The sequence below is a fragment of the Streptomyces sp. NPDC021562 genome (assembly GCF_040640875.1).
GTDB lineage: Bacteria > Actinomycetota > Actinomycetes > Streptomycetales > Streptomycetaceae > Streptomyces.
This window is the reverse complement of record NZ_JBFACN010000007.1, coordinates 169295-351393: the sequence shown is the minus strand read 5'-3', so window position 1 is coordinate 351393 and position 182099 is coordinate 169295. Positions and strand designations below refer to the sequence as shown.

General features: G+C 71.8%; 166 protein-coding genes, 1 tRNA gene and 1 pseudogene (1 of these 168 cut by a window edge). 68 read left to right on the top strand and 100 right to left on the bottom strand.

The features are described 5' to 3' along the window. From pgi to uvrC, 11 genes are all read right to left on the bottom strand, one after another. Positions 1-1247, bottom strand: a 1247-nt coding sequence (pgi, locus tag AB0G52_RS14105; protein WP_361336525.1) for a glucose-6-phosphate isomerase, incomplete at its 3' end; no start/stop codon positions are given. Between the two features lie 164 nt (positions 1248-1411). After that, positions 1412-1747 carry an RNA polymerase-binding protein RbpA gene (locus AB0G52_RS14100; protein ID WP_003976875.1) on the bottom strand — a complete coding sequence of 112 codons (336 nt, stop codon included), beginning with the start codon at positions 1745-1747 and terminating at the stop codon, positions 1412-1414. Positions 1748-1957: 210 nt separating this feature from the next. Beyond that, on the bottom strand, positions 1958-2188 hold the full coding sequence (gene secG, locus AB0G52_RS14095; protein ID WP_189942979.1) for a preprotein translocase subunit SecG: 231 nt from the start codon (positions 2186-2188) through the stop codon (positions 1958-1960). A gap of 141 nt (positions 2189-2329) precedes the next feature. Further along, positions 2330-3106 (bottom strand): triose-phosphate isomerase, encoded by a 777-nt coding sequence (gene tpiA, locus AB0G52_RS14090; RefSeq protein WP_132886116.1) that lies wholly within the window; start codon positions 3104-3106, stop codon positions 2330-2332. Positions 3107-3113: 7 nt separating this feature from the next. Further along, on the bottom strand, positions 3114-4325 hold the full coding sequence (locus tag AB0G52_RS14085; RefSeq protein ID WP_361336523.1) for a phosphoglycerate kinase: 1212 nt from the start codon (positions 4323-4325) through the stop codon (positions 3114-3116). A gap of 150 nt (positions 4326-4475) precedes the next feature. Then, positions 4476-5486, bottom strand: a complete 1011-nt coding sequence (gene gap / locus AB0G52_RS14080; protein ID WP_132886118.1) for a type I glyceraldehyde-3-phosphate dehydrogenase — start codon at positions 5484-5486, stop codon at positions 4476-4478. A 251-nt stretch (positions 5487-5737) separates the two neighbouring features. Beyond that, a complete protein-coding gene (locus AB0G52_RS14075; RefSeq protein ID WP_361336520.1) occupies positions 5738-8692 on the bottom strand; it encodes a M14 family zinc carboxypeptidase in 2955 nt (984 codons plus the stop codon). 180 nt (positions 8693-8872) lie between these two features. Then, positions 8873-9862 carry a DNA-binding protein WhiA gene (gene whiA, locus AB0G52_RS14070; protein ID WP_132886120.1) on the bottom strand — a complete coding sequence of 330 codons (990 nt, stop codon included), beginning with the start codon at positions 9860-9862 and terminating at the stop codon, positions 8873-8875. Next, positions 9853-10920 carry a uridine diphosphate-N-acetylglucosamine-binding protein YvcK gene (gene yvcK, locus AB0G52_RS14065; protein ID WP_132886121.1) on the bottom strand — a complete coding sequence of 356 codons (1068 nt, stop codon included), beginning with the start codon at positions 10918-10920 and terminating at the stop codon, positions 9853-9855. Before yvcK ends, whiA begins: the two co-directional genes overlap by 10 nt. Beyond that, entirely contained in the window at positions 10917-11957 is a 1041-nt protein-coding gene (gene rapZ, locus AB0G52_RS14060) for an RNase adapter RapZ (protein WP_361336517.1), read from the bottom strand. The genes yvcK and rapZ overlap by 4 nt, the downstream gene beginning before the upstream one ends. Then, positions 11954-14086 (bottom strand): excinuclease ABC subunit UvrC, encoded by a 2133-nt coding sequence (gene uvrC, locus AB0G52_RS14055; RefSeq protein WP_132886123.1) that lies wholly within the window; start codon positions 14084-14086, stop codon positions 11954-11956. The genes rapZ and uvrC overlap by 4 nt, the downstream gene beginning before the upstream one ends. A 704-nt stretch (positions 14087-14790) precedes the next feature. Here uvrC and AB0G52_RS14050 point away from each other — a divergent pair. Beyond that, positions 14791-15738, top strand: a complete 948-nt coding sequence (locus AB0G52_RS14050; protein WP_361336515.1) for a hypothetical protein — start codon at positions 14791-14793, stop codon at positions 15736-15738. A gap of 7 nt (positions 15739-15745) precedes the next feature. On the opposite strand, the gene AB0G52_RS14045 is transcribed toward AB0G52_RS14050, so the two are convergent. Then, entirely contained in the window at positions 15746-16174 is a 429-nt protein-coding gene (locus AB0G52_RS14045) for a Rieske (2Fe-2S) protein (RefSeq protein ID WP_361336513.1), read from the bottom strand. Positions 16175-16499: 325 nt separating this feature from the next. Here AB0G52_RS14045 and AB0G52_RS14040 point away from each other — a divergent pair, with 325 nt between their 5' ends. Both AB0G52_RS14040 and AB0G52_RS14035 read left to right on the top strand, forming a co-directional pair. Further along, positions 16500-17558, top strand: a complete 1059-nt coding sequence (locus AB0G52_RS14040; protein WP_361336511.1) for a LacI family DNA-binding transcriptional regulator — start codon at positions 16500-16502, stop codon at positions 17556-17558. Further along, on the top strand, positions 17555-18466 hold the full coding sequence (locus AB0G52_RS14035; RefSeq protein ID WP_132886127.1) for a carbohydrate kinase: 912 nt from the start codon (positions 17555-17557) through the stop codon (positions 18464-18466). The genes AB0G52_RS14040 and AB0G52_RS14035 overlap by 4 nt, the downstream gene beginning before the upstream one ends. Positions 18467-18657: 191 nt before the next feature. Here the strand turns inward: AB0G52_RS14035 and uvrA are convergent, their stop codons facing one another. Further along, complete coding sequence (gene uvrA / locus AB0G52_RS14030) at positions 18658-21615, bottom strand: excinuclease ABC subunit UvrA (RefSeq protein ID WP_132886128.1); 2958 nt, start codon at positions 21613-21615, stop codon at positions 18658-18660. 224 nt (positions 21616-21839) lie between these two features. On the opposite strand from uvrA, the gene AB0G52_RS14025 reads away from it, so the two are divergent. The 5 genes from AB0G52_RS14025 to AB0G52_RS14005 all read left to right on the top strand — a co-directional run bounded on the left by AB0G52_RS14025 (position 21840) and on the right by AB0G52_RS14005 (position 26061). Then, positions 21840-22526 carry a maleylpyruvate isomerase family mycothiol-dependent enzyme gene (locus tag AB0G52_RS14025; protein ID WP_132886129.1) on the top strand — a complete coding sequence of 229 codons (687 nt, stop codon included), beginning with the start codon at positions 21840-21842 and terminating at the stop codon, positions 22524-22526. Between the two features lie 47 nt (positions 22527-22573). Then, positions 22574-23230, top strand: a complete 657-nt coding sequence (locus AB0G52_RS14020; protein WP_132886130.1) for an MBL fold metallo-hydrolase — start codon at positions 22574-22576, stop codon at positions 23228-23230. A gap of 298 nt (positions 23231-23528) precedes the next feature. Next, positions 23529-24413 carry an ABC transporter substrate-binding protein gene (locus AB0G52_RS14015; protein ID WP_361336507.1) on the top strand — a complete coding sequence of 295 codons (885 nt, stop codon included), beginning with the start codon at positions 23529-23531 and terminating at the stop codon, positions 24411-24413. Then, positions 24410-25312: an amino acid ABC transporter permease gene (locus AB0G52_RS14010; protein WP_132886132.1), complete on the top strand. Its 903-nt coding sequence runs from the start codon at positions 24410-24412 to the stop codon at positions 25310-25312. Before AB0G52_RS14015 ends, AB0G52_RS14010 begins: the two co-directional genes overlap by 4 nt. Next, complete coding sequence (locus AB0G52_RS14005; RefSeq protein ID WP_165939221.1) at positions 25309-26061, top strand: amino acid ABC transporter ATP-binding protein; 753 nt, start codon at positions 25309-25311, stop codon at positions 26059-26061. The genes AB0G52_RS14010 and AB0G52_RS14005 overlap by 4 nt, the downstream gene beginning before the upstream one ends. An 8-nt stretch (positions 26062-26069) precedes the next feature. On the opposite strand, the gene aroQ is transcribed toward AB0G52_RS14005, so the two are convergent. Next, a complete protein-coding gene (gene aroQ / locus AB0G52_RS14000) occupies positions 26070-26543 on the bottom strand; it encodes a type II 3-dehydroquinate dehydratase (RefSeq protein WP_132886133.1) in 474 nt (157 codons plus the stop codon). 173 nt (positions 26544-26716) lie between these two features. On the opposite strand from aroQ, the gene AB0G52_RS13995 reads away from it, so the two are divergent. Then, positions 26717-28006 (top strand): MFS transporter, encoded by a 1290-nt coding sequence (locus tag AB0G52_RS13995; RefSeq protein WP_132886987.1) that lies wholly within the window; start codon positions 26717-26719, stop codon positions 28004-28006. Here the strand turns inward: AB0G52_RS13995 and AB0G52_RS13990 are convergent. From AB0G52_RS13990 to AB0G52_RS13965, 6 genes are all read right to left on the bottom strand, one after another. Beyond that, positions 27996-29096 (bottom strand): ionic transporter y4hA, encoded by a 1101-nt coding sequence (locus AB0G52_RS13990; RefSeq protein WP_361336504.1) that lies wholly within the window; start codon positions 29094-29096, stop codon positions 27996-27998. The two genes, AB0G52_RS13995 and AB0G52_RS13990, sit on opposite strands and share 11 nt — an antisense overlap. A gap of 115 nt (positions 29097-29211) precedes the next feature. Then, positions 29212-30213 (bottom strand): TerC/Alx family metal homeostasis membrane protein, encoded by a 1002-nt coding sequence (locus tag AB0G52_RS13985; protein ID WP_361336502.1) that lies wholly within the window; start codon positions 30211-30213, stop codon positions 29212-29214. Positions 30214-30436: 223 nt separating this feature from the next. After that, positions 30437-32482: a TerD family protein gene (locus tag AB0G52_RS13980; protein WP_361336500.1), complete on the bottom strand. Its 2046-nt coding sequence runs from the start codon at positions 32480-32482 to the stop codon at positions 30437-30439. A gap of 48 nt (positions 32483-32530) precedes the next feature. Further along, the gene (locus tag AB0G52_RS13975) at positions 32531-33109 is read right to left on the bottom strand and encodes a TerD family protein (RefSeq protein ID WP_132886137.1); all 579 of its coding nucleotides are present in this window, start codon (positions 33107-33109) and stop codon (positions 32531-32533) included. Positions 33110-33267: 158 nt separating this feature from the next. Beyond that, positions 33268-35415: an excinuclease ABC subunit UvrB gene (uvrB, locus tag AB0G52_RS13970; RefSeq protein ID WP_132886138.1), complete on the bottom strand. Its 2148-nt coding sequence runs from the start codon at positions 35413-35415 to the stop codon at positions 33268-33270. Positions 35416-35455: 40 nt separating this feature from the next. Continuing rightward, positions 35456-36328, bottom strand: coding sequence for an MHYT domain-containing protein (locus AB0G52_RS13965; RefSeq protein ID WP_361336497.1), 873 nt, complete (start codon positions 36326-36328; stop codon positions 35456-35458). Between the two features lie 276 nt (positions 36329-36604). Here AB0G52_RS13965 and AB0G52_RS13960 point away from each other — a divergent pair, with 276 nt between their 5' ends. Both AB0G52_RS13960 and AB0G52_RS13955 read left to right on the top strand, forming a co-directional pair. Further along, complete coding sequence (locus AB0G52_RS13960) at positions 36605-37474, top strand: glycerophosphodiester phosphodiesterase family protein (RefSeq protein ID WP_361336495.1); 870 nt, start codon at positions 36605-36607, stop codon at positions 37472-37474. A gap of 50 nt (positions 37475-37524) precedes the next feature. Continuing rightward, entirely contained in the window at positions 37525-38079 is a 555-nt protein-coding gene (locus tag AB0G52_RS13955; protein ID WP_361336493.1) for a methylated-DNA--[protein]-cysteine S-methyltransferase, read from the top strand. Positions 38080-38098: 19 nt separating this feature from the next. Here AB0G52_RS13955 and AB0G52_RS13950 read toward each other — a convergent pair whose 3' ends face one another. Continuing rightward, a complete protein-coding gene (locus AB0G52_RS13950) occupies positions 38099-38527 on the bottom strand; it encodes a VOC family protein (RefSeq protein ID WP_132886142.1) in 429 nt (142 codons plus the stop codon). Between the two features lie 100 nt (positions 38528-38627). On the opposite strand from AB0G52_RS13950, the gene AB0G52_RS13945 reads away from it, so the two are divergent. Together AB0G52_RS13945 and AB0G52_RS13940 are read left to right on the top strand one after the other, a co-directional pair. Then, positions 38628-39536 carry a pseudouridine-5'-phosphate glycosidase gene (locus AB0G52_RS13945; RefSeq protein ID WP_361336491.1) on the top strand — a complete coding sequence of 303 codons (909 nt, stop codon included), beginning with the start codon at positions 38628-38630 and terminating at the stop codon, positions 39534-39536. Between the two features lie 134 nt (positions 39537-39670). Further along, on the top strand, positions 39671-40561 hold the full coding sequence (locus AB0G52_RS13940) for a PfkB family carbohydrate kinase (protein ID WP_361336545.1): 891 nt from the start codon (positions 39671-39673) through the stop codon (positions 40559-40561). Between the two features lie 19 nt (positions 40562-40580). On the opposite strand, the gene AB0G52_RS13935 is transcribed toward AB0G52_RS13940, so the two are convergent. Next, on the bottom strand, positions 40581-41375 hold the full coding sequence (locus tag AB0G52_RS13935) for a methyltransferase (protein WP_132886145.1): 795 nt from the start codon (positions 41373-41375) through the stop codon (positions 40581-40583). 186 nt (positions 41376-41561) lie between these two features. Here AB0G52_RS13935 and AB0G52_RS13930 point away from each other — a divergent pair, with 186 nt between their 5' ends. Further along, positions 41562-42689 (top strand): magnesium and cobalt transport protein CorA, encoded by a 1128-nt coding sequence (locus AB0G52_RS13930; protein WP_132886146.1) that lies wholly within the window; start codon positions 41562-41564, stop codon positions 42687-42689. A 46-nt stretch (positions 42690-42735) separates the two neighbouring features. On the opposite strand, the gene AB0G52_RS13925 is transcribed toward AB0G52_RS13930, so the two are convergent. Next, positions 42736-43368: a uridine kinase gene (locus AB0G52_RS13925; RefSeq protein WP_361336488.1), complete on the bottom strand. Its 633-nt coding sequence runs from the start codon at positions 43366-43368 to the stop codon at positions 42736-42738. 187 nt (positions 43369-43555) lie between these two features. On the opposite strand from AB0G52_RS13925, the gene AB0G52_RS13920 reads away from it, so the two are divergent. Further along, on the top strand, positions 43556-44257 hold the full coding sequence (locus AB0G52_RS13920; RefSeq protein ID WP_361336486.1) for a DUF2293 domain-containing protein: 702 nt from the start codon (positions 43556-43558) through the stop codon (positions 44255-44257). Between the two features lie 249 nt (positions 44258-44506). Continuing rightward, positions 44507-45994: a glutamate synthase subunit beta gene (locus AB0G52_RS13915; protein WP_132886149.1), complete on the top strand. Its 1488-nt coding sequence runs from the start codon at positions 44507-44509 to the stop codon at positions 45992-45994. Between the two features lie 32 nt (positions 45995-46026). Here the strand turns inward: AB0G52_RS13915 and AB0G52_RS13910 are convergent, their stop codons facing one another. The 3 genes from AB0G52_RS13910 to AB0G52_RS13900 all read right to left on the bottom strand — a co-directional run bounded on the left by AB0G52_RS13910 (position 46027) and on the right by AB0G52_RS13900 (position 48059). Next, complete coding sequence (locus tag AB0G52_RS13910) at positions 46027-46830, bottom strand: SAM-dependent methyltransferase (protein ID WP_361336483.1); 804 nt, start codon at positions 46828-46830, stop codon at positions 46027-46029. Positions 46831-46922: 92 nt separating this feature from the next. After that, the gene (locus AB0G52_RS13905) at positions 46923-47198 is read right to left on the bottom strand and encodes a DUF397 domain-containing protein (RefSeq protein ID WP_132886151.1); all 276 of its coding nucleotides are present in this window, start codon (positions 47196-47198) and stop codon (positions 46923-46925) included. Then, the gene (locus AB0G52_RS13900; protein WP_361336481.1) at positions 47199-48059 is read right to left on the bottom strand and encodes a helix-turn-helix transcriptional regulator; all 861 of its coding nucleotides are present in this window, start codon (positions 48057-48059) and stop codon (positions 47199-47201) included. A gap of 284 nt (positions 48060-48343) precedes the next feature. On the opposite strand from AB0G52_RS13900, the gene AB0G52_RS13895 reads away from it, so the two are divergent. The 3 genes from AB0G52_RS13895 (at position 48344) to AB0G52_RS13885 (ending at position 51598) form a co-directional block, all read left to right on the top strand. Next, complete coding sequence (locus AB0G52_RS13895; protein ID WP_361336479.1) at positions 48344-49036, top strand: ATP-binding protein; 693 nt, start codon at positions 48344-48346, stop codon at positions 49034-49036. Next, positions 49033-49467: a hypothetical protein gene (locus AB0G52_RS13890; protein ID WP_361336477.1), complete on the top strand. Its 435-nt coding sequence runs from the start codon at positions 49033-49035 to the stop codon at positions 49465-49467. The genes AB0G52_RS13895 and AB0G52_RS13890 overlap by 4 nt, the downstream gene beginning before the upstream one ends. A gap of 163 nt (positions 49468-49630) precedes the next feature. Continuing rightward, positions 49631-51598, top strand: coding sequence for an ABC transporter ATP-binding protein (locus AB0G52_RS13885; RefSeq protein WP_361336475.1), 1968 nt, complete (start codon positions 49631-49633; stop codon positions 51596-51598). Here AB0G52_RS13885 and AB0G52_RS13880 read toward each other — a convergent pair. From AB0G52_RS13880 to AB0G52_RS13870, 3 genes are all read right to left on the bottom strand, one after another. Next, positions 51595-51774: a hypothetical protein gene (locus AB0G52_RS13880; protein ID WP_132886156.1), complete on the bottom strand. Its 180-nt coding sequence runs from the start codon at positions 51772-51774 to the stop codon at positions 51595-51597. The genes AB0G52_RS13885 and AB0G52_RS13880 overlap by 4 nt on opposite strands. 154 nt (positions 51775-51928) lie before the next feature. Continuing rightward, the gene (locus tag AB0G52_RS13875; protein ID WP_361336473.1) at positions 51929-52585 is read right to left on the bottom strand and encodes a DUF899 domain-containing protein; all 657 of its coding nucleotides are present in this window, start codon (positions 52583-52585) and stop codon (positions 51929-51931) included. A gap of 94 nt (positions 52586-52679) precedes the next feature. After that, positions 52680-54548: an FUSC family protein gene (locus tag AB0G52_RS13870; protein WP_361336471.1), complete on the bottom strand. Its 1869-nt coding sequence runs from the start codon at positions 54546-54548 to the stop codon at positions 52680-52682. Positions 54549-54852: 304 nt separating this feature from the next. Here AB0G52_RS13870 and AB0G52_RS13865 point away from each other — a divergent pair, with 304 nt between their 5' ends. Continuing rightward, positions 54853-55305 carry a GNAT family N-acetyltransferase gene (locus AB0G52_RS13865; protein ID WP_361336543.1) on the top strand — a complete coding sequence of 151 codons (453 nt, stop codon included), beginning with the start codon at positions 54853-54855 and terminating at the stop codon, positions 55303-55305. 42 nt (positions 55306-55347) lie between these two features. Here AB0G52_RS13865 and acs read toward each other — a convergent pair whose 3' ends face one another. The 4 genes from acs to AB0G52_RS13845 form a co-directional block, all read right to left on the bottom strand. Beyond that, complete coding sequence (gene acs / locus AB0G52_RS13860) at positions 55348-57336, bottom strand: acetate--CoA ligase (RefSeq protein ID WP_361336469.1); 1989 nt, start codon at positions 57334-57336, stop codon at positions 55348-55350. After that, positions 57333-57980, bottom strand: a complete 648-nt coding sequence (locus tag AB0G52_RS13855; protein ID WP_361336467.1) for an acetate uptake transporter — start codon at positions 57978-57980, stop codon at positions 57333-57335. Before AB0G52_RS13855 ends, acs begins: the two co-directional genes overlap by 4 nt. Positions 57981-58117: 137 nt before the next feature. Beyond that, the gene (locus AB0G52_RS13850; protein ID WP_361336465.1) at positions 58118-58834 is read right to left on the bottom strand and encodes an aspartate/glutamate racemase family protein; all 717 of its coding nucleotides are present in this window, start codon (positions 58832-58834) and stop codon (positions 58118-58120) included. A gap of 5 nt (positions 58835-58839) precedes the next feature. Continuing rightward, positions 58840-60297 carry an NCS1 family nucleobase:cation symporter-1 gene (locus tag AB0G52_RS13845; RefSeq protein WP_132886161.1) on the bottom strand — a complete coding sequence of 486 codons (1458 nt, stop codon included), beginning with the start codon at positions 60295-60297 and terminating at the stop codon, positions 58840-58842. A gap of 188 nt (positions 60298-60485) precedes the next feature. Between AB0G52_RS13845 and AB0G52_RS13840 the strand changes: the two genes are divergently transcribed. Next, the gene (locus AB0G52_RS13840) at positions 60486-61154 is read left to right on the top strand and encodes a GntR family transcriptional regulator (protein ID WP_361336462.1); all 669 of its coding nucleotides are present in this window, start codon (positions 60486-60488) and stop codon (positions 61152-61154) included. Between the two features lie 54 nt (positions 61155-61208). Here the strand turns inward: AB0G52_RS13840 and AB0G52_RS13835 are convergent, their stop codons facing one another. Further along, a complete protein-coding gene (locus AB0G52_RS13835) occupies positions 61209-61901 on the bottom strand; it encodes a uracil-DNA glycosylase (protein ID WP_132886163.1) in 693 nt (230 codons plus the stop codon). A 115-nt stretch (positions 61902-62016) separates the two neighbouring features. Here AB0G52_RS13835 and AB0G52_RS13830 point away from each other — a divergent pair, with 115 nt between their 5' ends. Next, positions 62017-62574 (top strand): RNA-binding S4 domain-containing protein, encoded by a 558-nt coding sequence (locus tag AB0G52_RS13830; RefSeq protein WP_132886164.1) that lies wholly within the window; start codon positions 62017-62019, stop codon positions 62572-62574. Positions 62575-62631: 57 nt separating this feature from the next. Here AB0G52_RS13830 and AB0G52_RS13825 read toward each other — a convergent pair whose 3' ends face one another. Further along, complete coding sequence (locus tag AB0G52_RS13825) at positions 62632-63102, bottom strand: DoxX family protein (protein ID WP_132886165.1); 471 nt, start codon at positions 63100-63102, stop codon at positions 62632-62634. Positions 63103-63200: 98 nt separating this feature from the next. Beyond that, positions 63201-63995, bottom strand: a complete 795-nt coding sequence (locus tag AB0G52_RS13820; RefSeq protein WP_361336459.1) for a helix-turn-helix transcriptional regulator — start codon at positions 63993-63995, stop codon at positions 63201-63203. 119 nt (positions 63996-64114) lie between these two features. Between AB0G52_RS13820 and AB0G52_RS13815 the strand changes: the two genes are divergently transcribed. Together AB0G52_RS13815 and AB0G52_RS13810 are read left to right on the top strand one after the other, a co-directional pair. Continuing rightward, a complete protein-coding gene (locus tag AB0G52_RS13815; RefSeq protein ID WP_132886166.1) occupies positions 64115-64465 on the top strand; it encodes a nuclear transport factor 2 family protein in 351 nt (116 codons plus the stop codon). Beyond that, entirely contained in the window at positions 64462-64824 is a 363-nt protein-coding gene (locus tag AB0G52_RS13810; protein ID WP_361336457.1) for a DUF1330 domain-containing protein, read from the top strand. The genes AB0G52_RS13815 and AB0G52_RS13810 overlap by 4 nt, the downstream gene beginning before the upstream one ends. Positions 64825-64885: 61 nt before the next feature. On the opposite strand, the gene AB0G52_RS13805 is transcribed toward AB0G52_RS13810, so the two are convergent. Continuing rightward, the gene (locus AB0G52_RS13805) at positions 64886-65800 is read right to left on the bottom strand and encodes an acyltransferase domain-containing protein (protein WP_361336455.1); all 915 of its coding nucleotides are present in this window, start codon (positions 65798-65800) and stop codon (positions 64886-64888) included. A 65-nt stretch (positions 65801-65865) separates the two neighbouring features. On the opposite strand from AB0G52_RS13805, the gene AB0G52_RS13800 reads away from it, so the two are divergent. Next, a complete protein-coding gene (locus AB0G52_RS13800) occupies positions 65866-66159 on the top strand; it encodes a DUF6343 family protein (RefSeq protein WP_132886169.1) in 294 nt (97 codons plus the stop codon). 66 nt (positions 66160-66225) lie between these two features. Here AB0G52_RS13800 and AB0G52_RS13795 read toward each other — a convergent pair whose 3' ends face one another. From AB0G52_RS13795 to rpsA, 4 genes are all read right to left on the bottom strand, one after another. Then, positions 66226-66612, bottom strand: coding sequence for a tetratricopeptide repeat protein (locus AB0G52_RS13795; RefSeq protein ID WP_132886170.1), 387 nt, complete (start codon positions 66610-66612; stop codon positions 66226-66228). A gap of 72 nt (positions 66613-66684) precedes the next feature. Continuing rightward, a complete protein-coding gene (coaE, locus tag AB0G52_RS13790; RefSeq protein ID WP_132886171.1) occupies positions 66685-67296 on the bottom strand; it encodes a dephospho-CoA kinase in 612 nt (203 codons plus the stop codon). Positions 67297-67358: 62 nt separating this feature from the next. Further along, positions 67359-68297 carry a PAC2 family protein gene (locus AB0G52_RS13785; protein WP_132886172.1) on the bottom strand — a complete coding sequence of 313 codons (939 nt, stop codon included), beginning with the start codon at positions 68295-68297 and terminating at the stop codon, positions 67359-67361. 245 nt (positions 68298-68542) lie between these two features. After that, on the bottom strand, positions 68543-70039 hold the full coding sequence (gene rpsA / locus AB0G52_RS13780) for a 30S ribosomal protein S1 (protein WP_046729628.1): 1497 nt from the start codon (positions 70037-70039) through the stop codon (positions 68543-68545). 227 nt (positions 70040-70266) lie between these two features. Here rpsA and AB0G52_RS13775 point away from each other — a divergent pair, with 227 nt between their 5' ends. Next, positions 70267-71223, top strand: coding sequence for a class I SAM-dependent methyltransferase (locus AB0G52_RS13775; RefSeq protein WP_361336451.1), 957 nt, complete (start codon positions 70267-70269; stop codon positions 71221-71223). 71 nt (positions 71224-71294) lie between these two features. Continuing rightward, a complete protein-coding gene (gene hrpB / locus AB0G52_RS13770) occupies positions 71295-73835 on the top strand; it encodes an ATP-dependent helicase HrpB (RefSeq protein ID WP_361336449.1) in 2541 nt (846 codons plus the stop codon). On the opposite strand, the gene AB0G52_RS13765 is transcribed toward hrpB, so the two are convergent. The 3 genes from AB0G52_RS13765 to AB0G52_RS13755 all read right to left on the bottom strand — a co-directional run bounded on the left by AB0G52_RS13765 (position 73825) and on the right by AB0G52_RS13755 (position 76931). Next, positions 73825-74817, bottom strand: coding sequence for a DUF3068 domain-containing protein (locus tag AB0G52_RS13765; RefSeq protein WP_361336447.1), 993 nt, complete (start codon positions 74815-74817; stop codon positions 73825-73827). The genes hrpB and AB0G52_RS13765 overlap by 11 nt on opposite strands. A gap of 21 nt (positions 74818-74838) precedes the next feature. Continuing rightward, a complete protein-coding gene (locus AB0G52_RS13760; protein ID WP_132886175.1) occupies positions 74839-74973 on the bottom strand; it encodes an SPW_0924 family protein in 135 nt (44 codons plus the stop codon). 164 nt (positions 74974-75137) lie between these two features. Further along, the gene (locus AB0G52_RS13755; RefSeq protein WP_361336445.1) at positions 75138-76931 is read right to left on the bottom strand and encodes a lytic transglycosylase domain-containing protein; all 1794 of its coding nucleotides are present in this window, start codon (positions 76929-76931) and stop codon (positions 75138-75140) included. A 311-nt stretch (positions 76932-77242) separates the two neighbouring features. Between AB0G52_RS13755 and AB0G52_RS13750 the strand changes: the two genes are divergently transcribed. Continuing rightward, on the top strand, positions 77243-78079 hold the full coding sequence (locus AB0G52_RS13750; protein ID WP_361336443.1) for a DUF4184 family protein: 837 nt from the start codon (positions 77243-77245) through the stop codon (positions 78077-78079). On the opposite strand, the gene AB0G52_RS13745 is transcribed toward AB0G52_RS13750, so the two are convergent. After that, positions 78018-78386: a hypothetical protein gene (locus tag AB0G52_RS13745; protein ID WP_361336441.1), complete on the bottom strand. Its 369-nt coding sequence runs from the start codon at positions 78384-78386 to the stop codon at positions 78018-78020. The two genes, AB0G52_RS13750 and AB0G52_RS13745, sit on opposite strands and share 62 nt — an antisense overlap. A gap of 270 nt (positions 78387-78656) precedes the next feature. After that, the gene (gene polA, locus AB0G52_RS13740) at positions 78657-81383 is read right to left on the bottom strand and encodes a DNA polymerase I (protein WP_132886178.1); all 2727 of its coding nucleotides are present in this window, start codon (positions 81381-81383) and stop codon (positions 78657-78659) included. A 165-nt stretch (positions 81384-81548) separates the two neighbouring features. Between polA and AB0G52_RS13735 the strand changes: the two genes are divergently transcribed. From AB0G52_RS13735 to AB0G52_RS13695, 9 genes are all read left to right on the top strand, one after another. Continuing rightward, positions 81549-83828, top strand: coding sequence for an FdhF/YdeP family oxidoreductase (locus AB0G52_RS13735; RefSeq protein ID WP_132886179.1), 2280 nt, complete (start codon positions 81549-81551; stop codon positions 83826-83828). Positions 83829-83878: 50 nt separating this feature from the next. After that, positions 83879-84364 (top strand): hotdog fold thioesterase, encoded by a 486-nt coding sequence (locus AB0G52_RS13730; RefSeq protein WP_132886180.1) that lies wholly within the window; start codon positions 83879-83881, stop codon positions 84362-84364. A gap of 54 nt (positions 84365-84418) precedes the next feature. Next, a complete protein-coding gene (locus AB0G52_RS13725) occupies positions 84419-84811 on the top strand; it encodes a hypothetical protein (protein ID WP_132886181.1) in 393 nt (130 codons plus the stop codon). After that, the gene (locus AB0G52_RS13720; protein WP_132886182.1) at positions 84808-85398 is read left to right on the top strand and encodes a Tat pathway signal sequence domain protein; all 591 of its coding nucleotides are present in this window, start codon (positions 84808-84810) and stop codon (positions 85396-85398) included. The genes AB0G52_RS13725 and AB0G52_RS13720 overlap by 4 nt, the downstream gene beginning before the upstream one ends. A 304-nt stretch (positions 85399-85702) precedes the next feature. Beyond that, the gene (locus tag AB0G52_RS13715; RefSeq protein WP_132886183.1) at positions 85703-86941 is read left to right on the top strand and encodes a branched-chain amino acid ABC transporter substrate-binding protein; all 1239 of its coding nucleotides are present in this window, start codon (positions 85703-85705) and stop codon (positions 86939-86941) included. 113 nt (positions 86942-87054) lie between these two features. Further along, positions 87055-87987 (top strand): branched-chain amino acid ABC transporter permease, encoded by a 933-nt coding sequence (locus AB0G52_RS13710; protein ID WP_132886184.1) that lies wholly within the window; start codon positions 87055-87057, stop codon positions 87985-87987. A gap of 5 nt (positions 87988-87992) precedes the next feature. Continuing rightward, on the top strand, positions 87993-89843 hold the full coding sequence (locus AB0G52_RS13705) for a branched-chain amino acid ABC transporter permease (protein ID WP_132886185.1): 1851 nt from the start codon (positions 87993-87995) through the stop codon (positions 89841-89843). 5 nt (positions 89844-89848) lie between these two features. Next, positions 89849-90751, top strand: coding sequence for an ABC transporter ATP-binding protein (locus tag AB0G52_RS13700; protein WP_132886186.1), 903 nt, complete (start codon positions 89849-89851; stop codon positions 90749-90751). Further along, complete coding sequence (locus AB0G52_RS13695) at positions 90748-91464, top strand: ABC transporter ATP-binding protein (protein ID WP_361336437.1); 717 nt, start codon at positions 90748-90750, stop codon at positions 91462-91464. The genes AB0G52_RS13700 and AB0G52_RS13695 overlap by 4 nt, the downstream gene beginning before the upstream one ends. Before the next feature lie 114 nt (positions 91465-91578). Here the strand turns inward: AB0G52_RS13695 and AB0G52_RS13690 are convergent, their stop codons facing one another. After that, complete coding sequence (locus tag AB0G52_RS13690; protein ID WP_132886188.1) at positions 91579-92235, bottom strand: response regulator; 657 nt, start codon at positions 92233-92235, stop codon at positions 91579-91581. Positions 92236-92332: 97 nt separating this feature from the next. On the opposite strand from AB0G52_RS13690, the gene AB0G52_RS13685 reads away from it, so the two are divergent. After that, positions 92333-92416 (top strand) — tRNA-Leu (locus tag AB0G52_RS13685). A gap of 91 nt (positions 92417-92507) precedes the next feature. On the opposite strand, the gene pyk is transcribed toward AB0G52_RS13685, so the two are convergent. From pyk to AB0G52_RS13670, 3 genes are all read right to left on the bottom strand, one after another. After that, the gene (pyk, locus tag AB0G52_RS13680) at positions 92508-93944 is read right to left on the bottom strand and encodes a pyruvate kinase (RefSeq protein WP_132886189.1); all 1437 of its coding nucleotides are present in this window, start codon (positions 93942-93944) and stop codon (positions 92508-92510) included. A 222-nt stretch (positions 93945-94166) separates the two neighbouring features. Then, positions 94167-95573 carry a SidA/IucD/PvdA family monooxygenase gene (locus AB0G52_RS13675; protein ID WP_361336434.1) on the bottom strand — a complete coding sequence of 469 codons (1407 nt, stop codon included), beginning with the start codon at positions 95571-95573 and terminating at the stop codon, positions 94167-94169. Further along, on the bottom strand, positions 95570-96928 hold the full coding sequence (locus AB0G52_RS13670; protein ID WP_361336433.1) for an aminotransferase class V-fold PLP-dependent enzyme: 1359 nt from the start codon (positions 96926-96928) through the stop codon (positions 95570-95572). Before AB0G52_RS13670 ends, AB0G52_RS13675 begins: the two co-directional genes overlap by 4 nt. A 227-nt stretch (positions 96929-97155) precedes the next feature. On the opposite strand from AB0G52_RS13670, the gene AB0G52_RS13665 reads away from it, so the two are divergent. Further along, positions 97156-97704 (top strand): GNAT family N-acetyltransferase, encoded by a 549-nt coding sequence (locus AB0G52_RS13665; protein WP_361336431.1) that lies wholly within the window; start codon positions 97156-97158, stop codon positions 97702-97704. Positions 97705-98201: 497 nt separating this feature from the next. On the opposite strand, the gene pepN is transcribed toward AB0G52_RS13665, so the two are convergent. From pepN to AB0G52_RS13650, 3 genes are all read right to left on the bottom strand, one after another. Beyond that, positions 98202-100685 carry an aminopeptidase N gene (gene pepN / locus AB0G52_RS13660; RefSeq protein ID WP_132886192.1) on the bottom strand — a complete coding sequence of 828 codons (2484 nt, stop codon included), beginning with the start codon at positions 100683-100685 and terminating at the stop codon, positions 98202-98204. A gap of 177 nt (positions 100686-100862) precedes the next feature. After that, complete coding sequence (locus AB0G52_RS13655) at positions 100863-101213, bottom strand: chorismate mutase (RefSeq protein ID WP_132886193.1); 351 nt, start codon at positions 101211-101213, stop codon at positions 100863-100865. An 11-nt stretch (positions 101214-101224) separates the two neighbouring features. After that, positions 101225-102079 (bottom strand): AraC family transcriptional regulator, encoded by an 855-nt coding sequence (locus tag AB0G52_RS13650; protein ID WP_361336541.1) that lies wholly within the window; start codon positions 102077-102079, stop codon positions 101225-101227. Between the two features lie 122 nt (positions 102080-102201). Here AB0G52_RS13650 and AB0G52_RS13645 point away from each other — a divergent pair, with 122 nt between their 5' ends. Beyond that, on the top strand, positions 102202-103953 hold the full coding sequence (locus AB0G52_RS13645) for a beta-galactosidase family protein (protein WP_132886195.1): 1752 nt from the start codon (positions 102202-102204) through the stop codon (positions 103951-103953). Between the two features lie 69 nt (positions 103954-104022). Continuing rightward, a complete protein-coding gene (locus AB0G52_RS13640) occupies positions 104023-104931 on the top strand; it encodes a hypothetical protein (RefSeq protein ID WP_361336429.1) in 909 nt (302 codons plus the stop codon). A gap of 30 nt (positions 104932-104961) precedes the next feature. Here the strand turns inward: AB0G52_RS13640 and AB0G52_RS13635 are convergent, their stop codons facing one another. Together AB0G52_RS13635 and AB0G52_RS13630 are read right to left on the bottom strand one after the other, a co-directional pair. Continuing rightward, complete coding sequence (locus AB0G52_RS13635) at positions 104962-105885, bottom strand: SDR family oxidoreductase (protein WP_361336427.1); 924 nt, start codon at positions 105883-105885, stop codon at positions 104962-104964. 1 nt (position 105886) lies between these two features. After that, complete coding sequence (locus tag AB0G52_RS13630; protein WP_132886198.1) at positions 105887-106648, bottom strand: SDR family oxidoreductase; 762 nt, start codon at positions 106646-106648, stop codon at positions 105887-105889. Between the two features lie 101 nt (positions 106649-106749). Here AB0G52_RS13630 and AB0G52_RS13625 point away from each other — a divergent pair, with 101 nt between their 5' ends. From AB0G52_RS13625 to AB0G52_RS13610, 4 genes are read left to right on the top strand one after another with little or no spacing between them, the layout of a single operon-like run. Beyond that, positions 106750-107502 (top strand): enoyl-CoA hydratase family protein, encoded by a 753-nt coding sequence (locus AB0G52_RS13625; protein WP_361336425.1) that lies wholly within the window; start codon positions 106750-106752, stop codon positions 107500-107502. Next, positions 107495-108346: a CoA-transferase gene (locus AB0G52_RS13620; RefSeq protein ID WP_361336423.1), complete on the top strand. Its 852-nt coding sequence runs from the start codon at positions 107495-107497 to the stop codon at positions 108344-108346. The genes AB0G52_RS13625 and AB0G52_RS13620 overlap by 8 nt, the downstream gene beginning before the upstream one ends. Next, the gene (locus AB0G52_RS13615) at positions 108343-109071 is read left to right on the top strand and encodes a CoA-transferase (protein WP_132886201.1); all 729 of its coding nucleotides are present in this window, start codon (positions 108343-108345) and stop codon (positions 109069-109071) included. The genes AB0G52_RS13620 and AB0G52_RS13615 overlap by 4 nt, the downstream gene beginning before the upstream one ends. After that, a complete protein-coding gene (locus AB0G52_RS13610; RefSeq protein ID WP_132886202.1) occupies positions 109071-110120 on the top strand; it encodes a nitronate monooxygenase in 1050 nt (349 codons plus the stop codon). The genes AB0G52_RS13615 and AB0G52_RS13610 overlap by 1 nt, the downstream gene beginning before the upstream one ends. 176 nt (positions 110121-110296) lie before the next feature. Here the strand turns inward: AB0G52_RS13610 and AB0G52_RS13605 are convergent, their stop codons facing one another. Genes AB0G52_RS13605 through AB0G52_RS13595 form a run of 3 tightly spaced genes read right to left on the bottom strand, consistent with a single transcriptional unit; the run spans position 110297 to position 112916 of the window. Beyond that, a complete protein-coding gene (locus AB0G52_RS13605; RefSeq protein ID WP_361336421.1) occupies positions 110297-111454 on the bottom strand; it encodes an acetyl-CoA C-acetyltransferase in 1158 nt (385 codons plus the stop codon). Between the two features lie 46 nt (positions 111455-111500). After that, positions 111501-112112, bottom strand: coding sequence for a TetR/AcrR family transcriptional regulator (locus AB0G52_RS13600; protein ID WP_361336419.1), 612 nt, complete (start codon positions 112110-112112; stop codon positions 111501-111503). Between the two features lie 15 nt (positions 112113-112127). After that, entirely contained in the window at positions 112128-112916 is a 789-nt protein-coding gene (locus AB0G52_RS13595; protein ID WP_361336417.1) for an SDR family oxidoreductase, read from the bottom strand. Between the two features lie 53 nt (positions 112917-112969). Between AB0G52_RS13595 and AB0G52_RS13590 the strand changes: the two genes are divergently transcribed. Then, positions 112970-114109, top strand: coding sequence for an acyl-CoA dehydrogenase family protein (locus tag AB0G52_RS13590; RefSeq protein ID WP_132886993.1), 1140 nt, complete (start codon positions 112970-112972; stop codon positions 114107-114109). Position 114110: 1 nt separating this feature from the next. After that, entirely contained in the window at positions 114111-115076 is a 966-nt protein-coding gene (locus AB0G52_RS13585) for an acyl-CoA dehydrogenase family protein (protein WP_132886206.1), read from the top strand. 59 nt (positions 115077-115135) lie between these two features. Here the strand turns inward: AB0G52_RS13585 and AB0G52_RS13580 are convergent, their stop codons facing one another. From AB0G52_RS13580 to AB0G52_RS13560, 5 genes are all read right to left on the bottom strand, one after another. After that, positions 115136-116794, bottom strand: coding sequence for a cytochrome bc complex cytochrome b subunit (locus tag AB0G52_RS13580; protein ID WP_361336415.1), 1659 nt, complete (start codon positions 116792-116794; stop codon positions 115136-115138). A 76-nt stretch (positions 116795-116870) separates the two neighbouring features. Continuing rightward, positions 116871-117608, bottom strand: coding sequence for a VWA domain-containing protein (locus tag AB0G52_RS13575; protein WP_165939222.1), 738 nt, complete (start codon positions 117606-117608; stop codon positions 116871-116873). A gap of 148 nt (positions 117609-117756) precedes the next feature. Next, the gene (locus AB0G52_RS13570) at positions 117757-119217 is read right to left on the bottom strand and encodes a glutamate synthase subunit beta (protein ID WP_132886209.1); all 1461 of its coding nucleotides are present in this window, start codon (positions 119215-119217) and stop codon (positions 117757-117759) included. Then, positions 119210-123805, bottom strand: a complete 4596-nt coding sequence (gene gltB, locus AB0G52_RS13565) for a glutamate synthase large subunit (RefSeq protein ID WP_361336412.1) — start codon at positions 123803-123805, stop codon at positions 119210-119212. Before gltB ends, AB0G52_RS13570 begins: the two co-directional genes overlap by 8 nt. A gap of 373 nt (positions 123806-124178) precedes the next feature. Continuing rightward, a complete protein-coding gene (locus AB0G52_RS13560) occupies positions 124179-124910 on the bottom strand; it encodes a VIT1/CCC1 transporter family protein (RefSeq protein ID WP_132886211.1) in 732 nt (243 codons plus the stop codon). Between the two features lie 298 nt (positions 124911-125208). Between AB0G52_RS13560 and AB0G52_RS13555 the strand changes: the two genes are divergently transcribed. The 7 genes from AB0G52_RS13555 to AB0G52_RS13525 are packed head-to-tail and all read left to right on the top strand — an operon-like array spanning position 125209 to position 133215. After that, the gene (locus AB0G52_RS13555; RefSeq protein WP_361336410.1) at positions 125209-126444 is read left to right on the top strand and encodes an ADP-ribosylglycohydrolase family protein; all 1236 of its coding nucleotides are present in this window, start codon (positions 125209-125211) and stop codon (positions 126442-126444) included. Next, a complete protein-coding gene (locus AB0G52_RS13550; RefSeq protein WP_132886212.1) occupies positions 126441-127559 on the top strand; it encodes an ADP-ribosylglycohydrolase family protein in 1119 nt (372 codons plus the stop codon). Before AB0G52_RS13555 ends, AB0G52_RS13550 begins: the two co-directional genes overlap by 4 nt. An 8-nt stretch (positions 127560-127567) precedes the next feature. Then, positions 127568-128743 (top strand): ADP-ribosylglycohydrolase family protein, encoded by a 1176-nt coding sequence (locus AB0G52_RS13545; RefSeq protein ID WP_361336408.1) that lies wholly within the window; start codon positions 127568-127570, stop codon positions 128741-128743. After that, the gene (locus tag AB0G52_RS13540; RefSeq protein ID WP_361336406.1) at positions 128731-130308 is read left to right on the top strand and encodes an ADP-ribosylglycohydrolase family protein; all 1578 of its coding nucleotides are present in this window, start codon (positions 128731-128733) and stop codon (positions 130306-130308) included. The genes AB0G52_RS13545 and AB0G52_RS13540 overlap by 13 nt, the downstream gene beginning before the upstream one ends. Continuing rightward, positions 130305-131198, top strand: a complete 894-nt coding sequence (rbsK, locus tag AB0G52_RS13535) for a ribokinase (protein WP_132886215.1) — start codon at positions 130305-130307, stop codon at positions 131196-131198. Before AB0G52_RS13540 ends, rbsK begins: the two co-directional genes overlap by 4 nt. Beyond that, a complete protein-coding gene (locus AB0G52_RS13530) occupies positions 131195-132397 on the top strand; it encodes a CoA transferase (RefSeq protein WP_132886216.1) in 1203 nt (400 codons plus the stop codon). The genes rbsK and AB0G52_RS13530 overlap by 4 nt, the downstream gene beginning before the upstream one ends. After that, complete coding sequence (locus AB0G52_RS13525) at positions 132394-133215, top strand: CoA ester lyase (RefSeq protein WP_361336403.1); 822 nt, start codon at positions 132394-132396, stop codon at positions 133213-133215. The genes AB0G52_RS13530 and AB0G52_RS13525 overlap by 4 nt, the downstream gene beginning before the upstream one ends. A gap of 57 nt (positions 133216-133272) precedes the next feature. Here the strand turns inward: AB0G52_RS13525 and lgt are convergent, their stop codons facing one another. The 11 genes from lgt to hisI form a co-directional block, all read right to left on the bottom strand. Next, positions 133273-134277 carry a prolipoprotein diacylglyceryl transferase gene (gene lgt / locus AB0G52_RS13520; protein WP_361336401.1) on the bottom strand — a complete coding sequence of 335 codons (1005 nt, stop codon included), beginning with the start codon at positions 134275-134277 and terminating at the stop codon, positions 133273-133275. Between the two features lie 92 nt (positions 134278-134369). Then, positions 134370-135146 carry a thioredoxin domain-containing protein gene (locus tag AB0G52_RS13515; RefSeq protein WP_132886219.1) on the bottom strand — a complete coding sequence of 259 codons (777 nt, stop codon included), beginning with the start codon at positions 135144-135146 and terminating at the stop codon, positions 134370-134372. A gap of 114 nt (positions 135147-135260) precedes the next feature. Next, positions 135261-136079 (bottom strand): tryptophan synthase subunit alpha, encoded by an 819-nt coding sequence (gene trpA, locus AB0G52_RS13510; protein ID WP_132886220.1) that lies wholly within the window; start codon positions 136077-136079, stop codon positions 135261-135263. Continuing rightward, on the bottom strand, positions 136076-137359 hold the full coding sequence (gene trpB, locus AB0G52_RS13505) for a tryptophan synthase subunit beta (RefSeq protein ID WP_132886221.1): 1284 nt from the start codon (positions 137357-137359) through the stop codon (positions 136076-136078). The genes trpA and trpB overlap by 4 nt, the downstream gene beginning before the upstream one ends. Positions 137360-137429: 70 nt before the next feature. Further along, entirely contained in the window at positions 137430-137639 is a 210-nt protein-coding gene (locus AB0G52_RS13500; RefSeq protein WP_132886222.1) for a tryptophan synthase subunit(beta), read from the bottom strand. A gap of 21 nt (positions 137640-137660) precedes the next feature. Continuing rightward, positions 137661-138470, bottom strand: a complete 810-nt coding sequence (gene trpC, locus AB0G52_RS13495) for an indole-3-glycerol phosphate synthase TrpC (protein WP_361336398.1) — start codon at positions 138468-138470, stop codon at positions 137661-137663. A gap of 145 nt (positions 138471-138615) precedes the next feature. After that, a complete protein-coding gene (locus AB0G52_RS13490) occupies positions 138616-139065 on the bottom strand; it encodes a DUF2752 domain-containing protein (protein ID WP_132886224.1) in 450 nt (149 codons plus the stop codon). 80 nt (positions 139066-139145) lie between these two features. Then, a complete protein-coding gene (locus tag AB0G52_RS13485) occupies positions 139146-139403 on the bottom strand; it encodes an HGxxPAAW family protein (protein ID WP_132886225.1) in 258 nt (85 codons plus the stop codon). 145 nt (positions 139404-139548) lie between these two features. After that, positions 139549-140193, bottom strand: coding sequence for a TIGR02234 family membrane protein (locus AB0G52_RS13480; protein WP_132886226.1), 645 nt, complete (start codon positions 140191-140193; stop codon positions 139549-139551). 72 nt (positions 140194-140265) lie between these two features. Continuing rightward, complete coding sequence (locus tag AB0G52_RS13475) at positions 140266-141753, bottom strand: anthranilate synthase component I (RefSeq protein ID WP_132886227.1); 1488 nt, start codon at positions 141751-141753, stop codon at positions 140266-140268. A gap of 11 nt (positions 141754-141764) precedes the next feature. After that, entirely contained in the window at positions 141765-142187 is a 423-nt protein-coding gene (gene hisI / locus AB0G52_RS13470; protein WP_361336394.1) for a phosphoribosyl-AMP cyclohydrolase, read from the bottom strand. Positions 142188-142269: 82 nt separating this feature from the next. On the opposite strand from hisI, the gene AB0G52_RS13465 reads away from it, so the two are divergent. After that, entirely contained in the window at positions 142270-142905 is a 636-nt protein-coding gene (locus AB0G52_RS13465) for a TIGR03085 family metal-binding protein (protein WP_132886229.1), read from the top strand. Between the two features lie 10 nt (positions 142906-142915). Next, on the top strand, positions 142916-143323 hold the full coding sequence (locus AB0G52_RS13460; protein ID WP_132886230.1) for a VOC family protein: 408 nt from the start codon (positions 142916-142918) through the stop codon (positions 143321-143323). 15 nt (positions 143324-143338) lie between these two features. On the opposite strand, the pseudogene AB0G52_RS13455 reads toward AB0G52_RS13460, so the two are convergent. From AB0G52_RS13455 to hisD, 9 genes and pseudogenes are all read right to left on the bottom strand, one after another. Next, a pseudogene (locus AB0G52_RS13455) lies at positions 143339-143503 on the bottom strand (MFS transporter); the annotation flags it as partial. Positions 143504-143556: 53 nt separating this feature from the next. Further along, complete coding sequence (gene hisF / locus AB0G52_RS13450; RefSeq protein WP_132886231.1) at positions 143557-144312, bottom strand: imidazole glycerol phosphate synthase subunit HisF; 756 nt, start codon at positions 144310-144312, stop codon at positions 143557-143559. Between the two features lie 33 nt (positions 144313-144345). Beyond that, positions 144346-144738 (bottom strand): RidA family protein, encoded by a 393-nt coding sequence (locus AB0G52_RS13445; RefSeq protein ID WP_132886232.1) that lies wholly within the window; start codon positions 144736-144738, stop codon positions 144346-144348. Continuing rightward, complete coding sequence (priA, locus tag AB0G52_RS13440) at positions 144735-145460, bottom strand: bifunctional 1-(5-phosphoribosyl)-5-((5-phosphoribosylamino)methylideneamino)imidazole-4-carboxamide isomerase/phosphoribosylanthranilate isomerase PriA (protein WP_132886233.1); 726 nt, start codon at positions 145458-145460, stop codon at positions 144735-144737. The genes AB0G52_RS13445 and priA overlap by 4 nt, the downstream gene beginning before the upstream one ends. Beyond that, positions 145457-146104 (bottom strand): imidazole glycerol phosphate synthase subunit HisH, encoded by a 648-nt coding sequence (gene hisH, locus AB0G52_RS13435; RefSeq protein WP_132886234.1) that lies wholly within the window; start codon positions 146102-146104, stop codon positions 145457-145459. Before hisH ends, priA begins: the two co-directional genes overlap by 4 nt. Next, complete coding sequence (locus tag AB0G52_RS13430; RefSeq protein ID WP_046729563.1) at positions 146095-146259, bottom strand: hypothetical protein; 165 nt, start codon at positions 146257-146259, stop codon at positions 146095-146097. The genes hisH and AB0G52_RS13430 overlap by 10 nt, the downstream gene beginning before the upstream one ends. After that, a complete protein-coding gene (gene hisB / locus AB0G52_RS13425) occupies positions 146256-146849 on the bottom strand; it encodes an imidazoleglycerol-phosphate dehydratase HisB (RefSeq protein ID WP_132886235.1) in 594 nt (197 codons plus the stop codon). The genes AB0G52_RS13430 and hisB overlap by 4 nt, the downstream gene beginning before the upstream one ends. Then, positions 146846-147952 carry a histidinol-phosphate transaminase gene (locus AB0G52_RS13420; protein ID WP_132886236.1) on the bottom strand — a complete coding sequence of 369 codons (1107 nt, stop codon included), beginning with the start codon at positions 147950-147952 and terminating at the stop codon, positions 146846-146848. The genes hisB and AB0G52_RS13420 overlap by 4 nt, the downstream gene beginning before the upstream one ends. Next, positions 147949-149274, bottom strand: a complete 1326-nt coding sequence (gene hisD, locus AB0G52_RS13415; RefSeq protein ID WP_361336390.1) for a histidinol dehydrogenase — start codon at positions 149272-149274, stop codon at positions 147949-147951. The genes AB0G52_RS13420 and hisD overlap by 4 nt, the downstream gene beginning before the upstream one ends. A gap of 258 nt (positions 149275-149532) precedes the next feature. Here hisD and AB0G52_RS13410 point away from each other — a divergent pair, with 258 nt between their 5' ends. The 4 genes from AB0G52_RS13410 to ybaK all read left to right on the top strand — a co-directional run bounded on the left by AB0G52_RS13410 (position 149533) and on the right by ybaK (position 153577). Further along, positions 149533-151110, top strand: coding sequence for an oxidoreductase (locus AB0G52_RS13410; protein WP_132886238.1), 1578 nt, complete (start codon positions 149533-149535; stop codon positions 151108-151110). 136 nt (positions 151111-151246) lie between these two features. Then, complete coding sequence (locus AB0G52_RS13405; protein ID WP_361336387.1) at positions 151247-152302, top strand: hypothetical protein; 1056 nt, start codon at positions 151247-151249, stop codon at positions 152300-152302. Between the two features lie 11 nt (positions 152303-152313). Continuing rightward, positions 152314-153054 carry an LON peptidase substrate-binding domain-containing protein gene (locus AB0G52_RS13400; RefSeq protein ID WP_132886239.1) on the top strand — a complete coding sequence of 247 codons (741 nt, stop codon included), beginning with the start codon at positions 152314-152316 and terminating at the stop codon, positions 153052-153054. A 16-nt stretch (positions 153055-153070) separates the two neighbouring features. Next, the gene (gene ybaK, locus AB0G52_RS13395; protein ID WP_361336385.1) at positions 153071-153577 is read left to right on the top strand and encodes a Cys-tRNA(Pro) deacylase; all 507 of its coding nucleotides are present in this window, start codon (positions 153071-153073) and stop codon (positions 153575-153577) included. Positions 153578-153981: 404 nt separating this feature from the next. Here ybaK and AB0G52_RS13390 read toward each other — a convergent pair whose 3' ends face one another. The 4 genes from AB0G52_RS13390 to AB0G52_RS13375 all read right to left on the bottom strand — a co-directional run bounded on the left by AB0G52_RS13390 (position 153982) and on the right by AB0G52_RS13375 (position 157952). Then, the gene (locus AB0G52_RS13390; RefSeq protein WP_132886241.1) at positions 153982-154647 is read right to left on the bottom strand and encodes a DUF2567 domain-containing protein; all 666 of its coding nucleotides are present in this window, start codon (positions 154645-154647) and stop codon (positions 153982-153984) included. 34 nt (positions 154648-154681) lie between these two features. Next, entirely contained in the window at positions 154682-155509 is an 828-nt protein-coding gene (locus AB0G52_RS13385; protein ID WP_132886242.1) for an ABC transporter permease, read from the bottom strand. Positions 155510-155627: 118 nt separating this feature from the next. Continuing rightward, positions 155628-156602 carry an ABC transporter ATP-binding protein gene (locus AB0G52_RS13380; RefSeq protein ID WP_132886243.1) on the bottom strand — a complete coding sequence of 325 codons (975 nt, stop codon included), beginning with the start codon at positions 156600-156602 and terminating at the stop codon, positions 155628-155630. 123 nt (positions 156603-156725) lie between these two features. Then, the gene (locus AB0G52_RS13375) at positions 156726-157952 is read right to left on the bottom strand and encodes an NYN domain-containing protein (RefSeq protein WP_132886244.1); all 1227 of its coding nucleotides are present in this window, start codon (positions 157950-157952) and stop codon (positions 156726-156728) included. A 221-nt stretch (positions 157953-158173) separates the two neighbouring features. Between AB0G52_RS13375 and AB0G52_RS13370 the strand changes: the two genes are divergently transcribed. After that, positions 158174-158353 carry a hypothetical protein gene (locus AB0G52_RS13370; protein ID WP_132886245.1) on the top strand — a complete coding sequence of 60 codons (180 nt, stop codon included), beginning with the start codon at positions 158174-158176 and terminating at the stop codon, positions 158351-158353. A 111-nt stretch (positions 158354-158464) separates the two neighbouring features. Here AB0G52_RS13370 and dnaE read toward each other — a convergent pair whose 3' ends face one another. Next, positions 158465-162004 carry a DNA polymerase III subunit alpha gene (gene dnaE / locus AB0G52_RS13365; RefSeq protein ID WP_132886246.1) on the bottom strand — a complete coding sequence of 1180 codons (3540 nt, stop codon included), beginning with the start codon at positions 162002-162004 and terminating at the stop codon, positions 158465-158467. Between the two features lie 183 nt (positions 162005-162187). Between dnaE and AB0G52_RS13360 the strand changes: the two genes are divergently transcribed. From AB0G52_RS13360 to AB0G52_RS13340, 5 genes are all read left to right on the top strand, one after another. Beyond that, entirely contained in the window at positions 162188-163513 is a 1326-nt protein-coding gene (locus AB0G52_RS13360; protein ID WP_132886247.1) for a DUF2252 domain-containing protein, read from the top strand. 67 nt (positions 163514-163580) lie between these two features. Then, a complete protein-coding gene (locus tag AB0G52_RS13355; RefSeq protein WP_132886248.1) occupies positions 163581-164276 on the top strand; it encodes a hypothetical protein in 696 nt (231 codons plus the stop codon). Positions 164277-164375: 99 nt separating this feature from the next. Continuing rightward, entirely contained in the window at positions 164376-165197 is an 822-nt protein-coding gene (locus AB0G52_RS13350) for a thioredoxin domain-containing protein (RefSeq protein ID WP_361336380.1), read from the top strand. A gap of 231 nt (positions 165198-165428) precedes the next feature. Beyond that, entirely contained in the window at positions 165429-165764 is a 336-nt protein-coding gene (locus AB0G52_RS13345) for a hypothetical protein (RefSeq protein WP_132886250.1), read from the top strand. A 114-nt stretch (positions 165765-165878) separates the two neighbouring features. Continuing rightward, on the top strand, positions 165879-167561 hold the full coding sequence (locus AB0G52_RS13340) for an alkaline phosphatase D family protein (protein ID WP_361336378.1): 1683 nt from the start codon (positions 165879-165881) through the stop codon (positions 167559-167561). A 7-nt stretch (positions 167562-167568) separates the two neighbouring features. Here the strand turns inward: AB0G52_RS13340 and AB0G52_RS13335 are convergent, their stop codons facing one another. Next, positions 167569-168138 (bottom strand): dienelactone hydrolase family protein, encoded by a 570-nt coding sequence (locus AB0G52_RS13335; protein ID WP_132886252.1) that lies wholly within the window; start codon positions 168136-168138, stop codon positions 167569-167571. A gap of 110 nt (positions 168139-168248) precedes the next feature. Between AB0G52_RS13335 and AB0G52_RS13330 the strand changes: the two genes are divergently transcribed. Next, entirely contained in the window at positions 168249-169358 is a 1110-nt protein-coding gene (locus AB0G52_RS13330; protein WP_132886994.1) for a mechanosensitive ion channel domain-containing protein, read from the top strand. Between the two features lie 18 nt (positions 169359-169376). Here AB0G52_RS13330 and AB0G52_RS13325 read toward each other — a convergent pair whose 3' ends face one another. The 6 genes from AB0G52_RS13325 to AB0G52_RS13300 form a co-directional block, all read right to left on the bottom strand. Beyond that, the gene (locus tag AB0G52_RS13325) at positions 169377-170117 is read right to left on the bottom strand and encodes an SDR family oxidoreductase (protein WP_132886253.1); all 741 of its coding nucleotides are present in this window, start codon (positions 170115-170117) and stop codon (positions 169377-169379) included. A gap of 92 nt (positions 170118-170209) precedes the next feature. Continuing rightward, a complete protein-coding gene (locus tag AB0G52_RS13320) occupies positions 170210-171796 on the bottom strand; it encodes a Na+/H+ antiporter (protein ID WP_132886254.1) in 1587 nt (528 codons plus the stop codon). A gap of 70 nt (positions 171797-171866) precedes the next feature. Continuing rightward, complete coding sequence (locus AB0G52_RS13315) at positions 171867-172337, bottom strand: GNAT family N-acetyltransferase (RefSeq protein WP_361336375.1); 471 nt, start codon at positions 172335-172337, stop codon at positions 171867-171869. Then, positions 172334-173278, bottom strand: a complete 945-nt coding sequence (locus tag AB0G52_RS13310; RefSeq protein ID WP_132886256.1) for an RluA family pseudouridine synthase — start codon at positions 173276-173278, stop codon at positions 172334-172336. The genes AB0G52_RS13315 and AB0G52_RS13310 overlap by 4 nt, the downstream gene beginning before the upstream one ends. Before the next feature lie 67 nt (positions 173279-173345). After that, the gene (lspA, locus tag AB0G52_RS13305) at positions 173346-173954 is read right to left on the bottom strand and encodes a signal peptidase II (RefSeq protein WP_361336373.1); all 609 of its coding nucleotides are present in this window, start codon (positions 173952-173954) and stop codon (positions 173346-173348) included. A gap of 67 nt (positions 173955-174021) precedes the next feature. Then, a complete protein-coding gene (locus AB0G52_RS13300) occupies positions 174022-174822 on the bottom strand; it encodes a TraR/DksA C4-type zinc finger protein (RefSeq protein WP_361336371.1) in 801 nt (266 codons plus the stop codon). Positions 174823-175436: 614 nt separating this feature from the next. Between AB0G52_RS13300 and ileS the strand changes: the two genes are divergently transcribed. Beyond that, positions 175437-178574 (top strand): isoleucine--tRNA ligase, encoded by a 3138-nt coding sequence (gene ileS, locus AB0G52_RS13295; RefSeq protein ID WP_361336369.1) that lies wholly within the window; start codon positions 175437-175439, stop codon positions 178572-178574. Positions 178575-178851: 277 nt separating this feature from the next. On the opposite strand, the gene AB0G52_RS13290 is transcribed toward ileS, so the two are convergent. From AB0G52_RS13290 to pgeF, 5 genes are all read right to left on the bottom strand, one after another. Further along, on the bottom strand, positions 178852-180129 hold the full coding sequence (locus tag AB0G52_RS13290; RefSeq protein WP_361336367.1) for a DivIVA domain-containing protein: 1278 nt from the start codon (positions 180127-180129) through the stop codon (positions 178852-178854). A 56-nt stretch (positions 180130-180185) separates the two neighbouring features. Further along, on the bottom strand, positions 180186-180470 hold the full coding sequence (locus AB0G52_RS13285; RefSeq protein WP_046729537.1) for a YggT family protein: 285 nt from the start codon (positions 180468-180470) through the stop codon (positions 180186-180188). A 50-nt stretch (positions 180471-180520) separates the two neighbouring features. Continuing rightward, positions 180521-181162, bottom strand: coding sequence for a cell division protein SepF (gene sepF / locus AB0G52_RS13280; RefSeq protein ID WP_132886261.1), 642 nt, complete (start codon positions 181160-181162; stop codon positions 180521-180523). Between the two features lie 126 nt (positions 181163-181288). Beyond that, on the bottom strand, positions 181289-182008 hold the full coding sequence (locus tag AB0G52_RS13275; RefSeq protein WP_132886262.1) for a YggS family pyridoxal phosphate-dependent enzyme: 720 nt from the start codon (positions 182006-182008) through the stop codon (positions 181289-181291). Between the two features lie 6 nt (positions 182009-182014). After that, positions 182015-182099, bottom strand: the 3' end of a protein-coding gene (pgeF, locus tag AB0G52_RS13270) for a peptidoglycan editing factor PgeF (protein ID WP_132886263.1). 644 nt of this gene lie beyond the right edge of the window; only the last 85 of its 729 coding nucleotides appear in the window; the start codon falls outside the window, past its right edge — the gene reads right to left on this strand; the stop codon is at positions 182015-182017.

The following is a 182099-nucleotide window of genomic DNA, read 5'->3' as shown; positions in this document are numbered from 1 at the left end:
TCGGCGACCGGCTCGGCGAAGCCGATGAAGTCCGCCGGGATCAGCTTCGTACCCTGGTGGATCAACTGGTAGTAGGCGTGCTGGCCGTTGGTGCCCGGTGTGCCCCAGACGATCGGGCCCGTGGTCCAGTCGACGTCCTTGCCGTCCCGCGTGACGTGCTTGCCGTTGGACTCCATGTCCAGCTGCTGGAGGTAGGCGGTGAACTTGGACAGGTAGTGCGAGTACGGCAGCACCGCGTGCGACTGGGCGTCGAAGAAGTTGCCGTACCAGATGCCCAGCAGGCCCAGCAGCAGCGGCGCGTTGGCCTCGGCGGGGGCGGTGCGGAAGTGCTCGTCGACCAGGTGGAAGCCGTCCAGCATCTCGCGGAAGCGGTCCGGGCCGATGGCGATCATCAGGGAGAGGCCGATGGCGGAGTCGTACGAGTAGCGGCCGCCGACCCAGTCCCAGAACTCGAACATGTTGTCCGGGTCGATGCCGAAGTCCGTCACCTTGCCGGCGTTGGTGGAGAGGGCCACGAAGTGCCTGGCGACGGCCTCCTGACCGGCCTTCAGTTCACCGAGCACCCAGTTGCGGGCCGAGGTCGCGTTGGTGATCGTCTCGATCGTGGTGAACGTCTTGGAGGCGACGATGAACAGGGTCTCCGCCGCGTCCAGGTCACGGGTGGCCTCGTGCAGGTCGGCGCCGTCGACGTTGGAGACGAAGCGGACCGTGAGGTCGCGGTCGGTGAGGCTGCGCAGCACCTCGTAGGCCATCGCGGGACCCAGGTCGGAGCCGCCGATGCCGATGTTGACGACGTTGCGGATGCGCTTGCCGGTGTGGCCGGTCCACTCGCCCGAGCGGACCCGCTCGGCGAAGGCGCTCATCTTGTCCAGGACCGCGTGCACCCGCGGTACGACGTTCTCGCCGTCGACCTCGATCACCGCGTCCCGCGGGGCGCGCAGCGCCGTGTGCAGCACCGCGCGGCCCTCGGTGATGTTGATCTTCTCGCCGCGGAACATGGCGTCCCGCAGCCCGAAGACGTCGGTGGCGGCGGCCAGCTCCTGGAGCAGGGCCAGGGTCTCGTCCGTGACCAGGTGCTTGCTGTAGTCGATGTGGAGGTCGCCGACCTGGAGCGTGTAGCCCGTGCCGCGCCCCGGGTCGGCCGCGAACAGGTCCCGGAGACGGGTGTCGGCGAGTTCCTCGCGGTGCCTGACGAGCGCGGTCCACTCGGGCGTCTGGTCGAGCCTGGTACGGCCGTCTGCGTTCATGTGCGACTTCAGCCTTCTTCCTTGCACCTGTCCTGTTGCACGGCTGCCCCGTCTGCCGGTCCCAACCTAGTTGATCAGCGCGGGGCGCCGTGACAACGGGCCGGGCACCGGCCGCGCAGACGACTCCGGCCGGACGCCCGAAGGCTCCCGGCCGGTACCAACTCCTAGATCTCGCCCCGCAGTTTGGCGAGCGCCTCGGCGAGGATCGCCTCGCCGTCCGCGTCGCTGCGCCGCTCCCGTACGTACGCGAGGTGCGTCTTGTACGGCTCGGTGCGCGGCGGGTCCGGCGGGTTGTCCCGGTCCTGACCTGCCGGGAAGCCACAGCGCGGGCAGTCCCAGGTCTCGGGCACCTGCGCGTCGCTGGCGAAGCTGGGCTGCGTCTCGTGCCCGTTGGAGCACCAGAAGGAGATGCGCAGACGCGGCGCGGACTCGCCGCGCTCGGCCTCGCCCATCGGCCCCGCCCCGACCCGGCTACCTCGGATCGCGTTGCCACTTGCCACGGTCGTAACTCCCTGCGTGATGGTGCCGCGAAGCGAGTCGGCGTGTCGCTTCGTTGCGAGCGCCTCAGTCTACGTAAGGCCCAACGCGCGTCCAGTGTTGGGAGTTACCGTCCCCGCACCTAGACGCAAGCCCCATGATAGGCCGCGCTCAGGTGCGCGTACCGAACATGGGGCCTTACGTGCGGATTGTGCGTGTGTGCGAGTCGCGGATCAGCTGTTCGTCTTCATCAGCAGGCCGAGGACGATGATGCACGCGAACCACAGCAGACCGATCACCACGGTGATCCGGTCCAGGTTCCGCTCGGCGACCGAGGAGCCGCCGACGGAGGACTGCATGCCGCCACCGAACATGTCGGAGAGGCCGCCGCCCTTGCCCTTGTGCATCAGCACCAGCAGCATCAGCAGCAGGCTGAAGACGATCAGGGCGATCGAGAACCCCAAAACCACGGCTGGACCAACTTCCTCGGATACGGATGGACTGCGGGGCCGGGACCGTCACGCGGAGCGTGGAGCGGCTTCCCTTCAGGTCTCGGCCCCGCAAGGGTACGACGGATCGTCGCTAGCGCCTACTCGCGGGTGCGCTCACTGATCGCGGAAACGCACGATCTTGACGAATTCGTCGGTGTCCAGCGAGGCACCGCCGACCAGGGCGCCGTCGATGTCGGCCTGGGCCATGATCTCGGCGACGTTGCCGGACTTGACGGAGCCGCCGTACTGGATGCGGACCCGGTCGGCCAGCTCCTGGCCGTACAGCTCGGCGAGCTTGCCGCGGATGGCGGCGCACACCTCCTGGGCGTCCGCGGCGCCGCAGACCTTGCCGGTGCCGATGGCCCACACGGGCTCGTAGGCGATGACGATCGACTCGGCCTGCTCGGCGGGGAGGTCCTTGAGACCGCCCTCGACCTGGGTGAGGGTGTGGGAGACGTGGTTGCCCGCCTCGCGGACGTCCAGCTCTTCGCCGACGCACAGGATCGGGGTCAGACCGTGCTTGTAGGCGGCCTTCACCTTGGCGTTCACGATCTCGTCGGTCTCGGCGTGGTACTGGCGGCGCTCGGAGTGGCCGACGACCACGTACGTGCACTTCAGCTTGGCCAGCATCGGGCCGGAGATCTCACCGGTGTAGGCGCCGGAGTCGTGCGCCGAGATGTCCTGGGCGCCGTACTTGATCTTGAGCTTGTCGCCGTCGACCAGGGTCTGCACGGAGCGCAGGTCGGTGAAGGGCGGCAGGACGGCGACCTCGACGGCCTCGTAGTCCTTGTCGGCCAGGGCGAAGGCGAGCTTCTGGACGTGTGCGATGGCCTCGAGGTGGTTGAGGTTCATCTTCCAGTTGCCCGCCATGATCGGCGTGCGGGTGGTCATAACGGGGTCAGTCCTCCAGTGCGGCGAGGCCGGGGAGCGTCTTGCCCTCGAGGTATTCGAGGGAGGCGCCGCCACCGGTCGAGATGTGTCCGAACGCGTTCTCGTCGAAGCCGAGGATGCGGACGGCGGCTGCGGAGTCACCGCCGCCCACGACGGTGAAGCCGTCGGACTCCACGAGGGCCTGGGCGACCGCCCGGGTGCCCGCGGCGTAGTCGGGGTGCTCGAAGACGCCCATGGGGCCGTTCCAGAACACGGTGGCGGCGTCGGCGAGCTTCGAGGCGTACAGCTTGCTGGTCTCCGGGCCGATGTCCAGGCCCATCCGGCCGGCCGGCATGGCGTCCGCGGGAACCGTGTCGGGGTGGGTGGGGGCCTTGGCCGACAGGTCCGGGAACTCGGCGGCCACCACGGTGTCGACGGGCAGCACGATCTCGACGCCGGTCTTCTCGGCGCGCTCGAGGTACTCGGTAACGGTCGCGAGCTGGTCCTCCTGGAGGAGGGAGCTGCCGACCTCGTACCCCTTGGCCTTGAGGAAGGTGTAGACCATGCCGCCGCCGACGAGGATCCGGTCGGCCTTGCCGAGCAGCTGGTCGATCACGGCGAGCTTGTCGGAGACCTTGGCGCCGCCGAGCACGACGGCGTAGGGCCGCCGGACGTCCTCGGTGAGCTTCTTCAGGACGCCGACCTCGGTGGCGATGAGGTAGCCGGCGTAGTGCGGCAGCCGGGCCGGGAGGTCGTAGACGGAGGCGTGCTTGCGGTGCACGGCACCGAAGCCGTCGCCGACGTAGACGTCCGCGAGGGCGGCGAGCCGGTCGGCGAACTCGCCGCGCTCGGTGTCGTCCTTGGCGGTCTCGCCGGCGTTGAAGCGCAGGTTCTCGATGACCGCGACCTGGCCGGGCTCGAGGCCGTTCACGGCGTCGTGGGCGGCGGGGCCGACGGTGTCCTGGGCGAACGCGACCGGGGCGCCGAGGAGTTCGCCGAGCCGCTCGGCGGCCTGCAGCAGGGAGAACTGCGGGTCCGGGGCGCCCTTGGGGCGGCCCAGGTGGGAGGCGACGACCACCTTGGCGCCCGCGTCGGCGAGGGCCTTGACGGTGGGCAGTACGGCGCGGATGCGGCCGTCGTCGGTGATGAGGCCGTCGGCCATCGGCACGTTGAGGTCGGCGCGGACGAAGACCCGCTTGCCGTCGACGCCTTCGGCGAGGAGTTCGTCGATCGTCTTCATGGTTGGGGACTCCTACAGGAGGGCTCTTGATCGTACGAGGGCTGATCGAACCGTAGACGGCGGGTCGATCCTTACGTGCGTCAGGGCCCGGGCAGCGCGACGGTGCGCTGCCCGAGCCCTGCTACCGCATCGAGGTGCGTGCTCGGTCGATCAGAGCTGGCTGCCGACGAAGACCGTGAGGTCGACGAGGCGGTTCGAGTAGCCCCACTCGTTGTCGTACCAGCCGAGGACCTTCACCGTGTTGCCCTCCTGGACCATGGTCAGGGAGGAGTCGAAGGTGCAGGAGGCCGGGTCGCTGACGATGTCCGAGGAGACGATCTCGTCCTCGGTGTACGCCAGGTAGCCCTTCAGGTCGCCGTCCTCGGCGGCCTTCTTGAACGCGGCGTTGACCTCGTCCTTGGTGACCTCGCGCTGCAGCGTCACGACCAGGTCGGTGGCGGAGCCGGTCGGGACCGGGACGCGCATGGCGATGCCGTCCAGCTTGCCCTTGAGCTGCGGGAGGACCAGCGCGGTGGCCTTCGCGGCACCCGTGGTGGTCGGGATGATGTTCTCGGCGGCGGCCCGGGCGCGGCGCAGGTCCTTGTGCGGGAAGTCCAGGATGCGCTGGTCGTTGGTGTACGCGTGGACCGTCGTCATCAGGCCCTTGACGATGCCGAAATTCTCGTCGAGGACCTTCGCCATCGGCGCCACACAGTTGGTGGTGCAGGAGGCGTTGGAGATGACGTGGTGGTTCGCCGGGTCGTACTTGTCCTGGTTGACGCCCATCACGATGGTGATGTCCTCGTCCTTGGCCGGAGCCGAGATGAGGACCTTCTTGGCGCCGCCGGCGATGTGCTTCTCGGCGTCGGCCTTCTTCGTGAAGATGCCCGTCGACTCGATGACGATGTCGACGCCCAGCTCGCCCCAGGGGATGTCGGCGGGGTTGCGCTCGGACAGCACCTTGATGGTGTGGCCGTCGACGGTGATCGTGTCGGCGGTGTGCGACACCTCGGCCTTGAGGCGGCCCAGGATCGTGTCGTACTTCAGCAGGTGCGCGGTGGTCGCGGTGTCACCCAGGTCGTTGACAGCCACGATCTCGATGTCAGCGCCCTGCTCCAGCAGCGCGCGGAAGTAGTTGCGACCGATACGACCGAAGCCGTTGATGCCTACGCGGATCGTCACGAACCGATCTCCTCGTTGGTACGCCGGCCATGCGGTGCCGGCGAGCTGTATTTGGGATGTCCCCGACCACCCACGACCCTACCTCCCTGAGGCTCCCGTGGTGACATCCAGATGCCCCATACACGGCGAGGCGGTCCGTACCCGCCAGTAGGGGTACGGACCACCTCGGATCGTGGATCGAATTGCCCGGTTCTGACCGGGAATGCCGACCCGTACTCACCCTTCTTTCACTCGTTCGTGAGCGGGTCGGCTCACTTGTCGAGTGCCGTCAACGCCTTCTTCACCAGAGCGGCACGATCGGCGGCCGAGGTGACCTGTTCCAGACCGAAGCCGAGCAGCACGCTGCGGTCCGTGGTGACCGCGCCGTACGTCCGGAACAGGGCTCCCGTGCGCGTCCAGTCCTTGAGGACGGCCGGGCTGCCCGGGGGCGGCGCGGCGACGCTCCAGGGGCCGAGGGACGTCTCGAAGCCCTCCGTCTCGGCCGCCTTGCCGTCGAGCACGAGCGAGGCGTCGTCGAGGAGGACGCCGTGCCCGCCGGTGCCCGGGTCGGTGACGTAGGAGACGGAGACCTCGACGGACCTGCCGGCGTACGCGCTCAGGTCGAAGCTCGCGGTCTGCCAGCCCGCCGAACTGCCGGTGAAGCTGTGCCAGGTGCCGCTGGTGCCGGTCGCGGCGCACTGGCCGTCCCCGATGGTCAGGTAGTGCTTGAGCCACGGGTGCTCGGCGATCAGGAAGCCCGCCCCGCACTCGGACGGTACGGCGTCCTTGGCGGCGCCCTCCTTGTCGGGCAGGGTCGTCCAGTCGTCGGCGCCGACCGTGTGGACCTCGACGATCGCGTGGTCGTAGCCCGGTTCGGTGTCCCACAGCAGCTTGGTGCTGAGGGTCGGCCGGTCGGCCGCGGTGACACCGGTGAGGTCGACGGTGCGGGTGAGGCGCTTGTAGGCGTCGTCGGTGTGGACGGCCGCGGCCATGTACGACCCGGAGTACGGCCCGTACGGGTTGACGGTCCCGGCGAACTGTCCCGCGCCCGCACTGGCGAACTGGGGATGGGTGTCGGCGGCGAGCTCGTCCGAGGTGACGGAGTAGGTCCCGGCCTTGTCGAGGGGGTTGGCGGCGGTACCGCTCAGCGGGCCGGAGAACCCGCCCAGCGCGCCGGAGCCGGTGAAGCCGGTGGCCCCCGGCGTCGAGGTACGGGAGTAGGCGCCCAGGTAGTACTGGCTGAAGTCGTCCGACGGGGTGCCGTCACCCAGGTTGACGCTGCCGCCGGCCAGCTCGCCGGCCTCGATCAGCTTGCCGCCCTCGTTGAGGTAGGCGCGCAGCTGGAGCTGGGTGTCGTTGCCGGGGCCGCTCGTGCCGGAGTAGTGCACGACCGTCCTGAAGTGCGCCAGCACGCCGAGCGCGTCGGGCGCGCCCTGGGTGGCGACGTCCCAGACGACCGCCTTGTGCCCGGCGGCCTTCAGCGCGTCGACGTAGGCGCCCGCCTGGGTCGCCTTGGCGCCCTCCTCGGCGACCACCAGGGTGTCCGCCGCGGGTCGCCGCGCCACGGTGTACGTGAAGTGGCTGCTGGAGACCTTCTTGCCGCCCCGGCTCTCGCCGGTGAACCACACCTCGACCTTGTCGCCCGGCGCGCCGCCCTTCACCTTGGCCCGGTACTCGTCGAAGTAGAGGTCGTCCGCGCCGCCGTAGGTCTCGCCGCCCTTCCAGTGCCTGAGCGCCGTGTCGTGCGTCCGGCCGCCGTTGACGCGGTACCTGAGCCTCTTGTCGCGGACCGCCTTGCGGACGACGACGGAGACCTCCTGGTCGGCGCCGCGCGCGTACGAGGTGCTGAACGTCGCCGGGGTGAAGTCGGCGGCGCTCAGCCCGACCGAGGAGCTCGGCCGGTCGGGGTGGGCGGCGGTCTCGGCGACGGAGAGCGCGAACGGAATGTTCTTCACGAACTCGTCCTGGATCAGCTTCTCGTCGTCCGGGAAGTTGAAGACCGACTGGCAGTCCGCGGCGTTCCAGGCGTCGTTCGGGTCGAGGTCGGAGGCCGTCTGGCAGGTCGACATCTCCGGGGTGAACATCGCCATGCCGTTGACGTTGGAGGCGTGGCCGTCCGCCTCGCCGTTGGTGGTGTACAGCTCCGAGGAGACCTGCGAGTGGTAGCCGGGGATCGCCGGGTTGTCCGGGGTACCGGCGAGCGCCTTGTAGAGCACGTCGTCCGGGGTGGGGGTGGCCACCTGCCAGCCGACGCCGTAGAGCAGCAGTTCGGCGGCCGAGTGGTAGTTGATGCCGTACGTGAAGCCGATCCGCTTCTCGAACCCGTCCAGCGCCCTGGTCTCCGGCTCGGACTCGGGGCGGGCGCCGCGGTAGGTCTCGCTGGTGGGGTTGGGTGACGAACCCTCGTCGTCGTAGCCCCACTTGTAGCCGAAGTTGCGGTTGAGGTCGACGCCGTCACCGGTGTCGATGACCCCGTCGCCGTTGACGTCCCGCAGGTTCTTGCGCCACAGGCGGGTGTCGGGGCTCCGGAAGGTGTAGTCGTAGCCGTCGGGGTTGGCCGAAAGGACGAACCACAGCTCGGTCGAGTCGACGATCTTCTTGATGCGTTTGTCGGTGCGGTAGTTGTCCAGGTAGTAGTGCATCAGCCGGCGGGTCATCTCCGGCGTGATCCACTCCCGCGCGTGCTGGTTCGACACGTACAGCACGGACGGCTTGGAGCCGTCCTTCGACTTCTTCGCGCCCTTGGTCAGTTTGAGCGCGAGGATGTCCTGGCCGCCGATCGTCTTCCCGATGGACTCGACCTTGGTGAGGCCGGGGTTGGCCCGGGCAGTGCGGAGGATCTCCTCCTTCAGCCCGCCGCTGCCGCTGTAGGGGCGGAAGACGCCCTGGGCGGCGTTGCCGACCCGCACCTCGGCCCTGGCGGAGAGTGTGTGCTCGGTGAGGGCGACACCCTGCTTCCGCAGCTTCCCGGCCTGCTGGTCGGTGAGGTAGAGCTCGACTTCCGTCTTCCCGGATCCGGTGACCTGGTCGCCGAGTTCGCTGCCGTCCTGGCCGGCCTCGAGCAACAGGGGAATCTGCTTCTTGGTGACGTCGGCGTGGAAGACCTTCACCTCGTCCGGGCCGGTGGTGCCCGAACCGGCGGTCTGCGCCTGGGCCATGGGTGCGAGAGCGGCTCCGCCGATCAGGAGCGCGCCGACAGCGAGGATCGATCTCGCTCTGTGTCTCATGTACCCCCCTAGCAGTGGTCCGCCACGGCGGCGAACTCATGCCAGGCTCATGACACTTCATGATCGAGTCAAGGGCGACTCACGGACAGCCCACCGGTAGTACACAAGCGGACCATAAGCTCGCAAACGCCGGTGCCGACGACCACGATCGGTCGTCGGCACCGGCGTCTCGACGCTGTCTCAGACCGCGAGGTTGTCGGCCAGTTCCTCGGAGAGGTTGGCCTCGGTGCCCGGGATGCCCAGATCCGAGGCGCGCTTGTCGGCCATCGCGAGCAGCCGGCGGATCCGGCCCGCCACCGCGTCCTTCGTCAGCGGCGGGTCGGCGAGCGCGCCCAGCTCCTCCAGGGAGGCCTGCTTGTGCTCCATGCGCAGCCGGCCCGCCGCGGCGAGGTGCTCGGGGACCTCGTCACCGAGGATCTCCAGGGCACGCTGCACCCGGGCGCCGGCGGCGACGGCCGCGCGGGCGGAGCGGCGCAGGTTGGCGTCGTCGAAGTTGGCGAGGCGGTTCGCGGTGGCGCGCACCTCGCGGCGCATCCGGCGCTCCTCCCAGGCCAGCACCGACTCGTGCGCGCCGAGCCGCGTCAGCAGGGCACCGATCGCGTCACCGTCACGGACGACCACCCGGTCCACCCCGCGCACCTCGCGGGCCTTCGCGGCGATGGACAGCCGGCGGGCCGCGCCGACCAGCGCGAGGGCGGCCTCCGGGCCGGGGCAGGTGACCTCCAGGGAGGAGGAACGGCCGGGCTCCGTCAGCGAGCCGTGCGCCAGGAATGCGCCGCGCCAGGCCGCCTCGGCGTCACAGGTGGCCCCGGAGACCACCTGCGGGGGCAGGCCCCGGATCGGCCGGCCCCGGCCGTCCACGAGCCCGGTCTGGCGGGCCAGCTGGTCGCCGCCGGCCACCACCCGTACGACGTAGCGCGAGCCGCGGCGCAGTCCGCCGGGGGCCATCACGATCAGCTCGGAAGAGTGGCCGAAGATCTCCAGAATGTCCCGCTTGAGGCGCCGGGCGGCCATCGCGGTGTCCAGCTCCGCCTCGATCACGATGCGCCCGCTCACCAGGTGGAGGCCGCCCGCGAACCGCAGAATGGCGCTGACCTCCGCCTTCCGGCAGCAGGTCCGGGTGACGGGTAGCCGGGAGATCTCGTCCTTCACCGCTGCCGTCATCGCCATGGGCCGATCCTTCCATGCATCCGAAAAATACGGTCGTACGCGGCGGCCAACAGCTCCGGGTCATGCCGGGGTGAACCGTCGGTCCGGGCCACGGGGCCCAGCTCGACCGCGGCTCCCAGCCGCTTGGCGGCTTCGGTGAGCGAGTCGCGGTCGGGCACGGCGGCCTCGTCGGCCAGCACCACGTCCAGGGCGAGTTTAGGGGCGTGTCGCCCCAAAACCTCCAAATGACGCTGCGGGGAGAAGCCTTCGGTTTCTCCCGGCTGCGGTGCCAGGTTCAGGGACAGGACCTTACGGGCTTTCGTCTCGATGAGCGCGTCACTCAGCTCCGGGACGAGCAGGTGCGGGATCACCGAGGAGAACCAGGAGCCGGGGCCGAGCACCACCCAGTCCGCGTCCAGGACCGCCTCGACGGCCTCCGGCACGGCCGGCGGGTCGTGCGGCACCAGGTGCACGGACTGCACCTCACCCGGCGTCAGGGCCACGGTGGCCTGGCCCCGGACGATGTCCACCTCGTCGGGCCGCCCCGGATCATGCCCCTTGACCAGGGCCTGCAGCTCCAGCGGCACGGCGGACATGGGCAGCACCCGGCCGTGCGCGCCGAGCAGCTTGCCGACCAGGTCCAGGGCCTGGACATGGTCACCGAGCTGTTCCCACAGGGCGACGATCAGCAGGTTGCCGACCGCGTGCTCGTGCAGGTCGCCCTTGGACTGGAAGCGGTGCTGGATGACCCGGGCCCAGGTCTGGCCCCAGTCGTCGTCCCCGCACAGCGCGGCGAGCGCCTTGCGAAGATCACCCGGGGGGAGCACACCCAGCTCGTCGCGGAGCCGCCCGCTGGAGCCGCCGTCGTCGGCGACGGTGACGACGGCGGTGAGGTCGCCGGTGATCCGGCGCAGCGCGGCGAGCGAGGCGGACAGGCCCATGCCGCCGCCCAGGGCGACCACCTTGGGCTGGGTGCCCCGGCGGCGCGGCCGGGCGCCGCGGACCTCGACGGGACGGCCCGCGCGGCTCTCCGGCACCATCCGGCGCAGCCTGCCCAGCCGCGGAGAACGTCCGGTCACTCGCGCCCCATGTCCCGGTGCACGACTACGGTCTCCACTCCCTCGGCGGCCAGACGGGCGGCGAGCTTCTCCGACACGGCGACCGAGCGGTGCTTGCCGCCCGTGCAGCCGATGGCGATGGTCACGTAACGCTTGCCCTCGCGCCGGTACCCGGTCGCGATCAGCCGCAGCAGCTCGGCGTACCGGTCGAGGAACTCCTTGGCGCCCGGCTGGTTGAAGACGTACGCCGACACCTCCTCGTTGAGCCCGGTGTACGGGCGCAGCTCCGGAACCCAGTGCGGGTTGGGCAGGAACCGCATGTCGGCGACCAGGTCGGCGTCGACCGGCAGGCCGTACTTGAACCCGAACGACATCACCGTCGCCCGCAGCTCCGGCTCCTCCTCGCCGGCGAACTGGGCGTCCATCTTGGCGCGCAGCTCGTGCACGTTGAGGCTGGAGGTGTCGATCACCAGGTCGGCGTCACCGCGCAGCTCGCGCAGCAGTTCCCGCTCGGCGGCGATGCCGTCGACGATCCGGCCGTCGCCCTGCAGGGGGTGCGGGCGGCGCACCGACTCGAAGCGGCGGACCAGCGCGTCGTCGGACGACTCCAGGAAGACGATCCGGCGGGTGACGCCCCGGCTGTCCAGGTCCGCGAGGGACTCCCGCAGGTTGTCGAAGAAGCGCCGGCCGCGCACGTCCACGACGACCGCGATCCGGGCCACGTTGCCCTGCGAGCGGGCACCCAGCTCCACCATGGTGGGGATGAGGGCGGGCGGGAGGTTGTCGACGACGAACCAGCCGAGGTCCTCCAGACACTTCGCCGCCGTCGAACGACCGGCCCCCGACATGCCGGAGATGATCACCAGCTCGGGGATGGCCGCCTCGGCGGCCCCGGCCGGGGTGACGTCCGTGCTCACTTCTGCTCCGTTTTCCTGGACCGCTTCCGCCTGCTGCGGCTGATCCCGGCGCGCCTCGCCGGGCGTCCGCCCGGGCTCGCCCTGTGTCTCACCGAACGCCGGATCTCGCCCGGCCGTGCCCTGTACGTCTCGCTCGGTCATCTCTCCTGCCCCCGTCGATCGTCCGGGGCGCCCGCGGGTACGGGCTCCCCCGAGGCGTCCGCCGTCGTCTCGGGCGCCTCGTCTTCCCTGTCATCCATGATCTCTCCCGTCGCCGTGTTCACGGCGGGTGCGGCCGGGGCCGCCTGGGCGAGGGCCGCGGCGATGGTCTCGGCCGTCTTGCGGCCTATCCCGGGGACTTCCTGGATCTGTTCGATTGTGGCGGACCGCAGCTTCTTCACCGAGCCGAAATGCTTGATCAACGCCTGTTTGCGGGTCTCGCCCAGGCCCGGTACGTCGTCCAGGGGGCCGGCGCGGAACCGCTTGGCCCGCTTGGTGCGCTGGTAGGTGATGGCGAAACGGTGCGCCTCGTCGCGGACGCGCTGGAGCAGGTAGAGGCCCTCACTGGTGCGGGGCAGGACCACGGGGTCCTCGTCCTCGGGCAGCCAGACCTCTTCGAGGCGCTTGGCGAGACCGCAGACGGCGATGTCGTCGATGCCCAGCTCGTCGAGTGCGCGTTTGGCGGCGGCGACCTGCGGCCGGCCGCCGTCGACGACCACCAGCTGGGGCGGGTACGCGAACTTCTTGGGGCGGCCGTCCTCCTCCTTGAAGCCGTTGACAGGGGCGCCGTCGGAGTAGGCGTCGGCGCCCGTGAGGGCGGCGTTCGTGGGGGCGGCGGCGTCCGTGAGGGGGCCTCCCGTGTCGCCGTCCTCGACCCACTCCCCCGTCTTCTCCTTCTCGGCGAGGTAGCGGCGGAAGCGGCGGGTGATCACCTCGTGCATGGAGCGCACGTCGTCCTGCCCGGCGAAGCCCTTGATCTGGAAGCGGCGGTACTCGTTCTTGCGCTGGAGGCCGTCCTCGAAGACGACCATGGAGGCCACCACGTCGTCGCCCTGGAGGTGGGAGATGTCGTAGCACTCGATGCGCAGCGGGGCGCTGTCCAGGTCGAGGGCCTCGGCGATCTCCTCCAGCGCGCGCGAACGCGTGGTGAGGTCGGAGGCACGCTTGGTCTTGTGCAGGGCGAGCGCCTGCTGGGCGTTGCGCGCCACGGTCTCCATCAGGGCCTTCTTGTCGCCGCGCTGCGGAATCCGCAACGAGACGTTCGACCCGCGGCGGCCGGTGAGCCACTCCTGGACCGGCTCCAGCGGGTCTGGCAGGGCCGGGACCAGCACCTCCTTGGGAACGGCGTCCCCGGTCTCCTCGCCGTAGAGCTGCTGAAGGGCGTGCTCGACGAGAGCGGCGGTGGTGATCTCCTCCACCTTGTCCGTCACCCAGCCGCGCTGGCCGCGCACCCGTCCGCCGCGCACGTGGAAGATCTGGACGGCCGCCTCCAGCTCGTCCTCGGCGACGGCTATGAGGTCGGCGTCGGTCGCGTCGGCGAGCACGACCGCGTTCTTCTCCATCGCCTTCTTGAGGGCCCCGATGTCGTCACGGAGCCGGGCGGCCCGCTCGTACTCCATCTCCTCGGCCGCCTCCGTCATCCGGTTCTCCAGACGGCGGAGGTAGGTGCCGGTGCGGCCGGCCATGAAGTCGCAGAACTCTTCGGCCAGTTCGCGGTGGTCCTCGGGGTCGATCCGGCCGACGCAGGGGGCCGAGCACTTGCCGATGTAGCCGAGCAGACAGGGGCGGCCGGTGCGGGCGGCGTTCTTGAACACCCCGGCGGAGCAGGTGCGCACCGGGAACACGCGCAGCAGCAGGTCGACGGTGTCCCGGATGGCCCAGGCGTGGCCGTACGGGCCGAAGTAGCGCACGCCCTTCTTCTTGTGACCGCGCATCACCTGGACGCGGGGGAACTCCTCGTTCATCGTCACCGCGAGGTACGGGTAGCTCTTGTCGTCGCGGTACTTGACGTTGAACCGGGGGTCGTACTCCTTGATCCAGGAGTACTCCAGCTGGAGCGCCTCGACCTCCGTGGACACCACGGTCCACTCCACGGACGCGGCGGTGGTGACCATCGTCCGGGTGCGGGGGTGCAGGCTCGCCAGGTCCTGGAAGTAGTTCGCCAGGCGCTGGCGCAGGCTCTTCGCCTTTCCGACGTAGATCACCCGGCGGTGCTCGTCACGGAACCTGTACACCCCGGGAGAGTCCGGGATCTGTCCCGGCTTGGGGCGGTAGCTGGAGGGGTCGGCCATGTCTCACACCCTACTGGCGAGCGCCGACACCGCGACGCCCTGTGGGCCCCCGGGGGCGTCCGGAACGGCCGGGAGCCGGGGCGGCACGCCGGTCCGGGGCCCTGACGCCGGAGACCGTCGGGATGACGGCCTGTGGCGGGGGCCGGGAGCGGGGGGCCCGGGGCGTGGAACCGTGCGGTGACGTTCGTTCGCGGTCCGCGGTCGTGAGTCGTCCCGATCGGCGGTCGTCCCGGTCGGCGGTCGTCCCGGTCCGCCCGGAAGTCCAGTCCGTCCCGGTCTTGGAATCGGCCACGTCGGCGCCGCAGCGAACGGCTGGGGCGCGGCGCGTGCCGGAGGCTGGCCGGCGGCCGCGCCCTTGTCCCCTGTGCAGCCGCCGAGCCGGTCACGACGGGCGTGCGCGGCTTCCCCCCTTCCTCACCCCTCCTTCTGACGATCTCCGCTCGACGGCACACGTCCGGCACCGCCGAGCCCGCTGGATCCCCGCGCCGGGGGTCACGCCTCGGCCAGGTGGCCGCCCCCGGCCGGCCCGAGGTGTTGTCGGGGATTGGTCAACACGCTTCAATGCGGGGGAACTCGGGGCCGCGAGCGACGGCCCGCGGACGCGGCGTACCCAAGCGCGGCCGCCCCGGCACCGACGGGGTGGCCCCGGACCGCGCCGACGGCCTGACCAGCCGTTGAGAACCCCCCAAGAGAAAGGCCCCTGCATGCGGCACGGCACACAGCACGCGGACGTCGCCATCGCGGAACTGGACACGGTCCTGCGCGGCGGCCCCTTCCATGTGGCCCTGCGCGCCGCGATCGCCGCCCGCGGGCTGCCCCTCCAGCGCGTGCAGCACCATCTGTCGCGTCACGGGGTCAAGGTGGGCGTCACCAGCTTGAGTTACTGGCAGCAGGGCGCCCGCCGCCCCCAGCGTCCGGAGTCGCTGCGGGCCGTCCGCGCGCTGGAGGAGATCCTGCAGCTCCCGGACGAGTCCCTGATACGTCTCCTGGCCGAGACCGAGCAGGGTTCCGCCGTGCGCCGTCCCGGGGCCCGCTCCTACCGCTCGCTGGTCGAGGCCTCCGACGTCGTCGACCGGCTCCAGGCCGAGCTCGGCTGGTCCCTCGACGGCGGCCTGCACACCCTCGGACACCACGAGCGGGTGCGGATCGGCGCCCGGCGTGAACTGGCCGGCCGCGAGTCGCAGCACATCGTGCGCGCCCACCGGGACGGCATCGACCGCTTCGTGGCCGTCCACCACGGCGACCCGGGCTGCGCCCCGCAGCACATGAGCGTGCACGCGCTGGAGAACTGCCGTACAGGGCGCGTCCGTTCGGACCAGGAGACCGGCCTGCTCGTGGCCGAGCTGCTCTTCGACACCCAGCTGCGCTCCGGCGACACCTTTCTCTTCCGTTACGCCGTCGAGGACGGCACGGCCGGTGTCTCCCGTGAGTACGTGCGCGGTTTCGGCTTTCCCGGTGGTCAGTACACCCTCCAGGTGCACTTCGCCGCCGGCGCGCTGCCGGCCCGCTGTCAACGGTTCGCCCAGCACTCGGCCGCGGCCCCGCGCAGCGGCCGGCAGAACCTGCCGCTGAGCGGGCTGCACCGCTCCGTCCACCTGGTCGAGCCCCGGGTACGGCCGGGTCTGCTCGGCATCGGCTGGGACTGGGACTGACCCGGTCTCAGGCGCCCGGCCCGGCCACGATCCGGCCGTTCGCCGCCTTGACCGGCAGTTCGTTCAGCGGCTCGGTGGCCGGTGACCGCACCACCTTCCCGGTCACGGCATCGAACTCGCTGCCGTGGCAGGGGCAGACCAGCGTCGTCCCCTGGAGCTTGTTGATCGGACACCCCGCGTGCGTGCAGATCGTGCTGTACGCCTTCAGGGTGCCGTCGCCGGCCCGGCTCACGACGACGTTGTGCTCCCGGTAGAGCTTGGCACCGCCCTTGACGACCTCGCGCTCGGCCCCGAGGTCGACGGGCGCGGTCGGCGTCGCGTCCGCCGCGGCTCCCCCACCGGGCGCCGAGCAGGCCGCCAGTCCCAGTCCGGCGACCGGGACGGCCGCCGTCCCGCGCAGGACGGTACGACGGCTCGCGGAGGGACGGGCGGTCATGAGGGGCTCCCAGGGGTCGAGGGCGGGGTCTGCGGAGGCGTCTGGTGTACGTGACCGGGGGCGGACCGCGGCAGCGGGGAGCGCCGTCACGGAACGGCCGCCCCGAATCGCGCAGGGCGACGATACCCGGGCCGGTCTGTCCGGCTTCGGGCGGGTCGGCACTCGGGCGCAGCTCGCCCGCGCCGGACGTAAACGCTTGCGCAAGCGTTTACGCGGAGACGTCGGATGGGGTAGCTTCCCGGCCGGAGGCTCGCGGCAGGCCCGGCGTTAGAGGGGAGCCCTGCCCGGGTCCTTGCCCAGGCGGGGAAGCGGAGAAGGGGAATCCATGCCCACCATGGCCGACGTGGCGCGGAGTGCGGGTGTCTCCGTGGCGACCGTCTCCCATGTGCTGAACGAGACCCGCCCGGTGCTGCCGCACACCCGCCAGGCCGTCCTCGACGCCGTCGAGGAACTGGGCTACACCCCGAACACTCTCGCCCGCTCCCTGGTGACCTCCCGCACCCGCTCCATCGGGCTCGCGGTCTCGGCGATCAGCAACCCCTACTTCACCGAGATCCTCCAGGGTGTCGAGGCCGCCGCCCTGGAGCACGGCTACAGCCTGCTCATCGCCGACCCCCACGACGACCCCGACCATGAACGCAAGGTCGTCCAGCTCCTCCACGAACGCCGTGTCGACGGCATGATCGTCGCTCCTTCCGCCGCCCCGGACGGACTTCTCGCCTACCTCGGCCGCCATGCCGTGCCGACCGTCCTGCTCGACCGGGTGATCGACTGCGGCGCGGACCCCGCCCCGCGTTTCGACCAGGTCTGCGCCGAGAACACCGGACCGACCGCCCGGCTCGTCACCCATCTGGCCGCCCTGGGACACCGACGGATCGGCCTGGTCGCGGGGCTGCCCGGACTGAGCACCACCGACGAGCGGATCACCGGGTACCGGCAGGGGCTCGCCGCCGCCGGGCTGGCCCCGGACGAGGACCTGATCGTCTCCGGCCACTCCGAGTCCACCGGTGCCGAGCGGGCCGTCGCCGTCCTGATGGCGCTCGCGGCGCCGCCCACCGCGCTCGTCACCGCCAACAACGCGATGACCATCGGCGCGCTGCGCGCCCTCCAGACCCACGACCGCTCCGTGCCCGACGACATCGCCCTGTGCTGCTTCGACGACTTCGCCTGGGCCGATCTGTTCTCGCCCCGGCTCACCGCCGTCGCCCAGCCCAGCAGACAGATCGGTGCCGAGGCGGTCCGGGTGCTCCTGGAGCGACTGGCCGCACCCGACCGGCCCGCCCGCACCGTACGGCTCCCCTGCGCCTTCGTGCACCGGACCTCGTGCGGGTGTCCGCAGCAGCCCGAGCACCCCGAGCCCTCCAGGGAAGGAACTCTCTCGTGATCGTCGTCGCCGGTGAAGCGCTGATCGATTTGGTACCGCAGGGCACGGGCGCCCTCGCCGCCCTGCGGCCGGCGCTCGGCGGCGGCCCGTACAACACGGCCGTGGCGCTCGGCCGCCTGGGCTCCCCCACCGCGTTCTGCTCCCGCGCCTCGAACGACGCGTTCGGCGAGGCCCTGCTGGACGGGCTGCGGCGGGCGGAGGTGGACGTCTCCCTCGTGGCACGCGGTGCGGAGCCGACCACCCTGGCGGTCGCCACCGTCGACCCGCACGGCTCCGCCTCCTACTCCTTCTACGTCGACGGCACGGCCGACCGTCTGTTCACCGCCCCGGTCGCCCTTCCCGCAGCCACCCGTGCGGTCTCCTTCGGGACTCTCTCGCTCGTCCTGGAACCGGGGGCGGGCGCCTACGAGGAGCTGATGCGCGGCGCGGCCGGGCAGGGCCTGTTCATCGCCCTCGACCCGAACATCCGGACAGCTCTGATCCCCGATCCGGACGCCTACCGGGCGCGGTTCAAGAGCTGGCTGCCGTCGGTGACGCTCCTGAAGCTCTCGGAGGAGGACGCGCTGTGGCTGGGCGGCACCCCGCACGAGTGGCTGGCGTCGGGGCCGTCGGCGGTCGTGATCACCCATGGTGGTGACGGTCTCAGCGCCTTCACCCGTGACGGCACCGTGTACTCCGTCCCGGGTGAGGAGGTCGCCGTCGTGGACACGATCGGCGCCGGTGACACCGTGAACGCGGCTTTGCTGCACGGTCTGGCGGCCCGGGACGCGCTGTCCGCCGAGGCGCTCCTGGGGCTGGACGCCGACGGCTGGACGACGCTGCTGCGCTTCGCGGCCCGGGCTGCCGCGGTCACCTGTTCACGGGCGGGCGCCGAGCCGCCGTACGCTGCCGAACTCGCGATTCCCTGAGGGATGGTCGGCGCTGTCGGCCGGTGTCGTCGACCTTGCCGGTTCGGCTTCGTTTCCGCTGTTGAGGAGTCAAGGTTCGTCCTGCCCGCGGAGATCGGGCGGCTGATGATGCAACGCGTGGCGCCCCGCGGGAAGTTCCCGCGGGGCGCCGCACATGTCTGGATTTGTCGAATCCGGTGACCGGGTGGGGGTCAGGCCTTGCGGGCCCGCGTCGTCTTCTTCGCGGGCGCCGCCTTCTTCGTGACCCCGGCCGTCCTCTTCGCCGTCGTCCTGCGCGGTGCCTTCACCGAGCTGGCGTCGCTGACGCGGTCGGCGCCGAGGATCTCGCGCAGGAACTTGCCGGTGTGGCTGGCCGGGACGCCGGCGACCTCCTCGGGGGTGCCCTCGGCGACGACGAGTCCGCCGCCGGCGCCGCCCTCCGGACCCATGTCGATGACCCAGTCCGCGGTCTTGATCACGTCGAGGTTGTGCTCGATGACGATGACCGTGTTGCCCTTGTCGACGAGACCGGACAGGACCTTCAGCAGCTTGCTGATGTCCTCGAAGTGCAGACCGGTGGTCGGCTCGTCGAGGACGTAGACGGTCCGGCCCGTGGAGCGGCGCTGCAGCTCGCTGGCGAGCTTCACCCGCTGCGCCTCACCGCCGGACAGCGTGGTCGCGGACTGGCCCAGGCGGACGTAGCCGAGACCGACGTCCTTGAGCGTGTTGAGGTGGCGGGCGATCGACGGGACGGCCTCGAAGAACTCCGTGGCCTCCTCGATCGGCATGTTCAGGACCTCGGCGATGGACTTGCCCTTGTAGTGGACCTCCAGGGTCTCCCGGTTGTACCGGGCGCCGTGGCAGACCTCGCAGGGGACGTAGACGTCCGGGAGGAAGTTCATCTCGATCTTGATGGTGCCGTCGCCCGCGCAGTTCTCGCAGCGGCCGCCCTTGACGTTGAAGGAGAAGCGGCCCGGCAGGTAGCCGCGGACCTTCGCCTCGGTGGTCTCGGCGAACAGCTTGCGGATGTGGTCGAAGACGCCGGTGTAGGTCGCCGGGTTCGACCGCGGGGTGCGGCCGATGGGCGACTGGTCGACGTGCACGACCTTGTCGACGAGGTCGTCGCCGTCCACGCGCGTGTGCCGGCCCGGCACGTTGCGCGCGCCGTTCAGTTCGCGGGCCAGGTGGGTGTAGAGGATGTCGTTGACCAGCGTCGACTTGCCGGAGCCGGACACGCCGGTGACGGCGGTGAACACGCCCAGCGGGAAGGACACGTCGATGTCCTGGAGGTTGTTCTCCCGGGCGCCGTGCACGGTGAGCCGGCGGGACGGGTCCTGCGGGCGGCGGATGTCGGGCAGCGGGATCGACTTCCTGCCCGACAGGTACTGACCGGTCTGCGACTCGGCGTTGGCGAGCAGCTCCTTGAGGGAGCCGCTGTGCACGACCTTGCCGCCGTGCTCGCCGGCGCCGGGACCGATGTCCACGACCCAGTCGGCGACCTTGATCGTGTCCTCGTCGTGCTCGACGACGATGAGCGTGTTGCCCATGTCGCGGAGCCGGACCAGGGTCTCGATCAGGCGGTGGTTGTCGCGCTGGTGCAGACCGATCGACGGCTCGTCCAGGACGTACAGGACGCCGACGAGGCCGGAGCCGATCTGGGTGGCCAGGCGGATGCGCTGGGCCTCACCGCCGGAGAGGGTGCCTGCCGCGCGGTTCAGCGAGAGGTAGTCGAGGCCGACGTCGACCAGGAAGCGCAGCCGCTCGTTGACCTCCTTGAGCACGCGCTCGGCGATCTTCTTGTCGCGTGCGTTGAGCTTGAGCTCACCCAGGAAGTCCGCGCAGTCGCTGATCGACATCGCCGAGACCTCGGCGATCGACTTCTCCATGACGGTGACGGCGAGGACGATCGGCTTCAGACGCGTGCCCTGGCAGGTCGGGCAGGGCACCTCGCGCATGTAGCCCTCGAAGCGCTCACGGCTGGCGTCGCTCTCGGCCTCGCTGTGCCGGCGCTTGACGAACGGCACGGCGCCCTCGAAGGGCGTGGTGTACACCCGCTCGCGGCCGTACCGGTTGCGGTAGCGGACCTCGATCTGGGTCTTGTGACCGTAGAGCAGGGCCTTCTTGGCACGCTGCGGCAGACCGGCGAAGGGGATGTCGGTGCGGAAGCCCAGCGCGTCCGCGAGGGCGCCGATCAGGCGGCCGAAGTAGTCCTTGGTGTGACCGTGCGACCAGGGGTGGATGGCGCCCTCGTCCAGGGACTTGTCCTCGTCCGGGACGATCAGCTCCGGGTCGACCTCCATGCGCGTGCCGATGCCGGTGCACTCGGGGCAGGCGCCGAAGGGCGAGTTGAAGGAGAAGGAGCGGGGCTCCAGCTCCTCGAAGGAGAGGTCGTCGTAGGGGCAGTACAGGTGCTCCGAGTACATGCGCTCGCGCTCCGGGTCGTCCTCGGGGAGGTCGACGAAGTCGAGCACGACCATGCCGCCGGACAGGCCGAGGGCGGTCTCCACGGAGTCGGTGAGACGGCGCTTGGCGGTGCCCTTCACCGTGAGGCGGTCGATGACCACCTCGATGGTGTGCTTCTCCTGCTTCTTCAGCGTCGGCGGGTCGGACAGCTGGACGGTCTCGCCGTCCACGCGCGCGCGGCTGTAGCCCTTGGTCTGGAGGTCGGCGAAGAGGTCGACGAACTCGCCCTTGCGCTCGCGCACCAGCGGCGAGAGCACCTGGAAGCGGCTGCCCTCCGGCAGCTCCAGCACCTTGTCCACGATGGCCTGCGGCGACTGGCGCGAGATCGGGCGGCCGCACTCGGGGCAGTGGGGCTTGCCGATGCGCGCGAAGAGCAGCCGGAGGTAGTCGTAGACCTCGGTGATGGTGCCGACCGTCGAGCGCGGGTTGCGCGAGGTCGACTTCTGGTCGATGGACACCGCCGGGGACAGGCCCTCGATGAAGTCCACGTCCGGTTTGTCCATCTGCCCGAGGAACTGGCGGGCGTACGAGGAGAGCGACTCCACGTAGCGACGCTGGCCCTCGGCGAAGATCGTGTCGAAGGCCAGGGAGGACTTGCCCGACCCGGACAGCCCCGTGAAGACGATGAGCGAGTCACGAGGCAGGTCGAGCGAGACGTTCTTCAGATTGTGCTCGCGCGCGCCACGGACGATGAGACGGTCGGCCACAGCCGGTCCGCACCTTTCTTGAGAGAAGTGACAGGGGCAGGGCCCCGTGCTTCTTCAGACTAGGGGGAGCCACTGACAACGCCGGACGGATTCCTGGATGCGTAAACAATCCCGGACCATCCAGCATGCCCGACGCCGTCAACGACGATATAGCACGCGCATTCGATTTACGGAGCCCGCCGGAAACCTTCACCCGAAGGGGTGGCCGCACTACTGTCAGCCCCATGATTGATCACGCTCATGACCTGGCGGCTGTACAGGAAGCGACCGACCGGTTGCTCAGCGCGGTCGCCGCACTGGACAACGCGGCTGTCGCCCGGCCGTCACGGCTGCCCGGCTGGACGGTCGGCCACGTGCTGGCCCACCTCGCCCGCAACGCGGACGCGCTCGTGAACGTCCTGGACGGCCGCCCCATGTACGCCTCCGCCGAGGCGCGGGACTCCGACATCGAGCGGGACGCGCCGCGCCCGCTGGACGCGCAGCTGGCGGACCTGCGCGCGAGTCACACGGCGTTCCGGGCCCAGGCGGACGTGCCCGCGGACTGGACGCGCACGGTGGAGCTGCGCAACGGCGTGACCGACACGGCGGACCGGGTGCCGTTCCGGCGCTGGGTCGAGGTCGAGCTGCACCATGTCGACCTCGGGACCGGGTACGAGCTGGAGGACCTGCCGGAGGAGTTCACCGAGCGGGAGATCGGCTTCCTCGCCGACCGCTTCCTGGGGAACCCCGACGTACCGGCGACCCGGATCACGGACGGCACGCGCGCGTGGCGCACGGGACGGCAGGCACCGCAGACGGAGGTCACCGTCCAGGGCCGGCCCGCGGACCTGCTCGGCTGGCTCTGCGGACGCCGCGACGGAACCGCGCTGGAGCCGTCCGGCGGAGAGCTGCCGAAGCTGCCGCCCCTGTAAGCGGGCGAACCGTCCGACGGGACCGTGCCCGCTATAGGCTGACCGCCATGACGTACAGCGGAGAGGTCACGGTCGGCGGGCCGGCGGACGTGCACGAGCTCAAGGACCTGATGATCACCAAGATCGCGGTCGGGCCGATGAACAACAACGCCTATCTGCTGCGCTGCCGCGCCACGGACGAGCAGTTGCTGATCGACGCGGCCAACGAGGCGGAGACGCTCCTGGGCACGATCGGTGACGACGGCATCGCGTCCGTCGTCACCACGCACCGGCACGGCGACCACTGGCAGGCGCTGGCCGAGGTCGTCGCCGCCACCGGAGCGCGCACGTACGCGGGCCGGGAGGACGCCACCGGCATCCCGGTCACCACGGACGTCCTCGTCGACGACGGCGACGTCATCCGGGTCGGCCAGGTCGAACTGACCGCCCGCCACCTCGTCGGCCACACCCCCGGCTCGATCGCCCTGGTCTACGACGACCCGCACGGCCATCCGCACGTCTTCACGGGCGACTGCCTCTTCCCCGGCGGGGTCGGCAACACGCACAAGGACCCGAAGGCCTTCGCCAGCCTGATCCACGACGTCGAGACGAAGATCTTCGCGGTCCTGCCGGACGAGACCTGGGTGTATCCGGGCCACGGCAACGACACCACCCTGGGTACGGAACGCCCGCACCTGCCGGAGTGGCACGCGCGCGGGTGGTGAACAGGGGGCGTGCATATCAATCGCGCGCCCCGTGTGAACAGTTCGCACGCGCCGGAGCCCAGCGCACGCTCCCGGCGCGCGTGGTGGCGCGGTCAACTGGGGGCAGCCCCGCACAGGATGACGGCTCCTGGGCGGTACGGGCCGCCGGTCATCATTCCCCGCCCTCGGCCGGCGGCCCCGGCGGGTCCGCGCGCCCGGTGAGCGGCCGCGTTCACAGAACCGCAACACCCGTTCCCACTATGCGGACAATTACCCGCTTGACCTGGACAAACGCGGTGTTCGCTGTCACTCTCCCGCCATGCACCCTGCCCCGAGCGCGCTGCGTCGCGCTGCCGCCGCCGCCACCATAGCCCTGCTCGCCACCGCTGTCGGCTGTGCGCCGCAGCCGGACGACAAGGCGTCCGGCGCGTCCTCCTCGTCGGCCGGAACCACCTGCGCCAAGGGCAAGTTGGCCACCCGGACCGCCGGCAAACTGACGATCGCGACGGACGAACCCGCGTACGAGCCGTGGTTCAAGGACGACAAGCCGGCCAACGGCAAGGGCTACGAGTCGGCGGTCGCGTACGCCGTGGCGAAGCAGCTGGGGTACGACAGGAGCGCGGTCGTCTGGCAGAGCGTGCCGTTCAACAAGGCGTTCGCCCCCGGCGTGAAGACGTTCGACTTCGACATCAACCAGGTCTCCATCAGCGCCGAGCGCAAGAAGGCCGTGGACTTCTCCTCCGGCTACTACGACGTGCGCCAGGCGGTCATCGCGCTCAAGGGCACCAAGGCCGCGAAGGCCACGAGCATCGCCGACCTCAAGGGCCTCAAGCTGGGCGCCCAGGTGGGTACGACGAGCCTCGACTACATCAGTGACGTGGTGAAGCCGTCCCGGCAGGCGGCCGCCTACTCCAAGAACGACCAGGCCATCTCGGCGCTCAAGAACGGCCAGGTGGACGCGATCGTGACCGACCTGCCGACCGCCTTCTACGTGACCGCGGCCCAGGTGACGAACGCCAAGATCGTCGGTCAGTTCGAGAACCAGGGCGGTACGCCCGAACAGTTCGGCCTGGTGCTGGACAAGGGCAGTGCCCTCACCTCCTGCGTGACCTCGGCCGTGGACGCCCTGCGCGGGGACGGCACGCTGGCGAAGCTGGAGAAGCAGTGGCTGTCCGACGCCGTCGACGCTCCGGTGCTCAAGTGACGGTCACGAAGGCCGAGTCCGGGGAGGACTCCGGCGAGGACGGAATGCGCGACGCCTACGTCCCCTCGCAGCGGCGCCTGGACCGCGAGCGCCACAAGCGCGTCAGGGCGCGTCGCGCGACCGCGATCGCCGCGCTGTCCACCCTGGTCACGGCCGTCGTCCTGTACTTGGTCGTGGTCAGCGCGCCGGGCTGGGAGCGCACGAAGGAGACGTTCTTCGACGGGCAGTACGCGCGCGAGGCGTTCCCCAAGGTGCTCGACGGCCTGTGGCTCAACATCCGGCTGCTGCTGATCTGCGGCGTGCTGGTGCTCGTCCTGGGCATGCTGATCGCCATCGCGCGCACGCTGCCGGGACCCGTGTTCTTCCCGTTGCGTGCGCTGGCGGCGGCGTACACGGACTTCTTCCGCGGTCTGCCGCTGATCATCAATCTGATGATCGTGGTGTTCGGGGTGCCCGCGCTGCGGCTCCAGGGCGTGACCGTCGATCCCGTGCTGCTGGGCGGTACGGCGCTGACGCTGACGTACTCCGCGTACGTCGCCGAGGTCTTCCGCGCGGGCATCGAGTCCGTGCACCCCTCGCAGCGCGCGGCGGCCCGCTCGCTGGGGCTGACCAACCGGCAGGCACTGCGCCACGTGGTGCTGCCCCAGGCGGTGCGCCGCCAGGTGCCGCCCCTGCTCAACGACCTGGTGTCGTTGCAGAAGGACACCGGGCTCGTGTCGATCGGCGGCGCGATCGACGCCGTACGGGCGTCCGACATCATCGCCCAGCGCAGTCTCAACTACACGCCGTACATCGTCGCAGGGCTGGTGTTCGTGGCGCTGACCATCCCCATGACGCGCTTCACGGACTGGGTGACGGCCAGGACGGACCGGCAGCGGGCCCAGGGAGGATCCATATGAGTGAGGCGCCCGTCCTGCGCATGGAGTCCGTCCGCAAGACGTTCGGGGACTCGGTCGTCCTGCGGGACGTGGACCTTGAGGTCGCCCCGCACACCGTGACCGCGCTGATCGGTGCCTCCGGCTCCGGCAAGTCGACGCTGCTGCGCTGCGCCAACCTCCTCGAGGAGATCGACGACGGCGCGATCTGGCTGGACGACCAGGAGATCACCGATCCGCGTACCGACCAGGACGCGGTCCGGCGGCGTATCGGCGTGGTCTTCCAGGCGTACAACCTCTTCCCGCACATGACCGTGCTGGACAACATCACCCTGGCCCCCCGCAGGGTGCACGGTGTCCCCCGCGCCGAGGCCGAGGAACGGGCCGGGGAGCTGCTGGAGCGCCTCGGGCTGGGCGGGAAGGCGGCTGCCTACCCCGACCGGCTGAGCGGCGGTCAGCAGCAGCGGGTGGCCATCGTGCGCGCCCTGGCGGTACGGCCCCGGCTGCTCCTGCTCGACGAGATCACCGCCGCCCTCGACCCGGAGCTGGTCGGCGAGGTGCTCACCGTGGTCCGTGATCTGAAGGACGAGGGCATGACCATGGTGCTGGCGACGCACGAGATGGGCTTCGCACGGGACGTCGCCGACCAGGTCTGCTTCCTCGACGGCGGTGTCGTCCTCGAACGTGGCACGGCCGAGCAGGTGTTCGGCGACCCGCAGCAGGAGCGCACCCGGCGCTTTCTGCGGCGGATCGTGGAGGCCGGGCGCCTCTGAGGCGGCGGTCAGGCCTCGGCGGTGGCGGCGCCGACCAGGGCCGCCACCCGCTCCACGCCGAACACGTAGCCCTGGACACCGCATCCGGCGATCACACCGTCCGCGCGCAGCGAGACGTAGGAGTGGTGGCGGAACGACTCGCGCTTGTGGATGTTGGAGACGTGGACCTCCAGGACGGGCAGCCCGTCGCAGGTGTGGAGGGCGTCCAGGATCGCGACCGAGGTGTGCGAGTAGGCGCCCGGGTTGATGACGATCCCACAGTGGCCGAGGCGCGCCTCATGGATCCAGTCGACCAGTTCGCCCTCGTGGTTGGACTGCCTGAAGTCGACGGTGCCACCGTGCGCGGCCGCCGCCCTGACGCACAGGGCCTCGACGTCGGCGAGCGTGTCGGAACCGTAGATCTCCGGCTGACGTCTGCCGAGCAGGTTCAGGTTGGGCCCGTTGAGGATCATGATCGGGGCGTCGGTCAGGGTGCGGGGCACTGTTCCTCCGGGTCCGTGTGGCGGGCGAACGGCCCTGGTGGGACCGCGGCTCAGACCGGTTTATCACGGTGCGCCGGAGCGCCCGCGAAGGACGCCGTGCGCCCCCGTAACCCGCGATCACCGTGGGTAGTTGACCCGGCATGCACGATGTACGCACCGTAACTCCTCCCTCGATGCTGCGGCTGGCCGCGGCCTCGCTCGCCGGGACCGCGATCGAGTTCTACGACTTCTTCGTCTACGGGACGGCCGCGGCCCTCGTCCTGGGGCCGCTGTTCTTCCCGACGTTCTCGACGGTCGCGGGGACGCTGGCGGCGTTCGGGACGTTCGGGGTGGGCTTCGTCGCCCGGCCGCTGGGCTCGGCGCTGTTCGGGCACATCGGGGACCGGCGGGGCCGGCGGCCCGTGCTGGTCCTGTCCCTGCTGCTGACCGGCGTCTCGACGGTCGCGGTCGGGTGCGTGCCTTCGTACGGCACGATCGGTGTCGGCGCTCCCGTCCTGTTGCTGGCGCTGCGGTTCCTGCAGGGGCTGGGGCTCGGTGGGGAGTGGGGCGGGGCGGTGCTGCTGACCGCGGAGCACGCGCCTGTCGGACGGCGCGCCCTGTGGTCGAGCTTTCCGCAGATCGGCCCGGCCGTCGGCTTTCTGCTCGCCAACGGCGTGATGCTGGCCCTGTCGGCCACCCTCTCGGACCCGCAGTTCGCGCAGTGGGGGTGGCGGGTGCCGTTCTGGGCGGCGGGAGCGCTGGCGCTGGGCGGTCTGTGGGTGCGCTCGTCGCTCCCGGAGAGCCCGCGCTTCCTGGAGCTCGACGACCACGCGCGCGTGCCGCTCGCCGAGGTCGTACGGCACCACTGGCGGCTGGTGCTGCTGACGGCGGGCGCGCTCGCGGTCGGGTACGCGGTGTTCTACGCGGTGACGACCTGGTCGCTGGCGTACGGCACGGAGCGGCTCGGGGTGAGCCGTACCGTCATGCTGGTCTGCATCATGGCCGCCGTGGTGGTGAAGGGCTCGCTGACGCCGGTGATGGCCCTGCTCGGCGACCGTTACGGGCGGCGTCCGCTGTGCCTGGTGGGGTGTACGGTCTCGGCGCTGTGGTCGTTCCCGATGGTCGCGTTGCTGGCCACCGGGCAGCCGCTGTGGATGTTCATCGGGTTCACGGGGGCTCTGGTCGCCTTCGTCACGATGTTCTCGGTGGTCGCCGCCTATCTGCCGGAGCTGTACGAGCCGCGGGTGCGCTGCACCGGCGCCGCGGTGGGCTACAACCTGGGCGGGGTCGTCGGGGGCGCGCTCACGCCGATCGTGGCGACGGCGCTGACACAGCACGACGGGCGGGTGCCGTGGGGTGTGGGCGCGTATCTGGCGGGGGTCGGGCTGGTGAGTCTGGGCTGCTTCGCCCTGTTGCCCGAGACGGGCCCGGCGCCGGTGGCGGCGGTCGAGCCGGTCACCGGCCGGGCGCGGTCTATGGGTTGATCGCCAGTTCCAGGTAGACGGCGAACAGCACCAGATGGACACCGCCCTGCAGTGGTGTGGCCCGGCCCGGTACCACCGTCAGGGAGCTGACCACCACGGTCAGCGCGAGCAGCAGCATGTGGGTGGCGCCGAGGCCGAGGACGAGGGGGCCGGAGAGCCAGATGGAGGCGAGGGCCACCGCGGGTATGGTCAGGCCGATGCTGGCCATGGCGGAGCCGAGCGCCAGGTTGAGGCTGGTCTGCACGCGGTCGCGACGGGCTGAGCGCAGGGCCGCGATGGTCTCGGGGAGCAGCACCAGCAGGGCGATGATCACGCCGACGACGGCCTGGTGCAGACCGGCGGCCTGTACACCGGCCTCGATCGTCGGGGACACCCCCTTGGCGAGTCCGACGACACCGATCAGGGCGAGGCCGAGCAGTCCGAGGCTGATCCAGGCGGTGCGCGCGGAGGGGGCCGCGGCGTGGTCGTCGGCCGCCATCACCTCGCCCTGCCGGGTGATCGGCAGGAAGTAGTCGCGGTGCCGTACGGTCTGCGTCGCCACGAACAGGCCGTAGAGGATCAGTGAGGTCAGGGCCGCGAAGGTGAGCTGTACGCCCGAGAACTCCGGACCCGGCTTGGTGGTGGTGAACGTCGGCAGTACCAGGCTGAGCGTGGCGAGGGTGGCCACGGTCGCGAGGGCGGCTCCGGTGCCCTCCGGATTGAAGACCGCCGTACCGTGCCGCAGCGAGGCGACGAGGAGGCAGAGGCCGACGATGCCGTTGCAGGTGATCATGACGGCGGCGAAGACGGTGTCCCGGGCCAGGGTCGCACTCTTGTCGCCGCCGTCGGCCATCAGGGTGACGATCAGGGCCACTTCGATGATCGTGACGGCGACGGCGAGGACGAGGGAGCCGAAGGGTTCGCCGACCCGGTGGGCCACGACCTCGGCGTGGTGGACCGCCGCCAGGACCGATCCTGCGAGGACCAGCGTCACCAGCGCCACGACCCAGCCGGGCAGAGCACGTCCCCAGGTGAGGGCGAGGAGGGCGACCGCGAGCACCGGCACGAGGAACGTCCACTGAGGGGTGAGCGACCTGAGCCGAATGATCATGCAGCGATGGTGGCAGAGGCGTACATCGTTCGCATTTCCTGTCCTTTCGAGGGCCGGGGGCCCGCCGTCGGCGCGGCTCGGCCCCCGGGTCGTACGGTGCGGTCGGTCGGGCGTGTCAGGCGTCGACGCTGTCCTTCGGAGCGCCCTCGCCCCCGGTCCGCGCCGGCTCGGCGGCCGCCTGCTTCCCGGAGGCCCTGAGGCTGGTGATCGTGGTGACGATCAGGACCGCGCAGATGACGCCGAGGGAGACCGGGATGCTGATCTCCGGGACGTGGACGCCGGATTCGTGCAGGGCGTGGAGTACCAGCTTCACGCCGATGAAGCCGAGGATGATCGACAGGCCGTACGAGAGGTGGACGAGCTTCTTCAGCAGGCCGCCGATGAGGAAGTACAGCTGTCGCAGACCCATCAGCGCGAAGGCGTTGGCCGTGAAGACGATGTACGGGTCCTGCGTCAGGCCGAAGATCGCGGGGATGGAGTCCAGCGCGAACAGGACGTCGGTCGTGCCGATCGCGAGCATCACGACCAGCATGGGGGTCATGACCCGCTTGCCGTTCTGCTGGATCCACAGCTTGGTGCCGTGGTAGCGGTCGGCCACACCGAACCTGCGCTCTACGGCCTTGAGCAGCTTGTTCTCCTCGAACTCCGCTTCCTCCTCGTCGGCGCGGGCCTCCTGGATCAGCTTCCAGGCGGTCCAGATCAGGAAGGCGCCGAAGAGGTAGAAGACCCACGAGAAGCTGGCGAGGATCGCGGCGCCCGCGGCGATGAAGATCGCGCGCAGCACCAGGGCTATGAGGACGCCGACGAGCAGCACCCGCTGCTGGTACCGCGAGGGCACGGCGAACTTCGCCATGATCAGGACGAAGACGAAGAGGTTGTCGACGCTCAGCGACTTCTCGGTGATGAAGCCGGCGAAGAACTCCCCTGCGGGCCGGCCGCCGGAGAACAGCAGCAGACCTAGGCCGAAGAGTGCGGCCAGGGCGATCCAGACGACGGTCCAGATCCCGGCTTCCCTGAGGGACACGTCGTGCGGTTTACGGCCGATGAAGAAGTCGACCGCGATCAGGGCGGCCAGCCCCAGGACGGTGAGGACCCACAGGGTCACGGACACATCCATTGCGCCTCCGGTTCGTGAACGGGCAAAGTGCCAGCGTCATCGCTGCCGGAGGTCTCTTCCACCCGAGACGGGCCGACGCCCCGGGATCCGGTCGGATCCGTATTGACGGGTACGCCGCAGCAGACAGGGAGTACTCCCCTCCGTGGGGAAAACAGTACCCCAATTACCAAGGAAAGGTAAAGCACTCGGCAAAAGAAAGACCAAAAACCAAGGTCGGGCGGCTTTACATGCGCTTGGTGCGGGCGATCGCGACCTGGGTGAGCACCTGCTGGAGCACCTGGCTGCCGGCCGGTGCGAGGCAGGGTTCGTAGGTCCAAACATGTCCCACCCAGGGGTCGGCCAGGTGATCGTCCGGCGCCGGGGTGAGTCGCATCAGTGAACGCCAGAGCGGGTCGAGCAACGGGCCGTAGGCGGTGGCGTCCTCCCGGTCGGCGACCAGCAGGAGGTGGACCCCGGCGTCCGGGCCCTCGTCCGCGAGGTAGCGCAGCTGGTTGACGGCACGGTCGTCGAAGCCGTGCGGGAAGTCGTGGACGATCAGCAGCTGGCGCGACGTGTCCAGACCGGGCGGCAGGGCGTCGGGCGCCCCGCCCCGCACCGCCATCTGCACCAGGTCGACACGCTCGGTGAGCCGCCCCAGCGTGTCCGCCACACCGGCGGCGCCTCTCGCGGGCGGTGCCGTCAGCGCGCCGGTCCCGGTCAGCGGCGCGAGCGCGGACGCGCCGGAACCGGCCGGATCGATCACTTGCACCGCGAACTCACCCGCCGGATGAACGGCGAGCAGCCGGGCCGCGAGCGCCACCGCCGTCTGTACGGACAGGTGCCGCAGCTCACCGGTGTCGGCCCCGGACCCGTCGTGGGAGCCGCTGTCGATCCACAGCCCCCGCTCCAGCGGCAGCCTGACCAGCAACGGGATGCGCAGCGCGGGACTCTCCGGGAGGTGGAGGTCGCCCAGCCGGACGGCCATCGGCGGCTGGAGCGGCACCCGGTAGCCGTGCCAGACGGGATTGTCCCAGCGGGCGTACGCAGGAGGCAGTGCGGGCTCGACGACCTGGGACTCGGCGGTGAGCTGGGCGACGTCCCGGTCGAGGACCGCCCGCGCCCGGCCGACCAGCTCCTCCTGACGGACCCGGGCCGCCTCGCGAGCGGCGTCGGCCAAGGAGCCCAGACGGCTGCGCGGATCGGAAAGGGCCTGGTCCAGTTCCCTCTCCAGGCGCGACTCGGCGAAGTCGACGGCGCTGCGGTAGGCGGCGGTCGCTCGGGCCAGGTCCTCGAACATGCCCCAGACCTGGTGGTAGAGCCGCTCCTCCGTGGACCAGCCCACCGCGTCACCGGCGACGGGCGGCGCGGGGCCGTCCGCCGGGACCGGAGCTTGCGGTGCGGCGGGCCCCTGAGCCCGGTGGCGCCCCGGGTGCGTGTAGTCGATGGCGTCACCGGCGCTCGAAGTGGCGGCCTCCGTGGTGCCGGGGTCGTCGTCGGCGGCGGCCGAGGACCGGCCACCGGACGGCGGCTGCGTCCCGCCCGCCCCGCCGGAGGGGACCGGCCGACCGCTGCCGGCACCGGACGCCTGGGAGTCGTACGGGGACCCGACCGCGCCGTCGGGCAGGTCGGGCCCGGCGACGGCAGCGGCACCCGGCAGGTCGAGGTCGGGCCCGGCGACGGAGGCGGCCGTGTGGCGGGAGCGGTCGGTGTCCGCCGTACGCACCGGGATCGAGCGGGTCATGCCGTGGGCCGCCGCTTCCTCGATCCCGCGGGCGAGTTCGGCGGCCCGGGGCACCCCTTGGTCGGTGAGGAGCGCGGAGAGACCGCCCGCGTAGCCCTGGCCCACCGCCCGGACCTTCCACGCGCCCTGCCGCCGGTAGACCTCGAGGACCACGACGGCCGACTCGGCGTCCAGGCCGACAAGGGTGTACGCGGCGATCTCTGTGCCGTCGAGGCCGGTGACCGAGGCGCGGGGGGCGGTGACGGCACCGAAGCGGGGCGGAGCGCCGGGTGTCGCGGGCAGGGCGATCAGGACGCCGAGCCGGTGCACGGCCTCGGGGAGGGCGTCGAGGTCGACGGCGATCCGGTGCCCGGCGGCCGCCTGCCGGGAGACCTCCAGCCCTGGCAGGCGGGGCGCGCCCGGATGGGCCACCCGGTCGGCGCCCCGCACCCGGCCGCTCTCGTCGGCGAGGGTGGCCCCGGCGACCACGGGCACGCCGGCCGAGATCCGGATCTCGATCCGGTTCTGCGAGAGCGGATGGTTCTGCCCGCGCACCAGCTCGGCCGCCATTGCCCGTGCCCCCCTGTGTGTCGTGTCGCCGTGCGCCCCGGGCCGCTCCTAGAGGACCGGCAGAATCGTGGGCACCAGGTCCTGGAAGGTGCGGCCCCGGGCCGGGACGCCGAGGGCGGTCATGGTCCAGCCGGAGCCGGACCGGTGCACCTTGGCCATGATCTGGGCGGTGTACTCGCCGCCGCCGTCGAGCGTGTAACGGGCGAGTTCCTGGCCGTTGGTCTCGTCGACGAGCCGGCAGAAGGCGTTCTGCACCTCTTGGAAGGTCTGGCCGGTGAACGAGTTGACGGTGAAGACGATCTGGTCGACGTGGACCGGGACGCGAGCGAGGTCGACGAGGATCGCCTCGTCGTCGCCGCCCTGGCCGGCACCGCCGACGAGGTTGTCACCCGTGTGGCGGACGGAGCCGTCGTCGCTCACCAGATGGCGGAAGAACACCACGTCGACGGGCTGCTTGTCGGCGAACAGCACCGCCGAGGCGTCCAGGTCGATCTCCCGGGTACGCGAGCCGAACAGCCCGCGGCGGGGCGCCGCCTTCCAGCCAAGGCCCATGCGGACCGCGCTCAGGGAGCCCCCGTCCTTCTTCTCCAGGCTGATGGCCTGACCCTTGGTCATGTTGACGGTCACGGCTGCGTTCCCCTCGTCGGATGTCCCCGGTCACCGCGGCGTGCGCGGCTGTCCAAAACCCTATGCAGCGGTACTGACAGTGCCGAACCCCGGCCCGTGGTTTGTGTCGGTGTTGCAACACTTCGCGCCCTTGCCGGGGTCCGGTGGCGGCTGCGGGATCAGGCCAGCCCCGCCTCCTTCATCTGGCGCAGTTCCTTCTTCATCTCGGACACCTCGTCGCGCAGCCGGGCCGCGATCTCGAACTGCAGATCGGCCGCGGCGGCACGCATCCGCTCGGTCATCTGCTCGATCTGCTCGGCGAGTTCGGCCGCGGGACGGTCGGTGGGCACCGTCTCCCCGGCCTTGCCCTTGGCGGCCTTGCCCGCCTTCGCGCCCTTGGCCGCCTTGTCGCCCAGGGCCGGGACGGGCGCCTTGGCTCCCTTGCCGTCCTTCAGCTTGCGGTAGCCCGAGCCCAGCAGCTGTTCGGTGTCGACCTCTTCGCGGGCGATCTGCGCCACGATGTCGTTGATCTTCTTGCGCAGCGGCTGGGGATCGATGCCGTGGGCCTTGTTGTACGCGACCTGCTTCTCCCGGCGCCGGTTGGTCTCGTCGATGGCCTTCTCCATCGCCGGGGTGATCTTGTCGGCGTACATGTGGACCTCGCCGGAGACGTTGCGCGCCGCACGGCCGATGGTCTGGATCAGCGAGGTGCCGGAGCGCAGGAAGCCCTCCTTGTCGGCGTCGAGGATCGCCACCAGGGACACCTCGGGCAGGTCGAGTCCCTCACGGAGGAGGTTGATGCCGACCAGGACGTCGAACTCGCCGGACCGCAGCTCGCGCAGCAGCTCGACGCGGCGCAGGGTGTCGACGTCGCTGTGCAGGTAGCGCACCTGGATGCCGAGCTCCAGGAAGTAGTCGGTGAGGTCCTCGGCCATCTTCTTGGTGAGCGTGGTGACCAGGACGCGCTCGTCCTTCTCGGTGCGCTTGCGGATCTCGTGCACCAGGTCGTCGATCTGGCCCTCGGTGGGCTTGACGACGACCTGGGGGTCGACGAGGCCGGTGGGGCGGATGATCTGCTCGACGACGCCGTTCCCGCGGGAGAGCTCGTAGGGGCCGGGGGTCGCCGACAGGTACACGGCCTGCCCGATCCGCTCCTGGAACTCCTCCCACTTCAGGGGCCGGTTGTCCAGCGCGGAGGGCAGCCGGAAACCGTGGTCCACGAGGGTCCGCTTGCGGGAGGCGTCGCCCTCGTACATCGCGCCGATCTGCGGGACGGTGACGTGCGACTCGTCGATGACGAGCAGGAAGTCGTCCGGGAAGTAGTCGAGCAGGGTGTTGGGCGGGGAGCCGGGCGCACGGCCGTCGAAGTGCATCGAGTAGTTCTCCACGCCGGAGCAGGTGCCGATCTGGCGGAGCATCTCGATGTCGTACGTGGTGCGCATCCGCAGCCGCTGGGCCTCCAGCAGCTTGCCCTGCTTCTCCAGCTCGGCCAGGCGCTCCCCCAGTTCCTTCTCGATGTCGTTGACGGCCCGCTCCATGCGCTCGGGACCCGCGACGTAGTGGGAGGCCGGGAAGACGTACAGCTGCCGGTCGTCGCTGATGATCTCGCCGGTGACCGGGTGGAGGGTGGACAGCGCCTCGATCTCGTCGCCGAACATCTCGATGCGCACGGCGAGCTCCTCGTACACCGGGAAGATCTCGATGGTGTCGCCGCGTACGCGGAACGTGCCGCGGCTGAACGCCATGTCGTTGCGCGTGTACTGGATGTCGACGAAGCGGCGCAGCAGCTCGTCCCGGTCGATCTCGTCGCCGACCCGCAGCGGGACCATCCGGTCGACGTACTCCTGCGGGGTGCCGAGGCCGTAGATGCAGGAGACCGAGGCGACCACGACGACGTCACGGCGGGTGAGCAGCGAGTTGGTGGCCGAGTGGCGCAGCCGCTCGACCTCCTCGTTGATCGAGGAGTCCTTCTCGATGTAGGTGTCGGACTGCGGGACGTACGCCTCGGGCTGGTAATAGTCGTAGTACGAGACGAAGTACTCGACCGCGTTGTTCGGGAGGAGCTCCCGGAACTCGTTGGCCAGCTGCGCGGCCAGCGTCTTGTTCGGCGCCATCACCAGGGTGGGGCGCTGGAGCTTCTCGATCATCCACGCGGTGGTGGCGGACTTGCCGGTGCCGGTCGCGCCGAGGAGGACGACGTCCTTCTCGCCGGAGCCGACGCGCCTGGCCAGCTCGGCGATGGCCGCCGGCTGGTCGCCGCTGGGCTGGTACGGGCTGACGACCTCGATGGGCGCCACCGTGCGTTCGATGTGGGAAACGGGCCGCATGGGTTCCACCGTACGACCCCGCACTGACAACCGGTTCTGATCAGCGGTTCTGCGGAGCGCGCACGCCGTGTTCCCGGTGGCTGGGCCCGCGGCTGACGCGGAGGGACCGGCGGCGGCCCGGTTGATGGGTGACCTCGGCCGCCGGGACGCCCGGCTTGTGCTCGACGCGACGCCGGTCGGGCCGGCCCGAGACCAGCAGCGGATCGAAGATCACGACGACGGCGGCGAGGCAGAGGAAGGCCAGCGGGCCGATCAGCATGGGCGCGAGCAGGGAGGCCGGGGAGTCGCCGGGGGACGCCACTCCGGCACTGTGGAGATGGACGGAGAGGGCGGCCATGCCGGTGTAGTGCATGCCGCTGACGGCGAGTCCCATGACCAGGCTCGCGCCGACGCTCCACAGGAAACCGCGGATCTGCCCGGCCGCCCAGAGGGCCGAGGTGGCGGCCACCACCCCTATCACGACCGACGCGGCCACGGTGACGGTGTCGTACTGCAGGGTGCCGTTCAGGCGCAGGCCGGCCATGCCGAGGTAGTGCATCGAGGCGATGCCCAGTCCGGTGATCGTGCCGCCGGTGAAGAGCGCGGCGCCGGTGGCGCCCCGGTAGCCGACTATGAAGATCCCGACGCCCACCATGACGACGGCCAGGCCGAGGCTCGCATAGGTGAGCGGCTTGTCGTAGTGGATCGGCGTCTCCTTGACGCTGAACCCCATCATGGCGACGAAGTGCATGGTCCAGATGCCGGAGCCGATCGCCGCGGAGCCGAGCGCGAGCCAGGCGGGCCGCCAGGTATGGGCCACCAGCATCGCCCGGGTCGTGCAGCGCAGCCCCAGGGCGCCGCCGAGGCAGGCCATCAGGTAGGCCACCAGCGGGGTGACGACCCCATAGCTGAATCCGTCGACCGTGCCCTGCATGCGTGGCTGCCCTTCACCCTTTGCGTCCCGGAATATGTGCAATGCGCCCCCGTCCCAGGACCGCCCGAGCGGTCAGGGTTGACGCAGAGAGTATGACCCGGCCCGGAAAGGCCGAACGATTTTCCGGCAAAGAAACACGGCCTTGCCTCACTTGTGCGGCACCGGTGAGCGCGCGTGGCCGACTCCGTGCGATCTGTGGTCGTCCCGTACCGCCCGCCGTTGACTCACTGCTGTCAGTCTTGTGCTGTCCGTGTTCGTCCGACGTGAGGTGTACGCATGCACGCGCGCGCAGTTGCCGCCACGACCATCGCGCTCCTGGGAACGGCCGCCCTGCTGAGCCCCGTGCCCACCGCCCGGGCCGGCGACGCGGGAGGGCTGACGGTGGTGGCCCACCGGGGCGCCAGCGCCTACGCACCCGAGAACACCCTGGCCGCCGTCGACAAGGCGGCCGCCCTGGGCTTCACCTGGGTCGAGAACGACGTCCAGCGCACCAGGGACGGCCGGCTCGTCGTCATCCACGACGACAGTCTCCGGCGCACCACGAACGTCGAGCAGGTCTTCCCCGGCCGGGCCCCCTGGAAGGTGAAGGACTTCACCGCCGCCGAGATCGCCCGGCTCGACGCGGGCAGCTGGTTCTCCCGTGCGTACACGGGAACGCGCGTGCCGACGCTGGCGCAGTACATGCGCGAGGTCGAACACCACCACGAGAAGCTGCTCCTGGAGATCAAGAACCCCAAGCTGTACCCGGGTGTCGAGCGGCAGATCCTCAACCAGCTGGGCGACGAGGGGTGGCTGGACCGCGGCCATCTCGGCCGGCTCGTGGTGCAGAGCTTCAGCGCGGACAGCCTGCGGCTCGTGCACCGGCTGCGGCCTGCCGTGACCACCGGTTATCTCGGCACGCCGGCCACGGCGACACTGCCGCGGTACGCGGGCTTCGCCGATCTGATCAACCCGTCGGTGGGGTCGGCCTCCGCCGGTTACGTGCGCGCCGTGCACTCCGTCGACGGACCGCACAGCCGGCCGCTGCGCGTCTTCACCTGGACCGTGGACGACGCGGTCACGGCGTGGAAGGCCGTCGGGTACGGCGTCGACGGGGTGATCAGCAACAAGCCCGACGTGGTGCGGGCCGCGCTGCGCGCGAGCTGACCCGGGCCGGAGAGCGGGCGTTGTCAGTGCCGGGCCGTACGGTGGGGCGCATGGACAGCGAAGGGCAGGGCGAGCAGCGGGTGGTGTGGGCCGTCGTGGACACCGGCATCGGTCCGCTGCTGCTGGCGGCGACCCGCGAGGGCCTGGTCAACGTGGTGTTCCATGCCACGGACGCGGTGCGCGAGCGGACTCTCGAGCGGCTGACGGCCCGGCTGGGCACCGAGCCGGTCGAGGAGCCCGGGGCGCCGGTGCTGGCCGAGGCGATACGCCAGCTGGGGGCGTACTTCGCGGGCGACCGGCGGGATTTCGACCTGCCGCTGGACTGGTCGCTGATCTCCGGCTTCAACCGCCAGGTGCTCCGCGAGCTGGCCACGGGTGTCCCGTACGGCACGGTGGTCGGATACGGCGATCTGGCCGGCCGGGTCGGGCAGCCCGGCGGGGCGCAGGCGGTGGGTGCGGCGATGGGGGCCAATCCGCTGCCGGTGGTGGTGCCGTGCCATCGGGTGGTGGAGAGCGACGGCGGCATCGGCGGGTTCGGCGGTGGCCTGGAGACCAAGCGGAAGCTGCTCGCCCTGGAAGGTGTGCTGCCGGAACCCTTGTTCTGAGGCGCTCCGGCGGGGGCGGTCAGGCGTAGTGCCGTGCTTCGACGACGTTGCCGTCCGGGTCGCGGAAGTAGAAGTTCCGCGGGGCCTTCCCGCGGGCGCCGTAGGAGTCGTGTCCGATGCCGGTCATGGGGACGGCGTGCTGGGCCAGGCGGGTGCGCAGGGCGTCGAAGGCGTCGGAGGGCAGGGCCAGACAGATGTGGTTCACGGGGTGGCCCGCGCTGTCGGCGGAGCCGGGGAGCGCGGGCATGCGCTCGGCGAGGGAGAGCGGTGCGAGGTCGATGATGCTCCCCTCGTCGACCCGCAGGGAGGGGAAGGGCACCTCGCCCGCGGCGAACTCGGCGACCCTCAGCGGCTGCAGGCCCACCGTCCGCTCGTAGAAGGCGGCCGCGGCGACCGGGTCGGCGACCCACAGGACGACATGGTCCAGACGTACCGCGTGATTCGTCATGCGCTCCAGGCTGGTGGCGTCCCGCACGCGCCGCAAGCGTTTAGCGCGGTGTGCCGCCCGCCAGGGATGGAGGGAAGACCGACGGACAGGAGGCGGGCGCGTGGTGCTGGTGGTGTCGGAAGAGGTCCGGGAGGCGCTCGACTCGGGCCGGGCGGTGGTGGCTCTGGAGTCGACGATCATCGCGCACGGGCTGCCGCGCCCGCGCAACCTCCAGGTGGCGCTGGAGCTGGAGGACGAGGTACGGCGGGCCGGTGCGGTGCCCGCCACCATCGCGGTGCTCGACGGGCGGCCCCGTGTCGGTCTGGCCAAGGACCAGTTGGAACGGGTGGCGAGCGGGGACGGGATCCGCAAGCTGGGCCACCGTGATCTGCCGTTCGCCGTGGCGGCGGAGGCGAGCGGCGCGACCACCGTGTCGGCGACGGCACAGCTGGCGGCGCTGGCCGGCATCCGGGTGTTCGCCACCGGAGGGCTCGGTGGGGTGCACCGGGAGTGGACGGTGACCCAGGACGAGTCGGCCGACCTGGGGCTGCTGGCCCGCACCCGGATCACGGTGGTGTGTGCGGGCGTGAAGTCGATCCTGGACGTGCCGGCGACCCTCCAGCGCCTGGAGACCCTGGGTGTGGCGGTGGCCGGCTACGGCACCGACCGCTTCCCCGGCTTCTACCTGTCCGACTCCGGGCACCCGGTCGACTGGACCCTCCGGACCCCGGAACAGGTCGCGGACGTCATGCGGGCCCAGGACAGGCTCGCCGCGGCGGACACGGCCCTGATCGTCGCCAATCCCGTGCCGGAGGCGGACCAGCTCGATCCGGCGCTGCACGCGCGCGTGCTCGCCGACGCGCTGCACGCGTGCGAGGCGGAGGGGATCACCGGGCAGGCGGTCACCCCGTTCCTGCTCGGCTACCTGGTCCGGCACACCGACGGGGCCTCGCTGGAGGCCAACCTGGCGGCCGTGCGCGGCAACGTCAGACTGGCGGCCGCGATCGCCTCGGCATGGGCCAGGGGGTGACGACGCCGCGGGAGACGCCGCCGAGCAGGGATGCGGAAGCGAACCTGCGGCTCACCCGGGGCGTCGCCGAGACAGCGGACGGGGGCGCGGCGCCGTGCGCGGACGGGGCGCCGGGCGGGGGCGGGGGCGGCGCGCTGCTCGTCGTCGGGGACGTGGTCACCGATGTCGTCGCGCGGCACCGGGGGCCGCTGGCGGCGGGCACCGACACGGCCGCCGTGATCCGTACGCTGCCCGGCGGCGCGGGCGCCAACGTCGCCTGCTGGGCCGCGCACGCGGGCTGTGCGGACGTACGGCTGCTGGGGCGGGTCGGGGCGGACGCGGCGGGGTGGCACGAGCGGGAACTGGTCGCCTCGGGGGTGCGGCCCCGGCTGGTGGTGGATCCCGAGGCCGCGACGGGGACGGTGGTCTGCCTGGTGGACGGCGGTGCCTCGGCGGAGCGCACCTTCCTCACGGACAGCGGGGCGTCCCTGCGGCTGGAACCGGCCGACTGGTCGGACGCGCTGCTCGACGGGGTCGTTCGGCTGCATCTCTCCGGCTACCTGCTGTTCTCGGCGCCGAGCCGGGCCCTGGTGGGAGTGGCCCTGGCGGCGGCACGCGCGCGTGGCGTGCCGGTGAGCCTGGATCCGGCGTCGGCCGGGTTCCTCGTGGCGCTGGGCGTGGACCGCTTCCCTGCGCTCGTCGAGGGCGTGGACGTCCTGTTGCCGAGCCGGGACGAGGCCTGTCTGCTGACGGGGCTGCCGGATCCGGCGGACGCGGCGGCCGAGCTGAGCCGCGGGGTGCCGCTGGTGGTGGTCAAGGCGGGGGCCCAGGGCGCGCTGCTGGCCCGGGCCGGGCGTGTGGTGGCGCGGATCCCGGCCGCACCGGCGACGCCCCGGGACACCACGGGAGCCGGGGACGCCTTCACCGGGGCGTTCCTCGCCGCGCTGGTCGCCGGCACCGATGCCGAGGAGGCCGCGGCGCGGGGCTGCCGGGCGGGCGCGCGGGCGGTGGGACGCGTGGGGGCGAGACCGCCGGCGCACGGCTGACACGGCGCGGCCGTGAGGGCTACTCCTTGCGGCCCCAGGCCGAGATCATCGGGGCGGTGGCGAGATCCATGGCACCCGCCTCCACGTTGGCCAGGTGCTGGTCGATGTCCGCGTCCGTGGCGAGCCCGGCCGCGACGAGCCGGCCGCGGATCTGCCGGACCGTGGCCGTCTCCAGCGCGGTGCACGCGGGTGAGGCGAGCGGGAAGTAGGCGTCGGCCTCCACCTCGCGCAGTCCGGCCTCGCGGAGCAGCCGCGGAAGCTTGCGGCCGTACGACAGGTCTGCGCCCCGTTCCGCGAGGAGCTTGCGGAAGCCCTGGCGCAGGCGGTTGGCGAGCCGTTGCTCGGGGCCGTACTCGTAGGGGGAGGTGAGGGGCTGGAGGGCGGGGTCGGCGTCCTCGATCAGCAGCCGTCCGCCGGGGCGCAAAGCCTTGATCATGGAACGCAACGCCCGTTCGCGGTCCGGCACGTGGACCAGGACCAGCCGGGCGTGCACCAGGTCGAACCCCTCTCCCGGGGGTTCGTCGGCGCCGACGTCGTGGGTGCGGACCTCGACCGGCGGGTGGGCGGCCGCGGCGAGCAGCGAGGTGTCGATGTCGGTGGCGACGACCTGGCCGGCCGGTCCCACCTTCGCGGCCAGCCAGGACACCACGGAGGTGCCGCCCGCCCCTACCTCCCAGCAGCGCCAGCCCGTCGTGAGACCGGATGCCTCCAGGTGCCGGAAGGTGGTGGGGTCGAAGAGCCGGGCGAAGGCGTCGAAGCGCTGTCGGGCCTCGCTCTGGCGGTTGTCGAGCAGGTATCCGTCGGCTTGTGTCATGAAGCGATGATCCCAGTTGCCCGGCTTGTCCTGGAGGGTCGGCGCCGGGGAGCCGGTCGTCCACAGCCGGGAACCAACCGGAACCCGCTGTTCCCACAGGCTTACCCGCGTCTCACACCGGGCTGGCAGACTTGCCCGGCAAGGCGCGGAAGGGTTGTGCGAGGGGATCCACGCAAGGAGTTCCGGATGACGATGGCAGGGAATCTGCGGAAGGTCACAGGGCTGGGCAGGGCCGGCGGCCTGCGCAAGGTGGCGCGGTTGGCCCGGCGGCGGCCCCGCGTCGACCTGAACCATCACGCGCGGTCCCCGCTGGGCTCCTCGGTGGTCAACTGCGTGACGTACGAGGACGGCGTGCGCGTCCCGGAGTGCAGCGATCTGTACTCGGCCGTGGAGCGGGTGCGCAAGAAGGGTGAGGGGTTCGTCTGGCTGGGGCTGCACGAGCCCACGGACAGCGAGTTCGCGGGCATCGCGGAACTCTTCGACCTGCACCCGCTGGCCGTCGAGGACGCGGTCGAGGCCCATCAGCGCCCCAAGGTGGAGCGGTACGGCGAGACGCTGTTCGCGGTGTTCAAGACGGTCTGCTACGTCGAGCACGAGAAGCTGACCGCGACCAGCGAGGTGGTGAACACCGGCGAGATCATGGTGTTCGTCGGAGCGGACTTCGTGATCACGGTCAGGCACGGCAGGCACGGCTCGCTGGGGCCGCTGCGGGAGGAGTTGGAGGCGACGCCGGGGCAGTTGGCCAAGGGGCCGGCCGCGGTGCTGCACGCGATCGCGGACCACGTGGTGGACGACTACCTGAACGTGACGGACTCGGTGCAGGCCGACATCGACCAGGTCGAGGCGGACGTGTTCGCGCCGGACGGTGCCCGGGCCGACCCGGGGCGGATCTACCAGATGAAGCGTGAACTCCTGGAGCTGAAACGGGCGGTGGTGCCGCTCGGCCGGCCGATGGAGGAGCTGACCACCCGGCCGGCCCGGGTGATCCCGCCGGAGATACAGACCTACTTCCGGGACGTCCTCGACCACCTGATGCGGGCGAAGGAGCAGATCGCGTCCTTCGACGAGTTGCTCAACTCCATCCTCCAGGCGCACCTGGCGCAGGTGACGGTCGCGCAGAACGAGGACATGCGGAAGATCACGGCGTGGGCCGCGGTGATCGCCGTGCCGACGATGGTGTGCGGCGTGTACGGGATGAACTTCGATCACATGCCGGAGCTGCACTGGCGGTTCGGCTATCCGCTCGTCCTCGGGGTCATATCCGCGGCGTGTGTGGCCCTGTACCGGGGATTCAGGCGCAACGGCTGGCTCTGACACCCGAGGCCGGCGCGCCCGCGCGGGGCCGGGCCCGCCGGGACGCTCAGCCGCTCCACGCCGGATGACGGGGGTCGTCGGCCCGGACCAGGACGTCGGCCGTGCCGGCGGGGTCGGTCTCGGCCGTGTAGCGCTCGAAGGCGGGCAGGGTCCAGTGATCGGTCTTGGGGGTACGGCGGCGCAGGGCGCCGGGAGTCAGCAGGAGGTGGACGGTCAGGTCGAACGGGAACCAGTGCCGCAGCAGGAGCGGTCCGTGCAGCAGCAGGAGGCCGCCGGGCGGGAGGGAGACGTAGGGGCTGCGGGTGGCCCGGTCGGTGGCGGGGTCCCAGAGGTCGGGCAGGACGCGGCCGGTGCCGCCGGGGTCGAGGGGGCCGAAGACCTCACGCCACAGGGCGTTGGTGTCGAACCAGCCGCCGTAGTACGACTCCGCGTCCCGGCGGCCGTGCTCCAGGCGCAGTGAGGCGGGGCGCAGGAAGCCCTCGGTGTCCACGACGAGCGACGGCCGGCCCCGGACCCGCAGCGCCTCGCCGACGCGTTGCGCGAGGTCGCCGGGCCGGGCCGCCGGGGCACCGTCGAAGGCGACCCGCGGCCAGGCACCCCCGTCGGCGGGCGTCAGGTCGGCCAGCCGCTCGGCGAGGCGCTCGGCGAGCCGGTCCCAGGTGATCGCTTCGAGTCGCACGGGGCCATGATGCCTCGCCGGGTGGGACCACCGGACATGCCGGGGCCTCTCCCGGAAGGCGCTTTCGGCCATCGGCCTTCGACGGCCGGGGCGACGGGCACGGTGCGCCGCCGGGGCGATGCGCGACCTGCGGGAGCGGCGCCGATGGACGTGGGGGTCGGACCCTGATGCGGGGAAAGAACCGCGTATGACGCGTCTCGCAACTCCCCCTCACCACGGCGGGCTTCTGGTCGTGCAGCCACTTCGGCACCGGAGGTGCGCGGCGTGCCGGCGGGGACCGTTGTCGTTGCTGGTGCTGGAGGACGGGGCGCCGCGGTGTCTTCCGTGCGCCGATCTCGGGCATCTGGTGTTCCTGCCGCGCGGGGACACCGCGCTGACCCGGCGGTCGCGGGAGGAGAGCACGCTGTCGGCGGTGGTGGTGCGGTTCAACCGGCGCAAGGCCAGGTACGAACGGCAGGGCGTCCTGGTGGAGGAGGCCGCGCTGGCCCGGGCCGAGGCGCGGTGTCTGGCGGACGCCGAGGCGCGGCGGCGTCGGCGGGCACGGGACGCGAAGCTCCGGGCGGCGCAGGACGTGCGGTTCACGCGGGCCTTCGCGGCGGAGATCCTGCGGCTGTTCCCGGGCTGTCCGGCGGAGCGGGCCCTGGCGATCGCGACCCACGCCTCGGTGCGGGGCAGCGGGCGGGTGGGGCGTAGCGCGGCCGGGCGGTCGCTGACGGAGAGGGCGGTGGTCTCGGCGGTGGTGGCGGGGGTGCGGCATGTGGACACGCCGTACGACCAGCTGCTGATGAGCGGGGTTCCGCGCTACGAGGCGCGACGGCGGATCGCGGGGACGGTGGAGGCGGTGCTGCGGACGTGGGAGGCAGGGGTGGAGGTGCGTTTGACCGGTTGATTCCGCACGGGGGTGGCCGTGGACGCCCGTCCCACCGAACTGGAGCCTGGCGCTCCGGAGGCCGCGGCCTACTGGCCGGTACACGTCCGGGAGCGGACGTTCTGGAACCACGGCCCTGTCCTGAGGATGAGGGGGGAGGAAGACCGGCCGTCGGCCACTGAGCGGGCGGCTCCGGGCGGACGTATCGTGGCCGCAAGAGTGCCGCCCGACGAGGCACGGCCTGGGTGAACGTACGCGAGGAAGACGACCATGGCCGATCCCAAGGGGTTCATGACCACGCAGCGCGAGGAGTGGCGGCGGCGGCCGGTCGAGGAGCGGGTACGCGACTGGGACGAGGTCTACGTCCCCGGGGCGCTGCTGCCGATCATCAGCAGGCAGGCGGACCGCTGCATGGACTGCGGGGTGCCGTTCTGCCACGACGCGTGTCCGCTCGGCAATCTGATCCCGGAGTGGAACGACCTGGTGTCGCGGGAGGACTGGCGGGCGGCGAGCGACCGGCTGCACGCGACGAACAACTTCCCCGAGTTCACCGGACGGTTGTGCCCGGCGCCGTGCGAGGCGGGGTGCGTGCTCGCGATCAACCAGCCGGCCGTCACGATCAAGAACGTCGAGTGCGCGATCGCCGACCGGGCCTGGGCGGAGGGGTTCACCCCGCCGATGCCGCCCGAGCGGCTGTCCGGGCGGACGGTCGCGGTGATCGGGTCGGGGCCGACCGGGCTCGCGGCGGCGCAGCAGCTGACCCGGGCCGGGCACACGGTCGCCGTGTACGAGAAGGACGACCGGCTCGGTGGGCTGATGCGGTACGGCATCCCCGCGTTCAAGATGGAGAAGCACCACCTGGAGCGGCGGCTGGAGCAGATGCGGGCGGAGGGGACGAAGTTCCGTACGTCGGTGACGGTCGGACGGGACGTGGGGGCGGCGGAGCTGCGGGCCCGGTACGACGCGGTGGTGATCGCGACCGGTGCGACGGCGTGGCGGGAACTCGACGTGCCCGGAAGGGAGTTGGAAGGGATACACCAGGCGATGGAGTATCTGCCGCTGGCCAACCGGGTGTGCGAGGGGGATCTGGCCGAGTCGCCGATGTCGGCGGCCGGGAAGCATGTGGTGATCGTGGGCGGGGGCGACACGGGGGCGGACTGCCTGGGGACGGCGGTGCGGGAGCGGGCCGCTTCGGTGACCCAGCTGGACATCTACGCGCAGCCGGGTGCGGAGCGGGACGAGGACCTCGAGCCGTGGCCGACGTATCCGAAGGTCTACCGGCTGTCCGCGGCGCACGAGGAGGCGCGGGACCTGGAGACGGCGCCCGCGGCCGACGCGGACGCGCGGTTGTTCGCTGCGTCCACGCTGCACTTCGCGGGCGACGGGAGCGGGCATGTGCGGTCGTTGCACCTGGTGGAGGTGGACGCGGCCCGCCGACCGGTGCCGGAAAGCGGGCGGACGCTGCCCGTGGACATGGTGCTGCTCGCGCTCGGTTTCTCCGGACCGGACCGCGCGGACGGCCTCCTCGACCAGCTGGCGGTGGCGACGGAGCCGCGCGGGACCATCAGCAGGGACGCCGGGTTCGCGACGAACGTGCCCGGGGTGTTCGCCGCGGGGGACGCGGCGCGCGGGCAGTCGCTGATCGTGTGGGCGATCGCGGAGGGACGGGCGGTGGCGGCGGCTGTCGACCGGTATCTCACGGGCAGTTCGCAGCTGCCGGCACCGATATCACCGTACGACCGGCCGATGGTCGTATAGCCGACGGCCGTTGAGCGCCTACGGCTCACGGCTCACGGCTTACGGCCCAGTGCGCCGTACCCAGGGATCACCCCGTCGTCCTGTCCCGGCACCGGCTCGCCCAGTTCCGGGTGCCAGTGGTGGACCACCGACACCCCGGGCTCGACGAGTTCCAGCCCGTCGAAGAAGCCGCCGAACTCCTTGCGCGAGCGCAGCGCCAGCGTGACCCCGGCCGCCCTGAGTTTCGCGGTGGCCGCCGCCGACTCCTCCGGGGTGAAGTCGGCGGTGGCATGGGTCATCACCAGGTAGCTGCCGGACGGCAGTGCGGCCAGCAGTCGGCCGACCAGCTCGTGCGCCCCGTCCTCGTCCGAGACGAAGTGGAGCAGTGCGACCAGCGACAGCGCGACGGGGCGGTCGAAATCCAGCACCTCGCGCGCGCCGGCGATGATGGCCGCCGGGTCGCGCACATCGGCCTGGAGGTACTCGGTCGCGCCCTCGGGCGTGCTGCGCAGCAGGGCCGCGGCGTGGGCCAGCACGATGGGGTCGTTGTCGCAGTACACGATCCGGGCCTCGGGTGCGATGCCCTGGGCGATCTGGTGCAGGTTCGGCTCGGTCGGGATGCCCGTGCCGATGTCCAGGAACTGCCGGACGCCGTGCTCGGCCAGCCAGCGCGTGGCGCGGTGCATGAAGGCGCGGTTCACGCGGGCCATCACCGGCACCCGGGGGTCGAGGGCCAGCATCTGCCGGCCCATCTCCTCGTCGACGGGGTAGTTGTCCTTGCCGCCGAGATACCAGTCGTACATGCGGGCCGGGTGCGGCTTGCCGGTGTCGATCACGGTGCGGTCCTGCCCAGTCATGAGGCACTCCATAAGCGTCGAACGCGGTCGCAGATCAATTGATTACCAAGAGAATGAGAGTGAACAAGCAGTACCGGACAAGCAGTACAGGGTCAGGAGAGCAGGAAGTCGGCCTCCCCCGCCTTGGCGCCCTCGATGAAGGCCGTCATCTCGTCGGTGGTGTAGATCAGCGCCGGCCCGTCCGGGTCGGTCGACTGCCGGACCGCGATCCGGCCGTCGGCCAGCTTCATCGCCTCCAGGCAGTTGCCCCCGTTGCCGCCGCTCCACGGCTTGTGCCAGCCCTCGCTGCCCAGTTCCCTCGCGGGCATGCCGTTGTAGATCCGCCCCGCGCGGTGGCGCGGCCCGGACTGGTGTTTGATGCGGTCCATTCACAGCTCCTTGCGGAGGTCCCGGAGGATCTCCTTCGTGCGTTGTGCCGTGGCGGCCTGCGCCGCCATGCGGTCCATGACCTCCAGGTGGGTGGCCACCTCGGTGCGCGCGTCCAGGTAGACGGCGCCGGTCAGGTACTCGCTGTAGACCATGTCCGGCAGTTCGGGCATGGCGAATCGGAAGAGTACGAAGGGCCCGTACGTCCCCGGGTGCGGCCCGCTCGCGAACGGGACGACCTGGAGCGTCACGTTGGGCAGTTCCGTCACCTCGAGCAGACGGTCGACCTGCGCGCGCATCACCTCCGGGCCGCCGACGGGGCGCCGCAGCACGGTCTCGTCCAGCACCGCCCAGAAACGGGGCGCGTCGGGACGGGTGAGCAGGCCCTGGCGTTGCATGCGCAGGGCGACATGCCCCTCGATGTCCTCGGGCCGGGTCTGCCCGATGGCACCGGACCGCAGCACCCCGCGCGCGTAGGCCTCGGTCTGCATCAGGCCGGGGACGAAGTGCGGTTCGTAGGAACGGATCAGGCTCGCCGCGCCCTCCAGGCTGACGTACATGGAGAACCAGCCGGGGAGGATGTCGTGGAACCGCTGCCACCAGCCCGGCTTGTTGGCGTCCTCGGCGAGCCGGACGAAGAGGTCGGCCTCGTCGTCGGCGACTCCGTAGGCCTTCAGGAGGAGTTGGAGGTAGGGAATCTTGAGGGCGACCTCGGCCGTCTCCATGCGGCGGACGGTGGCGGGCGCCACGCGGAGCACCCGGGCGGCCTCCTCGCGCTTGAGTCCCGCGCGTTCCCGCAGGTCGAGGAGGCGCCGGCCGAGGACCACCTGGCCCACCGTCGGCGCGGACCGCGGCTCGCTCACGCTCCACCCACCTCCATGAAGTTCCCTGACCGGCCCACCCCGGGCGCGCCGGACCGCCGCCTACAGGTGTCACCCGGCATGCCGACGACCCGGCGGAGCCCCCGCATTCACCTGTTCGGCACCCTCGGTCGCATGGGCCGGACCGGTCCGCAGGATCCTCACTGATCCCAACCGGCGTCGCTCGACATGCTGTTGCGAGCAGTGTGCCACGGCCTTTCACTCCGTCACACAGCACTCTGCATTTTTCAGAGTGACACTTGCCAAGTGTTCGAGGCGGAGCGATAGTGGCAAGCGTGATTCCGTCCGCGCCTTTAGGAACAGACGCCGTCCGGGACCGTCCTGGTCCCGTCGCCGCTGCGGCAGTCGCCCCGGGTGGGGGCGGTGCCGAGCGCCGGTTCCGGTTCGAGCTGGCCGCTCATCCGGGCTCCCCGGCCCAGGCCAGGCGCCTGGCACGGGCCCGGCTCACCGGTTGGTCGGTCTGCGCGGACACCTGTGACACCGCGCTGCTCGTCCTGTCCGAGCTGGTGACCAACGCCATCGTGCACACCGCGAGCACTCGGGTGGTGTGCGAGCTGCACGACGGCGCCGACACCGTGCGCATAGCCGTGCACGACGAGGGCTGCGCACCGGACGAACCGCATCCGTCCCCGCAGCGTCCCGAGGAGGAGCACGGCAGGGGACTGCTCCTCGTCGAAGCGCTGTGCCAGGCCTGGGGGGCCCAGGAGCACGGGCCCGGCCTGCTGGTGTGGGCGGAGCTGCCGCGCCGGAGCGACGCCGCGGAGGACACCCTCGCGCCCAGCGACGACCTCGGCTGGGGCGCCCGTCCCGACCCGGGTCCGACGCGCGGCTCGTCCCGCGGGGCCCCGCGTGAGCCGGTGCACCGCCCTTCGCCCGGTACCGACGAGAAGGCAAGGCCGCAGACCCGGTACACGGTGCCGGAGGCCCGGCGCCCGCTTCCCGGGGCGGGGCAGGCGTGACCACCGTTCCCGGCGCCGGGCAGCCGCTCGGCCTCGACACCCTGGTCCGCCTGCAGCGGGCCCGACGGCCGGGGTCCGGGACCGGCCTGCGCAGGCCGCCGGTGCCCGAGGGCATGACGGCACCGCTGGGCCGCGACGCGGTGGCCGTACCGGCGGCGCTCGGACCGCTGGTCGCGCCCCGGCTGCCGCGGGTGGGGTGCGTGTACTCCGACGGCACGCACTGGTGGTGGATCGTTCCGGCGGACTCCGACGACGCCCTCGGCTGGCCCGCTCCCGCCCTCTACAGCCCCGGCGCCGTGCTCCCCGGCGACGCCCGGCTGATCCACCGCCCCCAGGGCACGCTGCCGTACACCCCGCCCATACCCCTGTACCTCGCCCTGTGCCGGGTGACGGGGACGACCCCGGAATGGTCCCGCCGACTGAGCGCGTGACCGCTGCGTGAGCCGGCCGCCACGCGAACCCGGCCCTTCCCCTCGCCGCACCGCACCCCCGGCACACTCCCCCATGCCTCCCGAGCCCCGTCGCGCGCCCTGCCCGGCGGCTGTCGCGGCCCGCGATAGTGGCCGTTCGTCGGCGGCTCCGGGGAGGATCGTGGTGAGGAAGCGGCGGGATGCGGCGGCGCCGGAGGTGTCCGAGTCGGAGCGGCTGCTGTTCGGGGGGCCGCTTCGCTACGACATGGGCTGGAACCAGCACGGGGACGCCTTCCTGGAGCTGGACTTCCGCGCCATGGTGACGCGGCTGCCCGGCATGCTCGCGTCCAGCCTGCGGCTGGCCCGGCAGGCGGACGCCCGGGACGCGCGGACCGTGCTGCTGGCCCAGCTGGGCGTCGGCGTGACCCAGGCCGTGAGCCTGCTGGCCGTGAACAGCGTGCTGGGCCGGCTGATCGGCACCGGCGCCATCGAGGAGCGGCTGCGCGACGCCGCCCCCGTCCTGGTCACCATGGCCGCCGTCATGTTCGTGGGCGCGCTGCTGCGCGCCGCGTCGACCTACGCCACGGGCCGCCTGGAACCGAAGGTCGAGCGGGTGGCGACCGAGCTGTACCTGGAGCGGGCGGCGGCCGTCGAGCTCGCCGCGATCGAGGACCACGCCTTCCACAAGCTGCTGGACACCGCGCAGTACGGCGCCTCCTCGGCCCGCCGCATGATCAGTTACGGCACCCGCGTGGTGAACGCGATGATCTCGCTGATCGCGGCGGCCGGCGTGCTGACCGTGCTGCACCCGGCCCTGCTCCCGCTGCTGATCACGATGACGATCCCGAGCGCCTGGGGCGCCCTGACCAACGCCCGGCGCCGCTACGAGTCGTTCCACACCTGGGTGCAGCACGCCCGCGCGGGCCACCTGATCAGCAGCCTGCTCACGGAGCCGGAGGCGGCGCCGGAGATCCGGGTGCACGGGGTCGGCCCGTTCCTGCTGCGGCACTTCCGGGCGATGTCGGAGACGGCGGAGGCGGAGCAGGCCCGGCTGGCGCGGCTCGCGGCCCGTACCGGCCTGATCGCGGCGGCCTGGACCGGGTTCGCGACCGTCGCGACCTACGCCACGCTGGGCGTGCTGCTGCTGAGCGGTGCGATGGCCCTGTCGGTGGCCGGGACGGCGGTGATCGCGATCCGGACCGGCTCGTCGAGCCTCGACACACTCGTTCTGGAGATCAACACCCTGCACGAGGAGGCGCTGTTCGTCGGCGATCTGGAGCGGCTGTACGTGGAGGCCGCCGAGCGGGCGATCCCGGTCGGCGGAGACCTCCTGCCGGAGGATCCGCGGGAGATCCGCTTCGAGAACGTCACCTTCACCTATCCGAGTGACGACCCGGGCGATGGTCCGGGCTCCGCTCCCCGCCCCGCCCTGGACGACGTGACGCTCTCCCTGCCCCTCGGCCGGATCATCGCCCTGGTCGGCGAGAACGGTTCCGGCAAGACCACCCTGGTCAAGCTGCTGGCCGGGCTGTACCAGCCGGACCGGGGCCGCATCCTGTGGGACGGCGTCGACGCGGCGCGGGCCGACCGGCACCGGCTCGCCGAACGCATCGCGATGGTGGCCCAGGACTTCAAGCGCTGGCCGTTCACCGCCAAGGTCAATGTGGCCGTCGGCCGTTCGTCGGCGCCGCTCACCGAGGAGCGGCTGGCCGCGTCGGTCGCGGAGGCGGGCGCTCAGGAGGTCGTCGAGGACCTGCCGCGCGGCCTGGAGACGCTGCTGGCGCGCAGCTTCAGCGGCGGGCACGAGCTGTCCGGCGGTCAGTGGCAGCGCCTCGGCATCGCGCGGGCCGCCTACCGGCGCGGGCACATCCTGATCGTGGACGAGCCCACGGCCGCCCTGGACGCCCGGGCCGAACTGGAGGTCTTCGAGAAGATCCGGGCGCTGGCGGGCAGCGGGCAGACGGTCGTACTGATCACCCACCGGCTGGCGTCGGTCCGGCACGCGGATCTGGTGCACGTCCTCGACCAGGGCCGGGTGGTGGAGTCCGGGACCCCGGACGAACTCCTGGCGAGCGGCGGTGTCTACGCGGAGCTGTACGGGCTCCAGGCGAACCAGTTCACGGCCGCGGTGCCCACCCGGAAGGCGGGTTAGTTCTCGACGCGCTCGGCTGCGCGCACGATGACCAGGAAGGTGTCGGTCGCCAGGTCCATCACCACTTCCGCGGGCAGCCCTTCCAGCCGCCGGGCCTGTGCGAACTCCTCCGCAGGCCATGATCCTCGCGGTCCGCCTGCGGGAAAGCGTTCGAGCACGGTTCGCCCGTTCACCATCCTGCACCTCCAGAGCTGCGTCGTAGGTGTAGGAGTTAACGCTCTGGGGAACGTGAATGGCTCGCCCGGTGACCGTACTGAGACACAGCCGACACTCCGTCGGCGCGGAGGGTGAGAGTCCGTTGACTTTCGGCCACTTCCGTGACCGCTTGTGTCAGTCCTCGTACTCGTCGTGATAGCGCACGCGGTCGCTGCCCGCGGGGGTCCGGCCCAGGGCCGTCAGGTCGAGCAGTGAGGCGACCGAGCCGAGCCCGTCGAGTCCGCGGTCGTACACCGAGTACGTGTGGAAGACCCGCTCCGACTCCCGCAGGAAGCAGCTGATCCCGGGACGTTCCACGGGTTCGTCGTCCACCACGATGGTCGCCTCGAAGTCGCGGTTGAAGTCGCGGCCGAGGTCGCTGTGGCAGGAGGAGTACCAGGGCACCGTCCAGCCCATCCGTGCCTTGAACGGCAGGATCCGGGTGAACGGTGCCCGGGAGACCGCGGCGAACGAGGTGCCGCGCGCCCGCAGGTGCGCGAGGTGGCCGATCTGGTCCAGGAAGGCGGCGCAGCCGGGGCAGCCGGCCTCCCACTCGGGGGCGAACATGAAGTGGTGGACCACCAGTTGGGCCCGTCCGTCGAAGAGGTCGAGCAGGTTCGCCTTGCCGTCGCCGCCCTCGAAGACGTATTCGGGGTCCACCTCGACCATGGGCAGCCGGCGCCGCTGCGCGTTGAGCGCGTCCCGCGCGCGGGTGACCGCCTCCTCCTTGAGCAGTAGCTCCTCGCGCGCGGCACGCCAGCGCTCACGCGAGACGATCTCCGGAAGCGACATGGGTCCTCCTGTACGGCCGTCGGTTCCGGGTGGTGACCGTGGGAGGACGGAGAACTCATCGGCGCGGCGGAGGAATTCTCCTTCGGCGTTGCCGTCAGCCGGCGAGCCGCGCGGCGACCGGCATCTGCGGCACGGCGACCCCGTGCCGTTGCCCGCCCTGCGTCAACTCGGCTGCCAGGTCTTCGAGCTGCCGGGTGTGACGGGCGGTGAGCCGGCCGGTCTCGTCGAGGTGCACGGCGCAGGCGGTGGTGGTGTCCACGAGGCGTTCGAGTACGGCGGCCACCGCGTCGGTGCCCTCGGTGTGCCGGGCGAGCGCCGGGAGTTCGGCGGCGGCGAGGGCGATGGCGGAGCGTGCCTCGGCCAGGGTGCGGTAGGCCTCGCGGCGCAGTGCCCAGCGTTCGTCGCGGTCGCCGGACTCGCTCAGTACGTGGGCGAGGTAGGTGTGCGCGGCCCGCCCGGCCGCCGCCAGCCGGCCCCGGACGCCGCCACCGTGCCTCCCCGGCATCGGCAGGTGCCCGACGAGCAGGACGAGCGCGCAGGCCAGCAGTGTCTCGCCGATCCGGCTGACCGAGGCCTGCGGTTCACCCCCGACCATGACCAGGGCGAGCACCAGGACGGTGACGACGGCGGTCTGCGCGGCGAAGTGCCTGGTGGCCACCGGGACGAGGGCGCCGCAGACGGCCACCAGGACGATGAGTCCCCCGGGCCGGGGCAGGACGGCGGCGAAGCCCGCGAAGACGAAGGCGCCGAGCACTGTGCCGGCGGCCCGGCACAGCACCCGGGAGGCGAGCGGCCCGAGGTCGGGCTTGACGAGGAAGACGGCGGTGGCGGGCAGCCAGTACCAGTGCTGGTGAGAGCCGTACCAGCGGGTGTGGTGCAGGGCCTGGGCGATGGCGGCGCTGGCGCCGAAGCAGAGGGCGACCCGCAGCCCGTACTCCCGTCCGCCGCTGCCGAACGCGGCTCGCAGGACCTCCTTGGGGCCGCGGCGCCGGGCGGGCGGCCGCTGTTCCGCGCCCTCGGACCGGTCGAAGGCCTCGGCGGCCCGCAGCAGGGCGTCGTCGAGGGCGCGCAGGGCGGGCACCGCACGGGACGGCGCGGGCAGCGGTCCGGTGCCGGTGTTCTCCCGGACGGCGGCGGCCAGCCGGCGGGGCCCCTCCGCGGCCCGCTCGGATATCGGTTCGCCCGCCCAGGCGAGGGCGGTGGCCGCCTCGGCGAGGGGCAGCGCGGCGGCGTACTGCGCGTGCAGCCGGCGCTCGGTGGCGGAACTGGCGTACCGCCGCAGCCGGGGCCCGGTGAGCGCGTCCTGGGCGTGGTCGAGTGCCGTGCTCAGCGCCGTGCGCCGACCGAGCGCGGCCTCGCCCGCGACGGCCTCCAGGAGGTCGGCGATGGCGTCGTACACACCGGCGACGGCGTCCCGCTCCCCGTCGAACCGGTAGTCACCGGCGAGCGCGCCGGGCGTGGGCAGGGCGAGCCGCAGCGCCAGCAGCCACCCGGCGCCGGCGAGGAAGGCGAGGGCCCGCTGCCAGCCCGCCTCGGCCACCGGCATCCCGGCGCCGATGGCGGCGGCGACCAGCAACTGCGTCCCGGCGCCGGACGCGACGGGCCCGACGGCGCTGATGCCCCCGGCGGCCAGGCCGAGCCCCGTGAGCAGCAGGGTGAGCGGGACGGCGGTGAGGTGCGCACCGCCGTACGTCCCGGCCAGCAGCCCCACCGCACCGGCCGCCGCGGGCGCCCCGAGCCGCCGCACGGCGGCCCGCCGGCTGCCGGGCCGGTCGTTGATCCCGGCGAGCATGGCGGCGATGGCGGCGACCACACCGAGGGAGGTGCGCTGGGCCAGGACCGCCGCGAGCAGCAACGGCCCGGCGGCCAGCGCCCCTCGGGTCACCGCGCTCCAGGGCACGGGCCCGCGCTGGGCGCGCAGGGCGTGGGCGAGCCACGGGGGCGGGGTGATACGGCGGGACACGGGGCTCCTGTCCGGGCGAGGGCGGGGGTGTGCCTTCGGACGACGGTGGCCGGGCTGTCGGCTTCGTTGGCCAACGGTAGATCGTGTTCCCTTGCGAAATGGCTCGATTGCATTGCGCGGGTGTGACAAGTGTCCCGTGGGGCCGAGTTCTTTATGTACGCAATTCCGCGCGGCCCCGATTCGGGCGTGCGGGGGCGCGGGCGCGGTCGATCCCGGTGATCGGCGGCTGACAAAACAGGGTGCGTCGCGTGGGCAGGGGGTGGATCATCAGGTGGTTGATCTGATCACCCGAGGGGTGGAGGGCGTGGGCGCTGAAGTGGTGCTGCGGCGGGCCGGCGGGGCGGATGCCGGGGCGGTGGCCGACGTCTGGCTGCGGTCGTACCGTGCCGCGCTGCCCACGGTCGTGCGGGCGCACTCGGACGACGAGGTGCGGGCGTACTTCCGGGACGTCGTGGTGCCGGAGCGGGAGACCTGGCTCGCGGAGGCGGGCGGGCTCGTCGTGGGGGTGATGGTGCTCTCGGGGGATCTTTTGTCGCAGTTGTACCTGGACCCCGGATGGCGGGGGCGGGGTCTCGGTGACCGGTTCGTCGCACTGGCGAAGGAGCGCTCGCCGCACGGCCTCACGCTGTGGACGTTCCAGGTCAACGAACCCGCCCACCGGTTCTACGAGCGGCACGGCTTCGTCGCCGTCGAGTCCACGGACGGGAGCGGGAACGAGGAGCGGGAGCCGGATGTCCGGTACGTCTGGCAGCCCTGAGTCCCGGCGCCGCTCCCCCTGACTCCCCCGGCCTCCTGCGGCCTATGTCTCCTCGCCTGTCGCCGGCCGGTCCGGCGGCAGGCGGTGTCTGATCTCGTCCATGACCGACGAGTCGGTCAGGGTCGTCACGTCGCCGAGCGCGCGGTGCTCGGCGACGTCCCGCAGCAGCCGGCGCATGATCTTGCCGGAGCGGGTCTTGGGGAGTTCGGTGACGACCAGGATCTCCTTGGGGCGGGCGATCGGGCCGATCTCCGTGGTGACATGGGTGCGCAGCTGGGCCGCCACCTCCTCGGCCCCGGCCGCGCCCGCCTGCACGTCGCCACGCAGGATGACGAAGGCGACCACGCCCTGTCCGGTCGTCGCGTCGGTCGCGCCGACCACCGCCGCCTCCGCGACCAGCGGGTGGGAGACGAGGGCCGACTCGACCTCCGTGGTGGAGATGCGGTGCCCGGAGACGTTCATGACGTCGTCGACCCGGCCGAGCAGCCAGATGTCGCCGTCGTCGTCCTTCTTCGCGCCGTCCCCCGCGAAGTAGGTGCCGGGGAAACGCGACCAGTAGGTGTCGAGGTACCGCTGTTCGTCGCCCCAGACGGTGCGGAGCATCGCGGGCCACGGCTGGGTGAGGACCAGATAGCCGCCGGAGCCGTCGGGTACCGGCTGCCCGGTGTCGTCGACGACGTCGGCCGCGACACCGGGCAGCGGACGCATGGCGGAGCCCGGCTTGCAGACGCTCACGCCGGGCAGCGGACTGATCATCTGGGCTCCGGTCTCGGTCTGCCACCACGTGTCGACGACCGGGCAGGCGCCGGAACCGATGACGTCGCGGTACCAGATCCACGCCTCGGGGTTGATCGGCTCGCCGACCGAGCCGAGGAGGCGCAGCGACGTCAGGTCGAACTCGGCCGGGATGTCGGCGCCCCATTTCATGAAGGTGCGGATCGCGGTCGGGGCGCAGTAGAGGATGGACACCCGGTACTTCTCGACCAGTTCCCACCAGCGGCCCCGGTGCGGGGTGTCCGGCGTCCCCTCGTACAGCAGCGAGGTGACGCCGTTGGCCAGCGGGCCGTAGACGATGTACGAGTGGCCGGTGACCCACCCGATGTCGGCCGCCGTCCAGAAGACGTCCTGGTCCGGTTTGACGTCGAAGACCGCCCAGTGCGACCAGGCGACCTGGGTGAGGTAGCCGCCGGTGGTGTGCAGGATGCCCTTGGGGCGGGCGGTGGTGCCGGAGGTGTACATGATGTACAGGGGGTGTTCGCTGTCGAACGCCTCCGCCCGGTGTTCGGCCGGCTGTCCGTCGACGGTCTCGTGCCACCACAGGTCCCGGCCGGGGACCCAGTCCACCGGCTGTCCGGTGCGCCGGACGACCAGCACGTGGCGTACCTCGGGGCAGCCGCGGAGTGCCTCGTCGACGGCCGGTTTCAGGGCGGAGAAATGCCCGCGGCGGTAGCCGCCGTCCGCGGTGATCACCAGGCGGGCGTCGCAGTCGAGGATCCGGCCGCGCAGCGCCTCCGCGGAGAAGCCGCCGAAGACGACGGTGTGCGGGGCGCCGATGCGGGCGCAGGCCAGCATCGCCACCACCGTCTCCGGGATCATCGGCATGTAGACGGCGACCCGGTCGCCCGCGGTGACGCCGAGCGCCCGCAGGGCGTTGGCGGCCTTGCGGACCTCCGTCGTCAGCTGGGCGTAGGTGAGGGTGCGGGTGTCGCCGGGCTCGCCCTCCCAGTGGAAGGCGACCCGGTCGCCGAGGCCGGCGGCGACATGGCGGTCCAGGCAGTTGTACGCCGCGTTCAGACGGCCGCCGGTGAACCAGCGGGCGAACGGGGCGCGGCTCCAGTCCAGCACCTGGTCCCAGGGCCGCTCCCAGTCGAGCCGGCCGGCCGCCGCGGCCCAGAAGCCGAGGCGGTCGGCGTCGGCGCGTGCGTAGTCGGCCGCGGTGGCGTTGGCCGCCGAGGCCAGCTCCGCGGGCGGCGGGAAGCGGCGCTCCTCGTGCAGCAGGTTGGAGAGCGTCCCGCCGCCGCCGTCGGTCATGCGTGGACCCCGAACGGCCCGTGGCGGTGGCCGCGGTGCGGGCGCAGGTGCTCGCCGATGTCCGGGAAGACGGGCAGGACGGCACGGTGGAAGGTGGAGTTGGTGACGCCGGCGAACGACGCGTACCAGGCGCACACCGCGGTGACCAGGCCGAGCCAGCCGCCGGCCTCGACGGTGCCGGGCGACTGCGCGAACTCGCCGACGCACAGCACGATGAACGTCGCCGACAGGGTGACCAGCACGGCCAGCAGGGCGCCTGTGGTGCGGGTGGCGGCGACGGTCATGTAGACCGTGAAAATCGCGAACACCAGCAGGAACAGGCCGGTCGCCTGGTGCGCGGTGGCGGGTGGCAGGCTGCCCGCGACGAACCTGGCGTAGGTGGCGTAGGCCAGCCAGAAGGCGGCGTACGACCCGAAGGCGGTGGCGCCGAAGGTGTTGCCCTTGCGGAACTCCCACATGGCCGCGAGCAGCTGGACCAGGCCGCCGTAGAACAGGGCGAGCGGGAGGACGACGGCGGCCAGCGTCTGGTCGGTGATCAGGTCGGCGTTGAAGACGCTGAGGACGAAGGTCGTCGCCGCGAAGGCACCGAGGCCGAGCGGGCCGGGGTCCGCGACGGTTCCGGTGTCGGTGGTAGGGGTGCTCATCTGCGTCTCCTCAGACGGTGTGCCTAGGCGGTGTGCCTCACGAGGACGTGAGTCCGTCCCGGACACCCCGAGGGCCGGCGGCGCCACGCGTCCACGGTCTCCGGGTTCCCGAACCCTTCGCCCTTATGCGGACATTTCTACGCAGATCCCCACATGCGGCGCTTCGTCAGCGGCTTCCGGTAGCTCCCCGCCCGGCTGGTGGTGAGCCCCAGCGTCACCAGCGACTCCGCCAGCTTCACCGCCGCGCCGACCCCGTCCACGACCGGAACCCCGAGCTTCTCCCCCACCGTCCGCTGCAGCCCCGTCATCCCCGCGCAGCCGAGGACGAGGACCTCGGCGCCGGCGTCGCGGACCCGTTCGGCCGCCGCCAGGAACGCGGTCTCCGTCCGTCCGGGGTCACCGGCGAGGTCCAGGACCCCCAGCCCCGTGCCCGCCACGCCGACGCAGTTGCGGGCGACCCCCGCCGTCTCCAGGCTGTCCTCGATCTGCCCGCGCGAGCGGTCCAGCGTGGTGACGACGCCGTAGCGGCGGCCCAGCAGGCAGGCCAGATGGGCCGCGGCCTCGGTGATGTCGACGACCGGGACGTCCAGCAACTCCCGTGCGCCCTCCCGTCCGTGCTCGCCGAAACCGGCCATGACCACCGCGTCGTACGGCGGCCCCGGGTAGGTCCGCAGGGCGTCCAGGACCGCCGCCGCCGACAGGTAGCTGTCCAGCCAGCCCTCCGCCGACTCGGGACCCCAGCTCGGGGTCAGCCCGGTCACGGCGGTGCCCGGGCCTGCGGCGGCCCGGGCACCTCGCACGATCTCCTCGGTCATCTCCTGCGTGGTGTTGCAGTTGGTGACGACGATCCGCACGTCCGTCAGGCCTCCTCGGTCTCGGGGGTCCGGTGGCCCCGGCACAGCGCCAGGTACAGTCCCGCGGCCAGGGCTGTGCCGATGAACCAGGAATAGGGCGCCACGTCGCTGAAGGTCTTCACCAGCGCGAACACGCCCGCGACCGCCGCCGACGGCAGGAACGCCCACAGCGCCTTGGGGTTGACGCCCTTGCGGTAGTGGTACGGGGAGCCGGGCGTCGCGTCGAAGAGCTGTCGCACGTCGACCCTGCCGCGCTTGATCGCGTAGTAGTCGACCATGATCACGCCGAACAGGGGCCCCAGGAAGGCGCCGAGACCGCCCAGGAAGTAGTTGACGACGGTGGGGTTGGAGAAGAGGTTCCAGGGGGTGACGAGGAGCGCCGCGACCGTGCTGATCATGCCGCCGACCCTGAAGGTGATCTTCTGCGGCCAGACGTTGGCCAGGTCGTACGCCGGTGAGACGAAGTTGGCGACGATGTTGACGCCCATGGTGGCGACCGCGAAGGTCAGGGCCGCCACGATCAGGACCCAGGTGTTGCCGACCTTGGCGACCAGCTCGGCGGGGTCGGTGATGGCCTCGCCGAAGACCTCCAGCGAACCCGCCGTCACGATCACCGAGACGACCACGAACGCCGTGGAGTTGACCGGCAGCCCCCAGAAGTTCCCGCGGCGCACGGTCCGGTAGTCGGGGGCGAAGCGCGAGAAGTCGCAGAAGTTGAGCATCAGCGTGCCGTAGGTGGCGAGGATCAGGCCGATCGCGCCGAACCACTGGCGCCACTGCTCGCCGGTCGAGACCGGGTGCGGGGTGGAGGTGAGCGAGATGGTCCAGTGGGCCTTGGCGAGGATCCAGACGGCGAGGGCGATCATGACCAGCCAGATCGCCGGGCCGCAGAAGTCCTGGAACTTGCGGACCGACTCCATGCCCCGGCTGATGATCGCCGCCTGGATCAGCCAGAGCGAGACGAACGAGATCCAGCCCAGCGTGTCCAGGCCCAGGAACGAGGTCTCCGTCAGGGACTTCAGGCCGGGCCAGGCCGCCAGCAGCATCACGTTGACGGCGACGGACGCCAGGTAGGTCTGGATGCCGTACCACATGATGGCGATCACGGCCCTGATCAGCGCGGGGATGTTGGCACCCCAGACGCCGAAGCTGATCCGGCCGACCACCGGGAACGGCACTCCGTGGCGCTGGCCGATCCTGCCCATCCAGTTCATGCCGACGTAGATGAGCACGAAGCCGACGAGGAGGGAGGTGAAGACCTGCCAGACGTTCATGCCGAGGACCAGCAGGCCGGCGGCGAAGGTGTAGTTGCCGAGGTTGTGGACGTCGGACATCCACATGGCGAACAGGTCGAAGACCTTCCAGTTCCGCTGCTCGGCGGGAGCGAGGTCGTCGTTGGTGAGCCGGGGGTCGGGGACGAACGCGGGTGCGCCGGTGGCTTCGGCGCGGTCGGCCAGGGACACGGAGCCTCCAGGACTTCGGGGCGGGGAGGGAGGGACGGCCGCGGGATGCGCCGTCGGGTGCCGCGGTGGGCTGCTGCGCGCGTTTGGTATACCAAACTGCGGTCATGGTCCTCCCGTCAAGCGTCCTGCCCGATGTCCGTCCCGTTACGGCTCCGTAAAAGCCCCCTCGGGTCGGCGAAAATGACCTCATGGGCTCCCCCACGACGAAGACCGAACCCCTGGGCGCGGTACGCGAACGCGTCCTCGCCACCCTGCGGCAGGACATCATCGAGGGCCGGCTGGCCCCGGGTGACCGGCTGGTCGAGCGGGAACTGGCCGAACGGTTCGGGGTGTCCCGGGTGCCGGTCAGGGAGGCGATCCGGGCGCTGGTCGCCGAGGGCTTCGTGCTCTTCGAGTCGGCCCGCCGTACGGTGGTGCGCCGGCTGACCCCGGCCGACGTCAGGGAACTCTTCGAACTGCGCGAGGCGTTGGAGGTCTACGCGGCCGGTCTCGCGGCCTCGCGGGCGACGCCCGAGGCGCTGGCCGAGCTGCGGGAACTGCTCGACCAGGCGGCCACGGCGACCGGCTCCGACGACGCCGAGACGATCACCGACGTCAACACCCGCTTCCACGACGGGATCCTGGGCCTCGCGGGCAACAGCCTGCTGATCTCGGTCATGGAACCGGTCGACGGCCGGCTCCGCTGGCTCACCCGGCGCAACGAGGAATGGCCGCAGCTCCTCACCGAGCACCGCGAGTTGTACGACGCGATCGCCTCCGGCGACCCGGACCGCGCCCGTGCGGTCGCCCTCGCCCACGTGCGGGCCAACCACCGCTCGACGGTGCGGCACCTGTTCGGCGAGGACACCGGCCACTGACCGCACCGGGAAGCGGCAGCCGACCGGTCACGCCCGTCACGCCGGTCGCTCGGGTCAGAGCAGGTCGGACGTGTGCGCCGCCGTCCGGAGTACGCCGCGGAGCATCTCGGGGGTGAGGAGGCCCGTGAAGGTGTTGCGCTGGCTGACGTGGAAGCAGCCGAAGAGGTCCAGGCCGCCCAGGTCGACCCGGGTGCCGTGGGCGAAGCGCGGGCGGGGCCTCGGCACCGTCCAGCCCGCCGCGGCGAACGCCGGCAGCGCGGCCTGCCAGCCGAACGCGCCCAGCACGACCGCGGCCCGCAGCGTCGGCCGCAGCAGGGCCAGCTCTTCCACCAGCCAGGGGCGGCAGGTGTCCCGCTCCGCGGGGGTCGGCTTGTTGTCGGGCGGGGCGCAGTGCACCGGCGAGGTGATCCGCACGCCGTACAGCCGCAGACCGTCGTCGGCACTGACCGCCGTCGGCTGCGAGGCGAGCCCGACGTCGTACAGCGCCTGGTACAGGACGTCACCGGATCGGTCGCCGGTGAACATCCGGCCGGTGCGGTTGCCTCCGTGCGCGGCCGGGGCGAGGCCGATGATCAGCAGCCGGGCGTCGGGCGGACCGAAGCCGGGGACGGGCCGGCCCCAGTACGTCCAGTCGGCGAACGCCGCGCGCTTGGTACGCGCCACCTCCTCCCGCCAGGCGACCAGTCTGGGACAGGCACGACAGGCGCTGACCCGGTGATCGAGGTCGGCGAGGGGGGAGCGCTGCATGCTTCAACGGTAGGGCCCCCGGGGTGGGGCGTGTCTCCGCCGGGTCCGGATCGGGGACGGGGCGTGGCCGGCCGCGCGTTCCCCGCGGCTCTTCGGGGCGCGTTAAGGTCGGGACATGTCTTCTCAGGACGTGCACGACGGCCCGGGCCCCGCCGAGCAGGCACAGGGCGCCGAGGCTCTCGATCCCGCCGCCGTCGCCGCGGCGGTCGCCGCCGCCGAGGCCGCCGCGCCGGGGCCCGGGGAGACCGTGCGGATCGACAGCTGGATCTGGGCGGTGCGTCTGATCAAGACCCGCTCCATGGGAGCCACCGCCTGCCGGGGCGGGCATGTCCAGGTGAACGGCGAGCGGGTCAAACCCGCCCACTCCGTGCGCGTCGGTGACGAGGTCCGGCTGCGCCAGGAGGGGCGGGAACGCGTGGTCATCGTGAAGCGGCTGATCCGCAAGCGGGTCGGCGCCCCGGTCGCCGCCCAGTGCTACGTCGACAACTCCCCGCCGCCCCCGCCCCGCGAGGCGGTCGCCCCCATCGGTCTGCGCGACCGCGGCACCGGCCGCCCCACCAAACGCGACCGTCGCGAGCTGGAACGGCTCCGCGGCCTCGCCGGGCCGGCAGGGGGCCTGGGCAGGCCGGGCGGCACGGGCCCGGCGAGCGGTGGGCGCCCCGGCGGTCGGTGATCCACCGGGGCGCCACAGGGCCCGGCCGGCGCCAGGAAAGGGTCCGGCTCGGGACGCTCACCTCCGTCCCCGCACCAGTCCCCACAGGCGCGCGTTCTGTTCCCGCCGGGCCCACGCGATCAGGACCAGCGGCACCAGCAGGATCAGCGGGGTCGCCGCGTTCTGCCCGTGGAACACGGTCAGCTGGACGATGAACGCGCCCACCATGAGCCCGCTGAGCGCCATCGCCGCCAGGGACTGCAGCACCGGCGTCAACAGGGCGATCGCACCCGCCAGTTCGAGCGCGCCGATGGCGTACATGCCCGCGCTGCCCCAGCCGATCCTGTCGAAGGACTCCACGGCGGCCGGATACGCGATCAGCTTGGGCAGTGCGCTCGCGACGGCGTAGAACAGGGCGAGCAGCACCTGCAGCGCCCGCAGGGCGACGCGGGCGGCACGGCGCCGGCCGGGCTTCGCGGCCCCGGTGACGGTGGAGGGCACGCGGGCGGCGGACGGGGCGAGGGCGGCGGGAGCGGCGGTCTCGGACATGAGGTTCTCCTGGGGCAACGGTCCGTGCTGCTGTCACAGAGGTAGACCGGCCCGCTGCGGAGAACTCATCGCTGCCGTCCTCGATTTCCAGGTTTCCGCTAGGGCGCGCCGAACCGGCGACGGGTCTCCTCGTCGGCAGGCAGGAACGTCTCCAGGTGCAGCCCTTCGAGGGCCGCGTCGGTGGCGGTGCTGAGCGTGGCGGAGGTGCTGAAGAACCGGAGCGGGCTGCCGTCCACGTCGATTTCCAGGGTGATGACCGGTCCCGTGCCGGCGGGGGCGGCATCGGATGTGCCGAGGTGTCCGGCGATCTCCCCGGCCAGCTCGTGGAGACGCTGGTCGTGGGTGCGTTCGGCCCGGTGGCGCACCTGGTGCAGCAGATGGCCGCCCCACTGCGCGAGGTTGCCGATCCGGTCGGCCAGCCCGTCGGGGTGCAGACACACCCGGACCACGTTGACCGGTGGCTCCAGCAGCTCCGGCGCGCAGCCGGCCAGCAGCTGATCGACGGCGGCGTTGGCGTCGACGATGTCCCAGTGCTCGTCCAACAGCAGTGCGGGGTAGGGCAGATGGGCGTCGAGGAGCCGGCGCAGGCCGTCCATCACCACCCCGATCGACGCGTCGTCCAGTCGGTGGTCCTGGTAGCGCGGTGCGTAACCGGCGGCCAGCAGGAGCTGGTTGCGATCGCGCAGCGGCACGTCCAGGTTGTCGGAGAGGTGCATGAGCATCTCCGGTGTCGGGTGGGCCTTGCCGGTCTCCACCCGGCTGAGGTGCCGGGTGGAGACCCGTGAACGGTTGGACAGCTCCTGCTGGCTGAACCGGCGTCGTTCCCGCCAGGTCCGCAGCAGTGCGCCGACGGGCGGGACTTCGGTCGCAACGCTCATGTCCGCGAGGCTCATGTCCGTGAGTCTAGGGCGCCGTGTCCGGGCCGCCATGACCTGTGAGGTCATGGATCGGATGAGCGGCCGGGGGCCAGGATGTGGGACATCAGCCGATCGAGACGAACGGAGAGACGAACATGAAGGGCATCGTCCAGCAGTACCTGGCCACCTGGAACGCGACCGGTGAGGAGCGGGCGGCGTTGCTCGCCGAGCACTGGTCGACCGAGGCGACCTACACGGATCCGCTGGCCGAGGTCCGCGGCCACGAGGGGATCACCGCGGTCGTCGACGGGGTCCAGGCGCAGTTCCCGGGGTTCGTGTTCACCCAGGTCGGTGAGGCCGACGCGCACCACCGCCAGGTGCGGTTCCAGTGGGGCCTGGGTCCGGAGGGAGCCGAGCCGCTGGTGATCGGGTTCGACGTCCTGGTGCTGGACGAGTCGGGCCGCATCCAGGACGTGCACGGCTTCCTGGACAAGGTGCCGGCATGACGGCGCCGCGCGGATACGTGGTGGGATACCTGCGGAACGTCGACCTCGGCCCGGAGATCGCGGAGTACATCGAGCGGATCGAGGCCACGATGGCACCGTACGGCGGTCGCTTCCTCGTGCACGGCGGACGGCTCGTCGAGCACGAGGGCACCTGGAACGGCGACATCGTGATCCTCGAGTTCCCCGACACGGCCCGTGCGCAGGAGTGGTACGAGTCGCCGGAGTACCAGGCGATCCTGCCGCTCCGCACGGAGCACGCGACCTCGATGGTCGCCCTGGTCGAGGGGGTGCCCGACGACTACCGCGCCAGCGACAAGATCGCGCAGCTGTTCCCGCTCCCGAGCTTTCCGGCGAGCTGAGCGCGGACCGGCGTCCGGCGCCCGGGCAGATGCTCGGCCGGTCGGGTCCCGCCGTGCGCCGTCAGCGGTCCCACGGGAACCATCCGTGTCCGACGTACCAGTGGCCGCCGGCCCGCAGCCGGTCGCCGACCGCCCGCTCCAGCGACGTCCGCCGGGGCAGGTCGGGGACCGGCAGGTCGGGGTCGCCGAAGACGAAGGCGACCGGCGTGGTGTCGGCCGGCTCCCGGTCGTCCCGGCCGGGCTGGAACCGCTCCTGGAACCGGATGATGTTGGAGTCCGCCGGGAGGTGTTGCCGCAGCTGCGGATCGAGCAGCCAGGAGTGGCAGGTCGCGACGACCGGCTTCTCGTCGGGGAAGTACCGGGCGAAGAACTCGCGGGCCCGGAGCACGGAACGGTCGCAGGCGGCCGGGGTGAGCGGTCCGAGGAAGTCGGGGATGTGCAGGTTCAGGCTGGGAGCGCCGGCGGCGACCGCGGTTCCGGCGCCGGTGATCGCCTGTGCCGTGCGGGTGCCGAGGCCCGCCCGCTCGTACTGCAGCCGTCCCAGCTGGTAGAGCGTGCCGCAGAAGTGGCGGGTGAGCCAGTGGGCCTGGCGGGCGCCCAGCCCGCCGCGGCCGTACCGTCTGCGGTGCAGTGCCATGCCGCGGCCGAGGTCGGTGAGCGTCATTCGGGTGATGTCGCTGGGGATGCCGAGTTCCCGGTGCGCGGCGCGCACGTGCGGCACCGCGACGAGGAAGGCGTACACGAGGAAGTACTCGCCGAGGGCGGCCGGGGCGTGGGCGGCCCGGTCCCCGAGCCCGGCCGGGTCGTCGACCTCCCGGACGACGCTGGTCACGTCCTCGGCGCACTCGTCCAGGAGCCGTCGTACGCCGGGATCGGCCGTCACGGTCCGCAGGCGCGCGGTCACCTCGTTGATGTCCTCGTGCGGCACGGCGAGGTCGAGGAGCAGGTCGGGCAGGTCGTCGGCGTCCGGCAGCACGCGGTCCCCCCTTTGGTGAACGTCCTCGTCGAAGAGTACGTTGCTGGGAGGAGTGGTGATCCGCGATGCGTACAGGCAGTGAACCGGTCACCGCGCGCAGTCCGCTGCGGGCGCGGTTGTGGCTGAGCGTGTGGGGAATCGTCTGGGCGGTCTTCGGCACGGCGGTGTTCGCGGTCGTCGGACGTCCCGGCTGGGCGGCGGCCTGCGGGGTGCTGTGGCTGGTGGCCACCGTCGACCTGGCCGTGATCGTCAGGCACCTGCGGCAGGGGCCGCACTACCAGCCGGGCCGTGACGTGCCTCCGTACCCGCCGGTGGACGCCCCGCCGTTGCGGCGCCCGCCGCGGCACCGGCACCCCTGAGCACGGGTCCGGCGCGGTCGGCGATGGGCGGCCGGCCGCCGTGACGAGCCGTGCGCGAGCCTCCGCTCACGTCCCGCCGTCGAACCGGGCCGCCTTCAGGTACTCCGGGTTCGGGTCCAGCGCGGCCGCCAGCCGGAAGTGTCGTATCGCGAGGTCGGCACGGCCCTGGCGTTCATAGGTGCGGGCGAGCGCGAAGTGGGCGAACGCGTTGTCCGGCTCCCGCTCCAGGACGATGGTGAACTCCAGCTCCGCCGGCCTCAGTTGCGCGGCGGCGAAGAACGCACGCGCGCGCAGCAGCCGGGCGGCGGTGTTCTCGGGGTGCGCGGCGATCACTCCGTCGAGGAGTTTCACCGCGCCCCGCGGGTCCCGTGCGTTGAGCAGCTGCTCGGCGGCACGGAAGTCGATCACATGCGTCTCCGGAGTACGTCCGGTCGAACCGCTGGTCTCGGGCACGGCAAAGTCCTTCCCTCGCTGAAGCGGTTCAACGCGCGGACGGGTGTCCGCTATTTCGTGGCCCGCTTCCCGCTAGCTCGAAGCCGCCTGCCGTGCGCGGCGCACGAGGTCCGCCCACACCTGCGCGACGCGCTGTCGCAGCGCGTCCAGGGGGACGTCGTTGTCGATGACGATGTCGGCGATGTCCAGACGCTTCTCCCGGGTCGCCTGCGCGGCCATGCGCGCGCGTGCGTCCTGCTCCGTCATGCCGCGCAGCCGGGTGAGCCGGTCGAGCTGGGTCTCCGGGGCGGCGTCCACGACCACCACGAGGTCGTAGAGCGCGGCGAGGCCGTTCTCCGCGAGGAGCGGGACGTCGTGGATCACCACCGCGTCGTCGTCGGCCGCCTGCTCCAGCTCCCGGGAGCGGGCCCCTACGAGCGGGTGCACGATCGAGTTGAGCACGGCGAGCCGCTCGGGGTCGGCGAAGACGATCGCGCCCAGCTTCGGCCGGTCCAGGCCCCCGTCGGCGGCCAGCACGTCCGGGCCGAAGGCCTCCACGACGGCCGTCAGACCGGGGGTGCCGGGCGCGACGACCTCACGCGCGATGCGGTCGGCGTCGATCAGGACGGCGCCGTGCTCGACCAGCAGCCGTGACACCTCGCTCTTGCCGGCGCCGATCCCGCCGGTGAGGCCAACTTTCAGCATGCCCCGAAGCTTAGGGCCTGCCACCGACACCGCCCTGGACAGGGCCCGGATCCGGGGAAGCCCTAGTTGTCGCCCTCCCGCTCCGCGAGGAAGCGTTCGAACTCCAGGCCGATCTCGTCCGCCGAGGGGATCTCCACCGGCTCGGCGAGCATGTTGCCCCGGGTCTCGGCACCCGCGGCCGCGTCGTACTGGTGCTCAAGCCCCTGCACGAGCGCCGTGAGCTCCTCGTCGCCCTCCTGGACCTGGCGTTCGATCTCCGTCTGCGTGCGGTGCGCGTCCGTGCGCAGGGCGTGGGCGATGCCCGGGAGCACGAGTCCGGTGGCGCCGGTGACGGCCTCCAGGACGGTCAGGGCGGCATCCGGGTAGGGCGAGCGGGCGATGTAGTGCGGGACGTGCGCGGCGACACCCAGGACGTCGTGGCCCGCCTCCATGAGGCGGTACTCGAGCAGCGCCTCGGCGCTGCCGGGCACCTGGGCCTCGTCGAAGGGGCTGCGGTGGCCGGGGACGAGGTCGGTGCGGTTGCCGTGCGGGGTGAGACCCACCGGGCGGGTGTGCGGCACGCCCATCGGGATGCCGTGGAAGTTCACCGACAGGCGCACGCCGAGCCGCTCCACGATCCCCCGCACGGCCGCGGCGAAACGCTCCCACTCGACGTCCGGCTCGGGGCCGGAGAGCAGCAGGAACGGCGCACCCGTGGCGTCCTGGACCAGGCGGACCTCGATGCCGGGCTCCTCGTAGTCGGTCCAGCGGTCCCGCTTGAAGGTCAGCAGCGGGCGACGCGCCCGGTAGTCCACGAGCCGGTCGTGGTCGAAGCGGGCGACGACCTGGTGGGGCAGCGAGTCGAGGATCCGGTCGACGATCTGGTCGCCGGTCTCGCCCGCGTCGATGTATCCGTCGAAGTGGTAGAGCATGACCAGACCGGCCGACTCCTGGGCGAGCGCCATGTCGACAACAGCCAGGCCCTTCGGCTCCCATGCGTACAAACCCTGCGGATCAAGCACTGTGACCGCTCCTCCTCGTGTTCGTACGTGACAACGCACCGTCCGACGCGGGCATTCCTGATCAGCCGGCCTCTCGTGGCCTTTTCACACCGGGGCAGCAGGGCAACTACCGGGGGCTGCCGGGAAGTTCCCGAAACGCACCTGTGCGACGGACGCCTCGACGGGCGCCCCGGAACACGCCGGAGGGCCCGCACCTCGAAAGGTGCGGGCCCTCGGTGAAGCGGCTGAGCCCCAGGGGGCCTGCGTCAGCTCTGGCCGCCGGCCAGCTTCTCGCGGAGCGCGGCGAGCGCCTCGTCCGAAGCGAGCGCGCCGGAGGTGTCCGCACCCTCGGAGGAGTACGAACCGCCACCCGCGGCCGGAGCGGCACCCGCGGCGTCGCCACCCTCGGCGGCGGCAGCGGCGTCGGCCTCGCGGCTCTTGATGACCTGCTGCTGGTGCTGCTCGAAGCGCTGCTGCGCCTCGGCGTACTGGTGCTCCCACGCCTCGCGCTGGGTCTCGTAGCCCTCGAGCCAGTCGTTGGTCTCGGGGTCGAAGCCCTCGGGGTAGATGTAGTTGCCCTGGTCGTCGTAGGACGCGGCCATGCCGTACAGGGTCGGGTCGAACTCGACCGTGGCCGGGTCGGCACCGAAGGCCTCGTTGGCCTGCTTCAGCGAGAGGCTGATGCGGCGGCGCTCGAGGTCGATGTCGATGACCTTGACGAAGATCTCGTCGTTGACCTGGACGACCTGCTCCGGGATCTCCACGTGGCGCTCGGCCAGCTCGGAGATGTGGACCAGACCCTCGATGCCCTCGTCCACGCGGACGAACGCACCGAACGGAACCAGCTTCGTGACCTTGCCGGGCACGACCTGGCCGATCTGGTGGGTGCGGGCGAACTGCTGCCACGGGTCTTCCTGGGTCGCCTTCAGCGACAGGGAGACACGCTCGCGGTCCATGTCGACGTCGAGGACCTCGACGGTGACCTCCTGGCCGACCTCGACGACCTCGGACGGGTGGTCGATGTGCTTCCAGGACAGCTCGGAGACGTGGACCAGACCGTCGACGCCACCCAGGTCCACGAAGGCACCGAAGTTGACGATCGAGGAGACCACACCGGAACGGACCTGACCCTTCTGGAGGGTCGTGAGGAACGTCTGGCGGACCTCGGACTGGGTCTGCTCCAGCCAGGCACGGCGGGACAGGACCACGTTGTTGCGGTTCTTGTCCAGCTCGATGATCTTCGCCTCGAGCTCCTTGCCCACGTAGGGCTGGAGGTCGCGGACGCGGCGCATCTCGACCAGGGAGGCCGGGAGGAAGCCACGGAGGCCGATGTCGAGGATGAGACCACCCTTGACGACCTCGATGACGGTACCGGTGACGATGCCGTCCTCTTCCTTGATCTTCTCGATGGTGCCCCAGGCACGCTCGTACTGGGCGCGCTTCTTCGAGAGGATCAGGCGGCCTTCCTTGTCCTCCTTCTGGAGGACCAGGGCCTCGATCTCGTCACCGACGGCGACGACCTCGTTCGGGTCGACGTCGTGCTTGATCGAGAGCTCTCGGCTCGGGATGACACCTTCGGTCTTGTAACCGATGTCGAGCAGGACCTCGTCCCGGTCGACCTTCACGATGACGCCGTCGACGATGTCGCCGTCGTTGAAGTACTTGATCGTCTCGTCGATCGCGGCGAGGAAGGCTTCCTCGTTACCGATGTCGTTGACCGCTACCTGCGGGGTGGTGGCGGTGGTCTCGGTGCTGCTCGTCATGTGGGAAAGGGCTCCGGTACGGACATTGAAGTCGTAGGTACTGCTTACGCCGGGAGCCCGTTTCGCTCTGATGAAGACCGGACAGCCAAGGAAGCGCCACACAAAACCGCTGGTGGCGCCTCGAAAACCGAGGGGACATACAACAGATGCGAGCGCAGCCTGCTACGTCTGAGGTGCGCAGGCCCGCAGCGCAACTTGTAGCATACGGGGGCAGCCGGACAGGGTCAATGCGCGAAGGCGCACACCCGGGGCGGATCGCCGCATACCCGGCACAAGAACCGTCCCGCGAGGCCACGCAGGTCCGGAAAACCTCTTCCGCGACGCCCCGCCGACGGGTTGCAGGGAAGAGTACGACGAGGGAGCCGATCATCCAAGAGCCCGATTCGTTCGACCTCGAACCGGAAGCCACCCGGCGGACCGCCGGGGCCGCCGAGAGCAGCAGGGCCAACCGGGGCTGGTGGGACCGCAACGCCGACGAGTACCAGATCGAGCACGGCACGTTCCTCGGCGACGACCGTTTCGTGTGGGGTCCGGAAGGCCTCGACGAGGTGGAGGCCGAGCTGCTCGGCCCGCCGGAGGAGCTGAAGGACAAGGACGTGCTGGAGATCGGCGCCGGCGCGGCCCAGTGCGCGCGCTGGCTGGCCGCCCAGGGCGCGCGGCCGGTCGCCCTGGACCTCTCGCACCGCCAGCTCCAGCACGCGCTGCGCATCGGCGGATCGTTTCCGCTCGTCTGCGCGGACGCGGCCGCGCTGCCCTTCGCGGACGCCTCCTTCGACCTGGCCTGCTCGGCGTACGGCGCGCTCCCGTTCGTCGCCGACCCGCATCGGGTGCTGCGCGAGGTGCACCGGGTGCTGCGCCCCGGCGGCCGTTTCGTCTTCTCGGTCACCCACCCGATCCGCTGGGCGTTCCCGGACGAGCCGGGACCCGAGGGCCTCACGGTCGCGAGCTCCTACTTCGACCGCACCCCGTACGTCGAGCAGGACGAGGACGGCCGCGCGGTGTACGTCGAGCACCACCGCACGCTCGGCGACCGCGTCCGCGACATCGTCTCCACGGGCTTCCGGCTCGTCGACCTGGTCGAGCCGGAGTGGCCGGCCTGGAACACCTCCGAATGGGGCGGCTGGTCCCCGCTGCGCGGCGGCCTCGTCCCGGGCACGGCGATCTTCGTGTGTGAGCGTGCGTGACGGAGCCCGCCGCGCAGCCGGGGCGCACGCGCGCGTGAAGGGCGGCCACGGGGGCGTACGACACTAGGGGCGTGATCCGTTACGACGCCCTGGACGCGCTGCCCGTACGACAGGTCCTGCCCGGTCTGGACGACGCACTGGCCGGGCACGGCACCGCCGTCCTGGTGGCGCCGCCCGGCACCGGAAAGACGACGCTGGTGCCACTGGCGCTGGCCGGTCTGCTGGACCGGGGACCGGCGCGGCGGGTGGTGGTGGCCGAACCGCGCCGGATCGCCGTCCGCGCGGCGGCCCGGCGGATGGCGTGGCTGCTGGGCGAGCAGGTCGGGCGGAGCGTCGGGTACACCGTGCGCGGCGAGCGGGTCGTCGGGCGCCACGCGCGCGTGGAGGTCGTCACGACCGGTGTGCTCCTGCAGCGCCTGCAACGCGACCAGGAGCTGTCCGGTGTCGACGTCGTCGTCCTCGACGAGTGCCACGAACGGCATCTGGACGCCGACACGGTGGCCGCCTTCCTCTGGGACGTACGGGAGACGCTGCGGCCGGAGCTGCGCCTGGTGGCAGCTTCGGCGACCACGGACGCCGAGGGCTGGGCCCGGCTGCTGGGCGGCGCGCCGGTGGTCGAGGCGCGCGGCGTCTCGTACCCCGTGGACGTGGTGTGGGCGCCGCCGGTCCGGCCGGTGCGGCCACCGCACGGGATGCGGGTCGACCCGGCGCTGCTGACGCATGTGGCGTCGGTGGTGCGGCGGGCGCTGGCCGAGCGGGACGGGGACGTGCTGTGCTTCCTGCCCGGTGTGGGCGAGATCGCGCGCGTGGCGGGGCACCTGGGCGACCTCGGGGACACCGAGATGCTCCAGGTGCACGGCAGGGCGCCGGCCTCGGTGCAGGACGCGGTGCTGGCGCCCGGGGAGCGGCGTCGGGTGGTGCTGGCGACGGCGGTCGCCGAGTCCTCGCTGACCGTCCCCGGGGTGCGGGTGGTCGTCGATGCGGGGCTCGCGCGGGAGCCGCGGGTCGACCACGCGCGCGGGCTGGGCGCCCTGGCGACGGTGCGGGCGTCCCGTGCGGCCGGGCGGCAGCGGGCGGGGCGGGCCGGGCGTGAGGCGCCGGGGGCGGTGTACCGCTGCTGGTCCGAGGCCGAGGACGCGCGTCTTACGGCCTTTCCGGCACCGGAGATCAAGGTGGCCGACCTGACCGCGTTCGCCCTTCAGGCGGCCTGCTGGGGCGATCCCGAGGCCACCGGGCTGGCCTTGCTGGATCCGCCGCCGGGCGGGGCGATGGCGGCGGCGCGGGCCCTGCTGACGGCGATCGGGGCGGTGGACCCCGCCGGGCGGGCCACGGAGCGGGGGGCACGGTTGGCCCGGCTGGGTCTGCACCCCCGGCTGGGGCGGGCCCTGGTGGACGGTGCCGCGGCGGTGGGGGCGGAGCCGGCCGCGGAGGTGGTGGCGCTGCTGAGCGAGGAGGTGCCCCGGGAGTACGGGGACGACCTCGCGGCCGCCCTGCGGCGCGCGCGACGCGGGGACGACGCCTACGCCGCGAGGTGGCGCGCGGAGGTCCGGCGCCTGCGGGGCACCTTCCCCGAACTCTCCCGCCCGGCGCACCACGCCTCATCCCCGAAGGACGACGCCGGGGGCGGGGAAGGGGGTTTCGGGGAGCATGTCGCCGGGCTCGTCGTCGCGCTTGCCTTTCCTGAGCGGGTCGCTCGGGGCGACGGTGGCTCTCATCTCATGGCCTCCGGGACCCGTGCCGAGGTCCGTGAGGGATCACCGCTGCGCTCCGCGCCCTGGCTCGCCGTCGCCGTGGCCGACCGGCCCGTGGGGAAGGGGCACGCGCGCGTGCAGCTCGCGGCTGCGGTGGACGAGGAGACCGCGCGCAGGGCGGCCGGTCCCCTGCTCGACACCCGGGACGAGGTCCGCTGGGCGGACGGGGACGTGGTCGCGCGGCGGGTGACCCGGCTCGGGGCGATCGAGCTGGCGGCGCGGCCGCTGCGGGACGCCGACCCCGCCCTGGTACGCGAGGCGCTGCTCGACGGGCTGCGGCAGGAGGGGCTCGGCCTGTTGCGGTGGACGGCGGACGGCGTCGCACTGCGGCAGCGGCTCGCGTTCCTCCGGCTGCGGGTCGGGGAGCCCTGGCCCGATGTCGGCGACGACACGCTGCACGCGCGCGTGGCCGAATGGCTGGAACCGGAGCTGAGCAGGGCCCGGCGGCGGGCCGATCTCGGGCGTGTCGACGCCGGGGAGGCGCTGCGGCGGCTGCTGCCGTGGGCGAGCGGGGAGGCGGGGCGGCTGGACGAGCTGGCACCGGAGCGGATCGTCGTACCCAGCGGGTCGCGGATCCGGGTCGATTACGGGAACCCGGAACAGCCGGTGCTCGCCGTGAAGTTGCAGGAGATGTTCGGGTTGCAGGAGTCGCCCGCCGTGGCCGGGGTGCCGGTGCTGGTGCATCTGCTGTCGCCGGCCGGGCGGCCCGCCGCCGTCACCGCCGACCTCGCCTCCTTCTGGCGGGACGGCTACAGGGGCGTACGGGCCGAACTGCGGGGGCGCTACCCGAAGCACCCCTGGCCCGAGGACCCCGCGGGCGCCGAACCCACCCGGCACACCAACGCGCGGCTCAGGCGCTGACCGGTTCGGGGACGTCGGCCGGGTTCGGCCGCGGGTCGGCGGGGCGGCGGCCGAGCGCCTCCAGGTACAGGGAGAGCGCGAGCAGCGCGAGGCCGAGGGTGAGGAAGCCCCAGGGGAGGTAGGAGGTCAGCAGCAGGACGATGGTGCGGTTGTGCTTGACCAGGGCGACCGTGTGCGCGACGTAGTCCTCGCGCATCTTCACGTCACCGGCGAAGGCGGTCACCTTGGCGCGGCCGCCGAGCAGGGTGCCGCCGCGCAGCTCCTCCTGATGGATCTCCTCGCCGTTGACGGGCGCGCCGGTGACGGGTTCCACCCAGAACTTGCGGACCGTGGTGTACCAGCGGGTGGTGCCGGTCCTGGCGACCGACTCGGGGGTGATGCCCTGCACCGGCATCTTCTTGGGCAGGGCGACCCGGGTCCACGGGATGGTCTGCTCGAAGTAGTAGACCTTGACGCCCCGGAAGGTCCGCGTGCCCTTGTAGTGGATGGGGTTGGTGGTGCGGGTCTGCGCGTCGAAGTACTCGTAGTCCCGTTTCTCCGTCAGGAAGGGCCACTTGAACTCGATGCCGTCCCGTTTCACCGGGTCGCCGTCGACCATCTCGCCGGTGGCGTGGACGGGTTCCTGGCTGTGGGCGTCGAAGATGTAGCGCTCGGGGATCTCGGAGACCATCTTGCCGTCGGGGCCCTGGACGTAGGACAGGCCGTCCCAGACGACGACGTCCCGTCCTGCCGTCTTCTCGATCCGCTGCGCGGCCGCCACGTCGCCCTTGAGGGTCTGCACGATGGTGACCCGGGGGACCTTCTTCGCCTTCATGGTGCCGTAGTCGAGGAGCGTGGCGTTCTTCGCCACCATGACCACGGCCTGGTACTGGTTCGCCGGGATCTTGGCCAGGCGCGGGAAGGCGTACCAGCGCAGCAGCGGGGACAGCGCCGCGAAGAACACGGCGCAGGCGAGCAGGACCAGACTGGCCGTGCGGCGCATCTCGGCCTCCCGGGGCGGCGGTTACGGGTGTGCGGGCACCGTCGTGAGCAGCGGCTCGGGGGACGTCTTTCCGGTCGGCGCTCCCATGGCACTGACGGTCGCCACCAGGACGACCGCGAGAACGAGGCCGGTCGCGGCGGCGATCAGGGCGCGCATGCGGGACCTCCCTGCGGACGTCTTCCTGATGGTTCGTCAGGTCCGGGCACGGTAGCAACGGGAGGACGAGATGAGAACACGTCGCACACGGCCGTACGACGACGAGGGCGCCGTCCCGCGTCGGCGGGAGGGCGCCCTCGTGGCCGTACGGCCGGGTCGGCGGATCAGGGCGTGGCGGGGGCGGACGGACTCGCCGAAGCCGAGGCGGAGGCCGACGCGGAGGCGGTCGGCGACGGGCTCGGCGAGGCGTCCGCCGCGGCCACCGTCAGTTCGACGGTGAGCGTCGCGCCGCCGGTGGTGGTGATGCGCAGCAGGAACGTGCCGGTGGTGTCGTCCGCGTACAGCTTGGGCAGCGTGAGCAGACCGTTCGCGTCCGTCTGGAGGCCCGTGAGGGTGCGTACGGCGTTGCCGTCGGCGTCCTTGAAGTAGGGGCCCTTGTCGTCGGTGCTCGGGTCGTCCGTGGACTTGATCAGTGTGGCGGTGGCGGCGACCTTGCCGGCGACGGCGCCCTTGTAGGTGGCCTTCACCTGGACCTGGTCGGCGAACTCGCCACCGGGGGTGCAGGTCAGCGCGGTGTCGCTGGTGCGGGCGAGGGTGTCCGCGGCACGCGCGGTGACGGTCGCGGCGTAGTCGACGCCCTTGACCGTACGGCCGACCACACTGGCGCGGACCGTGAAGTCGCCGGTCTTCTCGCCCGCCTGGAGCGCCGGCGCGACGGCGACGCCCTTGCTGTCGGTGACGACCGTGGCGGTGTTCTCGCCGCCGGTGAAGGTCGTGTCCGTGTCCCCGACGATGGTGAAGCGGACGCGCACCTTGGCGACGGCCTGGCCCACCTTGGTCTCCGCGCGCGTGCTGATCCTCTTGGCGAACGCCTCACCGGCCGTCGCGGTGAGTTTGGCGGTGCCCGCGTCCTCCAGGTGGTCCACGCTGTCGGTGGCCGTGGGCGGCAGGCTCGGGGGCGTGCTCGGGGTGCCCGGGGTGGGCTCGCCGGGGTGCGGCGTGGAGGTCCCCGGCGTACTGGGCGCACTGGGCGACGGGGAGGTGGTCGCGCCGCCCGAGCCACCCGAGCCGGAGCCCGAACCGGATCCGGAGCCCGAACCGGAGCCGCTGCGGTGGGAGGGCACGGTGCCGGTGCCGTTCGGGACCGAGTGGGTGCCCTTGCGGTAGAACTCGTACCAGGACAGGACCAGGTTCAGGTAGTCCTGCGAGTTGTTGTAGCTGAGGATCGCGCTGTTCATGTCGGCCTGGACGGACAGGTCCCAGCCGTTGCGGCACAGGTAGTGCCCGGCGGCGAGCGCCGCGTCGTAGACGTTGTTCGGGTCCTTGAGGCCGTCGCCGTTGCCGTCGCGGCCCGCCCACGCCCAGGTCGACGGGATGAACTGCATCGGACCGACGGCCTGGTCGTACTGGCTGTTGCCGTCGTACTTGCCGCCGTCGGTGTCCTTGATGAGCGCGAAGCCGTTGCCGTCGAGTTCGGGGCCGAGGATCCGGTGCAGCGTGTTGCCCTCGGCGTCGACGTCACCGCCGCGGGCCTGGCCGGACTCCACCTTGCCGATGGCGGCGAGCAGTTGCCAGGGCAGGTTGCAGCCGGGCTTGGAGGCGCGCAGTTCCGCCTCTGCCTTCTGGTAGGCGTCCAGGACCGTGGCGGGTATGCCGGCCTCGGCCGCGCCCTGGGAGACGGCGGTGCCGATGCTCGACGAGGAGGCGGTCGGACTGGCGCTGGGGTTGGGGCTGTTCAGCGGCGGCAGGTCCGTGTAGTAGGGCGAGTTGCCGGTGGCGCCGCCGGCCGCACCGCCGTCCCCGGCAGCGGAGGTGCTGGCGCCGGCGTTGGCCTGTCTGCCCGTGTCCGCGTTCGTGACACCGGGAGCCTGGGACGCGGACAGAGCCGCCACCGCCAACGCGGCCGCGGCGGTCGTCGCCGCTCCCTTGCGCAGCCGCCTGCCGAATTGCGCCGCCATAGTGGTGAACCCCTCCCCTGGACGCCTTCTGGGCGTCCGTCTCCGTCTGTCTGCTCGCCCTGGTGTGACGATGGACCCGGTGCTGTGGTTGCCCCCGTTGCCTCTTTCGTGTGGTGAGGTCGTGCACCCGGCCGTACGCGCCCCGGGCTGCGACCCAGGCGACCCTACGACAACTTGCTTTCCGCCGACACCCGCCGGTGCCCGGTTTTCACCAGTTGGCCATCCGCCGTTGAACGGCGGTGGTGTCACGGATACTTGTCGTAAGCGATCACTGTTCGGCGCTCCGGCCGACGACTGCTCCAGGGGGACCGGTGCCGTTCACTCTCAGCCACGCCGCCGCCGTGCTGCCCGCCGTGCGCGGTGACGGGACCGGCCGCGGGCGGCTGGTGCCGGCGGTGCTGGTCGCGGGGTCGTTCGCCCCCGATCTCACCTTCTACGCGGCGAGCGCGGTGCCGGACGCGATGGCGTTCGGCGGCTTCACGCACTCCTTCACCGGAGTCCTCACCGTGGACGTGCTGTTCTCCTGGGCGCTGGTGGTGCTGTGGCTGCTGGTGCGGGAGCCGCTGGTGGCGCTCCTCCCCCGGGGTCGGCAGGGGCGGCTCTCGGCCCTGCTGCGCTGCGGTGCGCCACGCGCGCGTGCCGGGCTGCGGCTGACGGCCCGGTGGTACGTCTGCGCCGTGCTCGGCGGTCTCACCCATGTCATCTGGGACGCGTTCACGCACCACGACCGCTGGGGCAGCCGGCTCGTCCCCGCGATCGGCCGGAACGTCGCGGGAGTACCGCTGTACACCCTGCTCCAGTACGGCAGTTCGGCGGTGGGGGCGGCCGTCCTCGCCGTGTTCCTGGTGCGCGCGGTACGGCGGGCGCCGGACGGGGAGCCGGTGGGGGTGCCGCAGCTTTCGGTACGGGACCGGTGGTGGGCCGGGGCCGCGCTGGCGGGCTGCGCCCTGCTGGCGGCGGTGCAGCGGGCGACGCGGTGGTGGGAGTACTGGGGGTCCACGGCGAAGCCCTGGGAGCTGCTGCCGACCGTGCTGTTCGGAGCGGGCGCGGGGCTGCTGCTGGGGGTGGTCGGATACGCGGTGGCCGTCAGGGTGTGGCGTCCGGTTCCGGTGGCCGAGGTGCGGCGGAGCCGGGCCGCCGTTCGATGAGGGTGGCCACGAACACGGTCATGGTGCGGGGGCGGCGCGGGCCGGGGAGCGCGGTGAGGACCAGCGCGAGGTAGCCGCGGCCGAGGTCGAGCCACTGACGCGGGCCGGGACGGGCGCGGAGCCGCCGGCGGAGGCGGGTGACCGCGCGGCGCGCGGTGGCGGCGAGGTCGGCGGGGATGCGGGCGGAGCTGGCGTCGGCCGCCTGGGCCGGGGCCGACGGAACTGCCGTGACCTGCGCCGCGGCGGAGCGGGCCTTGGCCGGGGGCTTGCTCTGGGGCGTCCGGCGGTGAACCATGCGTATACCCATGGCCGCATCCTTGCCGGTGGCGATGGCGGGGGCGTTCTGGCGGGGTCCAGGTGAGTGACGGGCCCCGCGGGCCCGGAGAGCCGGGGCGACGGCACTGGGCCCGCCACCCCCTGGCCCGCCTCCTCCTGGCCCGTCGCCCCCTTGCCCGTCGCCCCCTTGCCTGCCTCTTCCTGGCCCGCCTCCTCCTGGCCCGCCTCTTCCTGGCCCGCGGCGGCCGGCTGAGCGCCGGCCACCGCGCCAGCCACCGCGGCGGCCCAGTGGGGACGGAACTCAGTGTGCTGCCGACTCCCAGTCCGGGCCGACGCCCACCGACACGTCCAGCGGGGCCCTGAGGCGGACCGCGTCGGTCATCTGGGCGCGCAGGAGGGACTCGACCTCGGCGCGCTCGCCGGGGGCGATCTCCAGAACGATTTCGTCGTGTACCTGGAGGAGCATGCGGGACCTCAGGTCCGCCTCGCGCAGAGCGCCGTCCACCCGGAGCATGGCGATCTTCACGATGTCCGCCGCCGTGCCCTGGATGGGCGCGTTGAGGGCCATCCGCTCGGCGGCCTCCCGGCGCTGGCGGTTGTCGCTGTTGAGGTCGGGGAGGTAGCGGCGGCGGCCGAACAGGGTCGCCGTGTAGCCGGTGGCCCGGGCCTCGTCGACCACACGGCGCAGGTAGTCGCGCACCCCGCCGAACCGCTCGAAGTACGTGTCCATCAGGGCCCTGGCCTCGCCCGCGTCGATGTTCAGCTGCTGGGAGAGGCCGAAGGCCGACAGACCGTACGCGAGGCCGTAGGACATCGCCTTGATCTTGCGGCGCATCTCCGCGTCGACGGCCGAGCGGTCGACGTCGAACACCTGGGAGGCGACCGTGTTGTGCAGGTCCTCCCCGGAGGTGAAGGCCTCGATCAGACCCTCGTCCTCGGAGAGGTGGGCCATCACGCGCAGCTCGATCTGGCTGTAGTCGGCGGTCATGAGCGACTCGTAGCCCTCGCCGACCACGAAGCCGCGGCGGATCGCGCGGCCCTCGTCCGTTCGGACCGGGATGTTCTGGAGGTTCGGGTCCGTGGAGGAGAGCCGGCCGGTCGCGGCGACGGTCTGGTTGAAGGTGGTGTGGATACGGCCGTCGGCGGCGACGGTCTTGATCAAGCCCTCGACCGTGACCCGCAGCTTGGCCTGCTCTCGGTGCCGGAGCATGATCACCGGCAGTTCGTTCTCGGTCTGGCCGGCGAGCCAGGCGAGCGCGTCCGCGTCGGTGGTGTAGCCGGTCTTGGTCTTCTTCGTCTTCGGGAGCGCCAGCTCGCCGAAGAGGACCTCCTGGAGCTGCTTGGGCGAGCCCAGGTTGAACTCGTGCCCGGCGGCCGCGTGCGCCTCCTTCACGGCCTGCTGCACCGCGCCCGCGAACATCTGCTCCATCGCCTCCAGGTGCGGGCGGTCGGCCGCGATGCCGTGCCGCTCCATGCGGGCGAGGAGGATCGAGGTGGGCAGTTCCATGTCGCGCAGCAGGTCCGCGGCGCCGACCTCCTCCAGCAGGCCCTCGAAGGCCTCGCCGAGGTCGAGGATCGCGCGGGCCTGGATCATCAGGGCCTCGGCCTCGGCACCGTCGTCCGCGCCGAAGGCCAGCTGACCGTCGGCCGCCGCGGCGGGGGCCAGCTCGCGGTGCAGGTACTCCAGGGACAGCGCGTCCAGGTCGAAGGAGCGACGGCCGGGCTTGACCAGGTACGCGGCGAGCGCGGTGTCCATGGTGACGCCTTCGATGCGCCAGCCGTGCTCGGCGAAGACCCGCATCGCCCCCTTGGCGTTGTGGAAGACCTTGGGCCTGCCGGCGTCGGCGAGCCAGGCCGCCCACGCGTTCTCGTCGGACTCGTCGAGCTGGGCGGGGTCGAACCAGGCCGCCGGGCCGCCTCCGGTGGCGAGGGCGACCTCGGCGACCGAGCCGGCGCCGAGGGCCCAGGCGTCGAGGGTGGCGACGCCCAGTGGGCCGGTGCCGTGCTCGGCGAGCCAGCCGGCGAGTTCGCCGGTGCCGAGGACGGTGGCGTCGACCTCCACGCCCGCCTCGGCGACCGGGGTGGACTCGGCCTGCTCCGCGCCGGGGTCGACGGCGTAGAGCCGCTCGCGCAGCGAGGGGTTGCGGATCTCCAGGGTGTCCAGGATCATCGCGACGCTCTTGCGGTCGTACGGCGCGCGCTCCAGGTCGGCGACCGACTTCGGCAGCTCCACGCCGCGCTCCAGCTCGGTGAGCCGGCGGTTCAGCTTGACCGACTCCAGGTGGTCGCGGAGGTTCTGACCGGCCTTGCCCTTGACCTCGTCGACGCGTTCGACCAGGTCGGCGAAGGAACCGAACTGGTTGATCCACTTCGCCGCGGTCTTCTCGCCGACGCCGGGGATGCCGGGCAGGTTGTCGGACGGGTCGCCGCGCAGGGCCGCGAAGTCGGGGTACTGGGCGGGCGTCAAGCCGTACTTCTCGAAAACCTTCTCCGGGGTGAACCGGGTCAGCTCGGAGACGCCCTTGGTGGGATAGAGGACCGTGGTGTGCTCGGTGACCAGCTGGAAGGAGTCTCGGTCGCCGGTGACGATGAGGACCTCGTAGCCCTCGGCCTCGGCCTGGGTGGCGAGGGTGGCGATGATGTCGTCGGCCTCGAAGCCCTCGACGGCGAAGCGCTGCGCGTGCATGGCGTCGAGCAGCTCGCCGATCAGCTCGACCTGGCCCTTGAACTCGTCCGGGGTCTTCGAGCGGTTCGCCTTGTACTCGGTGAACTCCGCCGAGCGCCAGGTCTTGCGGGAGACGTCGAACGCCACCGCGAAGTGCGTGGGCGCCTCGTCACGCAGGGTGTTGGCCAGCATCGACGCGAAGCCGTAGATCGCGTTCGTCGGCTGGCCCGTCGCGGTCGTGAAGTTCTCCGCGGGCAGCGCGAAGAACGCGCGGTACGCCAGCGAGTGCCCGTCCATGAGCATCAGCCGGGGACGGGTGCCGCCGGGGGTCTTGTCGGTCTTCTTCGATGCTGTCTCTGCCACGCCCCCGATCCTGCCACGCCGCACTGACAGGCAGGGCGGCGAGGAGACGGGAGCCGGCCGGTGAGGGGACGGGAGCCGCCCGGTGCCCGTCCTCGATGGCTGTCGGTGGCCCGTGCGAGGATCTGGTGTGCAGGGCAGTGGTGCCGGCATAGAGGAGAGCGTGCGATGGCGACGAAGCCGCCCCAGGGGGATCCCGTTCAGGACGCGCCGCGGGTCGCGGAGCCCAAGCACGCGGCCGCGGGGCTGCCCGCCGTCGGGCACACGCTGCGCATCGCCCAGCAGCAGATGGGTGTGAGGCGTACCGCACTGACGCTGCTGCGGGTCAACCAGAAGGACGGCTTCGACTGCCCGGGCTGTGCCTGGCCGGAGCCGGAGCACCGGCACACCGCCGAGTTCTGCGAGAACGGCGCGAAGGCGGTCGCCGAGGAGGCCACCCTGCGGCGGGTGACGCCCGAGTTCTTCGCCGCGCACAGCCTCACGGACCTGCACGGCCGCAGTGGCTACTGGCTGGGTCAGCAGGGCCGGCTCACGCACCCCATGTACCTGGCGGAGGGCGCCGAGCACTACGAGCCGGTCAGCTGGGAGCGGGCCTTCGACATCATCGGCGCGGAGATCGCCGCCCTCGGCTCACCCGACGAGGCCGTCTTCTACACCTCGGGCCGGACCAGCAACGAGGCCGCGTTCCTGTACCAGCTCTTCGCGCGCGAGCTCGGCACCAACAACCTGCCGGACTGCTCCAACATGTGCCACGAGTCGTCGGGCTCGGCACTGAGCGAGACGATCGGCATCGGCAAGGGCAGTGTCCTGCTGGAGGACCTCCACCGGGCCGACCTGATCATCGTCGCCGGGCAGAACCCGGGGACGAACCACCCCCGGATGCTCTCCGCCCTGGAGAAGGCCAAGGCCGGCGGCGCGCGGATCATCAGCGTCAATCCGCTCCCGGAGGCCGGTCTGGAGCGGTTCAAGAACCCGCAGACCCCCCAGGGGATGCTCCGGGGCGCCGCGCTCACCGACCTGTTCCTGCAGATCCGCATCGGTGGCGACCAGGCCCTGTTCCGCCTCCTCAACAAACTGGTCCTGGAGACGGACGGCGCGGTCGACGAGGAGTTCGTACGCGAGTACACCTCCGGGTTCGAGGAGTTCGCGAAGGCCGCCCGCGCCGCCGACTGGGACGAGACGCTGGCGGCGACCGGGCTGTCCCGCGCGGAGATCGAGGAAGCGCTGCGCATGGTGCTCGCCTCGAAGCGCACCATCGTGTGCTGGGCGATGGGCCTCACCCAGCACAAGCACTCGGTGCCGACCATCCGCGAGGTCGTCAACTTCCTCCTCCTGCGCGGCAACATCGGCCGCCCCGGCGCGGGCGTCTGCCCGGTCCGCGGTCACTCGAACGTGCAGGGCGACCGCACGATGGGCATCTTCGAACGCCCCGCCCCCGCGTTCCTGGACGCCCTGGAGAAGGAGTTCGGCTTCGCGCCCCCGCGCGAGCACGGTTTCGACGTCGTGCGGGCCATCCGCGCGCTGCGCGACGGCCAGGCGAAGGTCTTCTTCGCGATGGGCGGCAACTTCGTCTCCGCCACCCCCGACACGGACGTCACCGAGGCGGCCATGCGGCGCGCGCGGCTGACGGTGCACGTGTCGACGAAGCTCAACCGCTCGCATGTCGTCACCGGCGCGCGGGCGCTGATCCTGCCGACGCTCGGCCGCACCGAACGCGACCTGCAGGCCGGCGGCGAGCAGTTCGTGACCGTGGAGGACTCCATGGGCATGGTGCACGCCTCGCGCGGCCGGCTGGAGCCCGCGAGCCCGCACCTGCTGTCGGAGCCTGCGATCGTGTGCCGGCTGGCCCGCCGGGTGCTCGGGGCGGACAGCCGCACGCCCTGGGAGGAGTTCGAGAAGGACTACGCGACGATCCGCGACCGCATCGCGCGCGTGATCCCCGGCTTCCAGGACTTCAACGCGCGCGTGGCGCACCCGGGCGGCTTCGCCCTCCCGCACGCCCCGCGCGACGAACGGCGGTTCCCGACGGCCACCGGCAAGGCGAACTTCACGGCGGCCCCCGTCGAGTTCCCCGAACTGCCCGAGGGCCGCCTGCTGTTGCAGACCCTGCGCTCGCACGACCAGTACAACACCACGATCTACGGCCTGGACGACCGCTACCGGGGGATCAGGAACGGCCGCCGGGTGGTCCTGGTGAACCCGCAGGACGCGCGGCGGCTGGGGGTCGCCGACGGGTCGTACGTGGACCTGGTGAGCGAGTGGAAGGACGGCGTGGAGCGCCGGGCGCCGGGCTTCCGGGTCGTGCACTACCCGACCGCGCGCAACTGCGCGGCGGCGTACTACCCCGAGACCAACGTGCTGGTGCCGCTCGACGCCACCGCGGACACCAGCAACACCCCGGCCAGCAAGTCGGTCGTGATCCGTCTGGAACAATCGGCGACCGACTGAGCGTTTGCTCAGCGGAGAGAGACAGCCGTACGACGATCGGAGCCGGCCCCATGGGCGAGCAGCAGCACGTGAAGTTCCCGCAGGAGGTCATCGACGAGTACGCCTCGCTCGGCGTCGACCTGCCGGCCCTGTTCTCCGCGGGGCACCTCGGCACCCGGATGGGCGTGCAGATCGTCGAGGCCTCCGCGGACCGCGTCGTCGGCACCATGCCGGTGGAGGGCAACACCCAGCCGTACGGGCTGCTGCACGGCGGGGCCAGCGCGGTGCTGGCGGAGACCCTGGGCTCGGTCGGGTCGATGCTGCACGGCGGCAGCTCGAAGATCGCGGTCGGCGTCGACCTGAACTGCACGCACCACCGGGGCGCCCGCTCCGGCCTGGTCACCGGCGTGGCCACGCCGGTGCACCGGGGACGCTCCACGGCCACGTACGAGATCGTGATCAGCGACGAGGAGGGCCGCCGGGTGTGCACCGCCCGGCTGACCTGTCTGCTGCGTGACCTGGAGGGCTCGGCGCTGCCCTCCGCCGCCCAGGGCTGACCCACCGGCGGCGCATCCATTGCTCCCCGCCGTCGGCGCCCGTAACGTCGGCGCATGGGACGGCGAGGAGGCCCCCTGACGGGGGTGACCGCACTGGGGATCGGGCTCGCGCTGCTGACGGCCTGCGGCGCCGCCACGGCGCCCACGGCCGCGCGGCACACTCCGGCCGGTTCTCCGTCGACGGCGGTCTCGGACGCGGCCCTGTGCGCCAGGATCGTCGCGCACTGGTCGCGCGAGGCGCTCGACAACGGCACCTACGGCGACTACCAGTCGATGGGACTGTCCAACGGGCAGTACGAGATCCTCCGGGACGTCGTGGACGCCGCGCGGCAGGTGGCACGGCGTCAAGGCGCCGCCGCCGCGGACCGCTTGATTGACCGTCGGTCACGGTCCGCCTGCGCCGACCGGTACCGCCACGGCGCGCCGGGCGGAGGTCCCTGGCGATGAGCGGGACGAGCGGCATCGGTCCCGTCGAACCCGGTGACGGCACCCATGCCTGGGACGCCCCCGGGGCGGCCGCGCCCGCTCCCGCGCGCCCCGCCCGCCGTCGCGCCACCCTCCTCCTCGGCACCGCGGCGGTGCTCCTCGCGGGCGGCGGCTACCTCGTCGCGACCCGCCCGCATCGGCCGCCGCCGCCCGAAGTCCCCTACCCCGCGCAGACGGTGGCGTTCTCGTTCGTGGGCGGCCGGTCCACACCACCGGGTGCGCCACCCCGCAGCTTCAGCTTCGCGGTACGGATGACCGTCATGGACGGGCCGCCGGTCACCGTGCCCCGGATGACGCAGCCCTACGCCGGCCTCACGCTGTCCGAGGCGCCACGCGCCCCCTTCCGGACAACACCGGGCTCACCCCGAGAGATCACGATCACCATGCATGTGACCGATTGCGGAACAGTTCCGAAGGATGCCGGACTTCCTTTCCTGGACGTAACTCTACGTAATACACGCGCAATACAGGTACAGAGTTTCATCCTGGGATCCCGCTACGCACAGCATCTCTCACACGCCCTGAAAGTCGCCTGCAGCAACAGTTAGCGACGGCGTGGAGTAACCACCAAAAGGCTTGAGACTCCTGATCCCATCGCGGCGGGTCCTGCGGGTTCTCACCATGCGGACGGGGCGAATCGGCTGGAATTCCTCCGTTCTCCGCACGGTGTACCGCTCTGCATTACCTCGTGTCATAACAAGAGCGTCACAGCATCGGCCAGACCCTCCTACACGTTCCCTACACCCGCCTAGAGTCACGGCCAGTCACGGCGCCGTCGGATTCTCTCTTCGGCCGGTCGCCCGACTCGACCGTTTCCACGGGGATGCGGTTGTTCAGGGGAAAGGACTGATCGTGCGTCAACGTTCGCTCATCGCCATCACCGCCGCACTGGCAGCGGGAGCACTCACCCTCACCGCCTGCGGTTCGCGAGACAGCGGCGACAAGGGCTCCGACTCCGGCAACGGCGGCACCACCGTCACCATCGGCGTCGACGCCCCGCTGACCGGCGACCTGTCCGCGCTCGGCCTGGGCATCAAGAACTCGGTCGACCTGGCGGTCAACCAGGCCAACAAGAAGAACTACGTCAAGGGCGTCACGTTCAAGATCGCGGCCAAGGACGACCAGGCACAGCCGTCCTCCGGCCAGGCGAACGCCACCGCGTTCGTCGGTGACAGCAGCGTCTACGGCGTGGTCGGCCCGCTGAACTCCTCCGTGGCCCAGTCGATGCAGAAGGTCTTCGACGACGCCAAGCTGGTCGAGGTCTCGCCGGCCAACACCAACCCGGCGCTGACCCAGGGCGACAACTGGCAGACGTCGAAGTCGCGTCCGTACAAGTCGTACTTCCGTACCGCGACCACGGACGCCATCCAGGGCCCGTACGCCGCGCAGTACGTGTACAACACGGCGAAGCTGACCAAGGCCTTCATCATCGACGACAAGAAGACCTACGGCGCGGGCCTCGCCGCCACCTTCACCGGGGAGTTCAAGAAGCTCGGCGGCAAGGTGGTCGGCACCGAGCACATCAACCCCGACTCCAAGGACTACTCCGCGGTCGTCACCAAGGTGAAGAACTCGGGCGCCACCGTGGTCTACTACGGCGGCGAGTACCCGCAGGCCGGTCCGCTGAGCAAGCAGCTCAAGGCCGCCGGCGCCAAGGTCCCGCTGGTCGGCGGTGACGGCATCTACGCCGACGACTACCTCAAGCTGGCGGGCTCCGCCGCCACCGGCGATCTGGCCACTTCGGTCGGCGCCCCGGTCGAGACCCTGGCCTCCGCCAAGGAGTTCGTCGCCAACTACAAGGCGGCCGGCTACAAGGAGGCCTACGGCGCCTACGGCGGCTACTCCTACGACTCGGCCTGGTCGATCATCGAGGCCGTGAAGAAGGTCGTCGACGACAACGGCGGCAAGCTGCCGTCCGACGCCCGCGCGAAGATCACCGCCGCGGTCCAGAACGTCTCCTTCGACGGTGTGACCGGCAAGGTCTCCTTCGACGAGTTCGGTGACGCGACCAACAAGCAGCTCACCGTCTACAAGGTCGACGGCGGGGCCTGGAAGGCTGCCACCTCGGGCACGTTCACGCCGAGCAGCTGACCCACACCCGCACGCAGCACCGAGCCGCGCGGGGCGCTGTTCCACTGGCGCCCCGCGCGGACTCGCATCCGACCTCATTCGTCGAACTTTCCGAACGTCTCGGAGGACATGCGGTGAACGAACTGCCGCAGCAGCTGGTCAACGGCCTGCTACTGGGATCCATGTACGGGCTGGTCGCCATCGGCTACACGATGGTCTATGGCATCGTCCAGCTCATCAACTTCGCCCACGGCGAGATCTTCATGACCGGCGCCTTCGGCGCGCTCACGGTCTACGCGTACGTACTGCCGGACGGCACCTCGATGTGGATAGCCCTCCCGCTGATGCTGGTGGGCGCCATCATCGTCGCCGTCCTGGTCGCCGTCGGAGCGGAACGGTTCGCCTACCGCCCCCTGCGCACCGCCCCGCGTCTCGCCCCGCTCATCACCGCCATCGGCCTCTCCCTGGCCCTGCAACAGGCGGTGTGGGCCTGGTACCCCGAGGCCAAGTCCGCCCGTACCTTCCCCACCATCCCGGGCGGCCCCTTCACCATCGGCAACGTCACGATCCAGACCGGTGACATCTTCCTGGTGGTCGTGGCCCCGCTCAGCATGGCCTTCCTCGCCTACTTCGTGATGCGCACCCGCACCGGCCGCGGTATGCAGGCGACCGCCCAGGATCCGGACACCGCGAAGCTGATGGGCGTCAACACCGACCGCATCATCGTGATCGCGTTCGCCCTCGGTGCCGCCTTCGCCGCCGTCGGCGGCGTCGCCTACGGCCTCAAATACGGCCAGATCGACTTCAAGATGGGCTTCCTGCTCGGCCTGAAGGCCTTCACCGCGGCCGTCCTCGGCGGTATCGGCAACATCTACGGCGCCATGCTCGGTGGCCTCGTCCTCGGCGTCGCCGAGGCCCTGTCGACCGCCTACATCTCGGACATCCCCGGCATGGGCCAGTTCGGCAGCCAGTCCTGGGCCGATGTCTGGGCGTTCGTACTCCTCATCCTCGTACTGCTGTTCAGGCCACAGGGTCTGCTCGGCGAACGCGTCGCGGACAGGGCGTGACACCGATGACCACAGAGACCACCGCATCCGAGACCCCCGAGACCCCCGAGACCCCCGGGACCACGAGCGCCCCGGCGCCCGCCGCGTCCGGTCTGATCGGTCTGCCGGCCCCGCTCGGCCGCGCCCTCGCCACTGGCGGCGGCGTCCTCGCCATCGTCTCCACGTTCATGTCGTGGACCTGGACCTCCGACTTCCCCGGTGACCTCACCGTCTACGGTTACCCGGGCGGCCTGCAGGTCCTGGTGCTGATCGGCGGCATCCTCACCACCCTGTTCGGCCTGTCCTCCTACGGCGTCAAGGGCCTGTCCTGGCTGACCCCGGGCAGCGCCGACAGCGCGCTGAAGATGGCCGCGCTCGGTACCTTCGGCACCGCCTGGTACACCGTGATCGCCATCAGCGTGAAACTCGGCGGCCTGGTGAACCTGGACCCGGGCGGCTTCCTCGTCGCGATTGCCACCCTGCTCTCCGTGATCGGCGCGCTCGCCCTGCCGTTCGAGCGGCCGGAGCCCGACCCGGTCGACCCGGACGACACCGGCTGGGAGCTGTTCAAGCACAACTCCCGGCAGAACTGGAACACCTTCCGCGCCGCCTTCGCCGCGAAGACCCCCGCTCCCGCGGCCCCGCTGCCGTCCTGGGCCGAGATCCTGGTCATCATCGCGGCCATGGCCGTGGGCCTGATCGTCTTCAGCTATGGCATCGGCACGTCGTACGACCAGTTGTTCATCGGCTTCCTGATCATCGCCGGCTTCGGTTTCGCCTCCCTCTCCAAGGCCGGGATCGTGGCCCGGGTCTCGGCGATCACGGGGAAGCACCGGAACATCACCATGACCGGCGCCTTCGTCGCCGCCGCGGCCTTCCCGTTCACCCAGTCCAACGACCAGTACGCGACGATCGGCGTCTACATCCTGATCTTCGCGACCGTCGCGCTCGGGCTGAACATCGTCGTCGGCCTCGCCGGCCTCCTCGACCTCGGTTACGTCGCCTTCCTCGGTGTCGGCGCCTACACCGCGGCCCTGGTCTCCGGCTCGCCGTCCTCGCCGCTGCACGTGCAGTGGCCGTTCTGGGCGTCGGCGCTGCTGGGCGCGGTCGTCGCCATGATCTTCGGTGTCGTCATCGGTGCCCCGACCCTGCGACTGCGCGGCGACTACCTGGCCATCGTGACCCTCGGCTTCGGTGAGATCTTCCGGATCACCGTCCTCAACCTGGACGGCACCTCGGGCCCCGATGTCACCAACGGCTCCAACGGCATCTCCTCGATCCCGAACCTGAACATCCTCGGCTTTGACTTCGGCGCCGAGCACCAGATCCTCGGCAGCACCATCGGGCGATTCGCCAACTACCTGCTGCTGATGCTGATCATCACGTTCATCGTGGTCATCGTCTTCCGGCGCAGCAGCGACTCCCGTATCGGCCGCGCCTGGGTCGCCATCCGCGAGGACGAGACCGCCGCGCTCGCCATGGGCATCAACGGCTTCCGGGTCAAGCTGATCGCGTTCGCCCTGGGCGCCTGCCTGGCCGGGCTCTCCGGCTCGGTCCAGGCCCACGTCACCTACACGGTGACCCCGGAGCAGTACCAGTTCGCCTACGTGGTCCCGCCCAACTCGGCGTTCCTGCTGGCCGCGGTGGTCCTCGGCGGCATGGGCACCATCTCCGGCCCGCTGGTCGGCGCGTCCCTGCTGTACCTGATCCCGGCCAAGCTGCAGTTCCTGGGCGACTACCAGCTCTTCGCCTTCGGCGTCACGCTCATCCTGCTGATGCGCTTCCGCCCGGAGGGCCTCATCCCCAACCGGCGCCGCCAGCTCGAGTTCCACGAAGAAGCCGAAGCGCCCGCCGTCCTCACCAAGGCAGGGGCCTGACCACGATGACCACGGAAACCACCGTCAAGGAAGCCGCCCCCGGCGAGGTCGTGCTCGACGCACGCGGCGTGACCATGCGCTTCGGCGGCCTCACCGCCGTGCGCGGTGTCGACTTCACCGTCAGGAGCGGCGAGATCGTCGGTCTGATCGGCCCCAACGGCGCCGGCAAGACCACCTTCTTCAACTGCCTCACCGGTCTGTACATCCCCACCGAGGGCGAGGTCCGGTACAAGGGCGAGGTCCTGCCGCCGAAGTCCTTCAAGGTCACGGCGGCCGGCATCGCCCGCACCTTCCAGAACATCCGGCTGTTCGCCAACATGACGGTCCTGGAGAACGTGCTGGTCGGCCGGCACACCCGCACCAAGGAGGGCCTCTGGTCCGCCCTGCTGCGCGGCCCCGGCTTCCACAGGGCCGAGGCGGCCTCCCGGGCCCGGGCCATGGAACTCCTGGAGTTCGTGGGCCTGGCGGAGAAGGCCGAGCACCTCGCCCGCAACCTGCCCTACGGCGAGCAGCGCAAGCTGGAGATCGCGCGGGCGCTGGCCAGCGAGCCGGGGCTGCTGCTCCTGGACGAGCCGACGGCCGGCATGAACCCGCAGGAGACCCGCGCCACCGAGGAACTGGTCTTCGCGATCCGCGACAAGGGCATCGCCGTCCTCGTCATCGAGCACGACATGCGGTTCATCTTCAACCTCTGCGACCGCGTCGCCGTCCTCGTGCAGGGCGAGAAACTCATCGAGGGCGACAGCGCGACCGTGCAGGGCGACGAGCGGGTCGTCGCCGCGTACCTGGGCGAGCCGTTCGAGAACGCGCCCGGCGACGAGGAGGCCGCCGAGGTCGAGGCGGCGGAAGCCGCAGCCGAGGCCGACACCCCGACCGACGCCGCGCCCGGCAAGGAGAACGACCGATGACCGCACTGCTCGAAGTAGAGGACCTGCGGGTCGCCTACGGCAAGATCGAAGCCGTCAAGGGCATCTCCTTCAAGGTCGAGGCCGGCCAGGTCGTCACCCTGATCGGCACCAACGGGGCCGGCAAGACGACGACCCTGCGCACGCTTTCCGGGCTGCTCAAGCCGGTCGGCGGGCAGATCCGGTTCAACGGCAGGTCACTGAAGAAGATCCCGGCCCACCAGGTGGTCTCGCTCGGGCTCGCCCACTCCCCCGAGGGGCGGCACATCTTCCCGCGCATGACCATCGAGGACAACCTGCGCCTCGGGGCGTTCCTGCGCAACGACAAGCCCGGCATCGAGAAGGACATCCAGCGGGCCTACGACCTCTTCCCCATCTTGGGCGAGCGGCGCAAGCAGGCCGCGGGCACCCTCTCGGGCGGTGAGCAGCAGATGCTGGCGATGGGGCGGGCGCTGATGTCCCAGCCGAAGCTGCTGATGCTGGACGAGCCGTCGATGGGGCTTTCGCCGATCATGATGCAGAAGATCATGGCGACGATCGCCGAGCTGAAGTCGCAGGGCACCACGATCCTGCTCGTCGAGCAGAACGCCCAGGCGGCGCTCTCGCTGGCCGACCAGGGGCATGTCATGGAGGTCGGCAACATCGTCCTGTCGGGCAGCGGACAGGACCTGCTGCACGACGAGTCGGTCCGCAAGGCCTACCTGGGCGAGGACTAGGCAGTCGGTCGGCTGCGGGTGCGTGGGGGCTGGTCGCGCAGTTCCCCGCGCCCCGACAAACGCAGGCCCGCGCCCGTTTCTCCGGGGCGCGGGCCTGCGTACGTACGGATCGCGTCAGCCCTTGCCGGCCTTCTTCTCCTCGCTGTCCGCGATGACCGCCTCCGCAACCTGCTGCATGGACATGCGGCGGTCCATGGACGTCTTCTGGATCCAGCGGAACGCGGCCGGTTCGGTCAGGCCGTACTCGGTCTGGAGGACGGACTTCGCGCGGTCGACCAGCTTGCGGGTCTCCAGGCGCTGGGTGAGGTCCGCGACCTCCTGCTCCAGCTGCTTCAGCTCCGTGAAGCGGGAGACGGCCATCTCGATCGCCGGGACGACGTCGCTCTTGCTGAACGGCTTGACCAGGTACGCCATGGCACCGGCGTCCCGGGCCCGCTCGACCAGGTCGCGCTGGGAGAACGCGGTGAGCATCAGGACCGGGGCGATGGACTCCTCGGCGATCTTCTCGGCGGCCGAGATGCCGTCCAGCTTGGGCATCTTGACGTCGAGGATGACCAGGTCGGGGCGGTGCTCGCGGGCCAGCTCGACGGCCTGCTCGCCGTCACCCGCCTCGCCGACGACCGTGTACCCCTCCTCCTCCAGCATCTCTTTGAGGTCGAGCCGGATCAGGGCCTCGTCCTCGGCGATGACGACACGGGTCGTCAGCGGAGGCACGTGCGACTTGTCGTCGTCGGGTGCGTCGACTGGCTGGGGCGACTCGGCGGCGGTCACGGGGGGCTCCTCGTTCAGGGCAGGGGTACTGCTGACTAGCAGAGTACCTAGCTGCGCTGTCCATCGGTGACCCGGTACACTCCTCCAAGGTCACCTGGCCGGGTTGGCGCAACTGGTTGACGCGGAGGTCTCAAACACCTCTGTCCGAAAGGACGTGTGGGTTCGAATCCCATACCCGGCACCCGAACTGGAGGATCACGTTCGCGTGATCCTCCAGTGCTTTGTGCCCGCAGTCACGGCCAGTGACACAAAGTGGTCACGCGGAGTAGCACTCACTTCGGGCTGTCGTCCTCGCCGATGTGGTGGACGCGGACCATGTTGGTGGAGCCGGAGACGCCGGGCGGGGAGCCCGCCGTGATGACCACGACGTCACCCTTCTGGCAGCGCCCGTACTTCAGCAGGAGTTCGTCGACCTGGTCGACCATCTTGTCCGTCGAGTCGACGTGCGGACCGAGGAAGGTCTCGACGCCCCAGGTGAGGCTGAGCTGCGAGCGGGTGGCCGGTTCCGGGGTGAAGGCCAGCAGCGGGATCGGCGAGCGGTAGCGCGACAGCCGGCGGACGGTGTCCCCGGACTGGGTGAACGCGACCAGGAACTTCGCGCCCAGGAAGTCGCCCATCTCGGCGGCGGCCCGGGCGACCGCGCCGCCCTGGGTGCGGGGCTTGTTGCTCTCGGTCAGCGGCGACAGCCCCTTGGCGAGGATGTCCTCCTCGGCCGCCTCGACGATCTTCGCCATGGTGCGCACGGTCTCGATCGGGTACTTGCCGACGCTGGTCTCGCCGGAGAGCATCACCGCGTCCGTGCCGTCGATGACCGCGTTGGCGACGTCGGAGGCCTCGGCACGGGTGGGCCGGGAGTTGTCGATCATCGAGTCGAGCATCTGGGTGGCGACGATGACCGGCTTGGCGTTGCGCCTGGCCAGTTTCACGGCGCGCTTCTGGACGATCGGCACCTGCTCCAGCGGCATCTCCACGCCGAGGTCGCCGCGGGCCACCATGATGCCGTCGAAGGCGGCCACGATGGAGTCGATGTTCTCGACGGCCTGCGGCTTCTCGACCTTGGCGATCACGGGGAGGCGGCGGCCCTCCTCGTCCATGATGCGGTGGACGTCACGGATGTCCTCGCCGCTGCGCACGAAGGACAGCGCGATCACGTCGAAGCCGGTGCGCAGCGCCCACCGCAGGTCGGCCTCGTCCTTGTCGGAGAGGGCCGGGACGGAGACGGCGACCCCGGGCAGGTTGAGGCCCTTGTGGTCGGAGACCATGCCGCCCTCGACGACCCTGGTGTGCACCCGGGGCCCGTCGACATGGGTGACCTCCAGGCAGACCTTGCCGTCGTCGACGAGGACGCGCTCGCCGGGGGTGACGTCGCCCGCGAGGCCCGCGTACGTCGTCCCGCACTGCCGGCGGTCGCCCTCGGCGCCTTCCTCGACCGTGAGGGTGAAGGTGTCACCGCGTTCGAGGAGTACCGGGCCTTCGGTGAAGGTGCCGAGCCGGATCTTCGGGCCTTGAAGGTCGGCGAGGAGCCCGACGCTGCGACCGCTCTCGTCGGAGGCCTTGCGCACCCGCCGGTAGCGCTCCTCGTGCTCGGCGTGGTCGCCGTGGCTGAGGTTGAATCGGGCGACGTCCATGCCGGCCTCGACCAGGCCCTTGATCTGGTCGTACGAGTCGGTGGCGGGCCCCAGAGTACAAACGATCTTTGCTCGGCGCATGGTTCGAGCCTAGGCCTTACCGGCGGGTAGAGAATCGGCCCTGCATGACGACCCAACAACCTTTGGATGAAGGCCCGTTGACAAGTGTTGAATGTGCGGGAGTCCGCTCCTATGAGCATCTCGCAGAGGTTGAACGGACTGGCGGCTGACGCGGGACGGCACGCCGGTGTTCTGAGGCGTGGGCGGCGCCGGCCGGGGCGGGCCGGCGCCGTGTGCCCGGTCTCAGTCGACCAGGGGGGTGAGCTGCCTGGGCTGCTGCTGGGCCGGGACCCTGTCCTCCGGCCCCTCCAGGCCGAAGCTGGTGAAGGCCGTGCGCGCGGGCAGCGGGTAGGGGTCCTTGCCGGTGAGGGAGTTGAGGATGGTGGCACTGCGCCAGGCGGCGAGGCCCAGGTCGGGGGCGCCGACGCCGTGGGTGTGCAGTCCGGCGTTCTGGACGTACGCCGCTCCGGTCACCGCGGGGTCGAGAACCAGCCGGAACCGCTCGTCCACGCGCGGGCGTTCGCTGCTGTCGCGGCGCAGATAGGGGTCGAGTCCGGCGAGCAGACGGCCCACGGGGCGCTCGCGGTAGCCGGTGGCGAGGACCACGGCGTCGGTGGTGAGCCGGGAGCGGCCGCCCTGCTGGACGTGTTCGAGGTGGAGTTCGACCTTGGTGGTGGCGATGCGTCCGGCCGTACGGACCTGGACTCCGGGGGTGAGGACGGCGTCGGGCCAGCCGCCGTGCAGGGTGCGGCGGTAGAGCTCGTCGTGGATGGCGGCCATGGTGTCGGCGTCGATGCCCTTGTGGAGCTGCCACTGGGAGGCCACGAGCCGATCCCGGACGGGTTCGCCGAGGGCGTGGAAGTAGCGGGTGTAGTCGGGGGTGAAGTGCTCCAGGCCGAGCTTGGAGTACTCCATGGGCGCGAACGCCTCGCTGCGGCCGATCCAGTGCAGCTTCTCGCGGCCGGCCGGCCGGTTCCGCAGCAGGTCGAGGAAGACCTCGGCGCCGGACTGGCCGGAGCCGACGACGGTGACGTGCTCGGCCGCGATGAAGGCCTCGCGGTGGTCGAGGTAGTCGGCCGCGTGGACCACGGGTACGCCCGGTGACTCCACCAGCGGCCTGAGCGGGTCGGGCACGTGGGGCACGGTGCCGACGCCGAGCACGACGTTCTTCGTGTAGGTACGGCCGAGGGCCTCGGCCTCCCCGTCGGCGTCGAGCTGGGTGTAGTCGACCTCGAACAGGTCGCGTTCGGAGTTCCAGCGGACGGCGTCCACCTGGTGGGAGAAGCGCAGTCCGGGCAGGCTCTCGGCGACCCAGCGGCAGTAGGCGTCGTACTCGGCGCGCCGGACGTGGAAGCGCTCGGCGAAGTAGAACGGGAAGAGCCGCTCGCGGTCCTTGAGGTAGTTGAGGAACGACCAGGGGCTGGTGGGGTCGGCGAGGGTCACGAGGTCGGCGAGGAAGGGCACCTGGATGGTGGCGCCGTCGATCAGCAGTCCCGGGTGCCAGTCGAAGCCGGGGCGCTGTTCGTAGAAGACGGTGTCGAGTTCCGCGAGCGGGTGGGCGAGCGCGGCGAGGGAGAGGTTGAACGGTCCGATGCCGATGCCGACCAGGTCGCGGGGTGCTTCGGGCTCGTGGTGTGGGGGGTGGGTCATCTGGGGGTCGTTCCTTCCACGAGTTTCAGGAGGAGGGCCAGTTCGTCCGGCCGGGTGTGGGGGTTGAGGAGGGTGGCCTTGAGCCAGAGCCGGCCGTCGAGCCGGGCCCGGCCGAGGACGGCCCGGCCGTCGTGCAGGAGGCTGCGCCGTATGCCGGCGACGGCCTCGTCGGTGGCTCCGGTGGGGCGGAACAGCACGGTGCTGATGTCCGGCCGGTCGTAGAGCTCGAACCCGGGGTGTTCGCGGACCAGGGACGCGAACTCGCGGGCGCGTGCGCACACCTGGTCGACGAGGGCGCCGAGGCCGGAGCGGCCCAGGGTCCTGAGGGTGACCGCGATCTTGAGGACGTCGGGGCGGCGGGTGGTGCGCAGCGACCGGCCGAGCAGGTCCGGGTAGCCGGCTTCGGTGTCGTCGTCGGCGTTGAGGTAGTCGGCGCGGTGGTGCAGGACGCCGAACTCGGTGGGGCGGGCGACGGCGAGGAGGCCGGCGGCGACCGGCTGCCAGCCGAGTTTGTGCAGGTCGAGGGTGACGGTGTGGGCCCGCTCCAGGCCGGCCAGCTTGTCCCGGTGCCGGTCGCTGAAGACGAGGCCGCCGCCGTAGGCCGCGTCGATGTGGAGCCGGGCGCCGTGGGCGGCGCAGAGGCCGGCGATCTCGGGGAGCGGGTCGATGAGACCGGCGTCGGTGGTGCCGGCGGTGGCGGCGACGAGGCAGGGCCGGGGCAGGTGGGTGAGGGCGTCGTGGAGGGCGGCCGGGTCGAGGGTGCCGTTCGGGGTGGGGACGACGACGGGGTCGGGCAGGCCGAGCAGCCAGGCGGCACGGGGCAGCGAGTGGTGGGCGTTGGCTCCGAGGACCAGCCGGACACCGCTGCCGTGGGCCTCGCGGGCGAGGAGGAGGGCGAGTTGGTTGGACTCGGTGCCCCCGCTGGTGACCACGGCGTCGGCGAGGCCGATGGTGTGGGCGAGGGTGCGGGTGACCATGGCTTCCAGGGCGGCGGCCGCCGGGGCCTGGTCCCAGGAGTCGAGGGAGGGGTTGAGGGCGCTGACGGCGAGGTCGGCGGCGGTGGCGACGGCGAGCGGCGGGCAGTGCAGGTGTGCCGCGCACAGCGGGTCGGCGGGGTCGGCGGCGCCTTTGGCGAGGGCGGTCACCAGGGTGCGCAGCGCGTCGGGGTCACCGTCGTCGGGGAGGACGTCCCCGACGGCGTCCGCGACGCGTTCGGCGACCGCTTCCGGGCCGCCCGCGGGCAGTGGCCCACCGCGTGCCCGGCCGCCCTCGCGCAGGGCGCCGAGCACGGTGTCCAGCAGGGGCCGCAACGCGTCGGGGTCGTGCGGTCCTGATGCGAGGGGCGGCATGCCCATGGGCTCTCCTCGGGTCGCTGGCCGAAGGGGGTGGTCCGCGGGGGGAGTTCCAGCTTGTACGGGATTGGGTCTGCGCGCCCATAAAGCTCAACGATCGGAACCCGAAAGTGGGTACTGCCGTGCGGGGAAAACCTGTCGGGACCGGCGGCCGGGGGGTGGTGCCGGGCGTCGGACCCAGCGGGGCAGGGGCGTTGAGGCGAGGGCTGAGCGGGGTTAACGTCGGTCGGATGGTTGACGCGTGGATGATCGACGTGCCCGGTGAGCGGGTGCTGGTGCGGGAGCCGCTGCCCTCGGACGAGGCGCCGCTGCTGGACCTCTTCGAGGCCTGCGAGGACTGGTTCGTGGCGGCGACGGGGCTGCCGTCGGGGCCCGGCGACGTGCAGAGCCTGTTCTACGGGCTGCCGGAGGGGGCCGACCCCGACGACAAGGTGCTGCTGGTGCTGGAGCGGGACGGGGTCGTCTCGGGCCTGGTGGACGCGGTGCGGAACCATCCGGCGCCCGGCGCGGTGGCGGTGGGCCTGTTCCTGCTGGCGCCGTGGGCGCGGGGCCGGGGTCTCGGGCGGGCGCTGGCCGAGTCGTTGCTCGCGCATGCCGAAGGGGTGGCCCTGGTGACGGCGACGGTGCCGCCGGGCTGGCGCGCCGGGGAGCGGTTTCTGGAGCGCCTCGGCTTCACGCTGGGCGCCGAGACGCCCGGCACGGCCGAGGTGGGCAACCGCCGCGCGGGCCCCCGCGAGGGCGGCGTACGCCGGGCGGAGCTACGGCCGACCGGAGCCTGAGGGCCCACGGCGCACCCCGAGCCCCGAGCCGCCCCGCCAGGACGACCGCCGCACGCCCCGAGCCAGAGGCCGACCCCCGCCCCCCCCCCGCCGGAGCGACCACGGCACACCACCAACCACAGCCCGGCCGACCCCCGGCAGGACGACCGCGGCCCGGGACCGGTGTGAGCCCGGCCGCGGCCCCGGCGTCCCGGGCCCGTCACGAGCCCCCGACTGCGCCCACGGCGTCCCCGGGCCGGTGTGAGCCCGGCGCCGTCACGGCGTCCCGGACTCGGTGTCAGCCCGGCGCCGTCCCGGCGTCCCCGGACCCGGTACGAGCACGACTGCGGCCACGGCGTCCCCGGGCCGGGGTGCGCCCGGCCTCGGTGTGCGCCCGGCCGTGGTCGCAGCGTCCCGGGCCGGGTACGAGCCCGGCCGCCGTCACGGCGTCACCGGGCCGGTGGCTTGTTCGCCGGGGAGGCTGCAGGGCGGGGGTCCGTGTCGGTCGGTCCGGGGGGTTACGCGCCGCGGATCCGCAGTGCTCTTTGCAGGTCGTCCAGTTCGTCGGTCAGGCGGCGGCGCAGGGCGGTGACCGGGTCGGCGTCGCGCAGGCAGTCCTGGCCGAGGGCGAGGTTCCCGGCGTCGACGGCGTGCGCGGGGAAGGCCTCGCGGCCGACGACGCCGGCGATGGCGGGCCCGCGCCGGGCGGCGACGGTGACCGCGTCCTGGTAGTAGCGGGGCACGTACTCCCGGACCAGGTCGGCCTGTTCGGGGTGCCAGAAGCCCTGGGCGGTGGCCGAGAACAGGTAGTTGGACAGGTCGTCGCCGCTGAACATGGCCTCCCAGGCGGCGCGCTTGGCCTCCGGGTCGGGCAGCGCGGCCCGGCAGCGGGCGGCACCCTCCTGGCCGCTGGCGCTGGGGTCGCGGGCCAGCTCGGCGGCGATCCGGGCCTCGTCGACGGCGCCGAGGACGGCGAGCCGGCCCATGATGCGCCAGCGCAGCTCGGGGTCGAGTTCGGGGCCGCCGGGCACGGTGCCCTCGGCGAGCCAGGCGGCGATGGTGTCGGGCTGGGCGGCGGCGCGGATGAAGTGCCGTACGGCGATCAGGCGCAGACCGGGGTTGTCGCCGTCCTCGGTGCGCCGGATGAAGTCCCGGCACAGGGCGGACAGGGTCGCGAGCGCGGCCGGGCGCTCCTCGGGCGTGAGGTAACGGTCGACGACGTGGACGGCGGCGAAGGCCAGCACGCCCTGGACGAGGGCGAGGTCGGTCTCGTGCGGGAGATGCGTGCGGGCGGTCTCCAGGTAGGCGGCGGGCGGCAGTTCGCCGTCGCGGACGGCGTCCCGCAGGGCGTTCCACACCACCGCGCGGGTGAGCGGGTCGGGCAGGCCCGACAGGTGGGCGCGGACCGTGGCGGCGGACGCGGCGTCGAAGCGGACCTTGGCGTAGGTCAGGTCGCCGTCGTTGAGCAGGAGCAGTGCGGGACGTTTGCCGAGGGGCTGCGGCGCGGTCCCCGGGATGTCGAGGTCGATGCGCTCGCGCAGGGTGAGCCGGCCGTCGTCGGCGAGGTCCTGGTCGTAGACGCCGACGCAGACGCGGTGCGGGCGGCTGCCGGTGCGCTCGACGGTGAGGGTGCGGGTGCCGTCGGCGGCGGTGGCGAGGACCGGGGTGAGGGTGTCGACGCCGGTGGTGCGCAGCCAGGCGTCGGCCCAGGCGTGCACGTCGCGGTCGGTGGCGGCGGCCAGGGAGTCGATGAAGTCGGCGAGGGTGGCGTTGCCGAACCGGTGCCGCCGGAAGTGGATGTTGATGCCGGCGAGGAAGTCCTTCTCGCCCATCCAGGCGACCAGTTGGCGCAGTGCGGAGGCGCCCTTGGCGTAGGAGATGCCGTCGAAGTTGAGCAGCGCGGCGGCGGTGTCGTCGACGGCCTCGGGGGCGACGGGGTGGGTGGAGGGGCGCTGGTCGGCGTCGTAGCCCCAGGCCTTGCGGGCGACACCGAAGTCGACCCAGGTGTCGGTGAAGCGGGTGGCCTCGGTGAGGGTCTGGTAGCCCATGTACTCGGCGAAGGACTCGTTCAGCCAGATGTCGTCCCACCACCTGAGGGTGACGAGGTCGCCGAACCACATGTGGGCCATCTCGTGGGCGACGACCATCGCGCGGGTCTGCCGTTCGGTGTCGGTGACGGCGGAGCGGTAGACGAACTCGTCGCGGAAGGTGACCAGGCCCGGGTTCTCCATGGCGCCGGCGTTGAACTCGGGGACGAAGGCCTGGTCGTAGGAGTCGAAGGGGTAGGGCTCCTCGAACTTCTCGTGGTAGCGGTCGTAGCACGCGCGCGTGATGTCGAGGATCTCCTCGGCGTCGGCGTCGAGGTGCGGTGCGAGGGAGCGGCGGCAGTGGATGCCGAAGGGCAGTCCGCGGTGCTCGGTGCGCACCGAGTGCCAGGGGCCGGCGGCGACGGCGACCAGGTAGGTGGAGATCAGCGGGGTGGCGGCGGCCCGCCAGCGGCCCTCGCCGAGATCCTCGGTGACCCCGTTGGCGAGGACGGTCCACCCTTCGGGGGCGGTCACGGACAGCTCGAAGACGGCCTTCAGGTCGGGCTGGTCGAAGGCGGCGAAGACCCGCTGCACGTCGTCCATGAACATCTGCGTGTAGACGTAGGTCAGGTCGTCCGCGGGGTCGGTGAAGCGGTGCATGCCCTCGCCGGTGCGCGAGTAGCGCATGGTGGCCTCGACGCGCAGCTCGTGCTCGCCCGCGGTGAGGTTCCTCAGCGGCAGCCGGTCCTGGTGCAGCGCCCCGGGGTCGAGGGGCTGTCCGTCGAGGGTGACGGCGCGCAGTTCGGCGGGCTTCATCTCGACGAAGGTGTCGCCGTCGGATCGGGCCGTGAACCGGATCACGGTGCGGGAGTCGAAGGTCTCGTCCCCGGTGGTCAGGTCGAGGTCGATCGTGTAGCGGTGGACGTCGAGGAGCTCGGCGCGGCTCTGCGCTTCGTCGCGAGTCAGTACGGACATGCGGGCCATGCTGCCCGATCACACCGGCGACGCACAGGGGCGGGAGCGGTACGCGGCTTATGTCCGCCCCGGGGACGGGTGGTGCCGTACGACGGCGCTGGTGGGCGGTGGGTGCCGGGGTGGCGGCGGGTGTGGACGGGCCGTGCGGTCCTCGGGCACACCCCCCGCGTCCCGTGGTCAGGGTGTGTCGCCGGTCCCGCTGTTGACGGTGTCCTCGGCGATGGACTCGTGGTGCCTGATCACTTCGGCGATGATGAAGTTGAGGAACTTCTCCGCGAAGGCGGGGTCGAGTTTCGCGTTCTCGGCGAGGGCGCGCAGCCGGGCGATCTGCCGGGCCTCGCGGGCCGGGTCGGCCGGGGGCAGCCGGTGGACCGCCTTCAGGTGCCCGACCTGCTGGGTGGCCTTGAAACGCTCGGCGAGCATGTGGACGACGGCCGCGTCGATGTTGTCGATGCTGTCGCGCAGCCGGCCGAGCTCCGCGCGGACGGCGGGGTCGACGTCACCGGTACCGGTGTTGCTGGTGGTCATGGACGTCAACCCTAAGGGGGGTCGGCCGGGTGGTCCCCGAGGGCGTCGGTCCGGTCCTCGGGCACGGCCCGGCTCTGCTGGGCGCGGAAGCGCACGGGGGCGGTGCCGACGCGGCGGGTGAACAGCCGGGAGAAGTAGGCCGGGTCGTCGTAGCCGACGCGCCGGGCGACGGCGGCGACGGACAGTTCGGTGGTCGCGAGGAGTTCCTGGGCCCGGCCGAGCCGGATGCCGATCAGGTAGTCCTTGGGGCTGCAGCCGGCGACGCGGCGGACGGCGGTGCGCAGCTCGGCGGGGGTCATGCCGTGCCGGGCCGCGTGGTCGGCGACGGTCATGCCGGTGCAGGCGTCCCGGGCGAGCGCGTGCAGCACCGGATCGCCGTCGGGGGCGAGATCGGCGCGCGCGCGGCGCAGGGCGACGAGGAGTTCGTGCACGGCGGCGCCGGTCTCGACCTCCAGGAGGGGGTTGCCCTGGCGGGCGGCGCGGGCGATGCGGGTGATGACGTCCCGGGGCCCGGTGGCGTCCGCGAGGGGCACCACGGGCCGCTCGGGCTCGATGTAGCCGAGTTCCGTGTAGGTGGCGGTGTCGGGTCCGGTGAAGGTCACGAAGGCCTCGTCCCAGCCGGTGTCCGGGTCGGGTCCGTAGTGGTGCGGGACACCGGGCGTGAGCCACACCAGGGCGGGCGCGACGACGGCGGTGCCGCGGCCGTCGGGCGTGCGGTACCAGCCCCGGCCCGAGCTGATGACCACGGCGACGTGGTGCTCCAGCAGGCGCGGTCCCACGGCGGGCACCGCCCCGTACTGGAGGCCGACGCCCCAGCAGACCAGACCGAGCCGGCGGTGGACGGCGCCGGGTGTGAAGAACCGCATCCAGGTGTGGAAGGTCGGCGGTCCGCCCGGCACTGCGCGCTCCTCGCTGTCGGCTCTTTCGTCCAAGTGCTGCCGATCTTTGTCCATGGTCCGGGCGCCCGCCAGCAGGCCAGAGTGAACCCATGAGTGACTTCACGGTGGGCGAAACCGATTTCCTGCTGGACGGGCGGCCGGTGCGGCTGCTGTCCGGGGCGCTGCACTACTTCCGGGTGCACGAGGAGCAGTGGCGCCACCGGCTGGCGCTGCTGCGCGCCATGGGGCTGAACTGCGTGGAGACGTACGTGCCGTGGAACCTGCACGAGCCGCGTCCGGGTGACTTCCGGGACGTCGAGGCGCTCGGCCGCTTCCTGGACGCGGCGCGGGAGGCCGGCCTGTGGGCGATCGTGCGGCCGGGTCCGTACATCTGCGCGGAGTGGGAGAACGGCGGTCTGCCGCACTGGGTGACGGGCGAGCTGGGCGCACGCGCGCGCACGCGTGACGAGCGTTTCCTGCAGTACGTGGACAGCTGGTTCGGCCGGCTGCTGCCCGAGGTCGTCTCCCGGCAGCTGGACCGCGGCGGCCCGGTGATCATGGTGCAGGTGGAGAACGAGTACGGCAGTTACGGCTCCGACGCCGCCTACCTGGCCCATCTGACCGACCTGCTGCGCGCGCAGGGCGTCACGGTGCCGCTGGTCACCTCGGACGGCCCCGAGGACCACATGCTCACCGGCGGTTCGGTACCCGGGCTGCTCGCGACGGTGAACTTCGGCTCCCACGCGCGCGCGGCCTTCGAGACGCTGCGCCGCCACCAGGCCGCCGGTCCGCTGATGTGCATGGAGTTCTGGTGCGGCTGGTTCGACCACTGGGGCGGCGAGCACGTCGTACGGGACGCCGGTGACGCGGCGGACGCGCTGCGGGAGATCCTTGACTGCGGTGCGTCGGTCAACGTCTACATGGCGCACGGCGGCACCAACTTCGCCGGCTGGGCGGGCGCCAACCGGCCCGGCGGCGACCTGCACGAGGGGCCGCTGGAGGCGGACGTGACGTCGTACGACTACGACGCGCCGATCGACGAGTACGGGCGCCCCACGGAGAAGTTCTGGCGCTTCCGCGAGGTGCTCGCCGCCCACCACGACGGCCCGCTGCCGGAGCCGCCGCCCGCACCGGCCGTGCTGGACGCGGCGGCGGACGCCGCGGTGACCGGCTGGGCCCCCCTGACCGCCGTCCTGGAGACCCTGGGCACCGCGGAGCGCGTGCACGCCGTCCCGCCGACCTTCGAGGATCTGGGCATCGCCCGTGGCCTGGTCCGCTACGAGGCGGACGTCCCCGGTCCGCGCCAGCCGTACCCGCTGACCGCGCGGGGCCTGCGCGACCTCGCGGTGGTGTACGTCGACGGGACGCGGGCCGGGGTCCTCACCGAGGAGGAGCCCCAGCTCAAGGAGCCGATCGCGGGCCCCGCGCGCGTGGAGCTGTGGGTGGAGACCCTGGGCCGCGTCAACTACGGCCCCCGCTCGGGCGAGACGAAGGGCATCACCGGCGGCCTCCTGCACGAACGCCAGTTCCTGCACGGGGTACGCGCGCGCGGCCTGGACCTCGACGCCTTCGAGGACGGCGTGGACGCGGTGCCGTTCGGTGTCCTTCCGGAGGACGGCGCCCCGGGCCTGTACCGGGGCACGGTCACGGTGCCCGGCGCCGGGGACGCGCGCGTGGAACTCCCCGGCTGGACCCGCGGCTTCGTCTGGATCAACGGTTTCAACCTCGGCCGCTACTGGTCGGCGGGGCCGCAGGAGTCGCTGTACGTCCCCGGTCCGGTCCTGAAGGAGGGCGAGAACGAGATCTGGATCCTGGAGCTCCAGGAGACGAACCGGGCAACGGTGCGGCTGGCGCCCCTTTAGGGGCCCCGATCCTCCCTGTCCCCCGCATACTGTGGAAGAAGCTCCGGCAGCCTCTGTGGGGGTAGCGACGTGGCGAACGGCGGCCCGGTGGAACACGGCTACCCGCACCTGGACACCGTGCGGGCCGCCATCACGGCGTTGTACCGGCGCCTGTCGTACGACACCGTGCAGACCTTCGCCACCAGTGTGGCCCCGGTCGACGTCGCGTTCTGCGACACCGACGACCTCCACCTCGGCGCCCAGCGCGTCGCCCACGAGATCGTCCGGCACTTCCGCCTCCCCGACGCCCGCATGATCGTCGGCTTCCGGGACATGACGCACGCGGCGAACGTCGAACTGACCGCGGGCCCCGAGTACTTCGTCGAGCTGAACGACCGTTTCCGCAGCCACCGCGGGGACATCGGCGCGGCCCTCGCCCACGAGGTGACGCACGTCTACCTGCACCGTCTGGACCTGTCCTTCCCGAGCACCGGGGAGAACGAGATCCTCACGGACACCGCGGCCACGTACCTCGGCGCGGGCTGGCTGCTGCTCGACGCGTACCGGGAGCACGGGGAGGCGTCCCAGAAGCTCGGCTACCTCACCCCGGAGGAGTTCGGTTACGTCCTCGCCAAGCGGGCCCTGGTCTTCCACGAGGACCCGTCGGTGTGGTTCACCAGCCCGCAGGCCTACACGGCGTACCGGAAGGGGATGGCGCGGGCCCGCCAGGACGAGGAGCAGCCGCCGCTGACCGCGGCGGGCTGGGCGGGCCGCCGCCGCTATGCGCGCGACCGCCGCCACGCCCCCGCCGCGCCCGCCCAGCAGCCCGGCACCGGCACCGGCACCGGCACCGGCTACGCCTTCACCCCCGACGGCGGCGGGCGGCTGCGGGTCTCGTTCCCGTGCCCGACCTGCCACCAGCGGATCCGGGTGCCGGTCCGGGGCCGGCTCAGGGCACGCTGCTCGCTGTGCCGGACGGTGCTGGAGTGCGACACGTAGGCCGCGCCTCCGGCCGCAGCCACCGGTCGGTCAGGTCCCGTACACCGCTCCCGGCGGCGCCGCCTCCGCGAGCAGCTTCAGTGCCGTCTCCCCCGCCTCGGCCGGTGTCCACCGGGCTCCCTTGTCGGCGGTCGGGCCGGGCCGCCACCCCTCCATCACGGTGATCCGGCCACCCCCCGTCTCGAACACCCGCCCGGTGACCCCGGCGCTCGCGGCGGAGCCCAGCCAGACCACGAGCGGGGAGACGTTCTCGGGGGCCATCGCGTCGAAGCCCGAGCCGGGGGCGGCCATGGTGGCGGCGAACACGCGCTCGGTCATCCGGGTGCGGGCGGCCGGGGCGATGGCGTTGACCTGGACGCCGTAGCGGGCCAGTTCGGCCGCGGCGACCAGGGTGAGGCCCACGATCCCGGCCTTCGCGGCGCTGTAGTTGCCCTGCCCGACCGAGCCCAGCAGACCGGCCCCGCTGCTGGTGTTGACGATCCGCGCCACCGGCGTCCGCCCCGCCTTGGCCTCGGCCCGCCAGTGCGCGGCGGCGTGCCGCAGCGGCAGGAAGTGGCCCTTGAGGTGGACCCTCATCACCGCGTCCCAGTCGTCCTCGGCGAGACCGACCAGCATCCGGTCGCGCAGGAACCCCGCGTTGTTGACGAGGGTGTCCAGGCGGCCGTACGCGTCCAGGGCCGTCGCGACCAGGGACTCGGCGCCGGCCTCGGTCGCGATGTCACCGCCGTGCGCCACCGCCTCGCCGCCGGCCGCCCGGATCTCGGCCACGACGGCCCCGGCGGGGCCTGCCGGGCCTGCCAGGCCGGCCGGGCCGGGCCCGCCGTCGAGGCCGACGCCGAGGTCGTTGACGACGACCCGGGCGCCTTCGGCGGCGAAGGCGAGCGCGTGGGCCCGGCCGAGCCCGCGACCGGCGCCGGTGACGATCACGACCCGGCCCGCGCAGATCTGGCTCATCTCAGTCCTCCCTGCTGTGGTGGTCCTTGTTGGCGGTCGCGGCGTCGAGGAAGGCCGGCCGCTCTCCGCCGCCGTGCACGAGCAGGCTGGCCCCGGTGATGTAGGCGGCCGCGTCGGAGGCCAGGAAGACGGCGGCGGCACCGACGTCGGACGGGGCGGCGAGGCGCCCGAGCGGGACGGTCCGGGAGACGGCGTCGACGCCTTCCTGCCCGCCGTAGTGCAGGTGGGCCAGCTCGGTACGGACCATGCCGACGACGAGGGTGTTGACCCGGACCTCCGGCGCCCACTCCACCGCCATGGACCGGGCGAGGTTCTCCAGTCCCGCCTTGGCCGCGCCGTAGGCGGCCGAGCCCGGCGAGGGCCGGGCGCCGCTGACGCTGCCGACCATCACCACCGCCCCCTGGGCGCGTCTGAGCCGCTGGTACGCGGCGAGCGAGGCGGTCAGCGGGGCGACGAGGTTGAGCTCGATCACCCGGGCGTGCCGCTCGGCGTCGGCGTCGGCGAGCTGCCGGTAGGGGGTGCCGCCCGCGTTGTTGACCAGCACGTCGACCCGGGGCAGGGCGTCGAAGAAGGCGCGGACGGCGGGCGCGTCACGCAGGTCGAGAGGGGCGTACTCCACGCCGTCCAGGGGGTGTCGGGGCGGTCGGCGGGCGCAGGCCAGGACGCGGGCGCCGGCCTCGGCGAAGGCGCGGGCGATCCCGGCGCCCACGCCCCTGGTACCGCCGGTGACGACCACGGTCCTGCCGCTCGGCGAGTTGTCCACAGGGCCTCCCGCTCGTCCGTACCGGCTGCTAGCTTCGAAGCCTCACACCTAACAAATGTTTGGTGGAAAGGCAGCTGAGTGCGAAGGTAGCTGATGCGTCCATGGGTGTCTCCACCTCGTCCCCGGAAAAGGGAATCTCGCTCGTCACGGTCGGCTTCCCGCCGGTGAACGCACTGCCGGTGCGCGGCTGGTTCGAGCTGGCCGACGCCGTGCGCGCCGCCGGCCGTGACCCGGCGGTGCGCTGCGTGGTGCTGGCCGCCGAGGGCCGGGGTTTCAACGCGGGCGTGGACATCAAGGAGATACAGGCCGAGGGGAACGAGGCGCTGATCGGCGTCAACCGGGGCTGCGCGGAGGCCTTCGCGGCGGTGTACGAGTGCGAGACCCCGGTGGTGGCCGCGGTGCACGGTTTCTGCCTGGGCGGCGGGATAGGCCTGGTGGGCAACGCGGACGCGATCGTGGCGAGCGAGGACGCCGTGTTCGGCCTGCCCGAGCTGGACCGGGGAGCCCTGGGCGCGGCCACCCAGCTGTCCCGGCTGGTCCCGCCGCACCTGATGCGGACGCTGTACTACACCTCGCGCACGGCCACCGCGGCAGAGCTGCACGCGCACGGATCGGTGTGGCGGGTCGTGGCACGCGAGGAACTCGGGTCCACCGCGCTGGAGCTGGCACGGGAGATCGCCGCGAAGGACGGCCGGCTGCTGCGGCTCGCCAAGGCCGCCATCAACGGCATCGACCCGGTCGACGTACGGCGGAGCTACCGCTTCGAACAGGGCTTCACCTTCGAGGCCGCCCTCAGCGGGGTGGGCGGCCGGGTCCGCGACACCTTCGGGAAGGAGGGTGCGGGAAGTGACTGACAAGACGATGACCGCCGACGAGGTCGTGGCCCGGCTGACCAGCGGCATGACCCTCGGCATCGGCGGCTGGGGTTCCCGTCGCAAGCCGATGTCCCTGGTCAGGGCGCTGCTCCGGAGCGGGATCGACGATCTGACCCTGGTCTCGTACGGCGGTCCGGACGTGGGGATGCTGGTCGCGGCCGGCCGGGTGCGCAGACTGGTGACGGCCTTCGTCACCCTCGACTCCGTCCCCCTGGAACCGCACTACCGCGCGGCCCGCGAACGCGGCGGTCTGGAACTGACCGAGGTCGACGAGGGCATGTTCCTGTGGGGTCTGCGCGCGGCGGCGAACCGGCTGCCGTTCCTCCCGGTGCGGGCCGGCCTCGGCTCGGACGTCATGCGGGTCAACCCGCAGCTGCGGACCGTCACTTCGCCGTACGACGACGGGGAGACGTTCGTGGCGATGCCCGCCCTCCGGCTGGACGCGGCCCTGGTCCACGTCAACCGCGCCGACCGGCTCGGCAACGGGCAGTACCTCGGCCCGGACCCGTACTTCGACGACCTGTTCTGCGCGGCGGCGGACCGCGCCTACGTCTCCTGCGAACGGCTGGTGGACACCGCGGAGCTGACGAAGGCGGCGCCCCCGCAGTCGCTGCTGCTGAAACGGCTGGACGTGACGGGGGTGGTGGAGGCCCCGGGGGGCGCGCACTTCACGTCCTGCGCACCGGACCACGGCCGGGACGAGGACTTCCAGAGGCTGTACGCGAGCACCCCGTGGGAGGAGTTCTCGGCGCGCTTCCTGGCCGGTGACGAGCAGGCGTACCGGTCGGCGGTGCGCGACTGGCGGGAGGAGCAGGCCCGATGAACGTTCTCCGCTCCGAGTACTGCGTGATCGCCTGCGCCGAGGCCTGGCGCGGCTCGGGTGAGATCCTGGCGAGCCCGATGGGCCTGATCCCCTCCCTGGGCGCACGGCTGGCCCGGCTCACCTTCGCACCGGACCTGCTGCTGACCGACGGCGAGGCGACGCTCGTCCGCCCGGACGGGACGCCCGAGGGCTGGCTGCCCTACCGGCAGCATCTGGAGCTGGTGGCCGGCGGACGGCGGCACGTGATGATGGGCGCGAGCCAGCTCGACCGGTACGGCAACCAGAACATCTCGTGCGTCGGCGACTGGACACGGCCCCGGCGGCAGCTGCTCGGGGTGCGCGGGGCGTCGCTGAACACACTGAACAACCCGACGAGTTACTGGGTCCCGAAGCACTCCAGGCGGGTGTTCGTGGAGCGGGTCGACATGGTGTGCGGAGTGGGGTACGACCGGGTGGCCCGGCACCCGGGCACGGAACGCTTCCACCGGATCCACAGGGTCGTCACCGACCTCGGCGTCCTCGACTTCGAGACCCCGGACCACTCGATGCGGCTGGCGGCGCTGCATCCCGGGGTGAGCGTGGACCAGGTGCGGGAGGCGACGGACTTCGCTCTCGCGGTGCCGGAGGAGGTGCCGTTCACCCGTGAGCCGGACGAGGAGGAGCTGCGGCTGATCCGCGAGGTGCTGGATCCCGGTGGCGCGCGGACGAGGGAGGTCGCCGGCTGATGGAGACGGCGCTGACCCGGCTGGCCGGGATCCGGCATCCGATCGTGCAGACGGGGATGGGGTGGGTGGCGGGCCCCCGGCTGGTCTCGGCCACGGCCAACGCCGGCGCCCTCGGCATCCTGGCCTCGGCCACCATGACCCTGGACCAGTTGCGGGCCGCGATAGCGGAGGTGCGGTGCCGTACGGACGCCCCGTTCGGGGTGAACCTGCGGGCGGACGCGGCCGACGCGGGCGACCGGGTGCGGCTGATCGTCGACGGGGGCGTGCGGGTGGCGTCCTTCGCGCTGGCCCCCTCCCCCGAGCTGATCACCGAGCTGAAGGCGGCGGGCGTGGTGGTGATCCCGTCCGTCGGGGCGCGGCGGCACGCCGAGAAGGTGGCGGCGTGGGGCGCGGACGCGGTGATCGTGCAGGGCGGTGAGGGCGGCGGGCACACCGGTGAGGTGGCGACGAGCGTGCTGCTGCCGCAGGTGGTGGACGCGGTGCGGATACCGGTGGTGGCGGCGGGGGGCTTCTTCGACGGCCGGGGGCTTATGGCGGCGCTGGCGTACGGCGCGGCGGGGGTGGCGATGGGCACGCGGTTCCTGCTGACCTCGGACTCGACGGTGCCGGACGCGGTGAAGGCGAGGTACCTGGCGGCGACGGTCAAGGACGTCACCGTGACCCGGGCGGTCGACGGGTTGCCGCACCGGATGCTGCGGTCCGATCTGGTGACGGCGCTGGAGCGTTCGGGCGGGGCCCGGCGTCTGCTGCACGCGATACGGCGGGCGGCCGGGTTCCGGAGGCTGTCCGGACTCAGCTGGCGGCACCTGGTGCGGGACGGTCTGGCGCTGCGGCACGGCAAGGAGTTGTCGTGGAGTCAGGTGCTGCTGGCCGCGAACACACCGATGCTGCTCAGGTCGGCGATGGTGGACGGGCGTACGGATCTCGGGGTGATGGCGGCGGGGCAGGTCGCCGGGGTGATCGACGACCTGCCGTCGTGCGCGGAGCTGGTGGCACGGGTCATGAAGGAGGCGGAGGAGGTCAGGGCACGCCTCACGGCCGCTCGATGAACGTGCCGGTCACAGCCGCTCGATGATCGTCACGTTCGCCTGGCCGCCGCCCTCGCACATCGGCACCCTCCCCGACGGCCCCCTCGCACCGCTCGGCCCCTGGGGGCCTCCCGGGCTTCGGCGGCCTGCGCCGGACTCCGTCCGCCGACGTCACGGCCACGCTCTGCCCACTCCGGTCACAACCGCTCGATGATCGTCACGTTCGCCTGGCCGCCGCCCTCGCACATCGTCTGGAGGCCGAAGCGGCCGCCGGTGCGTTCCAGTTCGTGCAGGAGGGTCGTCATCAGCCTGACGCCGGTCGCGCCGAGGGGGTGGCCGAGGGCGATGGCACCGCCGTTGACGTTGACCCTGGCGGGGTCGGCGCCGGTCTCCTTGAGCCAGGCGAGGACGACCGGGGCGAACGCCTCGTTGATCTCGACCAGGTCGACGGCTTCGATGGTGAGGCCGGTCTTCTTCAGCGCGTGGGCGGTGGCCGGGATCGGGGCGGAGAGCATCCGGATGGGGTCCTCGCCGCGCACGGAGAGGTGGTGGACGCGGGCGCGGGGGCGCAGTCCGTGGGCGCGGACGGCCCGTTCGGAGGCGAGGAGCAGGGCGGCGGCGCCGTCGGAGACCTGGGAGGAGCAGGCGGCGGTGATGGTCCCGCCGTCGAGGACCGGCTCGAGCGCGGCCATCTTCTCCAGGGAGGTGTCCCGGCGCGGGCCCTCGTCCACCGCCACGTGGCCGTAGGGGACCGTCTCGCGCTCGAAGCGGCCTTCGTCGATGGCGCTCAGCGCCCGCCGGTGGGAGCGCAGGGCGAACTCCTCCTGGTCCTGGCGGCTGATGCCCCACTTGGCCGCGATCATCTCGGCGCCGGCGAACTGGTTGACGGGCTGCCGGCCGTAGCGGGCGCGCCAGCCGGCGCTGCCCAGGAAGGGGCCCTCGGTCAGGCCGAGCGGCTCGGCGGCCTGCCGGGAGGCGAAGGCGATGGGGATCTGGGACATGTTCTGGACGCCGCCGGCGACCACCAGGTCCTGGGTGCCGGAGAGAACGGCCTGCGCGGCGAAGTGCACGGCCTGCTGCGAGGAGCCGCACTGCCGGTCGACGGTCACCCCCGGCACCTCCTCGGGCAGCCCGGCCGCCAGCCAGCTGGTGCGGGCGATGTCACCGGCCTGCGGTCCCACCGCGTCGAGGCAGCCGAAGACGACGTCGTCGACGGCGGCCGGGTCCACGCCCGAGCGCTCGACCAGGGCGGTCAGCACATGGGCGCCCAGGTCGGCCGGATGGACCCCGCTCAGTCCGCCCCGGCGCCGGCCGACCGGCGTGCGCACCGCTTCGACTATGTAGGCCTCGGCCATGTCATCGACTCCCTGCCCAGAAAGGGGTTTTCCACGAATGGGTGAGCTACTCCCGGACGGCGATCCCGTCCAGCACCATCGACAGGTACTGCCGGGCGATCTCCTCCGGGCTGTGCTGTCCGCCCGGCCGGTACCAGGAGGCGGCGACCCAGACCGTGTCGCGCACGAACCGGTAGGTGAGGCGGACGTCGAGGTCGGCACGGAAGACGCGCGCGGCGACCCCGCGCTCCAGCGTGGCCAGCCACGCCTTCTCGAACCTGCGCTGGGACTCGGCGAGGAAGGTGAACCTGTCCTGCGCGACCAGCTGCTTGCTCTCCTTCTGGTAGATCGCGACGGCGGCGCGGTGCCGGTCGATCTCCCGGAAGGACTCGGTGACCAGGGCTTCGAGGGTCTCGCGCGGACCGAGCCCGGCGTCCAGGACGGTGTCGTAGCCGTCCCACAGCTCGTCGAGGAAGGTCCGCAGGATCTCCTCCAGCATCGATTCCTTGGAGTCGAAGTGGTAGTAGAGGCTGCCCGCGAGCATGCCCGCGTGGTCCGCGATCTTGCGTACGGTGGTGGCGTTGTAGCCCTGCTCGGCGAAGACCTCGGCGGCGGTGTCGAGGAGTTCGCGCCGCCGGGCGGGGGCGGCGGTCACCTGGGGCTTCTTCTTGGTCGGCACGGGTACATTCTCGTCCTACGGGTGCTGGCTGCTGACGGAGACGACCTCTCCGGTGAGGTACGAGGAGTAGCCGGACGCCAGGAAGACGATCGCGTTGGCGACCTCCCAGGGTTCGGCGTGGCGGCCGAAGGCCTCACGGGCGGTGAGGTCCGCCAGCAGTTCGGCGGAGGTCACCTTCACCAGGTGGGGGTGCATGGCGAGGCTCGGCGCCACCGCGTTGACCCGCACCCCGTACTCGGCCGCCTCGACCGCCGCGCACCGGGTCAGCGCCATCACCCCGGCCTTGGCCGCGGCGTAGTGCGCCTGTCCGGCCTGGGCCCGCCAGCCGACGACGGAGGAGTTGTTGACGATCACTCCGCCGTGCCCGCCGTCGCGGAAGTGCCGCAGCGCGGCCCGGGTGCACCGGAAGGTGCCGCCCAGGGTGACGTCGAGGACCCGCGACCACTGTGCGTCGCTCATGTCGACGAGCGCCGAAGTCCCGCCGAGTCCGGCGTTGTTGACGACGACGTCCAGCCGCCCGTGCGCGCGGACGGCGGTCTCGAACAGGCCCGCCACCTGCGCCTCGTCGGTCACGTCGCACGCGACGGCGCTCACCGCCCCGGGGAACTCACGGGCGAGTGCGGCCTCGTGCTCCTCGAGCCGCCGCGTGTGCGCGTCGCTGATCAGTACACGTGCGCCCTCCTCCAGGAAGCGCCGCGCGGTCGCCCCGCCGATCCCCGCCCCGGCCGCGGCGGTGATGACGGCGGTGCGGCCCGCGAGCAGACCGTGCCCGGGCACGTACTCCGGAGTCTCGACGCCTGTCATGGGGCCACGCTAACCTACCAAACAATTGTTAGGGAAGGACGGTGACGGAGGCAGTGGACCTGACCCACACCCCGGAGGACGAGGAGTTCCGCGCCGAGGCCCGCGCCTGGCTGACGGCGCACGTGCCGTCCCGCCCGCTGCCCTCCCTGGAGACCGCGGAGGGCTTCGCGGCGCACCGCGCCTGGGAGGCCGAACTGGCGGCCGACCGCTGGTCGGTGGTGTCCTGGCCCGAGCGGTACGGCGGCCGGGACGCGGGGCTGCTGCGCTGGCTGGTCTTCGAGGAGGAGTACTACGCGGCGGGTGCGCCGGGCCGGGTCGGCCAGAACGGCGTCAGCCTGCTCGCGCCGACCCTCTTCGACCACGGCACCGAGGAGCAGCGTGCCCGGGTGCTGCCGCCGATGGCCACCGGGGAGGCGGTCTGGGCACAGGCCTGGTCGGAACCCGAGGCGGGGTCCGACCTGGCCGCCCTGAGGTCCAGGGCGGTGCGGACGGCCGGGGGCTGGCTGCTGAACGGCCAGAAGACCTGGTCGTCGCGGGCCGCCTTCGCCGACCGCGCCTTCGGCCTGTTCCGCAGCGAGCCGGACACCCCGAGACCCCACCAGGGGCTCACCTACCTGATGTTCGACCTGCGCGCGCCGGGCGTGACGGTCCGGCCGATCGGCCGCCTCGACGGGAAGCCGGCCTTCGCCGAGCTGTTCCTGGACCAGGTGTTCGTGCCGGACGAGGACGTGATCGGCGAGCCGGGGCAGGGCTGGCGGATCGCCATGGCGACGGCGGGGAACGAGCGGGGGCTGACCCTGCGCTCACCGGGCCGGTTCCTGGCCTCCGCGGACCGGCTGGTGCGGCTCTGGCGGGAGCGGGGCGCCCCGGAGTCCGCCGCGGCCCGGGTGGCCGACGCCGTCGTCCGGGCCCGCGCCCATCAGCTGTTCACCTATGCGGCGGCCGCGCGTTTCCTGGACGGCGAGGCGCTGGGCCCGGAGTCCAGTCTCAACAAGGTGTTCTGGTCCGAGCTGGACCTCGCACTGCACGAGACGGCGCTCGATCTGCTCGGCGAGGAGGGCGAGTCGGCGGACACGGCGTGGTCCGAGGGGTACGTCTTCTCGCTCGCCGGTCCCGTCTACGCGGGCACCAACGAGATCCAGCGCGACATCATCGCCGAGCGCCTGCTCGGCCTGCCGAAGGGACGCCGCTGACATGCGCTTCCTCCTCGACACGGAGCAGCGGGACTTCGGGGACGCCGTGCGGGGCCTGCTCGCGGCGGCGGACACACCGAGGGTGGTGCGGGACTGGAGCCGCGGGGAGCACGCGAGCGGGCGGGCCCTGTGGGGTCGTCTCGCCGAGGCGGGGGTGTTCGCACTGGCGGTGCCGGAGGAGTACGGCGGGGTGGGGTACCGGCCGGTCGAACTCGCCGTCGCCTTCGTCGAGCTGGGGCGGTACGCGGTGCCCGGGCCGTTGGTGGAGACGGTGGCGGCCGCGGTGCTGCTCGGTGAGCGGCCCGATCCGGCGAAGCGGTTCCTGCCGGAGATCGTGTCGGGCGGGGCGATGGCGACGGTGACGATGTCCTTCGCTCGGCACGGGTACGGACCCGCGCTGGACGGGGACGCGGCGCAGCTGCGGCTGGCCGCCACACCGGAGGGACTGCGGTTGTCGCCCGGTGCCGGTGCGGTGCGCCGGTCGCTGGATCCGGCGCGCCGGCTCACGCCGCTGCCGCCCGTCGGTGAGCTGGTCGGCGCGGAGCCGCCGTGGGGGCGGGCGCTGCTCTGGGCGCGGCTGGCGACGGCGGCGCAGGCGCTGGGAGTGGGGGTCGCGTTGCTCGACCGGACGGTGGAGTACGTGCGGCAGCGCACGCAGTTCGGCGTGCCCGTCGGCTCGTTCCAGGCGGTCCGGCACCGGCTGGCCGATGTGCGGATCGCGCTGGAGTTCGCCCGGCCGCTGGTCTTCGGGGCGGCGGTGACGATGAGTCCGGCGGATGTGGCCGCGGCGAAGCTGAGCGCGTGCGAGGCGGGGTATGCGGCGGCGCGGGCGGCGTTGCAGTTGCACGGGGCGATCGGGTACACGGCGGAGTACGACCTGTCGCTCTGGCTGACCAAGGCGCGGGCGCTGCGGGGGGCTTGGGGGACGCCGGAGGAGTGCAGAGGGGTGGTACTGGGTCGTCGTTAGGCTGCGGGACGGTGGGGGGCTGGTCGCGCAGTTCCTCGCGCCCCTTTGGGGCGCGCGTTTCAGTGATCTCCTCGTGTCAGTTCCCGGTACTCCTCCTGGGTCGGTTTGGGGATGTGGGTGTCCGGGCCGAACATTCCCCTGGCCAGGCTCGCGCGCACCCGCTGCGAGAGCGTGACCTTGCGCCGTACGCCGTTCGCGTCCTCCAGGGGGCCCAGTTCGTACGGCGGGTTCTGTTCGTGCTGGGTGAGGGTGAACAGGTGGGCCTGGCTGAGGGGTTCGTGGACCTCGATGTACTCGCCGTGCGGAAGCATCTTGATGAGGCCGGTCTCCCTGCCGTGCAGCACCTTGTCGCGGTCCCGGCGCTGCAGACCGAGGCAGATCCGCTTGGTGACGACGAAGGCGAGGACGGGGGCGACGAAGACGGAGATCCGCACGAACCAGGTGATCGAGTTGATGGAGAGATGGAGGTGGGTGGCCACCACGTCGTTGCCGCCGCCGACCAGCAGGACGAAGTAGACGGTGAGCCAGGCGACGCCGAGGGCGGTGCGGACGGGGGCGTTGCGCGGCCGGTCGAGGATGTGGTGTTCGCGTCTGTCGCCGGTGATCCACGCCTCGATGAACGGGTAGACGCCGATGGCGAGGAGGAAGAGCGGGAAGAGCGAGAAGGGGATGAAGACGCCCAGCTCAAGGGTGTGGCCCCAGGCGTTGATCTCCCAGCCGGGCATGACCCGGATCAGTCCTTCGGAGAAGCCGAGGTACCAGTCGGGCTGGGCGCCGGTGGTCACCAGGTCCGGGCGGTAGGGACCGAAGGCCCACACCGGGTTGATGGTGGCGATGCCGCCGATGACCGCGAGGACGCCGAAGACGAGGAAGAAGAAACCGCCGGCCTTGGCCATGTAGACCGGCAGGAAGGGCATGCCGACAACGCTCTTCTGGTCGCGTCCGGGCGCCGGGTACTGGGTGTGCTTGTGGTAGAAGACCAGGATCAGGTGGGCGACGACCAGGCCCAGCATGATCCCCGGCAGCAGCAGCACGTGGATCGGGAAGAACCGCGAGATGATGTCGTGCCCGGGGAACTCCCCGCCGAACAGGAACATCGAGATGTACGACCCGACGATCGGGATCGACAGGATCGCGCCGTCGGCGAACCGGACGCCGGTGCCGGAGAGCAGGTCGTCCGGGAGCGAGTAGCCGGTCAGACCGGTGAGGATGGCGAGGAACAGCAGGGTCCAGCCGAGCAGCCAGTTGACCTCGCGGGGCTTGCGGAAGGCGCCGGTGAAGAAGACCCGCATCATGTGGACGACCATCCCGGCCACGAAGACCAGCGCCGCCCAGTGGTGGATCTGCCGGATCAGCAGTCCACCGCGCACGTCGAAGCTGATGTGCAGCGTCGACTCGTACGCCTTGGTCATGACGATGCCGTTCATCGGCCCGTAGCTGCCGTGGTAGACGACCTCGGCGCCGCTGGGCTCGAAGAAGAGCGTGAGGTAGACGCCCGTGAGGATCAGGATGAGGAAGCTGTAGAGGCAGATCTCCCCCAGCATGAAGGACCAGTGGTCCGGGAACACCTTGCGCATGTTGGCCTTGGCCAGGGAGTACAGTCCGAGCCTTCCGTCGGCCCAGTCCGCGAGCTTCTCCCCCCTGCCGGGCGGCGCCGCCCGGTCCGCCGAACTCCCCCGTGCCGCCTGACCGTTCACCGTTCGCGCGCCGTCATCCATACGTCGCCCGCCTCCCCGCCGGATCACCCCTCAGGGTGGCACGCCGGACCGCCACAGCCAACGGGGCGACGTGAACTCAGGCCACGGCGACGCCCGTTCCCAGGATGCCGGCCGCCCGTGCCGCCGCCAGCCACTGCGGGAACTCGCCGACGAGACGGTCGTACAGCTCGCCGTCCGGGACCTGTCGCGGGTCCGCACCGGCGTGGAAGAAGCCCGCGTTGTCCACCACCCGCTTCCCCGGCACCGCCAGCTCGTCGAGCTTGCGCAGGAAGTCGAACTGCTTGCTGTGCGGGTCGCCGAAGCCGACGAACTGCCAGAACAGCGGCAGTTTCGCCGCCTTGCACAGATAGCGTTCCGCGGCCGGCTTGTTGATCGGGCCGCCGTCGGTCTGGAAGACGACCAGGGCGGGGTCGGTGGCGCCGCTGTCGAGGTAGTGGTCGATGACGGCGTCCATGGCGAGGTGGTAGCTGGTCTTCCCCATGTGCCCGAGCCCGGCCGCGATCTTCTCGATCCGGCCGGTGTGCTCGGCCAGCTCGATGTCGGTGACCGCGTCGATGTCGGTGGAGAAGAAGACCACGGGCACCCGGCCGTCGTCGTCGAGGTGCGCGGACAGGCCGAGGACTCGGTCGGCGAGCGCCTGCACGCTGCCGTCGGCGTAGTACGGCTTCATGGAGCCGGAGTGGTCGACGACCAGGTAGACGGCGGCGCGCAGGCCGTCCAGACCGTGCTTGGTGAGGGAGATCCCGGCGGAGCGGTAGGCACCGACGAGGCCGGGCGCGGTCCGCTCCACCTTGCTGAGACTGATCGCGGCCATGCCCTGCTCCCCCTCGCCCTGGTTCAGGAGGCCGAGGTTACTTGATCGCGGAAAGGCGGCGGCGCCTGCCCATCGTCCGGTCGGGGACTGTGGGGCAGGCGCCGTCAGTGTTCCGTACGCCTTTGTACGGGACGTTCCTGGGGGTGCGTCAGACCATCAGCGAGCGGTCCGTCGGGCGGATCGGGGCCGGGAGGTCGCTCGCTCCGGTGAGGAAGCGGTCGACGCCCTTGGCGGCCGAGCGGCCCTCGGCGATCGCCCAGACGATCAGGGACTGGCCGCGGCCCGCGTCACCGGCGACGAAGACTCCGGGGACGCTGGTCTGGAAGTCCGCGTCGCGGGCGATGTTGCCGCGCTCGTCGAGGTCGACGCCGAACTGCTCGACCAGGCCGTTGACCCGGTCGGTGCCGGTGAAGCCCATGGCGAGGGTGACCAGCTGGGCCGGGATCTTCCGCTCGGTGCCCGGCTTCGGGGTCAGCTTGCCGTCGACGAACTCCACCTCGGTGAGGTGCAGCCACTGGACGTTGCCGTCCTCGTCGCCCTCGAAGTGGGTGGTGGAGACGGAGTAGACCCGCTCGCCGCCCTCCTCGTGCGCCGAGGTGACCTTGTAGAGCATCGGGAAGGTCGGCCACGGCTGGTGCGGCGCGCGGTCCTCGCCCGGCCGGGGCATGATCTCCAGCTGGGTGACGGAGGCCGCGCCCTGGCGGTGGGCGGTGCCCACGCAGTCCGCGCCGGTGTCGCCGCCGCCGATCACGACCACGTGCTTGCCCTCGGCCGAGATCGGGGAGGTGACGTAGTCGCCCTCCTGGACCTTGTTGGACAGCGGCAGGTACTCCATCGCCTGGTGGATGCCCTTGAGTTCACGGCCGGGGACCGGGAGGTCACGGGCCGTGGTGGCGCCGGCGGCGATGACGACGGCGTCGTACCGCTTCTTCAGGTCGGTCGCCTTGAGGTCGACGCCGATCTCGATGCCGGTACGGAAGCGGGTGCCCTCCGCGCGCATCTGCTCGATACGGCGGTTGATGTGCCGCTTCTCCATCTTGAACTCGGGGATGCCGTAGCGGAGCAGGCCGCCGATGCGGTCGGCGCGCTCGTAGACGGCGACCGTGTGGCCGGCCCGGGTCAGCTGCTGGGCGGCGGCCAGGCCCGCGGGGCCGGAGCCGATGACGGCGACGGTCTTGCCCGACAGGCGCTCGGGGGCCTGCGGGGCGACGGTGCCCGCGTCCCACGCCTTGTCGATGATGGAGACCTCGACGTTCTTGATGGTGACGGGCGGCTGGTTGATGCCGAGCACGCACGCCGACTCGCACGGGGCCGGGCACAGGCGGCCGGTGAACTCCGGGAAGTTGTTCGTGGCGTGCAGGCGCTCGGACGCCGCCGTCCAGTCCTCGCGGTAGGCGTAGTCGTTCCACTCGGGGATCAGGTTCCCGAGCGGACAGCCGTTGTGGCAGAACGGGATGCCGCAGTCCATGCAGCGGCTGGCCTGCTTGCTGATGATCGGCAGCAGGGAGCCGGGGACGTAGACCTCGTTCCAGTCCCTGACCCGCTCGGCGACGGGACGGGTCTCGGCGACCTCACGGCCGTGGTTCAGGAAGCCCTTCGGGTCAGCCATTGATCGCCGCCTCCATCATCTTCTCGTGGGTCTCGGTCTCGGAGAGACCCGCTCGCTCGGCGGCGTCCTTGGCGGCGAGCACTGCCTTGAAAGTGCCGGGAATGATCTTGCTGAACCGCTGCACGGCCACGTCCCAGTCGGCGAGCAGCTTCTCGGCGACCGTGGAGCCGGTCTCCTCGGCGTGCCGGCGCACCACGTCGTGCAGCCACTGCTTGTCGGTGTCGTCGAGGGCCTCGACGGCGTCCACGTTGCCGACGTTGACGTTGTCGACGTCGAGGTCGATGACGTAGGCGATGCCGCCGGACATGCCGGCCGCGAAGTTGCGGCCCGTCTCGCCGAGGACCACCGCGTGCCCGCCGGTCATGTACTCGCAGCCGTGGTCGCCCACGCCCTCCGAGACGACCGTCGCGCCGGAGTTGCGGACGCAGAACCGCTCGCCGGTGCGGCCGCGCAGGAACAGCTCGCCGCCGGTCGCGCCGTACGCGATGGTGTTGCCCGCGATGGTGGAGTACTCGGCGAGGTGGTCGGCGTTGCGGTCGGGACGCACGATCACCCGGCCGCCCGACAGACCCTTGCCGACGTAGTCGTTGGCGTCGCCCTCCAGGCGGAGCGTGACACCGCGCGGCAGGAAGGCGCCGAAGGACTGGCCCGCCGAGCCGGTGAAGGTGATGTCGATGGTGTCGTCGGGCAGGCCCGCGCCGCCGAACTTCTTCGTCACCTCGTGGCCGAGCATGGTGCCGACCGTGCGGTTGATGTTGCGCACCTTCACCTGGGCGCGCACCGGGTGGGCGTCGGTGGCGCTGGAGGCGGCCAGGGCGTCCGCGGCGAGCTTGATCAGCTCGTTGTCCAGGGCCTTCTCCAGGCCGTGGTCCTGGGCGACCGTCTGGTGCAGGGCGGCGCCCTCGGGCAGCTCGGGCACGTGGAAGAGCGGGGCCAGGTCCAGGCCCTGCGCCTTCCAGTGGTTCACGGCCCGGGTGACGTCGAGCGCCTCGGCGTGGCCGACGGCCTCCTCGATGGAACGGAAGCCCAGCTCGGCGAGGATCTCGCGGACCTCCTCGGCGATGAACCGGAAGAAGTTGACCACGTACTCGGCCTTGCCGGTGAAGCGGTCGCGCAGCACCGGGTTCTGGGTGGCGACGCCGACCGGGCAGGTGTCGAGGTGGCAGACGCGCATCATGATGCAGCCGGAGACGACGAGCGGCGCGGTCGCGAAACCGAACTCCTCGGCGCCGAGCAGCGCGGCGATCACCACGTCACGGCCGGTCTTCAGCTGGCCGTCGGTCTGCACGACGATGCGGTCGCGCAGGCCGTTGAGCAGCAGGGTCTGCTGGGTCTCGGCGAGACCCAGCTCCCAGGGGCCGCCCGCGTGCTTCAGCGAGGTCAGCGGGGAGGCACCCGTGCCGCCGTCGTGGCCGGAGATCAGGACCACGTCCGCGTGCGCCTTGGAGACACCCGCGGCGACCGTGCCGACGCCGACCTCGGAGACCAGCTTGACGTGGATCCGGGCCTTCGGGTTGGCGTTCTTGAGGTCGTGGATCAGCTGCGCGAGGTCTTCGATGGAGTAGATGTCGTGGTGCGGCGGCGGGGAGATCAGGCCGACGCCGGGGGTGCTGTGCCGGGTCTTGGCGACCCAGGGGTACACCTTGTGGCCGGGCAGCTGGCCGCCCTCGCCGGGCTTGGCGCCCTGGGCCATCTTGATCTGGATGTCGTCCGCGTTGACCAGGTACTCGGAGGTCACGCCGAAGCGGCCGGAGGCCACCTGCTTGATCGCGCTGCGCCGCGCCGGGTCGTAGAGGCGGTCCGGGTCCTCGCCGCCCTCACCGGTGTTGGACTTGCCGCCCAGCTGGTTCATGGCGATGGCGAGGGTCTCGTGGGCCTCGCGCGAGATGGAGCCGTACGACATGGCGCCGGTGGAGAAGCGCTTGACGATCTCGGAGACCGGCTCGACCTCGTCGACGGGGATCGACGGGCGGTCGCTCTTGAAGCCGAAGAGGCCGCGCAGCGTCATGAGGCGCTCGGACTGCTCGTTCACGCGGTCCGTGTACTTCTTGAAGATGTCGTAACGGCCGGAGCGCGTGGAGTGCTGGAGGCGGAAGACCGTCTCCGGGTCGAACAGGTGCGGCTCGCCCTCGCGGCGCCACTGGTACTCGCCCCCTATGTCCAGGGCGCGGTGGGCCGGCGCGATGCCGGAGGCCGGGTAGGCCTTGGCGTGCCGGGCGGCGACCTCCTGGGCGATGACGTCGATGCCGACGCCGCCGATCTTGGAGGCGGTGCCGTTGAAGTACTTCTCCACGAAGCCCTCTTCGAGACCGACGGCCTCGAAGACCTGGGCGCCGCGGTAGGAGGCGACCGTCGAGATGCCCATCTTGGACATGACCTTCAGGACACCCTTGCCGAGGGCGTAGATCAGGTTGCGGATGGCCGTCTCGGCCTCGATGCCCGGCAGGAAGGTGCCCGCGCGGACCAGGTCCTCGACGGACTCCATGGCCAGGTACGGGTTGACCGCGGCGGCGCCGAAACCGATCAGCAGGGCCACGTGGTGGACCTCGCGGACGTCACCGGCCTCGACGAGCAGGCCCACGTGGGTGCGCTGCTTGGTGCGGATGAGGTGGTGGTGGACGGCCGCGGTGAGCAGCAGCGAGGGGATCGGCGCGTGCTCGGCGTCCGAGTGGCGGTCCGACAGGACGATGAGCCGGGCGCCGTTCTCGATGGCCGCGTCGGCCTCGGCGCAGATCTCGTCGATGCGCGCGGCGAGGGCGTCACCGCCGCCGGAGACCCGGTACAGACCGGACAGGGTCGCGGCCTTGAAGCCGGGCATGTCGCCGTCGGCGTTGATGTGGATGAGCTTGGCCAGCTCGTCGTTGTCGATCACCGGGAAGGGCAGCACGACGCTGCGGCAGGACGCGGCGTTCGGGTCGAGCAGGTTGCCCGCGGGCCCCAGCGAGGAGCGCAGGGAGGTGACCAGCTCCTCGCGGATCGCGTCCAGCGGCGGGTTGGTGACCTGCGCGAACAGCTGGGTGAAGTAGTCGAAGAGCAGCCGCGGGCGGGCGGACAGCGCGGCGATCGGCGAGTCGGTGCCCATGGAGCCGATCGGCTCGGCGCCGGCCTTGGCCATCGGCGCCAGGATGACGCGCAGCTCCTCCTCGGTGTAGCCGAAGGTCTGCTGGCGGCGGGTGACCGAGGCGTGGGTGTGCACGATGTGCTCGCGCTCGGGCAGGTCGCTCAGCTCGATCTCGCCGGCCTCCAGCCACTCCGCGTACGGCTGTGCGGCGGCGAGGGTCGCCTTGATCTCGTCGTCCTCGATGATGCGGTGCTCGACGGTGTCGACGAGGAACATCTTGCCGGGCTGCAGCCGGCCCTTGCGGACGACCTTGGCGGGGTCGATGTCGAGGACGCCGACCTCGGAGCCGAGGACGACGAGGCCCTCGTCGGTGACCCAGTAGCGGCCGGGACGCAGGCCGTTGCGGTCGAGAACGGCGCCGACCTGGGAGCCGTCGGTGAAGGTGACGCAGGCGGGGCCGTCCCAGGGCTCCATCATCGTGGAGTGGAAGCCGTAGAAGGCGCGCCGGGCCTCGTCCATGGAGGCGTGGTTCTCCCACGCCTCCGGGATCATCATCAGCACGGAGTGCGGCAGCGAACGCCCGCCCAGGTGCAGGAGTTCGAGCACCTCGTCGAAGGACGCCGAGTCGGAGGCGTCGGGCGTGCAGATCGGGAAGATGCGGTCGAGCTTGTCCTGCGGGCCGAACAGGTCGGAGACCAGCTGGGACTCGCGGGCGCGCATCCAGTTGCGGTTGCCCTTGACGGTGTTGATCTCACCGTTGTGGGCGACGAACCGGTACGGGTGGGCGAGCGGCCACGACGGGAAGGTGTTCGTGGAGAACCGGGAGTGCACGAGCGCGATCGCGGACGCGAAGCGGCGGTCGGACAGGTCCGGGAAGAAGGGCTCCAGCTGGCCGGTGGTCAGCATGCCCTTGTAGACGATGGTCCGCGCGGACAGCGACGGGAAATAGACGCCCGCCTCGCGCTCGGCGCGCTTGCGCAGCACGAACGCCTTGCGGTCCAGCGCGATGCCCTCGCTGGCGTGGTCGGTGACGAAGACCTGCCGGAAGACCGGCATGGTGGAGCGGGCGGTGGCGCCGAGCAGCTCCGGGGCGACCGGGACCTCGCGCCAGCCGAGGACGGTGAGGCCCTCCTCGCCCGCGATCGTCTCGATCCGCGAGACGGCGTCCTGGGTGCCGTCCTCGGGGAGGAAGGCGACACCGACGGCGTAGGAACCGGCCGCCGGCAGCTCGAATCCGGCCACCTCGCGGAAGAAGGTGTCGGGCACCTGGGAGAGCAGGCCCGCGCCGTCACCGGAGTCCGGCTCGGAGCCGGTGGCGCCGCGGTGCTCCAGGTTGCGCAGCACCGTGAGCGCCTGCTCGACCAGCGCGTGGCTCGCCTCGCCGGTGAGGGTGGCCACGAAGCCGACGCCACAGGCGTCGTGCTCGTTGCGGGGGTCGTACATACCCTGCGCAGCAGGGCGAGCATCCATGAAGGACCAGTTCTGGCCATTCGCGGAGTGCTGGGACGGCTGGCGCGGCGTACGCATCGGCTCTCCCGTCGTCGTCAGTGGCATATAGCAGGTGCCGAGGGACGACGCTGGCCCTCTGCGTTTTTGTTGCGAAATTTCACGCAGGTTACATGATGGAGCGGTTCTCGGGAACCGGATACTCCGTTCCAACATGCGGACGCCGCAGGGGTTCGCGGCGGGGTACCGCGCTCGGCGGTGAAGGCGAGGGGGACCGATCCGGACAGATCCGTGTCCATCGGTCCGAGGGGGCGGGGTTGAGCGTCGTGTCACCCCAGGGGTGCACGACAGGCGTCATTGCCTGCGGCGCTTACGGCTCATGCCCAGTGGTTAAGCATTCGAAACCAGCGAGTAACGGCTACTTATGCGGCCCAACGCATAAGTAGCGGTTCACCTATCCTACGGCCGTTCCGAACAGCGTGCCCAGGGCGTACGTCACACCGGCCGCGGCGCCGCCCAGCGCGAGCTGCCGAAGTCCGCTGAACCACCAGCTGCGCGCGGTCACCTTGGCCACCACGGCACCGCAGCCGAACAGCCCGGCGAGCGCCAGCAGCAGGGCCGGCCACAGCGCGGTGGCGCCGAGCAGGAACGGCAGGACCGGAAGAAGCGCGCCGAGCGCGAACGAGCCGAAGGACGACACCGCGGCGACCAGCGGCGAGGGCAGATCACCGGGGTCGATGCCCAGCTCCTCGCGGGCGTGTATCTCCAGCGCCTGCTCGGGGTCGGCGGACAGCTGCCGTGCGACCTCGCGCGCGAGCGCGGGCTCCACGCCTCGCGCCTCGTACAGCGCGGCCAGCTCGGCCTCCTCGTCCTGCGGGTGCCGGCGCAGCTCCCGGCGCTCGACGTCCAGCTCCGCCTCGACCAGCTCGCGCTGCGAGGCGACGGAGGTGTACTCGCCGGCCGCCATGGAGAAGGCGCCGGCGGCGAGACCCGCGAGACCGGTGATGACGATGGTCTGATGTCCGACGGCGCCACCGGCCACACCGGTCATCAGGGCGAGGTTGGAGACCAGCCCGTCCATGGCACCGAAGACGGCGGGCCGCAGCCAGCCCCCGTTGACGTCCCGGTGGGTGTGGTTGTCGCGGTGGGCTTCGTGGAGCGTCGCCTCGGTGTCGATGATGGCCATGAGGGGTCCCCCTGGAGTCACGTGAGAAAGCCTCGAATAAGCTGAGGCAAAGCTAACTTTGGACATGTTCTATCTTTTGACAACGGCAACATTACGTCGCCGCATTCCCTGCCGCCAGCAAGGAAAGGCTCGGCTAACCTGCGGCTTTACCCTTCCGTGCTCAGCCGTGCGTCAGGCCGCGCAGATGTCGACCGGGTGATGTGAAGGCCTCCGAGGCTGCGGTCAACCGCCGTTGGTGGGACACATCCGCAAACGGTTCCGCGCCCGCGCGCGAAGCCCCTCCCGGAGAGGCCCGCCCATGTCATCGATCGCCTGCGCCCCGTCGGCCCCCGCTCCCGAAGGACCCGCGCCCGCACCGCACGACCGGGCACGGGGCGCGCTGCTGGGACTGGCCGTGGGGGACGCGCTCGGGGCGCCGGCGGAGAACATGAAGCCCTCCGAGATCCGGGCCCGCTGGGGCCGCGTCACGGGATACGTCACCGACCACCCCGCGGGCACGGATGACACGGAGTACGCGATCTTCTCCGGGCTGCTCCTCGCCCGCCACGGCTCGGCGCTCACCGCCGCCCATGTCGAGGCGGCCTGGCACGAGTGGATCGCCAGCCGCGCCGAGGGACCCTTCAAGGGCGCGGGCTTCAGCGAACGCGGCACCCTGGAGAACCTCCGCCGCGGTCTCGCCGCTCCGATCTCCGCCCAGCACCGGCACGCCTGGAGCGACGGGCTGGCTATGCGGGCGGCGCCCTTCGGGGTCTTCGCGGCCGGCCGGCCCGCGGAAGCGGCCCGCCTGGTCGCCATCGACGGCTCCGTGAGCCACGAGGGCGAGGGCATCTACGGCGGCCAGGCGGTGGCGGCGGGCGTCGCGGCGGCGATGGCGGGGGCTCCTCCCACGGCGGTGATCGCGGCCGCGCTCGCGGTGATCCCGGACGACTCCTGGACGGCGCGTTCGCTGCGCCGGGGGGTGTCGGTGGCCCACCGCGGGGAGCGGGCGGTCCGCTCGGCGGTGGTGATCGGCGGCTACCCGTGGACGGACCTGGCCCCCGAGGCGGTGGCCCTGGCCTTCGGGGCGTACGCGTCGGCGGACGGCGACTTCCGGGAGTCGGTGCTGACGGCCGTCAACATGGGGCGGGACGCGGACACGACGGCGGCCGTGGCGGGCGCCCTGGCCGGAGCGACGCGGGGCGAGGGGGCGATCCCGGCGGAGTGGGCCGCGGCGATCGGCCCGGCCCGGGGGAGCTGCCTGCCGTCGATGGCGGGCCAGCACGTACTGAAGGTGGCGGAACTGCTGACGGCGGCGGCCCGCCGAACACCGACACACCACGACCCGGCAGGCCCACGCGATCAATCGCCGCACGACGGAACGCCCCTGGAGACCCAGCCGCCCTACGACCCGAGCGCCCCGCCGGCAGGGCCGCCCCACGACCCGACCACCCGGCAAACACGGCCACTCCCCGACCGAGCCACCCCACAGACGCAACCACCCCACACCCCAGCCACCCCTCTCGCCGAGGTCGTCCTCAGTGAGGGCCGGTCGTGAGGCGGCGGCGTATCGAGGGGCTCTTTCTCGGGCTCGCCGCGGGTGACGCCGCCGGCTGGCCCGCCGCCCGGCACCGCGCCGCCCGGATGCCGGAGTGGACCCGCCGCCTCACCCGCGAACTGGACACCTTCGCCGAGCAGAACGCGACCACCACCCTCCCCGTCCCCATCGCCCTGAACCAGCCCCCCGAGCCCCTGCGCCTCGGCCCCTCCGACGACGCCGAGTGGGCGGCCTTCGCCGCGGAAGCCGTGCTGCGCGCCGGCGACGACACCGCCCTGGCCGACCTCAGCCGTGAGCTCCGTACCCGCGCCGCCATCGACCTCACCTGGACCGCCGTGGCCTCCGAGGTCGCCGCCGCGGCGGAGCGCGCCCCCGAGATCGAGTCCGCCGTGCTCCCCCTGCGCGCCCGCATCTCGGTGCGCGCCGGCCTCGGCAACCTCGCCACCGGGCTGCGCCCGCCCGCCAGCGGCCACGACAACCCGCACTACTTCGACGACGCCGCCTGCGTCCGCGCCTGCGCGCTCGCCGTCGCCCATCCCGGCGACCCCCGACGCGCCGCCGACCTCGCCGAGTTCGACGCCCGCTACACGCAGGACGGCGACGGGGTGCACGGCGCCCGCGCCATGGCCGCCGCCCTGGCCCTCGCCCTCGCCGGCGCCGAGGTGGAGACCTGCGTGGCCGCGGCCCTCGCCGAACTCCCCGAGCCCACCGAGATCGGCCGCAACGCCCGGCACGCCCTCACCCTCGCGGGCGCCACCGACACCGCGTTCGCCCTGATCCCCCTCCTCGAACACGAAATCGTCGACCACGTCTACAGCTACGGCATCGCCGCCGCCGAGACCGTCCCCGTCGCCCTCGCCCTCGCCACCGCCGCGCGCGGCCGGATCGCCGAGGCCGTACCCGCCGCCGCCTGCCTGTCGCGGGTCGCCGACTCGGCCCCCGCCCTGGCCGGCGCGCTGACCGGCGCCCTCGGCGGCGCGGAGTCGATCCCGCCGTCCTGGCGGGACGCCTGCCGCACCCTCTCCGGCTGCGCCCTGCCCCGCCTCACCGGCACCGACCTCGTGGAACTCGCCGAACTCCTGGAAGCCACACAACCGGCCCGTCCAGGTGGATGATTCGGTGCATGACGCCCATAGGAGATGAAAGCACCGGCGCTTCCCTCGACGAACGGATCACCGGGGCCCTCGTCGGCGCCGCCGTCGGTGACGCCCTCGGCGGCCCGGTCGAGGGCTACTCCCCCGACCAGATCCTCGAACGCCACGGCGGCCGCGTGCACGGCATCGTCGGCCCCTGGCACGGCGATCAGTGGCGCACCGCCCGTCCCGTCGCGCCTTACCACAAGGGTGACGGGCACGTCACCGACGACACCTTGATGACCCATGCGCTGGTCCGGGTGTACGACCGCGTCCGCGACCACCTCGACGCGTACGCGATCGCCGAGCACCTGGTCCCGGACCTGATGACCACCCCGCGCTGGATCCCCGAACTGGAGGCGGAGACCCTCCCCCTCCACCGTGTCTTCCTCGCCGAGAAATGGCTGGCGGCGCGCCTGCACTACGGCCACGTCGACCCACGGGAGGCCGGCGTCGGCAACATCGTCAACTGCGGTGCGGCGATGTACATGGCCCCGGTCGGCCTGGTCAACGCGGCCGACCCGCGGGCCGCGTACCACGAGGCGCTGGACGTCGCGGGCGCCCACCAGTCGTCGTACGGCAGGGAGGCGGCGGGCGTCTTCGCGGCGGCGGTGGCGGCGGCGGCCTCGCCGGGGGCGACCCCGGACTCCGTCGTCGGCACCTGTCTGTCGCTGGCGAAGGACGGCACGCGCGAGGCCGTCGAACGGGTCTGTGACGTGGCCGCGCGCCACTGCGACTTCGAGTCGGCGCTCACCCCCCTGCGGGAGGCGGTCGCCCCGTACGACACGGTGGGCCCCGACTACCGGTCCCCGTCGCTCGGCGCCCGCCGCCCCTCCCGGCTGCACGCCGTCGAGGAACTCCCCGTCGCGCTGGGCATGGTGCTGGTGGCGGACGGCGACTACCGGCGGGCCGTGCTCGGTTCCGTCAACTACGGCCGGGACTGCGACTCCATCGCGACGATGGCGGGCGCGGTCGCCGGGGCGCTGGGCTCGCCGGTGCCGCAGGAGTGGTCGAAGCGGGTGGCGGAGGCGAGCCGTCTCGACCTCTGGGAGCCGCCGCGCGTCCTGGCCGCGGTGGCCCGGGAGGTCTTCGCCCGTGACGTCGGACGCCGCCGCGCCCACGAGGAGTCCTTCGCCCGTCTCGGAGGCCCGAGTTGCTCCGACTGACCTGGGTCCAGCCGGAGGACCTGCTGGGCCACGAACTGCGCCAGGCCAGGCAGGACGGACGGGAGCCGTCGGCCGTCGAGGCGCGGTGGCGGGCGGCGGGGGGCGCGGACGCGCCGGACCGGGCGGGCGCGTCCCCGGACCGGGCGTCCCGATACCTGCGCCAGCTGGCGGAGGACCTGCTCGACGAACTCGCGGACCTGCCCAGCCGGTTGAACGAGCCGACGGATCTGGCCGCGATCAAGGCGCTGTGTCCGCAGTGGCCGACCGCCCCCCGGGGAGGGCGGTGCGGACCGTCGTGCGACTGCGGGTGCGATGTGGCTGATCGCGCCCACGCGGCGGAGCCGCACATGTCCCGGCCCCCCGCCCCTGCGGGGCGCGCTGCCCAGCCGTGTCCCGCCCAGCTGCCGTGTCCTGCCCAGCTGCGGGCAGGCGTGCCGCAGGGCGGCACGGGTGGGCGCAGCGGCATCGTGCTCGCGCCGGTGAGCGACACACCCCGCCCCCAGCCCCCGCCCGCGCGCGCCTACCACGCCGCCTGGCTCGGCCGTGCCGTCGGGTGCCTGCTCGGCAAACCCGTCGAGAAGCTCCCCCTGGGCGCCGTCCGTGACCTCGCCCGCGCCGCCGGCAACTGGCCCCTGAACCGCTACTTCACCGCCCGGGGCGTCCCCGCCGAACTCCTCTCGGCCCACCCCTGGAACCGCCGCTCGGCACCCACCTCCCTCGCCGAGAACATCGACGGCATGCCCGAGGACGACGACCTCAACTACTCCCTCCTCAACCTCCTCCTGCTCCAACGCCACACGAAGGACTTCACCACCACCGACGTGGCCGCCCTCTGGCTCGACGAACTCCCCGCCGGCCGCACCTTCACCGCCGAACGCGTCGCCTACCGCAACCTGCTCAGCGGCGTCGAGCCCCCGGGCACCGCCCGCCACCGCAACCCCTTCCGGGAGTGGATCGGCGCCCTGATCCGCGCCGACGTGCACGGCTGGACCAACCCCGGCGACCCGGCCGCCGCCGCCGAACAGGCCCACCGCGACGCCACCCTCACCCACACGGCCAACGGCGTCTACGCGGCGATGTTCACGGCGGCCGTCATCGCGACCGCCGCCACCGGCACCCATGACGTCCACGCCTGTCTGCGCACCGGCCGGTCCGTCGTCCCGCCCCACTCCCGGCTGGCGAAGGCGGTCGACCACGCGATCCGGCTCGCCGAACGCCACGCCGACTTCGACACCGTCGTCGACGCGCTCCACGCCGTCCACTCCCCCACCCACCACTGGGTGCACGCCATCCCCAACACCGCTCTGCTCGCCGCCGCGCTCACCCACGCGGACGGCGACTTCAGCGGCTCCGTCACCCGCGCGGTGAGCGGCGGCTGGGACACCGACTCGAACGGCGCGACCGCCGGCTCCGTCGCCGGACTGCTCGCGGGCGACCCCGACGCCCTCCCGGACCGCTGGACCACCCCGCTCAAGAACCGACTCGCCACCTCCGTCGCCGGCTTCGACGGCACCGGCTTCGACACCCTCGCCCACCTCACCCACCTGGAGGCGACCCGCCCATGACCCATATCGCCGTACTCGGCAGCACCAACATGGACCTCGTCGCGTACGCCGAGAAGGCCCCCCGGCTCGGCGAGACCGTGCCGGGGCGGGAGTTCCGTACGATCCCCGGTGGCAAGGGCGCCAACCAGGCGATCGCCGCCGCCCGCGCCGGCGCCACCGTCTCGATGATCGGCGCGGTCGGCCACGACTCCTACGGCGCCCGGCTGCGCGAGACCCTCGAACACTCCGGTGTGGACACCGACTCGCTGCGCACGATCGAGTGCCCCTCCGGTACCGCGCACATCGTCGTGGACGACGAGGGCGGCAACGCGATCGTCGTGGTCCCCGGCGCGAACGGCACCGTCGACCACCTCGCCCCGGGCGACGAGGGCGTCATCGCCTCCGCGGACACCCTGCTCCTCCAGCTGGAGATCCCGCTCCCCGCGGTCGTCGCCGGTGCCCAGGCCGCCCGCAGGCACGGTGTCCGCACCGTCCTGACCCCCTCCCCCGCCCGCCCCCTGCCGCCCGAACTCCTCGACAACATCGACCTGCTGGTGGCCAACGAACGGGAGGCGGCCGCCCTCACCGACCGGACCGACCCGCGTGATGCCGCCGCCGCCCTGCTCGGCCTGGTGCCCCAGGTCGTCGTCACGCTCGGCGCGGCCGGCAGCCTCTACCTCACCCGGGACGCCGCGCCCCTGGTGATTCCCGCGCCCCGGGTGACCGCCGTCGACTCGACGGGGGCCGGCGACACCTTCGTCGGGACGCTCGCGGTGGCCCTGGCCGAGGAGAAACCGGTCCGCGAGGCCCTGTCCTGGGCCGCCGCCGCGGCCGCGCTCGCCGTCCAGCGGGAGGGGGCGTCGACATCGATGCCGTACCGCCCGGAGATCGACGCCCAGTACACGGCATGAGGACGACGACACCGGCCGGGCCCCTCGGCGGACTGCGCGTCCTGGATCTCGCCACTCTCTTCGCCGGGCCCCTCGCCGCCACCCTGCTCGGCGACTTCGGTGCCGATGTCGTCAAGGTCGAGCACCCCGCCAAGCCGGACCCCTCCCGGGGGCACGGCCCGGCCAAGGAGGGCGTCGGCCTGTGGTGGAAGGTGCTCGGCCGCAACAAGCGCGCCATCACCCTCGACCTGTCCAAGCCCGGGGGCCGCGCCACGCTGCTGAAGCTCGCGGCGACCGCCGACGTGGTCATCGAGAACTTCCGCCCCGGCACTCTGGAGAAATGGGACCTGGGCTGGGAGGAGCTGTCCGCGGCGAACCCGCGCCTGATCCTGACCCGCGTCACCGCCTTCGGCCAGTTCGGCCCCTACGCCCACCGCCCCGGCTTCGGCACCCTCGCCGAGGCGATGAGCGGGTTCGCGGCGATCACCGGCGAGCCGGACGCCCCGCCCACGCTGCCGCCGTTCGGTCTGGCCGACTCCATCGCGGCGCTCGCGACGGCGTACGCGGTCCTGACCGCGCTCGCCGGCCGGGACCGCACCGGCGAGGGCCAGGTCGTCGACATGGCGATCATCGAGCCGATCCTGACCGTCCTCGGCGCCCAGCCCACCTGGTACGACCAGCTCGGCTACGTCCAGGAGCGCACCGGCAACCGCTCCGCCAACAACGCCCCGCGCAACACCTACCGCACGGCGGACGGGGACTGGGTCGCCGTCTCCACCTCGGCCCAGTCGGTCGCGGAACGCGTGCTGCGGCTGGTCGGCCGCCCGGAGCTGATCGACGAGCCGTGGTTCGCGACGGGTGCCGAGCGGGCCGCGCACGCCGACGTCCTCGACGCGGCGGTCGGCGACTGGGTCGCCACCCGCTCCCGTGCCGAGGTGCTGGCCGAGTTCGAGAAGGCGGAGGCGGCGGTGGCGCCCGTCCAGGACGTCCGGGACGTCATGGCGGACCCGCAGTACCAGGCGCTGAACACGATCATCACCGTCCCCGACCCCGAACTCGGTCCGCTGCGCATGCAGAACGTCCTCTTCCGGCTCTCCTCGACACCCGGCGCGATCCGCTGGGCGGGCCGCCCGCACGGCGCCGACACGCACGCGGTCCTCACCGAGCTCGGCCTGACCGGGGCACAGCTGCGGGCCCTGCGCGAGGAGGGCGCCGTATGACCACGGTGGCGTTCCCCCTGACCTGGCTGTACGTCCCGGGCGACCGGCCGCGGGTCGTGACCAAGGCGCTGGTGTCGGGTACCGACGTGGTGGTGATCGACCTGGAGGACGCGGTCGCCCCCGACCGCAAGGACTACGCCCGCGCCGCCACCGCCGAACTGCTCACCCACCGCCAGCCCGTCCCGGTGCACGTCCGGATCAACGGCCTGGGCACCCCCTGGGCCGAGGCCGACCTGGCGGCCCTGCTCGGCCTCCCCGGCCTCGGCGGCCTGCGGCTGCCCAAGGTCACCGGCCCGGCCGACATCCACCACGTCACCGCCCGGACCACCGCCCTGCCGCTGTACGCACTCCTCGAATCGGCCCTCGGCATCGAACACGCCTACGCCATCGCCGCCGCCCATCCCGCCCTGCGGGGCATCTCCCTGGGCGAGGCGGACCTACGGGCCGATCTCGGCGTACGGGACGACGTCGGCCTGGACTGGTCCCGTTCGCGGATCGTGGTCGCCGCACGGGCGGCGGGCCTGGCCCCGCCGCCCCAGTCGGTGCACCCCGACACCCGCGACCTGGGCGGCCTGGCCGCCTCCTGCGCGCACGGCCGCGCCCTGGGCTTCCTGGGCCGCGCCGCCATCCACCCCCGCCAGCTCCCGGTCATCGAGCGGGCCTACCTCCCCACGGAGGCGGAACTGGAACGGGCGGAAACGATCATCAAGGCGGCCACCGCGGAACAGGGCGCCCAGGCCCTCCCGGACGGCAGCTTCATCGACGCGGCGGTAGTGGCGGCGGCCCGCAGAACCCTGTCCCTGGCCTCCCACAGGTGACCTGCGAAGAGGGCGCCCGAGCAGGTCCCGGGCGCCCTCTTCGTCGTCTGCCGAAGGTCAGCTCTTCTTGGTCGGCGCCGCTCCGGCCCCGTCCTTGACCTCGCCGGAGCCGTCCTCGGCCGCGTCGTCCGACGCTGCCCCGGGCTCCGCTTCCGGCTCGCTCCCGGCGGCCGCCGCCTCGGGGGCCTCCCCGGTCTCGACGGCACCGTCGGCCGCAGCGGCTCCGTCGGTCCCGTCGTCGTGGGCGCCCGGCTCCACCACGGCCTCCCGGCCCGGCCGCTTCTTCGCGAGGAGCACCATGTACAGCACCGCGAGCAGGAACACGATCATCGCGGTCCAGTCGTTGAGCCGCAGACCGAGGATGTGGTGGGCGTCGTCGACGCGCATGTACTCGATCCAGCCGCGGCCCACGCAGTACGCGGCGACGTACAGGGCGAAGGCCCGGCCGTGTCCGAGCGTGAAGCGGCGGTCGGCCCACATCACGAGGAAGGCGACGCCGATGCACCACAGCGACTCGTAGAGGAACGTCGGGTGGTAGTAGCCGGGGACGCGGCCGCCCTCGGAGGAGGTGATGTGCAGGGCCCACGGCAGATGGGTCTCGCGGCCGTACAGCTCCTGGTTGAACCAGTTGCCCCAGCGGCCGCAGGCCTGGGCGAGGGCGATGCCGGGGGCGATGGCGTCGGCGTAGGCCGGGAGCGGGATGCCCCGGCGCCGGCAGCCGATCCACGCGCCCACCGCGCCCAGCGCGATCGCGCCCCAGATGCCGAGGCCGCCCTGCCACACCTTGAACGCGTCGACCCAGTCACGGCCCGCGCTGAAGTACAGCTCGTAGTCCGTGATCACGTGGTACAGACGCCCGCCGACCAGGCCGAACGGCACGGCCCAGACCGCGATGTCGGCCACGGTGCCGGCTCGCCCGCCGCGGGCGATCCAGCGCTTGTTTCCGAGCCAGACGGCTACGAAGACACCGATGATGATGCAGAACGCGTAGCCGCGCAGCGGAATGGGACCGAGGTGGATCACTCCGCGCGAAGGGCTGGGAATGTAGGCAAAGGTTTCCATGGCAGGGTCGACGCTACCGTGCCGGACCGGGGCGACGGCAACCAGCCCGGCTACGGCTCCATAACAGGGGCGTGAGAATCGCTTGCGCCGCCTTACCCCTTGTTCGCGTCCTCGACCAGCTGCTTCAGCTTGGCCGGGGTCATCGTCTGGTCCTGGTAGATGTTCTTGCCGTCGAGCAGGACGGTGGGCGTGCCGCTGAACCTGCCCGCCTGGAAGGCCTGGTTCGACTTCACCACCCAGGCGGTGTGCGTGCCCTTGTCGACACACGTGCGGAAGGCCGGTGTGTCGAGGCCCTTGACCTTGCCGGCCAGCCCGGTCAGCTTGGCGCTGCCGGCGAAGGCGTCGTCGGTCTCCTCGGGCTGGTTCTCGTACAGCACGTCGTGGAAGTCGCGGAACTTCCCGGCGTCCTGGGCGCAGGCGGCCGCGTTGGCCGCCTGCCGGGAGCCGCTGCCGCCGAGGTTTCCGTCGATGAGGGTGGCCAGGTGGTACTCGATCCTGAGCTTGCCGGAGTCGACCAGCTCGTGGAGCGTGGGCCGGTACGCCGTCTCGAAGGCCCGGCAGGCCGGGCAGCGGAAGTCCTCCCAGACCGTGAGCGTCGCCTTGGCGCCGTCCTTGCCGACCGGGATGGCGAGGCTGTCCTTGCCCTGCGCGCCCGACGGCGCCACCACCGGGCCGGAGCTCTCGCTCTTCTTGTCCTTGCCCGCGTTCGCGGCGACGACGCCGATCACCGCGGCCAGGCCGAGGACGCAGACGACGCTCGCGCCCACGATCAGCGCCCGCCGCCGCCTGTCCGCGGCCTTCTGCTTCTCGCGCTCGACCGCCAGCCGCTCGCGGGCCATCCGCTTTCCGTCACGATTCTTCTCGCTCACACCCCCAGAACGAACCGGGGAGGCGCACCGCGCCTCCCCGGTCCCAGGTCCACCCGTTCGAGTGACCGAATGTTCTGTCGTGCCCGGGGCCCGATCGGCGACCGGGCCACCGCGCTACGCCAGTCCGCGCACGCCCTTCGCGAGGTGCCCGGCGAGTTCCCGGACCGCCGTCACGCCGGCCGCGTCGTCCGGCGCGTCCAGCATCCGCTTCACGAAGGCCGAGCCGACGATCACCCCGTCGGCGAAGCGGGCGACCTCGGCGGCCTGGACCGCGTCGGACACGCCGAGGCCGACGCAGACGGGCAGCGCGGTGCCGGTGGCGCGGGTGCGCGCCACGAGCTCCTCGGCCTGGGCGCCGACGGATTCACGCGTACCGGTGACACCCATCAGCGACGCCGCGTAGACGAAGCCGCTGCCCGCCGCGGTGATCGTGGCGAGCCGTTCGTCCTTGCTGCTGGGCGCCACCACGAAGACGGTCGCGAGGCCGTGCTTCTCGGCGTGCTCCCGCCACAGTGCCGACTCCTGGACCGGCAGGTCGGGCAGGATGCAGCCGGCGCCGCCCGCCTCGGCCAGCTCGGCGGTGAACCGCTCGACGCCGTAGCGGTCGATGGGGTTCCAGTACGTCATGACGAGGATCGGCTTGCCGGTGGCCTCGTGGGCCTCCCTGACCGTGCGCATGACGTCCGCGATCCGCACGCCGCCCCGCAGGGCGATGTCGTCGGCGGTCTGGATGACCGGACCGTCCAGGACCGGGTCGCTGTGCGGCAGCCCGACCTCGACGACGTCGGCTCCGCCGTCCAGAACCGCCTTGACGGCGTCGATGCCGCCGTCCACGGTCGGGAACCCGGCCGGGAGGTAGGCGATGAGGGCGGCGCGGCCCTCGGCCCGGGCACCGGCGAGGGTGTCCGACAGCAGCTGGATGTTCCCGCTCACTTGGCGTCCCCCTCGATCTCGGCGGTGGCGGCGGCGTCGGCGGCCACCTCGGCGTCGGTGTCGTACAGCCCGAAGTAGCGCGCGGCGGTGTCCATGTCCTTGTCGCCGCGCCCGGAGAGGTTGACGACGATCAGCCCGTCCGCGCCGAGCTCCCTGCCGACCTCCAGGGCGCCGGCGAGGGCGTGCGCGCTCTCGATGGCCGGGATGATGCCCTCGGTGCGGGAGAGCAGGCGCAGGGCCTGCATGGCCGCGTCGTCGGTGACCGCGCGGTACTCGCCGCGGCCGGAGTCCTTGAGGTAGGAGTGCTCCGGGCCGATGCCGGGGTAGTCGAGGCCGGCGGAGATCGAGTACGGCTCGGTGATCTGGCCCTCGTCGTCCTGGAGGACGTAGGACCGGGAGCCGTGCAGGATGCCGGGCTCGCCGGCGGTGAGGGTGGCCGCGTGCTCGCCGGTCTCGACGCCGTGCCCCGCGGGCTCGCAGCCGATGAGGCGGACGGTCTCGTCGGGGATGAAGGCGTGGAAGAGGCCGATGGCGTTGGAGCCGCCGCCGACGCAGGCGATCGCGGCGTCCGGGAGGCGGCCGGCGCGCTCCAGGAGCTGGCGGCGCGCCTCGACGCCGATGACCCGGTGGAAGTCGCGGACCATGGCCGGGAAGGGGTGGGGTCCCGCGACCGTGCCGAAGAGGTAGTGGGTGCGGTCGACGTTGGCCACCCAGTCGCGGAACGCCTCGTTGATGGCGTCCTTGAGGGTGCGGCTGCCGGACTTCACGGCGATGACCTCGGCACCGAGCATCCGCATCCGGGCCACGTTCAGGGCCTGCCGCCGGGTGTCGATCTCGCCCATGTAGATGGTGCAGTCGAGGCCGAACAGGGCGCAGGCGGTGGCGGTGGCGACACCGTGCTGGCCGGCGCCGGTCTCCGCGATCACCCGGGTCTTGCCCATTCGCTTGGTGAGCAGGGCCTGGCCGAGCACGTTGTTGATCTTGTGGGAGCCGGTGTGGTTGAGGTCCTCGCGCTTGAGGAAGACGCGGGCGCCGCCGGCGTGTTCCGCGAAGCGGGGGACCTCGGTGAGGGAGCTGGGGCGGCCGGTGTAGTTGACCAGGAGGTCGTCGAGCTCCCGGGCGAACTCGGGGTCGTGCTTGGCCTTGTCGTACTCGACGGCGACCTCGTCCACGGCGGCGACGAGGGCCTCCGGGATGAACTTGCCGCCGAAGGCGCCGAAGTAGCCCTCGGGGGAGGGCACCTGGCCTTCGGGGTCAGGGAAGAAGAAATCGCTGGGCATGCCAGAACCTCACGGTGAGTGCGTGTGAAAAGACACTGTTCGCCGTGGGGGCGGAGTCCGTCGTACGACCTCAGGCCGCATGTGGCTGGTCGCGCAGTTCACCGCGCCCCTGAGGGGCGCGCTGCCATCGGCGGCCGTTCACCTGTCCCGGTTCGTCCCCGATGACGTAGCGGACGCGGCGGCCGTGGACCCGGCGGGCCGGCGCACGGCAACCGCGTGGGCGGCAGCCGCGCGCGAGGCGCGCGTACCGGTCCACTGTCGTCGTCACCGTGGGAGTCATCGGGGTCAGCCTAGCGGGTGGTCAGGAGCGGCCGTGCCGGAGTGCGGGGTGTTCGCCCGCCGCCACCAGGTCGGCCACCGCCGACTTGGGGTCGCGGCCCGTCACCAGGGACTCGCCGACCAGGACCGCGTCGGCGCCCGCGTTGGCGTACGCGATCAGGTCGTGCGGGCCGCGGACGCCGGACTCGGCGACCTTGACGAGGTTCTCGGGGATCTCGGGGGCGACGCGCTCGAAGGTGGCGCGGTCGACCTCCAGGGTCTTCAGGTTGCGCGCGTTGACGCCGATGATCTTGGCGCCCGCGTCCACCGCGCGCTCGACCTCGTCCTCGTCGTGGACCTCGACGAGCGGGGTGAGGCCGATGGACTCGGCGCGCTCGATCAGCGACTCCAGGGCCGGCTGTTCGAGGGCGGCGACGATCAGCAGCGCGAGGTCGGCGCCGTACGCCCGGGCCTCCCACAGCTGGTACGACGTGACGATGAAGTCCTTGCGCAGCACCGGGATGTCCACCCGGGCCCGGACCGCCTCCAGGTCGGCCAGCGAACCGCCGAAACGGCGCTGCTCGGTCAGGACCGAGATGACGGCCGCGCCGCCCGCCTCGTAGTCGGCGGCGAGTCCGGCCGGGTCGGCGATCGCGGCCAGCGCGCCCTTCGACGGGCTGGAGCGCTTGACCTCGCAGATGACCTTGACGCCCTCACCGCGCAGCGCGGCCACGCCGTCCTTGGCGGCGGGCGCCTTCGCCGCGCGCTCCTTGAGCTCGTCGAGGCTGACGCGCGCCTGCCGCTCCGCGAGGTCGGCACGGACTCCGTCGATGATCTCGTCGAGCACACTCACGCGAGCGGCCCCCTTCCGGACGGTTCTTCAAGGCGGTCAATCCCACAGGTAAAAAACCCATGGTCAATCCGATGGTATCCGCAGGACGGCACAGTCCTCGCATCGGTGCTCCAGCGCTCCCCCTACCTGGACCTTCCGTAGTTGATCAAGGATGCAACCAGCCACCGAACGGCAGGTTCCGGACAACCGTGAAGACCAGCACCAGCGCGCCGAGGCCCCACATCTGCACCGGCCGCAGTTCGATCCGGGCGGGCCGGCCGCGGACCGCGCGTGCCACCCAGACGGTCCACACCACGGCGAAGGCCAGGTAGGCGGCGACCGCGGCCGCGTTGTCCTGGAGCGCGGCCAGGACGTCGCCGTGGACGAAGGCGTGCGCGCTGCGCAGGCCGCCGCAGCCGGGGCAGTACAGGCCGGTGAGCCGGTAGAGCGGGCAGACCGGGTAGTGGCCGGGCTGGTTGGGGTCGACGGTGCCGACGTAGGCGAAGGCCCCGGCCACCGCGGCCAGCACCCCCGCGGGCACGGCCAGCCGCCCGCGCAGCGAGGACGGCACCGGGGCGGCGGCTGTGCTGGGGCTGTCGGGGTTCACGCCTCGCATTGTGCCCCGTACGGCCGCCGCACGCGCGAGAGGGGCGCCCCCGACGTCTCGGGAGCGCCCCTCTCGGGAAGAGGTGCGGGTCAGCTCTTGGCGCCGGCCGGTTCCGGGGTGACGGCCGGGGCGGTGTGCTGGAGCGCACCGGAGCCCTTCGGCTGGCCGAGACCCATGGAGCGCATGACCATGCCGACCACGCCACCGAGAAGCACGATCACCATTCCGGCCCAGAAGCCCACCGGCTGCGCCATCACCATGAAGGCACCGGCTACGCAGAAACCGATGAAGGCGATGGTGACGCCGGTCCAGGCGGCCGGGGTGTGACCGTGGCTGCTGCCCGCCATGACTTGCTCCTCATTTGACTGGTGCGTGTCGTACGGGCCGTCCGTGCGAGCTCGTACGTGTCCTTACGGACGCTCGTCCTCCATTGTCCCGTACGCGTACCCGTGAGATGAGCGGGGGTGGCGTCTGATTCGCCACACCGACGCGCTACGCCCCCGTGGGGTCCTCTCCCCGGTCCAGCGCCTTCCAGATGTCCTCGGGACGATCGGGGTCCACCGGCTTCGGGGCGCGGCGCGGGCGGTCCGCGCCGGTGCCGCGCTCGTAGCGCCCGGACATCGCGGGCCACAGCCGGCCGTAGCGCAGCGCGAGCAGCCCGGCGACCAGGATGAGGGCGCCGCCGACCGCGGCGACGTACGGCCAGCCGGTGTGGCTGAGGGCGTCGACCGTGGCGGAGGTGTCGCCGCTGGCCTGTGCGGCCTTCTCGTCGAGCGCGGAGTCGTCGGAGGCACCGAACAGCGCGGCGGCGGTGATCCCGGCGCCGGAGAGCGCGAGCAGCCCGGCGACCACGGAGCGACCGGCCCTGCGGACGGCGAAGACGGCGACGAGCGCGGCGAGGCCCACTATCGCGAGGGCCGCGGGAACACCCGTGACGTCGCTGCCCTTCGCGGTCAGCGGGAAGGCGCCGCCGGCCACCGTCGCGGTGCCCTCCGCCCAGCGCTGCCGGGTGGAGAGCAGGGCCACGGCCGCGCCGAGCGCACCGAGCAGCAGCGCCGCCGCGAGGCTGCGGCGGCCGGACCGCTCGGGTGCGGCGGCTTCGGAAGAGGGGTGAGGAACAGCAGTCACGTACTCCACTATCGCCTGAACCCGGGGCGAACGGTCACCCGGGGTGGGGTGAGAAGCACCCCATTCGCCGGGCCCGGGCGCCTACTTGCCCAGTCGGTTGGCCGTGTGTACGGCGCGCAGCACCGCCGCCGCCTTGTTGCGGCACTCCTGGTCCTCGGCGACCGGGTCGGAGTCGGCGACGATGCCCGCGCCGGCCTGGACGTACGCGGTGCCGTCGCGCAGCAGGGCGGTGCGGATGGCGATCGCGGTGTCGGAGTCGCCGGCGAAGTCCAGGTAGCCGACGCAGCCGCCGTACAGCCCCCTCCTGGAGGGCTCCAGTTCGTCGATGATCTGCATCGCCCGGGGTTTGGGGGCGCCGGAGAGGGTGCCGGCCGGGAAGCAGGCGGTGAGCACGTCGAAGGCGGTGCGGCCCTCGGCGACCTTTCCGGTGACCGTCGAGACGATGTGCATGACGTGCGAGTACCGCTCGACGGACATGAAGTCGACGACCTCGACGGAGCCCGGCTCGCAGACCCGCCCCAGGTCGTTGCGGCCGAGGTCGACGAGCATCAGGTGCTCGGCGCGCTCCTTGGGGTCCGCCATCAGCTCGTCGGCGAGGGCCTGGTCCTCCTGCGGGGTGGCCCCGCGCGGCCGGGTGCCGGCGATGGGGTGGACCAGGGCCCGCCCGTCCTCGACCTTGACCAGCGCCTCCGGGGACGAGCCGACGACGTCGAACCCCTCGAAGCGGAACAGGTACATGTACGGCGACGGGTTGGTGGCCCGCAGCACCCGGTAGACGTCCAGGGCGCTCGCCGTGCACGGGGTCTCGAAGCGCTGCGAGGGGACGACCTGGAAGGCCTCGCCCGCGCGGATGCGCTCCTTGACGTCCTCGACGGCCGCCTGGAAGTCGGGCCCGCCCCACAGGGCGGTGTACTCGGGGAGTTCGGAGGGCGGCAGGACGGCGGGCGGCTGGGCGACCGGGCGGGAGAGGTCGGCCTCCATCGCGTCGAGGCGGGCGATCGCGTCGGCGTAGGCCTCGTCGACGCCCGTGTCGAGGTCGTTGTGGTTGATCGCGTTGGCGATCAGCAGGACCGAGCCCTCCCAGTGGTCCATGACGGCCAGGTCGCTGGTGAGGAGCATGGTCAGCTCGGGCAGCTTCAGGTCGTCGCGCTCCCCCGGGCCGATCTTCTCCAGGCGGCGCACGATGTCGTAGCCGAGGTAGCCGACCATGCCGCCGGTGAACGGCGGCAGGTGCTCGGTGTGGGGGGTGTGCAGGGCCTCGATGGTGGCGCGCAGGGCGGCCAGCGGGTCGCCGTCGACGGGGACGCCGACCGGCGGGGTGCCGAGCCAGTGGGCCTGGCCGTCGCGGGCGGTGAGGGTGGCGGCGGAGCGGACGCCCACGAAGGAGTAGCGGGACCAGCGGAAGGCGGTGCGGCCGTTCTCGGCGGACTCCAGCAGGAAGGTGCCGGGGCGTTCGGCGGCGAGCTTGCGGTAGAGCGCGACCGGGGTGTCGCCGTCGGCGAGGAGCGTGCGGGTGACCGGGATGACGCGCCGGTCGGTCGCCAGCTTGCGGAAGGTCTCGAGGTCCATGGCGGCAGACCTTACTGATCCGAGGCGGGCGGGCCGGAATCGGCGCCGTCACCGCCGGCCGGGAGCAGCACGTCGGCGTCGAAGCAGGTCCGGTCGCCGGTGTGGCAGGCGGCGCCCACCTGGTTCACCTTGACCAGCACCGTGTCGGCGTCGCAGTCCAGCGCGACCGACTTCACCCACTGGACGTGGCCGGAGGTGTCGCCCTTGACCCAGTACTCCCGGCGGCTGCGCGACCAGTAGGTGCAGCGTCCGGTGGTGAGGGTCCGGTGCAGCGCCTCGTCGTCCATCCAGCCGAGCATCAGCACCTCGCCGGTGTCGTACTGCTGGGCGATGGCGGGCAGCAGGCCGTCGGCGCTGCGCTTGAGGCGGGCTGCGATCTCCGGGGCGAGGCCACCGGACGGGGACGCGCCCGTCGTACCGGTCGTACTGGTCATGCCTGCCATTGTGCCGCGCGGCACCGACAGTCACGGAACGTGTCCACTGTCCGGACGGTGAGTGTGGTCGTAGGCTGATCCCATGTCGACCTTCGCCAAGCGTGAACGGCTCCTGCTCGCCGACCTCTTGGAGACCGCCGGTCCCGAGGCGCCGACCCTCTGCGAGGGCTGGCTGACCCGTGATCTGGCCGCGCACGTGGTGGTCCGCGAGCGCCGGCCGGACGCCGCCGGGGGCACGATGATCAAGGCGCTCGCGCCGCGTCTGGAGAAGACGACGGCCGAGTTCGCCGCGAAGCCGTACGAGGAGCTGATCCAGCTGATCCGTACCGGCCCGCCGCGCTTCTCCCCCTTCCAGCTCAAGCAGGTGGACGAGGCGGCCAACACCGTGGAGTTCTACGTGCACGCCGAGGACGTCCGACGGGCCCAGCCGGACTGGTCGCAGCGCGAGCTGGACCCGGTCTTCCAGGACGCCCTGTGGTCCCGTCTGGAGCGCACCGCCCGGCTGCTGGGCCGGGGGGTCCCGACCGGGCTGGTGCTGCGCCGTCCCGACGGGCAGACGGCCGTCGCCCACCGCGGCACGCCCGTGGTGACGGTGACCGGCGAGCCCTCCGAGCTGCTGATGTTCGCCTTCGGCCGGCAGAGCGCGGCGAAGGTCGAGGTGGACGGCGACGAGAACGCGATCGCCCAGCTGACCGAGTCCAGGCGGCTGGGCATCTGAGGAGAGCCCGATGATCAAGGTCGCGATGACGAACGTGTACGTGGACGACGTGCCGCGAGCGCACGCCTTCTACACGGGCATCCTCGGCTTCGAGACCCGCACCCACCTGGACCTCGGCGGCGGCACCCTCTTCGTCACGGTCGGCGCGCCCGGGGGCGCCCAGCCGGACCTCCAGCTGCTCCTGGAGCCCGGTGACGGGCCCATCGCGGAGCCGTACCGCAAGGCCGTATACGAGGCGGGGCTCCCGGCCATCGTCTTCTCGGTGGAGGACATCCGGGCCGAGTACGACCGACTGCGCGCCCTGGGCGTCCGGTTCACGCACGAGCCGCAGGAGCAGGGCCCGGTGATCGCGGCCGTCCTGGACGACACGGTCGGCAACTACGTCCAGCTGGCCCAGCCGAAGGACCGGGCGGCCTGAGCGGCCTCCGCGGGCTCAGCGGGGCAGCTCGGCCCGGCGCAGCGCCGGTGCGACCAGGGCGACCACCCCGCCGAGCCCGCAGACCGCGGCGCTGACGACGTACACCGGGCCGAGTCCGAAGGCGCCGACGGCGGCCGCCGAGACGGGCATGGTGAGCGGGGCGAGGCCCAGGCTGACGAGCCCGCCGGCGAAAAGCCCCGGCGTCCGTGCCGGGGCTCAGGTTCGGGACGGCGTCACCGCACCGGGTGGCCCGCCTCCCGCAGGGTCTGCTTCACCTCACCGATCCTCAGGTCGCCGAAGTGGAAGACCGACGCCGCGAGCACCGCGTCCGCGCCCGCCGAGACCGCCGGGGGGAAGTGGGCGAGCGCGCCCGCGCCCCCGGAGGCGATGACCGGGACCGTGACGTGCTTGCGGACCGCGGTGATCATCTCGATGTCGTAGCCGTCCTTGGTGCCGTCCGCGTCCATCGAGTTGAGCAGGATCTCCCCCGCACCCAGTTCGGCCGCCCGGTGCGCCCACTCGACCGCGTCGATGCCGGTGCCGCGGCGGCCGCCGTGGGTGGTCACCTCGAAGGAGCCCGACTCGGAGCGGCGGGCGTCGACCGACAGGACCAGCACCTGGCGGCCGAAGCGTTCCGCGATCTCCCGGATGAGGTCCGGGCGTGCGATGGCCGCCGTGTTGACGCCCACCTTGTCGGCGCCGGCGCGCAGGAGCTTGTCGACGTCCTCCGCCGTACGGACGCCACCGCCGACCGTCAGCGGGATGAACACCTGCTCGGCGGTGCGGCGCACCACGTCGTAGGTGGTCTCCCGGTTGCCGGACGACGCGGTGATGTCCAGGAAGGTCAGCTCGTCGGCGCCCTCGGCGTCGTACACCTTGGCCATCTCGACGGGGTCGCCCGCGTCGCGCAGGTTCTGGAAGTTCACGCCCTTGACGACCCGGCCGTTGTCCACGTCCAGGCAGGGGATGACTCGGACCGCCAGGGTCATGAATCCACGGCTCCTCTGTGTGCCTCTGTGCCTCTAGCCTCGGAAGGCTTCCAGTTCCACTTCGACCAGGATGCGCGGGTCGACGAAGCCCTCCACCACCAGCAGGGTGGACGCCGGGCGCACCGCGTCGAAGATCTCCTTGTGGGCCCGTCCCACCGCGTCCACGTCCCGTACGTGGGTCAGGTACATGCGGGTCCGGACCACCGAGTCGACGTCGAGCCCGAACTCGCCGATCGCCTCGATGGCGCTGGTGAAGGCCACCTTGGCCTGTTCGTACGGGTCGCCCTCGCCGTACAGCACCGTCCCCTTGAAGGACGTCGTACCGCCGACCAGCACCCGGTCGCCCGCCGCCACGGCGCGCGCGAATCCGAAACTCTCTTCCCAGGGACTTCCGCTCTGCACGCGCCGTACGGCTCCGGACGTCATGACGACACAGCCTCCAAGGCCTCTTCCAGGGTGAACGCCTTCGCGTACAGGGCCTTCCCGACGATGGCGCCCTCGACACCGAGGGGTACCAGCTCGGCGATCGCGCGGAGGTCGTCCAGCGACGACACGCCGCCGGAGGCCACGACCGGCCGGTCGGTGGCCGCGCACACGTTCTTCAGCAGCTCCAGGTTCGGGCCCTGGAGGGTGCCGTCCTTGGCGATGTCGGTGACGACGTAGCGGGCGCAGCCCTCCTTGTCGAGGCGGGCCAGCGTCTCGTACAGGTCGCCGCCGTCGCGGGTCCAGCCGCGGCCCCTGAGGGTCGTACCGCGCACGTCCAGGCCGACGGCGATCTTGTCGCCGTGCTCGGCGATGACCTTGGCGACCCACTCCGGGGTCTCCAAGGCGGCCGTACCGAGGTTGACGCGGGTGCAGCCGGTGGCGAGGGCGGCGGCCAGGGTGGCGTCGTCACGGATGCCGCCGGACAGCTCGACCTTGATGTCCATGGCCCTCGTGACCTCGGCGACCAGGGCGCGGTTGTCGCCGGTGCCGAAGGCGGCGTCCAGGTCGACCAGGTGCAGCCACTCGGCGCCCGACCGCTGCCAGGAGAGGGCGGCCTCCAGGGGGGAGCCGTAGGAGGTCTCGCTGCCCGACTCGCCGTGCACGAGGCGGACGGCCTGGCCGTCGCGGACGTCGACGGCGGGGAGGAGTTCGAGCGTGCTCACAGTGTTCCGATCCAGTTGGTGAGGAGCTGGGCGCCGGCGTCGCCGGACTTCTCGGGGTGGAACTGGGTGGCCCACAGGGCGCCGTTCTCCACGGCCGCGACGAACGGCTTGCCGTGCGTCGACCAGGTCACGAGCGGCGCCCGGATGGCGGCGTTGTGCGTCTCCAGCGCCCACTCGTGGACGGCGTAGGAGTGCACGAAGTAGAACCGCGCGTCGGCGTCCAGTCCCGCGAACAGCTGGGAGCCGTCCGGTACGTCCACGGTGTTCCAGCCCATGTGGGGCACGATCTCGGCCTGCAGCGGCTCGACGGCGCCCGGCCACTCGTCGAGGCCCTCGGTGCGGACGCCGTGCTCGATGCCGTGCCCGAACAGGATCTGCATGCCGACGCAGATGCCCATCACCGGCCGCCCGCCGGACAGCCGGCGGTCGATGATCCAGTCCCCGCGGGCCTCCCTGAGGCCCTGCATGCAGGCGGCGAAGGCGCCGACGCCCGGCACCAGCAGCCCGTCCGCGTTCATGGCCCTGTCGAAGTCACGGGTGATCTCGACGTCGGCCCCGGCGCGGGCGAGGGCGCGCTCCGCGGACCGGACGTTGCCGAAGCCGTAGTCGAAGACCACCACGCTCCTGGGAGCGGTCAATTCCACACCTCCAGCCTCATGACGCCCGCCACCAGGCACATCGCGGCGCCTATCGACAGCAGCACGATCAGGCTGGTGGGCATCTTCTGCTTGACGAAGGAGATGATGCCGCCGACCAGGAAGAGGCCGACGACGATCAGGACGGTCGAGAGGCCGTTCACAGCGCGCCCTTCGTGGAGGGGAGGATGCCGGCCGCGCGCGGGTCACGCTCGGAGGCGTAGCGCAGCGCCCTGGCCAGCGCCTTGAACTGGCACTCCACGATGTGGTGCGCGTTGCGTCCGTAGGGCACGTGCACGTGCAGGGCGATCTGCGCCTGGGCCACGAAGGACTCCAGGATGTGCCGGGTCATCGTGGTGTCGTACTCGCCGATCATCGGCGCCATCTTCTCGGGCTCGGTGTGCACGAGGTACGGGCGGCCGGACAGGTCGACGGTCACCTGGGCGAGGGACTCGTCCAGCGGGACCGTGCAGTTGCCGAAGCGGTAGATGCCCACCTTGTCGCCGAGCGCCTGCCTGAAGGCGGCGCCGAGGGCGAGGGCGGTGTCCTCGATGGTGTGGTGGGAGTCGATGTGCAGGTCGCCGTCGGTCTTCACGGTGAGGTCGAACAGGCCGTGCCGGCCGAGCTGGTCGAGCATGTGGTCGTAGAAGCCGACGCCGGTGGCGATGTCGGTCTTGCCGGTGCCGTCGAGATCGATCTCGACCAGGACCGAGGTCTCCTTCGTGGTGCGCTCCACGCGCCCTACGCGGGTCATGCGTCCAGCTCCTTCTTGACTTCACGTACCGCGTCGAGGAACGCGTCGTTCTCTTCGGGGGTTCCGGCGGACACCCGCAGGAAGCCGGGCACGCCGTTGTCCCGGACGAGGACCCCCCGGTCGAGGATCTTCTGCCACACGCCGTGCGGGTCCGCGAACCGCCCGAACTGCACGAAGTTGGCGTCGGACTCGGTGACCTCCAGGCCCAGCGCCCGCATCTCGGCCACCAGCCGGTCCCGCTCGGCCTTCAGCTGCTCCACGTACTTCAGCAGCGTGCCGGTGTGCTCCAGGGCGGCCAGGGCGGTCGCCTGGGTGATCGCCGACAGGTGGTACGGCAGTCGCACGAGCTGGACCGCGTCCACCACCGCGGAGTGCGCGGCGAGGTAGCCGAGGCGCAGGCCGGCCGCGCCGAAGGCCTTGGACATGGTGCGGGAGACGACGAGATTCGGCCGACCTTCGAGCAGCGGCAGCAGCGAGGCGCCGTGGCTGAACTCGACGTACGCCTCGTCGACGATCACCATCGACGGCTTCGCCGCCTGGGCGGCCTCGTACAGCGCGAGGACCGTCTCGGGCGGTACCGCGTTGCCGGTGGGGTTGTTGGGGGTGGTGACGAACACGACGTCGGGCCGGTGCTCGGCGATCGCGCGGGCGGCGGCCTCGGCGTCGATGGTGAAGTCGGCGGCGCGCGGACCGGAGAGCCAGCCCGTGCCGGTGCCGCGCGCGATGAGCCCGTGCATCGAGTACGACGGCTCGAAGCCGATCGCCGTGCGGCCCGGTCCGCCGAAGGTCTGCAGCAGCTGCTGGATGACCTCGTTGGAGCCGTTGGCCGCCCACACGTTCTCGACGCCGACCGGGTACTTCCCGGTCTCCGTGAGGTACCTGGCCAGCTCGGTGCGCAGCTGTACGGCGTCCCGGTCGGGGTAGCGGTTCAGGTCGCGGGCGGCCTCGCGGACCCGCTCGGTGATCCGCTCGACCAGGGGCTCGGGCAGCGGATAGGGGTTCTCGTTCGTGTTCAGCCGGACCGGGACGTCCAGCTGGGGCGCGCCGTAGGGGGACTTGCCGCGCAGCTCGTCCCGTACGGGCAGATCGTCGATGCCTGTCACTTGCCTTCGGGTACCTTCCAACCGAACCTTGCCTTGATCGCCGCGCCGTGCGCGGGCAGGTCCTCCGCCTCCGCCAGCGTGACCACGTGGTGCGCGACCTCGGCCAGCGCGTCCTTCGTGTAGTCGACGATGTGGATGCCGCGCAGGAAGGACTGGACGGACAGGCCGGAGGAGTGGCAGGCGCAGCCGCCGGTGGGCAGCACGTGGTTGGACCCGGCCGCGTAGTCCCCGAGGGAGACCGGCGCCCAGGGGCCGATGAAGATCGCTCCGGCGTTCCTGACCCGGTCGGCGACGGCGGCGGCGTCGGCGGTCTGGATCTCCAGGTGCTCGGCGCCGTACGCGTCGACGACCCTGAGGCCCTCCTCGACGCCGTCGACCAGGACGATCGCGGACTGCCTGCCCTTCAGGGCCGGGACGATCCGGTCGTCGACGTGCCGGGTCGCCGCGACCTGCGGTGCCAGCTCCTTCTCGACCGCGTCCGCCAGCTCGACCGAGTCGGTGACCAGGACGGCGGCGGCCAGCGGGTCGTGCTCGGCCTGGCTGATCAGGTCGGCGGCGACGTGCGCCGGGTCGGCCGTGGCGTCCGCGAGGACGGCGATCTCGGTCGGGCCCGCCTCGGCGTCGATGCCGATCCTGCCGGTGAAGTAGCGCTTGGCGGCGGCCACCCAGATGTTGCCGGGGCCGGTGACCATGGCGGCGGCCGGGCAGGACTCGGTGCCGTGGGCGAACATCGCGACGGCGGTGGCGCCGCCGGCCGCGTACACCTCGTCGACGCCGAGCAGCGCGCAGGCGGCGAGGATCGTGGGGTGCGGCAGTCCCCCGAAGTCGGCCTGCGGCGGCGAGGCGAGCGCGATGGACGGGACACCGGCCTCCTGCGCGGGCACCGCGTTCATGATCACGGAGGACGGGTAGACCGACCGGCCGCCGGGCACGTACAGGCCGACCCGCTCGACCGGCACCCACTTCTCGGTCACCGAGCCGCCAGGCACGACCTGGGTCGTGTGGGCCGTGCGACGCTGTTCGCGGTGGACGAGACGGGCGCGCCGGATGGACTCCTCCAGGGCCGCGCGCACGGCGGGGTCGAGCTCGTCCAGCGCCTTGGCCAGTGCCTCGGCAGGCACCCGCACCTGCTCCAGGACGACCCCGTCGAACTTCTCGGCGAAGTCGATCAGCGCCGCGTCGCCCCGATGATGCACGGCCTCGCAGATCGGACGCACCTTCTCCAGGGCGGCCGAGACGTCGAAGTCGGCTCGGGGCAGCAGGTCGCGCAGGGCGGGTCCCTCGGGAAGGGCGTCGCCGCGCAGATCGATTCGGGAGATCACACGACCAATTCTCGCAGACCGCTGTGACGGACGGTTCGCGCGTATCAATGGCTGATACAGAACGCGGGCCGACGGCCGGTCCCTACCGTGGGGCGACGGGCGGCGGCGGACGGTGGGCCGGCGGCCGGTGCGCGGCCCTGGCCGGAAACGGAAGATCACCCTCACGTCGTGTGTTCGAGGCGAGACGGACGGGCATCACCGCTGGGCGAGCACATGACTCACGAGTAGCTACGAGCACCTGAGGAGGAAGGAAGAGCCGTGACCGAGGGGGACGCCGTCCAGGACGGCGACCTGCCGGACGATCTGACCGCGGCCGAGGCCGGTATGTGGCAGGCGTTCCGCAACGGCAGCGTGTACGACCTGAGCAGCGGCGACGCGCGCGTGGACGATCCGCACGGGGGCCACCCGTGGGGACCGGAGCGGACCGTGCGGGCCCGGATCGTCTGCTGGCTGCTGCTCGACGGCCCGCCCGCGCTCGCCGGCCGGGTGTCCTCGCTGAAGCTGGCCGGCGTGCGGATCAGCGGCACGCTGGACCTGGCGGGCGGGACCGTCCTGCCGTACGTGGAGCTGCGCGGCTGCCGGTTCGACGAGGAGATCCTGGTGCCGGAGGCGCACTTCACGACCGTGCGGTTCGTGGACTGCGCGGCGCCGCGCCTGGAGGCGGCCCGGGTGCGCACGGAGGGCGACCTGCACCTGCTGCGCTGCCGTTTCCTCGGCGGGGTCCGGCTGACCGACGCCCACATCGGCACCGACCTGCTGCTGAACGAGGCGGTGGTGCACCGGGACCGCAGCGGCCGGTCGATCGCGGCCGACGGCATGACCGTCGGCCAGGATCTCCAGGCGGACCTCCTGGAGTCGCACGGCGAGCTGAGGCTGCGCAGCGCGAAGGTGGGCGTCTCGCTGAGCCTGCGCGGCGCGCGGCTGCTCAACCCCGACGGGCGGTACGCCCTCAACGCGCCCCAGCTGACCGTCGGCCGCACGCTGTACCTGACCCCGGCCGGGGTGGGCGGGCCCTGGCAGAGCGGGACGACCCCGGCGCGCGGGACGCGGATCCAGCGGTTCGAGTGCCGGGGCGGCATCCGGCTGGACGACGGGCGCTTCGGGGACGCGGTGGACCTGGAGCGGGCGCGGCTCGCCCTCACCGACGACCAGGAGCTGTCGCTGCGCCGGGTGCAGGCGCCGGAGCTGCGGTTCCTCGGGGAGGAGCCGCAGCGCGGCCGGGTGCTGCTGTCCGGCGCCCGGGTCGTCAGCCTGGTCGACCGGGCGACCAGCTGGCCGGGTCCCGGGCGGCTGCACATGGGCGGCTTCGCCTACGAGAACCTGGTGCCGCAGGGTCCGTTCCCGCTGACCCGGCGGCTCGGCTGGGTGGCGGCGGCGACCGCCGAGTACAACCCGGAGCCCTACGAGCGGCTGGCGAGCGTGCTGCGGGCCGCCGGCGAGGACGAGGACGCCCGCGAGGTGCTGCTCGCCAAGCAGCGCCGGCGGCGCGAGACGCTGCCGCTGGCCGGCAAGCTCTGGGGGTACGCCCAGGACCTGACCGTGGCCTACGGGTACCGGCCGGGACGGGCGGCGGTGTGGATGGCGGTGCTGTGGGCGGCCGGCACGCTCGCCTTCGCGCACGCCCCGCATCCGCCGATGAACCCCGGCGGCCACCCCACGTGGGAGCCCGCGCTGTTCGTCCTCGACCTGCTGCTGCCGGTGATCGACCTGGGCCAGGCCGGTCAGTGGCGCCTCAGCGGCGGCTGGGAGTGGGCGTCGACGGTGATGATCCTGCTGGGCTGGATCCTCGCCACGACGGTGGCGGCGGGTGCCACCCGCCTGCTAAGGCGCGGATAGCCGGCCCTCGGCAGCCCGCCGGCAGGTGAGCACGCCTCACCTTTTACCTTCCCTTGACCTTCGGCCGTACAACTTTCGCGGAGTTGGCCCGACGGTCTGGCGCGGGCCCGACCCGCCGACCTTCAATGGCGGGACCATGGCTTCGCTGCGCGCGCTGTTCCGCTCCGCACGGACGGCAAGAACCACTTCGCGCCCCGCCCTCGGTCCGCTCCCGCCGGCCGAGGACGAGGTACTCCTCGACGCACCCGACGAGCGGCTCGCTCCGGCGCTGGTCGCGGCCGGTCAGGGCGCCTACGGACCCGCCGCGGGACTGCTCGCCGGCACCCGGGCGGCGGCCGAGTGGGAGGCCCGCGACCGGTACGTGCGCCGCCTCGCCCTGTTCGCCCGCTCCCGCCCGGAGTGGGTCGACGAGTGGCACGCGGCCGCCCCGCAGGATCCCGACCTGCTCGTGCTGCGCGCCCAGCTGGCGGTGGACCACGCCTGGGACTCCCCGGCCCGGAGCGAGGTGCTACGCGCGGTGAGTCCCGTGATCACGAGCGCCGCCCGCGGCGACGACCGGGACCCGGTGCCGTGGCGGATCGCCCTGGACCACGCCCGAGGCTCGAACGCCGGCCACAAGTACTTCGAGGAGCTGTGGGAGGCGGCGGTCCGCCGGGCCCCGCACCACTACGGCTGCCATGTGGCGGCCCTGCGCTATCTGGCCACCTACTGGCACGGCTCGCACCGCGAGTGCTTCGACTTCGCCGACCTGGCCGCGCAGGACGCGCCCGCCGACTCGCTCGTCCAGGCCCTGCCGGCCCGCGCGGCGTTCGCCTACCTGACCGACGGCTGCGGCCCCGAGGTGCCCCGGGCCCGGCTGGACGCGGCGGCCGACCGGGCGATCGCCCTGTCCGCCCGGTTCCCGGCGGGCGACCTGTGGGCCGCCGAGGTCCGCAACAAGCTGATGTACCTCCTGGTCCGCCTGGAACGCTGGGACGCCGCCCGCACCCAGCTGCACCTGATCGGCCCGTACGCCACGTCCTTCCCCTGGGACCGCCTGTCCGACGACCCGCTGGGCCACTTCGTACGGCTGCGCGCCCACCTGCTGGCCGGGACGGAACCCGTCCCGGAGGCCGGAGCGATCCCCTCCCCGGGAGGCCCCGGACGCCCACGGACCGAGCACGGCGGGCACGTCACCGCCGATGACCACTAGGCTGTGGCGCCGTGACCACCGTCCGTCTCCCCCTCTTCCCGCTGAACTCGGTGTTGTTCCCGGGGCTCGTGCTGCCGCTGAACATCTTCGAGGAGCGCTATCGCGCCATGATGCGCGACCTGCTGAAGACACCCGAGGAAGAACCGCGCCGGTTCGCCGTGGTGGCGATCCGCGACGGCCACGAGGTGGCACCGAGCGCACCGGGCATGCCGGACCCGACGGCCCAGCCGGACAAGGGCCCGGCCGCCGGCTTCGGGCCCGACCCCCTCAAGTCCTTCCACGGGGTGGGCTGTGTGGCGGACGCGGCGACCATCCGGGAGCGGGCCAACGGCACGTTCGAGGTGCTGGCGACGGGGACGAACCGGGTGCGGCTGCTGTCGGTGGACACCTCCGGGCCGTTCCTGACGGCCGAGCTGGAGGAGCTGCCGGAGGACCAGGGCGACGAGGCCGGCCCGCTCGCGGAGGGGGTCCTGCGGGCGTTCCGCCAGTACCAGAAGCGGCTGGCCGGTGCCCGTGAGCGCTCCCTGACCGCGGGGATCGAGCTCCCGGACGAACCGTCCGTCGTCTCCTACCTGGTGGCCGCCGCGATGATGCACGACACGCCCACCAAGCAGCGTCTGCTCCAGGCCCCCGACACCGCCTCACGCCTCCGTGACGAGCTGAAACTCCTTCGCTCCGAGACGGCGATCATCCGTAACCTGCCGTCACTGCCCGCGGCGGAGCTGACGCGGTCGCCGACGAGTCTGAACTGAGCAGGGGGCCTGTGACATGGCGAAGAAGGCGAACAAGAAGCAGCAGTCCGCGGGCGGCACCCCGGCGACGGTGGCGCTGACCGCGGCGGGCGTGGACTTCACCGTCCACTCCTACGACCACGACCCCGCCCACCCGTCGTACGGCGAGGAGGCGGCGGAGGCCATGGGCGTGTCCCCGGACCGTGTCTTCAAGACGCTGGTCGCGGACGTGGACGGGGCGCTGACGGTCGCGGTGGTGCCGGTGGCGGGCAGCCTGGACCTCAAGGCCCTGGCCACGGCGGTCGGCGGCAAGCGCGCGGCGATGGCCGACCCGGCCCTGGCCGAACGCACCACGGGCTACGTCAGGGGCGGCATCTCCCCGCTCGGCCAGCGCAAGAAGCTGCCCACGGTCCTGGACGCGTCGGCGTCGTCCCACGCCACGGTCTGCGTGTCGGCGGGCCGCCGGGGCCTGGAGGTGGAACTCGCCCCGGCCTCCCTGGCAACGCTGACGGCCGCCACCCTGGCCCCGATCGCCCGCCCCTGACCTCCCGGCACGGCCGCACCCCGCGGGCGGACTCCCAGGCAGGCAGCCGACCGCCCGCGATCGCCCGGCGCGGCCGTGCCTCAGCGGTGGGGCACCCGGGCAGGCAGGCGGCCGCCCCCGGTCTCCCGGCACGGCCGCGTCCCAGCGGCGATACGCCCAGGCAGGCAGGCGCCCACCCTGACCTCCCGGCATGGCGGCGCCCAAGCGGCGGAACTCCCAGGCAGGCGGGCGGCCACCCCTGACCTCCCGGCACGGCGGCCGTGCCCCAGCGGCGGGACACGCAGGCAGGCGGGCGGCCGCCCGCAATCGCCCGGCGCGGCCGTGCCTCAGCGGTGGGGCACCCGGGCAGGCAGGCGGGCGCCCCCGGTCTCCCGGCACGGCCGCGTCCCGGCCGGGGGGGACGTCTAGGCCGGCGGGGCCGCGTACGGGCTCTCCTCGTAAGGGGGTTCCGGGTCGCGGGGGCCGAACAGTGCCGTGAGGCCCAGCTGGACCAGCAGCGCCGAGAACGACCACGCGAGCAGCGCCCCCTTCGCCCCGAGCTTCAGCGGCGCCGAGAAGGTCACGCCCTTCCCCGCCGCCTTGGCATGCGCGATCACGTCCTGCTGGGGTCCCAGCCACACCCCCAGCCGCCACGCCAGCAGCGAGGCGAGCAGCCCGCCGACGCCCAGCGCCACCACCAGCGGCACGCCCCCGCGCCGCCGCCACAGGAACACCGCCACCGCGCTCACGGCCCCGAAGGCCAGCGCCAGCAGCGTGAACGTGCCGTCCACGCCGGCCGCCTGCTCGCCCTCGGTGTCCTTGAGGTAGACCACCCAGCTCCTGCCGGACCTGTCCCCCACCAGCGGCACGTGCGGCGCCAGCCACAGCCACAGCAGCCCCAGCAGCACCCCGCTCACGGTCAGCGCGACCGCGACGACCGCGGCCTCCCGCAGTTCCGTCTTCATCCCGGGACCGTCCTGTCCGTACTCGCCCGACTCTCCCGCGGCCGCCCCGGCGGGCGGCGGCACCTGCCAGGCCTGGTGCGAGGACTGGTCGTGCGGCGGCGGGGGCGGCGTCAACGGTGCGGTCACCCTGACATCGTGCCAGGTCGCGCTGTGCGGCGCGTCACCGGACGGCGGCCCGGCGGTACGCCCAGGTCGCGACGGCCAGCGACACCACCCCGACCGCCGCGCACACACCCAGGTCGACGAGGACGACGGCCCAGTCGGGGCGTGCCCCGAAGGTACGGGCGTAGGCCTCGACGCCGTACGTCGACGGCAGCAGGTCGCGCGCGAACCTGATGATCTCCGGCATCCGGTCCGGCGGCAGCACGCCCAGCAGCAGCGCCGCCGACATGCCCAGCTGCCCGAGCAGCGTGGCGAGTTCGGGGCGCGGCGCGAGCAGTCCGCAGGCGGCGCCCAGTCCGGCCAAGGCGGCCCCGGCGAGCGGGATCACCGCGACGAGGACCCACAGGTTCCCCAGCGGCAGTCCGAACAGCACGCACCCGAAGGCGGCCGTCACCAGCGTGCCCGGCACGGTGAAGGAGGCGTACGCTGCGGCGGCCCCGAGCACCACGGAGGCCGGCGGCACCGGCAGGGTGGCGTAGTGGTCGAGTCCGCCGCTCGCCCGCAGCTGCCCGAAGTACTGCGCCAGCAGGTTCAGGGCCACGAAGGCGACGACGACCACCGAGGAGCCGGCCACCACGGACTGGGCCTCGCCCCGGTTGTCCACCACCCCGCGCATCATGATCATGATGCCGACGGACTGGAAGGTCGCGACGAACAGCAGCGGGATCCGCGCCACCCGGGCGCGGGACAGCTGCGCCCGGTAGACGGCCGTCAGCGACGGCCACAGCCGGGCACGCGGCCCCAGCTCGGCCACCACGCCGCCCGGCGCCGTCCCCTCCGCGCCCAGGGCACCGCCCGACAGGATCTCCGCGGGTACGACACTCACGTCGCGCTGCTCCTCTTCCCGACGGCGACGGCATTCCGAACGGCGCCCACGGCACGTACGGCCGCCGTGTCCTCCCGTACGGGCCCGTCCGCCGCCGCGTTCACTCTCGCATCCACCGTCACGCCTTCACCAGCCCCTGCCGCGCGGCGCCGCCCAGCGCCAGGTAGACGTCCTCCAGGCTGGGCGTGGCGAGGGTGAAGTCGTCCAGGGCGGCGAAGGCGGCCCCGCCGGTCACCGTGGCGACGGCGGCCCGGGCCTCCTCGGGCGCGAGCCGCAGCGTCCAGCGCCGGCCGGACTCGACGGCGCGCTCCCGCAGGGCGGCCACCTCGGGCACGTCCAGCGGCGCCCGCTCCCGCCACACCAGCTCGACCCGCACCTCGCCGGCGACCCGTTCCTTGAGCCCGGCGGGGGTGTCGCAGGCGATGACCCGCCCCTGGTCCAGGACGGCGACCCGGTCCAGGACCGTCTCCGCCTCGATCACGTTGTGGGTGACCAGCACGACGGTCGTGCCCCGCTCGGCGCGCCGCCGGTCGACGGCGGCCCACACCGCCCGCCGGGCCACCGGGTCCATCCCGGTCGTCGGTTCGTCCAGCACGAGCAGCGGCCGCTCCCCGACCAGCGCGGCGGCGAAGCAGGCCAGCCGCCGCTGTCCGCCGGAGAGCTTCTTGAGCGGCCGCCCGGCGATCGGCGTCAGCCCCAGCTCCTCCAGCACGGCGTCGCGCTCCCGGCGCGCCTGCCGTACGTCGAGGCCGCGCAGCCGCCCGGTCGTCTCGGCGGCGAGGGAGACGGTCAGCTCGTCGAGGGCGCTGGACTGCTGCCCCAGGTAGGCGAGGATCCGCGCCGCCCGCTCCGGATGCCGCACGATGTCGTGCCCGAGGATCTCGACACCGCCCGAGTCGGGCCGCAGCAGCCCCGTGAGCTGTCGCACCAGCGTGGACTTCCCGGCCCCGTTCGGCCCGAGCAGCCCGAAGATCTCCGCCCGCCGGACCTCAAGCTCCACTCCGTCGGTGGCCCGCACCTCGGGCACGCCGGGAGCGCCACGGCGTCCCTTGACCGCGGCGTAGGTCTTGGTCAGCCCACGCACGGCACACACGACGTCACTCTGTTGCCGAAGTGCCGGACCTACGCGCGTACTCACAAGGCACGAGACTACGGGGTCGCACACGTTTACTCGTCTTTGGGGCGCCTCAGGGCCTCGTCGGCGGCAGGGGGACTTTCACTCAGAGGACGCGTGCTCCCCGGCCCCCGCCGGCACGTCGAACTCTCTCCAGAACCCCGCCCGGATGGCGTACCGGTCGTGCTCGTCGATCTGGTCGTCCTTGTGCGCGAGCAGCCCGAACCGCGCCGCGTACCGCAGCAGTTCCCCGTCGATCCGGTGCGGAATCCGCGGGTACATCCCGGACAGCCGGTGCAGGTGCCCCTGGTCCCCGAGCCGCGAGATCCACCGCCGGGCGAACACCTGTCCGACCTCGTAGGGATCGCCGCCGACGGTCGTGATGTCCTCCTCGCGGTCGGCCCACCGCTGCTCCGCCGTGGTCAGCTGAGCCAGCGTCGGCATGGCGGCCGCCTCCGCCGACTCCGTGACGGTGCCCGGCCGGTCCACCCACCCCTTGTCGGAGGACCACCGCAGCGTGGCGGTGGTCGCCGGGGGCACCGGGTGCACCGGGTGCGGCCCCGGCGCCCGCAGCGCCGCGAGGTCCTTCGGCGTCGGCACCCCCTTCGGCGCGGGCACCCTCTCCTGCGTCCCGCTCCCGGCGGCGCCCGCCACCGGCGCCCGCTCGCCCTCCTCGGTGCCGGTCTCCGCGGCGGCCGGCGCCGACTCGGGCAGCGGCGCGGAGAGGATCGCGGCGATCTCCGGCCGGGGCACCGGCGAGGGTGCGCAGACCGCGGTCAGCTCCTTGGCCCGGACCGCCTGGGTGATCCACGCGCGGTCCAGGACCCGCCGCTCGTCGGCCTCGGCGACCAGGTCCTCGGACTGGTTGTAGTCGCCGTCGGCGGCCTGCACGGCCCACAGGTGCACGGCGACACCGTGCTCCTTGGCGGCCATCATGCCCGGCAGCAGATCCCCGTCGCCGGTCACCAGGACGATGTCGGAGCAGGCGCGGTTGCGGGCCAGTTCGGTCAGCTCGGCGTGCATGGCCGCGTCCACGCCCTTCTGCGCCCAGCGTCCGTCGCTGCGGGTCAGGGCGCCGAGCCGGACGGTCACCCGGGGCATCACGCGCAGCCGGCGGTGCTCCGGCTGCGGAACCCGGTCGGGGGCGCCGTCGAACCAGTAGATGCGCAGCAGTGGACGTTCGGTGTCGGACTCCGCGCGCTCGCGCAGCGCCTGGATCAGCGCGGCGTGGTCGACGGTGATCCGGGATCGGGAGGGCTCACCGGCGAGGAGACTGGCGGCGGCACCCAGCAGATACCCGGCGTCCACCAGGACGATGCAGCGGTCCACGCGACTCACCCTCTTTCCGGGAGGTTTGCTTTTCGGGGCTTCCTTCGAGTCTGCCCGACGGCGCGGGGGTTAACGGCCCGAACTCGATCTTCGGCGTGGCGTTTCGGGACCTTCCTCGCCGACAAGCCCTGTTACACACGGTAATTATCCGAAATGCGTCTGTTGTCAGCCTATGTGAATCTGAATCCGGCCCCTAGATCCCCCACAGGAGGCAGATCACCATGGCCAAGAACAAGAACCGTAAGCAGGGCGGCTCGCAGAACCGCGCGCCCCAGGCCGAGCAGGCCCACGAGCACGCGCAGCGCGCGTCGGCCGAGTCCCACGACTCGCCGGTGTCGCACATCCAGGGCAGCCCCGCGGATGTTGCCCGTAAGCAGCAGAAGCGCTTCGGCCACAACTGAGCGGACCGGCGGGTCCGCCAGGGCGCTTGAAGCCCGGGCACGACGGAGGGGCGCACCCGCATCGGGTGCGCCCCTCCGGCACGCGCACGGCTCAGCGGGCCGCGCTCCCGCTCATCCGGCCAGGCAGGACGGGCCGAGCAGCACCTTCAGGTCGCCGAACAGCGCCGGATCCGGCTTCACCCGGTGCCGGTCGAGGCGCAGCACCGTCGTCCTGGTCGGACCCTGGAGCTTGATCCGGACCTCGCTGTCGCCCTTGTGGTGACTGAGGATCTCGCCGAGCCGGCTGACCATCGGCGGGGTGACCCGGGTGGCCGGGATGGTGAGGACCACCGGCGCGTTGGTGCCGGCGTTGGACAGGTCCGGGACCGTGAGTTCCATGCCGACCAGCCGCGGCACGTCCTCGCGCTTGTCGAGCCGACCCTTGACGAACACCACCGCGTCCTCGACGAGTTGGGTGGAGATCAACTGGTAGCTCGCCGGGAAGAACATGCACTCGATGGAGCCCGCGAGGTCCTCCACGGTGGCGATCGCCCAGGCGTTGCCCTGCTTGGTCATCTTGCGCTGGAGACCCGAGATGATGCCGCCGATCGTCACCACCGCGCCGTCGGCGTGCTCACCGCCGGTCAGCTGCGCGATGCCGGCGTCGGCCTTGTCGGAGAGCACGTGCTCCAGGCCGAAGAGGGGGTGGTCGGAGACGTACAGACCGAGCATCTCCCGCTCCTGGGCGAGCAGATAGGTCTTGTCCCACTCCTCGTCGGTGAAGACGACGTCGAGGCCGAAGCCGGGTTCGTCGCTCTCCTCCTCGCCCATCCCGCCGAACAGGTCGAACTGCCCCTCGGCCTCCTTGCGCTTCACCGCGACCACGTTGTCGATCATCGTGTCGAAGTGCGCGGTGAGGCCCTTGCGGGTGTGCCCCAGGGAGTCGAAGGCACCCGCCTTGATCAGCGATTCCGTGGTGCGCTTGTTGCACGCGACCGCCTCGACCTTGTCGAGGTAGTCGGGGAAGGAGGTGTACTTGCCCTTCGCCTTGCGGCTCCTGATGATCGACTCGACCACGTTCGTACCGACGTTGCGGACGGCCTCCAGGCCGAAGAGGATCACGTCGTCGCCCTGCGCGGCGAAGTTGTGCACCGACTCGTTGACGTTGGGCGGGAGCACCTTGATGCCCATGCGCCGGCACTCGTTGAGGTAGACGGCCGACTTGTCCTTGTCGTCCTTGACCGAGGTGAGCAGCCCCGCCATGTACTCGGCGGGGTGGTTGGCCTTCAGGTACGCGGTCCAGTACGAGACCAGGCCGTACGCGGCCGAGTGCGCCTTGTTGAACGCGTATCCGGCGAACGGGACCAGCACGTCCCACAGCGCCTGGATGGCCTCGTCGCTGTAGCCGTTCTTGCGGGCACCGGCCTGGAAGATGGTGAAGTTCTTCGCCAGTTCCTCGGGCTTCTTCTTGCCCATCACGCGGCGCAGGATGTCGGCCTCGCCGAGCGAGTAGCCCGCGATGATCTGCGCGGCCTTCTGCACCTGCTCCTGGTAGACGATCAGGCCGTAGGTGACGGCCAGGACCTCTTCCAGGGGCTCCTCCAGCTCCTTGTGGATCGGGGTGATCTCCTGGAGCTTGTTCTTGCGCAGCGCGTAGTTGGTGTGCGAGTCCATGCCCATCGGGCCGGGGCGGTAGAGCGCCGACACGGCGGAGATGTCTTCGAAGTTGTCGGGCTTCATCAGACGCAGCAGGGACCGCATGGGGCCGCCGTCGAACTGGAAGACGCCCAGGGTGTCGCCGCGCTGGAGGAGTTCGAAGGTCTTCGGGTCGTCGAGCGGCAGGGACAGCAGGTCGAGGTCGATGCCCTTGTTGGACTTCACCATCTTGACGGCGTCGTCCATGATCGTCAGGTTGCGCAGGCCGAGGAAGTCCATCTTCAGCAGGCCGAGCGACTCGCACTGCGGGTAGTCCCACTGCGTGATGGTCACGCCGTCCGTGTGCCGCACCCAGATCGGGGCGTGGTCGACGATGGGCTCGCTGGACATGATCACGCCGGCCGCGTGCACACCCATCTGCCGCACCAGGCCCTCGACGCCCTTCGCGGTGTCGATGACCTTCTTGACGTCCGGCTCGTTCTCGTACATGGCACGGATCTCGCCCGCCTCGTTGTACCGCGGGTGCGAGGGGTTGGTGATGCCGTCGAGGTCGATGCCCTTGCCGAGGACGTCGGCGGGCATCGCCTTGGTGAGCCGGTCCCCCATGGCGTACGGGTAGCCGAGCACGCGCGCGGAGTCCTTGATGGCGTTCTTGGCCTTGATCTTGCCGTAGGTGCCGATCATGGCGACCTTGTCGGCGCCGTACTTCTCGGTGACGTACCTGATGACCTCGACGCGCCTGCGCTCGTCGAAGTCGATGTCGACGTCGGGCATGGAGACGCGCTCGGGGTTGAGGAACCGCTCGAAGATCAGGCCGTGCGGGATCGGGTCGAGGTCGGTGATGCCCATGGCGTAGGCGACGATCGAGCCGGCCGCGGAGCCTCGGCCGGGGCCGACCGCGATGCCGTTGTTCTTGGCCCACATGATGAAGTCGGCGACGACCAGGAAGTAGCCCGGGAACCCCATCTGGATGATGACGTCCATCTCGTACTCGACCTGCTTCTGCCGGTCCTCGGGGACACCGCCCGGGAAGCGGCGGTCCATGCCCCGGCGGACCTCCTCCTTGAACCAGGAGACCTCGGTGTAGCCCTCGGGGATGTCGAACTTGGGCATGAGGTCGCGCTTCTCGAACATGCCCGTGGTGTCGACCATCTCGGCGACCAGGAGCGTGTTGGCGCAGCCTTCCTGCCAGGCGTCCGAGGAGTCGATGGCGTACATCTCGTCCGTGGACTTCAGGTAGTAGCCGGTGCCGTCGAACTTGAAGCGGTCGGGGTCGGAGAGGTTCTTGCCGGTCTGGATGCACAGCAGTGCGTCGTGGGCGGCCGCCTCGTGCGCGTACGTGTAGTGCGAGTCGTTCGTCACCAGCGGCGGGATGCCGAGCTTGCGGCCGATGTCCAGGAGGCCGTCGCGCACCCGGTGCTCGATGTCGATGCCGTGGTCCATCAGCTCCAGGAAGTAACGGTCCTTGCCGAAGATGTCCTGGTAGTCGGCGGCGGCCTTCAGCGCCTCGTCGTACTGGCCGAGCCGCAGCCGGGTCTGCACCTCGCCGGAGGGGCAGCCGGTGGAGGCCACGATCCCCTCGGACCACTGGGAGATGGTCTCCTTGTCCATCCGGGGCCACTTCTGCAGCCAGCCCTCGGCGTAGGCGTCGGAGGACAGTTTGAAGAGGTTGTGCAGGCCGGTCTTGTTCACCGCCCACATCGTCTTGTGCGTGTAACCACCGGAACCGGAGACGTCGTCCCGCTTCTGGTGGGGCTGCCCCCACTGGATCTTGCGCTTGTTCCGCCGGGACTCGGGGGCGACGTACGCCTCGATCCCGATGATCGGGGTCACCCCGGCCTTCTGGGCGGAGTGGAAGAAGTCGTACGCCCCGTGCAGGTTGCCGTGGTCGGACATGGCGATGTGCGTCATGCCCATCTCGTTGCAGGCGTTGAACATGTCCTTCAGCCGCGCGGCACCGTCCAGCAGGGAGTACTGGGTGTGGACGTGCAGGTGCGTGAAGGGCGGCTTCGACACTGGTTCTGCCTCCAAAAAGAACAGGCTTCCACGATCTTCCGACCGGCTGCGGACAGTCTCGGGGGACAGCGTCGAAGTCTATGCCCCGGGACTGACACCGGCCGGGCACTCCCACGTACCTTCGTGCGTTGGGTACGGCAGATACGGCTGTCGTACACGTCATGCACCAGGAGGCACTCCGCGATGTCGGTCACCCCGCTCAACGACGAGCAGCGCGGCGAGGAGATCCTCGCCGTTTTCGACACCGCCTTCGGCGAGCTCCTGGCCGCCGACCCGGCCGCGTTCCGCGTCAAGTTCCGGAAGATGGCCGCCTCGGCCTTCGCCTTCTACCGCGGCACGGCGGGGCTCTTCTACCACGACCTCGACGCCGACCGGCGCGGCGGCCCGTACCTGGACGAGCGCACCTCGCGCGTGTGGATCCACGGCGACCTGCACGCGGAGAACTTCGGCACGTACATGGACTCCAACGGCCGCCTGGTCTTCAACGTCAACGACTTCGACGAGGCCTACGTCGGCCCCTTCACCTGGGACCTGAAGCGCTTCGCCGCCTCCATAGCGCTGGTCGGGTACGCGAAGGCGCTCAGCGACGAGCAGATCACCGACCTGGTCGAGGTGTACGCGGCCGCCTACCGGGAGCGGATCCACGCGCTGGCGACGGGCGCGAAGAGCGACGAGGTGCCGCCCTTCACCCTGGACACCGCCGAGGGCCCGCTGCTCGGCGTGCTGCGCGCGGCCCGCTCGCTGACCCGCTTCGAGCTGCTGGACTCGATGACGGAGATCCGGGACTTCGAGCGCCGCTTCGCCGCCGGCGGCGGCTCCATCGAGCTGGACGCCGCCACCCGCTACAAGGTGCTCGCGGCCTTCGACGGCTATCTGGAGACCCTCCCCGAGGCGTCCCTGTCCCGTCCGGACTCCTACCGCGTGAAGGACGTGGTGGGGCGTCGCGGGATCGGCATCGGATCGGCCGGTCTGCCCTCGTACAACATCCTCCTGGAGGGGGCCACGGACGCCCTGGAGAACGACGTCGTGATCTACATCAAGCAGGCCCAGACCCCGGCGGTCTCCCGGCACGTCACGGATCCGGCGATCCGGGACTACTTCCAGCACGAGGGCCACCGCACGGTGATCTCGCAGCGTGCCCTGCAGGCGCACGCCGACCCGTGGCTGGGCTGGACCGAGCTGGACGGCGCCGGGCAGCTGGTCGCCGAGGTGTCGCCGTACGCGGTGGACCTGGACTGGAGCGACCTCGACGACCCGGAGGAGATCGCGGTGGTGGTGGCGGACCTCGGCCGGGCCACGGCGTCCATGCACGCGGCGGCCGACGACCAGTCCGGCGAGTCCCTGGTGCCGTTCTCCACCGAGCGGGCCATCGACGCGGCGATCGCCGCCGACGAGGACGGCTTCGCCCCCCTGCTGACCGACTTCGCCCACAGCTACGGCGCCCGCGCCCGCACCGACCACCAGATCTTCGTCGACCTCTTCCGCAACGGCCGTATTCCGGGCCTGTAACCTTCGCGGATCCACAGGGCACCTTTAGGGGTCCCCTACGCGAGTACGTGACACACTCTTCACCGCTATGGACATATCCGGGACCCAGCTCAGAGCCGTGCGCGCGGCGCTGTTCACGGCCTTCGTCGTGACGCTCAGCACCGCGTCGCACGTGCTGCTGTCCCGGGCCCCGCTGCCGGCCGCGACGCTGGCCACGGTGGCCGCCGGGGTGTTCTGCGCGGCGTACGCGCTGGCCGGTCGCGAGCGTGGCTTCGGCCGGATCGCCGCTCTGCTGATCCCGCTGGAGCTGGCCGCCGACACGGTGTTCACCACCGGCCAGCACGCCTGCTACGGCCCAGCGGGCGGCCCCGTCACCGGCCCGCTGCGCGCGGTCGGCTTCGACGTGCTGTGCCACGGCGCGGTGGGCACTCCGCTGGCCCAGATGGCCGGCGGCTCCCGCGCCTCGGCGGCCCTCGCGCACGCCGACCCGGCCGCCGCCTGGCTGCTGCTCGCCGCGCACGTCTGCGTCGGCCTGCTGGCCGCGGCCTGGCTGCGCCGGGGCGAGCGCGCCCTGACCCAGCTGCTGCGCGCGGTCGCCGCCACCACCTTCCGGCCGCTGCTCCTCGCGGTCGCCGCGGGCACGGTCCGGCCGGCCTCGGTTCGGCCGCGGCCGCGCCCGGCGCCGCGGACGGCCGCCGCCCGCGAGCTGGTGCTCGTGCACTCCCTGGTACGGCGCGGACCGCCGCGCTCCGGGGCGCCCGCACGGCCTCTCGCCTTCTCCTGAGCGCCCCTCCTCCCGAGCACGTCCCTCGTCCGAGCAGGACGGGGCCCTCACACGTATCCCGCGTACGAGATGTGCGCGTCCCCAAGGGAGATCACCGACATGAGCAAGCGCAACAGCGCGGCCGCCAAGACCGCCGCCCGGGAGCGGCTGCGCGTCGAGCGCGAGAAGCAGGCCAAGCGCGCGAAGGCCAAGCGGCAGCTCATCGTGGCCGGCGCGGTCGTGGCCGTGCTGGCCGCGGCGGGCGGCATAGGCTACGCCGTCGTCCAGAACAACAAGCCCGCCCACTGGGAGAGCGTCAAGAGCGAGAAGCTCGTCAAACCGGCGAACACCAGCGGCGAGAACGGCACGACGGTCGTCATCGGCAAGGCGAGCGCCAAGAAGACCCTCGCCATGTACGAGGACCCGCGCTGCCCCATCTGCGCCCAGTTCGAGCAGACGGTCGGATCGACCGTGGACAAGGACGTCGCGGACGGCAAGTACAAGATCCAGTACGTGGGCGCGACCTTCCTCGACGACCGGCTCACGGGCGAGGGGTCGAAGAACGGGCTGAGCGCTCTCGGCGCGGCGCTGAACGTCAGTCCCGAGGCGTTCCTCGAGTACAAGAGCGCGATGTACTCGAAGAAGTACCACCCCGAGGAGACCGACGACAAGTTCAAGGACGACGCCTACCTGATCAAGGTGGCGGACACGGTCCCGGCCCTGAAGGGCAACGCGAAGTTCCAGACCGCCGTGAAGAACGGGACCTTCGACAAGTGGGCTCTCCTGATGAGCCAGAAGTTCGACACGGACAGCAAGAAGTACAACATCCAGGGCACGCCGTCCCTCGTGATGGACGGCAAGCTCGTCAACGGCCCCAACGGCAGCGCCCCGATGACCGTCGCCGACTACGAGACCGCGGTGGCCACGGCCCTCAAGGGCTGAACAGCAAGCGGAATGCCTCGGACCGCATATGCGGTCCGAGGCATTCCGCTTTTCGGCTCCCGGTCGTGAATACCGGGCAACGAAATCAAGACAAGTAAAGGGACGTACATCCGCCATCATCGTCCGGGCAAAGAAAAGCCGTTTACATTCAACGTTTGATCAAGGTAGCGTTCACGCCGCACCCCGGACATGACACGTTGCGGAGGAAAGATGAGATTCAAGAAAGCCCTCGTGACCGCTGCCGCCACCACTGCCGTACTGGGTGGCATCACCGTGGGCGGGGCGTCCCCGGCCAGCGCGGACACGACGTACGGATGCGGGAGCACCGGCCCCAACAATTCCAACGGCGAGCTCAAAGTGGTGGTGGGGCACCTTCGGAACGGACCGTTCGAGTCGTGTGCGCAGACCCAGTCGGTGGCCCCGGGTACGGCTTTTCACGCCTGGTGCGGGGTCTACAACACGTCCGGGAATTTCTGGGTGTACGGGCGCGTGGGCAGCGGCCAGACCAAAGGCTGGATCTACTCCGGGAACCTTTCCTTGTCCTCCGGGTCGGTGAACATCTGCTGACCCCGTTCTCGGGGACGGCCCGCGAGGTCGGTGGCTGACGCGCAGTCGAACATCGGGCGAACCTCTTTCCGGTTCGCCTGATAGCGGCACTACTCGTCAGTAATGTGATCGCCCGTGACCAGTCGACACAGAGCATCCACGAGCGCCGGCACCCCGTCCGAGCGCCCCGGCGCCCTCGCCCCCCGCCGCCGTACGGTCGTCAAGGCCGCGGCGGCGACCGCTGTTCTGGCCGCCCCGTTCGCCGCCGCGCTGCCGGCCCGGGCCGCCTCGGACGTCCCCGCCTTCCTGCACGGCACCGCCTCCGGCGACCCGCTGCCCGACGGCATCCTGCTGTGGACCCGGGTGACCCCGATCGCCGACGCCCTGCCCGGCTCCGGGGTCGGCCCGGACACCGAGGTCAGCTGGGTCGTCGCCACCGACAGGGCGCTGACGAACGTCGTCTCCCGCGGTACCGTCACCGCGACCGCCGCCTCCGACCACACGGTCAAGGCCGACATCCGCGGACTGGCGCCGGCCACCGACTACTTCTTCCGCTTCTCGGCCGGCGGCACGGACTCGCCGGTCGCCCGCACCCGCACCGCGCCGGCGCCCGACGCCGCCGTCCCCGGCCTGCGGTTCGGTGTGGTCTCGTGCGCCAACTGGGAGGCCGGCTACTTCGCCTCCTACCGTCACCTGGCAGCCCGGGGCGACCTGGACGCCTGGCTGCACCTGGGCGACTACATCTACGAGTACGGCACCGGCGAGTACGGCACCCGCGGCACCGTGGTCCGGCAGCACGCGCCCACCCACGAGATCATCACGCTCGCGGACTACCGCATACGGCACGGCATGTACAAGACCGACCCCGACCTGCAGGCCCTGCACGCCAAGGCGCCGGTGATCGCGATCTGGGACGACCACGAGTTCGCCAACGACTCCTGGTCCGGCGGTGCCGAGAACCACACCGAGGGCGCCGAAGGCACCTGGACCGCCCGTCAGGCCGCCGCCAAGCAGGCCTACTTCGAGTGGATGCCGGTCCGCCCGGCCATCGCCGGCACGACCTACCGCCGACTGCGCTTCGGCAAGCTCGCCGACCTCTCCCTGCTCGACCTGCGCTCCTTCCGCTCCCAGCAGGTGTCCGCGGGCAGCGGCTCGGTCGACGACCCGGACCGCACGATCACCGGCCGTGCCCAGCTCGACTGGCTGAAGGCCGGGCTGCAGGCCTCCGACACCACCTGGCGGCTGGTCGGCAACTCGGTGATGATCTCGCCGTTCGCCATCGGCTCGCTCTCCGCCGACCTGCTGAAGCCGCTCGCCAAGCTGCTGGGCCTGCCCCAGGACGGCCTCGCCCTCAACACCGACCAGTGGGACGGCTACACCGACGACCGCCGCGAGCTGCTGGCCCACCTGCGTTCCCACGCGATCGGCAACACGGTCTTCCTGACCGGCGACATCCACATGGCGTGGGCCAACGACGTGCCCGTCGACGCCGGGACCTACCCGCTGTCCGCCTCGGCCGCCACCGAGTTCGTGGTCACCTCGGTGACGTCGGACAACCTGGACGACATCCTCAAGGTCTCCCCGGGCGCCGTCTCCACGCTCGCCGCACCGGTCATCCAGCTGGCCAACCGGCACGTCCACTGGGTCGACACCGACCGGCACGGCTACGGCGTCCTGGACATCACCGCCGACCGGGCGCAGATGGACTACTACGTCCTCTCCGACAAGACGAAGGCCGACGCCACCGCCTCCTGGGAGCGCTCGTACCGCACCCGCAGCGGCACCCAGAAGGTCGAGCGCACCTACGACCCGGTGTGACCCCCGCCTACAGCGTGTCGAGGAAGCCGAGCGCCACCCGCCAGGTGGCCTCGGCGGCCTCCTCGTCGTAGTCCGGCAGGCCCGGGTCGGTGTAGAGGTGCCCGGCGCCCGGGTACCGGTAGATCTCCACGTCGGCGCCCGCCCGGCCCATCTGCAGGTACCAGGCGCTCAGCCAGTCGTCGGTCTCGAAGGCGTCCGGCTCGGCCACGTGCAGCTGCACCGGCAGCTCGTCCACCGCGGCGTTCGGCGCGATGTCCGAGGTGCCGTGCAGAAGCAGCAGCCCCCGCGCCCGCTCGTCGCCCAGCCCCAGCGTCTGCGCGATCGACGCACCCAGCGAGAACCCCGCGTACACCAGCCCGCGCTCCGAGTACGGCGCCGCCGCCAGCACGGCCCGCTTCAGCAGCTCGTCCTTGCCGATCGACTCGTTGAACTCCATGCCGTCCTCGACCGTGTCGAAGGTGCGCCCCTCGAAGAGGTCGGGCGTCCACACCTCGTGCCCGGCGGCACGCAGCCGGTCCGCCGCCTCGCGCACGGCGGGCCTGAGGCCATAGGTCGAGTGAAAGAGCATGATGTTCATGCGCCCATGGTGCCAGCCGCGGCGGGCGGCACCGGCCGGGCAGTGACGTCCTTCTCACCGTCCCGCATGTTCAGGACCCCGAGGATCCGGTTACGTTCGAAGCCATGGAGATGGAGAACGTACTCCGCCCGCTGATCGTGGTCGGCGGCGCCGTCGTCCTCACCCTGCTGATCGGCTGGACGACCGACCTACTGCTGCGCAAGGCCGACGCACGGCACAGCGAGACGCCCCTGTGGGGGCTGCTGCGCCGCGGCCGTGTCCCCTACCAGCTGGTGCTGTGCTCGGCCATGCTCAGAGGCTCCTACGACCAGGCCGAGGTGCTCCTGGGGCACCGGGTGGCCGTGGGCCAGATGCTGTCGCTGGTGCTGATCGGGTCGACCGCCTGGCTGGTGGTGCGCATCGCGTCGGCGATCGTGCAGACCTCGTACTCCCGGTACGCCCGCGCCCACCACGACGCCGCCCGGGTCCGCCGGGTGCGCACCCAGGTCTCGCTGATCATGCGCGTGGTCACGGCCATCGTCGGTGTGGTGGCCGTGGCGGCGATGCTGCTGACCTTCCCCGCGATGCGTGCGGCCGGCGCCTCGCTGCTGGCCTCCGCGGGCATCGTCGGAATCGTCGCCGGTGTGGCCGCGCAGTCCACGCTGAGCAACATGTTCGCGGGGCTGCAGATCGCCTTCGGCGACATGGTGCGCCTGGGCGACACGGTCGTCGTCGACGGCGAGTGGGGCACGGTCGAGGAGATCACCCTGACCTTCCTGACGGTACGGACCTGGGACGAGCGCCGGATCACGATGCCGGTGTCGTACTTCACCTCCAAACCCTTCGAGAACTGGTCGCGGGGCACCCCTGAGATGACCGGGATCGTCTACTGGCACCTGGACCACTCGGCGCCGATCGAGGCGATGCGGGAGCGGCTGCGCGACATCCTGCGCGAGTGCCCGGCCTGGGACGGGCGGGCCTACGGCCTGGTGGTCACCGACACCACGCCGAACACCATCCAGGTGCGAGCCCTCGTGACCGCCAAGGACTCGGACGACGTCTGGACGGCCCGGGTCACCGTCCGCGAGCAGATGATCACCTGGCTGGCCGCCGAGCACCCGTACGCGCTGCCCCGGGTGAACACGGCCGACGCGGTCCTTCCGCAGGGCGGGATCGTCCCCTCCCAGGACGGCGTGCCCCGGGCCCACCGGCTGCCCGAACCGCCGCGCACCGGCCGCTGACCCGCGCCCGCGCCCCGGTCAGTGGCCGCGTTCGGCGCCTCCGTTGACCTGGACGATCTGGGAGGTGATGTGCCCGGCGGCCGGGGACGCCAGCCAGTGCAGGGTGGCGGCGACGTCACCCGGCGTCCCGGCCCGCCCCGTGGAGGTCTCGGCGACGAGCTTCGCCCGCCGGGCCTCCTCGATCGGGCCGCCGAAGAACTCGGTGTCGTCGATGTATCCGGGCGCGACCACGTTCACGGTGACCCCGCGCGGTCCCAGCTGTCTGGCCAGGTCGTGGGCGTAGGGGTGCAGGGCTGCCTTGGCGGCGGCGTAGGAGCCGGTGCCCGAGCCCCGGAACGCCGCGATGGAGCTGAGGAACAGCACCCGCCCGCCGGGGTCGGCGAGCCGGTCCTTCAGGGCCTCGGTCAGCAGCACCGCGCTCAGCGTGTTCTGCCGGAAGTTGCCGCTCCACACGCGGGCGGCGACGTCGAGCGGATCACCGGACCCGGCGTCGGGTGCGAACGCCGCGTTCCCCCCGGCGCTGTGGACGAGCACGTCCACCGTCCCGAACTCCTCCGCGACGAACCTCGCCACGTCCCGCACGTCGGCCGTCTCGGTCAGGTCGGCGGCCCGCACGACAGCGCCCGGCACGCCCGCCTTCTCCAGCACCTCTCTGCGCCGCCCGAGCAGCAGCACCCGGTCCCCGTCGGCCGCGAACGCCCACGCGGTCGCCAGTCCGATCCCTGTTCCTCCACCACTGATCACAATGTTCCGAGCCATGATCCGAGACTACGAGCGGGACGCCGCCGCTGCCTTCGGATGTCCACAACCGCCATGGGTTCATATGACTGCCGCCCCACGCGGGCGGGAACTCACCGAAGACTGCGGACGTCCAGATGGCGCAGCACCCGGTCCACGATCTCCGGGTCCGCCCCCGGCTCGCTGCGGGCCGCCAGCACCTCGTGCCGCGCCGCGCTGAGCATCTCCGACTGGATCCGCCGGACCCTCTTCAGCCGCCGGACCCGCTTGTCGTGGCCCTCGCGCCGTTCGTCCTCCGCCACGTCGGGACTGATCCGGAACCCGATCTCGAAGGCGCGCCGCAGCATCTGCTCGGACAGTTCCTCGGGCAGCTCCTCGACCTGCTCGATCTCCCGCAGCCGGCGCCGGGCCGCCTTCGCCGCGCGCAGCGCCAGGTCCTTCTCGATCTCCTTCTCGTGCTCGGTGTCGGCCCGCACCCCCAGCCGCCGCACCAGCCACGGCAGCGTCAGCCCCTGGAGCACCAGCGTGGCCATGATCACGCCGAAGGCGATGAAGACGATCACGTCACGGTCCGGAAAGGGCGACCCGTCGTCGGTCTTCAGCGGGATGGCCAGCGCCAGCGCCACCGACGCCACCCCGCGCATCCCGGACCACCACATCACGACCGTCTCCCGCCAGCTGGTCGGGATCTCCTCGTCGTAGTCCCGGCGGGCGTGCAGCCGCTTGGTCAGCCAGGTCGCGGGCAGCAGCCACAGCAGCCGTACGACGACGACCACGCCCACCACCGCGGCCGCCCAGCCGAGCAGCACGCCCCAGCGGCCGGACGCCGTGTGGATCGCGTTGTGCAGTTCCAGGCCGATCAGTCCGAAGGCAACACCGGTGACGAGCGTGTCGACGATGTCCCAGAAGGTGTAGCCGGCGAGCCGGGTCATCACGTCGTCGGCGTCGGTGGCGTACTCGGCGATGAACAGCGCGGTGGTGAGCACCGCGAGCACCCCGGAGCCGTGCAGTTCCTCGGCGACGACGTAGGAGACGTACGGGACGAGCAGGGTGAGGCCGATCTGGAGCGTCGGGTCGCCGAGCACGTCCATCAGCTTGTTCGCGCCCCAGCCGAGCACCAGCCCCACGGCGACCGCGACCACCGCGGAGAGCAGGAAGTCCAGGCCGGCCCGCCACGGCGAGAAGGTTCCGCTGATCACCGCGGCGATCGCCACGTGGTACAGCACGATGGCCGTGACGTCGTTGAAGAGGCCTTCGCCCTCCAGGATCGACACCAGCCGCCGCGGCAGCCCGAGCTGTCCGGCGACGGCGGTCGCGGCGACCGGGTCGGGCGGGGCGACCAGAGCGCCCAGCGCGACCGCGGCGGCGATCGGCAGCCCGGGCACGATGGCGCTCGCGACAGCCGCCACGCACAGCGTGGTGACGAACACCAGGGCCACGGCGAGCAGGAAGATCGGCCGTTTGTTGGCCGCGAACTGCCGCCACGAGGTCCGCCGTACCGCCGCGTAGAGCAGCGGCGGCAGCAGGCCGGGCAGGATCAGCTCGGGCGGGATGTTCACGTTCGGCACGAAGTCGGCGACCGCGAGGACGATCCCGAACAGCGTCATCAGCACGGGCGCCGGCAGGCCGAGCCGGTCCCCGACCGGGACGCTCACCAGGGCCCCGAGCAGCAGCACGAACAACAGGGCCAGCTGATCCACGGCTTGCGCTCCGGGAGTCGACGATCACACAGCAGGTCTCAAGCGTGCCACGTCACCCCGGGAACCCCGTCTACAGCACGCGGCGCATCCCCTGGTGCGGGATGCCCGCCTCCGCGTACCGCGGGCCGTACGGCTCGTAACCCAGCCGCTCGTAGAAGCCCAGCGCGTGCGTCTGCGCGTGCAGGTCGACCACGGTCAGGCCACGCGCGCGTGCGGCCTCCTCGATGGCCCGGACCAGGGCCACCCCGACGCCGAGGCCGCGGGCCTCCTCGGCCACCGCCAGCCGGCCCAGGGAGCCCAGGGACGGGTCGCCGCCGGTCTTGGTCGCGGCCGCCGCGCCGTACAGCAGCCGGCCGGTGCCGAGCGCGACGCCGTCCGCGCGGGCGGCCAGCACGTGCAGGGCCGTGGCGTCGTACTCGTCGTACTCCAGGTCCTCGGGGACGCCCTGTTCGACGACGAAGACCTGCTTGCGCAGGCGGAAACAGGCCTCCAGGTCGGCGGGGTCCTCCGCGACGCGCACCTCGTACGCGCGCGTGCTCATCCGTACGTCTCCTCGCGGACCTGGTCCAGCGCCTTCTGCAGGTCGGCCGGGTAGTCGCTCTCGAACTCGACCCACTCGCCGTCCCCGGGGTGCTCGAAGCCGAGCCGGACCGCGTGCAGCCACTGGCGGGTCAGGTGCAGCCGCTTGGCGAGGGTCGGGTCGGCTCCGTAGGTGAGGTCACCGACGCAGGGGTGGCGGTGGGCCGACATGTGGACGCGGATCTGGTGGGTGCGGCCGGTCTCCAGCTTCACGTCCAGCAGGGAGGCCGCGCGGAACGCCTCGATGAGGTCGTAGTGGGTCACGGAGGGCTTGCCGTCGGCGGTGACCGCCCACTTGTAGTCGTGCTGGGGGTGGCGGCCGATGGGGGCGTCGATGGTGCCGCTGGTCGGGTCGGGGTGACCCTGGACGAGCGTGTGGTAGCGCTTGTCGACCGTACGCTCCTTGAACTGGCGCTTCAGCGACGTGTACGCCCGCTCCGACTTGGCGACCGCCATCAGTCCCGAGGTGCCCACGTCGAGGCGGTGCACGATGCCCTGGCGCTCGGCGGCGCCGGAGGTGGAGATGCGGTAGCCGGCCGCCGCGAGCCCGCCGATCACGGTGGGCCCCGTCCAGCCCGGCGAGGGGTGCGCGGCCACTCCGACCGGCTTGACGATCACGACCACGTCCTCGTCGTCGTGCACGATCTCCATGCCCTCGACGGGCTCCGCGACGATCTGCACGGGTGCGGGCGCCCCCGGCATCTCGACCTCCAGCCAGGCCCCGCCGCGCACCCGCTCGGACTTGCCCACCACCGAGCCGTCGACCTGGACCTTGCCCGCCGCGGCCAGCTCGGCCGCCTTGGTGCGGGAGAAGCCGAACATGCGGGAGATGGCGGCGTCGACGCGCTCGCCCTCCAGGCCGTCGGGCACGGGCAGGGTGCGGATCTCGGGAAGCGTGCTCACCCGTCGAGTATGCCGGACCGCACGGACAGCCCCGTACGCACGTCCGTCCGGCCCGCCGCGGCCGCGGTCAGTCCTTGTGGACGGTGCCGTCCGGGTCGAGGCCCCGGAAGGAGAGCAGCACGATCAGGACGCCGCCGCAGACGATCGCCGAGTCGGCCAGGTTGAACACCGCGAAGCCCTTCGGCGCGATGAAGTCCACGACCTGCCCCTCGAAGACCCCGGGCGACCGGAAGACCCGGTCGGTGAGGTTGCCGAGCGCACCGCCCAGCAGCAGGCCCAGGGCGATCGCCCAGGGGAAGCTGTAGAGCTTGCGCGCCAGGCGGAAGATGACGACGATCACCGCCGCCGCGATCAGCGTGAAGATGATCGTGAAGGCGCCGCCGAACCCGAAGGCCGCCCCCGGGTTGCGGATCGCGTGGAACTCCAGCCAGTCGCCGATCACCTCGATCGGCGCGTGGTGTTCCAGCTTGGCGACCACGATCATCTTGCTGACCAGGTCGAGGGCGTACGCGAAGGCGGCCACCGCGAACAGCACGGCGATGCGGCGCCCGCGCCCAGGTCGCCGTCCGGCCGCGGCCGGCTGCTGATCCGCACCGGCCGCGTCGGGCGTCGCCGTCCGCTCGCCGCCGTCGTCCGGGGTGTCCGGCGTACCGATGATGCGCTCCGCCTCTGCCACGTGAGTCCCTCAACCTAGGTGCCTGCCTCGGGACGAGACTACGGCACGCCCCACGTGACCCCGGTGCTCAGTAGCGGCGTTCCTGCTTCTGCTTGCACTCGACGCACAGGGTGGCCCTCGGGAAGGCCTGCATGCGGGCCTTGCCGATGGGGTTGCCGCAGTTCTCGCAGAGCCCGTAGGTACCGGCGTCCAGCTTCTGCAGGGCCCGTTCGGTCTGTTCGAGCATCTCGCGCGCGTTGGCGGCCAGCGCCAGTTCGTGCTCGCGCGTGATGTTCTTGGTGCCGGTGTCGGCCTCGTCGTCGCCCGCGCCGTCCCCGGAGTCCCGCATCAGGCCGGCCAGGGCGTTCTCGGAGGCCTCGATCTCGGTGCGCAGCCGCACCGCCTCGGTGGTCAGCTCCGTGCGCGCCTCGGCGACCTCCTCGGGCGTCCACGGATCCTCGCCCGGACGCACCGCGAGCTCGTCCGGGGCCGCCGTGGCGACCCGGGCCTTGGGAACGGCGGTCTCCGCCGCCGCAGCGTCCGTGCCAGGGGTCTTCTTCGCAACCACCGTCGTGGCTCCCGTCTGCTTCGCGGCCCGCGCCGCGCCCGCCTTCTTGCCCGTGCTCTTCTTGGCCGTGCTCTTCGACGCCGCGGCCTTGGACGCGCCCTTGGCCGGCTTGTCCGCGGCGTGCTCCGCCGCCGTCTTCCCGGTCGTCGTCTTCCCGGTCGTGGCCTTCTTCACCGGTGGCTTCTTCGCCGATGCCTTCTTCACCGGCGCTTTCGGTGCGGCCGTCTTCTTGGCGGTGCGCTTCTCACCCGCGTCGGAGGCGGCCGCGCCCCTGGTCCGGCCGGACGCCGACTGCTGTACGGCGGTCTTCTTCGCCACCATGGCCGCGGCCCCTTCACATATTGTGATCTTGCACGCGAATCGTGCTGGGACGATAAATCGACTCGAGTCCCGCGGCAACGGGGCACGCCGCCCGATCCGCCTGCCCCACACCCCCCTCGCAGCAGGTATGCATGCGTTGTGCCCAGCTCCCCGCAGGGTAATCCGCCGAGCCGGACATCCCAGGATGCGAGCGCGGGCACCTCGCCGTTCGGGTCATCCCGGCCACCGGACCCGCCCGCGCCGTCCGGGCCCGGGAGGGTTCCCGGAAATCGGGTCGGCCGCGGTCCGCGCGGCGCCGTACACTGGGCGGAGCGAGAAGCGTGGATGGGGACGAGTAGCGGCGTACGCAGCCCAGAGCGACCCGGGGACGGTGGAAGCCCGGGGGCGAGCGCGACGCGAAGATCACCCCGGAGCCGCCGGAAGAAAGCCGCAGCCGGCAGGCAGCGGCGAGTAGAACCGGTTTCGCGACCCCAATGAGGGGGCTCACCGGCGCGCACGGCGTCCGGCGGGCCAAGGAGGGTGGTACCGCGGGAGCGCGCCGCACACGGCGTACGGAAGACACGGCTCTCGTCCCTCCGACGGAAGGCAGCAAGTCCGTTGGAGGAAGCTCGCAGATGACAGCGCCGACGTACCGCCAGGTGCCCGCACAGGTCGACCTGCCCGCCCTCGAGCACGCCGTGCTCGACTTCTGGCGCGAGCAGAAGATCTTCGCCAAGACCCTGGAGCAGTCCGAGGGCCGCCCCGAGTGGGTGTTCTACGAGGGCCCGCCCACCGCCAACGGCATGCCCGGCGCCCACCACATCGAGGCGCGCGTCTTCAAGGACGTCTTCCCCCGCTTCCGCACCATGCGCGGCTACCACGTGGCCCGCAAGGCCGGCTGGGACTGCCACGGCCTGCCCGTGGAGCTGGCGGTCGAGAAGGAGCTCGGCTTCAGCGGCAAGCAGGACATCGAGGCCTACGGCATCGCCGAGTTCAACGCCAAGTGCCGCGAGTCGGTGACCCGCCACACCGACGCCTTCGAGGCGCTGACGACCCGCATGGGGTACTGGACCGACCTCGACGACGCCTACCGGACGATGGACCCCGAGTACGTCGAGTCGGTCTGGTGGTCGCTGAAGACGATCTTCGACAAGGGTCTGCTGGTCCAGGACCACCGCGTCGCCCCGTGGTGCCCGCGCTGCGGCACCGGCCTGTCCGACCACGAGCTGGCGCAGGGCTACGAGACGGTCGTCGACCCCTCCGTGTACGTCCGTTTCCCGCTCACCTCCGGTCCGCTCGCCGGCCAGGCCGCGCTCCTGGTGTGGACGACCACGCCGTGGACCCTGGTGTCCAACACGGCGGTCGCAGCCCACCCCGAGGTCACCTACGTCGTCGCCACCGACGGCACCGAGAAGCTCGTCGTGGCCGAGCCGCTCGTCGCCAAGGCGCTCGGCGAGGGCTGGGAGACCACGGGCCAGACCTTCACCGGCGCCGAAATGGAGCGCTGGACGTACCAACGTCCGTTCGAGCTCGTCGAGTTCCCGGAACCGGCGCACTACGTCGTGAACGCGGAATACGTCACCACCGAGGACGGTACGGGTCTGGTCCACCAGTCCCCCGCCTTCGGTGAGGACGACCTCAAGGTCTGCCGCGCCTACGGCCTGCCGGTGGTGAACCCGGTCCGTCCGGACGGCACCTTCGAGGAGGACGTCCCGCTGGTCGGCGGCGTCTTCTTCAAGAAGGCCGACGAGAAGCTCACCGAGGACCTGGCGCAGCGCGGCCTCCTCTTCAAGCACCTGCCGTACGAACACAGCTACCCGCACTGCTGGCGTTGTCACACCGCGCTGCTCTACTACGCGCAGCCGTCCTGGTACATCCGCACCACCGCCGTCAAGGACCGGCTGCTGCAGGAGAACGAGAACACCAACTGGTTCCCGGACACCGTCAAGCACGGCCGGTACGGCGACTGGCTGGACAACAACATCGACTGGGCGCTGTCCCGCAACCGCTACTGGGGCACCCCGCTGCCGATCTGGCGCTGCGAGGACGGCCACCTCACCTGTGTCGGCTCCCGCGCGGAGCTCACCGAGCTGACCGGCACCGACCAGTCGGAGCTGGACCCGCACCGCCCGTTCATCGACGACGTCACCTTCGCCTGCCCCCAGTGCGACAAGACGGCCACGCGCGTGCCGGAGGTCATCGACGCCTGGTACGACTCGGGTTCGATGCCGTTCGCGCAGTGGGGCTACCCGCACAAGAACAAGGAGCTGTTCGAGAGCCGTTACCCGGCGCAGTTCATCTCCGAGGCCATCGACCAGACCCGCGGCTGGTTCTACACGCTGATGGCGGTCGGCACGCTGGTCTTCGACAAGTCCAGCTACGAGAACGTGGTCTGCCTCGGCCACATCCTCGCCGAGGACGGCCGCAAGATGTCCAAGCACCTGGGCAACACCCTGGAGCCGATCCCGCTGATGGACCGGCACGGGGCGGACGCGGTGCGGTGGTTCATGGCGGCCGGCGGCTCGCCGTGGGCGGCCCGCCGGGTGGGCCACGGCACCATCCAGGAGGTCGTCCGCAAGACCCTGCTGACGTACTGGAACACGGTCGCCTTCCAGGCGCTGTACGCCCGCACGTCGAACTGGGCGCCGTCCGCGGCGGACCCGGCCCCGGCCGACCGCCCGCTCCTGGACCGCTGGCTGCTGTCCGAACTGCACGCCCTGACCGACCAGGTGACGCAGGCGCTGGAGGCGTACGACACCCAGCGGGCCGGCAAGCTGCTGTCCGCGTTCGTCGACGACCTGTCGAACTGGTACGTGCGCCGGTCGCGCCGCCGCTTCTGGCAGGGCGACAAGGCCGCGCTGCGCACGCTGCACGAGGTCGTGGAGACCGTCACCAAGCTGATGGCCCCGCTGACCCCCTTCATCACCGAGCGGGTGTGGCAGGACCTGGTGGTGCCGGTCGCCCCGGGCGCGCCGGAGTCGGTGCACCTGGCGTCCTGGCCGGAGGCGGACCTGTCCGCGATCGACCCGGAGCTGTCGAAGCAGATGGTTCTGGTACGACGGCTCGTGGAGCTCGGCCGGGCCACGCGCGCGGAGTCGGGCGTGAAGACCCGGCAGCCGCTGTCCCGGGCGCTGGTCGCGGCGGTCGGCTTCGACGCGCTCGACAAGGAACTGCACGCGCAGATCACCGACGAGCTGAACGTGTCGTCGCTGGCGTCGCTGTCCGATGTGGGCGGCTCGCTGGTGGACACCACGGCCAAGGCCAACTTCCGGGCGCTGGGCAAGCGGTTCGGCAAGCGGGTGCAGGAGGTCGCCAAGGCGGTCGCCGCGGCGGACGCGGCCGCGCTGTCGCTGGCGCTGCGCGAGGGCACGGCGTCGGTGGAGGTCGAGGGCGAGACCGTGACGCTCGCCCCGGACGAGGTGATCATCACGGAGACGCCGCGTGAGGGCTGGTCGGTGGCGTCGGACTCCGGTGCGACCGTCGCGCTCGACCTGGAGATCACGGAGGAACTGCGGCAGGCGGGCCTCGCGCGGGACGCGATCCGGCTGATCCAGGAGGCGCGCAAGAACAGCGGGCTGGACGTGGCCGACCGGATCGCGCTCAGGTGGGTGTCGACCGATCCGGCGGTGATCGCGGCGCTGGCGGAGCACGCTGCGCTGATCGCCGACGAGGTGCTGGCGACGGACTTCGCGCAGGGCGAGGGGGACGAGGGGTACGGCGCTCCCTTCACCGACGAGGGTCTCTCGCTGACGTTCCGCCTGCGCAAGGCGTAGCCGCCGGCCTGTTCGAGAAGGGGCCCGGTCTCCACGGTGGGGATCGGGCCCCTCTCGTACGTCCGGGTCGGAGCGGTCACCGCGCGCGGTTCCCCGCGCCCCTTCCAACATCCGCCCCTTCACGCCTGCGGGCCGGAGCGCCCACCGTGCGCCCACGCGGCGGAGCCGCCTGTCGGAACGGCCTCGCGCAACGCGCGTAAAAAGGGCGGGGCCCCGGATCGGAATCCGGGGCCCCGCCCTGTGAACGCCTGCCGACGCCTACGGCGTCACGCCGCCGTCAGTTGTCGTCCTCGTCGATGAGGAAGCCGCGCATCGGGGACGGCGCCTGGCCCATCGGGGAGGGGCCCTGCGGGCGTACCGGTGCCATCGGCTGGGTCATCGCCGGCGTCATCTGCTGCTGGCCGCCGTAGGACGGGGCCGCGGGGGACGGGGCGCCGCCCATCGACGGGTTGCCGCCGTAGGACGGGGCGCTCGCGCCGGCCGGGGCCATGGAGGGCGCCGGGGACGGCGGGAGGGAGGCGGTGGCCGGGGTGCGCGGCGGCGCCAGGCTGTCGTCGGCCTGGGTCTCCAGCTGACGCAGCTGCGACTCCAGGTACGACTTCAGACGCGTGCGGTACTCGCGCTCGAAGCCGCGCAGGTCCTCGACCTTGCGCTCCAGCGTGGCGCGCGCGGACTCCAGGGAGCCCATGGCGACGCGGTGCTTCTCCTGCGCGTCCCGCTCCAGCGCGTCGGCCTTGGCACGGGCGTCACGCTCCAGACCCTCGGCGCGGCTGCGGGCCTCGCCGACGATCTTGTTGGCCTCGGAGCGGGCCTCGGCGATCGCCTGGTCGGCGGTCTGCTGGGCCAGCGAGAGGACGCGGGCGGCGCTGTCGCCACCGGGGCCCTGACCGGGACCGCCCATGGGACCACCCATGGGGCCGCCCATCGGACCACCCATCTGCTGCTGCATGGGGGGCTGACCGCCCATCGGACCCGGGCCCATGCCCTGGCCCATCGGACCCTGACCCATGGGGCCCTGGCCCATCGGACCCTGACCCATGCCGCCCTGGCCCATGCCCTGGCCCATCGGACCCTGACCCATGGGGCCCTGGCCCATCGGACCGGGACCCTGCGGACCGCCCTGGCCACTGGGACCGGCCGGCAGCTGCGGGGCACCGCTAGGCAGCTGCGGGGGGCCACCCATGGGGCCACCCATCTGCTGCTGCGGCGGGCCCGATATTCCGGCGGGCACCGGAGCGCCGGGACCTCGCATGCCCTGCTGCGGCATGCCGCCCTGCTGGGGCATGCCGCCCTGCTGCGGCATTCCACCCTGCTGGGGCATGCCGCCCTGCTGGTCCTGCGGCTCCGGGGGCTTGCGCATGTTCTGCTGGTTCTGGGCGGCGGCACGGGTGGCCGCGGCCAGTTTGGCGCGCAGGTCCTCGTTCTCGCGGAGCAGACGGGTCAGCTCGGCTTCGACCTCATCGAGGAAGGCATCGACCTCGTCCTCGTCATAGCCTTCTCGGAGGCGGACGGTCGTGAACTGCTTGTTCCGCACGTCCTCGGGGGTCAACGGCATCTCTTCACCTCAACGTAGTCGTCGGCGTTCGGCAAGACGGTAGGTCACATCGCTCATCACAGCCGACCAACGATCGCGATCAGGATGTAGACGATGATCATCAGTACGAAGAAGGACAGGTCGAGCGCCACGCCCCCGAGACGCAGCGGCGGGATGAACCGCCGCAGAAGCTTGAGCGGTGGATCGGTGACAGTGTAGGTGGCCTCAAGTACGACCACCATCGCCTTGCCGGGTTGCCATGAGCGGGCGAACTGGAACACGTAGTCCATGACCAACCGGAAGATGAGCACGATGAGGAAGCACATCAGCGCGATGTAGATCACATCCAGGAACACGCTCATGATCCGTGCTTCCCTCTCCCCTGTTCCGTGCCTCGTACCGGTGTTGCGTCTCAGCTCTGGTTGAAGAACCCGCCCTCTGCGATGCGGGCCTTGTCCTCCGCCGTGACATCGACGTTAGCAGGCGACAACAGGAACACCTTCTGCGTCACCCGCTCGATGCTGCCGTGAAGACCAAACACCAAACCGGCCGCAAAGTCGACAAGTCGCTTCGCGTCTGTGTCGTCCATCTCAGTCAGATTCATGATCACCGGGGTGCCCTCACGGAAGTGTTCCCCGATGGTACGGGCCTCGTTGTAGGTCCGGGGGTGAAGCGTGGTGATCCGGTAAGGCTCTCGTTCCGACACGACCTTGGGCATGATCACCGGTGCGTTCTTCTCCAGACTCGCGCGTTCTTGTGTGATGGACACCACGGGACCGATGCGCGCCGGGCGGCCCGATTCCGCGGACAGGGAAGCGGAATGCGACACCGGTTCGCGCGGTGGCGACGGCTGCACCACTCGTACCGAATCGTCCCTTTGGGGCTGATGTGCACTGTGGGACTGGTGCGACGGCTCGTGCCGCCGGTGGTCCCGCTCGGGCTCCGGGTCCAGTTCGGGCTCGAAGTCGTCGTCAGGGTCGAATCCGCGGCCGTCGTAACCATCGTCCTCCACGAGGCCGAGGTAGACCGCCATCTTGCGCATCGCGCCGGCCATGCTCTGAGTCCTCCGCTCTGTGGTGGATCGGTGACGACTGCCAAGTCCCGCGATCCACGTGGCCGTTGCACCCACCGTGGGCGACATTGACCATATTTTCTGCTGTGGTCCGACTTCCTGGCGACGTTACCCGAGCCTGAGGCGGACTCCGAGTACCGCGGTGCCGACGCGTACATGTGTCGCTCCGGCCGCCACGGCGTCCTCAAGGTCCGCACTCATCCCTGCGGACACCATGTTCGCAGCCGGATGGGCCCGGCGCAGGTCAGTCGACAAATCCATCAACCGCTCGAACGCCGCCCGTTGCCGCCCCGCGTACTCCCCGGTCAACGGAGCGACGGTCATCAGTCCGGCGAGCCGCAGTCCCGGCGAGGCGGCGACCAGGTCGGCCAACTCTTCGATTCCGCCCGGCGCCACGCCACCGCGCTCCCCCCTGCCGCTCGCACCCGCGTCGAGCGCGACCTGGAGCAGGCACCCCACCTCGCGCCCGGCCCGCACCGCCTCCTTGGACAGCGCGTCCACGAGCCTGGAACGATCCACGGACTGCACGAGATCCGCGTAACCCACCACGGATCGCACCTTGTTCGTCTGGAGTTGACCTACGAAGTGCCACGTCAGCGGCAGATCCGCGCACTGGGCGGCCTTGGGGGCCGCGTCCTGGTCACGGTTCTCGGCGACGTGGCGCACCCCGAGCTCCGACAGGATCCGCACATCGCTCGCGGGGTAGGTCTTGGTGACCACGATCAGGGTCACCTCCTCCCGCTTGCGCCCGGCCGCCGCACAGGCGGCGGCGATGCGCTCCTCCACTCTCGCCAGGTTTCCAGCGAGTTCACTCCTACGGTCCGTCATGCCCCATCAGTCCAGCCACACATAGCCCGCGAGCCGCCCGGTGGTGCGGTCGCGGCGGTACGAGAAGTGATCCACCGACTCCAGCGTGCAC

Bases quoted from the DNA above. Each gene is read 5' to 3' on its own strand.
- tpiA (WP_132886116.1), bottom strand. From the start codon at position 3,106: ATGACCACCCGCACGCCGATCATGGCGGGCAACTGGAAGATGAACCTC.
- AB0G52_RS14085 (WP_361336523.1), bottom strand. From the start codon at position 4,325: ATGAAGACGATCGACGAACTCCTCGCCGAAGGCGTCGACGGCAAGCGG.
- AB0G52_RS14075 (WP_361336520.1), bottom strand. From the start codon at position 8,692: ATGAGACACAGAGCGAGATCGATCCTCGCTGTCGGCGCGCTCCTGATC.
- whiA (WP_132886120.1), bottom strand. From the start codon at position 9,862: ATGGCGATGACGGCAGCGGTGAAGGACGAGATCTCCCGGCTACCCGTC.
- rapZ (WP_361336517.1), bottom strand. From the start codon at position 11,957: ATGACCGAGCGAGACGTACAGGGCACGGCCGGGCGAGATCCGGCGTTC.
- uvrC (WP_132886123.1), bottom strand. From the start codon at position 14,086: ATGGCCGACCCCTCCAGCTACCGCCCCAAGCCGGGACAGATCCCGGAC.
- AB0G52_RS14050 (WP_361336515.1), top strand. From the start codon at position 14,791: ATGCGGCACGGCACACAGCACGCGGACGTCGCCATCGCGGAACTGGAC.
- AB0G52_RS14045 (WP_361336513.1), bottom strand. From the start codon at position 16,174: ATGACCGCCCGTCCCTCCGCGAGCCGTCGTACCGTCCTGCGCGGGACG.
- AB0G52_RS14040 (WP_361336511.1), top strand. From the start codon at position 16,500: ATGCCCACCATGGCCGACGTGGCGCGGAGTGCGGGTGTCTCCGTGGCG.
- AB0G52_RS14025 (WP_132886129.1), top strand. From the start codon at position 21,840: ATGATTGATCACGCTCATGACCTGGCGGCTGTACAGGAAGCGACCGAC.
- AB0G52_RS14020 (WP_132886130.1), top strand. From the start codon at position 22,574: ATGACGTACAGCGGAGAGGTCACGGTCGGCGGGCCGGCGGACGTGCAC.
- AB0G52_RS14015 (WP_361336507.1), top strand. From the start codon at position 23,529: ATGCACCCTGCCCCGAGCGCGCTGCGTCGCGCTGCCGCCGCCGCCACC.
- AB0G52_RS14005 (WP_165939221.1), top strand. From the start codon at position 25,309: ATGAGTGAGGCGCCCGTCCTGCGCATGGAGTCCGTCCGCAAGACGTTC.
- AB0G52_RS13995 (WP_132886987.1), top strand. From the start codon at position 26,717: ATGCTGCGGCTGGCCGCGGCCTCGCTCGCCGGGACCGCGATCGAGTTC.
- AB0G52_RS13990 (WP_361336504.1), bottom strand. From the start codon at position 29,096: ATGATCATTCGGCTCAGGTCGCTCACCCCTCAGTGGACGTTCCTCGTG.
- AB0G52_RS13985 (WP_361336502.1), bottom strand. From the start codon at position 30,213: ATGGATGTGTCCGTGACCCTGTGGGTCCTCACCGTCCTGGGGCTGGCC.
- AB0G52_RS13980 (WP_361336500.1), bottom strand. From the start codon at position 32,482: ATGGCGGCCGAGCTGGTGCGCGGGCAGAACCATCCGCTCTCGCAGAAC.
- uvrB (WP_132886138.1), bottom strand. From the start codon at position 35,415: ATGCGGCCCGTTTCCCACATCGAACGCACGGTGGCGCCCATCGAGGTC.
- AB0G52_RS13965 (WP_361336497.1), bottom strand. From the start codon at position 36,328: ATGCAGGGCACGGTCGACGGATTCAGCTATGGGGTCGTCACCCCGCTG.
- AB0G52_RS13960 (WP_361336495.1), top strand. From the start codon at position 36,605: ATGCACGCGCGCGCAGTTGCCGCCACGACCATCGCGCTCCTGGGAACG.
- AB0G52_RS13955 (WP_361336493.1), top strand. From the start codon at position 37,525: ATGGACAGCGAAGGGCAGGGCGAGCAGCGGGTGGTGTGGGCCGTCGTG.
- AB0G52_RS13950 (WP_132886142.1), bottom strand. From the start codon at position 38,527: ATGACGAATCACGCGGTACGTCTGGACCATGTCGTCCTGTGGGTCGCC.
- AB0G52_RS13935 (WP_132886145.1), bottom strand. From the start codon at position 41,375: ATGACACAAGCCGACGGATACCTGCTCGACAACCGCCAGAGCGAGGCC.
- AB0G52_RS13930 (WP_132886146.1), top strand. From the start codon at position 41,562: ATGACGATGGCAGGGAATCTGCGGAAGGTCACAGGGCTGGGCAGGGCC.
- AB0G52_RS13920 (WP_361336486.1), top strand. From the start codon at position 43,556: ATGACGCGTCTCGCAACTCCCCCTCACCACGGCGGGCTTCTGGTCGTG.
- AB0G52_RS13915 (WP_132886149.1), top strand. From the start codon at position 44,507: ATGGCCGATCCCAAGGGGTTCATGACCACGCAGCGCGAGGAGTGGCGG.
- AB0G52_RS13910 (WP_361336483.1), bottom strand. From the start codon at position 46,830: ATGACTGGGCAGGACCGCACCGTGATCGACACCGGCAAGCCGCACCCG.
- AB0G52_RS13905 (WP_132886151.1), bottom strand. From the start codon at position 47,198: ATGGACCGCATCAAACACCAGTCCGGGCCGCGCCACCGCGCGGGGCGG.
- AB0G52_RS13880 (WP_132886156.1), bottom strand. From the start codon at position 51,774: ATGGTGAACGGGCGAACCGTGCTCGAACGCTTTCCCGCAGGCGGACCG.
- AB0G52_RS13875 (WP_361336473.1), bottom strand. From the start codon at position 52,585: ATGTCGCTTCCGGAGATCGTCTCGCGTGAGCGCTGGCGTGCCGCGCGC.
- acs (WP_361336469.1), bottom strand. From the start codon at position 57,336: ATGACCGACGGCGGCGGCGGGACGCTCTCCAACCTGCTGCACGAGGAG.
- AB0G52_RS13855 (WP_361336467.1), bottom strand. From the start codon at position 57,980: ATGAGCACCCCTACCACCGACACCGGAACCGTCGCGGACCCCGGCCCG.
- AB0G52_RS13840 (WP_361336462.1), top strand. From the start codon at position 60,486: ATGGGCTCCCCCACGACGAAGACCGAACCCCTGGGCGCGGTACGCGAA.
- AB0G52_RS13835 (WP_132886163.1), bottom strand. From the start codon at position 61,901: ATGCAGCGCTCCCCCCTCGCCGACCTCGATCACCGGGTCAGCGCCTGT.
- AB0G52_RS13830 (WP_132886164.1), top strand. From the start codon at position 62,017: ATGTCTTCTCAGGACGTGCACGACGGCCCGGGCCCCGCCGAGCAGGCA.
- AB0G52_RS13825 (WP_132886165.1), bottom strand. From the start codon at position 63,102: ATGTCCGAGACCGCCGCTCCCGCCGCCCTCGCCCCGTCCGCCGCCCGC.
- AB0G52_RS13820 (WP_361336459.1), bottom strand. From the start codon at position 63,995: ATGAGCCTCGCGGACATGAGCGTTGCGACCGAAGTCCCGCCCGTCGGC.
- AB0G52_RS13815 (WP_132886166.1), top strand. From the start codon at position 64,115: ATGAAGGGCATCGTCCAGCAGTACCTGGCCACCTGGAACGCGACCGGT.
- AB0G52_RS13810 (WP_361336457.1), top strand. From the start codon at position 64,462: ATGACGGCGCCGCGCGGATACGTGGTGGGATACCTGCGGAACGTCGAC.
- AB0G52_RS13800 (WP_132886169.1), top strand. From the start codon at position 65,866: ATGCGTACAGGCAGTGAACCGGTCACCGCGCGCAGTCCGCTGCGGGCG.
- coaE (WP_132886171.1), bottom strand. From the start codon at position 67,296: ATGCTGAAAGTTGGCCTCACCGGCGGGATCGGCGCCGGCAAGAGCGAG.
- rpsA (WP_046729628.1), bottom strand. From the start codon at position 70,039: ATGACGAGCAGCACCGAGACCACCGCCACCACCCCGCAGGTAGCGGTC.
- AB0G52_RS13775 (WP_361336451.1), top strand. From the start codon at position 70,267: ATGCGCGAAGGCGCACACCCGGGGCGGATCGCCGCATACCCGGCACAA.
- AB0G52_RS13765 (WP_361336447.1), bottom strand. From the start codon at position 74,817: ATGCGCCGCACGGCCAGTCTGGTCCTGCTCGCCTGCGCCGTGTTCTTC.
- AB0G52_RS13760 (WP_132886175.1), bottom strand. From the start codon at position 74,973: ATGCGCGCCCTGATCGCCGCCGCGACCGGCCTCGTTCTCGCGGTCGTC.
- AB0G52_RS13755 (WP_361336445.1), bottom strand. From the start codon at position 76,931: ATGGCGGCGCAATTCGGCAGGCGGCTGCGCAAGGGAGCGGCGACGACC.
- AB0G52_RS13745 (WP_361336441.1), bottom strand. From the start codon at position 78,386: ATGGGTATACGCATGGTTCACCGCCGGACGCCCCAGAGCAAGCCCCCG.
- AB0G52_RS13735 (WP_132886179.1), top strand. From the start codon at position 81,549: ATGGCGACGAAGCCGCCCCAGGGGGATCCCGTTCAGGACGCGCCGCGG.
- AB0G52_RS13730 (WP_132886180.1), top strand. From the start codon at position 83,879: ATGGGCGAGCAGCAGCACGTGAAGTTCCCGCAGGAGGTCATCGACGAG.
- AB0G52_RS13725 (WP_132886181.1), top strand. From the start codon at position 84,419: ATGGGACGGCGAGGAGGCCCCCTGACGGGGGTGACCGCACTGGGGATC.
- AB0G52_RS13720 (WP_132886182.1), top strand. From the start codon at position 84,808: ATGAGCGGGACGAGCGGCATCGGTCCCGTCGAACCCGGTGACGGCACC.
- AB0G52_RS13705 (WP_132886185.1), top strand. From the start codon at position 87,993: ATGACCACAGAGACCACCGCATCCGAGACCCCCGAGACCCCCGAGACC.
- AB0G52_RS13700 (WP_132886186.1), top strand. From the start codon at position 89,849: ATGACCACGGAAACCACCGTCAAGGAAGCCGCCCCCGGCGAGGTCGTG.
- AB0G52_RS13695 (WP_361336437.1), top strand. From the start codon at position 90,748: ATGACCGCACTGCTCGAAGTAGAGGACCTGCGGGTCGCCTACGGCAAG.
- pyk (WP_132886189.1), bottom strand. From the start codon at position 93,944: ATGCGCCGAGCAAAGATCGTTTGTACTCTGGGGCCCGCCACCGACTCG.
- AB0G52_RS13675 (WP_361336434.1), bottom strand. From the start codon at position 95,573: ATGACCCACCCCCCACACCACGAGCCCGAAGCACCCCGCGACCTGGTC.
- AB0G52_RS13670 (WP_361336433.1), bottom strand. From the start codon at position 96,928: ATGGGCATGCCGCCCCTCGCATCAGGACCGCACGACCCCGACGCGTTG.
- AB0G52_RS13665 (WP_361336431.1), top strand. From the start codon at position 97,156: ATGGTTGACGCGTGGATGATCGACGTGCCCGGTGAGCGGGTGCTGGTG.
- pepN (WP_132886192.1), bottom strand. From the start codon at position 100,685: ATGTCCGTACTGACTCGCGACGAAGCGCAGAGCCGCGCCGAGCTCCTC.
- AB0G52_RS13655 (WP_132886193.1), bottom strand. From the start codon at position 101,213: ATGACCACCAGCAACACCGGTACCGGTGACGTCGACCCCGCCGTCCGC.
- AB0G52_RS13650 (WP_361336541.1), bottom strand. From the start codon at position 102,079: ATGCGGTTCTTCACACCCGGCGCCGTCCACCGCCGGCTCGGTCTGGTC.
- AB0G52_RS13645 (WP_132886195.1), top strand. From the start codon at position 102,202: ATGAGTGACTTCACGGTGGGCGAAACCGATTTCCTGCTGGACGGGCGG.
- AB0G52_RS13635 (WP_361336427.1), bottom strand. From the start codon at position 105,885: ATGAGCCAGATCTGCGCGGGCCGGGTCGTGATCGTCACCGGCGCCGGT.
- AB0G52_RS13625 (WP_361336425.1), top strand. From the start codon at position 106,750: ATGGGTGTCTCCACCTCGTCCCCGGAAAAGGGAATCTCGCTCGTCACG.
- AB0G52_RS13615 (WP_132886201.1), top strand. From the start codon at position 108,343: ATGAACGTTCTCCGCTCCGAGTACTGCGTGATCGCCTGCGCCGAGGCC.
- AB0G52_RS13610 (WP_132886202.1), top strand. From the start codon at position 109,071: ATGGAGACGGCGCTGACCCGGCTGGCCGGGATCCGGCATCCGATCGTG.
- AB0G52_RS13605 (WP_361336421.1), bottom strand. From the start codon at position 111,454: ATGGCCGAGGCCTACATAGTCGAAGCGGTGCGCACGCCGGTCGGCCGG.
- AB0G52_RS13595 (WP_361336417.1), bottom strand. From the start codon at position 112,916: ATGACAGGCGTCGAGACTCCGGAGTACGTGCCCGGGCACGGTCTGCTC.
- AB0G52_RS13585 (WP_132886206.1), top strand. From the start codon at position 114,111: ATGCGCTTCCTCCTCGACACGGAGCAGCGGGACTTCGGGGACGCCGTG.
- AB0G52_RS13580 (WP_361336415.1), bottom strand. From the start codon at position 116,794: ATGGATGACGGCGCGCGAACGGTGAACGGTCAGGCGGCACGGGGGAGT.
- AB0G52_RS13575 (WP_165939222.1), bottom strand. From the start codon at position 117,608: ATGGCCGCGATCAGTCTCAGCAAGGTGGAGCGGACCGCGCCCGGCCTC.
- AB0G52_RS13570 (WP_132886209.1), bottom strand. From the start codon at position 119,217: ATGGCTGACCCGAAGGGCTTCCTGAACCACGGCCGTGAGGTCGCCGAG.
- gltB (WP_361336412.1), bottom strand. From the start codon at position 123,805: ATGCGTACGCCGCGCCAGCCGTCCCAGCACTCCGCGAATGGCCAGAAC.
- AB0G52_RS13560 (WP_132886211.1), bottom strand. From the start codon at position 124,910: ATGGCCATCATCGACACCGAGGCGACGCTCCACGAAGCCCACCGCGAC.
- AB0G52_RS13555 (WP_361336410.1), top strand. From the start codon at position 125,209: ATGTCATCGATCGCCTGCGCCCCGTCGGCCCCCGCTCCCGAAGGACCC.
- AB0G52_RS13545 (WP_361336408.1), top strand. From the start codon at position 127,568: ATGACGCCCATAGGAGATGAAAGCACCGGCGCTTCCCTCGACGAACGG.
- rbsK (WP_132886215.1), top strand. From the start codon at position 130,305: ATGACCCATATCGCCGTACTCGGCAGCACCAACATGGACCTCGTCGCG.
- AB0G52_RS13530 (WP_132886216.1), top strand. From the start codon at position 131,195: ATGAGGACGACGACACCGGCCGGGCCCCTCGGCGGACTGCGCGTCCTG.
- AB0G52_RS13525 (WP_361336403.1), top strand. From the start codon at position 132,394: ATGACCACGGTGGCGTTCCCCCTGACCTGGCTGTACGTCCCGGGCGAC.
- lgt (WP_361336401.1), bottom strand. From the start codon at position 134,277: ATGGAAACCTTTGCCTACATTCCCAGCCCTTCGCGCGGAGTGATCCAC.
- trpB (WP_132886221.1), bottom strand. From the start codon at position 137,359: ATGCCCAGCGATTTCTTCTTCCCTGACCCCGAAGGCCAGGTGCCCTCC.
- AB0G52_RS13500 (WP_132886222.1), bottom strand. From the start codon at position 137,639: ATGACTCCCACGGTGACGACGACAGTGGACCGGTACGCGCGCCTCGCG.
- AB0G52_RS13490 (WP_132886224.1), bottom strand. From the start codon at position 139,065: ATGCGAGGCGTGAACCCCGACAGCCCCAGCACAGCCGCCGCCCCGGTG.
- AB0G52_RS13485 (WP_132886225.1), bottom strand. From the start codon at position 139,403: ATGGCGGGCAGCAGCCACGGTCACACCCCGGCCGCCTGGACCGGCGTC.
- AB0G52_RS13475 (WP_132886227.1), bottom strand. From the start codon at position 141,753: ATGGACCTCGAGACCTTCCGCAAGCTGGCGACCGACCGGCGCGTCATC.
- hisI (WP_361336394.1), bottom strand. From the start codon at position 142,187: ATGACCAGTACGACCGGTACGACGGGCGCGTCCCCGTCCGGTGGCCTC.
- AB0G52_RS13465 (WP_132886229.1), top strand. From the start codon at position 142,270: ATGTCGACCTTCGCCAAGCGTGAACGGCTCCTGCTCGCCGACCTCTTG.
- AB0G52_RS13460 (WP_132886230.1), top strand. From the start codon at position 142,916: ATGATCAAGGTCGCGATGACGAACGTGTACGTGGACGACGTGCCGCGA.
- hisF (WP_132886231.1), bottom strand. From the start codon at position 144,312: ATGACCCTGGCGGTCCGAGTCATCCCCTGCCTGGACGTGGACAACGGC.
- AB0G52_RS13445 (WP_132886232.1), bottom strand. From the start codon at position 144,738: ATGACGTCCGGAGCCGTACGGCGCGTGCAGAGCGGAAGTCCCTGGGAA.
- hisB (WP_132886235.1), bottom strand. From the start codon at position 146,849: ATGACCCGCGTAGGGCGCGTGGAGCGCACCACGAAGGAGACCTCGGTC.
- AB0G52_RS13405 (WP_361336387.1), top strand. From the start codon at position 151,247: ATGGCTTCGCTGCGCGCGCTGTTCCGCTCCGCACGGACGGCAAGAACC.
- ybaK (WP_361336385.1), top strand. From the start codon at position 153,071: ATGGCGAAGAAGGCGAACAAGAAGCAGCAGTCCGCGGGCGGCACCCCG.
- AB0G52_RS13370 (WP_132886245.1), top strand. From the start codon at position 158,174: ATGGCCAAGAACAAGAACCGTAAGCAGGGCGGCTCGCAGAACCGCGCG.
- AB0G52_RS13360 (WP_132886247.1), top strand. From the start codon at position 162,188: ATGTCGGTCACCCCGCTCAACGACGAGCAGCGCGGCGAGGAGATCCTC.
- AB0G52_RS13355 (WP_132886248.1), top strand. From the start codon at position 163,581: ATGGACATATCCGGGACCCAGCTCAGAGCCGTGCGCGCGGCGCTGTTC.
- AB0G52_RS13350 (WP_361336380.1), top strand. From the start codon at position 164,376: ATGAGCAAGCGCAACAGCGCGGCCGCCAAGACCGCCGCCCGGGAGCGG.
- AB0G52_RS13335 (WP_132886252.1), bottom strand. From the start codon at position 168,138: ATGAACATCATGCTCTTTCACTCGACCTATGGCCTCAGGCCCGCCGTG.
- AB0G52_RS13330 (WP_132886994.1), top strand. From the start codon at position 168,249: ATGGAGAACGTACTCCGCCCGCTGATCGTGGTCGGCGGCGCCGTCGTC.
- AB0G52_RS13325 (WP_132886253.1), bottom strand. From the start codon at position 170,117: ATGGCTCGGAACATTGTGATCAGTGGTGGAGGAACAGGGATCGGACTG.
- AB0G52_RS13315 (WP_361336375.1), bottom strand. From the start codon at position 172,337: ATGAGCACGCGCGCGTACGAGGTGCGCGTCGCGGAGGACCCCGCCGAC.
- AB0G52_RS13300 (WP_361336371.1), bottom strand. From the start codon at position 174,822: ATGGTGGCGAAGAAGACCGCCGTACAGCAGTCGGCGTCCGGCCGGACC.
- ileS (WP_361336369.1), top strand. From the start codon at position 175,437: ATGACAGCGCCGACGTACCGCCAGGTGCCCGCACAGGTCGACCTGCCC.
- AB0G52_RS13290 (WP_361336367.1), bottom strand. From the start codon at position 180,129: ATGCCGTTGACCCCCGAGGACGTGCGGAACAAGCAGTTCACGACCGTC.
- AB0G52_RS13285 (WP_046729537.1), bottom strand. From the start codon at position 180,470: ATGAGCGTGTTCCTGGATGTGATCTACATCGCGCTGATGTGCTTCCTC.
- sepF (WP_132886261.1), bottom strand. From the start codon at position 181,162: ATGGCCGGCGCGATGCGCAAGATGGCGGTCTACCTCGGCCTCGTGGAG.
- AB0G52_RS13275 (WP_132886262.1), bottom strand. From the start codon at position 182,008: ATGACGGACCGTAGGAGTGAACTCGCTGGAAACCTGGCGAGAGTGGAG.